Genomic DNA, 230,686 nt, shown 5'->3' with positions numbered 1-230,686 from the left:
CCGTTTACGCTAATAGGAGCCACTACGCGATCTGGTTTGCTTACAGCACCTATGCGCGCGCGTTTTGGAATTCAAAGCCGTTTACAATATTACAATACAGAGTTATTAACCACCATTGTACAGCGTAGTGCAGGTATTTTGCAAGTTCCTATTTCTATGGAAGCGGCTGTTGAAATTGCTGGTAGAAGTAGAGGCACGCCACGTATTGCCAACGCTTTACTGCGTCGTGTACGCGATTTTGCACAAATTAAAGGCAACGGAAATATAGATATTGCCATAGCTCGTTTTGCGTTGGAGGCGCTTCATGTAGATGCACATGGGTTAGATGAAATGGATAATAAAATTCTAACTACCATTATCGATAAGTTTAAAGGTGGGCCTGTAGGTATTACAACCCTGGCAACAGCAGTTAGCGAAAGCGCCGAAACCATAGAAGAGGTGTACGAACCCTTTTTAATACAACAGGGGTTTATAATGCGCACGCCACGCGGACGAGAGGTTACTGAGCAAGCCTACAAGCATTTAGGCCGCGCAAAAGGTCCTATTCAGGGAGGGTTGTTTTAGACTCCTGTTACCAGTTACTTTTACAAAACGTTTCTAACTTATAAAGGCTTGTTAAAGTCGTTTTACTATGAAAAACTCAAATCAGTCAGCGTTAAATACGAGTATTCCCACTGTACCATTATGGCGTTTTTTTAAACATTCGTTGGAAATCTTAAAAAATCCCTTACCGTTTCATAGTGAAAATTTTAGAACGCATGGCGATGCCTTCCGATTGAAAATTGGATTAAATAATAGTGTCATTTTCATAAGAAACGCGGCATTTGCGCAACATGTGCTTCAAAAAAATCATAAAAATTATATTAAATCTAAAATCCAAACTGAAGATTTGGTTAAATATGTGGGCACAGGCTTGCTAACGGCAGAAGGTGAACACTGGAAAAAACAGCGCAAGCTTATTCAACCTGCATTTCATAAAAAGCAGTTGGAAAATCTGTTAGAGTCTATAAAAACTGCCATACTTCAAGAGTTTGGTAAACTGGTTCCGGACACGCAAACAGATGTTTTTCCAATTTTTAACGATTTGGCTTTCCAAACGGTTGTGAAATCTCTTTTTAGCAGTGCTGCCAATCAAGCGGATATAGACAGGTTGCAATATATAACCGAGGCGGCTCAAAAAATGTTGGTGCGCGAATTGCGCCAACCCTATTTAAGTGGTTGGTTTAAATGGAGCGGAAAAATTGAGAAGCACTTGAGTTTAATGCGTGAGGGTCGCGATATTTTAAAACGAATTGTAAACGAGCGCCGCCAATCGGGCGTAAAAGAAAACGATTTACTGGACATGCTACTGGACGCGCAATACGAGGATGGCTCCTTTATGGAAGAGGAACAACTTATAGACGAAATCCTTATTCTCTTTACTGCCGGACATGAAACCACTGCAAACGCCTTAACCTTTACAACCCAATTATTGGCCCTGCACCCCGAATGGCAGGACAAAATATATAAAGAACGGCAGGGTATTACAGCCCAAACAAATGATTTAATGGCCTTGGTAACGCAGTCTAAAATATGCCAACAAGTAATAGAAGAATCTATGCGACTTTATCCGCCGGTGTATTTTATAGACCGCGTAAATATTGAAGCCGATCATTTTGACGGATTGGATTTTGAGGCGGGCTCTAACCTGCTATTTTCGATGTATGAAATTCACCGTCACCCGCATTTGTGGGAGCAGCCACACGCGTTTATGCCCGAACGTTTTTCGGAAGGTTCTCGGAAATTTTCATCTCAATATTTTCCGTTTGGAGCTGGGCCTCGCAAATGTATTGGCAATAATTTTGCTATGTTCGAAATGATTATCGCCATCTCCGAATTAGTTTCAGTCTATACCATACAACCAAATTTTGAGTCTATTGGCATTACGCCACTAATAGCGTTAAAGCCTAAAAATGCCGTTGTAACTTTTAAACAGCGTTAACCTGGGTTAAGATTACCCTACAACAAAAGCAATTAGTATTTTTGAATACCAATAAATACCTGTTTCATTAGTAAAACCTTTACTTAAAATTGGACAACAAATCCAAATATAGCCAGCTTATTAAAACCGAAGCCAAACGCCTCGGGTTTTTATCCTGTGGTATAAGTCCAGCGGAATTTTTAGAAACAGAAGCTCCCCGTTTGGAAAACTGGTTAAATAAAAACATGCATGGCCAAATGGCTTACATGGCAAATCATTTTGATAAACGTTTAGACCCAACAAAATTGGTAGAAGGCTCTAAAAGTGTTGTTAGTTTGTTGTTAAATTATTATCCAGGTAAAACGCAAACTACAGATAGCTACAAATTGTCTAAATACGCATACGGAACCGATTACCATTTTGTAATTAAAGACAAGTTAAAAACATTGCTACAAACTATTCAAGAGGAAATTGGCGAGGTTGGTGGCCGTGCTTTTGTAGACTCGGCACCAGTTTTGGATAAGGCTTGGGCCGCTAAATCTGGTTTGGGATGGATTGGGAAACATTCCAATTTACTCACCCAGCAAGTGGGGTCTTTTTATTTTATAGCAGAACTTATTATCGATTTAGAATTGGCATATGATGGCGTTACCACAGATCATTGTGGCACCTGCACCAAATGCATCGATGCATGCCCCACACAAGCCATTACAGAACCTTACGTGGTAGATGGGAGTAAATGTATTTCGTATTTTACTATTGAATTAAAAGAAAATATACCATCGGCATTTAAAGGTCAGTTTGAAGATTGGATGTTTGGTTGCGATGTTTGCCAAGACGTTTGTCCATGGAATCGGTTTTCAAAACCACACAGCGAACCTTTGTTTAATCCGCATCCAGAATTATTGGACATGACCAAACAAGATTGGGAAGAAATAACTGAAGACACCTTTCGGAAAGTGTTTCAAAAATCGGCTGTAAAACGAACCAAATTTTCGGGTCTTACCCGTAATATTAACTTTTTGAAGGAATAATATCTGGTATGGTGAAGCAGAAAACAACACCCAAATAATAGTCTGCAAATACCTTATTTAAAACGCCACATTGCTTATATTTGCGTCTTAATTACGTAAGAATTATGAGCAAACAAAGCAGAAGAAGAGAAGCCTTAGTTTACCACGCCAAACCTACACCTGGAAAAATAAAAGTTGTTCCAACAAAAAAATATGCCAGTCAACGCGACTTATCATTAGCCTACTCACCGGGCGTTGCAGAGCCATGTTTGGAAATAGCAAAAGATATAGATAACGTTTACAAATACACCACAAAAGGAAATTTGGTCGCAGTTATTTCCAACGGAACAGCTGTTTTAGGCTTGGGTAATATTGGTCCAGAGGCTTCAAAACCTGTAATGGAAGGAAAAGGTGTTTTGTTTAAAATATTTGCTGATATTGATGTGTTCGATATTGAAGTGGATACCGAAGATGTAGAGGCCTTTATCCAAACTGTAAAAATGATTGCCCCAACCTTTGGGGGTATAAATTTAGAGGATATTAAAGCACCCGAAGCTTTCGAAATTGAACGCCGATTAAAAGAGGAACTGGATATTCCAGTTATGCACGACGACCAGCACGGTACCGCTATTATATCGGCCGCCGCCCTACTAAATGCCTTGGAGCTTGCCGAAAAAGATATAGCCAATGTTCAAATAGTAATAAGTGGTGCTGGAGCCGCCGCTATTTCTTGTTCCAGATTATACCAAGCCTTTGGGGCTAAACGAGACAATATGGTCATGCTGGATAGCAAAGGTGTTATAAGACAGGATCGTGAAACCTTAACACCAGAAAAAGCAGAATTTGCAACCCATAGAAAAATTGACACCATAGAGGAGGCACTTCAAAATGCCGATGTATTTATAGGCCTTTCCACTTCAGATATTGTGTCGCCAGACATGTTGTTATCTATGGCAGACAACCCAATTGTGTTTGCAATGGCAAATCCGGATCCAGAAATTCCTTACGATATAGCTATTGCCACACGTAAAGATATTATAATGGCAACTGGCCGTAGCGATCATCCTAACCAAGTAAATAATGTACTAGGGTTTCCATTTATTTTTAGAGGTGCTTTAGACGTGCGCGCCACAAAAATAAATGAAGAAATGAAAATGGCAGCTGTAAAAGCATTGGCTAACCTAGCCAAAGAAGCCGTGCCAGAACAAGTAAATATAGCATATGGCGAAACACGCCTAACCTTTGGTAGGGATTATATTATTCCAAAACCATTCGATCCGCGTTTAATTTTTAAAATCCCACCTGCTGTGGCCAAAGCTGCTATGGAAAGTGGTGTTGCGAAAAGTCCGATAACGGATTGGGATAAATATGAAAATGAATTATTAGAACGCTCCGGTTCAGACAATAAAATAGTGCGCTTGCTTTTAAATCGCGCAAAACTAAACCCAAAACGTGTGGTGTACGCAGAAGCAGATCATTTAGATGTGTTAAAAGCAGCACAAATTGCCCACGACGAGGGCATTGCTATGCCTATTTTATTAGGCAGACGCTCGGTAATAGAAAAACTAAAAGAAGAAATTGAATTCGATGCGGACGTGCCAATTATCGATCCGAAATCCGATGAAGAAGAAGCGCGTTTAAAATCCTATGCCAAAGTGTATTGGAACCAGCGAAAACGAAAAGGGATTACCTTATATGCTGCCGAAAAAATAATGCGCGAGCGTAATTATTTTGCTGCCATGATGGTTAACGAAGGGCATGCAGACGCTTTAATTTCTGGGTTTTCTAGAAGCTACCCTTCCGTGGTAAAACCCATGTTGGAATTAATTGGTTTGGCGCCCAATTCTACGCGTATAGCTACAACCAATCTGTTAATGACGCAACGTGGACCGCTGTTTTTAAGCGATACGGCTATTAACATAAACCCATCGGCTACCGATTTAACTAAAATTGCCCAAATGACGGCCGGCGTAGTTAAGATGTTTGGAATGGAGCCTGTTATGGCTATGATTTCCTATTCAAACTTTGGGTCTTCTAAAAACCAAACAGCAACCAAAGTGGGCGAGGCAGTAGCTTATCTGCACAAAAGACATCCTAATTTATTGGTTGATGGCGAACTTCAAGCAGATTTTGCCTTAAACAGAGAAATGCTTCAAGATACCTTTCCATTTTCAAAATTGGCCGGTAGAAAAGTAAATACCTTAATATTCCCTAATTTGGAGTCAGGGAATATTACCTACAAATTATTAAAGGAGTTAAACCAAGCCGAATCCATTGGGCCTATTATGATGGGCATGCGCAAACCAGTTCATATTTTACAATTGGAAGCTAGTGTAGACGAAATTGTAAACATGACTGCCATTGCGGTTATAGACGCCCAACAAAAAGAAAAATTAGCAGAACTTTAAAAACGGGTATTCCTATAAGAAACACCTTTGTTTTGTAAATAATTTTATTACATTTGAGAGTTAATATTCTGCTAATTAATGATTACACATATTCAAGGACGACTTGTTGAAAAAAGGCCAACAGACGTTGTAATAGACTGCAACGGTGTTGGCTATCATTTAAATATATCCTTACATACATTTGGGCAGATTCCCAATACAGAACATTTAAAACTTTACACCCACTTACAAGTAAAGGAAGATTCGCATACCTTATATGGTTTTTCGTCCTTAGCAGAGCGCGAAATTTTTAGAATGCTAATTTCTGTTAGCGGTGTTGGTGCTAGCACAGCTAGAGCCATGCTGTCCTCTTTAACACCTGTACAAGTGCGCGAAGGCATAGCGGTTGGTGATGTAGCGCTTATACAATCTATTAAAGGCATTGGGGCAAAAACTGCCCAACGCGTTATTTTGGATTTAAAAGATAAAATTTTAAAAGTATACGACATAGACGAAAATTCTGCTGTACAAAGCAATACTAATAAAGACGAAGCGTTATCTGCTTTAGAGGTTTTAGGCTTTGTAAGAAAACAGTCCGAACGGGTTGTCGATAAAATTTTAAGTCAGAACCCGCAAGCCGATGTTGAAACCATTATTAAGCAAGCGCTAAAAAATTTATAATAGATTTTGAATACAACCAACCCTAATTTTTATAAATCTTTAAAAACACAGGTCTTTATTGCTTGCGCAATTCTTTTTTCTGCGCTGGCCTGGTCTCAAACAAATCCAACCGAACAGGATTCCACACAAACAGGATTTAATTTAGGCAATATGCAAATGCCTAATCCAAGTAGTATTGAGTCCAAATACAAGTACGATCCGTTAACAGATAGGTATATTTATACAGAAACAGTAGGTGAATTTAATATCAACTATCCCATTATTTTAACGCCTAAAGAATATCAGGATTTAATAATCAGACAAAATTTACAGGCTTACTACAAACAGAAAATAGATGCTTTTGACGGTGTAAAAGCAGGAAGCGAAGACGAACAAAAAAATTTACTGCCAGAATTTTACGTAAACTCGGGTTTTTTTGAAAGTATTTTTGGTGGCAATACTATTGAAGTCGTGCCACAAGGTTCTGTGGAAATGGATTTAGGTATTTTGTTTACAAAACAGGACAACCCTTCGTTTTCACCCCAAAACAGAAGTAGTTTCACATTCGACTTCGATCAGCGTATTAGCTTAAGTTTACTGGGGAAAGTAGGAACACGCTTACAGGTAACGGCTAATTATGATACCGAATCTACTTTCGATTTTCAAAATTTGATAAAGTTAGAATATACACCAACCGAAGACGATATTATTCAGAAAATAGAGGTTGGTAACGTTAGTATGCCTTTAAATAGTTCCCTTATTACAGGTGCACAAAGTTTATTTGGGGTTAAAACACAGTTGCAATTTGGAAAAACCACAATTACTGGTGTATTTTCCGAACAAAAATCAGACAGGCGAACCGTGGTAGCTCAAGGTGGTGGGACTTTGGAAGAATTCGATTTTTTTGCACGTGATTATGATGAAAATCGACACTTCTTTTTAGCACACTATTTCCGCGATAATTACGACAAGGCTTTGGCTAATTATCCGTTTATAAACACGAATGTTCAAATTACACGAATAGAGGTATGGGTAACCAACCGTACCAACCGTACCGAAAATGTTAGAAACATTGTAGCACTGCAAGATTTAGGGGAATCCAATCCAAATCCTACGGCAAACGATATTTTGTTAAATCCTATTCCGCCAGGCTTCTTAAACGCTGGGCCAAATGCGTTTCCAGACAACGCCAATAACGACTATAACCCAACAACTATTGGGTCTGGCTCGGTTTTAAATAACAATATTAGAGACATAGCAACCGCCCAACAAGGTTTTGGTAGTTTATCGGCTGTGGTAAATGAAGGAGCCGATTATGCCAAACTAGAAAACGCCCGAAAATTAACCGAAGGCCAAGAGTACACGGTAAACACACAATTGGGTTATATTTCATTAAACCAGCGCTTAAATAACGACGAGGTTGTAGCTGTAGCTTTTCAATATACCGTAGGCGGTAAGGTGTATCAGGTAGGCGAATTTGCCAACGGCGGTGTAGATCCAACAGGTATCGATAATTCGGGCCCTATTACCACAATTACCAACAATACTTTGGTCTTAAAACTTTTAAAGAGTCCTATTACCAATGTGCAACAGCCAATTTGGGACTTAATGATGAAGAATATTTACGACACCGGTGCCTATCAACTTAGTCAGGAGGATTTTAAATTAAATATTTTTTACAACGAAGCTTCGCCATTAAATTTTATTTCGCCTGTGGCAGGAACACCTTTCCCTGAATTTGAAGGAAACCCTATACAGGAAACAACTTTACTGCGTTTGTTTAATTTTGACAGATTAAACTTTAATAACGATCCGCAAACGAATGGCGACGGTTTTTTCGATTTCGTACCGGGCATAACGGTTTTGCCGCAAAATGGAAAAATTGTATTTACCAAAGTAGAGCCATTTGGTAATTATTTATTTAAAACCTTATCCTTAAACGCTTCCGAAGATTATACCAATACGGCTACCTATAACGCCAATCAAGCAAAATACGTGTACGATGTGTTGTATAAGGAAACCAAGGCGGCCGCTTTGGAAGAAGCCGATAAAAATAAATTTAAAATTAAAGGACGTTATAAATCGGCTGGAGGCGATGGTATTCCAATAGGTGCTTTTAATGTACCGCGTGGATCGGTTACCGTAACGGCTGGTGGTAGAACATTGGTAGAGGGTATTGATTATACCGTTAATTATCAAGCCGGAACAGTTCAAATTCTGGATGAAGCCCTAAAAGCTTCCAATACGCCTATTCAGGTTTCTACGGAAAATAACGCCGTATTTGGGCAACAAACAAAACGTTTCACCGCTATTAACGTGGAACATAAATTTAATGAAAACTTTGTGCTTGGTGGCACGTGGCTGCACTTAAACGAACGCCCAATAACGCAAAAAGCTAATTACAGTCAAGAGCCAATTAACAACCATATTTTTGGTTTAAATGGAAATTATTCCACGGAAGTTCCCTTTTTAACACGACTTGTAAACAAACTGCCTAATATTGATACCGATGTTATGTCCAATGTATCACTTCGTGGAGAGTTTGCTTATTTAGCGCCTGGCTCGCCAAAAGGCACCGATTTTCAAGGTGAAGCAACCACCTATGTAGACGATTTTGAAGGGTCTCAAAATAACATCGACTTAAAATCGCCCCAGTCTTGGTTTTTATCAAGCAGACCAAGAGGTATTAATGCAAACAACGACGACCAGAACGGAATTGAGCAAGGCTACGACAGAGCCTTGTTAAATTGGTATTCCATAGACCCTATTTTTTACAGCAACAGAAGTCCTAGTGGTATTTCAGACGATGATATTTCCGATTTATACACCAGTCGTGTGTTTATAAATGAATTGTTTCCAGCTCAAGATATTGCTCAAGGACAGAGCACCGTGTTATACACTTTAGATTTAGCTTACTACCCAACAGAGCGTGGGCCTTATAATTTCCAACCTAACAATGTGGATATTCTTAATAACCAATTAACCAATCCTCAAAATAGTTGGGCGGGTATTACAAGGCAAATTACATCCACCGATTTTGAACAAGCCAATGTGGAATATATTGAGTTCTGGTTGCAGGATCCTTTCCAAGAAAATCCAACCAACCCAGGTGGTAAACTGGTGTTTAATATTGGAAATATTTCTGAAGACATTATTAAAGACGGCAGAAAATTATACGAAAACGGACTCCCTAACGATGGTAATGTAATAGGCGTACTACCACAATCGCCATCTTGGAACACCGTATACCCGCAAAACCAATCCTTAATTTACGCCTTTGATACAACAGGCCAGCAGCGTGCCAATCAAGATGTAGGCTACGATGGTTACAACGATGCAGATGAACGCGCTATTTTTACAAACTATTCCGTTTTAGAGGATCCTGCTAACGATAATTACGCCTATTTCTTAAATGTTGAAGGCGATATTTTTGAACGTTATAAGCGTTATAATGGCGTAGAAGGGAACTCGCCAGATACCTTTTCAGATACCAACAGAGGGTCTACCACCCAACCAGATGTAGAAGATGTTAACCGCGATAACACTATGAACACCATAGATAGTTATTTTGAATATGAGTTGGATTTAAAGCCGGGCGATTTAAACATTAACAATAAATACATTGTAGATGTTAAAGAAAATCAGATTAGAAATCTGCCAAACGGCCAAACCGTAACACCAAAGTGGTATCAGTTTAGAATTCCCGTAGACGATATTAATAGGACAGCGGTTGGCGGTATTTCGGATTTGCGTTCTATCAGATTTGCCAGAATGTATTTAAAAGAATTTACAGAAAAAACGGTACTGCGTTTTGGAACTTTAGATTTGGTGCGAAGCGAATGGCGTAGGTATACAAAATCTTTAGATGCAGATGGCGGCGATCCAGCTTTGGACGATACAGAATTTTCCGTAGGTGTTATTAGCACATTAAAAAACGATGGCAGCTACCAATCGCCTCCAGGCGTAGAACCAGAGGAATTGTATAACAACAATACCGTAATAAGGCAAAATGAACAATCTTTATTGCTGGATGTTTGCGGATTAGAATCTGAAGACGGTCGGGCCGTATTTAAAAACATTAATGTAGATATGCGCCAGTACAAACGACTGCGTATGTTTATGCATGCACAAGAAGGCGATCAGCCTGGTCTGCAGGACGACGATTTGTTTGGCTTTATAAGAATGGGTAACGATTTAACCCAAAACTATTACGAAATCATGATTCCTCTAAAGGTGTCGCAAGGCCTTTCAAGAGAAGCTTTATGGCCAAAAGAAAATGAAATTAATTTACCACTTGAAATATTACAGCAAATAAAATCCAAAGCCATTGCCGATGGTAATATTTCTAGCCCAGATCCAACCTATTACGATGTTATTCGCGAAGGTTTAAGTGGTAACGCGGTACAAGCTTTCGATCCTATTCCAACAGGATTAGGTGCCGACGATGAATACCACCGAGTAGCTATTGTTGGTAATCCAAATTTTGGTGATATCAGGACCTTAATGGTTGGTGTAAAAAACCGAGCCTCCATAGACAAATGTGCCGTATTATGGCTAAACGAATTGCGCCTTTCCGATATGGATAGCGAAGGCGGTTGGGCTGCTGTAATAAGTATGGATTCCAATTTAGCAGATTTTGCTAGTGTAAGCGCAACAGGAAGAAAAAGTACTTCTGGTTTTGGTAGCATAGAGCAAGGACCGGAGGAACGCAGCCGTGAAGATGTGGAACAATACGATGTGGTAACTAATGTAAATATTGGAAAGTTATTACCCGAAAAGTGGGGCATTCAAATACCATTTAACTACGGTGTGGGAGAAGAAAAAATTACCCCACGTTACGACGAATTTTATCGGGATATCGAGTTGCAAACGCAATTAGACAATAATGCAGATAAGGATTCTATTTTAAATGTGAATGAAAACTACACCAAACGAAAAAGTATAAACTTTATTGGTGTGCGTAAAACACGCACCGGCGAGTCCAAACCACGTTTCTACGATGTGGAAAACTTTACGCTAAATTATTCTTTCAATAAAGTAGAACATCGCGATTTTGAAATAGAACGCGCTGTAGACAAAAATGTGCGTACAGGGGTTAACTACGCCCACAACTTTGCGCCATTAAATATTGAACCATTTAAGAAAAACGATTCCTTGTTTACAGGTAAGTACTGGAAAATTTTAAAAGATTTCAATATTAATCCGCTGCCAGCCAGCTTTACGGTAAACACCAATATTAACAGGCAGTTTAACAGGCAAAAATTCCGAGAAATAGATTTAGGCGGTGCCAATATTGGTTTAAACGAATTGTACAGACGTAATTATACCTTCGATTTTGGATACACGGTTAATTATAATTTAACCAAATCCTTGTCCATGAACTTTTCGGCTTCCAATGTGAATATTGTCCGTAACTATTTCAAAGATAATATTCGCAATGGCGAACAAGACCCTAGTTTAGATATTTGGGATGGCTTTTTCGATTTTGGCGACCCAAATACCCAATACCAGCAATTGGGCGTTAATTACGAAATTCCAATAAATAAAATACCAACCTTTGCCTTTATAGATGCCAATTATTCTTACAGCGGTGAGTTTCAGTGGCAAAAGGGATCAGATTTATTCGGCGATTTGGAGGTAAATGGCGTTACTTACGATTTGGGTAACACCATATCGAATGCCAATCAGCATAATTTAAACACCACCTTAAACATGTCCAAATTGTACCGGTATGTGGGCTTAAAAAAGAAACCTATCCGAAACAATGGCGCTAACCGCGCCCGCCAAAAACAAGGACCAACCCCACCAGGTGCCAGAGACGGAAATGCGGTAACAAACAATCCTAGCACCACCAATGTTGCTAAAAATAATACAGGTACCAAGTTTTTAAATGCAGGTATAGACATTGTAACCGCCATAAAACGAATTCAGTTTAACTATGCCGAAACAAGTGGTACCTACTTGCCAGGCTATTTGCAAACACCAGGGTTTGTAGGCACGCTAAAACCAACAACCGGCTTTACCTTTGGAAGCCAGAATGATATTAGAGATTTAGCAGCCAGACGCGGTTGGTTAACCTTATACCCAGATTTTAACGACCAATATCGGGTAAATAGAACGCGGCAATTTGACTATTCTGCGAATGTGGAACCGTTTAACGACCTTAAAATTGATATTGTTGGTAACAGAATGTACGCCGAAAATTATACAGAAAATTACCGCATTAACGATTTGGGCAGCGAGTTGGAGTACGAGTCGCTTACCCCAAATTCCTTTGGTAATTTTAACATATCTACCGTACTTATAAAAACGGCCTTTAGTGCCAGTAACGAAGTGACCTCTGAAACCTTTAATCAATTTCGATCAAACCGTATAAAAGTAGCCAACCGTTTGGCACAACGCTTTTATGGCGGTACAAATTACCCATTGGATGCCGAAGGGTACCCAGTAGGTTTCGGAAAAAATAGCCAAGCTGTTTTATTGCCTTCGTTTTTATCGGCATACACGGGGCAAAAGGCCGAAAAGGTATCTTTAAGTGCGTTTCGCGATGTACCCATTCCAAACTGGGATATTAAATACACAGGTTTAATGAACTTTAAATGGTTTAAAAGTAAATTTAAACGCTTTTCTATTGTACACGGTTACCGTTCCAATTACACCATTAACCAGTTCCGCTCCAACCTAGATTACGATCGGAACAATGTAACAGCAGTGGACCAAAGTGGTAATTTTAAAAACGAAACACTTTACAGTAATATTAATTTAAGTGAAATGTTTTCGCCACTATTCAGAATTGATTTCGAAATGAAAAACTCCATGAAAATTCTCATGGAAATGAAAAAAGACAGATTACTGTCCTTAAGTTTCGATAACAATTTAATGACCGAAATTCAGGGTAACGAATACATTATTGGATTGGGCTACCGTATAAAGGACGTGCGAATAAAATCTAAATTGGCAGGCCCTAGAAAACGTATTGTAAGCGATTTAAACATGAAAGCCGATATTTCAGTTCGCGATAACAAAACCATTATCCGTTATTTGGACTTGGAAAACAACCAAGTTACATCTGGGCAAACCATTTGGTCCTTAAAGTTTTCTACAGATTATTCGTTTAGTAAAAACCTAACAGGCATCTTTTATTTCGATTATGCCTTTTCAGAATATGCTATTTCAACGGCATTTCCGCAAACAACTATACGCTCTGGGTTAACGCTTCGGTACACCTTTGGTAATTAACTAAATTTAGTTTGAAAGTTTGAAACGAATAAATACATTTGTAAAAAAATAAAAACATGAATATTCCAGCAGAATTAAAGTATACAAAAGACCACGAATGGGTTAAATTAGAAGGCGATATTGCAACTGTAGGTATTACAGATTTCGCGCAAAGCGAATTGGGCGATATTGTTTATGTAGAAGTAGAAACAGTGGACGAAACATTGGAAGCCGATGAGGTTTTTGGCTCTGTTGAAGCCGTAAAAACAGTTTCCGATTTATTTTTACCTATTTCTGGTGAAATTATTGAATTTAATGAAGCTTTAGAAGATGCGCCAGAAACAGTTAATTCAGACCCTTACGGTGCTGGTTGGATGATTAAAATTAAATGCAACAATATTTCCGATATGGATGCTTTAATGTCTGCCGAAGCGTATAAAGAACTTATTGGTGCTTAAAAAGTACGCCTTACTAATTTCTGTTGCCTACTCATTGGCTTTAGTGGCCATGAGTTTAATAAAACTAGATTTTAGTAACATGGATGTAGTGGTGCCAAGTTACAGCGATAAGGTATTTCATTTTATTGCTTACGCTTTGCTAGTTTGGTTGTGGTTTTTTGCCGTGTATACCAGAACAAACTACTCAAAATTAAAGACTTTAATACAAGTGGCCATTGCTTGCGCGGTGTTTGGTACAATTATTGAAGTCCTTCAAAAAGAAATAACAAACACACGTTCTTTCGATTTGTACGATATAGCAGCAAATGCATTAGGGGTTTTAACAGCCTGCTTGGTATTGCTGATTTACAATAAAACGGACGTTAAATACTAATAATCGTTTGTGTAATTGCCAATTTATTGGTTAATTTAGCGGGCAGTAATTAAATTATAACTATGGAACCTAAAAAAAATCCTAAAGCAAATGTAGGCAGAAACAGCTCCTTGTATTTTGCCATTGGTTTAGCATTAATGTTATTCATTACAAACTATGCCATAAACTATAAAACCTACGACAAGGAACTTATAGATATTGGTACGCTAGATTTGGAAGATGAATTGGTAGAGGAAATTCCAATTACCCAAACCGTGGTAACACCACCACCGCCACCACCGCCACCAGCAGCACCAGAAGTTATTGAGGTTGTTGAAGACGAAGAAGAGGTGGAAGAAACCGTAATCGAGTCTACAGAAACTAGTCAAGAGGAAGAAATTGTAGAAATTGAAGAGGTAGAGGTAGAAGAAGTAGAAGAAATTGAAGAGGTTCCTTTTGCTGTTATTGAAAATGTACCGGTTTTTCCAGGCTGTGAGGGTGGATCTAACGAAGACAAGAAAGCCTGTATGAACAAAAAAATGAACGACTTTATTGGGAAGAAATTTAACACCGATTTAGCGCAGGAGTTAGGCTTATCGGGTATACAACAAATTCGTGTGTTCTTTAAAATAGACCGCAACGGTGATATTGTCGATATTAAAGCAAGAGCACCACACCCAAGTTTGGAGCAAGAAGCCATGCGTGTTATTGGGTTATTACCTAAAATGAAGCCAGGTAAGCAACGTGGTAAAGCAGTACGTGTACCGTACTACATTCCTATTAAATTCCAGGTGCAGGATTAAACCTATCTGTATACTATGTAAAACCCGTTACAAATTTGTAACGGGTTTTTTGTTTAAAGGCTGTATGGTGTAACAGTTTGTTCGCTATTTATTGGCAGGCTTCATTATGGGTTTGTGTGGTGCTCCGTTATTAGCTACTACCTAGGAATGTTAACTAGGTGTCTTGTGAAAAAAATAGTATCTTTCCCCCATAAAAAACTATCGTAAATGATTAAAAAACACCTCTGTTTTACGCTGTTTTGTTTACTCCAATTTGGTTTATGGGCGCAACCTAATTTCCAATACGAAAAACCACCTGTATTTCCGGCTTGTAAAACATTAGCCGCATCCCAATTGCAAGCCTGTTTTGATTCAGAAGTTTATAAACAAGTTAAACAGGCTTTTAAAGTACCAGAATTTTTAAAGGCAAACCAATTTGAAGGTCAGGTAGTTATTTTGTTCGAGGTAACCGCAACAGGTGTATTTCGGGTTATTTATGTGGATGCTTTATATCAGGAATTACAAGACGAGGTTACCCGTGTTTTTGGGCAAATGGACGCCATTGAGCCTGCCACTTACAATGGTAAGCCTACTTTTAAACAATATGCACTAACGCTTAAAATCCCGTTTTTGGAAGAACTGGAAGCATCCGGTAGTGCAGCCGAGGCTCACGAATTATCGGAACTTGAAGCTGCAGCAAAACAAGAGTATGCTGCAGTAAACCGAAGTTTACAACCTTTTTCGCACAAGGAATACAGCAGTCAGCTTAATGTCCCTTTTACACACAGCTACTATGCCCGTTTTGGGAAACAATTAAATTTAGTAGGAACTAATAGCCATACTAGTTCCAAGCCATTTACATACAACATGGTCTCCGGGTATTATAATTTTCAGGCGGCACAACAGGCATTGGCCAAGGAAACAACTACCTATGCAGGAAGAAAACTATGGAACGAGCGCTTGGCTCGAGTGGAAGGCAAACACTATTGGTTTACTGTCGATCCAATTTTCGACTTACAATTAGGAAAAGATACCAAAGCCGATTTTAACAGTACCTTTAACAATACGCGAGGTATTGGCATACAAGGTGGTTTGGGAAATAACTTTAATTTTTATGCCTCTGTTTTTGAAAGTCAGGGGCGTTTTGCACAATATTACAACCACTATGCCGAATCTATTAAAGCAGCAGACGAGGTGGCTGTAATTCCGGGGCGTGGCATTGCCAAGCGTTTTAAGGAAGATGCTTACGATTATCCAGTGGCAGAGGCTTATATGTCTTTTACACCAATCTCCTTTGTTAATTTGCAGTTTGGACACGGCAAAAACTTTATTGGCGATGGTTACCGCTCCTTATTTACTAGCGATGTAGCCAGTCCAAATCCGTTTTTAAAAATAAACACCACCTTTTGGAAACTAAAATACACCAACACTTGGATGTGGTTACGCGATTCTAGGCGCGAGGTTGAAGATCCAGATGGCGCTTACTTGAGTAAATATATGGCTACTCATTTTTTAAGTTGGAACGCAACCAAACGCTTAAATATTGGCTTTTTTGAATCGGTAATTTGGGCAAAAACAGCTAACAGGGGCTTTGATGTAAATTATCTAAACCCGATAATTTTTTATCGCGCTATTGAGTTTGAAACGGGTCAAGATTCAGGAAATGCTGTATTGGGCCTTTCTGCTAAATATAAGTTTAACGATAATATACATGGGTATGGACAGTTTATTTTAGACGAGTTTTCATTGGCAGATGTAAAAGGTGGAAACAAAAGTTGGAAAAACAAATATGGCTACCAACTGGGCGTTACCTATTACCAGGCTTTTAAAATTGATAATTTAATGCTTCAAATGGAGTATAATAGAGTGCGCCCGTATACCTATTCGCATAATACCGTGGTATTAAATTACGGGCATAACAACCAAAGCATGGCGCATTTATGGGGCGCAAATTTTAGCGAATTAGTGCTTATTGGGAGGTATCATTACAACCGTTGGTTTGGAAATGCCAAATTAGTTGTTGGTACAAGAGGACTGGATTTTAATACCAGCGCCAATACTTTTAGTTACGGTGGAGATATTTATAGAAACTATAACGACAGACCTGCCGATACAGGTATTTTGGTAGGCCAAGGAAATAAAACAACATCTCTCTTTGCTAATTTACAGGCCGGCTACCTTATAAATCCGGCTACTAATTTAAAGCTATTTGCCGATGTTACCTTCCGGAATTTTAACCCAGAGGCCGTTAATGAAACAACCATGAAAAGCGAAACACTTTGGTTTAATTTAGGAATTCGAACCGATTTATTTAATTGGTATTTTGATTTGTAGAATTATTTTTTCAAAGTATCTTTGCAATCGCAATAAACGCGTCTAAAGCAACCTATTACTTTGAGTAAGCAAGCCTCATTATCCGCTAAAAATTCTGTTCTTTCTGATTTTAAAGAAATCACGAAAATGCGGTTGTCTTTAAGCGTGGTATTCTCTTCAATGGCGGGCTATTTGTTAGGTGCGGATACGGTAGATTTTTCCATATTATTTTTGTTAGCTTTAGGTGGCTATTTTATGGTTGGTGCTTCCAATGCATTTAACCAAATTATCGAAAAGGATTTAGACGCTCTTATGAGCCGCACAAAAAACAGACCCGTTGCCTCCGGTAGGATGTCTGTAAATGTTGCCTTCGCTATAGCCTGTTTATTTACGGTTTTAGGAATTGGCATTTTATATGTAATTAATGAAAAAACGGCCATGTTTGGCGCCATTTCAATATTTTTGTACACTAGTGTGTATACGCCACTTAAAACAAAAACACCGCTTGCTGTTTTTGTAGGTGCTATACCAGGTGCCATTCCTTTTATGTTGGGTTGGGTGGCAGCAACCAATCATTTTGGAATAGAACCAGGAACCTTATTTGCTATTCAGTTTTTTTGGCAATTTCCTCATTTTTGGGCTATAGGTTGGTTTTTGTTTGACGACTATAAAAAAGGCGGCTTTTTTATGTTACCTACTGGAAATCAAGATAAAGGAACGGCAAAGCAAATAATTATGTATGTAATTTGGACCATATTAATTTCTATCGTGCCTGTTTTTGGTTTTACAGGCGCTTTACAGCTGTCTGTTGTAGCTGCCGTAATTGTTTTTGCGCTGGGTTTAGGTATGTTGCATTTTGCGGTTCAGTTATACAAAAAAATGAATGTTCTTGCAGCTAAACATTTAATGCTAGCAAGCGTGTTATATATTACCTTATTACAAATAGTCTACGTGGTAGATAAATTTATTAGATAATTATGGATTTAACTCAAGGAACATTAGAGGAGAAAAGAGGCCGAGCAAAGAAAATGATGCTTTGGTTTGGAATTTTATCGTTAATTATGTCGTTTGGCGGCTGGACGAGTGCCTTTGTGGTTAGTAGTACCCGGCCAGATTGGGCGGCAGATTTTGTGCTTCCCAACGCCTTTTTAATTAGTACACTCATTATAATTATTAGCAGTGGAACCATTTGGTTGGCAAAAAGAAGCTTGGTACAAAGTAATAGGCAAATGACTTCCGTTTGGTTGGTTACCACTTTTGCACTTGGTTTGGTATTTATTTACAATCAATTTGTAGGCTTCCAGCAAATAATTGAATTGGGTTACAATTTTACAGGACCAACAAGTAATATTACCATGAGCTACATCTATTTAATAGCGGTAGTGCATATTTTACACATTGCGGTAGGCTTGTTATGTTTATTGGTTGTAATTTATAATCATTTTAAACAAAAGTATCGCGCCGGTAACATGTTAGGTGTGGAATTAATTGCAACCTATTGGCATTTTGTAGATTTGCTTTGGGTCTATCTGTTTTTATTTCTTTATTTTGTAGGCTAGTTAGGTGCGCCCAATTTGCAAATTAAATTGCGGATACCCCGATATCCCGCTAAAGAATTCAAAATTTAAGAGTGGATGTTTCTTTAAAAAGATAAATTGATTATTTTTGTGCAACTTTTATTAACAAAACCGAACATATGAGTACTACAGTTGTAAAAACTGGAACAGAAGGTAAAACCTGGGGTGGCGGAAACGAACCGCTAAAAGCAAGTTACGGCAAAATGATGATGTGGTTTTTTATCGTATCGGATGCCTTAACATTTACAGGATTTTTAGCAGCCTATGGGTTTTCCAGGTTTAAGTATATTGGATCTTGGCCAATTGCCGATGAAGTGTTTACCCACGTTCCATTTTTACATGGACAAGAGCTTCCTATGATTTACGTGGCATTAATGACATTTATTTTAATTATGTCTTCCGTAACCATGGTTCTTGCCGTGGATGCTGGTCATCGTATGGATAAAGCCAAAGTTACGCTTTATATGTTCCTTACAATTATTGGTGGTGTTATTTTCCTTGGTTCGCAAGCTTGGGAATGGGCAACCTTTATTAAAGGCGAATATGGTGCTATCCAAACTAAAGGCGGTCAGATTCTGCAATTTGTAGATACCAACGGAAAACGCGTTGCTTTAGCCGATTTTGCAGTGGCTCAAGAAAGTATGAGGCGCGAGCACGAAGCTAATAAAGGTGTTTGGTATGAAGCAGAAAAGCCATTACCTACTTTTACTTTAAACGAAGTAATAGCGGGATTGGAAGCCAACCCTAACGTTTTAGTAAGAACAGAAACCCTAAATGAAAATGGGCACAAAACCATCTTGTCGCGAGAAGCGTCTTTAGATAGAATTAAAAACGACGGGAAGGCCGTTGTAGAAGGGGCTAACCTTATTGTTAATGAATACGGTGCGCCGTTGTTTGCAGACTTCTTCTTTTTCATTACAGGATTCCACGGTTTTCACGTATTTTCAGGTATTGTTTTAAACATCATTATCTTCTTTAATGTAGTTATTGGAACGTACCAAAGACGCGGCAGCTACGAAATGGTTGAAAAAGTTGGTCTTTACTGGCACTTTGTCGATTTAGTTTGGGTATTTGTATTCACATTCTTCTACCTTGTTTAATTTTTAGATAATTCATTAAAAATGGCAGACACACATAAATTAGAAATATTTAGAGGATTACTTAAGTTTAAATCCAACAAGCAGAAAATCTGGGGTGTTTTAATACTACTTTCTGTAGTAACAGCAATCGAGGTGGTATTAGGTATTTACAAGCCCGCAATACTAATGGGCTATATTGCCGGAATGAAAGGACTTAACTGGATTTTTATTATTTTAACCATTGTAAAGGCTTACTACATTACTTGGGATTTTATGCACATGCGCGATGAATCATCAGGATTAAGACGCATGGTGGTATGGACAGGTGTATTCTTAATATCGTACATCATTTTTATTTTACTACAAGAAGGTGGTTATGTAGAAGGTGTATACAACAATAGCTTTATAAAACGAGATTTTTAACATAGTTAAATATTCCAAAAAAGGCGGTTTTTAAACCGCCTTTTTTTATTTTTGCACTATGAAAAAGAAGCAATTAAAACGGAATTTTATACTAGCGGTTTTATTTTTATTGCCCGTTATGTTTGTACTGGTGTTATCGCTTTCCGAGGATCATTATAACCCGTTGGACATTGTGCATGAAAATGTAGCAGAGTTACCCGAAAATCCTGAAGGTATTATGCTTAAAGACCACATAACGGTTTTGGCTTTTTTGGGTAGCGAGCCCTTGGATATGTTAATAGCAGCGTCCAACTTAAAGGAATTGGTTTACGACAAATTTAAAGGCTTTAAAAAGTTTCAAATTGTAGCCTTGGTACCAAAAGGAGCAGAGGCCGACTCGGAAACCTTATTTCGGGAAATTGCTTTGTACGAAGATCTTCGTTTTTGGCACTTTGTACATGCCGAGCCAGAGACCATAAAAAACACCTTCAACAGTTTAAAAGCATCTTTCCAATTATCGGATAACTTGGCTTCAGATAATGTATTTATAATTGATACAGACTTAAATCAACGCGGACGCATAGACGATCGTACAGACAACGAAATTGAAGCAAACAAACCCGTGTATGGTTTAAATGCTTACAACTGCATTCAAGTAGCGGTTATTAAAAATAAAATGAGTTCTGAAGATTTACGTGTATTATTTACAGAATACCGCCAAAAAAGAAAAGGTAATTTCAATTCGGAATCCCGTCGTGCAAGCGACCTAAAATCTAGTTCTAATGAGTAAAAAAGCTAATTATTCTTACGTAGGCATTTCTTTTGTAATTCTGGTTTTCGGAATCTGGTTTGTGCCCCGTATTGTAAATAGAATAACCCAAGACGATACAGTACGCAACGCCAGCCGAAGCGAACAAGTATCTACGCTCGATTTTTCCAAAGGCGAAGCTTCAGATTTGGTCTATTTAAATATTAATGGAGAACCAAAAAAAGTACCTGAATTTAGCTTTACAAATCAGGATGGACAAACCATAACAGACAAAGATTATTTAGGTAAAGTATATTTGGTTGAGTTCTTTTTTACAACCTGCCCTACTATATGTCCAAGAATGAATAGAAATCTAGTATCTATTCAAAATGAATTTAAAAATAATAAGGATTTTGGAATTGCATCTTTTACCATTATGCCTAAAGTGGACACTCCGGAGGTTTTAAAGGCTTATGCTAAAGAATACGGTGTTACCAATCCGAATTGGCATTTTTTAACCGGCGATCAAGATGCTATTTTCGATTTGGCCAATCTAGGGTTTAATATTTTTGTGGGCTTGGATGAAACAGTTCCAGAAGGTTTTGAGCATTCCGGAAACTTTGCCTTAATAGATAAAAAGGGTTTTATTAGATCGAGACAAGACGATTTTGGCAATCCAAAAATATTTTATTCAGGCATAATTAGCGAAGCCGAGCAAGTGGATGAAGATGGGCAGCGCGAAGAAATTAGTATGTTAAAGGAAGATATAGCAAAATTACTTAAAGAATGATAGAGTCTAACTTAGAAGCCGAAAAAAAATACAATAAGTGGATTGTTGTTTTATCGGTAATCATACCGGTGGTTGTTGCCATTTTGTTTGGCGTAAAAATTCCTAACGTGGAGCCCTTAATGTTTTTACCTCCTATATATGCTACAACTAATGCGCTTACAGCGGTACTTTTAGTAGTTTCGTTTTGGGCTATTAAAAACAAGAAAATTAAATTACACGAAAATTTAATGAAGGTAGCCATTGCACTATCGGTGGCTTTTTTAGTAATGTATGTGGCCTACCACATGACAAGCGAGTCCACTAAATACGGTGGTGAAGGCGCCATAAGGTATGTTTATTTTATTATTCTAATAACCCATATATTGTTATCTATTGTGGTTATTCCATTTGTTTTAATAACCTATGTTCGTGCCATTACCAACAACATAGAGCGTCATAAAAAAATAGCGCGTATTACCTTTCCGTTATGGTTGTATGTAGCTGTAACAGGTGTTATAGTGTATATCATGATTTCGCCGTATTACGTGTATTAACTGGAATACTTTGCTTTTAAGATGTTTTAACTTTTAGAATTTACCACTATGAAAAAAACACTTTTCCTTACTATTTTATTACTTGTGTTCATGGTAACTTCTGCCGAAGCACAATGCGCCATGTGTCGCGCGGTTCTAGAAAGTGCTGAAGGTCAGGCACAGGCCGAGGGCATTAATAAAGGTATCGTGTACCTTATGGCTATTCCTTATTTATTGGTAGGTGGTATTGGTATTGCAATTTATCGCAACTTCCGAACCAAAAAAAACTAAATAACCGCCCACTTTGCTGTTTTAGCAATTCTTTTAATTCCCTTGCTGGCACGGATTAAAGTATTTTGTTACCATATCGGCTAGTATATGGGTAGTTGCAAACAATTCCGTTGCTGGCTATTCTTATGTTTTAAGTTTACCTATGCGGCCAGAAACCATTGCCGGTTCCTTTTAACTCGGTCTATAATTCCTTTACGGAGCTTGGCGTTTTTGTACGTGTAGCCACCTTTAGTGTTACTTCTTAACTGCTATAAAATACGCTGTATGTAGTAATTCATAATGTGGCGTTTATACACGGATATAAAGGACATGTATGTTGCAATTGCCTTGGTTTAATAGGTCGTGTATTTATGTGAAAATTAACTTACCGAAGTTTAGACAAAACAACCTGTTACAATGTTATCCGTTATAAAATAGGGCAGTACGGTTTTAAAAATAACCTATTAGGAGTCATTTATTTATATTAAGTTTAACAGGGCATGAATACCATTAAAACAAAATATATTTACATTTGCTGTAACAATTTAAGGTTTTAAGAGTCTTATTTGTACCTTTAATCATAAAACCATTCATAAAAACTATGTTAAAAATTAGCAATCTGCACAAGTCTTATCCAATTGGCGACTCAAGTTTACATGTTTTAAAAGGAATTAATTTGGAAGTTGCCGAAGGTGAAATGGTTGCTATTATGGGGTCTTCGGGTTCTGGAAAATCTACCTTGTTAAACATTATTGGCATGTTGGATGAGGCCGATGACGGTGAATACATTCTAGACGGCGTTCCCATAAAAAACTTAACAGAAAAAAAAGCAGCAATTTACAGAAACAAATTTTTAGGTTTTATTTTTCAATCCTTCAACTTAATAAACTACAAGAACGCTCTGGAAAATGTGGCCTTGCCTTTATACTACCAAGGAATGAAACGTGCAGAACGGCATGAGTTGGGGTTGTTTCATTTGGAAAAAGTAGGTTTGGCCAATTGGGCGCACCATTTACCAAACGAATTGTCGGGTGGTCAAAAGCAACGTGTAGCCATTGCCCGTGCTTTAGCGGCCAACCCAAAGTTGTTGCTAGCCGATGAGCCTACCGGTGCTTTAGATACCGCAACATCTTATGAAATTATGGCATTTATTCAACAGTTAAACGATGAAGGCAAAACCATTTTAATGGTAACCCATGAAGAGGATATAGCTAATATGTGCAAACGCATAGTGCGCCTAAAAGATGGTGTTATTATGGAAGATGTTTTTGTTAATCAAGTTAGGGCGGAGCAGTATGTTTGATATCGATCTTTGGCGCGAAATATTTCAAAGTATAAATAAAAACAGAACCCGAAGTCTGCTTTCTGGGTTTACGGTAGCCTTTGCCATTTTATTATTTGCCGTTTTATTTGGTTTGGCCAATGGCCTTCAAAACACATTTTCGGAAGCCTTTAATGACGATGCCAATAATGCCATCATGATTTTTTCTGGAACAACTACCAAAGCTAATAAAGGGCTGCAGGCAGGGAGGCGCATACAGTTTAAAAACGAAGATTACGACTACGTTAAAAATGAGTTTAGTGAGAAGGTTCAATTTATAACATCACGCGTGTATCGGAATGTGGTAGCTGCATTCGGAAACGAAAAAGGAAACTATTCTGTAAGGGCTGTGCATCCAGATCATCAATTTCTGGAAAAAACAATTATCAACCAAGGCCGTTATATTAACCAGATGGATGTTATCCAACATACCAAAGTGGCTGTTATAGGCCGACTCGTGGAGGAGGATTTATTTCTTAAAACGTCTGCTTTAGGAAAATATATTAATTTAGATGGTATTCCTTACAAAATAGTAGGTGTATTCTCCGACGATGGCGGCGATAATGAAGAACGTTTAATTTACATTCCTATTTCCACAGCACAAAGATTATACGGTAATACGGATTATATAGATCAAATTAATCTTACGTACAACCCCGATTTAAGTTACGACGACGCTATTGCTTTTGGACGCAGCTTAACCACTAAAATGAAAAATAGATTTGATGTAGCAGAATCCGACCAGCGCGCTATCCGAATTAGAAACATGGCCGAAGGAACTAAAGCAGTTGGCCAAATGACAACAGCTTTAGGGCTTATAATTTTTGTAATTGGCTTTGGAACTTTAATTGCTGGAGTAGTGGGTATTAGTAATATTATGATTTTTATTGTTAAAGAACGTACCAAAGAAATTGGCATCCGTAAGGCTTTAGGGGCTACACCACGTTCCATTGTATCTATAATTTTAATAGAATCTATTTTAATAACAGCCATTGCGGGTTACGTTGGTTTGTTACTGGGTGTTGGTATTCTGGAATTAGCCGCTCCCACTCTGGAAAGCTATTTTATTAAAGATCCAAGTGTAAAACCCTCATTAATTACAGCAGCAACCGTAACACTTATTGTGGCTGGTGCTATTGCTGGTTATTTGCCAGCTAAAAAGGCCTCAAAAATAAAACCAATTGTAGCTCTAAGAGACGACTAATATGTTTAAATTTTTAACAGATAAAGACACCTGGCAAGAGGTTTTTGATAGCCTAAGCAAAAATAAATTGCGTTCCATTTTAACCATGGTGGGCGTTTGGTGGGGTATTTTACTGCTTATTGGGTTATTAGGTTCGGCCAAAGGCATTGAAAATGCATTTAATAGGTTGTTTGGCGATTTTGCCACGAACAGTGTATTTGTTTGGGCGCAAAGTACCAGTAAACCATTTCAAGGTTTTCAAGAAGGAAAACAAGTAAAATTAACCCTTTCCGATGCTAAAAAAGTAGAAGAAAATGTTGCCGGTATCGAATTTGTAGTGCCCCGAAACCAAAGTCAGGCATTAGTAGTGCGCAATTTTTTATCGGGTAATTTTGGTGTCAATGGCGATTATCCGCTGTTGGATAAAGTGCAAAAGAAAAAATTAATTCACGGGCGTTTTATTAACCAAAATGATATAAACGAAAATAAAAAAGTTGTGGTTATATCGGAAAGTGTTTACAAACAACTTTTTGAAAAGGATGAATACGCCATTGGCGAACTCGTGCAACTAAATAGCATGAACTTTAAGGTAATTGGTGTTTTTGAAGACGGCAATCAAAACATGGGCCCTTCAACAGATATGCACATTCCTTTTACAACCTTTCAGCAAATATATAACCGAGGCGAAAATATAAGCTGGATGATGATAACCGGTAAACCAGAATTTGATATCCGCCAAATTGAAGAAGACGCAAAACTAATCTTAAAAAACTTAAATAAAGTGCACCCAGAGGACGACCGAGCCTTTGGTAGTTTTAACCTCGGAAAAGAATTTAAAAAACTAACAGGCTTCCTGGTGGGTATGCAGTTTTTAACATGGTTTGTGGGCATAGCTACATTAATTGCAGGAGTTTTTGCTATTGGTAATATTTTATTAATTACCGTAAAAGAACGTACTAAAGAAATAGGTGTTCGGCGGGCACTGGGAGCCACACCTTACGAAATTAAACGACAAATTTTATTGGAAGCTGTATTTTTAACCCTTTTGGCTGGCTTTTTTGGAATTATAAGTGGCGGCTGGATTTTAATAGCCCTAGATGCCGCTTTTGGCCAAGGTCCAGATGCCACTTTGGTTAATGCTTCGGTACCTATTTCGGTAGTATTTATCGCTTTAATAATTTTGGTAGTTTTAGGTACGCTTATCGGCTTAATTCCTGCCTTTAAAGCCACAAGCGTAAAACCAATAGATGCCTTAAGAGAGGAATAATAAACATATAAAAACAACCATCACACCAACTATAAAAATCAAAGTAAAAATCAAATGAATAAAGCAGTAAAAATCATTATTGGTATCGTAGTTTTAGTCCTATTTGTTTGGGTCATTAAATATTTTAAAGACGCCAATTCTAAAACAGTGGAGGCTTTTAAAACCGAAACCCCATTCTTTACCTCTATTAAAACGAAAGTAGTTGCTACGGGAAAATTAAATCCAGAAGAGGAAATTGAACTAAAGCCGCAAATAGCGGGAATTATTGATAAAATTCTTGTTGAAGAAGGCGATATTGTTAAAAAAGGCGATTTAATTGCTAGAATTCGAGTGGTTCCTAATGAGCAAAGTTTGGTAAGCGCAAGAAGTAGAATTAACACCGCTCAACTATCTTACGACAATGCCAAAACCTTATTCGACAGAAATAAAGCGCTTTTTGAAAAAGGCGTTATTTCCAAACAAGATTTCGAAAATAGCGAACTGAATGTTAATCAAGCCAGAGAGTCGTTACGTCAAGCACAAAACGATTTTCAAATCATTAAACAGGGTTCTTTATCTGGTGGCGGATCAGCCAATACCAATATTGTGGCGCAAATATCTGGGACTGTGCTAGAAATTCCTGTGCGTGAAGGCGATCAGGTTATCGAATCAAATAGTTTTAATGCCGGAACAACCATTGCTACGGTTGCCGATATGAGCAAAATGATTTTTGAAGGAAAAGTCGATGAATCTGAAGTTGGTAAGCTAGAAGAAGGCAAGGATATTATTGTTGTTTTAGGAGCCATTAATCAGAAGGAATTTCCGGCAACATTAACCTTTGTTGCTCCAAAAGGGATTGAAGAAAACGGAGCCGTACAATTTACTATTAAAGCCGATGTACAGGTAGAACAATCTACCAAAATTAGAGCTGGTTACAGTGCCAACGCCGAAATAGAAATGGAAAGTAAAGACAGCGTTATGGTGGTAAAAGAAGCCTTGTTACAATTTAACCGCTTTACAGAAAAGCCTTATGTGGAGGTTCAACAAGAAGATGGCAGTTTTGAAGAAGTATATGTAGAGCTTGGTATTTCGGATGGTATTAATGTTGAAATAACCGAGGGCGTAAGCGAAACAGATAACATAAAAGTTTGGAACAAAGCAAAAGAGGAAAATAACGATGAAAATGAATAAAGTATTTGCAGCAACACTTGTTACACTGGCCCTATCCGTAAGTAGCTTTGCTCAAGATAAAGTTTGGTCATTGCAGCAATGCGTAGATTATGCATTAGAAAATAATATTCGGGTTAAGCAAACGGAACTAGATAAGGACATAGCCAATGAGAATTTGGTTTCGGCTAGAGGTAATTTTTTACCAAGTTTAAATGCTAGTGCCTCTCAAAACTGGAATTTTGGTTCCTTTATTGGGCAAGATGGTAATCGTGTTTCTAGAGATTCACGTGGAAATAGTTTTGGTTTAAACACGGGTGTAACCTTGTTTAACGGTTTCCGAAACACAAGTGTTTACAAACAAGCGCAACTTGGTATTGAATCTAGTCAGTTACAACTGGATATTTTAAAAGATAATATTGCCTTAAACGTGGTTAACCAATATTTAAACATTCTTTTAAACAAAGAAAATTTAAAGGTAGCAAACGAGCAAATTGTTATTTCCGAGAAGCAGGTAACACAAATTAATTCGTTAGTAGAGTCCGGTGTGAGGCCACAAGCCGATTTACTGGAAGTACAGGCACAATTAGCCAGCGACCAAGAGCGCTTAATTAATACGCAAAATAGCGTAGACTTGGCTTTGCTTGCTTTGGCTCAATTATTACAAATTACACCAGAGGGTTTTGATGTAGAGCCTATGGCGCTAAAGTTACCAGCGGTGTTATTGCAGAAAAAAACAGTAACTGAAATTTATGATTTTGCGGTTCAAAACAGACCAGAAATTAAACAGGCGGAATTGAATATAGAAAACGCCCAATTGGATGTGGATATTGCTAAAAGTGCCTTCTACCCAACCTTGTCGTTTGGTGCTGGTTTAGGAACCTCCTATCAGCACAGTCAGGGACAAAGAGATGTGAGGCCTGTATTGGAAGATCCTAACGACCCTACCAATTTAAATATTATTTTTGTTCCCAACGGTTTTGGTCAGCAATTGGAGGATAATTTGGGATACAATTTAGGCTTTAGTTTAAATATTCCTATTTTTAATGGCCTGCAAACAAAAGCCAGCGTTAATAGAGCGGTTTTAAACAGTAAGCGTGTTGCCTTTTCGTTAGAGCAAGAAAAACAAGATTTGCGCACCAATATAGAACAGGCTTATGCCGATGCCAGAGCAGCTTATAAACAATTTGAAGCCTCTGAAACATCGTTACGTGCCCAGCAGGAATCTTTCAAAAACGCCCAAGATAGTTACAATTTGGGGGTTATGAATGCCTTTGAATTTGAACAAGTCCGAAATAGATTGGTAAACGCCGAGGCGAATTTGATTAATGCAAAATATAATTTTGTGTTTAAAACCAAGGTACTAGATTTCTATTTAGGAATTCCATTAACCGATTAACACATTTTACACGGCGTGGCACTAATTTTAAGTATTGAAACGGCAACCACAAACTGCTCGGTTTCTCTTTCAAAAGCAGGAGAGACTTTGGCTGTAATAGAGGATTACAATAAAGGCTTTTCGCATGCAGAGCGCCTGCACAGTTTTATAGAAACAATACTGAATGAAAATGCGGTTGCTGCCTCGCAAATAGCCGCGGTAGCTATTAGCAAAGGACCGGGCTCTTATACTGGTTTGCGCATTGGCGTTTCGGCAGCCAAGGGTTTGTGTTTTGCTTTAAACATTCCTTTAATTAGTGTGTCTACTTTGGAAGCTTTGGCGCATCAAGTAAAAACACAAGAAGGGTTTATTATTTCTATGCTGGACGCCCGACGGATGGAAGTATATGCCGAAGTTTATAACGCCAATTATCAGTCTGTTCGCGGCATTAAAGCAGAGGTTTTAGATGCCAATTCGTATAAGGAATTTCTGGACAAAAGCCCTGTTCACTTTATAGGGAATGGCGTAGAAAAAACAAAAGCATGTATAAGGCATAAAAATGCTGTTTTTATAGAAAACAAGTTGCCATCTGCTAACGAAATGGGCGCTATAGCTTTTAACAAGTACAAAAAAAGCGACTTTGAGGATGTCGCTTATTTTGAACCGTATTATTTAAAAGATTTTGTGGCAATTAAGCCAAAATCCATTTTGTAAATTATCCTTGTTTGTGTATTTCTACTTGGTGTGGGTAAGGTATATCAATACCAGCAGCATCTAGGGCTTCTTTTGTTTGTTCAATAAGATCAAATTTTACAGCCCAATAATCGGCTTTATTAACCCATACGCGCGTAAAAAAGTTAATAGAGCTATCCGCTAATTCCGAAACGTTTACTGCCGGTGCTGGATCTGCTAAAATGCTATCGTGTTTATTAATAACACTTAAAATAACTTCTTTGGTTTGCTTAATATCAGAATCGTAGCCTACACCAAAAGTTATATCTACACGCCGTGTATCCTCGGTACTGTAGTTTATTATATTCCCATTAGAAAGCGTTCCGTTGGGAATAATAACCTCTTTGTTATCTGGTGTGGTTAGTTTAGTTGTAAAAATTTCGATGGCTTTTACAGTCCCACTTTCGCCTTGTGCCTGAATATAATCGCCTACTTTTATGGGTTTAAATACCATAATTAAAACCCCTCCGGCAAAATTGCCTAAAGAGCCTTGTAATGCGGCACCTATTGCTAAAGTTGCAGCGGCAATTACAGCAGCAAAAGACATGGTTGGCACACCTAAAGTACCCAATAAGGTTATAAATAGTATAATTTTTAAAATCCAAGTAACCAAACTAATTAAAAACTTTTGCAAGCTAACATCGTAGTTACCTTTGTCTAAAATTAACTTTAAAGCAACCTTAATTTTTTTAATGGCCCAAGAGCCTAAAAACCATATTACAAAGGCTGCAATAACTTTTAAGCCATAAGTGGTTACAAACGACACGAGTTGCTGTGTCCAATAGTCTATATCTATTTCCATGGTATTTATTTTTGTTTAAAGCCAAAACTACAAATAATATCAGAATTTATAAAACCTAAAAAACACAGATTCTGGTAGGTGCGCAGGTACGCGGGGTTGCATCCAGTCTGGGTTAAAGTAGACATAAAAAAAAACGCCTTACTTGGCGTTTTTTTTGTTCTGTAAACACTGGCTAAATTATTTTAATAGCCCCTTCTGGTATTTTTAAAAATAAACTTGGACTACTACTTTTGTTAACCGTTTAAAGCTTCTACCGTTTCTACACGACCTTTAAGCATTTCTTTAAGCATATTTTCTATGCCGTTTTTTAAGGTAAAAGTAGACGAAGGACAACCACTACAAGCGCCTTGTAAAATAACCTTTACAGTTTTGGTATCTGGGTTATAGGAGTCGAATTGAATATTACCGCCATCGCTGGCAACAGCTGGTTTTACATATTCTTCCAAAATATTTATAATTTCTTTCGAGGTATCGTCCTGTGCTTCGTAAACCTGATCCAATTGTGCCGAAGTTTTTTGAAGCAGTTCTTGGGCATTAGCTGCTACTAGCTCTTTACCATCTTCAATAAACGATCTAATAAATTCCCGAACTTCCATGGTTACAGCATCCCATTCAGCCACGTCGTATTTGGTTACGGAAATATAATTTTCCTCCATGAACACACTTTTTACAAATGGCAAATGAAAAAGTTCTGTTGCCAAAGGCGATAATTTGGCCTCGTCTATAGAGGTGAATTCGTAGGTAGCTGTAAACAATTTTTTATTAGCTACAAATTTAATAACTGCTGGATTGGGTGTGCTTTCGGCATAAACGGTTATGGGTACTTTTTTAACGGTGCTCGTATCGGTTACAACAATGCCCCCTGAATTTAAATGTTCAGAAATTTGTGTCGCTACCGCTTCTTGTACTTCTGGCCATTCAACAATATTATAGCGTTCTACTGCTACAAAATTACTGGATATATATACCTTTTTTACAAAGGGTAAGTAAAAAAGTTTTTGTGCTAAAGGTGAATTTTTAGCCTCGTCTATGTTGCTAAATTCAAAGCTTTGGTGTTTGGTAATGAACTGGTTAAGTTCAAACTTTACAATGCTTTTATTTGATGTTTCTTGTATGGAAACTTTATATGGAGTCATGATAAATATATTTTTAGCAAAAATACTAAAAGAAAAGTACAGATATCCATATATTTGGTTTTTAATGCATATTATCCAAAGTTTAAGAAGGTGTTTAATTTTTTTAAAATTTGAATGTTTAACTTTTGGTACGTACTGATAAAAAGTAATTTTTATATATTTGGTGGCGGATTTATAATATTTCAATAAATACCGAGTTAAATAAGGATAAAGATTGCTAGAAGTTTACCAATCTACCTGAAAATAATACTATGATAATGAAAAGGTTTTTTTTAATAGCAGTTGTTGCCTTTTTTACACAATTTGTAAAAGCCCAAGAGGGTTTGCCGGTTTATACCGACTACTTAACAGATAATTATTATTTAATACACCCTTCTATGGCTGGGGTTGCTAATTGCGCCAAAATTAGAATGACAGGTAGACAGCAGTGGTTTGGTCAAGATAATGCACCGGCCTTGCTAACCGTAAGTGCTAATGGCCGTATAGGGGAATCCAATTCGGGAATTGGCGCTATTTTTTACACCGATAAAAATGGGTATCACTCCCAGAATGGTGCTTATTTAACGTACGCTTATCAGCTTATGTTTTCAAGAAACGAAGTAGATTTAAACATGCTTTCTTTCGGTTTAAGTGTAGGAGCTATTCAATACAAGTTGGATGAAACGGCTTTTAGAAATGAATTACCAGACCGACTAATATCGGGTATTGAACAAAGTTCAACAAATTTTAATATCGATTTTGGCTTTTCGTACTTTCTTTATAACTTCTATGCGCATGCTACCGTTAAAAACATTTTGAATAATGAAGGTATTAACAACGATATAGAAATTACCAGCAATTTAAGACGCTATTTATTTTCTACAGGTATTGTGCTAGGTAAATGGGGTAGTGAATGGAGCTACGAGCCGTCTATTATGTTTCAGTACAAGGATGCTACAAAAGAATCGTCTATTGATATAAACGCTAAAGTTTACAAAGAAATGGACTTTGGTAAATTATGGGGTGGGTTGTCCTACAGACGTAGTTTGGACGGTGCTGAATTTGTTGAAAACGGCAGTGTAAGCAACCAAAAACTACAATATATTTCACCATTAGTGGGTGTTAACTTCAAAGACTTTATGGTGGCCTATACGTATTCATACCAATCTAATTCGGTGGTTTTTAACAACGGTGGTTTTCATCAAATAACGTTAGGATTTAACTTTGGTTGTAGAAAAGAGCGTTACCACTGTAACTGTCCAGCCGTTAACTAAAATAAAAACACAAACAAACTCGAAGATATTTCGGGTTTTTTTGTGCCTTATTGTTTGCGATGGCACACAACATAATCTTTAAAATGGCCTTCATGGTCTATTTAGTCTTGACTTTTTTGTAATAAACACGTATAAAAACGAAAAATTATGCCAGTTATAAAAACTGTAAACGGACATGCGCCTAGCATTCCGGAGGATTGTTATTTAGCAGATAATGCCACGGTGGTTGGAAACGTTACACTAGGCTTAGGCTGCAGTATTTGGTTTAATGCGGTGGTAAGAGGCGATGTAAACTATATAAAAATTGGAAACAACGTAAATATTCAAGACGGTGCTGTCATTCACGCCACCTACAAAAAGGCCGCCACCACAATTGGTAATAATGTTAGTATTGGCCATAATGCCATTGTACATGGCTGTACCATACAGGACAATGTATTAGTAGGTATGGGTAGCATTATTATGGATAATTGTGTGGTGGCTAGCAATAGTATTATTGCTGCAGGAGCGGTATTAGCCGAAAATACACATGTGGAGTCGGGGAGCGTTTATGCCGGAATTCCTGCCAAGAAAATTAAAAATGTAACCCCCGAATTGCTAAAAGGCGAAATTCATAGAATTGCCGAAAATTACAAAACCTACGCCAGTTGGTTTAAATAGGACAACCTAAAAATCTAAATAGTGCACCTGTGCTGGTTGTTCTATAAGGGAAGCCAGCACTTTGGTTTGGGTATTGGTGTAAAAGAGGCATTTGGCTTTATTACTTTGTGTGTTTAATAACTGGTGCTGGTTTAAAATATATTCCGTTTGTCGGGCCACGGCCTCGCCAGAATCGATAATCTTAACCTCGGGAGGCAGTAATTTTTTAAGTTGCGGTATTAAGTAAGGATAATGCGTACAACCTAATACTAGGTGATCTACGTTTGCAGCAATCATGGGTTGTAAATACTGCTTTAATAATTGGGTCATAGCTTCAGACTCCAATTGGCCCGATTCAATTAGCTGTACAATGCCGGCGCCTTCTTGTTCCAACACTTTTACATTATGACTGTACAAGTCGGTTATTCTATGAAACAGTTCGCTAGAAAGGGTGCCACGGGTTGCTAAAATGCCAATGGCTTTGGTTTTTGTGTGTAATGCAGCAGGCTTAATGGCTGGTTCAATACCTATAAAAGGAATTGTGAATTTTTCGCGCAGTATTTTTATGGCGTTCGTGGTGGCTGTATTGCAAGCTACCACTATTAGTTTACAGTCGTTAGCAATTAAGTGTTTGGTGTTTTTAATACTTAATTGTATTATTTCTTGCTGTGTTTTGGTGCCGTAGGGCGAGTTTTTACTATCGGCCAAGTAAATGGTGTCTTCATGGGGTAAACGTTGGTTTAAAGCACTCCAAATGGATGTACCACCAACACCAGAATCGAATATGCCAATAGGTTTTGTATGCATATACCAAAAATAAAAAAGCCACTTGATATAAGTGGCTTTTTCTGTAAAATATTAATTGGAATTAAATACCCATTTCTTTTTTTACGTCGTCCAATAGGTTTTTACCATCGGCCATAATAACGCCTCCACCTTGAGTAGAGTCCAATACGTACTGAAAACCTTGTGCTCTAGCTACTTTTAAAATAGCTGCTTTTGCTTTTTCTGTAATAGGCTTTAATAAGTCTACTTCTTTCTTCTGCATATCTTGTTGTGCGGTACTACGATATTGCTGGATATTTTGTTCCATAGTTTGCACTTCAATTAAACGCTTCTGGTTTTCTTCGTCTGTTTTTGTTGGGGCTTCAGCTTCATACTGCTTCATTTTGTTTTGGTATTCTGTTACCATGGCTTTAATGTCTGCCTCGTAAGTTTTACCTAATTTTTCCATTTCAGACTGGGCTGTGGCCATTTCTGGCATGGCTTTAATTAAGTCTTGGGTATTAATATGAGCTACTTTGCTTTGCGCTTGCGTAAAACTTGTAGCTCCAATAAATAAAGCTGCTGCAAATAATAAGGTTTTGATGTGTTTCATTTTAAAAATAGTATTAATGTGTGTTATAAATTTACTTGTTAATTATTGTCGTCTTCGTTTGCTGGTGTTTCCGGAGTGGTGTTATTTCTGGCCGCTTCGCGTTCTTTTCGGGCTTGTTCTCTTTCGGCTAGAATACGTTGTTTACGTGCTTCTAATTCTGCTTTTCGGCGTTCGCGATCTGCTATTTTTTGTTGTCTGCGTTCTTCGGCAAGCTGTGCCGGTGTTTTTTCTTCAGATGCCGACGCTTCGGTAGCATTGGTATCTTCGTTTTTACCGCTTGTATTAGTGTTAGATGCATCCGAATTGGTAGGAGCATCTGTATCGTTCGTTACTTCAGATTGTTCCGTATCCTGTGTGTTCTGGTTTCTATTTCGGAGGGCTTCCTCACGCGCTAAACGGCGCACTTCAATAATACTGTCTCGGCGTTTTTGAGCAGCTAATTTTCTGGCCTCTCTTTCGTTTATAATTTCTTGGCGGCGTTCGTCTGCTTCGGCATTTCTGGCTTCTTGTTCTTCATCTACATCAATTACCAAATCTTCTTCCTCGGCTGCTCGTTTTTCAGCTTTAGATGCGGCCTGTGTACGTTTGGCGCTTCGGGTTAAACTTCTAATTACTTGTTCGCTAAAATCGTAACGTTTGGCAGAGTAAAGCATGACAATGTCGGCCGATTTATCGAATACAAAATCGTATTTCTTTTGTTCGGCAATGTCTTGAACAGCGGCAAATATTTGATCTTGTATGGGCTGAATTAGTTGCTTTTTTTGCAACATTAAGTCGCCATTAGGGCCAAAACGCTTTTGCTGATAATCCAGAATTTCTTTTTCTTCATAAAAAATATCTTCCTCGCGTTCTTCAATTAGTTCTTTGGTTAAAAGGGCTTTTTCGTTGCTTAAATCTTTACGTTTTTGAGCAATTACGCCAAGCTGCTCTTCAATTTCATTTTTCCACTTCTGAACTTTTGTTTCTAATTGTGCGGTAGCCTGTTGGTATTCCGGAACATTTTCTAGAATGTATTCAGTGTCTATGTAACCAATTCGGACGCCGCGTTGCGAAAAACTGGACAGGCTTAACATGAATACTGCAGCCACTAAAAAAAGAACTTTTAATTTCATCTGTTTCATATTTTATAATTTACGACTTCATAATTCTAAAACGACAGACCGTAATTATTATTCTATCCATTTTTGAATTCATGTTTTCAAAATTAGGAATTTTAATTTGAAAACAATTTAATTCCGAATTTAATTGCTTAAAAGGTACACTGAAAATATCATGCCAAATTTAAAATTGTTGGCCAATTATAAAGTGTGTTTCCCATCCGTTGGCTTTAGTTTGTCCAGGAATAGCATCAAAACCGTAACCAAAATCAATTCCTAATAAACCGAAAGCAGGCATAAAAATGCGCACACCGGCACCACTGGATCGGTATAAGTTAAATGGACTGTAGTCTTGGAAATCGTTGTATGATACACCGCCTTCAACAAAACCTAACAAGTAAATTTTAGCGGCTTGGCTCATACTAATTGGGTAGCGTAGTTCCATGGAGAATTTGTTGTATATGGTACCACCATCGTTAGTAATAAAGTTCTCGCCATCTACGGGTTGTAAGGATTGGTTTGGATACCCTCTTAATGCAATGGCTTCTCTACCGTCTAAACTATAGCTACCTAACCCATCGCCACCTAAAAAGAAACGTTCAAAAGGAATAACACCTCGGGCTTGGTCGTAGGCACCTAAGAAGCCAAATTCTACTCCAGATTTTACAATAAACTTGCCGAATAACCTGGTATACCAATCGCCTTTCATTTTAATTTTATAAAATTCCAACCATTTAAAACGCTCTTGATCGATGGCACCAACTTGTGTTGCTGCCTGATTACGAATAATTGTAGAATTATTTGGATCGTTTTGAATGGCTAACCATTCTGCACGCTCGTCCAGCAATTGATTGTAGTCTACACCATTAAATAAGGAGTATGGCAACGACAGTTTTGCGGTAATACTAAAGTTGGAACCACCTGTAGGAAATACCGGATCTGTATACGTGTTGTTTCTACTTAAACCAATGGTATACGCCAAGTTATTGGAGTAACCATTACCAAAGGTAAATAGGCCGGTGTTGTAGTTTTTTAAATTGTAATGCTGAAAACTCACCGCTTGCGATAAGGTAAAATAATCGTCTGGTACGCTTAATCTTTTTGCTAAACCTACTGTAACACCTGTAATATTAAAACGTTTGTCTCTGTCTGCATTTCCGGTTGTAGGATCGTAAAGGAATTGTGCTGAATAGGACAGGGATGTGGAGAATTGGACTGGTTTTTTGCCACCCATCCAAGGTTCTGTAAACGAGAAACTATAGGTTTGGTAAAAGCGGCTTGCTTGTAAACGCAGGGCAAGTTTTTGTCCGTCTCCACGTGGTACTGGTTTGTAAGCGGCGCCGTTAAAAATATTTTTTAATGAAAAATTATTGAAAGATAATCCTAAAGTACCAATAAAACCACCGCCACCGTAGCCACCTTGCAGCTCTACTTGGCTGGATCCGGTTTCTACAAGACTGTATTCCAGATCTATTGTTCCTTCGTTTGGATTGGGGTTGTTAAAGTTGGTTCCAATTTGTTCGGCATCGAAATAGCCTAACTGGCTTAATTCTCGAATGGTTCGTACTACATTGGCTTTGCTGTAAAGTTGGCCGGGTCTGGTGCGCAATTCGCGGTAAATAACTCGGTCGTTTGTTACATCATTTCCAACCACAGAAATACTATTAAAATAAACAGGTTTACCTTCGGTAATGCGAATTTCCATGTCTATAACATTTCCTTCGGTGCTAACCTCTACCGGATTAATAGTAGAAAATAGGTAACCGTTATTTTGGTACTGATTGGTAATATCTAAAGCGTCTGGCTTGGTTTCGTCTGCTATGCGTTCCTGTAATAAAACGCCATTGTAAATATCGCCTTTGTTTATACGTAAAATGCCGCGCAGTTGTTGGTCTGTGTAAACGGTATTTCCTATAAATGCAATATCGCCAAAGCGGTATTGTTCGCCTTCTTCAACGCTAATATGGAGGGCTACATTTTTTTTATTCACAACCGTTAAAGAATCGGCAATAATACGCGCATCGCGGTAGCCATTTTCTTTGTATTTATTAATTATGCTTTCTAGGTCTGCTTGGTAATCTGCTTCAATGTATTTTGAGCGCTTAAAAACACGCAAAATATTTTTTTGCTTGGTGTTTTTCATGGCTTTTTTTAGCTTGACGTCGGAAAGGGTGTTGTTGCCGCTAAAGGTAATATTGCTAACTTTTACTTTTTTACCTTTATTAATGTCCAGTATCATGTTTACAGAAGGCCTACCAGTAGTATCGGGTGTTTCAATGGTGTTAACATACACTTTGGTATTGTAAAAACCATCTTTTTGGTACTTGCTAGTTAAGTAATTTTTAGTGGTGGTTACCAAGTTTTCGGTAACTTTTACGCCATCTTGCAGGTTGTTTTCTTTAATAATTTCTTCTTTTTTCGATTTTTTTACACCGTTTATTTCTAGGTTTTTTAGTTCGGGTAAATCGAATAGGCGAATTTCCAAATAGGCGGTATCTGCTTCAGTTTTCAGTAAATACAAGTCGATATCTCTAAACAGGTTAGATTTCCATAGTTTTCTAATGGCCTCGCTGGTTTTATCGCCTGGGATTACAATTTCTTCGCCTTTGCGCAGGCCAGAATAAGTTATAATGGTTTGAGGGCTAAAGTGCGAATCTCCGGAAACCGTTATATCGCCAAGAATATATTTTTTACCGGTTGGTGCTGGTTGCAGTTCTTGTGCATGAAGTTGGGCACCAATAATTAAGAATAAAACTGTAACTACTAGTTTTGTATATGTTTTCAATGATGTGATATTAATGGAGTTGTTCACTTGTTTTCCCAAATCGTCTTTCTCTTTTTTGATATTCAATAATGGCCTGATACAGATGCTCTTTGGTGAAATCTGGCCAAAGCACTTCGGTAAAATAAAATTCAGCATAGGCTATTTGCCAGAGTAGGAAATTACTAATTCGTTGCTCCCCACTGGTTCTAATTAGCAAATCGACATCTGGTAAATTTTGCGTGTAAAGATGCTCATTTATAACCGATTCATCAATATTTTCGGGAGAAATTATATTATTTTTAACTTTAAGACTTATTTCTTTAACCACGTGCATTAATTCCTCGCGAGAGCCGTAGCTTAAAGCTAGGGTTAAACACATGCGGTTGTTGGATTTTGTTTTTTCAATAACCTCCAAAAGTTCTTTGTGAGCCTGTTTGGGTAAGGCATTTAAGCAGCCTATGGCGCGCAGCCGGATATTGTTTTTTTGAAGTGTTTTAATTTCTTTTTTTAGGGACGAAACTAATAGCTTCATTAGGGTTTGGACTTCTAATTTTGGACGGTTCCAATTTTCGGTTGAAAACGCGTATAAGGTTAGGTTTTCTATGCCTAATTCTGCGGCCGCTTCAACACTTTCCCGAACCGATTTTGTGCCATTTTCATGGCCTATGCTGCGCAACAGACCTTTTTGTTTTGCCCATCTGCCGTTACCATCCATTATTATGGCTATGTGTTTTGGTAAATAATCGGTATGTATGGTGTCTTTTAAATTCACGTTAAAAAATGCAAAAACAGGGTTTTTTACCAAAGGTATAGGTTACGGTAATACCCGTAAACATATACCAATCGGTGTTATTAGTATTTCCAAAAGCTACATTTGCTTCGTTATCGTAATCGGGTACACTGCCATCTATTTCATCGGAAAATGTGTAGCGGGCACCAATTTCTGCTGCTATAATAAAATTGCCTAGCACGTTGGTTTTAAAGCCTAAAACGAGCGGAATGCCATAGGCAAAGCTAGAGGTATTTTCTGAAATACGCTGGCCTTGTTGGTTAAAGTAAAAATTATCGTGATACCCCACAGCTAGTCCCGAGTACAGGTAGGGCGTAGCTTTTAATCGGCCATCGTGTAAATCCCAATCGAAAAACGTAAATTCCAAACCTATGGATGCCTCGGTTAAACTATTTGTAAAACTATAACCGCGTTCTTGGCGTCTGGGATCGTCTGAGTCTGCATCGTTAGCCTCCAATTCGGTATGAATTACAGACAACCTAAAGGCGTGTCTGGGGCTTCTGTTCCACTTATAAACACCACCAAAAGCTAGTTTGTTGGGTGCTATGTACCGGCTGCTGCCTACATCGCCAATAAAGTTACTGCCACCAAGATACAACCCAATCTCGTGGGTTTGCCCAAGGCAGAAGTGACTACTTAATACGATGATAAATACGGTGGTTAAATACCTCATAAATGTTTAAAAGTTTGCAAATATAAGAAACTATAATTTGCCATTAACAATTTGATTCGAAATGTCTTTCCATTAAACTGTTTTTGAATAAAATTATTGTTTAATTGCGTTTGTCTTCGCCCCAAAGTAATTTTTTGCGTAAGGTATCTAGAAAGCTTTCTTCTAGTAACTCTATCATTTTTATGGTAAAGTCGGCTTTTTTTATGGTTATAATGGTGTCGTTGGACAGCGTGGCAATTCTAGAATCTAAAGAGACTAAAAAATAATCTTCGCGGCCATCTACTTTTAGTTGTATGGTGGTGGTATCTTTTATTACCAAAGGCCTGGCGCTTAAGTTGTGTGGCGCTATGGGTGTAATAATAAGGCTGTTGGTATCTGGTGTAATTACGGGACCGCCACAACTTAATGAGTAGCCCGTGGAGCCTGTGGGGGTAGATATTATTAAACCATCGCTCCAGTAGGTTGTTAAATATTCGTTGTTTAATTGGGTTTCCACGGTAATCATGGATGTGGTGTTTTTACGGCTTATAGCTATTTCGTTCAGTGCAAAATTAAGCGTGTTAAAAGCATCGTTTTGGGGCGTGGTTTGAATGGTTAATAAGTGCCGCTCCGAAATTTTATACGAATTAGCAAAAATAGCATCCAATGCCGGAATTATTGCCTGACTTTGAATGGTAGCTAAAAATCCTAGTCGGCCGGTATTAACCCCAATGACAGGAATATTTTTGTCGTGTACATAGGTTATGGCTCTTAAAATAGTGCCATCGCCACCAATACTAATAAGCAAATTAAAACTACTATCTAGCGTATTGGTTACTTGCGAATCCGGGAAGTTATGAGGTTTGTTTTCCTGAATAATGTTGTTGAATTCCGAAATGATACATACCGTAACGTCCTTTTTATTGTTAAGGTAGTGCCAAATAACAACAAAAGCTTCTTGGGTTTGGGCGTTAAAGGCTTGACCAAAAATGGCTATTTTCATGTTGTTATATGTTTAAATACTTATCTAAATAATCCGATCGGCTTTTTAGGCTTTCAATATAACTGTCTTCCTCATGTCCAGAAATAATATTGTAATTGTAACGCCTAAAGGTTTGCATAATGGCGTTAAGGCCGGTATTTCCTATTTTTAAGGTTATTTGAATAACATCGTTTTCAGATTTGGAAATAAAGGCACCCAGTAATTTTCCGTTATTCGATTCTACTATCTGACTTATTTCGCTGAATGAATAATCTATCAGGCCTTTTTCAACCACCAACACACCACCAGCTTCTGCAAAAAATGGGGTTTCATTAAACAGGCCAATAATATCGTTTAGCTCATAGTAACCCAAATACCTATTTTGAGCATTTAAAACAGGCATGATGTTGCTATTGTTTTGCGCAAATGCTTCAAGCACATCCAGCCAATTGGTGTTTTCGCGTACAAAAAAACCCTCCAAAGCATGTGCCTTATCTAAAATAGCATCGTGTTGTTCAAAACAATGCACATCGGTTTCAGACATACAACCAACATATGCACCCATGTTGTTTTGAACGGGGATATGCGAGTAAGTTAACTGGTTAAACAGTAACTGCATGTCGCCAATTTTATCGGTGTTTTGTAGCGGCTTAATATCGTTTATCACAAATTCGTTTAAATGCATAGGCTATTTTTAGATGTTTGCAAATTAATTAAAAAATACTATTATTCCGGTAGTTGAGTTTGTATTTTTGTCCTTTAAATCAATATAATAATGACAAAGTTAAGCGTAAATATAAATAAGATTGCCACCTTGCGAAATTCCCGCGGGGGTAATATGCCCAATGTAGTTCAGTTTGCAAAAGATGTTCAGCGTTTTGGAGCCGAAGGTGTTACCATTCATCCGCGTCCAGACGAGCGCCACATAAGGTATCAGGACGCATACGACTTAAAACCAGAAGTGTATACGGAATATAATATTGAAGGGAACCCCATAAAGAAATTTATGGATATGGTTTTAGAAATTAAGCCAACTCAAGTTACCCTGGTGCCAGACGCAGTTAGTGCCTTAACAAGTAATGCTGGTTGGGATACCCTAGCGCACAAGCAATTTTTAACAGATGTTATAAAAGAGTTTAAACAAAACGGCATTAGAACCTCTATTTTTGTAGATCCCGATTTAAAACAAATAGAAGGGGCGAAAGCCACTGGAACAGACCGAATAGAGTTGTACACCGAAGCCTTTGCGCAGCAATTTGCTTTGGGTAATAAAGAGGCAATTTTACCGTATACAGCTTGTGCCGAGTTGGCTTATAGTTTGGATTTGGGTGTTAATGCTGGTCACGATTTATCGTTAGATAATATTCAATATTTTAAAGAAAACATACCGCACTTGCTGGAGGTTTCCATAGGGCATGCCCTTATTTCCGAAAGTTTGTATTTGGGGGCAGAAAATGTGGTTCAGATGTATTTAAAAAAGCTGCAATAATACGAAGTCCTTGCAAAAACTAATTGTTCAATAAAAACAATATTATGAGTGGTAATAATAGTTTGTACGCTAATGTAATAGGTGCTGGAAATCCTTTTGTTATTTTACACGGTTTTTTAGGCATGGGCGATAATTGGAAAACTTTAGGTAGCCAGTTTGCCGAGGAAGGCTATGAAGTGCATTTGGTGGATCAGCGTAATCATGGTAGAAGTTTTCATGACGCGGCATTTAATTATGATGTCATGACCGCCGACTTAAAAGCCTACTGCGATAGGCATAAGTTACGCAATATTGTTCTACTGGGGCACTCAATGGGCGGTAAAACAGCCATGCTGTTTGCGGCGCAGTTTCCAGAATTGGTTTCAAAACTTATTATTGCCGATATTTCACCCAGGTTTTACCCCATTCATCACGATGCCATTTTAAACGGCTTACAACAATTGGATTTTACTGCCATAAAAAGCAGAGGTGCGGCCGACAAAAGTTTGGCCAAGTACGTTTTGGATGCAGGAACGCGCCAGTTTTTACTCAAAAATTTATATTGGATTGAAAAAGGCCGCTTGGCTTTACGTTTAAATTTGGATGCTTTGGCCAATCAGGTACACGAGGTAGGCGAGGCCTTGCCCGCATGGGCAAAATACAAAGGGCCTAGCTTGTTTTTGCGTGGTGATAAATCGGAATACATTAGCAATCAGGATAGCGCGCTAATAAACATGCATTTTGAAAACGCAAAAATTGTAACCATTGCCAATGCCGGCCACTGGTTGCATGCGGAAAATCCGACGGATTTTTATAATGCTGTACTCAACTTTTTATCGTAAATTTTGCTGCATAAATTCCAATAAACAGAATATTATGAAATTAATTGTAAAGTTGTTGCTAACAGCATTAGCCGTTGTAATTCTATCTAAATTACTCCCTGGTGTAACAGTTGCTAGCTATTTAACCGCCATAATGGTAGCCATTGTTTTGGCGCTTTTAAATGTATTAGTGCGGCCTCTTTTAGTGTTTTTTACCCTGCCAGCTACTATTTTAACACTAGGGCTGTTTTTGTTTGTTATTAATGCCTGTATTATTTTGCTAGCCGATAATATTATTAGCGGTTTTTCAGTAGCCAGTTTCTGGACAGCGTTGTGGTTTAGTATTTTACTAACCATTTTAGAATCCATTTTTTACGGCCTAGTAGGCAAGGACTAAATCGTGAAAGTCTTTACGGCGCAATAAGTAAGCCTTTTAGGTGTTTTGCAAGAAGAAGTTTAGCGGTGCAAACACGGGTCCTTTTACACCGGTTTAGTTTAAGGTTTTGCCTGGCGTAAAAAACCGTTTGTACCACTGAAAATCAGTGTAAATAACCACATGAAACACAATACGTTAAAATACTTTGTGGGCTTATAAAAAAATAGTATTTTTGCACTCCAATTTTTATGTCAAAAATACAATGAACATTACAAGAGAAAATATTGATGCATTAAATGCTGTAGTAAAGGTAGATATCGCTAAAGAAGATTATAGCGGAAAGGTAGACAAGATTTTAAGTGACTACCGCAAAACAGCTAACATTCCTGGTTTTAGAAAAGGCCATGTACCTATGGGAATGGTAAAAAAACAATACGGAAAAGCCGTATTGGTAGACGAGGTAAACAAGCTACTACAAGATGCGTTAAATAAGTATTTAACAGAAGAAAAACTAGATGTTTTAGGAAATCCACTGCCAAAACCACAGGACAATTTGGATTGGGATGCCGATATGTTATCATTTGAATTTGAATTAGGATTAGCGCCACAATTTGAAATAGATTTAGCACCTAAAGACGCCATAATACATTACAATATTACGGCGGACGATAAAATGATTGCAGACCAAATAGAAAACATCCAGAAACAATACGGTAAGCTAATTGCCACCGATACAGTTGCTAAAGATTCCGAAATTACCGGAACCTTCAAAAACGAGGCACACGATATTGAAAATACGGTAACCCTAACACTAGATAAGTTTAAAGGAAAAGCCACCGAAAAACAATTTATTGGTGCCAAAGTGGGCGATGTTTTAGAACTACAAACAAAAGGCCTATACGCAGACGACCATGAGCTTATGCACGCCTTAAAAATAGCGCATGATGCGGTTCACGATTTAGACATTACCGTAACCTTTACCATTACCGAAATTAACACACGCGAATTAGCAGCGTTAAATCAGGAATTGTTTGATAAACTTTTTGGAGAAGGAGAAGTAACCTCTGTAGAAGGTGTTAAAGAAAAAATTAAAGCCGATGCCGAAAAACAATTTCAGCAGCAATCCGAACAAAAACTTCTTAACGATGTTACCGAGTATTTAGTAGAAAATACAGCGTTCGATTTACCTGCGGCATTTCTACAAAAATGGATGCAAACTGCTGGCGAAAAAGAACTAACCGAAGCCGAAGCACAAGAAGAGTATGCCAAATCTGAAAAGAGCTTGCGTTACCAACTTATAGAAGGAAAACTAATTTCCGAGAATAACATTCAGGTTAGCATGGACGATATTAAAGAGCATGCTAAAAACATGATTAAAATGCAAATGGCGCAATTTGGCCAATTAAACCCTTCCGACAAGGAATTGGAGGACATTGCAGCACGCGTTTTGTCCAATCAAGAAGAGGCACGCCGCATTTCGGAACAAATTGTTAGCCAAAAATTATTAGCACTTTACAAAGAAAAAGCGAACATAAAAACAAAAGACATTACTTACGATGATTTTGTTAAAGAAGTGTACGGCGATAAGTAAAAAACAAAAGCGAGATGTAAAATGGATACAGAACACGTAAGTGTAGCGTCACTATTTACAGAATAAATGCTTATATTTAGGCGTTGGAATAACCAGTTTCAGCGCCTATTTTTTTCAAGGATATCAATCTGAAATAAGCCTGACCAAGACTTCCAAAACGCATTAAAATTTTAACTAATAAATTTACAATTAGAATGGATTACGGAAAAGAATTTAAAAAATTCGCGATAAACGATCAAGGTATTAGTAGTACGTATTACGACAAAATTATTAGTCATATGTACCCAACAAATTTAACTCCTAATATTATAGAAGAGCGCCAAATGAACATCGCTATTTTCGATGTATTTTCAAGGTTAATGATGGATCGCATTATCTTTTTAGGAACTGGTATAAACGATCAGGTTGCCAATATTATTCAAGCACAATTATTGTTTTTGGAGAGTACAGATTCGTCTAAAGACATTCAAATTTACATCAACTCGCCAGGAGGTGGTGTTTATGCCGGTTTGGGTATTTATGATACCATGCAATTTATAAAGCCAGATGTGGCTACCATTTGTACCGGTATGGCAGCCTCCATGGGAGCTGTGTTGTTATGTGCCGGAGAAAAAGGAAAACGTAGTGGCTTAACACATTCGCGCGTTATGATCCACCAACCATTAGGAGGCGCTCAAGGTCAAGCTAGTGATATAGAAATTACAGCTCGCGAAATTTTAACCTTAAAAGAAGAACTGTACAAAATTATTAGCAAGCACTCCGGGCAAGAGTACGAAAAAGTATATCAAGACAGCGATCGGGACTACTGGATGAAAGCCGATAAAGCTAAAGAATACGGAATGATAGACGAGGTTTTAACACGTAGTTAAGAAATCGGCTAATACGGTTGCAGGCCTTTAGTTTGCCTCAACCTGCCATTATTAAAAATTGAAATTAACTTATTTATGTCAAAAGAAGAATTAGAATGCTCGTTTTGTGGTCGAAAAAAATCGGAAACCAGCTTATTAATTGCAGGATTGGACGCCCATATTTGCGACCGCTGTATAGAACAGGCGCATGGTATTGTAATTGAAGAATCGAAACATAGCGATACAAGCGATTTGTCTGAAGCTTTACAGTTGCGCAAACCACAAAAAATTAAGGCATTTTTAGACGAATACATTATTGGCCAAGACACCACCAAAAAAGTCATGTCTGTAGCGGTGTATAATCATTACAAGCGTTTGCTACAGGCACCCACTGAAGATGATATTGAAATACAAAAAAGTAATATTGTTATGGTTGGGCAAACGGGAACGGGTAAAACCCTTATGGCCAAAACCATTGCTAAAATGTTAAACGTACCATTGGCTATTGTGGATGCTACAGTTTTAACAGAGGCAGGTTATGTGGGTGAAGATGTTGAAAGTATCTTAACGCGTTTGCTACAGGCGGCCGATTACAATTTAGAGAAAGCAGAAAAAGGCATTGTTTTTATTGATGAAATAGATAAAATTGCACGTAAGAGCGACAATCCATCCATTACGCGCGATGTGTCTGGTGAAGGGGTTCAACAAGCACTTTTAAAATTATTAGAAGGCACCGTTGTTAACGTACCACCAAAAGGAGGCCGTAAGCATCCAGACCAAAAATTTATTGAAGTAAACACCGAAAATATTTTATTTATAGCAGGTGGCGCTTTTGATGGTATAGAAAAAGTTATTTCCAAGCGTTTAAATATGCAAGCGGTTGGCTACAGCGCCTCTATGTCTGATGAACGTGTGGATCATAATCACTTACTACAATATATTATTCCAAAGGATTTAAAAGACTTCGGTTTAATTCCTGAAATTATTGGTCGTTTGCCGGTACTAACATACATGGATCCGCTGGATGCTAAAACACTTCGTGCCATTTTAACAGAACCAAAAAACGCCATTATTAAGCAATATAAAAAGTTGTTTAGTATGGACGATATTGAGTTTCATATTACGGATGGTGCGTTAGATTTTGTTGTTGAAAAAGCTATAGAATACAAGTTAGGCGCACGAGGATTACGATCCCTATGTGAAGAAATCCTAACCGATGCTATGTTTGAAATGCCAGGTTCTGATGAAAAAGAATTAAAAGTCACCAAAGCCTATGCAGAAGATAAAATAAGCAAAACAACTTTAAAGAAATTGAAGGCTGTTTCTTAATCTGTATGTTTAATTAAAATTTTAGAAACCTTTCAATTATTTGAGAGGTTTTTTTGTGTTTTGCTTTAAAAATTAAAAGTTTCAAAATCATAAAAGTGCTGAAAACAGACCTTTTTACGGGAAAACCGTAATGGTTTTTTGGGTTTTCGATGAACGGCACAAACTTTTTAAGTTTTATGTTTTTTGATTGGTTAATTTATTTAGCTTCGTTAATTACAAACCCAAAATTGAATTAAAATGTATGAAAAATTAGTTTTTCAAAACAAAACAAAACTTATAGGTTTGTTTTAAAGACGGTTTTACTAAGCACGTTATTGTGCTTGTTTAATTGCCAAGATGACGATTTTAAAACTCATGAACCGGAAGTTCCTGTAAGTCAAAACAGATTTAAAATTTCTAAAATTATAAAATAGCAGTTAAAAGTTACCTTGCAAGGACTTGCTTTTAACTGCTATTTTTATTAATTAAAATATACAGGGTAACTATAAATCTCAAATTTTTAAAAAAAAAGCAAGGTTTAAGTGTTTATTTGTTTAGTACACCGCATAATAGTTTGTACTTTGATGCGAATACACCGCCAAATGAACGAAATGCCCAATGGCAACAACTGGTTTTAAATAACTCAGGAACAAACCACATAACTAAAGATTGTAACTAAAAAAAATAATAAAATGAAACATATACTAATTATATTACTAGCAACAATAAGTGTTTTATCTTGCAAAGCACAACATATAGTAAATTTAAACACATTTAACCAAACAGATGAACCTAATGAAGGTAAATATTACAAGGATTTAGATAATAATTTTACTCCTTTTTTAGGAACTTGGGAATATCAATATGGGAACCAGATATTTAGAGTAACCTTATGGAAAGAAGAAATGGTTGAACACGAAAACGGAATAAAGCCTTCCTATTTTAAAGACAGAATTAAAGGGCATTATGAAATTGTTGAGGTTGGCGCCTTTGAACAAGAAACCATTATAAAAACATCCAATAAAAATATTAAAAACACCAATACAACATATTTTCCAGTTATTGCTGGTGGTACAATAGATGGAATTAATTTAGGTGGTAGTATATTAGATAATACCGTACCAGATTCATCTAGATTTTCAGCATTTGGTGTGGAAGGTGGTTTTACCATGCAAATAATTTCTGGATCTTCACCAGTTCAAGCTTTTTGGAGTGGTGAGATTAATAATTCATTACAACTTCCAGATTATCCAACCGAGTTTAGTTTCCCAAATAATATTACGCTTACTAAAGTGAATTAATAAAACATGCCATCAATTAATTAAAGGCTGTTTCTTAATCTGTATGTTTAATTAAAATTTTAGAAACCTTTCAATTATTTGAGAGGTTTTTTTGTGTTTTGCTTTAAAAATTAAAAGTTTCAAAATCATAAAAGTGCTGAAAACAGACCTTTTTACGGGAAAACCGTAATGGTTTTTTGGGTTTTCGATGAACGGCACAAACTTTTTAAGTTTTATGTTTTTTGATTGGTTAATTTATTTAGCTTCGTTAATTACAAACCCAAAATTGAATTAAAATGTATGAAAAATTAGTTTTTCAAAACAAAACAAAACTTATAGGTTTGTTTTAAAGACGGTTTTACTAAGCACGTTATTGTGCTTGTTTAATTGCCAAGATGACGATTTTAAAACTCATGAACCGGAAGTTCCTGTAAGTCAAAACAGATTTAAAATTTCTAAAATTATAAAATAGCAGTTAAAAGTTACCTTGCAAGGACTTGCTTTTAACTGCTATTTTTATTAATTAAAATATACAGGGTAACTATAAATCTCAAATTTTTAAAAAAAAGCAAGGTTTAAGTGTTTATTTGTTTAGTACACCGCATAATAGTTTGTACTTTGATCCCAATACACCGCCAAATGAACGTGATGCCCAATGGCAACAATTGGTTTTAAATAACTCAGGAACAAACTACATAACTAAAGATTGTAACTAAAAAAAATAATAAAATGAAACATATACTAATTATATTACTCGCAACAATAAGTGTTTTATCATGCAAAGCGCAAGTACCGCTAATTGAAAAGTATGGTAATATTACTAACGGAATTTACTATCAAGACACCAATAATGATTTAGGCAAATTACAAGGTATTTGGCTATTTGAAGATAATAACGAAATTTTTAAAATAGAATTAATAAGAAAAGAGCAGTATTTAGTGACATATTCAAATATTTCATATTATCATGATGTGCTTTACGGCGAATACCAATATGTTAATGCCAACAATAACCAAGTGGTTAATACTTTAAATAACATAAATGCCTATACCGATGTTTCGGAGCATTTAATATATGGCAATTATATTATGGAAGCCACACACTTACCAGTTTGTGATGACTGCTTGCCAGACGAGCGTCGGGTAAAAGTGTCTATTAAAGACCCAGAACGTGCTTATTTTGATTATAATATGATAATCAGGCATGTTCCCGCACAACAATTTGGAGCACCAGAACATATAATAGTGCGTATTAAAATGGCTGATATGGGTTTGTATCCAGAAGGAGAACCAACAGATGATAGACTGCCATTAAGAAGAGAATTAATCTTATATAAGCAATAACTACAAATTACGCCAAGGCTAGTTATTAGCCTTGGTGTTATAAGTAAAAAAAAACATATTTTGATGGTTTTTTCTGATAGTTACTTTTTTAAACTACAATTAACAATTTGGGTAATTATATTTTTTAATGAGTAACAGGATTTTTAGGGACTACTTGTTTAACTTTAACAGTGCTTCCAAATAATCCCTGGTGTTCGATAGCCTAGGAATTTTATGTTGTCCGCCTAATTTATCATTTGCCTTAAGCCAATCATAAAACAAACGTTGGCGCGCTACGTGAATTGTAGGTTTGTTTAATGTCATGTTATTATAGCGCTTGGCTTCGTAGTCGGAATTTAAAGCTTTTAAAGCATTGTCAAGTAATTCGTTAAAATAATGAATGTTTTCAGGAGGTGTTTTAAATTCAATAATCCATTCGTGCGCACCTTTTTCTTTGCCTTCCATAAAAATAGGGGCTGCTGTATATTCTACAATTTCAGATTTTGTTTTTTTACACACTTTTTTTAAAGCGTCTTCGGCATTTTCAATAATTAATTCTTCTCCAAATACGTTTATATGGTGTTTGGTGCGTCCAGAAATTTTAATACGGTACGGGTTTGTAGATGTAAACCGAATGGTATCACCAATTTTATAACGCCATAAACCTGCATTGGTAGTAATAATTACCGCATAATTTTTGTTAATTTCTACCTGGCTTAACGGAATTATTATTTCATCTTTGGTCCCGTAGGAAGTCATGGGAATAAATTCATAAAAAATTCCGTAATCCAACATCAAAAGTAATTCGCTAGAGTTGTTTTGATCTTGAATGGCAAAAAAGCCTTCCGATGCGTTATAAATTTCATAATACCGAAAATCTTTCTTTGGTAAAATTTTCTTGTATTGTGCTACGTAGGGCAAAAAACTAACGCCTCCATGAAAATATACTTCTAAATTTGGCCAAATGTCCAACAAACTATTTTTTCCAGTAGTTTCTAGTACATTGTTAAGCAGCACCAGCATCCAGGACGGTACGCCCGCCAAACTTGTTACGTTTTCCTGAATGGTTTCGTCTACAATGGCTTGCATTTTTTCTTCCCAGTTACTCATTAAGGAAACTTTGTTGCTAGGTGTGCTGCTAAATTCTGCCCAAAAGGGCATATTGTCTATTAGTATGGCAGATAAGTCGCCAAAAACAGTACCATTTTCCTTGTAAAGTTCTTTGCTGCCACCTAAACGCAAACTTTTACCGGTAAACAACTGCGAGTTTTCGTTGTTATTTAAGTACATACAAAGCAGGTCCTTGCTGGCAGCATAATGGCAATTTTCTAAAGAATCCTGACTTACAGGAATAAATTTACTTTTAGCATTGGTAGTACCGCTGGATTTAGCAAACCATTTTATGGGTTGTGGCCAAAAAATATTGTTTTCGCCCAAGCGCGAGCGCTCAATCATACTTTGGTAGTCTTCGTAGCTAGAAATAGGCACTGTATTTGCAAAGTCTTGGTAACTGTTAATTGTTTTAAATCCATGGTTTTTGCCAAACTCCGTGTCTTTTGCCGTGTACACCAACTGCGTAAGCAGTTCTTCCTGAACTTCGTTAGGATATTTTAAAAATAATTCAATCTGGTGAAAACGTTTTTTTAAAAACCATGATGCTATCGAATTTACAATCGGAATTGCCATATTTGCAGTATATTTAAAGACTAAAAATAATACTTTTTTTTATGACCTACCAAGGTGTTTTAACAAAAATGAGAACCGAGTTTAAGGACCCTATTCAATATTACTTGGTGTTTGAAAACGATTTTATACACATGAACCAGTTGTTGACTAAAACCATTCAAATGGAATTTGTGGGGTACCAGTGTTTAAATTGTAGTTTAAACAAACCTATTTACAGGCAAGGTTTTTGTAAAAGTTGCTTTTTCGATGTGCCACAGGCAGCCGATTGGATTATTAAACCCGAATTAAGTAAGGCGCATTTAGATGAAGAGGAGCGCGATTTGGAGTATGAAAAGCGGGTGCAATTACAACCACATATTGTGTATTTAGCTAATTCTAGTAATGTAAAGGTTGGTGTAACGCGTAAAAGCCAGGTTCCAACCAGATGGATTGATCAAGGCGCCCACGAGGCTATTGAAATTGTTGAGGTGCCTAACCGATATTTGGCAGGGATTACCGAAATAGCGTTAAAAGATTATGTAGCCGATAAAACGAATTGGCGCAATATGCTAAAAAACGATGTAAAAGATGAAGATTTAGTGGTGTGGCGCAACCGATTAAAAGCGCATATACCAGCAGAAGCACAAGATTATTATATTGAAACCAATACAGAAACCCAATTGGTTTTTCCGGTACAACATTATCCTAAAAAGCCTAAAAGTTTAAATATAGTAAAAGCGGCTTCTTATACAGGAACATTAGTTGGTTTAAAGGGGCAATACCTTATTTTTGAGGACGAGACTGTTTTTAATGTGCGTTCCAACGAAGGACTGGTGGTAAAACTTTCCTTGCTTTAAACTAAAATTTGGCCACTATATAAAAAAAGCACGCATGGTATTTATGCGTGCTTTTTATATCATTAAAAAGATAGTTTATATATCTTCTTGGTCTCTTAAACTTTGAATGTATTCCGCCTTTTGAATTTGGCGTCTTCTTTTAACAGAAGGCTTTGTAAAGTACTGCTTTTCTCTTAGGTTTTGCATTACTTTTACATTTCTATGCTTACGCTTGTAACGTTTTAAAGCACGTTCTATATTTTCTCCTTCTTTAATTTCAATTCGTAACATATTATTTTTCTTAATTTTAATGGCTGCTAAGGTAAGTCTTTTATTATAAAAAAACGGCCTGTTTTTAAATTTAATTCGTGTTTTATGTTTTAAGTACAGCCAGGTTAATTAACACTGTCTGTTTGTGTTTTCTTTTTCTTTAAAAAACTGCCTAAAATATTTTTTATAGCTTCCTCTGCTTTTGGAGGCGCTGTATTAGTGCTGTCGGGTGTAGCACTGTTATTGCTATTGTTGTCTATAATATCATCTAAAATGCCGCCCAAAGTGCTCGTACCTTGGTTAATGAGTTTTTGTTTTTCAATTTCAATAAGTTGTTTGGTTAGGTTGCTTATACTTTCGGAGAGGTCTGTTTCTATTTTTGGATTTGCAAAGGAGCCTGTTACATTTGCTGTTACCGGAATACTAATACTGTTTACCTCGGGGTCGTTAATTTTTCCTATTAAACGGTTTATATCGCTACCTAAATAGCTGGCGGGTACATTAAACGCAATGTTATAATTGATAGTTTTATCAAAACCATGACTACCACCAACGGCAATATCAATGTCTTTGTATTGTATATAAAAAGGTTTAATAGTTACTTGCCCGTTTTGAAAACTTAAATTAGTTTTTAAGTCGTTTAGGGTTAAGGCGTCCAAATCTATAAACTGCAATTGGCTGTCTAGCGTATTTAAAAGCGGACTGTTATTAATTTTTGTCTTGCTGGTGCGTATTTCGGCATCGGCCTTACCTGAAACGGAGCTTAATATGGGCGAGAAGCTACTGTCTAAGTCGCCATTTAATTGAATATTGGTGTTTAGTGTACCTTCAAAAATATTGGCAATGGGGGCTAATGCCTTTAAAAGTTCCAGTGTGTTAATAGATTCGGTTATATTAAAAGCATCTGCATTTAAATCCAGATTAAAATGCGGTATGGCATCTTGGGTGTTTACGCTACCAGATACTGCCAGTGTGCCGTTAAATATGTTAGTTCGCAGGTTGCTTAAGGTGGCTGTTTGGTTATTTATTTGCAAATTACCTTGCGTGTTTTTTAGGCTTAAGTTGTCGTATATAACGGTTTCTGCAAAGGCGTTAATAGTACAGTCTAAAAACGCGGGAATTTTTAAGTGCGCTTGGCTGTCTGTTTCCGTATTTTTAGCATTACTCGTGGCGCTTGTGTTTTCGGCAACCATAAAATCGTTTATGTTAAAGCGTTTGGCATTTAGGTTAAAATCGCCTTGTAGGTTTTTATCGCTTAACAAAAAGCCTAATAAGTTGGTTAGTGTGCCATTGGCGCTTATATCGCTTTCGCCTAGGGTTGCTTCAAACGTATTTAGAGCAACCAAACCGGTTTTAAAGCTAATAGCGGTTTGGTTTATTTTTAGCGGACTTGTAAGGGTTTCAGAATGAAATAAAAAATTGGTTAACTCCAGATTCCCATTGCTTTTTATACGTTGGTAAGCATTGGTTTCAATAGCATTCATATCAAAATTAGTTTGAATGTTTGCTTTTAGAATACCTTGTAGCGGTGTTTTTAAAGCCATGGGGTAGGCTTGACTTACATGGGCTAAATTTAAAATACCATTTAAATTAGCAGTGACTAACATATTGGAAGTAAGGTTTTTTAATGTAGCCGAGGCGTTAAAACGATCGTCGTCTATTTGAAAATCAAGCGTGTTTATATCTATAAAGGTATCGTCCATAAACCCTGTGGTATTATTAACACTGGCGTTTATGGTAATATTTTCTACTCGTTTTGGCAAATCAGGATACTTAAATGAAGCCTGTTTAGAGCTCATGTTAATTGCCATTTTTGGAATGGTTTCTTCAGAAATAATGCCATGTAAACGCCCTGTTAATTTAAAATCGCCTGTTGTTTGTACCCCAGATAAATCCTTGGAATACGTTTCTGGAATAACGGCCAAAAATTCTTTAAAATCCGATCCAGGGTTTTCGAAAGAAATATCTAATTCCTGACCAGTTTCCAACAGTGTCACGTAGCCATTAAAGGTTAATGGTAATCCATTTATAAGCGCCTTATTTTCTTTAAAACTGTAGGTGTTATTTGGTAGGTCTAAGCCAATAATAGCATCCAATTTTAAACTGTGGTTGCTTAAGTATTCGGTGCCGTCCATGCTTAAACTCATTTTGGCCGTCGTTTTTGTGTCCAATTCAGAAACAACATCGGAGAACGTACCAGTGCCACTATGGTTTAACTCGGTAATATAAAAAATAATATTGCCGCTTTCATCAATATAGGTTAAGGCGCTGTTATTAATTTGGTAGTTTTTTACATCTAGTGTAAAACCGCTGTCAGATGTTTGGTTGCTAGTGCTTGTAGGTTCTGTTGTTTTGGCTATGTCATAATTAGTTTGCCCTATTTGGTTTGTTTTTAATACAATTAAGGCTTCGTTTATACTAAAGGCATCAACAATCATGGGGCCATCGTTAGGGTCTTTAAATAACTCTTTAATAGACATGGCTAATGACATGGACTTTACAGATGCCAACTTTTCACCAGCAAAAGGCGCCAGATTGGTAATTTCTAAATTGCTAACATCCACCTGTGCGTTTGGAAAGCTTTTTAGAAAACTTAACGAAATATCGGTAAATGTTACTTGGGCATTTACCTGATTGTTAATGGTGTTTTGTACCAGATCTTTTATTTTTCCTTGAAATACAAAGGGGATAGCTACCAATAAAACAAGTACTACCAACAAGGTACTACCAATAATTTTCAATGCTTTTTTCATACGTGTTTTTTAAACGCTTTTATTAGAATTTACGCTTAAACTAGCGTAATGGATGTGGCTAACCAAATGTTTAATAAAAGTTTAATATTAAAATGGGTTTAGTTCCTGGTTGGGTTTTAAATTAAAACGTTTTCTAAACAAATACACGCCAAGGTATAAAAAAGGTGTATCCAATAAGGCTATTAAAACTTTAAACAAAAATCCGGCTAGTAATAGTCCTGCAAATTTATGCCAAGCAATAATATTAAAAGAACACAAAAGCAATAAAATGGTGCTCGTATCCACAAATTGAGAGAAAAATGTTGAAAAATTGTTCCGAAACCAAAGATGTTTTCCTTTTGTAAGGCGTTTCCAAAAATGATAAATGTGAATATCTACAAATTGTGCAAATAAATAGGCTAGCATACTGGCTAAAACAGCAATGGCAGTGTTGCCAAAAACGGTTTTAAATAAAGTGTCGTCCACCGGAGACCATGGTGTTGCTGGCACCACATTGGCCGTGTACACAATAAGCATAGAAAACAACGAGGCAAAAATACCAAGGGTAACCACTTGGTTGGCTGCCTTTTTACCATAAATTTCACTTATTAAATCGGTTATTAAAAAGGTAACGGGATAAGGTAAAATGCCCACCGAAATTTCAAAAAGCTGGGTATCTAGTATGCGTAAATTTAAAGGATACCAATAAAAAAACTTCTGAAAAATTAAATTCGATACCACCAACGAGGTAATAAACAAAGTGGCTAATAATAAATAAATTCGGAGGGAGAGTTGCTTGTCTTTTGGGGTCATGGATTTTTGTGGATAAAAAGGCTCCGTAAATATAAACTATTAAATTTTCTTTTAGTTATTTTGGCCTCCGTTATGATTCAGACAAATACCACATACATTGCATTAGGAAGTAATAAAGGCGACCGATTTAAGCATTTGCAAGAAGCTATTAACCTTATTTACAAGCGTATTGGCAAGGTACATGTAATTGCCAAAGTGTACAATACACCAGCTTTAGGGTTTAGTGGAGCCGATTTTCTGAATACCTGTATTTGTGTGAAAACCGATTTTTCTGTAGAAACAGTTTTAGAGCTTTTACAACAAATAGAAATCCAGATGGGCCGTGTTAAAAGCAAACAAACGGGTTACGAATCGCGTGTTATTGACTTAGATATTTTGTTTTTTAACAACTTGCGCGTACAAACAGAAACCTTAACAGTACCGCATCCAGAGTTGGCTAATAGGCGCTTTGTTTTGCAGCCACTAGTAGATATTGCAGCTAAAGAAACGCATCCTGTATTACAGCAAACCATGGCAGAGCTATTAGCAACATGCCAGGATGAAAGTGCCGTGACAGCTATTAATATTTGGTTGAAAAATCCGAATAAAAAATACCCGATTTCAAAATTTAATTACTTGGCTATAGAGGGTAATATTGGCGCTGGAAAAACCAGTTTGGCTACCATGATTGCAGCCGAATTTAATGCTAAATTAATTTTGGAGCGTTTTGCAGATAATCCGTTTTTACCAAAGTTTTACGAAGATGCTAAGCGGTATGCATTTACCTTAGAAATGAGTTTTTTAGCCGACAGATACCAGCAAATTAGCGACGACCTGTCTCAGTTGGATTTATTTAAAGATTTTATAGTAAGTGATTACGATATTTATAAATCGTTAATATTCTCTAAAATTACGCTCCCCGAGGACGAGTTTAAATTGTACAGACGCTTGTTCTACTTAATGTATAAAGATATTGCCAAACCAGAACTGTATATTTATTTGTATCAAAACACACAGCGGCTACAAGAAAACATAAAAAAACGCGGGCGCGATTACGAGCAGAATATTAAGGATGATTATTTGGAAAAAATTAACGCTGGATATTTAAGCTTTTTAAAAAGTCAGGACACACTAAATGTAAAAATAATAGATATCTCCAACCGTGATTTTGTTAACAATCGGGAAGATTATTTTTGGGTTTTAGATGAAATTTGTAAAGCCTAATTACAAAATTTTGTTCGTTTTTACCCTAGCTAATCGGGGGTTAGTGTTTTAAACGGCTCCTTGTTAATTTTTATTTCAGAGGCATAAAACTCCTTAAAAAGCCCAGAATCTAAAACGCCTTTTACAATTACCTGTTGCCCAACTGTAACAAGGTTGGTGTTTTTCCAGCCCGTATAAACCGCAATACTGCCAGAATTATCTTTAATTCTGAAAGTGTCGTTGTCCAGAATTTTTTCAACTTGCCCTTTAATATAAGCGCTGGTATTATTTTTTAAATTGGTTATTGGGGTTATTTCCAAATTTTCGGCTGTTTTGTTGGAGTCATTGGTTTGGGCGCTGGCCAGACTACCAACAAGTAATAGGGCAAAACATAAAATAGAGTTGTAAAGTGTTTTCATAATACAGGCTATTGCTTACAGATATAACAGCGCGTTTTTTTTGTGTTATTTAAATAGGGCTTTTAAGTGAATTAGTTCATTCAAAATAAAAATTTAACAGCGCTTATTAAAATGTAATTATTTGTAAAACTGAAAGTTACACTTTTTTATGATGTTAGTATGTTAACAATTTCAAATTATTTATTTGAATTGTGTTAAAGTTTTTGTTGAAGTAATCAACACGACTCTGGCAGGTGCTTAATAAGGTTTTTGATGTTGTTTGAAAATGCGATTTTATATATTTACTAAATTTCGTAGTATCTTTACGAAGTGGTTTTTTTAATACTAAAAACCAATTAGTGTAAATTAACATACAACTGATATGAATACATTTAAAAGCATACTTGTGGTCCTTTTACTGTTCGTGTTTTTTACGGGGCAAGGGCAAGAAACCGAAAAGGCGTCTAAATTTAATATAATAGGTTACGGCGGTATTGGATTTGCAATGGTTGAAAATAACAATGAACCAAATTATAATTTAAATAGTAACAGTGGCGACATTTTATTAAATTACAAACTAAATGAAAAAATAGGTTTCGCTACAGGTATTGGTATAAATGAGTTAAGCGGAAACGGATTTAACACGCTAGGGAATTTTTATCACGAACGATCATATTTAAAAATACCTGCACTGGTAACTATGAGTTCGGAGGTGTTAAATAATTTTAATGTGGTTGTTAGTATAGGTTTGTATGGGCAAACTATTATAAAAGACAGCTACCGCTATTTAAATGAAACCGAAAAAAATTTGTACAGTGGCTGGAATTTAGGTGCTCAATTTGGTGTGGGGTTCCTATTTAATATGTTACCAAATTTTCAAGTGGGAATGCATTACAACGGCCTATCCGATTTTAGTAAAATAAGTACCGAAAGCAACCAAGCCATTACCGATAAGCAAAAGCTTAAAAACGTAAATACAGTTGGTATTATATTTTCAATAAGCTTGTAGCCTATTGCCATATTTTTAGGATTCATTACAGGGTATGGGTGCACCTAAACAGGAAACATTGCAATGACATGTAATTATGGAAGCTGTTTCAGTTTCGAAAACACATCCCAAACAACCACACCGCAGCTTACAGCAATATTTAGGGAATGCTTGGTGCCAAACTGCGGAATTTCCAATACAACCTCACTGGCATTTACAACGTTTTGGGCAACGCCTTTTACCTCATTACCAAAAACCAAAGCATATTTGGTGTTGGCTTTTGGTTTAAATTGGTGGAGCATGGTAGCCTGTTCCGCTTGTTCAATAGCGCAAATTTGTACGCCTTCCTGCTGTAGTTTGGTTACCACATCCAGGGTGTCTTTTGCGTATTCCCAAGCAACCGCGTCGGTACTGCCTAAAGCGGTTTTATGTATGTCTTTATGCGGTGGTTGGGCCGTAATACCACACAAGTAAATTTTTTCAATTAAAAAAGCATCGGCTGTCCTAAAAACCGAGCCAATATTATTTAAGCTTCTTATATTGTCTAAAATAATTATAATTGGTGTTTTTGCTGTATCTTTAAATTCGGCTATACTTAACCGATCCAGTTCGCTGTTTTTTAACTTTCGCATGGTTATGTGGTGTAAAACGTGTATAAACTTATAGTATCTTGGCTTTAAAAACCTTAATTAAATAAGTATTTTAGCAATCTTTTAAAGCAGACAAAAGTAATATATAAATAGTTATACAGTGGCAAAGAAAGCAAAAAAGGAAACCCCGTTAATGAAACAGTACAATGCTATTAAGGCTAAATACCCAGATGCGTTGTTGTTATTTCGTGTGGGCGATTTTTATGAAACCTTTGGCGCAGATGCTGTTAAAACGGCGGGTATTTTAGGAATTATTTTAACCAAACGCGGTGCGGGAAGCGACAGCGAAACCGAATTAGCAGGGTTTCCGCATCATTCTTTAAACACGTACTTACCCAAACTAGTAAAAGCTGGCGAGCGGGTAGCTATTTGCGACCAGTTAGAAGACCCTAAACAAACCAAAACCATTGTAAAGCGCGGTGTAACCGAATTGGTAACGCCTGGTGTTGCACTAAACGATGAGGTTTTAATATCGAAATCTAATAACTTTTTGTGTTCGGTATATGTGGGTAAATCGGTTATTGGAATTTCATTTTTAGATATTTCAACAGGCGAATTTTTAACCGCGGAAGGCGACGCCGAGTATATTGATAAATTACTTCAAAATTTTAGCCCGAGCGAGGTGTTAGTATCCAAGCAAAAACGCCGTTTTTTTACCGATACATTTGGATCCGATTACCATACCTTTTATTTAGAAGATTGGATTTATCAAACCGATTATGCCCAAGAAACCTTATTAAAACATTTTGACACCATTACGTTAAAAGGCTTTGGCGTTCACGATTTGCAAGCTGGTATTGTGGCATCGGGAGCTATTTTGCATTATTTAGGCGAAACCCAGCATAACAAATTGCAGCACATTACAGCTATTAGCAGAATTGCCGAAAACGCCTATGTTTGGATGGATAAATTTACCATTCGCAATTTGGAGTTGTACCAATCTACAAATGCAAACGCTGTAACGCTTTTACAGATAATAGATAAAACCATTTCACCCATGGGCGGCCGGATGCTTAAACGCTGGTTGGCACTACCTTTAAAAGATGAAGCAAAAATAAAGCAACGCCACGAGGTGGTGGCTTATTTAACTGAAAACAAAACGGTGCTTCAGAAAATTCAAAATCATATTAAGCAAATAGGCGATTTAGAGCGTTTAATTTCAAAAATTGCAACAGCTAAAGTAAATCCGCGGGAAGTAATTCAACTAAAAAACTCTTTAGAAGCTATTGTGCCAATAAAAGAACTGGCTAGCAATTGTACAAACGATGCCTTAAAAATTATAGGCGATACCTTGCAAAGTTGCGACATGCTTCGAAAAAAAATAGCTGAAACCATTCAAGAAGATGCGCCTGTAAACATTTTAAAAGGTTTTACTATTGCCAAAGGGTTTTCGGAAGAATTAGATACGCTCCGAAATTTATCTAGCTCCGGAAAGCAGTATTTAGATAATATGCTAAAACGAGAAACGGAACGCACCGGAATTAGTTCGTTAAAAATAGCGTCCAATAATGTTTTTGGGTACTATATTGAAGTAAGAAACACCCACAAAGATAAGGTGCCAGAAACATGGATTAGAAAACAGACTTTGGTAAACGCAGAGCGCTATATTACGGAAGAGTTAAAGGAATACGAAGCCAAAATTTTAGGAGCCGAGGAGCGAATTTTAGCTATGGAGCAGCAGTTGTTTTCCGATTTAATTTTGTGGATGGCCAACTATATAAAACCGGTGCAACAAAACGCTTTTTTAATTGGGCAATTGGACTGTTTATGCGGTTTTGCGCAACTAGCAATGGACAACAACTATGTGTACCCCGAAATAGATAACTCCTTCGATTTAGACATACAAGAAGGACGCCATCCTGTTATTGAAAAACAATTACCACCAAGCGAATCGTACATAACAAATAGTGTTTTTCTGGACAGAGAAAAGCAGCAAATAATTATGATTACGGGGCCAAATATGTCTGGTAAATCGGCCATATTGCGGCAAACAGCCCTAATTGTACTTTTGGCACAAACCGGCAGTTTTGTACCGGCAAAAGCTGCACGCATTGGTTTGGTAGATAAAATTTTTACGCGGGTTGGTGCAAGCGATAATATTTCAATGGGGGAGTCCACATTTATGGTAGAAATGAATGAAACGGCCTCTATATTAAACAACCTGTCTGAACGCAGTTTGGTGTTGCTCGATGAAATAGGTAGAGGTACCAGTACATACGACGGAATTTCTATTGCATGGGCTATAAGCGAGTATTTACATGAGCATCCAACCAAGGCTAAAACGCTGTTTGCTACCCATTATCATGAATTAAATGAAATGACCGATACTTTTGAACGCATAAAAAATTACAATGTATCGGTAAAAGAATTGGATAACAATGTGTTATTCCTTCGGAAATTAGTGCCAGGCGGTAGTCAGCATAGCTTTGGTATTCATGTGGCTAAAATGGCAGGTATGCCGCAGCAGGTTTTAAATAGAGCAAACAGCTTATTAAAAAAACTAGAAAAATCGCATTCCAGTGAAGAATTAACCGACAAGGTAAAAAGTTTTAAGCAGGACGATATGCAATTAAGTTTTTTTAATCTAGACGATCCGCTTTTAGAAACCATAAAGCAAGAAATTTTACATACTGATATAGATGTACTTACGCCTGTAGAGGCTTTAATGAAGTTAAATGAGATAAAACGAATGCTTATTAAGAAGCCGAAGACACAAAAATAAATTGCATAATTTTTTAAAAAAGGTTTTGCTATTCGCAATAATATACTAAATTTGCAACCGCAATACGGCAGATAGCCACATCGAGATACAACTCGAAACGTTCATTGCAAAATGCGAAAGTAGCTCAGGGGTAGAGCATCACCTTGCCAAGGTGGAGGTCGCGGGTTCAAATCCCGTCTTTCGCTCCAGTTTTTTAAAAATAAATTCCAATGCTGAAGTGGTGGAATTGGTAGACACGTTGGACTTAAAATCCAATGTCCGTTTAGGACGTACGGGTTCAAGTCCCGTCTTCAGTACACATTAAATCCGTAATACAATTGTTTGTCAGTTGATTACGGATTTTTTTATGTCTTTTTTTTAAAATTGTGTAGGGGTTTTTGTTTGTAACTGGTGTTTTATGTCTTTGAATATGCCTTTTTGTTAAGATCACCATCAATGTACAAGTCTTTCATTTTTTCGAGAATGGTTTCAGGATTCTTGATTTTTTTGTAATGTTTTGGTCCTATGGTGCTATCCCTATCAGTCTTGTCAAAGTTCTCTTTGGTTAATTTAATAAGTAGAGTATAAACATTTTTTCAAGTGAAATGGATTTAAGAAAACTTATGAACCAAGCATCCATGGCTACTTTTTTGATCCGAACATCAAAAGAATAAAAACAGTGGTAGTAAGAATAATAACCATTACATTCTTTAGAGGTGCTCGCTGAAAGTGGTTTATTACATTTGGGGTACATCACAAACCCACGCAATGGAAAATTGGGATTAACTTTCTTGTGTGCTTTTCCTTCTGTTTTATTTTTCCATCGGGAATGTCCTGTACTTTGTTAAAAGTGCTTTAGTCACTAACGGCTAATTAATACCATCCACAAACTGTTCTCTTTATTGGTAATAATAAAGACTGGCGGAATTTCATTTACTACGTTTTTCCAATGAACTAAAGCTGATAACGTAAAATACAAAACCATAACTAATAAAAGTAAATGCTGCGTAATAATTATTCGTATTTTTCCATTATCACTAAATAACAAATAAAGTGCAAATCCTAGTATTGTAATACCAATGCCAGTTAAAGTTTTGGTTAAATCGATTTTCTCAAAAAAACCATAAATAAATAGCGGTAAAAACAATTCCAAATAAATTATAATTACCTAGCCATTGTAAACATTTTCTTTTAATAACAGTTAGCATATAAAATAAACCCTAAACTCCTAATATATAATCTAAAGTACTTTTAAAATTACATCTGTATTTAATGATGTAGTATTAAAAAAAAGGAATAATTAATAATACAAAACTACTTGAAAAAAAAGCCCGATACAAAACCAAGAAAATTTTATTCGAACCATTCAGGGTTTTTTCCCATAACACATTATTGAAAGAAAAAGGAGTATCGCAAATACTATAAATAAAATTAGCTTTTTTAATTAATGATGTATGGTGCTGAAATTATTAAGAACTTTTCAAAACCATTAATTTTAATTAAACTTCTGATTTCACTTAAGACCATTTCATTTTTTATATGTTCCTTAAAGATAATTTTAAGAAGGGCTAAATAACGGAATAAAGCAACATAATTTTCATAACTTAACTCAATTTTATTTTGTGGAACGAGTTCTAAATTCTTTCTATCACTCCTTGTGCAGTCATTTTCTCAATTATAGTAGCCAGTGCAATTAAATTTAAAGAAATAACCGTATTTGAAGACCAAACATCAGGATTAAATATATCTTCATAATACAAATCATATATTTGATTAGGACAATTAGTATCATTTTTAATAATTAAAGCAAGTATAATTGCTACTAAAAATCAGGTTATTGGTAATACCTTATTAGCTTTTAAAATTTTCTTAATTATGGAGTTATTTACTTTATCATGTATTAAAATACAATAACCATAATAGTGACAATGTAGCACAAGATATAATGTATTAATCTCTTTAGGTTTTTATATTGCTATGTGATTTACAGGTTGGTTTAAATAAACAAACGATAAAAATCCATAAAGCTCACAAATAGTAGATATGCCGTATTTGATGATTGCGTTTTTACATTGTTTAAAATGCTCATAAATGCGTGGTCAAATTTTTAATTCAATAAAAAGTAAAGGAACATTGTTTCTAAAAATATCATATAGTAATAGCGCATCATAAAATTGCAAGGCTTTTTTCGGATTGGTTAGAAAGACATACAGTTAATAAAGTGCCAAATTTTTGAAAATCTGTATCTAAACCGTCTTAAAATCGATATTCTCAAATAAAGTTACAGCCTTTTTAAGTTATTACGTTTAATAAAATAACTTTTAAAATAGGCAAGGAATATTACATTACGACTACGCAATAAACCTATTTTAATCTGAAAAAATTCGGCCTCGCCATGCGTTTGTCGTCATAACATACGCTGTAGGTTTTGCTGAAAATACCATCTAACAAAATTCTTATATTGATTGCAATAAGCTGCATAGAATCTAAAGCCTAGATATTTTGCTAGCATATTTAATGTTGTTAATGAGGGATTTGGAGAATTAAAAAAACAAACAATCGCCTTAAGGAATTGTATTTAATTACTGATTATGTATCTGCTTCTATATCAAACTTTTAATAAGCATTATCTCCTACATTAGAAACAGTAATTTTAGATTGTTTTTGAATGTCAATTAAAAGCTGCGTATTGTCTGTAGTCCTAAATGGGCAGATTATGGACTAAACTGTAAATCAAATGTGAGTAAATTTGATTAAATCCAAAACAAAAATAATGAGTTCAATTACAGACAAACCGATTTTATTAAAATCTGAAGATTTATTAAAAGTAGAAAAGTATAGTTTAGCACTTTCAAATTTCATTGTTAAAAGCGACACACCAATAACTATTGGACTTCAAGGGGAATGGGGGACGGGAAAAACTTCACTAATGTCCCTTTTGTTAGAAGATTTTAACAGTAAAAACATAGCCTGCTCTTGGGTAAACACTTGGGAGTACAGTATGTTTAGAGGTGCACACGAAACTACTCCTGGTGTTTTAAGAGGTATGCTCGAAAAATTAAAAATATCTTGTGAAGAGCGTGGTGTATGGACATTAAAAGATGAAAGCAAGGCTAAATTTAAAACCGCAGCACGATTTTTAGGAGGGTTAGCAAATCAAATTGTGGCAAACCAAACAGGAATAAACGTTAAAGATGCACTAGATGATAAAGAAACTCAAGCAAATACTGCTGAAATAGCAGAGATTAAAGCGCTTGTAACTAGCCTAATAAGCGAGTTAATTAATGACACAAGTAACCCAATACAAAAGGTTATTTTCTTTGTAGATGATTTAGATAGAATATTACCGTCTGATGCAGTTGAAGTATTAGAGGCGTTAAAAAACATTTTTGATATCCCTAATTGTGTATTTATTCTTGCTATTGATTACGATGTAGTTGTAAAAGGTTTAGAAAGTAAATTTGGCCCCAAAACCGAAGAAAACGAACGCGAATTTAGGTCGTTTTTCGATAAAATTATCCAGGTACCTTTTTCAATGCCTACGGGAACCTATGATATTGAATATTTTTTAGTTGAAAAGCTTAAGGATTTAGGCATTAGCGTACAAGATGAAGAAAAAGAATTATTTGCTAAAGTAGTTAAATACAGTATAGGGTATAATCCAAGAAGTTTAAAACGCTATTTAAACTCTTTTAGTTTAATAAATCACTTACGGGAAATAGAAGCAGATGATGAAAAAAATGATGCGTCAGATTTTATGTTATTTGCAATTTTAGGGATACAAATTTCCTACCCAAAAATATTTAGACTCTTAACTCAAAAGTCAAATTTTTTAGACTGGGATAAAGGATTTGGGAATAAGTATGGTATAGAGTGGGAGCAAATACAAGAAAAGATTCAAAAATTTGGCGAGTCTGAATTAGTTGATGAAGAATGGGAACAAGTTGTTTGGGGAGCTTGTCAAAGCGATAGCTATTTAAAAGCACGTGCTTTTTCTGTATTAGAGCTATTAAATCTAATACGTGACAAATTTAAAGATAACCTAGAAGACGAGTTAGATGCTGCATTAACATTTGCTTCTATAACCAGTGTTGATGACGATATAGAAACAAAACAAGCGGTACAAAAAGTAGGTAACAAAACTATTTATGATGGTATAAGTTCTAAATTAAATCAATTAAAGGAATATGGCTTTTCTGATGAAGCCATAGAAAACTATAAAATACTATGGGAACCGCTGTTTAATGCAAAAGCTGAAAACTCAAAATATGGTATTTCTTTAGCAAAAACTGGCGCTTCATTTAATGATATTACAAAAGGAAGAGGCTCCCAGCAGTTAATTTACGCAACAAACCCCTCTAAAAAACTATTCGGAATAAGGATTTGGGTAAAATCAAATACAGGCAAAGTACAAACTCTATTTTCTACTTTTTCTGAAAAATACAATTTATCGGAAAGTAAAAATTTATATATCGCTAAAAATGGAGATATGCTTTGTGAGTCTGCATTATGTGGTGAATTAGGTTTACAACAATATCAAGAATTTTTAAGAGAATTAACGCAAATGATTATTGATTAAATTAATTATAACAAAAACCCACAGCATTAAATTAAAATAGCTTTCAGTTTACATTATAATAAAACGTAGAAATAATACCGAAAAACTACGATAAAAAGGAGTAGGTTATAAAAATTATTAAAACTTAAAATTATGGCAACAATTAAAGTAACAAGAGCAAGTTCAGTACAAAGTATTAAAAGACAATTTTCAAAAGAGTTTAGTTGTAATATTCGAATATATAATGGAGCTCGATTTGCAAACGAAAAAGAAAAAATTAGCGATTTGTCTAAAACAGAGGACCCTGGGGGGACTTTAGAACTTGGTCCTAGAAGTCGTGTAGGCAACGTAGAAGATTACTTTATGCAAAAATTTGGGATTAAAGTTCAAGTTTCAAATGCAGACGATAGTAAGTTAGCTAATGATAAAATGACATTAAATCAAGCAGGTAAATTGTAAAACGACCACAAGGAGGGTAAGTTCTAGTTTACCCTCTTTCTGTAAATTTTAAAATTATGACAAGAGAAGTAACTTCCACAGGAACAAAAAAAAATTAAAACATTATATAAGCAGTTTAATGTGTATTTTCCATACTTGAGATTAAAATTGTTTCATTTTTAGCTAGAAAGAAAATTGGGATAATTTAAAAAGAATTTGGAGATATCTTCGGGCTCTATGCACAAATATGCTACACAGAAGCAGATGGTAATAGGTATTACACTTTAAGCGAAGGCTCAAAAAAACTAGCTGCATTATATAAATAAAAAGAAGCTTCAGGATGCAAAAAAGGAGTAATTATAGTTAAAGAACCTACAGCAAAAAAACAAATATTAAATCTATAATTAACACAGATTGAAAATCTATACCGTTAATTGAAATACATTTCAGGTATGATAGAAATAAAAACCTGGCATAAAGAAGTTAACACACATTTTTCTGAATTAAAGTTTAAGCTATTAGTCTAACCAGATTTTTGCAAAATTTAAAAAGTGTAGAACAGTGAATGATTTAAATATAAAAAAAACACCAGCGGTTGAACCAGAAAGAAAATATTTAATAAATAAACATAGTTAAAAACATGGGACTATTTAATAACATAAAAGATCATTTTAAAAACGCTGAATTTAGTGTAGCGCCTAACAAAAAATTAAAAACAATATCTAGAGAATTTAAAACGGCTTTTAATCTTTCGTTAGTATTTTATAAAGGGAGTATGATTGCCGAAGAAACACTCACACTGGCTGCTTTAAATAAAAAGACTACTAAAAATATTAGTACAACCTCTAAACAAGATTTAAAAATAAAAGCGAGTATGAAGGCAGGTGCCGTTGAAGATTTATTTGAAAAAACTTTTGGGGTAAAAGTTCAAATAAAAGATAAAACGGGAAAACATTTAATTAACAACGACCTGACATTAGGTAATGCGGCAAGGCAATAACAAAATGTTTTGTAACAATTGTGGACATACAATTAAGGATAACCCTAGTTTTTGCTCACAATGTGGTTATAAAATAGAGCGAACTTCAATGCCTATTAAAATAAATGGTTAAAGTTATGTTTTCTCTTCTAGTTTGTTAGTAAGAGGATTTTTTTTCATCCGACCGTATAATTCTAGACGGTAATGGTATAACCCATGAAAGGCGAAACAAATATTTAATAGGTATTGATCGCTCTTTTTAATATCAGATGCTAAAAAATTTAAGAAATTATAAAGTAAAAAATTCGGTAAAATGTTTGATTTAAAGACTGTTAAGGAATTAAAATACTACGTGTATTTATTATTAGACCCAGATACAAACCTTCCTTTTTATGTAGGAAAAGGCAAAGGAAATAGAGTTTTTAATCATATAGAAAGTGCTGAAAAAGGGCATTCTGGAACTGAAAAGCTAGAAATTATACAATCGTTTCTTTTAAAAGGGAAAAAAATAAAACATGTAATTGTAAGGCATGGATTAAATGAAAAAACAGCTTTTCATATAGAAGCGGCATTATTAGATACGTTTTATTTTATCCCTACATTTAAAGAGTTTAGAAAAGGTAATATACAAGGCGGTATCAATTCCATTGAAAATGGTTTAATGAGTGCAAAAGAAATAATTGGAAAATATAATGCAACGCCTTTAAATGAAATTCCAGACAACTTTGTCATTATTAACATCAATGGATCCTACGCTAATGCATCAGGAGAAGATAAAATATATTCAGCCACAAAAGAAATCTGGCGTATGTCAGACCCTAGAAACGGAAAATTTAAATATGTATTAAGCGAGTACCGTGGTCTGATTGTTGAAGTTTTTGAGGTAGACCATTGGTATGCCATCAAACGATTTTACAATCCAGGAACTAAAAAAGCAGGTAAAAGCTATATGGGGTATGGGTTTAATGGTAAGGTGGCTCCTAAAGAAATACGAGACAAATACATTCATAAATCTATTGCACACAAGAAAAAGCGCGGAGCTTCAAACCCTATAATGTACAACTTATAAACTTAAAGAAACGATGAGTATAGAAAGTGTAAAGAGACAAATAGAAAGACTAAAAAGAGATATAGATTCTGAAAAAAGAAATATCGCTAAATGTAGGGAAGAAATATCAGATATTAGAATACGCAAAAGTCGTGATTCAGAAAGATACTCTATAAAATTAAAATCTGCTTCATCTACCGCTTCAAGACATTCAATTAGATCACAAAAAAAAAGAGATTGGGATTCCTATGCAAGAAAAATTGAAAGAGAAAGAGATAGTATAGAACGTTGTAGAAATAAAATTAAAGGATATAGAGAGGACATTAAACGATGTAGAGAGCGTATAAAAAGACTGAGATAACCAAATACCGCAAAGAAATGAAACAAAAACTTAAATTTTAATTAGTATCATGATTCTGCTTGACTTTTATTAATTGCGAAAGCAAACTTAATAAATGACTGCTAGTAAAAAGATTGCAGAAAAAATATAAACTAACACGAATTTGGATATTAAATGGTGTTAATAGGAGCTATAAATACACAGATTAGTAAATATTTTTTAAGTTAAAATAACGAAAATTAGTAGTTAAAGCTATTATTAAAATTCTTTTATGAAATATCTTACAAAATCTCTTTACAAACTAGGTTTGGAGTGTCCTAACAAGTTGTATTATACGAGTAACAAAGCGTATGCTAATCAAAAAAAAGAAGATCCTTTTTTAGAGGCTTTAGCGTCTGGTGGTTTTCAAGTAGAAGAGTTAGCCAAATTACATTATCCTAACGGTGTCTTAATTGAAGATAAAAAATCTGATGGAATCTATGACTATAATGATAAGATAGAACAAACTAAAGCCCTTTTAAAACAAACTAATGTTGTCATATTTGAAGCTGCTTTTAAGTTTGAAAACCTTTTTATACGAGTTGATATTTTAGAAAAAAAAGGTAACGTCATAAAACTTATAGAAGTTAAAGCAAAGTCTTTTAATAGTTCGGATGCCCAATATGAGTTTATAGGTAAACGCGGTAATTTAACATCAGGTTGGAAATTTTATTTGTTCGATGTTGCTTTTCAAAAGTATGTTATAGAAAAGGCATACCCTCAATTTAAAATAACACCTTTTTTAATGTTAGCAGATAAAGATAAAACTACATCTGTAGACGGGCTCAATCAATTGTTTAGAGTCACAAAAAAAACAGATAATAGAACTGGTGTTCTCTGTAAAATACATCACTTAAATAATGTTGCCACCGCGTCTGTATTATCTAAAGTAGATGTCACTGAACCAATAAAAAACATTGAAAACGGCAAATTTAGAATTTTAGAAGTTTACAACTTCGAGGAATCTATTAATCTATTGGCAGATTCTTATATTAATAACATCTATTTTGGATACCCATTACAGTTTAATATTTGTAAGAAATGTGAGTTTAAAACAAATAAGGACACTCAACATCTTAAATCTGGGTTTGAAGAATGTTTTTATAAACAATTGGGATGGACCGAGAAAGAATTTAATGAACCAAATGTTTTTGAAATATGGGATTTTAGGTCGTGGGCACGTTTAGAAGAGAATCAGCGACTACTGCTTAAGGATTTGGAAGAAACGGATTTTGGCGATGAAAGACCCAAAGTAGGCAAGATGTCTCGGGTTGAGCGTCAATTAATACAGCGTGAAAAAGCAATTTCAACGGATAATAAACCATATCTTTTAAAAGATGAACTCAAGGAAGAAATGAGTACATGGCAATATCCTTTAAATTTCATAGATTTTGAAACCTCTACTTCACCGTTACCTTTTTTTAGTGGTCAAAAACCCTATGAGCAGGTAGCGTTTCAATTTTCACATCATATTTACTATAATGATGGAACTGTTGAGCATGCAGGCCAGTATATAAATACCAATGCTGGCGAGTATCCTAACATCGCGTTTTTAAGAGCCTTAAAAGAATCTCTTGATAAAAATAAAGGCTCTATTTTTATGTATTCAAATCATGAAAACACGATTATTAATCATTTAGTTGAAGAAGTCTATAATTCTAATTTACCTGATAGAGCAGATTTGTTTGTTTTTGGACAACAAATATCTAGGAGTAAAAAGGATTCGGCTATTGTTAAATGGAAAGGAGGCAGATCAATGATAGATTTATGTAAAGTTATTAAAGATTATTACTATAATCCTTATACCAAAGGTTCTAATTCTATAAAACAAGTCCTGCCAGCTGTTTTTAAGAGCAGTACTTTTATACGGGACAAGTACAGCCAGCCAATAGGTCAGATAGGTCTAAACTCTTTAAACTTTGACAGTAACAAAGTTTGGCTTAACATAATTAATGATGATGTTGAGGATCCATACAAAAGTTTACCAAAAGTGTTTAATGAGTGGGATGATAGCTTTGAAACTATTTCAGAAATAGAAGACATCAACAATGGAGGTGCAGTACTTACAGCTTACGGTAAATTACAATATACCGACATGAGCGATGATGAACGTTTAAAAATAAAAGATGCCTTGCTTCGCTATTGCGAATTGGATACCTTGGCAATGGTTATGGTATATGAACACCTTAAAGAGGTTACAGAATAATAGAAATATGATAACCTTTATGATTGTATATCTTTTAATCGGCTTTTTATAGGTCTAATAGTTAATATCATTTTTTTATGTGTCTTACATGCCGTTTTCCAAACCTCTCGTGTCTTTAACTTTTCTCTTGTTGTATCCATATTATAAATTTAAATAGTGGTTATTTTTCAGTTAAAGTGTCTATACCAGAAAGATAGAATGCTGTTTTATTAGGAATCCAATCAGTTGTTTTTGAATAGTTTATGTTTTGATTTACTCTAATATTAGTCGTATCAAATTTGTACCTTTTAATTATTAAGTCTTACAGGTATTAGTAAATTAATTCTTGTATCTGGAATATTTCCTCATTGACTACCAGATATTGAGTCTGTTTTATAATTAGAATCAGCTACACCATAAATGTCTTTAAAGAAATTTGAACTTTTTAGGTTAAAATCTCAAAGAGTAATTGTTGTTAATTTTCTAGAAAATCGATGGTTTGGATCGAAAATAGGTCAATAATGCTTACACATTAAATCCGTAATACAATTGTTTGTCAATTGATTACGGATTTTTTTATGTCTTTTTTTAAAATTGTGTAGGGGTTTTTGTTTGTAACTGGTGTTTTATGTCTTTGAATGTTCCTTTTAATATATCTGTTCTAATCGAAAATAGCTGATTGAAAAAACCTGAATAGTCTCTTTTTTTCATAGGCTTTCAAGCAGCACTCTCCCCAGACGTGTAAAACCATAAAGATTAAATATTGTTTTAAAATAATATTTAATTATCGTAAAACAATATATTTTTATATATTTGCATCATTAAATTCTATTTTATTCAATGCAAAAGTCAGTTATTATTTCCAAAATCTTGTACTACTTCTCAAAGCTAACAAGTGGTTTATATGTCATAACCGGATTATATGGGTTATTAAGTTGGGTAACAAATACCCATTTACTGGTAAGTAATGATCAAACAATTATTACCTACCCTTTTACAGAGCAGGCGTTTTTAATTTTAGAGAGTCACACAACCTATGTAATTTTCGCGTTTTTAATTCCTGTTTTTGCCTATGGTTTATTTTTTTGGTTACTATCCAATGTTTTTAAAGTTTTTTATCAAAAAAAATTATTCACCTTACAAAACATAGCACATTTGCGGCAGTTTTATCTAGTTAATATCTTTTTGCCCACTTTGCTTACCATATTTATATCGTTTTTTATGCCAATAGAGCGCGAATTATCGTTACTTATTATTCTGCATTTTGTTCTAGGTGTTTTTGTGTTTTTTATGTCAGAAATATTTAGCCAAGGATTGAATTTACAAAACGAACAAGACTTATATATCTAAACTATGCCGATTGTAATAAATATAGACGTGATGTTAGCCAAACGAAAAATGAAGAGTAAAGAGTTGGTTGAAGAAATTGGCATTACCGCCGCAAATTTATCCATACTAAAAAACGGAAAAGCCAAAGGCATACGCTTTGAAACTTTAGAAAAAATATGTAAAACTTTAGATTGCAAGCCTGGTGACATTTTAGACTATGTAGACTAGCGCTTCCTTAAAAAATATCCTATGAATACATTGAATATTAGCAATGTATCCCTTGTGTACAACAACGGATACCAGGCGCTTACTGCCATAAATTTAGAGGTTACAAATGGCGTTTTTGGTCTTCTTGGACCTAATGGCGCAGGAAAATCGTCACTAATGAAAACCATAGTGGGCTTACAAAAACCAACAGAAGGAACCATTTGTTTTAACCACGTAGATGTAGTAAAAAATGCTTTAGAAATACAAAAACAGTTGGGTTTTTTACCGCAATACTTTGGTGTGTATCCTAAAATTTCCGCCTATAATTTATTACAACATTTAGCCAAATTAAAAGGCGTCTCTAACAGGCAAGAACGTCACAATCAAATTTTGAATCTTCTGGACAAAGTAAACTTACTAGATGCAAAAAATAAAGAAGTACATACCTTCTCTGGCGGTATGAAACAACGTTTTGGAGTGGCCCAAGCTTTGTTGGGAAATCCAAGCATTGTTATTGTAGATGAACCTACCGCAGGTTTAGATCCTGAAGAGCGTAATAGATTTAATTCCTTACTTAGTCAAATAGGTGAAGACATTATCGTTTTATTATCAACCCATTTGGTAGCGGATGTGCGCAATCTGTGTTCCGAAATGGCAATTATAAAACAAGGAACTGTGGTAGCTAAAGGTAAGCCAAATCAGTTTATTGAGGCACTACAAGGAAAAATTTGGCAAAAAGCCATCTGCAAGGCCGAACTTAATAGTATGGCGTCCAATTACAACGTAATTAGTAAACAATTTATTGAAAAGGTTATGCATATCACCGTTTATTCCGATACCTGTCCAGCTGGGTTTAAAGCTGTAGTTCCAAATTTAGAGCATGCTTATTTCACCTTTTTAAATAACGTAAAATGAAAACGGTTTTTCTAAACGATATTTTAGGTGGGCTAAAACAGATAGCTATTCAATGTGCTTTTTTAACCTATTTGCTACTTGGTTTTTTTGCAGGTTTTAAGTTTCATATTGCTGTGGGTGAGGGTATTGCCATCAATGCGCCTTACTCGGTTGGTTTTATGACGGGTTTGTTAAGCTTAATGGTAATTTTAATGGCTACTTTGCTCGCATTTTCAATGCTTTTTAAAGAACAAGACGCCAATTTTAGTTTAATAGTTTTTACAATGCCCTTAAAAAAACGGGACTTCGCTTTGGCACGTTTTTTATCATTCTTCCTGTTAACGGTAATGAGCTTTTTTATTTTAATGTTAGGTTATGTTATTGGGTTGTCCTTTAAAACAGATGCGGATAAACTAGTAGGGTTTCATGTATGGCATTACGGGTACCCTTTTCTCGTATTTGGCGTTGTAAATAGTTTCTTTATATGCAGTATCCTGTTTTTTATTGCCAAAAAATTTCAGAATAAATTATTGGTGGCTGTGGCAGGTTTAATGCTTTATATTACTTATATGGTAGTGCTAATGTTTTCTAATGCGCCTTTTATGGCACAGTCATTACCGCAGTCTTTGTGGGCGCAAAAAATAGCTGCTATTACAGATGTTTTTGGCTTGTCGGCTTACTTTTATGATGCCAAAGACTTCAGCGTTTTTGAACGAAACCATCAGGTGGTACCGTTTCGTGAAATTCTTTTGGTAAATCGGTTAGGTGTTGTTTTTCTGTCTGTAATTTTCGTACAATTGGGTATTAGGGCTTTTTCATTGCTGCCTGTTTTTAAGCTGAAGTTTAAAAAGAAAGCTTTAAACATCAGTACCTTTAAATCCAAATTTGAAGATGTGCCTTTTGCTACTGCGAATACGGTCTTTAATTCACAAACAAGACAAAGCGCTCTATTTTCTTTTGTAAAAACAGACCTTACGTACCTCTTTAAAAGCATTCCGCTTATAATAATATCTGTTTTGCTTTTATTTTATGTGGGTGTGGAAATGTATGGCGATATTGATATGGGTATTAGGCTGCCACAACAATATGCCAGCTCTGGTTTGTTAGCCGAAACCATAAATAGCACCTTTTATTTTTTGGGAGCTTTGGTTGTAGTTTATATTACAAACGATGTATTTTGGCGTGCTGATGCCAGTGGCTTTTCAATACTACAAAATACTAGCTATTATGCAAAAGAGCGCATACTAGGACACGGTGTAAGCATGGTAGTTGTAATTATGTTTCTAACCAGTTTATTGATATTGGAAGCTATTGTTTTTCAACTTTTGTTTCAATATTTTTTTTTAGATTGGCAGGCTTATTTAGGAGTTTTTATTTTCAATACCTTACCGTTAATACTCCTTGCGTTAATCCTTCTATTTATTAATACTTTAAGCAAAAGTAAAGCCATTGCATTAGGGGCGTCCTTATTGTTTTTTATTTTGTGTGTTACGCCTATTTCCAAACATATTATACCGAATCCATTGTTAAGGTTTTTATCCGGTTATTCGGGTACTTACAGCAATTTTATAGGTTACGGACCATACTTAATGTCGTTTGTTTTTAGACTCATTTTTGGATTTTCCTTGGTAGCTTTTCTGTTTTTTATTTTACGCAGCTTTAAAGCTAAAACCATAAAATTTAGCAAGCTTATTGCTGCCACAATTTGCCTCGTTTTAGCAATTGCCACGGGGTATGCTTTTTTAGATGGTTATGTTCCAAAAGATAAAGCAACTGCTTTACTTAAGCGCGTTGCTTACGAAAAAAAATACCGCAAATACCAAAACCTACCCCAGCCAACAATTAAAAAGGTAAATACAGAAATAGATGTATTTCCTGAAGATAGGGCATATGCTATAAAAGGTACTTATTGGTTGGTTAACCAGCATAAGCAAGCTATAGATTCTTTACTTATTAGCCTTCCTGAAGCTTTCGAAATAAAATCGCTTGTTTTTAGCTATCAGGATCAATCGATATCGCTAGACACCACAGTTTCTGAATTGCAATTAAAGGAGCCGTTAAAAGCACAGGACTCGGCAAAACTTGTGTTCAATTTAGCTTACAAATGGTTTCCGGTAAATGGTCATGATTCTTTTAATGCTGTCATTAATAATGGGTCCTTTATGCGCATTAGTCGTTATTTTCCGCAATTTGGTTATGATGCTAGCAAAGAACTGTTGGATAAGTCCGTTAGAGAACAACATGCACTAGGAACGGCAACAGCCCTAAAACCATTTAATGCGGTTAAAACCTATACCGACGATTTTATTGCTTTGGATATGCTTATTTCAACAAATGAAAATCAAATAGCTATTGGTACTGGCGAATTAAAAGCGCATTGGCAAGATGCTAACAGGAATTACTATGCATACAAAGCAGACGCGATACCTTTTAGGTTTGCATTAGCATCGGCTAGGTATGCCTATAAAAAGTCATATTACAATGATATTGCTATTGAGGTTTTTTACCATCCGTTGCATGAAATTAATGTGGATCATCTTATAAAAAACACCAAACTAACTTTAGACTATTGTATTCAAAACTTCGGTCCTTATCCTTTTGACGCTGTTCAGTTTGCCGAAGTATCGTCTTTTACCCAAGGTTTTGCGGGAACGGCTTATCCTGGTGTAATTTTTATGACAGAACACATGACCTTCCATGCTAATATATCCAGGAAGCCCAATCAGGATGTTATAAATGAATTGGCAGGGCACGAAGTAGCACACTTTTGGTGGGGCACCAATCAAATTGATCCCGATTATCGTGAGGGTTATGCTATGCTAACCGAAAGCTTGGCTATGTATACAGAAATGATGCTGTATAAAAAAATGTATGGTAAGGATAAGATGCTAGAACGATTGGCTATACACAAGCAAATTTATAATGCCGAAAAGGGTTTTAATGATAACTTGTCTTTGTTGAAAGCTACCAAAAACAATATATTTATTTCATACTCGAAAGGCGCGGTTGTTTTTGTAGAATTAAGTGAATTACTAGGAGAAGAAAAACTAAATGAAGCCTTGCGAAATTTTTTAAATAAAAATGCATATCCAAATGCCAAGCCAACCTCAACCGATTTATTAAAAGAAATTTTAAAGGTGAGTGATGCCCATTTTAAGGATAAAATTTTGACTATGTTCAAGTAAAAACGGTTTCTACAAAACAGGCTGGAACATTACCAAGTCCCGAAGAAAACGAGACAGTTTTACGCCAAGTTATGCGTTCTTAAATTTCCACTATTTAGACGCCGTTTTGTAGCTTCTTTTTATGCGGATAATAAATTTAACACCTAACAAGAAATAGCCCTATTTAAAAACCCAATTTTACAAGAACCTCTTTGGAGTAAACACATCATAAATAGCTATAATTTAGATGGATTCCCCTATTTTTTCCTAACAGATAAAAAGGATATAGAAAATAAAGATTTAAGAATCAGCTAACCAACTAACGACCGTAAAAAGTACGCTGCTGTAAGTAATTAATTAAGAACCTTATTTGTTCTCGTAAAAAGCAAGTTTATTTTGAAGGCTTTGAACTTCGCTCTGAAGGCGTTCCATTTTGTCTAGTAAATTGGAAATAGCATGAATGCCTTCAATGTTTATATCCATTTCAAAATGAAATCGAATTAATTTTTCTACAGTTTGTATGTCGGTTATAGGAATACAAGGTTGTTCAAAATCTCTTCTAACGGTTACCAATTCCTGTGCTTCTAAATCTAAAATAAACGATTCTGGAATTTTGTGGTATGTGCAAAACTCGGCAATGGTTATAACGTTTGGTGTTTTCATATATTAGCGTAGTTTAGATAATTCTGTAAATAGTTCTGTTTCTTTTTCGGTCAGGTTTGTAGGCAGTTTTACCTGATATGTAATGTATAAATCGCCAAATGTATTGGCTTGCTTGTAAACAGGAAAGCCTTTGCCTTTAAGTTTCACGCGAGTGCCTGGTTGTGTTTCAGGTTTAACGGTTAGTTTTACTTTACCCTTAAAGGTGTCTGTTGTAATGTCTCCTCCTAAAAGTGCGGTGTACAAGTTTAAAGTAACCGTGGTGTGTAAATCGGCTTTATCGCGTTTAAACTTTGTATTGTTTTGTATGGTAAACTTAATGTATAAATCGCCGTTAGGGCCCTTGTTTACACCTGGTCCACCGTGTCCTGTAATTTTAATTACCTGCCCGTTTTCAATTCCTGCAGGAATGGTAATTCTAATATTTTTACCATTTACAGTTAAGGTTCGTTTATGACTTGTATAAACATCGTTTAAGTCCAGTTGCAATTCCGCGTTAAAATCGGCACCCCTAAATCCTGCTTGACGCTGCGAACCTTGGGCTGCGCCTCCAAACATCGATTCAAAAAAATCTGAAAAATCGCCTTCGTAAAACGATTCAGAGCGGGCATGCTGTTGCTGGTATGCCTTACCTGCTTGCTGTTCCCTTTTTGCCTGTTCGTATGCCTCTGCGTGTTGCCAGTCTTTACCGTAGTTATCGTATTTTTTTCTGTTCTCCGGATTGCTTAAAACCTCATTGGCTTCGTTTATTTCTTTAAATTTTTTTTCAGCCTCTTTATCGCCCGGGTTTAAATCTGGATGGTATTTACGAGCTAATTTTCGGTATGCTTTTTTGATGTCCTGTTCGGTGGCATCTTTAGAAAGATTCAAAATTTTATAATAATCTATGAAAGCCATAAGCGCTAGGGAATAAGTTTAAAAAAGACGTGTCGTAAACGGTATGTTTTTAAAAATTACCGTTTCGCATTTATCAGAGTCGCGTGTTTTTGTAGTAAGCTAGTTCCTTACAGTCCCTGCTAAAACAAAAACAATCTGCTTGCTTAAAAATAGAGATTTTTATGGAGAAAAGCTATCGCAGAAGGGTAAATATTTGTTAATGTGATAAATATCATGCTGTAATAACAACTTGTTTCTTAACTTTAAGGAACTTAATAACATAATCCTATGAGGCCCATATTAATACCAACCGATTTTTCTGAAAACGCGCTAAACGCCATAAAGTTTGCTTTGGAACTTTTCAAATACGAACGCAGTGCTTTTTATTTTTTACATACCTATGAAGATCGGGTGTATAATAATCCCGATTTAACGCGCGGCAACGTTCAGGAAATTTCCGATGCCGTGCACGCCCAAGTAATGGAAAAACTAAATGACACCCTGGAGTTTGTAAACAAGATTTCGCCAAATCCGCGCCACGAATATCATATTGTAGCTGCTAATAATGCATTGGTAGACGAAGCGGATAAATTGGTAAAAGCCCATAATATGGATATTATTGTAATGGGAACACGCGGGGAAACCAACGATCCGAAAGTGGTGTTTGGAAGCCATACCTTGCAGGTTTTAAAATATGTTCCTTGTCCTGTTTTGGCTATTCCAGAACATTATAAATACACGCAACCCAAACAGGTGCTGTTTCCAACCAATTTACTAATTCCGTACAAACGGCGCGAGCTAAAATTACTTTGCCAAATGGTAGCACCGTATCGGGCCAAAATAGATGTGCTATACGTATCTAAAAGCAAGCAATTGTCCTTGCGCCAAGAAGATAATTTAAATTTTATAAAAGACGTAGTTTGCAAAAATGATATTAAATTAATTACCGATAATAACCCAGACGTAACAACAGCTATCGAGGCGTATTTAAAAGCCAACAAAACCGATATGCTTGTTATGGTAAACACCCGGCAGTCCTTTTTTGAAACCATGCTTATGCAGTCCGCTGTTGCCAAAATGACCTTACATGTTGGCATTCCGTTATTAGTAATGCAAAATTTAAGACGCTAATACCTTTTAAATAGTATTTATTATGAAACATATTTTATTACCAACAGATTTTTCGCCAAACGCCTATCAGGCTATAAGTTATGCTTTACAGCTTTTTAAAGATGAGGTTTGTACCTTTTTCTTATTACATACCTATACGCCCGTTGTTTATAACGCCGATTATATGCAATCTGCCGCCGCACAGTTTGAAATTATGGATGCTGTAAAAACAGCGTCTTTGGATGGTTTAAAACGTGTGGTTAATAAAATTGAAGCCGATTTTTCAAATCCCAAACACCACATAAAAACCCTGTCAGCTTTTAATACCCTAACACAGGAAATTAAAAATGTGGTTTCAAAACATCATATTAATTACGTCGTTATGGGTACCCAAGGCGCTACAGGAGCGAAAGAAATTTTATTTGGTTCCAATACGGTTCACGCTTTTAAAGATGCTACTTGCCCTGTTTTAGCCGTTCCTGCAACCTACAATTTCCAGAAGCCAAAGGATATTCTATTTTCTACGGATTATGAAATTACCTACCAGGACAAAAACATACAACCGTTTGCAGAAATTGCTAAACTTCATGGCGCCAAGCTTCACAGCTTACATGTGTCGTTTGGGCACGAGTTAACCGCCCTTCAAAAAGAGAATAAGGCAGCTTTACAAACAATGTTATCCGGATTAGCACATCAATTTCACAATGTGCGGGATGAGGCGGTTTCTAGCGCTATTATGGCTTTTCAGAAGGAAACACCGGTACAAATGTTAGCCATGATAAATAACAAACATTCCTTTTTTGAAAACTTGTTTTTTAAATCAAGAATTAATCAAATAGGGTTTCATATAAAAATCCCGTTTTTGGTTATTCCTTCTTACCGGTAACTAGATGCCTTTGTGTTTTTAAAGGGTTACCATAAAACCAGGTTTCTAATAAGGTAAACAAAACCAATAAAAACCTTCAAAAAGATGAAACGAATAATTTTACCCACAGATTTCTCCGCTAATAGCAAACATGCTATGAGCTATGCGTTGCAATTTTTTTCGAATGAAACCTGTCATTTTTATCTGCTTCATAGTTACGAACCGGTTGCAGAAAACATGAATCATATGCAAATTAGTGCTGCCACTTTTAATGTTGAAAAATCGGCTAAAGCTTTGTCTGAAGAAAAACTACATGCATTACAGGTACATTTGGAGCAGCTTAATAACAATCCCAAACACAGTTTTGAAACGGTGGCATCCTTTAATATTTTAACCGATGAGGTTAATTATTTAGCTGATACCAAAAAATGCGATTACGTAGTTATGGGTACCAAAGGAGCAACAGGGGCTAAAGAAATTTTGTTTGGCTCTAATACGGTTCAGGTTTTTAAAAAAGCACCTTGCCCCGTAATGGCTATTCCAGAGGTAGCTGTGTATACAAAACCAGAACAGGTGTTGTTTCCAACAGACTTCGAAATTCCATACACTACTCAAATGTTACAGCCCGTATTAGAGATAACTACTAATTGTAATGCCCAACTTCATGTGTTGCATGTTGCTAGTAAAACAGCGCTAACCACAGAACAAAATAGGCAAAAGCTAACATTACAAAAACTATTAAAACCACTGGTTAACACATTTCACGAGGTTGAAGAAACAAATGTTTCTGCAGCTATTTTGAGTTTTCAAGAAACACATAGTACGGATATGCTGATAATGATTCAAACAAAGAAATCCTTTTTCGAAAGTTTATTTTTCACTTCTACCATTCATCATATTGGGCATCACATAACAAAACCATTTTTGGTAATTCCTGTTACACTTTAAAATGGGGTTGCAGTTAAGCGGTTATAGATAGTACTCTAAACAAAAAAAGCACACCAAATAGGTGTGCTTTTGTAAAACGGTTTACGGTTAATTAGTTTCCTCCCGTTAATTCGTTAGCTTTGTCTTTTACTGAATTTGCAGCGTCTTTTGTAGCTTCTTTAGCATCATCCATAGCCTCGTTTACAGCATCGCCAGTTTTTTGTGCAGCATCGTCAATGGCGTCTCCAGCATCTTCCATAGCATCTTCAACATCGTTTGCAGCGTCTTCCATAGCGTCTTGGGCATCGTCAGCAGCTTCATTAACAGCTTCGCTAGCCTCGTTCATTGTTTCCTCTACGCTGTCAGCTTTATTTTCATCTCTACAAGATGTAAACGTTACGCCTAAAGCAAATAATAATGCAGCGCTTAATACTAATTTTTTCATTGGTTTTAAAGTTTTAGTGTTTATTTAACTAAGCGAATTTAACAACAATTTATGGAATTAAACAAAAAATATTAACATTTTTTAACATCCATCCGTGTTTTCGCAATCGGTTTATATACGTATGTAGTTTACAATCTGGACTACTGCACCGGTATTTTTTTTTATGTAGTTAAAATTTTGATTACCAGATTCTTTTGCTAGGCTTGGATTGTTTATGAATTTATCGAGTACGGTTTTAAGCATCTTTTTATTGCTAATACTTACCATACCGCCTGAAGCAATCATGTGCGAAGCTTCTGGGAATTTGCTGTAATGTGTACCAATAATTATGGGGATACCAAAAACAGCCGGCTCTAATGTGTTATGCAAACCTGTGTTCCCCATGGCGCCACCAACGTAAGCAACATCGGCATACTGGTATATTTTGCTTAATAGGCCAATGGTATCTATTATAAAAACAGCTTGTTCGGCTAAAGGGGCGTTTTCTTTTTCTGAATAAAGCACCGTTTTTTTCGTTAGCGCACTTTGTAGTTTTTTTATTTGTTGTGGTTTTATATTGTGCGGCGCAATAACAAACTTCAGGTTGGCTGACGCCTTATTAATGTAATTAACTAAAAGAGCTTCGTCCTCGGGCCACGTACTACCGGCCACTATGCATAAATTATCTTGCTTAAAGGCTTCAATAAAGGGCAATTGGTTGTTTTGGGAAAGCTGACTGTAAACACGGTCAAAACGCGTATCGCCTGTTAGGGTTGTTTGGGTGTATTGAATGCGGTTTAGCAGCGTTTTAGTTTCGGCGTTTTGTACAAAAATATGCTCAAATGCAAAAAGTGCTTGGCGCATAAAACCCCCATACCATTTAAAATAAGATTGGTTTTCTCGAAACAAAGCCGAGATAAGCAAGGTTCTGTGTTGCCGTTTTTTTAATTCTAACAGGTAATTTGGCCAAATATCATACTTTACAAAGAGCGTTAAATCGGGTGCCACTAAATTTAAAAACCGTCGGGCATTTTTGGCTGTGTCTAAAGGTAAATACACCACAATATCCGCAATGGGTGAATTTTTTCGAATAGTGTATCCCGAAGGCGAAAAGAAAGTTAATACTATTTGATGGGTAGGATATAATTGGCGCAATTCCTTAAATACAGGAAGCCCTTGCTCATACTCTCCCAAGGAAGCGCAATGATACCAAATGGTGCGTTTTCCTTTATCTAATTGGTTTTCTAAAATAGCAAAACTTTGCGATCGGCCAGTTACGCCTTGTTTAATTTTAGCACTAAATAAGGCTATTACTGGCAATACAAGCTGCGCTATAAAAATGGCTATGTTGTAAAAAAGTTTCAATACATGGTATTTGGGGCTAAAATACATTTCTTTGAAATAATTTCATTGGTTCGCGTTAATGAATTTCGTAATTTCGTACCATATGAGAAAAATACAAATGGTGGACCTTAAAGGTCAATATAGTGGTATAAAAGACATTGTTAATCCGGATATTCAGGAAATAATAGACAATGCTTCTTTTATTAATGGACCAAAAGTTCATGAGTTTCAAAAAAATCTTGAAACCTATTTAAATGTAAAACATGTAATACCTTGTGCCAACGGCACAGATGCCCTGCAAATTGCCATGATGGGCTTGGGTTTAAAACCCGGCGATGAGGTAATTACAGCAGATTTTACCTTTGCAGCAACTGTAGAAGTTATAGCACTTTTGCAATTAACACCGGTTTTGGTAGATGTAAATCCAGATGATTTTAATATCAGTATTGAAGCTATTAAAAACGCCATAACGCCCAAAACAAAGGCAATTGTGCCTGTTCATTTATTTGGGCAGCCGGCAAATATGGAGGCTATTATGGCGCTAGCTGAAGCGCACAATTTATATGTTATTGAAGATAACGCGCAGGCCATAGGAGCTAATTTTACGTTTAGCAATGGCCAAAAAGCCAAAGCAGGTACTATTGGCCATGTTGCGTCTACCTCGTTTTTTCCTTCTAAAAATTTAGGTTGCTACGGCGATGGCGGCGCTATTTTTACCAACAACGACGAATTGGCTCATACCATTAGAGGTATTGTAAATCACGGCATGTACGAACGGTATCATCATGATGTAGTGGGTGTAAATTCGCGACTAGACTCCATACAAGCAGCGGTGCTAAATGCTAAATTACCGCATTTAGATTCCTATAATAAAGCCCGACAAACGGCGGCCGCAAAATATGATACCGCTTTTAAAAATCACCCGAATATTGAAACGCCTTACAGAAAAAGTGCTAGTTGTGCTGGAAACTGTGATACTTGCGATTGCCACGTATTTCACCAATACACCTTAAAATTAAACGGTGTAAACAGAGATGGTTTAGTTGCATTTTTAAACGAGAATAATATTCCGTGTGGTGTGTACTATCCAATACCGTTGCACAAACAAAAAGCATATCAAGATGCCCGTTATAATGAAGCCGATTTTCCAGTAACAAACGATTTGGTGCAGCGTGTGATATCCTTACCAATGCACACAGAATTGGACGACGAACAAATTAACTTTATTACTTCCAAAGTTCTAGAATATATTAATGGCTAAAATAGTTGTAACAGGAGGTTTAGGTTTTATTGGTTCGCACACGGTAGTGGAGTTGCAGCAAGACGGCTTTGAGGTTATTATAGTTGATAACCTATCCAATTCCTCTATTAATGTGTTAGAAGGTATACAGAGCATTACAGGCAAGACGGCTATTTTTGAAAAATTAGACCTTAAAAACAAATCAGCGGTTCAGGAGTTTTTTATAAAGTATCCAGACATTTCAGGCCTTATTCATTTTGCAGCAAGCAAGGCAGTTGGTGAAAGTGTTCAAGAACCCTTGTTGTATTACGAAAACAACCTTAATACGCTTGTTTACGTACTTCAAGAGCTGGTTAAAAAACCAGAAGCACATTTTATATTTAGTTCTTCGTGCACCGTTTATGGCCAAGCAGACGACATGCCCATAACCGAACAGGCCCCAATAAAACCAGCCGAATCTCCTTACGGAAATACCAAGCAAATAGGAGAAGAAATAATTAAGGATACCTGTAAAGTTAAGCCTAATTTACAGGCTATAGCCCTGCGTTATTTTAATCCAATTGGTGCGCATCCTTCGGCTAAAATAGGCGAGTTGCCAATTGGTGTGCCTCAAAATTTAGTGCCTTTTATCACGCAAACAGCGGCCGGTTTACGACCTAGTTTATCGGTGTTTGGTAACGATTATCCAACACCTGATGGTACGTGCATTCGCGATTATATACACGTGGTCGATTTGGCCAAAGCGCATGTTGTAGCCTTAAAAAGGTTGTTGCAAAAAAAACATGTCACCAACTTTGAGACTTTTAATATAGGTACCGGCGTTGGTAGTTCTGTTCTTGAGGTTATTCATGCCTTTGAACGGGTTTCTAATCTTAAATTGCCATTTAAAATAACCAATAGGCGCGAGGGCGACGTCATTACGGCGTTTGCAGACACTACAAAAGCAAACAATATTTTAGGCTGGAAGGCAGCATCCTCTTTGGACGACGCTATGAAATCGGCTTGGAAGTGGGAGCAGCGCTTACGTAATGCATAAAATACTAGCGTTTTTACAAAAAATTGGATTTGTAAATATGGTTTGCTTACCTGTTTTTTAGGTAAGAAGGCGCTATTTTGGTTATTTCATATATGTTAACGCAGCCCTGTTATTTTTACACATATAGCAATTATAAGCCGCTATGTTTACGGTATTGGTAGTACGCTATTGATTTTCAGTATTTTATTAGAAGCTTTTTGTTTAAAAGCCAAATCATTTGTACCTTTGAGTTAAATGATACGAGATAATATGAAATTGATTACAGTAAAACGCGAGACGAAAGTCGAAAAAAGGTTCACACCAAAAATGGGTGAATTACTAACAAAAGTAACGTACATAAGGAAGCACATTTTAAGTATTCCAGTACAAACATTACACAAATACCGTGAAACCTATTACGGTAAAATTAAAGATTGCGATTCCTGCGAATTAGCACGTTAAGCATAAAAAAAGGACTTAAATTATTTTAAGTCCTTTTTTTATTTCTTCTGTTTATATGCAAAAACCTTTTTTAAGGTGTTTATTTAGCGGCAGATTTGAGCTTTTTATTTTGCTTAAAACTAGCATATAATAAAAGTCCCATACCAAGCATAACAGACATATCGGCAATATTGAAAATACCAGTTCTAAAAACGCCCCCTAAATCTATGTGAAAATAATCGGTAACAGAACCGTAAACAAAACGATCAAAAACATTAGAAACACCGCCACCAACTATACAACAAAAACCTACAAGCGACAGCTTATCTAAGGTTTTGTTTTTAAACAGATAATACACAACATAGCCCAAAACAAGGGTTGGTAATCCTAAAAGAAAAATGACACGCATAACCGGGTTGAAATCGCTTCCCATCCCTAAAAAAGCACCGGAATTTTCCACGTTATGCAACGTAAATAGGTCGCCTATAATAGGAGTTTGACTTCCAGGAACAACTTCGGCTCTGACAATGATTTTCGAAACTTGATCGATAATAATATTAAAGACTATAATGGTTATAATCCAAGCAGTACGCGTTAATTTCATGAGGCATCCGTTTCAAAAACGGCCGAAGCCGTTTCCGCGTTTCTATTAATTTTTTTCACCAAACCTTGTAAAACTTTACCTGGCCCTACTTCGGTAAATAATGTGGCGCCATCTGTTATCATTTGCTCTACAGACTGTGTCCATTTAACAGGCGCTGTAAGTTGGGAAATCAGGTTGGTTTTAATAGCGGCCTCGTCTGTTACGGCACTTGCTGTAACATTTTGGTAAATAGGACAAATAGGTTTGGAAAAGGTGGTTGCCTCTATAGCGGCAGCCAATTCCTCGCGAGCAGGTTCCATTAGTGGCGAATGAAAGGCGCCACCAACGGGTAATACTAAAGCACGGCGAGCACCTGCTTCTTTTAAAGCATTGCAAGCCTTGTCTACAGCCTCAATTTCTCCTGAAATAACTAACTGTCCCGGACAGTTGTAGTTTGCTGCTACAACAATACCTGCTGTATCGGCACATATTTGCTCTACTATAGCATCGTCTAGTCCTAAAACGGCAGCCATGGTACTTGGTTGCATTTCGCAGGCTTGTTGCATGGCTAAAGCACGTTTAGAAACTAACTTTAGGCCATCTTCAAAATTCATACAGCCGTTGGCAACCAAGGCTGAAAATTCGCCTAAAGAATGCCCAGCTACCATGTTTGGTTTAAAATGAGATCCTAAAACTTTGGCTAAAATAACCGAATGTAAAAATATTGCGGGTTGGGTAACTTTAGTCTGTTTTAAGTCCTCGGCAGAGCCTTCAAACATGATATCTGTAATATTAAATCCTAAAATGTTGTTAGCCAATTCAAATAATTCTTGGGCTACAGCCGATTTTTCGTAAAGGTCCAAGCCCATTCCGCTAAATTGCGCACCTTGGCCTGGAAATATATATGCGTTCATAGTTTTCAAAATTTTGTGTCGCAAAAATAGGAAATTTTAAATTAGTTTAAGCGGGGCTTTTTACTATTATATCATGCCAGTTTTCTAGAGTGCGTGCACATGAGCACTTTTATGAGGCACAAGCAGCCTCTGCACAACGCTCACCATCCATGGCTGCAGAAACGATACCACCTGCATAACCAGCACCCTCTCCACAAGGGTATAAGCCAGCTATTTGGATATGCTCCAATTGTTTGTTACGTGGTATGCTTACTGGCGAGGATGTTCTAGATTCTACACCAATAATGTTGGCTTGTTCGGTAAAGTACCCATGCATTTTTGAGCCAAATGCTTTAAACCCTTGGCGTAACCTATGGCCTATTATTCGCGGTAAAAGGGCGTGTAAAGGTGCTGAATTTAAACCGGGTTGGTAGGAGCTTGGGTTGAGACTAGCAGACATGTTGCCTGATACAAAATCTGTTAAGCGCTGGGCAGGTGCGGTTTGATTTCTGCCACCGGCTGTAAAAGCCAAGCGCTCCAGGCTTTTTTGGTATTCCAAGCCTTTTAAAGCGCCAAAGTGTTCAAATTTTGGTAAATCGGTGTGTACATTTATTTCTACAACAATACCCGAGTTAGCAAATTGGTTGTTGCGTTTTGAAGGCGACATCCCGTTAACTACCACTTCGCCAGGTGCTGTAGCAGCAGGTACAATGAAGCCACCAGGGCACATGCAAAATGAGTAAACTCCCCTGTTATTAACTTGGTGCACCAAACTATAGGAAGCTGCTGGTAACAAATCGTGGCGCGGACCACTGCAATGATACTGAATGTTGTCTATAAGTTCCTGCGGATGTTCTGCACGAACACCCATAGCAAACGATTTTGCCTCTATGCTAATACCTTTTCTATGCAGTAAATAAAATATATCACGAGCAGAATGCCCTGTAGCTAAAATAACCCGATTGGCGGACATTACTTCACCGCTTTGCAGCACAAGGCCTTGTATGGCATTTTGTTTGATAATAAAGTCTGTTACCCTAGTTTCAAAATAAATTTCGCCACCAAATTTTAAAATAGTTTCTCGGATATTCTGAACTATTTTTGGCAATTTATTGGTGCCAATATGTGGATGCGCATCTACTAGAATTTGACTGGTAGCACCGTGGTATACCAAGTTTTCAAAAATACGCCGCACGTCGCCACGCTTTAAGCTTCGGGTGTATAGTTTGCCGTCGCTGTAGGTGCCAGCGCCTCCTTCGCCAAAGCAATAATTGGAGTCTTCATTAACAATATGGTCCCTATTTATGGCTTTTAAATCCCGGCGCCTGTCTTTTACATTTTTGCCGCGCTCCAATATAATGGGCTTAAATCCTAGCTCAATGCAACGTAAAGCTGCGTACATACCAGCTGGGCCAAAGCCAACTATATGAATGGGTTTTGCTGCAGATACATCCTGATAGTTGAAATTATAAGTTGAGGTGTTTGGAACAGGTTCGTTTATATAAACGGCCACCTTATAATTAAAAACAATAAGAGGTTTTCGGGCATCGATAGACTTTCGAAGTACCTGAATACCAGAAATTTGTGTTTGGTTTACTTGAAGAAATTCGGCCGCTTTTTTAAGTAATATGTCGGTTTGTTCTTCCTCTTGTAAAGTGACACGTAATTGAATGGTTTTAAGCATGTAACGAATGTAATTAAAAACGGCTAAAACTTATAAAAACGGCTGGCATCTTTCTTATATTTTTCACCGTCTTATATAGGTAATAAAAGAGAAACTGTACGCATGATGTGCATCTTTTTCATGAGTGGTTTTAGTTACTTCTTTCCAAACAGACGTGTCTATCTCGGGAAAAAATGTATCCGCTTCAAAATTATCATGTACTCGGGTTAGCTCAATTTTATGAGCTATGGCCATGGCTTGTTTGTAAATATCGCCACCGCCAATTATAAAGGGTTGGCTATCTGCGCGAGCAGCATCTAGCGCATCGTCTAGATTATGAACAACAATTACGCCCTGTGGAGCCTGGTAATTTTTTTGACGCGAAATAACAATATGTGTGCGATTAGGTAGTGGTTTGGGAAAACTTTCAAATGTTTTTCGGCCCATAATTATGTGGTGGCCACTTGTAAGCGTTTTAAATCGTTTTAAATCGTCTGTTAAATGCCAAATTAACGCATTGTTTTTACCAATGGCATTGTTTTCTGCTGCAGCAACTATAATGGTTGCGTTAGTTTTGCTAGAGCTTGGTTTTACTGTTTTTTTTTCTGGAATTGGTAAATCTTTAGCTACTTGCTGTTTTAATTCTTCAATACGTTTTTGTTGTTTAGAAACTAAAATATTGAGTTGTTTTTCTTCCCATTTCTTGCTTAAAAGTTTGGACGTAACATAAACAGTAAACAAGTGATAGATAAATAGGAATAACCACAAGCCAATAGCGTATACAAACCAATCTATATTAAACAACTTTATGTTTTGCCCAATGCCTAAAACTGTATTGGCAAGAATTAAAAATACAGACCCAATAAGAAACACAACAAAGTGGGCATACAAGCGTTTTTTTTGCTTAATGCGTTTTTGTGCTGTTTCAATAAGTTCTAGTTGCTCTTTATCTATTGTGGGCGTTTCTTTTTTAGTGCCAAACATGACTTCCTTCTTTTATGTAAATGTAGCTATTTTCTAATAAATAACCTGTAAAAAGCTACTTTTCATTTTATTGAAACGGAATCCATATTAAACAGGTATCTCACCTGTGCAGCAAAGGTATAGGTAAAATATTTATACAGTTTTTTGGCTTTTTGCAAGCGTTAAAAAACAATTAAATTGCTACTTGACCTTTTATAGGAGGATGCGGATTATAGCCTTCTAGCGTAAAATCTTCAAATTTGAAATCGAATATATTAGTGACTTCCGGATTTAGCCGCACTTTTGGTAGAGGCCTTAAATCGCGCGATAATTGTAATTTTAATTGTTCGTGGTGGTTGCTGTATATGTGCGCATCGCCAAAGGTGTGAATAAATTCTCCTGGTTGGTAACCACATACTTGTGCCATCATCATGGTAAATAAAGCGTAGGAAGCAATGTTAAAAGGAACCCCCAAAAATATATCGGCACTGCGTTGGTACAATTGGCAAGATAACTTCCCATTGGCCACGTAAAACTGAAAAAAAGCATGGCAGGGAGGCAGGGCTGCTTTGCCATTGGCTACATTGGCGCTAAACGATTTGGACGTGTCTGGCATAACAGACGGATTCCATGCAGAAACAAGCATACGCCGACTATCGGGATTTGTTTTTAGCGTGTTTACTATATCTGAAATTTGATCGATATCATCATTATTCCAGTTCCGCCATTGGTGACCGTAAACGGGGCCTAAATTACCAGCTTCATCGGCCCATTCGTTCCAAATACGTACCCCATTATTTTGAAGATAAGTTATATTAGTGTCGCCTTTTAAAAACCACAACAGTTCGTAAACTATAGATTTAAAGTGAAGCTTTTTGGTGGTTACCATGGGGAACCCATCATCTAAGTTAAAACGCATTTGATAGCCAAACACGCTTTTTGTACCCGTTCCTGTGCGGTCGTCTTTTTGATTACCATTCTCTAATACATGCTTAACTAAATCGTGATATTGTTTCATAGTATCCCTTACTAAAATTAGCCCCTTAAATTATAAAATTAAGGTTACAATAAATTGTTTTTGAAAACAATTAGATTGCGAAAATACAAAAACAAATTGATGACTAGAGGCACTAATTTTTAAAAACTGATAAGCTTGTTTTAATAAAAACATACAGGGTAAAGTGTTTTAAGCAATAAATAGGTTTCTAATTAGCCTATAATTATGCCGGCAATAGTTGCCGAAATTAAAGAAGCAAAGGTGCCTCCAAAAAGGACTTTCATACCAAATTCGGATAGTGTTTTACGTTGCCCAGGCGCTAAAGATTTAGTGCCCCAATTTGAATATAATAGGGGCGGAAAGTGTTTTAAGCAGTAAATAGGTTCCTAATTAGCCTATAATCATGCCAGCAATAGTTGCTGAAATTAAAGAAGCAAAGGTGCCTCCAAAAAGGGCTTTCATACCAAATTCGGATAGTGTTTTACGTTGCCCAAGCGCTAAAGATTTAGTGCCCCAATTTGAAGATAATAGGGGCGAAAAGTGTTTTAAGCAGTAAATAGGTTCCTAATTAGCCTATAATCATGCCAGCAATAGTTGCCGAAATTAAAGAGGCAATGGTGCCACCAATAAGGGCTTTCATACCAAATTCCGATAATGTTTTACGTTGCCCAGGCGCTAAAGAGCCAATGCCTCCAATTTGAATACCAATAGAGGCAAAGTTGGCAAATCCGCATAACATATAGGTAGCCATGATAATGGATTTGTTGTAGTTTAAGTGCACCTCGTTGGCAACATTTTTTAAGTCGGCTAACTGTATGTAACCAACAAATTCACTTGCTGCTAGTTTGATGCCTAAAAGTTGGCCCATCATCATAATATCTTCTGTAGCAACCCCAATGAGCCACATAAGCGGAGCAAAAATAGTTCCTAAAATAGCTTCCAACGAAAGGGCTGGATAAGGTGTATTACTGGCCATCCAAGTATTTAAAGTGGAAACATTTCCAACCCATCCCAATATGCCGTTTAGCATAGCAATAAAAGCCACAAAAACGAGCAACATAGCGCCTACATTTACCGCCAAACGCAGGCCTTCCGTGGTGCCATTAGCAATAGCGTCCAGGATATTAGCACCTATTTTTTCGGAAGATACCGTAACATCGGTGTTAATTTTTTCTGTTTGTGGGTATAGTATTTTTGAGATAACAATGGCGCCGGGTGCAGCCATAACCGAAGCAGCTAACAAATGTTTGGCGTATATAAGGCGCATGGCAGGGTCGTCTCCGCCCAAGAAACCAATATAAGCAGCTAGCACAGCGCCGGCTACTGTGGCCATTCCGCCTATCATAACCAAGAGGATTTCGGATTTGGTCATTTTTTCTAGATAGGCCTTAATAAGAAGTGGTGCCTCGGTTTGCCCTAAAAAGATATTTCCTGCAACGCTTAAACTCTCGGCTCCTGAAATTTTAAGTAATTTGGATAGCAGTAAAGCCATTAATTTTACAGCCCGTTGAATAATACCCAAATAAAATAAAACAGATGTTAAGGCCGAAAAGAAAATAATAGTAGGCAATACTTGAAAGGCAAAAATAAAACCGAAGGTATCCATATCTACCACCAAACCTTCAAACAAAAACTTGCTTCCTGCTCTGGTAAAATCCAAAATACTTATAAATAAGCCTCCTACACCTTCAAAAGCACTTTGAATAAAAGGTACCTTTAAAACACCAATAGCAATTATTAATTGAAATGCCAATCCAATACCAACCGTTTTCCAGTTAACGGCACGCCTGTTGTTGCTAAACAGGAAGGCGATAAAAATTAAGGAAACCATTCCTAATGCGCCCCGCCAAAGACTGTTTAAAGAAAATCCTTGACTAGGAATAATAGCTTCGGTTGTGCTGGCAGTTTCGGTAATTGGTAAAGGGTCTAAACTAGTGGGCGCTTGAAAACTGTAGGTTAAATTATTGGCAGTAAATATAAGAGTTGAGTCTGTTAACGTGGCAATTTTATAGCGCTTAATGGTTTCTGTGGGTTGGTTGTAAAAGAATACCAATAAATTATTTTGAAGCATATAATCTCCCGAGGCCGTTACTGTGTCGTTATCTTTAAGTGCAAATTCAAATTCGCCATTTTCTAGGTTAAGGACATCGGTATAAGGGTGAATGGAATTGTTGGAACTCCCTATTTGATTGGTTACAGATTCAAAAGCCCATTTTTTAGAAATATCTTGTGCTTGAAGGTTTACAAGGCAAAAAAGAAGGGTTGTTAAGGCTAGAAATAGCTGTTTCATTTGGTGTAAGTTATTTTTTACAATCTTTAAATCACCGGTATGTTTTAGGTAGTAGTCAGATTGTTGGTCCAATTTGTAACGGCAAATTAGTATTTATGGGGTTAACGTTTTGATATTTCATCGCGTATTTTTGCCGCTTTTTCATAATTTTCATTGGCAACAGCCTCGTCTAACAAGCTGTTTAGTTCCTCTAGGGTTTTAGCTTTGTAGTTCTCTGGTTCGTTACTGGTTTCTAATTCATCGGATATTAAATCGTCTACCAAAACGGAGTCGGTTTCGGTTTCTTCCTCGTTCTCTGGATTTATTTTTAGATAAATTCCAGCTTTGTCCAGAATGTTTTTATAGGTAAATATAGGAGCTTGAAAACGTAGAGCTAATGCAATAGCATCGCTGGTTCTGGCGTCAATAATTTCTTCGTTTTCGTCTCGTTCGCAAATAATACTGGAATAAAACACCCCATCTACGAGTTTGTGAATAATTACTTGCTTAACAATAATATTAAACCGATCTGCAAAATCTTTAAACAAATCGTGTGTAAGTGGTCTGGGTGGTCTAATTTCTTTTTCTAAAGCAATAGCAATGGATTGGGCTTCAAAAGCGCCAATAACTATAGGTAGTTTTCTGTCGCCATCTACTTCATTTAGTATGAGTGCATAGGCACCATTTTGGGTTTGGCTATAGGATATTCCTTTAATATTTAGTCGAACTAAACTCATAATAAAATTAAAAAACAAAGAACTGTTTAAATTAGGACTTTACCAAACCATATGAAACAGTTTTAGTAATTTATACTAACCTAAACAGTCCTTTTTATAAATACAATTTAAAAAAATATATTTATTGTTGGGCTTGAAATGCTTTTAATTTTGTAATTAGTTCTGGCACTACTTCAAAGGCATCGCCTACAATTCCATAATCGGCAGCCTTAAAAAATGGCGCTTCAGGATCGGTGTTAATAACCACTTTTACTTTTGATGCATTAATACCTGCCAAATGCTGAATAGCACCAGAGATACCAATGGCAATGTACAAGTTAGAAGCTACTGGTTTTCCCGTTTGTCCAACGTGTTCGCCATGTGGTCGCCATCCTAAATCGCTAACAGGTTTGGAACATGCAGTTGCCGCACCCAGTACATCGGCTAATTCCTCAATCATTCCCCAATTTTCAGGTCCTTTTAGGCCACGACCTGCAGAGACTACTACTTCGGCATCTGCAATGGTTACTTGTCCTGTAACTTTATCTACGGCATCCACATGCACGCCCATTTCTGGAATGTTTGGTGCAAAATCGGTTGCTGTTGCTGGAGCTGTATTTTCGGTTACCCCAAAAGCATTTTTAGAAACGCCCACTAATTTAACAGGTGTTTCAATGGTTGTCATGTTAAAAGCTTTGTTGGTAAAAGCGGTGCGCTTCACGGTAAATGGAGCAACACTTTCAGGTGCAGCAACCACGTTAGGGGCGTAGCCAGCTTCAAGATTAATAGCTAAAATAGGCGCTAAATATTTACTATCGGCACTGGAGCTTATAATAACCACTTGGGCACCTTCATTTTTTGCAGCTTCTGCAATGGCGCTGGCATAAGCATTTGCATTAAATTTTTCTAGACTAGCGTTGGTTACTTTTAAAACTTTATCGACACCATGCTGACCCAGTACACTGGTATCGCCGGCATTAAAAGTGATAGCTGTAACACTTGTGTTCATTTGTTCCGCAACAGCTTTTGCATAAGAAGCAACCTCTAAAGCGGTTTTTTTAAATTGTCCTTGTTCGGATTCTGTATATACTAAAACTGACATATTTTTTTGTTTTTAAAACTCAAACAATAGGCTGCGTAAGGCCCAGTTTGAATAAAATTTTTAAATCACTTTAGCTTCGTTGTGAAGTAAGTTTATTAATTCATCTATATTATCTGCATCAATAAGTTTTACCGCGCCTTTTGGTGCTGGTTTTTCAAATTTTACTGCTGCGGTTTCTGTTTTTGCGTCAATAGGTTCTTTTACTTCAAGCGGCTTTTTTCTGGCCATCATAATACCACGCATGTTTGGGATGCGTAAGTCGCTTTCTTCAACCAAACCTTTTTGACCACCAATAACTAATGGTAAACTAGTAGTAACTGTTTCTTTACCACCATCAATTTCGCGCATGGCTTTCACGGTTGTTCCGTCTACTTCTAAACTAATACAGTTGGTTACAAAGTTGGCGTTGGTTAATGCTGCTAACATGCCTGGCACCATGCCACCATTGTAGTCAATAGATTCGCGTCCGGCAATAACTAAATCGTAACCACCTTCTTTTACCACTGCCGCTAATTGTTTGGCAACTTGAAAACCATCTAAAGCTTCGGTGTTTACACGAATGGCATTGTCTGCACCAATAGCCAAGGCTTTACGTAAGGTTGGCTCTGTTTCTGGTCCACCTACGTTTACAACTGTAACGCTAGCGCCTTGTTTTTCTTTAAACCACATGGCACGCGTTAGTCCAAATTCATCATTGGGATTGATTACAAATTGAACCCCATTGGTGTCAAATTTTGAATCGCCATCTGTGAAATTAATCTTGGAAGTCGTATCAGGTACATGGCTAATACATACTAATATTTTCATATCTATTTTTTTTATTAAAATGTATACTCTATTTCAGGTTACGAAGTTAATTATTTTATTTTGAAATATTACTATGCACGCATAGTAAAAACAGCGGTTTAAACCTTTTTAGGTCGTTTGGCGCCATAATTTAGTATTTTATTAACGTAACAAGAAAAATAGGGCCTATAAAGCCCTGTTGCTTGGCTGCTAGATTTGCTAAATTGAAAGCAATGGCAGCATCTAATTTTTTATAGCAAATTGGTACGGTGTCACTTTTATTTATAGCGCATAGCTTCAGCCTGTTAGGTTGTAACTAATTAGGTTTTTTTATGGCCTTAATTAAAATTGAAAATAAAAATAAAACACGCCTCGTGTAGCATTCTTAAACCTGATATGGCGCAGCAGGAAGCAAGCGCAATTACACTGAACCTTCCCATTTAAAATTGAAATGTATTTCGGATTTAAAAATATGTTTTTTTGTTATCAATAATTCTTACTTTTGTTGTTTCGTAATTAAGATAAGTAAATGAAGACAATACAATTTAGAGAAGCGATTGCCGAAGCCATGAGCGAAGAAATGCGCCGTGACGAAAGTGTTTATTTAATGGGTGAAGAGGTAGCCGAGTATAATGGTGCTTATAAAGCATCTAAAGGTATGTTGGACGAGTTTGGTCCAAAACGCGTTATAGATACTCCTATTGCCGAGTTAGGTTTTGCCGGAATAGCTATTGGTTCTACCATGACAGGGAATAGACCTATTGTGGAGTACATGACCTTTAACTTCTCCTTGGTTGGTATTGATCAAATTATAAACAATGCGGCAAAAATCAGACAAATGTCTGGAGGGCAGTTTGCATGCCCAATTGTTTTTCGTGGGCCTACAGCATCAGCTGGTCAATTAGCGGCTACGCATTCTCAAGCTTTTGAAAGTTGGTTTGCAAATACACCTGGTTTAAAAGTTGTGGTACCATCCAACCCATACGATGCCAAAGGTTTGTTAAAGTCCGCTATACGCGATAACGATCCGGTTATTTTTATGGAAAGTGAGCAAATGTATGGCGATAAGGGCGAAATTCCTGAAGGCGAATACACCATTCCATTAGGCGTTGCCGATATTAAACGCGAAGGCACCGACGTCACAATTGTATCGTTTGGAAAAATTATAAAAGAAGCCTACACAGCGGCAGATGAGCTTGCTAAAGAAGGTATTTCTTGCGAAATATTAGATTTACGTACCGTGCGCCCAATGGACCGTAGTGCCATATTAAAATCGGTTAAAAAAACCAACCGTTTGGTGGTGCTAGAGGAAGCTTGGCCGTTTGGTAATGTAGCTACCGAAATTACGTATTTAGTGCAATCGGAAGCATTCGATTACCTAGACGCTCCTATTGTGCGCATAAATACCGCCGATACACCAGCACCTTACTCGCCGGTACTTTTAGAGGAATGGTTACCAAACCATACCGACGTTATAAAAGCGGTAAAAAAGGTAATGTATAAATAAAAACGCATTTTTTGCGTTTATAAAACTTCATTAGCTACCTTGCTGATGAAGTTTTTTTGTAATTATGAAATGTAATCTGTTTAGTTTTCTTTGTTTAGTGGCAACCACTTTTGTTTGGTCTCAAACAAAGGTAAGTGGCTATGTGTTCGATGAAAATAAAGAACCTGTTGCTTATGCAAATATTATTTTTAAGGGATCGTTTGAAGGAACTATAACCGATGAAAATGGCCGTTTTTATTTAGAATCCAACAACACTTGGAACACGCTTTTAGTATCCTTTGTAGGCTATAAAACCATAGAATTTCCACTACCAAAAAAAGTAAACTACGATTTAAATTTTACCATTGAAGAGGAAGCAGCTGCCTTAAATGAAGTTTTTATAATTACCGGAAAACAATCTAAAAAAGCAGACGAAAATCCAGCAATTGCCATCCTACAAAAAATATGGGAGCGAAAGCGCCAAAATGGCCTTAATCAATTTAAACAGTATGCTTACGACCGCTACGAGAAAGTAGAATTCGATTTAAACACCATTGATAGTGCCTTAATTGGCAGTAAATTATTTAAAGGAATGGAGTTTGTTTTTGAGCAGGTAGATACCTCGCGGGTAACAGGAAAAACCTATTTACCCATTTTTTTAAACGAGGAGGTTACAAAAGTTTACGGAGACAATAGTCTTAACAAGGAAAAAGTAGTTCTAAAAGGCAATAAAAATTCCGGTTTTAGTAACAATCAAAGCATTATTGCTTTCATAAAAGATTTGTACTCCGAATACGATGTTTACGATAATTACTTAAAATTTTTTGATAAAAGTTTTGTTAGTCCGCTATCCAAAACGGGTATAAATACCTACAATTACGTACTAAACGACAGCGCGTTTATAGATAACAAGTGGTGCTACAATATTGTATACTATCCAAGACGCAAAAACGAATTAACATTTAAAGGCGATTTTTGGGTAAACGACTCCACCTTTGCTATTAAAGAAATAAACATGCAAGCCTCTAAAAGTGCGAATATAAATTGGGTGAAAGAAATTTATATTGAACAAGAGTTTGAGGTGTTAAACGATTCCGTTTTTTTAATAAAGCGCGATTATTTTATGTCCGATTTCACCTTCAACAAAAAGGAAGATTCGCGCGGTGTTTATGGTAAACGCACTACGTTGTACGACAATTATAAGTTTAACGACCCAAAAGAGCCTGGATTTTACAAAGAGGAGGTTTTCGATTACAATATGGATGCCTATAACCGAGCCGATAGCTTTTGGGCAGAAAACCGCATGGAGGAACTAAATAAAGACGAGCGCGGTATTTATAAAATGCTGGATACCTTAAAAACGGTTAAAAAGTTTAACCGACTCTATAATTTGGGTAGTGTGTTGGCATCGGGTTATATTGAATTTGATGATTTAAATTTAGATTACGGTCCAATTTTTTCCACAGTAGGTTTTAACGATGTAGAAGGTCTTAGACTTCGCGCTGGCGCAAGAACATATTTTGGACCAAACGATTTGTGGCGCTTGCAAGGTTTTTTAGCCTACGGTTTTAAAGACGATAAGGTGAAATACGGGTTTTCGGCAAAATATTTATTAAACAAACGAAACCGATTAATTGTATCCGCAGGGCACAGGCGCGATGTGGAACAAATTGGCGCCAGTTTAACGAGTTCTACAGATGTTTTAGGACGCAGTTTGGCATCCAATGCGGTCTTTACAACGGCACCTAACGATAAGCTTTCCAATATTAATTTAACGGCTGTCGCGCTGGAAATAGAACCAATAAAAAATGTGCTGTTTCGTATTGGCGCCGACTACAGAACCCTGTCTTCAGCATCGTCTACCTTTAGTTTAGATTATGTGGACCCAGAGGAAGCCTCTGGTGTATCTTCAAATATTAAACAGTTGGAGAGCACTTTTGCAGTATCGTATTTTCCCGGCAGAAAAATGGTCGGATACGGCGTAGAGCGTCGTAACGCCAACGACACCTATGCCTCACTTTTTGCGCAATATACTTTAGGCGATAAAAATTTGTTTAACAGCGATTTTAATTACACCAAACTACAGTTTTCATATATTCAACCATGGCAAATAGGTGGGTACGGCCGCTTGTATTCCACTGTGGAACTGGGTAAAACTTTTGGAACAGTGCCACTAGGACTTTTAAGTGTTGTGCCAGGTAATCAATCTTATTTTTCAATATATAAATCCTTTTCACAATTAAACTACTATGAGTTTGTAACAGATACCTATGCTTCTTTACATTTGGAACACAACTTTAATGGTCGGTTGTTTTCACGCATTCCTTTTTTACGGAAACTAAACTGGCGTGAAATTGTTGGAATTAGAGGTGTTTGGGGCGATTTATCGGCAGAAAATGTAGCTATTAGTGCGCCGTCCAACATTCCATTAATTGCGCCAACAGACCAAATTTATTACGAATATAGTTTGGGTATTGGTAATATTTTTAAGGTATTTAGGTTGGATTTTAACTTCCGCGGCAACTACCGAAACTTACCCAACGCACGAAATTTTGGTGTTACAGGTAGCTTTGGTTTTAATTTTTAACGTGAAAACAGCGTTAAGCGTTATCTTTTTTTAAGGCAGTAACAAGTTACCAAATTTTAGTTGGCGACTTGTTAGTGGGTAATTCCTAACTGTTTTTTGTTGTCCAACCGTGCCTATTTCTGTATATTTGCAGCCTTTTAAACTAAATGAAAAGGAATTATTAATGACAGACCCAGCATTAGGGGCAAAAAGTAAGATTTATGACAACAAACGGAAAATTAACTTTCGATGTATTAATTGAAATACCAAAAGGAAGTAGAAATAAGTACGAGTATGATTTCGAATTAAAAAAAATACGTTTCGATAGGATGCTTTTTTCATCCATGATGTACCCAGCAGATTACGGTTTTATTCCAGAAACACTAGCCCTAGACGGCGATCCACTGGACGTTTTGGTGCTAGGGGGCGAACCAACTTTTCCCATGTGTGTAATGGAAGTAAAACCTATTGGTGTGTTCCATATGGCCGATGAAAAAGGTCCAGACGAAAAAATTATATGCGTACCAGTTTCAGATCCAATTTGGAACATCTTACACGATTTATCAGATATGAATCCGCACCAAATTAAGGAAATTGAACATTTCTTTCAGGTGTATAAAGATTTAGAAAAGAAAAAAGTTGACGTTGGTGGCTGGGGTAACGCAGAAGAAGCTTACGATATTTTAAATAAGTGTATTAAACGCTACGAAGAAAGCGAGCACAAAACTAACGGCGATTTTACCATTTAAATACCATTTTAAAACCATAAAAAAACCCTTCTGTAATTACGCAGAAGGGTTTTTTAGTTTTCAGGTATTTCATTACATTAGCCCTACTAATTAACTATTTAAAAATTAATAATATATGGAAGCAATAATGATTTACATGCCAATTGCTTTGGCACTTTTAGGATTACTTTACATGATAGTAAAGCAATCTTGGGTTATGAAACAAGACGCCGGAGACGGTAAAATGAAAGAAATTTCAGATCATATTTACGAGGGCGCTTTGGCTTTCTTAAATGCTGAATACAAATTACTCGCCTTTTTCGTGCTTATTGTTTCGGTGCTTTTGGCTATAGTAGCACATTTTGTTGAAACTACTAGTTATTTAATTGTTATTGCGTTTATTTTTGGGGCTATCTTTTCGGCGTTTGCAGGTAATATTGGTATGAAAATAGCAACCAAAACCAATGTAAGAACCACGCAAGCAGCCCGTACTAGCTTGCCAAATGCTCTTAAAATATCCTTTGGAGGTGGTACTGTTATGGGTCTGGGCGTTGCTGGTTTGGCCGTTCTAGGTTTAACAGGATTTTTCATTATTTTCTTTCAGTTATTTATGGATGGTGCTTGGACCAACACCATGGATATGACTATAGTTTTGGAAACTTTAGCTGGGTTTTCGCTAGGCGCCGAATCCATTGCTTTGTTTGCCAGAGTAGGTGGTGGTATTTATACAAAAGCTGCCGATGTTGGCGCCGATTTAGTAGGTAAAGTGGAAGCAGGTATACCAGAGGACGACCCAAGAAACCCAGCAACCATTGCCGACAATGTAGGCGATAACGTGGGCGATGTGGCAGGAATGGGAGCCGATTTATTTGGTTCGTATGTGGCTACAGTTCTTGCAGCTATGGTATTGGGTAATTATGTTATAAAAGATATGGGAGGTAATATTGTTTCCGAAGGCTTTGGCGGCATCGGACCTGTATTATTACCCATGGCTATTGCAGGTGCAGGAATAATTATTTCGGTTATTGGCACTATGTTGGTTAAAATAAAAAGTAATAATGCGAAAGAAGCACAAGTTATGGGTGCTTTAAATATCGGGAATTGGACCTCTATTGCATTAGTTGCTTTGTCCTGTTTTGGGTTGGTAACTTGGATGTTACCCGAAACCATGCAAATGAACTTTTTTGGTGAGGGCATGCAAAATATTTCATCTATGCGCGTATTTTATGCCACTTTAGTTGGCTTGTTTGTGGGGGCTGTAATTTCCTCTGTAACGGAATATTATACAGGCTTGGGTAAAAAACCTATTTTAAATATTGTACAGCAATCGTCAACTGGTGCCGGAACCAATATTATAGCTGGTTTAGCTACAGGTATGATTTCTACATTTCCATCCGTATTATTATTTGCAGGTGCTATTTGGGCTTCCTATGCTTTTGCTGGTTTTTACGGTGTGGCTTTAGCAGCCTCTGCTATGATGGCTACAACCGCAATGCAGTTGGCTATTGATGCTTTTGGTCCAATTTCAGATAACGCAGGAGGTATTGCCGAAATGAGCGAACAAGACCCTATTGTAAGGGAACGCACCGATATTTTAGACTCTGTAGGAAACACAACGGCAGCAACTGGTAAAGGTTTTGCCATTGCTTCGGCGGCGTTAACATCATTGGCATTGTTTGCTGCTTATGTAACGTTTACGGGTATTGATGGTATTAATATTTTTAAGGCGCCCGTATTAGCTATGTTGTTTGTGGGCGGTATGGTGCCTGTTGTTTTTTCGGCCCTAGCTATGAATGCCGTTGGAAAAGCTGCTATGGAAATGGTGGAAGAAGTACGCCGTCAGTTTAGAGAAATCCCAGGAATTATGGAAGGTACAGGTAAACCAGAATATGATAAGTGTGTGGCTATTTCTACGCAAGCGTCTTTAAAAGAAATGATGTTACCAGGGTTGCTAACCATAGGGTTTCCTATATTAATAGCATTTGTTCCTTTATTATTTGGTATGGAACCACGTGCCATTGCCGAAATGTTAGGTGGTTATATGGCGGGTGTAACAGTTTCTGGTGTGTTGTGGGCCATATTTCAAAATAATGCAGGTGGTGCATGGGACAATGCTAAAAAATCTTTTGAAGCTGGCGTTATGATTAACGGCGAAATGACTTACAAAGGCTCCGATGCACATAAAGCAGCCGTAACAGGCGATACCGTAGGCGATCCTTTTAAAGATACTTCCGGACCTTCTATGAATATTTTAATTAAACTTACATGTTTAATTGGTTTGGTAATTGCACCAATTTTAGGTGGTCATACAGCAGAAACAGGTGCAGTTGCAACAGAGAATGTGGAGATTACCGCAGATTTTGCGGCTAAAAAAGTGTATGTCGATTTTATTATCGAATCCAACGAGTACGCCAAAGCTATTATTAGTGTCTCCTCTATAATAGACGATAGGGTTTCTACAGAAGAGTTGGTTATTTCAGGAACGAAAGCCGAAGTGGATGCTAAAATTGCGGAACTTAAAAGTAAATCGTCTCAATTTAAAATGGATGTTACAGACAACAGAACTGAAAAATAAATTCGAGTTTAGCAACATAAACAACCAAAAAACCACGCTAAAAAGCGTGGTTTTTTAATTCCTTATTAAAACTTTTTTCTTAAATGAAATAGTATTTAAAACAGCCCATGAATTTCGGCTTCTATTTTGTTTATAATGGTGCCCAAGTCCTCCGGATTGGCTACAAAGTCCATGTGGTCCACATCTATTATTAGCAAATTTCCTTTGTCGTACCCATGAATCCAGGCTTCGTAACGTTCGTTTAGCCTACTTAAATAGTCAATACTAATGGTGTTCTCGTAATCGCGCCCCCGTTTATGTATCTGATTTACCAAATTAGGAATAGAGCTGCGCAAATAAATTAATAAATCGGGGCCTTGAACAAAGGATTCCATTAAGTCGAACAGCGAACGGTAATTTTCATAGTCGCGGTTAGTCATTAGGCCCATAGCGTGCAAATTCGGCGCAAAAATATGGGCATCCTCGTAAATAGTACGATCTTGAATAATGTCTTTACCACTTTCTCTAATTTGGCCTACTTGGCGAAACCGACTATTTAAAAAGTAAACTTGTAAATTAAAACTCCAGCGTTCCATTTGGTTGTAAAAATCATCTAAATACGGATTGTCTACAACATCTTCTAGTTGCGGCTCCCAGTTATAATGTTTGGCTAATAATTTGGTAAGTGTGGTTTTTCCTGCGCCTATATTTCCGGCTACTGCAACGTGCATATACTCTATTTTTTTAGTTGGAACTCATGAAGCATTTTCGAATCGTAAATATACAGTGTTTCGCCCGTTACTAAAAACTGATTTATTAACAAATTTGGTAAGTTAATAGGAGTTATTGTATGCGTCGCATCATTCAAAAAAAAGAGCTCATTGGTTTTTTGTAAAATCAGGTTATCTTGGTACAGGGCCATGGCCGAAAAACCTGTGTTCGGAATTTTGTAAAGCATGCTTCCAAAATACGTGTACTTATAAATGTAATTTTCGGTAAGCAGCCAGGCGTTATTATAATTACTTGTTAGGTCTAAAACACTGCTTGCTACAGGAAGTGTGGTAGCCCGCGTTGTTTTTATGCGGTAATCGTATAAGGTTAATTGCTGGTTGTCTAAGTTAAAAACCCACAAGGTATTATCGTTGCCTAACGATACAAACTGACTATTTATATAGGGTTGAACGGTATTAAAATCGATACGTAAAATTTCAGATAAACGGTTATCTAAAAGCACTACCGCGTTAAAATTCTTAAAAAAAAGAAGCAATTTTAAAGGATTAAAAACGGATGCCGAAGCAATGCTTCCTAATTGAAAATTACTGTAATTAACTGTATTCTGGTTGGTTTTTTTATAAAATGTATTGTTTGTTACATAATAAATTCCATCAAACTTATTTACCCCAATAAGCACGTCTGCTTCAAGCGGTGTGCTGTGCTTATTGCTTAGGGTTACGCTTGTTTGGGCACCTACAGGTAACCAGACTATAACAAATAAAAAGAAGAGTTGTTTCATAAAAGTAGAAAATTACAAAATTCATTCCAAACAAAAGCAACCAAATGGATGAAACGATTTATTTTATTTTATGAAAATTTTAACACTTACGTTTTTAACGTTTTTAACTTCTTTCAGTCTAAAGTGTAAAGAATAGCCATAAATTTAACAAAACTAAATATTTATTTCATGAATCACATCATTAAAACGCTGGGCATGGTTTGTTTGGCACTAGTATCTGTTAGTTATTCGCACGCCCAGCAAGATTTTCAGGGGATAGCGTATTACCAAACCAAAACCACAATGGATATAGATGGTTGGGGTGGACGCGATATGAGCGAACAACGAAAAAAACAAATTATGGAACGTATGAAAAGCTTTTTAGAAAAGACCTACGTTTTAACTTTTTCACAAACAGAATCGCTTTATAAAGAAGAAGAGAAACTGGAAACCCCAGGGAGCGGCAGAGGTTTTGGTATGATGGGCAGTTTTACCGGTGGCGCCCAATATAAAAATGTAAAAGAAAAGCAAATGCTTCAGGAGCAAGAGTTTTTTGGAAAACAGTTTTTAATTGTAGATGAGTTAAAAGATTTAAACTGGGAGTTGAGCGGCGAAACCAGACAAATTGGACAATATACTTGTTTTAAAGCAACGGCTGTTAAACCTGTAGATGAGTTTGATTGGACCAGCATGCGACGCCGATCGCGCGATAACGATAAAAAAGAAGCTACCGAAAAGAGCAAAGATTCAGCCAATGTAGCAGTAGATTCTACCACTACAGCCTCTACAAGCAAAGATTTTATGTCTGAAATAGAAGTGCCAAAGGAAATTACCGTTACAGCATGGTACACACCACAAATACCAGTAAATAACGGTCCCGCCGAATACTGGGGACTACCAGGTCTTATTTTAGAAGTTAGTGCCGACAGAACTACAATACTTTGTTCTAAAATTGTACTTAACCCAGCTGAAAAAGAAGCTATAAAAAAACCATCTAAAGGGAAGGAAGTAACGCGCCAAGAGTACAACAAAATTATGAAAGATAAGATTGAAGAAATGCGCGAAATGTATGGTGGTCGTGGTGGCCGAGGTGGTCGTGGCCGCTAATTACTCAGTGTATTAACAGCAGCAACGTTTTTATATACCAACAAACAAAAAAAAGCATGAAACTACTAGGAATTAAATTAAAAATATTGGCTGCGGCATGCCTGTTTTCGGGGGTTATTAAAGCACAAGATTTTCAGGGGAAAGCCTACTATGCCACCAAATCTAAACTAGATTTAGGCACTTGGGGTGCTACCATGAGCGAGGCGCAAAAAAAGCAGGTACAAGAACGCCTAAAAAACCGATTGGAAAAAATATACATACTAACCTTTAATAAAGAAGCCTCTATTTATGAAGAGGACGAAAAGTTGGATGCTATTTCGGGGGCAACAGATTCTTGGGGAAAAAACTTTGCACCAGGAAAACAATATAAAAACATAAAAACCAATACCTTAAAGCAAAATCAAGAGTTTTATGGTAAACAGTTTCTCGTAACCGATAATCTTCAAGACATAAACTGGACACTAACTACAGATACTAAAAAAGTGGGTCAGTATACGTGTATGAAAGCGGTTGCCTTAGTGCCAACATCCGATTTGTATTGGTATGATTTTTCCTGGGACCGATTACGAGACAATCAAGCGCAAAACAACTCCGAAACAGCAGATAGCTTGCAAACAAAATCTATAAAAATGTCGCAAATTGAAGCTTGGTACACGCCACAAATTCCTGTTAGTCATGGGCCAGGTGCGTTTACAGGTTTGCCCGGTTTAATCTTGGAAGTTAGCGCAGACAATACCACTATTTTGTGTAGTAAAATTGTGATGAATCCGGAGGATAAAACGAACATTGAAGCACCTAGAAAAGGGACAGAGGTTTCTAAAAAAGACTATCAAGAAATTGTTATTAAAAAAATGGCAGAAATGCGCAATATGTATAGCGGCAGAAGAGGTCGTTAATTCTGAATACATGCTTATTAAACTAACAACCAATTATATAAATTAATGAAACATTTAGTTACAGCCGTTTTACTTTTAGTAGGATGCGCTACTTTTTCGCAAGTAAAAATACAAGGCGTTGTAAAGGATAGTATAGGTAATCCTTTGGAGCTGGCCAATGTAATAGCCATAAACCAGCAAACCAATAAATTAGAGTCCTACGGTATTACCAATGACCAAGGGCGCTATAAATTAGCACTTACAAAAAATACCGATTATAAAGTACAAGTTAGTTATATAGGCATGAAAACTGCCGATGTAGCCATTACAACCAAAGAAACAGATGTAACCAGAGATTTTACCTTGGAAAGCGATAACGCCCTGGATGAGGTAGAATTAACATACGAAATGCCAGTAACCGTAAAGGGTGATACCTTAGTGTATAATGCCGATTCCTTTAATAAGGGCACGGAGCGGAAACTGGAAGACGTACTTAAAAATTTACCTGGCGTAGAAATTAATGCCGATGGGCAAATTGAAGTGGAAGGTAAAGTGGTTTCTAAGGTCATGGTAGAAGGCAAGGATTTTTTCGACGGCGACTCCAAACTGGCTACTAAAAACATTCCTGCAAATGCAGTGGACAAGGTACAGGTTCTTAAAAATTATGCTAATGTAGGCCAATTAAGTAGTGTGCAAAATAACCAAGACAATATAGCTGTTAATATAAAACTGAAAGAGGGCAAAGAAGCCTTTTGGTTTGGTACCGTTACCGCGGGAGCTGGTATTGCAGACGATAAAGGCTTGTATTTAGCACAACCTAAACTATTTTACTACAGTCCAAAGTACAGTGTAAACGTAATAGGCGATATTAATAATATTGGCGAATTAGCCTTTACACGTCGGGATTTTTTCAACTTTTCTGGCGGTTTCAATAGGCCTAGCCAAACTAGTGGAACTAACTTAAATTTATCCGATAATGGTTTGGGCTTTTTGTCCCTTCAAAACAATCGGGCCAAAGAAATAAATGCCCGCTTTGGTGCTGCAAACTTTAGTTACTCGCCAACCAAACAGTTGGATTTAAGTGGCTTTGCTATTTATACCGGTAATAAAATTTTACTCCAAGAAAATAGTAATGTTATTTACAACGATCCGGAATTAGGAATACCCGATGAGCGTACCCAAAGCACCACCACCCAGCGCAGCGATTTAGGAATGTTAAAATTAAGTGCCAAATACAAACCAAATGTAAATAATCAGTTGGATTATGAAGTGTTGGGGCGCGTTTCGCAAGAAACACAGGAGCAAAACTTGTTTTCAACTGTAATTGGTGGCATAGCGCAAAATGAAGAAACCAATCCGTTTAGTATTAATCAGAATTTAAACTATTACTATACCTTAAACGAAAGAAATATTTTTGCTTTTGAAGCCACACACTTGTTAAAAGATGAAGATCCATTTTACAACGCCCTTTTAGCCAACGACCCTTCTAGCCCAAACGATCCTTACGATGCTACGGCAAGCGATTTGGGATTGGATTTAAACCAATTTAGTTACAATTTGTCGCAAAATAAACGCGTAAAATCTAACCAGCTGGATGCTAAATTAGATTACTGGAACGTGTTAAATAATAAAAGCAATATAAATGTAACACTGGGTACCATTTTAAGTAATCAGAAGTTCAATTCTAATATCTTTCAAACCTTAGATAATGGGGCCGTGTTTAATAACCAACCTACAAATTATAGCCCGGAAAACGATACCGATTATACCTTTACCGATGTATATGTTGGCTTACATTATCAGTTAAAGGCAGGTATTTTTACTATTACACCAGGTGTGTCTGCACATGCATATAGTGCTAAAAACACCCAATTTGGAAAAACGTATACAGATAATTTTTTCCGAATTTTACCAGATTTCAACACGCGAATTCAATTTAAAAAGAGTGAAACATTAACTATTAATTACCGCATGCAAACCCAATTTACCGATGTAAACGATTTGGCTGAAGGTTTGGTTTTAAACAGGTATAATTCTTTTTTTAGTGGTAATCAAGAATTGGAAAGTTCCTTGGCTCATAACCTTAGTTTAATGTATTACAGTTTTAATTTGTTTAACTATACCAACGTTTTTGCACGAGCGAGTTACACTAAAAATATAGACCGAATTAGAACGGCTTCAGAGTTTCAACCAGGTAGTGTTATTAATGTAGGAATACCGTTTAATTCTAATTTTGCAGACGAAAATGTATCCTTAAACGGTAGTTTTCAGCGTGCTTTTGGAAAGTTGCGTGCCACAGCGCGTGCAAACTTTTCGTATAATAAATTTAACCAGTTTATTAATAACCAACGTTCGGTAAACGAAAATTACAACCAATCCTATACAGCATCGTTACGTTCCAATTACCGCACCGCTCCTAATTTTGAAGTAAGTTATACCTATGGTATTCAGGATAACGATCAAGGAACCAGACGTACCAAGTTTTATACCAATGCGCCAAAAATTGATTTTGATGCCTTAATTTGGGAAGCGTTTACCTTTAAAACAGGGTACGAGTATAATTTGTTAAGTAATGAAGACGGAAAGATAAATAGTTTCGATTTTTGGGATGCCTCTTTGGCTTACAGAAAAGATGCTGATGCCAAATGGGAATTTGAGGTAAAAGCAACCAATTTGCTGAATACAAAAGCACAGAGCCAAACAAATGCCGGGAATTTGTCTGTAAGCACAAACGATTACTTTATTCAGCCTCGCTTTATAACATTCCGCGTTATTTACAGTCTATAAAAAATACAAGTAAGAAATATAAAAGGCGCTGCTAAGGCGCCTTTTTTTGTACCGATTATTGGGAGGTAATAACAAAGTTTCGCTTTGTTTTTTTTGCTCGTTTGTCTTGCGCATGGCGCAGTGTAAATAAAATGTGTGTTTTGGTCAGATTAAACAGTAGGGGTAATTTTTGCGTATGGGTCTACTATTTTAAATTTTTAACTTACCTAAAATCAACAAAATTAAATGCTTGCAAATTTTTCCTTTTATGAGCTAAAAAAAACAACCAAATTATGTTTAATTAATTAAAAACTATAATATATTTGTCCTGCTTTTGGGGAGATACTCAAGCGGCCAACGAGGGCAGACTGTAAATCTGCTGACTATGTCTTCGCAGGTTCGAATCCTGCTCTCCCCACGTTAACTCGAAAAATCCACACCGTTGTGTGGATTTTTTGTTTTCTAAAACCTCGCGTGCGTTTCACTCACAAGCGAGGTTTTAGAAAAAAATAAGCCCCAAATTTTTATTTGGGGCTTAAAAAAGTGTTATTTAAAGCTTACAAGCCAAAAGCTGCTTTTACTTTATCTACATAATCTAATTTTTCCCAAGTAAACAATTCAACATCCATGGTTACAGAGGGGCCGTTTAGTTGTTCGAAGGTTTTAGAAATTGTTTCGTTTTTACGTCCCATATGTCCGTAAGCAGCGGTTTCACTATACATAGGCTGGCGTAATTTTAAACGCTCTTCAATAGCAAAAGGCCTCATGTCAAATATTTCGAATACTTTTTTAGCAATGGCACCATCGGTTAAATTTACTTTATTGCTGCCATAGGTATTTACATAAATAGAGGTTGGCTCTACAACGCCAATAGCATAACTTACTTGAACCAAAACTTCGCTACAAATGCCTGCAGCAACTAAATTTTTTGCAATATGCCGTGTGGCATAAGCCGCGCTTCTATCTACTTTGCTTGGGTCTTTACCTGAAAACGCGCCACCACCATGTGCGCCTTTTCCACCATAGGTGTCTACAATAATTTTACGACCAGTTAAACCCGTATCGCCATGGGGTCCACCAATAACAAACTTACCTGTAGGATTAATGTGGTAGGTAATATCATCATTAAATAATGCTTGAATATGTTTTGGTAATTTGGCAATAACACGCGGCATTAATACGGTGGTCATGTCCTTACTAATTTTAGCCATCATAGCCTCTTCAGCGGCTTTTTTGTCGGCAGCAGATTTGGATTTGGGCAGCACAAATTCGTCATGTTGTGTAGAAATTACAATGGCAACAATTCGTTGTGGTACGTTGTCGTCAGAGTATTCAATGGTTACCTGACTCTTGGAATCTGGACGCAAATAGGTAATATCTGTACCTTCTCGTCTTAAGGCAGCTAATTCAATGAGTATGCGATGCGATAAATCCAATGCCAAAGGCATATAGTTTTCGGTTTCGCTAGTAGCATAGCCAAACATCATTCCTTGGTCGCCTGCGCCTTGCTCTTCCTTATTTACTCTGTCTACTCCCCGATTAATGTCTTCAGATTGTTCATGAATGGCGGAAAACACACCGCAAGAGCTACCATCAAACATGTAAGCGCTTTTGGTGTAACCAATTTTGTTAATGGTATCGCGGGCAATTTTTTGAACGTCTAAATAGGTGTTGGATTTTACCTCGCCTGCTAACACAACTTGACCGGTGGTTACTAACGTTTCACAAGCTACCTTGGAGTCGGGATCGAAGGCTAAAAAATTATCAATTAAGGCATCGCTAATCTGATCAGCAACTTTATCTGGATGTCCTTCAGAAACACTTTCCGAAGTAAATAAATAGGGCATAATTCTAGGTTTTTATGCGTTAAACACTCTGGAGAAATTTTTGGATTGCAAGTGGTAGCTAGAGTAGTTGTTTGGTACTGCTTTAGCATTTAATTCCAAACCTTTGTTAAAATTAGTTTTCAATTTTAAACGGTTTGAAGAGGTTGCAATCAGACAAATTTTTCCTCTTAATTTTACTTTGCAAAAGTAGGAAATTAAAATGGAATTACCCTTACTATTGCCAATTTCCAACTTTGTAATGGGTTTGCACTTGGTCTTATATAATATTAAAAACTTACGTTTTAAGGCAAAAAAAATAAATTTAAAGTACACATTTTGTTTTTTGCCTTCGACATTGGTTGCTATAATTTGCCAAAACCCTTGCAAACGTTTTTATTACTGCATTCCAGTGGGCCTGTACTTTTTTAAAATTCCATACATTTGCGCACACAATTTTTTATGAGGTATTTTTTTTACGTTTTTTTTTGGTCCGGTTTTTTGATGCTTTATGCTCAAAACAAGCCTACAGATTCCTATATTGATTTTAATTACTTTAAAGGAGCCATAGCGCTTCACAATAATGATATTCTACATTTAATTAAAGGGCATCCTGAAGGGTTTATAGTAAGTTGGAACAAAAAAACTTTTGGCAATAAAGATTGGGAGCAACGTTATGGGTATCCGGATTACGGTGTGTCCTTTTCGTATCAGAATTTAAAAAATAAGGTGCTAGGCACTAATTATGCCTTGTATGCGCATTATAATTTTTATTTCTTAAAACGCCATCTTATGTTGCGGGTTGGCCAGGGTTTAGGGTATACAACCAATGCTTATGATAAAATTGAAAACCCAAAAAACAATGCCTTTGGCTCCACACTTTTAAGCAGCACCTACGTGATGCTTAATTATAAACGCGAGCGTATTTTTAAAAAAATTGGGCTGCAAGCAGGAGTTAGTCTCATTCATTATTCCAATGCTAATATTAAAGCACCCAATACCAGTGTTAACACGGTAGCATTTAATATGGGACTAACCTACAACTTGGACCAAGAAGATACAGCGTATAGGTATACCTTAACAAACGAGACATTTACCCAACCCATAAAATATAACCTAACTTTTAGAAGTGGTATTAATGAAAGTGATGTGGTTGGCAGTGGGCAGTTTCCGTTTTATGTGTTTTCTGCATATGCCGATAAGCGCTTATCTCATAAAAGTGCAGTTCAGTTAGGTGCCGATTTGTTTTTATCCGAATTTTTGAAGGAATTAATTTATTATAAATCGGTTTCATTCCCAGAGGAACTTGTTTCTGGTAACGAGGATTGGAAGCGTGTGGGGCTTTTTGTAGGGCATGAGTTGTTTATAAACCGTATGTCTATTGAAACCCAACTGGGTTATTATGTTTACTATCCTTACGATTTTGAAGGTAGAACCTATATTCGTATTGGATTAAAGCGGTATTTTGGTAAAAAAATATTTGGAGCAATAACCTTAAAATCGCATGGAGCAAAAGCAGAAGCTGTTGAGTTTGGTATTGGAATTAGATTGTAAGTTATGATGAAAAAAATAATTATTTGGGCTTTGGTCTTTTGTGTTTTCTCTTGTAGTACGGAAGATGCTAACAACTGTTTTCAAAATGCAGGAACCACCATTGTAAAACAGGTTGAAGTACCCGAATTTAATCGGGTTTTGGTAAATAGAAATGTGGCCTTAATTATTACATCCGCGCCTAATTTTTCAGTTAGTATTGAAACAGGCGAAAATTTAATGAACGATGTAAGCGTAACAGTTGTAAACAACCAATTACAACTAACCGACAATAATATCTGTAATTTTGTAAGGGATTACAATCCTGTAAAGGTGTATGTTTCTGCGCCAAATATTAATGAAATTAGAAGTTCTACGCAATTTAACATTCGGTCTGAAGGGGTTTTGGATTTTGAAAATTTAAAGCTTATTTCCGAAAATTTTAACGAGCCCGATGCCTTTACTGTGGGGGACTTTACCCTGCAGGTAGCTACGCAGCGTATTCAAGTGGTTTCAAATAACCTATCGTCTTTTTACTTATCGGGGACAACAGAAAATGCCTCGGTAGGTTTGTATTCAGGAATAGGACGCTTTGAGGGGCGTAATTTAGTAGCACAACGCATTCAGGTATACCATAGGGGTAGCAACGATATGGTTGTAAATCCGGTACAAGAACTTACAGGTAATTTATATGGCACCGGCAACCTTATTGCTGTGCAAAGGCCAAACTTGGTGCAGGTAACTCGGCATTACAAAGGCCGTTTAATTTTCGAGTAATTTAAGCGGTTAATTCTCTAAAAAGTGTTTCTAAACTGGTGTTTTTTTGGTTTAGTTGTAAAATTTTCAGGGCGTTATCGTGGGCAAAATCAAAAACAGACGAACGCATATCGGCTGTGGTGTTAAAAGTTATTTCGTACATAAAATCATGTACATTTACCACCTTTTTTACATGGGGTAATTTTTCAAGAAAAACAGTTTCAACGCGGTAGTCAAATTCAACTACAACAATTTGCTCTTGGCCTTCTCGTAAGGCTTTAAGGGTTTTGTTTGCTACTATTTCACCTTTGTTTATAATTATGACACGGTCGCACATGGCTTCCACTTCCTGCATAATATGTGTGGACAAAAAAACTGTTTTTTCTTCACCTAATTTTCTAATTAAGTTCCTAATATCTACCAATTGGTTAGGGTCTAAACCAGTGGTAGGTTCATCTAAAATTAAAACTTCGGGATCGTGCAACAACGCATTTGCCAAGCCCACACGCTGCTGGTAACCTTTGGAAAGTTGTCCTATTTTTTTATGGGCCTCGGGGGTTAAACCTGTTAATTGAATAACGTCTGCTATACGTTTTTTAGATACCCCGTAAACTGCGGCATTAAAAGCCAAATATTCTTTTACATACTGTTCCAAATATAGGGGGTTGTGCTCGGGTAAATATCCCACACTTTTTTGTACATTTAATTTGTTTGTTTGTACATCAAAACCATTTACAACAGCTTGGCCTTCGGAAGCGTCTATATAGGTAGTTAAAATTTTCATCATAGTAGATTTTCCTGCGCCGTTTGGGCCTAAAAATCCAACTATTTCTGGTTTATTTACTTTAAATGATACCTTGTTTAAGGCTTTTTGTGAGCCGTATAATTTCGAAATATTGTTAACTTCTATAGCCATATTTACATTTGGTTTGCTCAAAAATAACACATAATTCTGACATGCTCTACACCAGAAAATTCTAATGGGTCAAATTCAATAAAAAACATTTTATTTTGTTTATTTATTGCCTAATTTAGCCTCATTGGGGTTTTTGTGCTTAACATATTACTTTTAAAATGGCTGGTATATTAAACCCTAATAAATAAGACAAAACCGTTACAACCGTATAAGCCACGATGTCTTTCGCGGCTTTTTTTGGCCGTAAAGGGGTGGTCTGTAATACATGTAAAATCCGGTAGCAACAAACGTTAAATATTGGTACAATGACTTATAGAAATACAAACACATTAACACAGGGTAGGCAGCGAAATGATTGAAGTAGCCAACAGACTGGAAACAGTATCGGAATATTATTTCTCAAAAAAGTTGCAAGAGGTGGCTTTGCTAAAAGCTAACGGCAAACCAGTAATTAATTTAGGTGTTGGCAGTCCCGATTTAAATCCACCACAAAAAGTTATTAATGCCCTAACAGCTAGCTTTAACCACCCCCAAGCTAGTCAATACCAGAGCTATAAAGGTCTGCCAGAGCTACGCGAGGCTATGGTTTCTTTTTACAGAAACCAATACAATGTATATGTAAGCCCGACCACCGAAGTATTGCCGCTTATGGGCAGCAAGGAGGGAATTATGCATATTTCAATGGCATTTTTAAATCCGGGCGATGCTGTGTTAATTCCTAATCCGGGTTATCCTACCTATGCTTCTGTGGCAAAACTGTGCGGCGCTAACCCCATTTATTACGATTTACATGAAACATCCAATTGGTTAGTTAATTTTGAGGCTTTAGAACGCCAGGACTTAAGCAAGGTTAAAATTATGTGGGTAAATTATCCGCATATGCCAACGGGAGCAAACGCAACAGAAGCCTTTTTTTTAGAATTAATTGCGTTTGCAAAACGACATAATATTTTAATTGTAAATGACAACCCGTATAGCTTTATTTTAAATGATACACCAAAAAGTATTCTGCAAACTCCGGGAGCTAAAGCAGTTTGTTTGGAATTAAATTCGTTAAGCAAAACGTTTAATATGGCAGGCTGGCGTGTAGGTATGGTGTTAGGTCAAGCACATTATATAAATGCCATTTTAAGAGTAAAAACCAATATGGACTCGGGTATGTTGTTTGGTATTCAGCAAGCGGCCATTCAGGCCATGAGCTGTTCGCGGTTGTGGTATGCTAGTTTAAATCAGGTTTACAAGCAGCGCCAAGCCCTAATTTGGAATTTGGCCAATGCCCTAAATTGTACGTATAATAAACAGGCCACGGGGTTGTTTGTATGGGCTAAATTACCGCCCTATATTAAAGCGGAAGAATTTACAGAGCTTTTATTAAAAGATTCACATATATTTATTGCACCTGGTACTGTTTTTGGAACGAATGGCGAAGGTTATGCAAGGTTTTCGTTATGTGCACCGACAGAGGTTATAGAGGAAGCTATAGCACGCGTTTGAAAGAGGATTTATAACTGGTAAGTTAGTGCAAAATAACTTATTTATGTAAGGGTGATTTAGGAATAGCCCTGCCTTGCAGGCAAGTGAAAACGGATTTATTTGTAGCATAAAATAAATCCCAAATAAAAAACTATGGAAAATAAAAAAGAATTAAAAAATTGGTTAGATAATTTTCAACTAAAGCATCCTTTGGTTATTGCAGGTCCCTGCAGTGCAGAAACGGAAGCCCAAGTATTAAATATAGCACACCAATTAAAACATACAGATGCTACTATTTTAAGAGCTGGTATTTGGAAACCGCGCACGCGCCCGGGTAATTTTGAAGGCGTTGGCGCTTTGGGTTTAAAGTGGTTACAAAAGGCTAAAGCCGAAACGGGTATGCTAACCGCTACAGAGGTGGCAAATGCCAACCACGTTAGCTTGGCTCTGGAACATGATGTAGATGTTCTTTGGATAGGTGCCCGCACAACGGTTAGCCCGTTTGTGGTACAAGAAATAGCTAATGCCCTAAAAGGAACCAATAAAATTGTATTGGTAAAAAATCCTGTAAATCCAGATTTGAGTTTGTGGCTAGGGGCTGTAGAGCGTCTGCATACTGCCAATATAAAAAATATTGGTGTTATACACAGGGGGTTTTCAACGTATGAAAAAACATATTACCGAAATAACCCGGAGTGGCAGCTTCCCATTGAATTACAAAATAGATTTCCAGACTTGCCGCTAATTCTAGATCCCTCGCATATTGCGGGTCGACGAGATATTATTTCCGAGTTGTGCCAAACAGGGCTGGATTTAAATTACGATGGCTTAATGATTGAAACCCACATGGATCCGGAAAATGCTTGGAGCGATGCCGAACAGCAAATAACACCAGATACCTTGATTAAAATTATGGCCAGTTTGCAGGTAAGAAATGAAACGGGTCATGCGGCAGATTATAAAAATAAATTAAATACTATGCGTACGCAAATAGATTTAATAGATCATCAATTAATTGATATTCTGGGTAAACGCATGCAAATAGCCGAACAAATAGGATTGCTTAAAAAAGAGCATAATGTAGCTGTTTTACAGGCCAAACGCTGGAACGCCATACTGGGACGTATGATTTTGCAAGGCAAAGAAAAAGATTTGAGCGAGGAATTTATTTTACGTGTTTTTAAGGCTGTACACCAGGAGTCCATTAACCACCAGAAAAATGTTATTAATAATTAAAAACGGGTTTCTTAATGCAGCAAACCTTCAAAATAAAATAATATTGCATCTTTGTAACCATGACGGGAATCGTTTATAAATCTACAGGAAGTTGGTACACCGTAAAAACGGATTTAGGTGCTATGTATCCGTGCCGTATAAAAGGTAAATTCAGGATGAAAGGTATAAAAAGTACCAATCCTGTTGCGGTGGGCGATCGCGTAGATTTCGATTTGGATCACGATAATAATGAGGCGCCTGTAGGCATTATAACCGCCATTCACGATCGGAAAAATTATATTGTCCGAAAATCGGTAAACCTGTCCAAACAAACACATATTATTGCAGCCAATATAGATCAGGTGTTTTTATTAGTTACCATAGATAATCCGCCAACTTTTACCAGTTTTATAGATCGTTTTTTGGTAACAGCCCAAGCGTATTCTGTTAAAACAATTTTGCTTTTTAATAAAGTAGACACCTATCAAGAAGAGACTTTAAATGAGGTACGTTATTTAGCACATGTTTACCGCAAAATTGGGTATGAATGTATTGGTATTTCGGCAGCAACAGGTAAAAATATAGATAAAGTTAAAACGCTAATGGCAGGCAAAGTGAGCATGTTTGCTGGGCACTCTGGTGTTGGTAAATCTACTTTAGTAAATGCCATAGAGCCCCAATTGGACTTGAAAACAAAAGCCATATCTTCCCAACATATGCAAGGCCAACACACCACAACATTTGCAGAAATGTTCGATTTAAGTTTTGGCGCTAAAATTATCGATACCCCAGGTATTAAGGGGTTTGGGGTGGTAGACATGGATAAGGAAGAAGTAAGCGATTATTTTCCAGAGTTTTTTGCCTTAAAACAAGATTGCAAGTTTAATAACTGTATTCATGTTGAAGAGCCGCATTGTGCGGTTAAAAAAGCCTTGGAAGCAAACGAAATCGCAGCATCACGCTACCGCAGTTACCTACAAATATTAGAAGGAGACGACGAGCACTTCCGAACAGAAGAATGGATGAAATAAGGTTTTAAGATGGTAATCATATAAAATAAGTGTGGTAAGGTAATGAAAGTGGTTATTCAAAGGGTTTCTGAAGCTAATGTTAGTATTAATGACGTGCAAGTAGCGTCTATACAGAAAGGTTTGTTGGTGTTGTTAGGTATTGAAAATGCCGACACAGCCGAGGATATAACATGGCTGTGCAATAAAATTGTGAACATGCGCATTTTTCCCGATGTGGCAGGAGTTATGAACCAATCAATTTTAGATTCTGATGGCGATATTATTGTGGTAAGTCAATTTACACTCCATGCTAGTACAAAAAAAGGTAACAGACCCAGTTATATAAAAGCGGCAAAGTCCGATGTGGCCATTCCGTTGTATCAGGATTTTATTAAACAGTTAGCCAAGGATTTAGGAAAAAAAGTGCAATCAGGCACCTTTGGAGCCGATATGCAAGTTGGGTTAATAAATGATGGGCCGGTTACTATTATCTTGGACACCAAACATAAAATTTAAAAAGTTTTATGAATGGGTAAAAGCCAGCGAATTAAAAAATAGTTACAAAGAAAGCTTAATATGGAAATTAAAAACGCACAAAAAGCCGTAGATGAATGGATAAAAGCGCATGGCGTCCGGTATTTTAATGAGCTAACCAACATGGCGCAACTAACAGAGGAAGTTGGTGAAGTGGCCCGAATTATTGCAAGACGCTATGGAGAGCAAAGCGAAAAGGAAAGTGATAAGCATAAAGATTTAGGCGAAGAATTAGCCGATGTTGTTTTTGTGGTTTTATGCCTTGCAAATCAAACGGGTGTCGACTTGCAAGCGGCATTCGATAAAAAATTAGATATTAAAACAAAGCGAGATCACAACAGGCACCATAACAACCCTAAATTACAAAAGCCTGAATAGTACAAACAGTCTCTTTTATAAAAAGAAACCAATTTTTAGCTACCGTGTTTTGTAAAAGAAGCGCTAGTTGCTTTTGGCAAATGGATGTTGTCATATTTTTAACCGTGTATATTATTAGTCGCTTATGCCTCATAATTTGAAACTGCATAAATCTACTTTTAGGAGTCCTACAGAGCCCATTCATATAGCAGGTTCCAAAAGTGAGTCTAACAGATTGCTGCTTTTGCAAGCCTTGTTTCCCGAATTGGAACTCGCTAACGTTTCAAATTCGGACGATACGGTACTTATGGCACAAGCCCTTGCCAGCCAGGACAGCCTAATAAACATTCAACATGCGGGTACGGCTATGCGTTTTTTAACCGCTTTTTTTGCCATGCAAGAAAACAAAACGCTTACTTTAACGGGTTCCCAGCGTATGAGGCAACGCCCTATTAAAATTTTAGTAGATGCGTTAAACCAATTAGGTGCGCGCATAACCTATTTAAACGCTAATGGTTTTCCACCGCTCCAAATTGAAGGCAAAAAATTAAGTGGGCAAACGGTAACTATTCACGCCGGTGTAAGTAGTCAGTATATTTCTGCATTACTACTTATTGGTCCTAAATTAAAAAACGGATTACAACTAAAGTTGACGGGCCAAATTACGTCTACACCCTACATACAAATGACGCTGGAATTGTTGCATCAAATAGGGGTAGAAACCCATATAAGCGCAAACACCATTCGGGTAAACCCTTTAAAAAAAGCGTTAAAAACCACTATACAGGTGGAAAGCGATTGGAGTTCTGCTTCATATTTTTATAGTTTAATTGCGTTAAGCCCTGTTGGTGCGCAAATAGCTTTAACCAACTTTAAAAAAATAAGTTACCAAGGCGATGCCGCTTTGGCTCATATCTATAAACAGTTTGGAGTTTTTACAAGCTTTCATAATAACAAGATAACGCTAAAAAAAACCAATTTGGTGCCAAGTAACACCACCATTTCTTTGCATTTAGCCAACACACCAGATATAGCTCAAACTATTATTGTAACCTGTTTAGGACTAGGGTTGTCTTGCAAACTAACGGGTTTACATACCTTAAAAATTAAAGAAACAGATAGGTTGGTGGCTCTAAAAACAGAGTTAGAAAAGTTAGGAGCTTCGGTAGTTATAACCACTAACAGTATACGCATGGCTGCAACCAAAACTATTCTACCGGATGTATGTATAGCTACCTACAACGATCATAGAATGGCTATGGCTTTTGCACCTCTGGCCTTGAGAACAGATTTAACCATTTTAGATGCGCCTGTTGTTTCTAAATCATTTCCGTCGTTTTGGACGGACTTGAAAGCCACTGGAATTAGGCTTTCTTAATAATAAATGGCTAAATACTTGACATCGCCTACTTTCAGGTTGTATATTTGCAATCTTTGCATTTAAAATAAGTATTAATTAAATATACACGTCTATCAAAAAAATGAAATTATCGCACTTTAACTTCGAATTGCCGGAGGAGTTATTAGCTGAATATCCTTCTGAAAACAGGGATGAGTCACGTTTAATGGTATTAAACAGAAAAGAGCAAACAATTGAACATAAAATGTTTAAAGATCTCATTAATTATTTTGATGAAGATGATGTAATGATATTAAACAACACCAAAGTCTTTCCGGCACGCCTGTATGGCAATAAGGAAAAAACGGGTGCGCGTATAGAAGTATTTTTACTACGCGAATTAAATGAAGAACAGCGCCTTTGGGATGTTTTGGTAGATCCTGCTAGGAAAATTCGTATTGGTAACAAACTCTATTTTGGTGAAGGTGATTCGTTGGTAGCCGAGGTTATCGATAATACCACGTCTCGTGGTAGAACCTTACGTTTCCTTTACGATGGTTCTTACAGAGACTTTAGAGCAAAACTAAAGGAATTAGGAGAAACGCCGTTACCAAAGTATATTAAACGCGAGGTAGAGCCGGAAGATGAGGAACGCTACCAAACCATTTTTGCTAAAAATGAAGGAGCCGTTGCCGCACCAACTGCTGGTTTGCATTTTTCTAAACATTTGCTAAAGCGTTTGGAAATTAAAGGCGTTAATTTTGCCGAAATTACCTTACATGTTGGTTTGGGAACCTTTAACCCTGTTGAGGTAGAGGATTTATCTAAACACAAAATGGATAGTGAAGAAATAATTATTCAGAAACCTGCCGTGGATATTATTAACACCGCCATTAAAAACAAAAAGCGTGTGTGTGCCGTGGGTACCACTGCCATGCGTTCTGTGGAAAGTTCGGTGTCTTCAAATGGTTTGTTAAATGAATTTGATGGCTGGTCCAATAAATTTATTTTCCCACCATACGATTTTAGTATTGCTAATTGTATGATTACCAATTTCCATACGCCAAAATCAACGCTTTTAATGATGGTATCTGCTTTTGCTGGTCACGATTTCGTTAAAAAAGCCTACGAGGAGGCTGTTAAGGAAAAATACAAGTTTTATAGCTATGGTGACGCCATGCTAATTTTATAAGAAACATGATATAAAAGCCTTGTTTTTCAAGGCTTTTTTTAGTTTTTATGCAACCCTAATATGATTCAGAAAAAAGACATACGTGCTTTAAGCAAAGACCAATTGCGCGATTTCTTCGAGAAAGAAGGCGACAAGGCATTTCGTGGTAATCAGGTGTATGAGTGGCTTTGGAGCAAATCTGTACACAGCTTTTCCGATATGACCAACTTGTCCAAAGAAACGCGCCAGATGCTCGAGGATAATTTTGTTATTAATCATATTAAGGTGGATAATATGCAAAAAAGTGCCGATGGTACTATTAAAAACGCGGTAAAACTACATGATGGTCTTATTGTAGAATCGGTTTTAATTCCTACTAAAACCAGAACTACGGCCTGTGTATCGAGTCAAGTAGGGTGTAGTTTAGATTGTAAGTTTTGCGCTACGGCGCGCCTAAAGCGCATGCGTAACCTTAATCCGGACGAAATTTACGACCAAGTAGTAGCTATAGATAAAGAAAGTAGGTTATATCATAATAGGCCGTTAAGCAATATTGTGTTTATGGGAATGGGCGAACCACTTATGAATTATAATAATGTCCTAAAGGCTATTGATAAAATTACATCGCCAGAAGGCTTGGGTATGTCGCCAAAACGCATTGTAGTGTCTACCTCGGGTGTGCCTAAAATGATAAAAAAAATGGCGGATGATGCGGTTAAATTTAAACTGGCAGTTTCATTGCATTCCGCTATTGACGAAGTGAGAACAGCTATTATGCCCTTTAATGCAACCTTCCCACTAGCCGATTTACGTGAGGCTTTAGAATATTGGTATGCCAAAACTAAAAACAGGATTACCTATGAATATGTAGTTTGGAAAGGCATCAATGATCAACAAAAAGATGTAGAGGCTTTAATTGCATTTTGTAAGTTTGCTCCTAGTAAAGTGAATTTAATAGAATACAACCCCATAGACGAAGGTATGTTTCAGCAAGCTAATAATGAGGCTTTGGATATGTACGTTAATATGTTAGAAAAACACCATATAACGGTTACTGTTAGGCGCTCCCGCGGAAAAGATATTGATGCGGCATGCGGGCAATTAGCTAATAAAAGTTAATTTAACAATATAAAAACAGTACATATAAAAAAGGCTATTAAATTAATTTTAATAGCCTTTTTTTTGTTTGGAATTAGAAACCGGAGTTCTAAACCAATTGCGTTACTGTTACTCAATAACTACTTTCTTTCTTTTTTGTGCGTTGGAGTTTACATCGGTAATTTCAACAATATAAATTCCAGCAGCCAAGTTGCTAGCGTCAATGTTTTGAGACTCTAAACGTGTATTTCCTTTAAGCACTTCTTGTCCAGCCATATTCACAATGCTGTAGTTAGCCTCACCCGGCATATTAGAGATGGTAATAACATTATCCTTACAACCAATAAAAATGTTGTTTAAAGCATATTCATCGGTGCTTAACAAGGCAGTGTCAACCGAAAAATCGTCAATCATAAATCCAAATTGATCTTGAGATACGCAGTTTATAGCAATGTAAACAGGCGTACTATTGTACGTGTCTGGAATATCAATAACCAGTTGTCTCCATGTAATATCGTTTGCAGGAACACTTTCCGGGTTTGCAGATATAACAGTAAAACTACTTGGATTTGTATCGGTAGTAGAAATACCAACCGTAAATAATTCACTAGAATAAGCGGCATCACATCCCTTATACCAAAAAGAAACCGTATTACTATTTTCAGCCAAGGTAATTTGTGGTGAAATTAACCAATCGTTGTTAAACACACCGTTAGATGGTACCGCAGCAAATGCCACCATACCTTTTGTACTATTATAGCCTTCCCAATTGCTTGTTTCAGATGCTTCTAGAACAGGTGTGGTTGCTGTAGAATTAAAAACCTGGAAAGATTTTGCACTTCCACTGTCTGCAAATTCCACGCCTTGAAACCCGTAAGTAGGCAGACCATCTACATCAATTAAAGTCCAAGAACCCACATTGTTAATGGCAAAATCTGTATACGATTCAAAATCGTCTTGAAACAGATTTGTCTGCGCACTCATGGAGTAGCAAAGTAATACACTAAAAAATAACGTAATTTTTTTCATAATAAATAGGTTTTAATAAAATTAAACAAAGCATAAAGTTACAAAATTTTTAAACACAAACGCATGCCTTTAACATGACACTTCTAAAGTTCATTATATTAAAAAAGCAGTTTTTTTTAAAGAGTATGTGTTGAAAGCTTAGGGGCTACGTTGCTCATGTTTTAAAAACACGTTACATATTGTTAATTCCCATATTCAGTATCATTTTTTATTCGGTTATTTCGTGTATTCGAATAGGTTAGTACTGTTTAATGCGTGGTAGGTATACAGGTATGCACAGGTTATTTTTACAAGGCAGTTTAAATCTTGTAGGCATAAAAAAAGCGATTTACCATGTAAATCGCTTTTTTTAAGAATTCTTATCAAAAATTATAACACTACTTTTTTTCTGAAACTCTTTCCTGTTTCAGAATCGATTATTGCAAGAACATACATCCCCGTTGCCAGGTTGTTGGTATTAATAGTGTGCAATTTACCTTGGCTGTTGCCTTGTAATACATTTTGGCCTGCTACATTAAAAAGCTCGTAATTAGTGCTTTCTGGTAAATTAAATAGCTTAATGGTATTATTAGTAGCCACCACTTTTATATTATTTATGGCTTCTGTTGGCACATTTAGTGTTGCCCCTGCAGTTATGGGAGCATTGGCAGTAGCCTCGTAAGCATAATCCTTAATGGTCCAAACGACACCTGCTTCGTTTACATCCATACGTACCCAACCATAATGGGTATTACCAGAAATATTAAAACGCAAGCCTAAAAATTTATCGGTAACATTAATCCAGTTGCCGTCAAATCCGCCCCAATTAAGTGAAGGAAGAACGCTGCCTGAATAGCCGTTGTAATTATCTAGCCACGTGCCATTCATGTTGTTGGACACCACAGTGTTTGCGTTGAGCGCAAAAGGATAGCCATAAGGATAAGATGCGTAAGGAACGCTACCAATAACCTCATTTCCTGAGTCTAAAGCACTAACGAACAGGTTTCCGTTGTTTAAAATGCTAAAATCATTAGTACCATCGTTATTCAAATCTAATAGGTATTCATCCGGAGATCCTCCTGTAAAGTCTGTAATGTCTGTGTACACAATTTGCCCCGAAGCATCGGCAATACCTGCCATGGCAGCTGTTAAGGCTCCATATTTGGCTAAACGTTTTGTTAAATTTTTAGTGGTAGTTTTTTTCATGTTAAGTAGCTTATTAATTGAGTTAGGATTGCAAATTACTATTTTCGGTCCAATAAAAATTAAATTTTTAGTATTTTTCACAAAAATTTGAAACCATTATACATGAAAACCAACCAAGCCATTAAAGACAAACCTGTAAAAATTACGCCAGCGGGCTCCTTAGGGCTTTTGGCGCTTGGAGATATTGGATTACGCGCGTGGCGAGAGGTAAAAAAGGAATCTACCAATACAGCGCTCAATGAAGAAAAATAAAGTACTGTTAATTGGTTGGGATGCTGCGGATTGGAAAGTAATAGGCCCCCTGTTAGCTAAAGGGCAAATGCCTGCTCTAAAAAAACTGATAGATCGTGGCGTTTACGGGAACATGAGTACCATGAATCCGCCATATTCGCCCATGCTATGGAGTTCTGTGGCAACTGGTAAAACTCCGGACAAACACGGTGTTTTAGGCTTTATAGAGCTTATGCCCGACAAAAAAGGTATCCGGCCTGTAACTGCTAATTCGCGCAAAGCAAAAGCAATATGGAATATTCTGCACCATAAAGGCTTTAAAAGTAATTTGGTTGGCTGGTGGCCTAGCTTCCCAGCCGAACCTATTAATGGTGTGGTGGTATCCGATAAATTTCAAAAAGTAAATAAAGATCCAAATAAAAAAAATCCAATTGCCAAAGGAACTATCCATCCAGAATCGTTTACAGAGCAATTAAAAGATTTACGGATGTTTCCGTATGAAATTACCGAGGCACACATTTTACCATGTATTCCTAAAGCGGCAAAAATAAATCAAGAAACCGATAAAGGACTAGAGTCCTTTGCTAAAATACTAGCAGAAAACACATCGGTACATGCTGCAGCAACCAACCTTATCCGCACAACGGAATGGGATTTTACAGCGGTTTATTACGATTTAATAGATCATTTTTGTCATGCTTTTATGAGGTTTCATCCGCCAAAACAAAAGCATATTCCGGAAGAAGCATTCGATATTTACAAAGATGCCGTTGTTAGTTCATACCGAATTCAAGATATGATGTTGGCACGAAAAATGGAATTAGTAGATGAGGATACAACCATTATTGTTATGTCCGACCACGGTTTTGAATCTGGAGTCAACAGATTAGCAAAAATGCCTAAATACCCGGCTGCCCCCGCTTTAGAGCATCGGCAGTTTGGGATGTTTGTAGCAGCGGGTCCAAATATTAAGAAAAACGAGAAAATTTTTGGGCTGGGCTTAATTGATGTGGCACCTACTATTTTACACATGTTTGGTTTGCCCATAGGCAAAGATATGGATGGTAAAGTAGCTTTAGACATTTTTAAAGAGCCAACACAACCGCAATACATAGACAGTTGGGAAACCGTGGAAGGCGATTTCGGACAATTACATACAACCGAAGAAACCAGTCCTTTGGACGACCAAGAAACCATGCAGCAGCTAGTAGATTTGGGGTATATTGAAAAACCAGATGAAAAAATTGAAACCGCTATTTTAAAAACTACCTGCGACTTAAAACACAATCTGGCCCGTGTGTTTCTCGGTAAAAAAGACTTCGAAAAAGCCAAAAATATTCTTCTAGAATTAGTAACAGATACCTATCCAGTTTATACAAAAGCCGAACTAGAAAAATTACCAGAAAATCAAGTAAAAAGACAAAATTTAAAAGAAAACGATTCGGTAATAGATGTTATTCCGTTTTATATGGATTTGCTTTCTATAGCCTTACTGGAAAAAAACTTCGATAAGGCAGCACAATACCTAAAGCAGTTGCGCGATTTGGATAGGAATTTTGAAGTAAACACCTTGCTGTCCGAAGCTAAAATATTACTAGGCACCGGTAAAACCCAGCAAGCGCTAACATTACTAAAAGCCGTAGAAAGTAAAAATCCAAGCGCCGAAATTTGGCATCAAATGGGTAAAATTCAGGTGCAATTACAACACTATAACGACGCTAAAATGTCTTTTGAAAAGGCGCTGGAAATTGAAATAGATAGAGCTAAATTTCATCAATCTTTGGCAGATGTGCTTATACGTTTAAACGATTACGAAACAGCTGCAGAGCATGCGCTTACAGCAATAGAACTGGTAAAATACTTTCCAGAAGCGCACTATACGTTAGGTGAAGCTCTCGAGAAGTTAGGCGATTTAGAAAATGCAAAAATGGCCTATGAAACAGCCGCAAAACTTAAGCCTGCAACTCATTACCGTGCAGAACAAGCTATTGAAAATGTTGCCGATAAATTAAAAAACCCTTCAGAATTTAAGGATAAAACCGATTTCAAATACCGAGACAACCAAATTGTTATTGTGTCAGGATTACCAAGGTCTGGCACCTCTTTAATGATGCAAATGCTGGATGCCGGTGGAGTGTCTGTTTTAACAGACGCAAACAGAACGCCAGATATATCTAATCCGAAAGGGTATTTTGAATACGATCCGGTAATGAGCTTGCATAAAGATAATTCCTGGCTTGGCTTGGCACAAAACAAATCGGTTAAAGTGGTGGCACCTTTGCTAAAATATTTAGATCCAAAATACCGGTATAAAGTTATATTTATGAATAGAGACTTAACAGAAGTGATTAAGTCGCAACAAAAAATGATTGGAAAAAACCCAGATGTGTTGCCCGTAAAACTATTAGAAAATTTTAAAAAGCACTTAAATCAAATAGAAAACTGGAAAGATAAAGAACCTGGTGTAGAACTCATTTATATTAATTACACCGACGCCCTAAACAACCCTATAGAAACGGTTTCTAAAGTGACTAAATTTATTGGTCAGGATTTAAATGTAACTAAAATGGCGGCCTGTGTAGATAAATCGCTCTACCGAAATAAGAATTAGGTATTAAATAGGCATTTGCTAGCTTTTTTAGTAATTTTGCCAACACCAAATTAGGGAGCCCACTTTTGAAAATAGTAGAACAAATAAAACAACCAGTTGGTTACGAGATGGAACTTTTTGAACAAAAGTTTCATTTGGCTATGTATTCAAAAGTGGCGCTTCTTAACAGAATAACCCATTACATAGTAAACCGAAAAGGTAAACAAATGCGCCCCATGTTTGTGTTTTTGGTGGCAAAAATGGTTGCCAATGGCGAAGTTTGCGAGCGCACTTACCGTGGTGCAGCGGTTATTGAACTCATACACACGGCTACTTTAGTTCACGACGATGTGGTGGATGATAGTAATAAACGTCGCGGATTTTTCTCCATTAATGCCTTATGGAAAAATAAAATTGCAGTTTTAATAGGCGATTACTTACTATCCAAAGGCTTGTTGTTATCCATTGATAATAATGACTTCGATTTATTGAAAATTATTTCCATAGCAGTGCGGGAAATGAGCGAAGGCGAATTACTTCAAATTGAAAAAGCCCGAAAACTAGACATAACCGAAACTGTTTACTACGAAATTATTCGGCAAAAAACCGCCACACTTATTGCGGCATGCTGCAGTTTGGGTGCTGCTTCAGTAAAACCCGATTCGGACCACGTAGAACGCATGCGCAAGTTTGGCGAGTTAATTGGTATGGCTTTTCAAATAAAAGACGACTTATTCGATTACGGTACCGAGCGTATTGGAAAACCCACGGGAATAGACATTAAAGAACAAAAAATGACCTTACCGTTAATTTATGTACTTAATAATGTCTCTAAAAAAGAACGTGATTGGCTTATAAACTCGATAAAAAATCACAATAAAAATAAAAAACGGGTAAACCAAGTTATTGCTTTTGTAAAAGAACGCGGTGGTTTGGAATATGCCATTTCAAAAATGAAAGCGTTTCAAATGGAGGCATTAGAAATACTAAATACTTACCCGAAGTCCGATTTTCGCGATTCACTAGAGCTTATGGTGAATTACGTTATCCAACGAAAAAAATAATTCTTTTTACCTTCAGGCAACCTTTTGCACTCATGTAGCGTCTTTATTAGTAGATGTCCTAATAGGAGCAATTTTGAAGGTTATTCAATTACATAAAACCACTACCAGCCTTATTAAAAAGGCAATTAAACAAAATCGGGAGGCGCAGCAAATGCTTTTCGATGCACATGCACCTAAAATGTTAAGTGTGTGCCGGTACTATGTAAACGATTATCAAAAAGCCGAAGAGATTATGCTTAACGGCTTTCTTAAAGCATTTACACATTTAAATCAATTTCAAAATTCAGGAAGTTTTGAAGGTTGGCTCCGAAAAATTATGGTACGCGAAGCTATTTCTTATCTCCGGAAGCTAAAAAAAATTGAGTTTCCAGTAGCTGATATCGAATCAAATCAAAACCAAGCGCATTACAACAATGTGCATAGCAATATGGATGTAGCACACATTCAAGAGCTTATTGATAGGCTTCCGGACGGTTATAAAATAGTGTTTGTTATGTATGCTATTGAAGGTTATAAGCATCATGAAATTGCCGCTTTACTGAAAATATCTGAAGGGACTTCAAAATCGCAATTATACAAAGCACGAAAACAGCTTCAAAAGCAAATAAACGCCCTAAATACCCGGCATTATGAAAGCAAATGAATTTGAAAATAATATCAGGAAAACACTGGAAGCGCGTAAAACGCCACCTTCTGCAACTGCTTGGAACCAGTTAGCTACCGCTCTAGATAAGCAAAACAAAAAGCCAAGCAAATCGCCTTACTGGTTTGCAGGTATTGCAGCAAGTGTTATTGGTTTATTAATGGTTCTGGCCACATTTTGGCCAAGTAAAAACACAGAAACTACTACAAAACCAACGGTGGTGGAAACTTCGGCAGACAGTATTTTGAAAATTGAATCCAAAACAGAAACTACTAAAAATGTTGCTAATTCTGAAGATGAGAATAAAGGTGTGGTTGAAGCTATACCAACGAATAGTTCGGTTAACAAGCACATTTCAGAAAAACAAAAGGTATCGGCTAAACCTTATGCATCTCTGGATGAAAATGAAGCACGTGAATTAGCAGGAACTAACGCGAATGTAGTCGAAAAAATACTGGAAGAAGTCAAACAAATAAGTAACAATAATACACGTAAAAATACGATAGCCCAAAACAAAGATTCAAACGTACTTGTTGATTCCGATTTAGACGCCGAAGTAGCGGCCTTATTAAAACAAGCTACAAACCGGATTTCAAAAAATTCGGATTCAGAAGAAACCAATTATGGCAATAATGCAAACAGTTTATTGGCAGAAATAGAAATGGATTTGGAAAAATCCTTTCGGGATAAAGTATTCGAAACTATTAAAACAAACTTCAGTATTTTAAAAAATGCTGTTGTAGACCGCAATAATTAAAAAGACATCCATTTAAAAACAACAAATTATGAACATCCTTGTAAAATATGTAATAGCCCTAATGCTTACATGCACCGTAACCGGTAATTACGCGCAAGTAACACCAAATAGCGAAAAAATGGCACAGCTAGAGAGTCAAAAAATAGTGGTTGAGAATGAAGAAAAGGCGCAATTAAAACAAGCCGTAGAGGCTATAAATAAGCGTTTAGATGCTGGTGAGATTTCCGAGGATGCGGCGGCCAAATTAAAATTGTTGGTGGCTGAAAAACATGCTTTAAATATTAAAAACAGGCTGGCTATAATTGATAACCAATTGGCTTTGTTGGCACGAAATACCGACAGCTCTGGAGTGTTGGAAACCAATAACGACGGCTTTACCATTGTAATAGGTAAAACCGAAGAATCAGATGAATTTGATTTGGGTACTATTTATATAGGTTCAAAAATTAAAAAGAAGCCTGTTGTTTATGATAAGCGTACCACCAGCGATTTAGTATTTGCTATTGGTTTTAATAATGCTATTATTGAAGGACAATCGCTTAACGATTCGCCGTATAAAATTGGTGGTTCTGGTTTTGTAGAATTGGGTTGGGCATGGAAAACACGGGTGCTGGAAAACTCCAATGCCATTCGGTTTAAATACGGGGTTTCTGTGCAATGGAACAAATTAGATATTAAAAATAACCTGTATTTTACCCAAGAAGAGGCACGTGTTAGTTTAGAGGAATTTCCGTTGAATTTGCGTAAATCTAAATTCCGATCAACCAATTTAGTTGTACCTGTTCATTTTGAATTTGGGCCATCCAAGAAAATTGAGCGCGAAAATTATTTCAGATATTCCACCTACAGAAAATTTAAAATAGGTGTTGGTGCATACGGCGGACTGGTATTACAGTCGCTACAAAAATTAAAATACGATGAAAATGGTAGTAGTCAGAAGGACAAGTTTAAGGATTATAATACCAATAATTTTGTTTACGGTTTAAGTACGTATGTGGCTTGGGGAAATGTGGGGTTGTATGCTAAATACGATTTGTCTACTATATTTAAAAATCAAGCTGTTAGCCAAAATAATATCTCGCTAGGCTTACGCTTTGACATGGATTAGCATTATTTGTATTAGTAAAAAAGGCTTCAATGGTAATTGAAGCCTTTTTGTTAAAAATATGCCCTGTTTAGTAATTGATTAATTTTTTTTAGAACGCTTACTACTCTTTAATTAATTTCTTTGTTACCGAACCTTCTTGGCTTTCAATAGTTATAAAATAATTAGCTGCGCTTAAATTGGAAATATCCAATGTTTTACTGGATTCTGTTGATTCTTGTAAATTAAAACGCTTTACAATTCTGCCAGTAACATCTGTTATTATAGCCTTGTATAAAACTGTGTTTTTTGGATTTGAAATTGTAACATTATGTTTCGCTGGATTTGGATAAAGGTTTATAGGATTTAAACGTGAATTCGTTTCTAATGTACTAAGGGTGTTACTTATAAAATTAGGACGAATAATCAGTGCAAATTCAAATGAGTAAAGTTCAATGTTTATCCAAGATTCTTGAGGGTTGCTAGGCCAATCAATCCAAACAGTACCAGGTGTAAACACGTCAGATGTAACAAGTAACTCCATATTAGGACCAGGACTTGGTTCTTCTATAGCAAAAAGATATAGCCCTGGAGTTAGTGTTACCGCGCCACCGGCCATATTGGCGGTATAAATTACGCTTTGTTCTGCAGAAATAGTTACAGGGTCTGTTTCGGCAATAATAGCACCAGGCACTTCGTTTGGCATGCTCCAAATACTGCCTTTCATGTTTGAGCCAGTTAGTGTTCCTTCCAAATTTCCTATGGCAAATGAAATAGACTCAACTTCCTGTGTATTATAAATATAAAACTCCTGTCCTAAAAAGCCTCCGTTACCAGCACCAATACCAAATGCAGTTAGTACATTGCTGTCGTCTCTGGCATAGGTGGTTTCGCTAATTATAATATTTTTAGTTATCAAATTGTTCTCTGGTGTAATATCGGTTTCATTTTGCGTGAGCTCATAAGTAACCGTGTAATTGTCTGCAGTTGTTGGTACGAAACCTGGAAAAAAAACATCTTGTTCGCCATTTAAAGGAAGGTCGTAGGCTTCGCTAGTGGCGGTGTAAACGGTGTTAGCGTTACTGTCGGTTATAGTAACAGTTACCATAGCATTGGTGACAGGATTAGATCCAACGTTTTCTAAAGTGGCGCGCGAACCCAAGCTGTGATAAACTTGGCCTACGGGTATTTGGGTAAACTGATAAGTTACTTCGTCAGGAATGGAAACTTGGGTGTCAAAAGAAGCAGATTCTTCAACCTTTATATTGTCAATCATAAGAATGAATTTGTCAACCGAGTTGTTTCTCCACGCCATATGAATGGTATTGCCAATAAATGCAGATAAATCGACGCTTCTAGTTGCCCATTCACCTGTTGTTGCTGCAGCATTGGTATATACGCGATTATTGAAGTCGCCAGGATTATTGCCTTCCGTTGAAATCCAAACTTCGTAACTGTCAGGAAACTCTGGGTCGCGAGATTGTTCTTGCCAACTTAAAATGGCATTGGTTGTTAGGGTAATTGCTGGGCTAACCATCCAGTCGTTTGAGGTACCTGCGGGTTGATACCAAGAGTTGCTCGCGGCTGTCATGTTATCGGTTTCTAATTCTAACTGTTCAATCCATGCTTCGGAAAATATAGAAAGTTCAGGGGTTGGTGTTAAACCATCCAGATTAAATAAGGTCCATCCTGCTAAACCAGGTCCAGAACCATCAAAATCCTCCTCAAATAAAACTTGAGAGAAGGACAAACTAAAACTTAATAATGAAATTGCAAATAATGTAGTTTTTTTCATGATAATTGATTTAAGGGCATGGCAAGATAGTTTTTTTTGCTTTTTCCTTAAAACTTTTTTAAAATTTTGTGTTTTATTAAATTAAATAGCTTGGGTTATTACCGTGAGGATGTTGTGCTACTAGTAACTAAGGCGTTTATTTTAGTCCAGCAATAGGCACATTAGCTCGCAACCCAAAAAAAGGTTGTACATACTAGTGTTACAAGCGGTTTTAAAATATTGTGTTAAAAGTTACTTTGTGGTTGCATTTTTAAAAGCATCTACACCGCCAACAACTGGCAGCTGTATGGTTGTTTTACTTAAATCAATGGTGAGTTTGGTTCCTGGTTTAGGAAGTATGGTATAGTCACTATCACTAGAAAAAATCATTAATCCTATTTGCTGGCCTTTAGAGATAATTTGGTCGTCTGGTTGTAAATCGAAATGTACCGTGTAAAATTCCCCCGGAATTAAAGGCTCACTTTCAGAAATCGATTTATGGTTTTGCGGATCTGCCCATCCACGGGTTATGATATTATCGGTTATTTTTGCGCCTTTTTCTCTATTCCAAGGAAGCGATACCAGCCAAATGGATAAATTGGCAGCGGGCTTACTACTTGCTAACGTGACCGTTATTTTAGGAAGTCCAGAAATATGTAAATCTTCCTTTAAAATTGGCGTTACATACAACAGCCTGTTGGCCGATGTGGTGGCTTGCGCCAAATCTTTACCGGATATGGTGGCATTATCTGTTAAAGTTTCGGTGCCCTGTTTTTTGGTCTTTTTAGTTTGTAATGTTCCGGCGGTATTACCTCCTTTACCTAGGTAAAGCGTTACCTGTTTGGCCTCTGGATTAGGATAATCTTTATAGGCAGTAGGTTGCAAGCGGTCGTCATTTTCACGTACAATCCAAGCTTTTGCATCGTTTTGTACGCCGTTATCAATACCATGTAAATAGTGCGTAAACCAACGGTTCATCATGGATATTGGTGGTGGTCCGCCGTGACCAAACTGGTGATAATAAATTTGGGTTGGTAGCCCCATGTTTTTAGCTGCTTTATAAATGCGGTAGCTGTGTTCTGGCATAACGTTCCAATCGTTAAAACCATGGGCCATTAATAGGGCAGCTTTCATGGGTGCCATCTGATTTAAATAATCGCGACCTGCCCAAAATTCGTTATAATCGCCTGTTTCCCTATCCATGCCATTTTTCATTTCGGTATCACGCACGGTTTGATTGTTGTAGGCGCGTTTCGATTCGTCGCCACTGTGAATAAAATCGTACAATACATCAATATCCTCGCCTAAATAACCACCTGGCGAACGCACCAATCCATTGGAGCGGTAGTAATGATAGTACGAGGTGTTTGGTGCTACAGGAATAATGGCTTCCAAGCCTTCTACACCAGTGGTGGCAGCTGCTAACGGAATGGTACCGTTATAGCTTGTTCCTGTCATGCCCACTTTGCCGGTGCTCCAATAGGCTGTAATGGTTTCGTTTCCGTAAGGTTCGGTGTAACCGGTGGCTCTGTTGTTTAACCAATCTATTACGGCTTTTGGAGCCAACGATTCGTTAATTCCGCCAACTGTTGGCGCGCCTTGCGATAATCCCGTACCCGGCGAGGAGGAATGCACCACGATATAGCCACGTGGTACCCAAGTGTGAATTTGTGAATTTGAAATGATAGGTCGCTGGCCAACTCGTTTTACAGAAACGTGTGTGCGTGGTTTGGCTGGTTCGCCCAATTCGTGTTTAACATCCCAAAAAAGGCCATCGGCTTCTTGGGCAACACCTGCAAAATAAGGACTAGATTCATAAACAACGGGAAGTTTTAAACCTTCGGTATCTGTTTGTTTTGGCCTGGTAACAGCTACATGCATGCGATCTAGCTTACCATCGCCATCTGTATCAAAGGTTGTTTCTACCCATAAGTCGTGTCTAATCCAATCCTCTGGATTACTAAATTCAGGTACAATTTGTGCTTCGCCGTTTTCAAAAATAGGGACTACTTTGTTTTGAGAAATGGCAAAATTTAGTCCCAAAAATACGCTAACTAGGAGCGATGTTATGCGGTTTGTTTTCATAAGTATATACATATTCAAAAGGGCAAACAAGGTACTTGATTTTATTAACAAACTCAAATTAGGTCTGCTTATATATTTTAAATACTGTAAGTTTATAGTACTTTTACGTTTCATAAAAAAACAGACAAATTGATTTCAAAATCTACTATAGATCGTGTGTTTGAAGCTTCTCGTGTAGAGGAGGTGATAGGCGATTTTGTTCAATTAAAAAAATCCGGTAGTAATTATAAAGGTTTAAGTCCGTTTAGCGACGAGCGTTCGCCTAGTTTTATGGTGTCGCCAGTAAAGCAAATATGGAAAGATTTTTCTAGTGGTAAAGGAGGAAATGCGGTGGCTTTTTTAATGGAACATGAACACTTTACCTATCCGGAAGCCATTAAATATTTGGCAAAAAAGTATAATATTGAAATAGAAGAAACCCAACAAACTAACGAGGAAAAACAAAAGGCAGATGTGCGCGAAAGTTTGTATTTGGTAAGTGAATTTGCTAGTACGTATTTTCAAAAAATATTGCATAAAACCGATATTGGGAAAGCGGTAGGATTAAGTTATTTTAAAGAACGAGGCTTTACCGAGGATACTATTAAGAAATTTAATTTAGGCTATGCACCCGACGAATGGCAGGCATTTACAAACGAAGCGCTTAAAAAAGGCTACCGCCTAGAATTTCTGGAACAAACGGGCTTAACCATAGTAAAGGGCGAAAAGCAATTTGATAGGTTTAAAGGGCGTGTTATGTTTCCTATTCAAAGTATGAGTGGCCGTGTTTTAGGTTTTGGCGGACGTATATTGGGTAACGACAAAAAAGCGGCGAAGTATTTAAATTCGCCTGAAAGCGATTTATATCACAAAAGTAAAGTATTGTATGGTATTTTTCATGCCAAACAAAGCATAGCAAAAGAAGATAATTGTTATCTGGTAGAAGGTTATACAGATGTTATTCAATTTCACCAACGTGGCATTAAAAACGTGGTGTCTTCATCTGGAACTGCTTTAACACCCGAGCAAATAAGACTAATAAATAGGTTAACCAAAAATATTACGGTGTTATTTGATGGCGATGCTGCCGGTTTGCGGGCTTCACTACGTGGAATTGATTTAATTTTGGAACAAGGCATGAATGTTAAGGTTTGTACCTTTCCGGAGGGCGATGATCCAGATAGCTTTGCAAAAAATAATACTTTATCGGAAATAACGACTTATTTGGATGATAAATCGCAGGATTTTATTCAATTTAAAGCGTCGTTACTCGCGCAAGAATCTAAAAACGACCCGATAAAAAAGGCAGAGACCATTCGGGATATTGTAAATAGTATTGCTAAAATTCCCGACCGCATAAAAACAGAAATTTATATTCAGGAATGTGCCCGCATTATGGATATTAGTGAGGCTGTTTTGTTTAGCACCTTGGCGCAAATTAATAAAAAGGAAAACGCAGAGGTACAAAAACAACAAAGTAAGGAAACAAAGACTTTTCAGGTAATTAAAAATGACCCGAGTGTAACTCAAAAAGTAGATGTTCAGTATGAATTAGAGCGAAAAATTATTCAAATTTTACTGCTTTATGGCAATAAAACGGAAGATTTTGAAGATTTAATTTTGAAAGAAAATGATGCCAACGAATTGGTTTTAGAGCCGGTTAAGCATGAGGCTAGGGTGTTTGAAAAAATATATTTGGATTTACAGGAGGATGAAATGCAGTTTTCTAATGAAACCTTTAAAGCTCTGTATTATACCATAATTAATACGTTTAATCAGAATCCGGATGCGGTTATTGAAACCATTATAAACACGGTGCCACCCGATTTAGCCGCAGAAATTTCTACTATTTTAATGGAAGATGAGCGGTACGCCTTGTCCGATTGGGAACGCAAAAATATTTTCCCAAAAGCTAAACAAAATACCATTGCGCAATTAGTGAACGAAACCATTTTAAGTCTGCGATGCTATTTAATAGATTTAAAAGTACGCGAGTTTCAGCATAAAACGCTACAAAATTTAGCAGACTCCAATAAAGAGGTTTTAGAGGAGGTAAAGGATTATTCCGGATTAAAAATGTTGTTATCCCGAAAGCTGAACCGCGTATTATAATTCCAATAAACGAGCGCGACTAATTAAGTCCACAATATTCGTAACATTTAGTTTCTTCATAAGGCGCGCCTTATAGGTACTTACTGTTTTTTCGTTTATGTTTAACTCTTTAGCGACCTCTTTATTTTTTCGGCCAGAAACCAGTAGTTTTAATACCTCAATCTCTCTGGTAGACAATTTTTTAAAAGGGAAACTGGCTGTTGTTACCTGCTTTTTGGATGTCATTTGTAAGGCTATATCGTTACTTAAATAAAGTCGGCCAGAATATACTTTAAGCACGGCTTGCTTAATAGTAAAAATATCGGCGGTTTTCATTAGGTAGCCATCGGCTCCAGATTTTATGCTATTTATGGCATAAATTTGTTCAGGTTGTGCGCTAAACATGATGGTTTTTACATGGGGGAAATCTCTGCGTAGTCGGCGCAAAGCTGTAATACCATTTAGTTTTGGCAAATCTATTTCAGATAAAATAACATCTACCGAATGCTTTTTTAGGAAGTCGAAAATGGCCTCACCGTTATCTACAGTACCAATTACATTAATTTGTGGCGATTTAGAAAATAACAATTCCATGCCTTTTCCAACAATAGGGTGGTTATCCACTACCAACAGTTTTATCATTGTTTTTGGTTTTTTAAATTAACACTGTTTTGGGGGTTTTGTTGAAAAATATGTATAAAGGTAGTTAAAAAATTAAAATAAGGATATTTTTATCTTAATTTATTTGGTATTTCACAAACTGGTATTGCGGTCATTTTATGCTGGTTCATTTTATTTAAGCGCGTATAAATATCGAAAACAACTTTTTCCCGTCCAGAAAATTCCGATGTCTCTTTACCTAAATGCGTCATGCGCATAGCCCATTCCAATTCTGGGTAGCTTGCACCAATTTGATCTTCGTCGCTTCGGGCATCGCCAAAAAGGCCATCGCTTGGTGCGGCGGTCATAATGGACTTGGGTACATTTAAAAAGGCGCCTAGTGTGTATACTTCTGTTTTCATTAAATCGGCTATGGGACTTAAATCTACACCACCATCGCCATATTTAGTGTAAAATCCAATACCAAAATCTTCAATTTTATTACCTGTGCCTGCAACCAGTAAACCCTGCAAACCTGCGAAATAATATAAGGTTGTCATGCGCAATCTAGCTCGGGTATTAGCCAAAGCCATGTTTACCGTATCTGTTTTGCCATTTAAGGGAACTTTAGTTTTAAAGGCCTCAAAAACAGGTGTTAAGTTAGTTTCTATGTCATGCACATTTGAATAGTGCTCCTTAAGAAACGCTATATGCTCTTTGGCACGCGATACATGGCTTTCAGATTGGTGAATAGGCATTTCCACACACAGTACTTTTAGGCCTGTTTTGGCGCAGAGAATAGACGTTACAGCCGAGTCAATACCACCTGATATGCCTATAACAAAACCATTTACACGGGCATTTTTAGCATAGGTAGCTAACCAGTTTACAATATGTTGGGTAATTTTTTCTGTTTGCATTTTCATGGATTTTTAAAACAAAGTGATGTACCTTTGCAAAGCAAAAATACCAAAAGGTTAAACTAATAAAAATTAACAACATACCCTTTTTTATGAAATATGTCGTGCTGTTACTTATTTTGGTTGGTTTGGTTTCCTGTGGAAAACAAAACAAACTAGAAAAAGAAATTGAAAAAATAGCTGTAAATTTTGAAGTGGAACGTTTTGATAAAGCTTTTGATACGGTAACACCAGAAGGTTTACCCCAGTTAAAAAACACATATCCGTTTATGTTTCCAAAACACTATTCCGATGCCTTTTGGATAAACAGAATGGCCGATACCCTACAACAGGAGTTAGTTTCGGAAAGCGTGCGTATTTTTAACGACTTTACCCCAGAGAAACAACAAATTACCAGTTTGTTTAAACACCTAAAATATTATTTTCCAGAGTTTCGTGTGCCGCGTGTTATAACCTCCACTTCATCGGTAGATTATCGAAATAAAGTGATTGTTACAGATACCATTGTATTAATTTCAATAGATACGTATTTAGGAAAAGACCATGTTTTTTATCAAGGTATTCAAAATTATTTAAAGGCTAATTTTGAGCGCGATCAAATTGTGGTGGATATGGCGGCAGCCTATGCCGAAAAGTATATATTTCAAACGGACAGAAAAACCTTGTTGGATGAAATGATTTACTTTGGTAAACAGCTGTATTTTAAGGATGTTATGTTGCCAAAAGTTTCAGATGCTACAAAAATTGGGTATACGGAGGATCATTTACAATGGGCAAAAGAGAATGAATGGTTTATTTGGAATTATTTTATAGGGAAAGAACTTCTTTTTAACACGGATTCTAAATTACCATCGCGCTTTATAAATCCGGCGCCATTTTCTAAATTTTATTTAGAATTAATTGATAATGAATCGCCTGGTCGCATTGGCCAATATATAGGTTGGCAAATTGTAAAATCGTATATGGCTAATAACAATGTAAGCCTAAAAACCATGCTACAGGCAGACCCTTCAGAAATTTTTAATACCAGCAAATACAAACCAGAAGAAAATGACTAAAAAGAAATCGACTATAGAATTGTTTGTCGAGTTAGACGAAAATAGAATTCCAGAAACCTTATCGTGGACCGCACAGGACGGCGGTATTGAAAATGAAGCGGCTAAAGCCATGTTATTATCGGTTTGGGACAGTAAAAAGCAAGAAACGCTGCGAATTGATTTATGGACAAAAGATATGCCTGTGGACGAAATGAAATTATTTTTTCATCAAACACTTATGGCCATGAGCGATACATTTTACCGAGCTACCCAGGATGAGAAAATGAGCGCTACCATGAAGGATTTTTGCGATTATTTTGCAGAAAAACTAGAGTTAAAAAAGAATAAATAAATTGGCTTAAACCGGTTTTTTTGGTAAACTTTTTAAAATTTGTTGGGTTAATGAGTACATCATAGCGGTAGTCCAACCAATTAGCATAATGCCGTTTATGGCTTCAATACCCGATAGAATACGCCAATCGCCTACAAGCGTAATATCGCCGTAACCTAAAGTAGTAAAGGTAACTAATGAGTAGTACCAAGCTTCGGTGAAATTTTGAAAAATGCCACTGGTGTGTGGTAACTGTACATATGCTAAAGCCCAAATAAGTGTTTGTAAAGTGTGTAATGCCGTAAAAAACAAAAAAGAAACTATTAGCAAACGCCAAGCTTTTTTTGTGTGGTAGCTTTTACCGTTGTCTTGAAACGTTGGCGTGACTCTTTTTAGCCAAATTAAATTGCCATAAGCTTGAATAACCACATTTAAAACAATAATAAACCCACCTAATAAAAGTGCAACAAGCATAATTTATAGTTTTTAACAAAGAAACTAAAAATCGTTAAAACTTTGTGGCACTCTTTTTAAATTCTGAAGTAACTAACAAAAATCTCTTATTTATTTTTTCAAAATAAAGGCTGCTTTTACCTGAACAAGCCAATCGGCATCGGTTGGGTGTTCTACATATTTATAAACACCAGCCTGCACATTAATAGGTAGGTAGCGGCTGTGTTCAATTAACTTGCCCGCCCCAATACCTAAAGGAATACGCCATTGGTTGGACGCTTTGGCATTCCAATTTGCCGTAATTTCAGGGTTGGTGTATACATACCAATTGTTGTTTAAGGTTTTAGCAAAATGCAACTTGGTTTGTAAATAATTTACGTCGGGATTTGTACTTGGGCCTGCCACCGAAAAGAAGTTTTGAACCGTTAAGCCATAGGTAAAACCTTTAACCTGTTTCAGATAGGTAACTGACGGACCTACAGAAAGGTTGTTAAAGCCAAGTTCGTTATTAACAGACGGAAACATAATAGCAGGACCCACGCCCCAACTTGTTCCTGTTTCCTTGGTAGGTGTTAAGGTGGCCGTTAACACAATATTTCCAAAACCGTTTTCATAACCCCTATTTGTATACATGTTAGCAATGGGCACATCGGCATGCGTAATTAATTGCCATTTATTAGTTAGCTGTACAGGAATGGTTGGTAACAACCGAACCATATTACTGTTTTTAGATTGCGTTATTAATTCATACTGAATAGGCAATGTAGCTAGATTGGCAATGGGATTTTGAATTTTATCACTCAAAAATTTGCCGTCATCGGCAGGTGAATAATCATCCTGATTTTGCCCGATCACGGAATGTGTAACAATGAGGCATGAGAAAATGAGTAAAAATATTTTCATCGTGTTTGGTTTTGGTACGTTAAACAAATAAATATGGTTTAAAAACTTATTATGTAACAAGGTGTAAACCTTTTAAGATATTATTAGAAAGATACAAAATAAATTTATAAACTTCTAACAGCTAGTAATTAAGCCTTTTTTGAAGTGTTTGAACGGACAGTAGTTGTTACCATTCATTAATCCGATTGGAGTCTAATTTTATAAAAATAAATAGTAAAATGGTAAAACCCCAAAGGCCAGAACCACCGTAACTAAAAAAAGGAAGCGGAATACCAATAGTAGGAATGAGGCCCATAACCATACCGATATTAATCATAAAATGAAAAAATAAAATAGAAGCTACACCATACCCGTACACCCGACTAAATTGCGACTTTTGTAGTTCGGCCAAATGCAGAATTCTTAATAATAGGAGTACAAATATAACTACCACTAAAGCGGTTCCCATAAAACCCCATTCTTCGCCAACAGTGCTAAAAATATAATCTGTGTGCTGTTCTGGAACAAATTTGCCGGTTGTGCGCGTGCCTTGCATGTAGCCTTTTCCTGCTAAACCACCAGAGCTAATGGCTTTTTCAGATTCGTATAAATTGTACAAGATATCGCGTTGCATTTCTTGTACTTTTACAGGATCGGTTTCTAAACGGAGCCACAGGCTAATGCGGTCTTTTTGGTGCGGTTGTAAAATTTGATTGTAAAAAAAGTGCACGGCAATAGCTACTATAGCCGAGGCCATTGCTAGTGCTATTGGCTGTAAAATAGAGCGTTTTTTGCGTCGTAAAAAATGAAAAATAAAAATTACAATAGTAGATACGGCCACCGTAAATACCACATTGAACTTTAAGGCCGCAATAGAAATAAAGGCGAGTACCACAAAAATAGATAAGTATAGTTTAGGCAAGCCTTCGCGATACAAAACAAAAAAGAAGGATGCATAAACTAAAGTACTGCCAGCATCATTTTGTAAAAGGACCAAAAGAGCGGGTATAAAAATAATAAGCGCCAAGCGTACTTGGTCTTTAAAAGTTTTTATATCGGTGTTTAAATCGCTAATATATTTGGCTACCGCCAAGGCTGTGGCAGCTTTGGCAAACTCGCTTGGTTGAAGTGTCATGCCTCCAATTCCGTACCAAGAAGTGGCGCCATTTACCTCCTTTCCAAAAAAGAAGAGCCCAATTAAGGATAGCATGCTCACCAGATAAATAATACTGGAAAAACGTTCGTAAAATTTAGCTTCGAATGCTAAAATAAATACAATAAGCACCACGGTTAAAACAATAAATAACAGTTGTTTTCCGTAGGGCTGGGAGAAATCCAGATAGTTAATGGTGTCGCCAATATGGGATGCCGACAAAATATTCATATAACCAAAAGCTACCAATAGCATAAAGAGGAGGATGGTAATCCAATCAAATTTAAAGTGCCTATTTGTTTCGCGCATCATATGCTATTACTTGTAAGCGTTTAATTTACTTTTTAAAGCTGAAAAAACTTCCTCTGAAACAGGTTGTGGTTGTGTTTCTCTATTTATTTTAAATGGTTTTCCGGAAAATGGCTTTAAGTATTCGTGTTCCAAACTGTGTTTTAAAATCCAATCTTCTAAATCGGTTCTTGTTATGGTTTTTCTTATGTATTTTTCTATCATTAAACTGGCTATTTTTCCAGCATAGGTAGACCCATAATGGCCATTTTCTACAAACACAGCAATGGCAATTTGTGGGTCATCTTTGGGAGCGAAAGCAATAAACAAGGAATGGTCTGTAAGTTGTGTGCGTTTTCCATCAATAATAGCAAAGTTTTCAGCGGTACCTGTTTTACCGCAAATATCGATACCTGGTACGCGCAAGTTTCTGGCTGTGCCGTTGTTTTCATAAACATCAAATAAGCCTTCTATAACGGGGTCAAAATATTTTTTGTCTATGCTGGTATAGTTTGGTTTGGTGTACTTATCATCTAGTATTTGGTCTTCAATTTGTTTTATAATATGCGGGGTGTAGTAGTAGCCTCTGTTAGCTATGGCAGCCGTCATGTTTGCTAAATGTATAGGGGTTACTAAAATTTCTCCCTGACCAATTGCGTTGGAAATGGTGGTTGTGGCGCCCCAATTAAAATCGGGGTACCATTTGTTGTAATAAGCACCATCTGGAATGCTGCCTTTTTTACCAATGGGTAAGTCGGTGCCCAGATATTGGCCCAAACCAAAACTTTTTACGTGTTCACTCCATAAATCCATGGCCTTGCTAGCACTAGGTACAATATCTAAACTTTTTCGGTAGGCATTTGCAAAATAAGAGTTACAAGATTTTGCAATGCCTTTTCTTAAATCCCGATTACCACCACCGCAGTGGCAGCCCATTTTGCCACGACGGCCGTACAAGTAAACACCAGAGCAGAACAAACTTGTTTGCGGTGTAATAACGCCCTCTTGCAGTGCTGTAAGGGCTACAATAGCTTTAAAAGGCGAGCCGGGTTCATGTACGCGTAGCAGGCCTTTATCTATTAAAGGTGCATGAATGCTATCTCGGTATAGTTTGGTGTAGTTTCTAGACCGTTTACGGCCAACCAACATATTAGGATCGTAGGATGGGGCAGAAACCAAGGCTAAAATTTCGCCTGTTTTAGGTTCAAGAGCAACAATACCACCGCGTTTATTGGCCATTAGCAATTCGCCATAGCCTTGTAATGTTTGGTCGATGGTAATGGTAATGTCTTTTCCTTGTTTTGGGAGTGTATCAAAAACCCCTTCTTGGTACGGGCCAATATCGCGGTTAAAGCGATCTTTCTGAATAAACTTAATTCCTTTTACGCCACGCAGCGCTTCTTCGTACGATAGCTCAACACCTTGCTTGCCAATTAAATCGCCCATTTTGTAATAGGGGTTTTTTTCAATTTGACTTTGATTGGCTTCGGCTATAAAACCTAAAACATTGGCTCCTGCCGTGGTTTGGTAATCTCGCAATAAACGTTTTTGTATGTAAAAGCCTTCGTATTTGCGCATTTTTTCCTGCAATACGGCATAGTCTTCTTTAGATAGATGCGAAATAAAAACATAAGGCAACCTGGGCGAATAGTTATAGGCCCGGTTGTAAGTTTTTATAAACTGTTCTTTGGTAATTTTTAGTAAGGCACAAAATTCTAGTGTGTCCAATGGTTTTACTTCACGCGGAATAACCATAACATCGTAAGATGGCTGGTTGCCTACCAATAATTTGTTGTTACGGTCGTAAATAAAGCCACGCTTGGGGTAGTCGTAAACTTTCCGGATGGCATTATCGCTAAAAATATCGTGGGGTTTGGCCGCATACACTTGCAAGTAAAACAAGCGCCCTATAAAAACGATTCCTACAAGTATAATAACAAAAAATAATAAAAATTGCCGCATTAGGATTTCCTACTGAATAAAATATGTATAATTAAACACAGTATAATAGTAAATATACCTGAAAATAACGCTTTTTGGAGTATTAAAATTATGTTATTTAGATTAAAAATTTCTAAAGCAAATAATAAGATGTGGTGCAGTAGGATAAGCATGGTGAAATAGCTTAATCGCGCACCAAAATCGGTGTTATTAAATTTTATAGTATGGTGGTCGTTTACAGAGCCGAAACAAAATTTTAGTAAAGCGGGTCTTATAAAGGCTATGGTAACCGAGGCTGCAGCGTGTACACCACCAGAGTCCGAAAACACATCTATAGAAAGGCCAATTGCAAAGCTAAGCAGCAAAAAAATAAGTCGGTTGCTAGTGGTTGGAAATAGTAAAATAAACAAAACATAGGCATACGGATTAATATAACCTAAAAAATTTATATGGTTTAAAATAAGCACCTGTACCAAAACCAAAGCGCTAAACTGAAAGCTATGTAACAAAACGTTATTGCTCATTGGTTTGGTTTAGTAAGGTGTTTATTTCACGTTTATCCATATTTTCTATAACGTACACGTATTCTATATCGGTCATGTCGTTAAACAGCTTTACATCTACGGTGTAAAAGTTTTCGGCAGCATCCAGTTTAAAGTCCTGTACCGTGCCAATTGGGATGCCTTTTGGAAATATAAGCGATCTCCCCGATGTTATTATACTATCACCTTTTTTAATGGGTGCTATTTTTGAAATTTCAGTAAGTTGTACAATGGCAGGCGACTTGGTATTCCACATTAGGGAACCAAAATGATTGCTATTTTTTAATTGAGCACTTATTTTAACGGTACTGTTTAAAATAGATAATACGGTTGCAAATTTGTTACTAGTTTGGTCTACTATGCCTAAAATGCCTTTAGGGGTAATAACACCATAGTCTTGCTTAATACTGTCTCTTTTGCCTTTATTAATTAACAAGACATTGTTTGTAGCCGAATAGCTATTTTTAAGAACTTGTGCCGGCAGAAATTTATACCGTATTCCTCTCTGCAAACTGTCGGTAGTAAAGGTGTTTTTAGCACCTATTTGGTGCATATATGCGCTATTGTAAAGCTGCGCATTTTCCTCCTGAAGCAGTTTGTTTTGCGATTTTAGGTTGAAATAAACCGCCAACTCATTGGATGCACTATAAACCGAACCTGTAAGACCATTAGCAGAATTAATAAATTTACTTTTATGGTAGGCATGGGATTGAATGGTGAAAGAAATAGCTAGAAAAAGCAAGAACAGGTACAACAAAAACGTTTTGTTCCTTAAAAAGAATTTTATTATTTGTTGCATGGTTTACAATGCTATTTTATCAAGATGCTTCTAAATTTGGATAAATTTTTTAAGGTAATGCCCGTACCACGAACCACTGCTCTAAGGGGGTCTTCAGCAATATAAACGGGTAAGTCTGTTTTTTGCGATAAGCGTTTGTCCAGTCCGCGTAGCATGGAGCCACCACCTGCTAAATAAATTCCTGTATTGTAAATATCGGCGGCTAATTCTGGTGGTGTTTGCGACAAGGTTTCCATAACGGCATCTTCAATACGTAAAATAGATTTGTCCAAAGCTTTGGCAATTTCACGATACGATATTTGAACTTGTTTTGGTTTTCCTGTTAGCAAATCGCGCCCTTGAACGCTCATGTCCTCTGGAGGTAGCTCCAAATCTTCGGTAGCAGCCCCAATTTGAATTTTTATTTTTTCGGCAGTGCGTTCACCAACATACAAATTATGCTGTGTGCGCATGTAATAGATAATATCGTTTGTAAACACATCGCCTGCAATTTTAACCGATTTATCGCAAACAATACCGCCCAAAGCAATTACAGCAATTTCGGTAGTACCGCCACCAATGTCTACAATCATATTTCCTTTAGGTTGCATAATATCTACACCAATACCAATGGCTGCTGCCATAGGTTCGTGAATTAAATACACTTCTTTACCGTTTACACGCTCGCAAGATTCCTTTACAGCGCGCATTTCTACCTCTGTAATACCCGATGGAATACAAACCACCATACGCAAGGATGGCGGTAGTAATTTCTTTTTAAGGGCTGGAATATTTTTTATAAACAAACTAATCATTTGCTCGCTGGCGTCAAAATCTGCAATCACACCATCTTTTAGCGGTCTTATGGTTTTAATGTTTTCATGGGTTTTTCCTTGCATCATGCTGGCTTCTTTTCCAACGGCAATTATTTTTCCAGAAATCCTATCGCGAGCAACTATAGAGGGGCTGTCCACAACAACCTTGTCGTTATGGATAATAAGCGTGTTAGCCGTGCCTAAATCTATTGCAATTTCTTCGGTTAAGAAGTCGAAAAATCCCATGTGTTAAAGTTGTTTATTTGCAGTTTATAAATCAAATCTCGTAAATGTAATAAAAGTTAGGCAATAATTAACTTTGCTTTATTTTTTGGTTGCTTATTTTTGGGTTATGGTAAATTTGGGGCTTTGTGTAATGGCTGTTTTAATGTTTAAAATGGCGCGTGCCTGTAAACACCATGGCCACATTATTGTCGTTACAATAGTCTATACTCAATTCGTCTTTTATAGAACCGCCTGGTTGTATTACGGCATGAATGCCTGCTTTATGAGCAATTTCCACACAATCTGGAAATGGGAAAAAAGCATCGCTGGCCATTACGGCGCCTTCTAAATTGAATTGAAATGACTGGGCTTTGTGAATGGCTTGGTTTAGGGCGTCTACACGACTTGTTTGCCCTGTTCCGCTAGCACATAATTGCTTGTCTTTTACCAAAACGATGGTATTGGATTTGGTGTGTTTGCATATTTTAGATGCAAATATTAAATCCGCCAATTCTGTATCAGATGGTTTAGTGTTGGTTACATATGTCAGGTCTGTAAGCGCATCTGTAACCATATCTCTGTCCTGAACCAATAGGCCGTTTAAACAAGTTCGAACGGTACTCTGTGGTAAACTTACCGGGTTTTGAGCCAATAAAATACGATTTTTTTTGCCCTTTAAAATAGTGGCTGCAGCGCTTGAAAATGAGGGTGCGATTACAACTTCACAAAATAAACTATGAATAGCAGTGGCTGTTTCTTCGTCTATTTCGGTGTTACTTATTAAAACGCCACCGAAGGCAGAAACAGTATCGCCTGCCAAAGCATCGGTATAGGCCGCCATTAGGGTGTTTCGCTGTGCAAAACCACAGGCATTGTTGTGTTTTAATATAGCAAATGTAGGGGCTTCTCCTTGAAATTCGTTCATCAGGTTTACAGCCGCATCAACGTCCAATAAATTATTGTAGCTTAACTCTTTACCATGCAATTTGTTAAACATGGCATTAAAATTTCCATAAAACACACCTTTTTGATGTGGGTTTTCGCCGTAACGTAATACGGTTCCGGCAGTTTCGCTTAATTTAAAACTGGTAATTTCTTGGTTTTCGTTAAAATAGTTAAAAATAGCCGCATCGTAGTGCGATGACACATTAAAGGCATTAGCAGCAAAAAGCTTTCTGTCGGCCTCGGTGGTGCTACCATTTTGGGTTTCTAACAGATTTAAAAGTTTACTATAATCTGCAACAGTGGCTACACAAACCACATCTGCATAATTTTTAGCTGCTGCACGAATAAGTGAAATACCGCCAATATCAATCTTCTCGATAATATCCTGATGTTCCGCTCCCGAGCTTACGGTTTTTTCAAAAGGATATAAATCAACTATAACTAAATCTATTTGAGGAATGCCAAATTCGGCAAGCTCTGCCACATCGTTCTCGTTGTTCTGACGATTTAAAATACCACCAAATACTTTTGGATGCAAGGTTTTTACACGACCACCTAAAATGGATGGGTAAGAGGTTACATCTTCTACAGGTACTACGGGTATTCCAAGATCGGTAATGAATTTTTCCGTGCCGCCAGTGGAGTAAATTGTAACGTGGTTTTCGTGTAATTTTTTTACAATGGGAGCCAAACCGTCTTTGTTAAAAACAGAAATTAAGGCCGATGTAATCGTTTTAGTTGTTGTCATGAGTGTTGTGTTGTTTAATGCTGGCAAAAGTAGGGAATTACAATAAAAAATACCTTGCCATTTCTAGTAAAAATGAACAGTTTTTGAATGAAAAATTAAGTGCCTTTGGTTTTGTATAAAATTGTCATAAAAACCATTTAAAATACCCCGTGTTATTTATCTTTGAAAACCTGACTTGAAACTAATTTTAAGGCTTGAAAATAAACGTATTATGAAGCTATTTGTAAATGGTAAATTTTGGTTATTTGGATTATTAATATTGGCCTATTCCTGCGCCGACTTAACCGCAGAGGCCGAAGAAAAACTACTGCAATTGAACAAGAAAACCGATAGTTTAAACGCTCTTATTACTGAAGAGTTGGACAAGGTGAAAGCGCTGGATACACTAATAAATTTTGAAAGTAATAAGGTTCAGAAACTGGATTCTCTGGTTACGGAAGCGGCTACTAAAATTGATTCTTTGGCCCAAAAGAGTTTAGATGGTTTAAATGGCGTTCTAAAATAATTTTAGTAAGCCAATTTTCTACTTGTACGTGTTTTGGCTAAACATAAAATGGCCTAAAAAAATAATGTGCTTAAGATTAAAAAATTAAACACATTATTAAAACGAGTAATCTGTAAAATGGTTACGCTAACATGGTTGCCACATTTTGGCACACAAATTCTAAAAAGGTTTCGTCCGCCTGTGTAAATGGGTCTGCGGTATTGGAATCGATGTCTATCTGACCAATATTTTGGTTATTTACAAAAATGGGAATAACAATTTCAGCTTTTACATGAATGCTACAAGCAATGTAATTGTCTTGTGCCGATACATCTGGAACCACAAAGTTTTTGTTGCTAACAGCTACTTGTCCGCAAATACCTTTTCCAAATGGAATAATAGTATGGTCTGTTGGCGCGCCAACATAAGGACCTAACTTTAGTTCGTCTTTGTCGCCGTTTTTAAAATAAAATCCTACCCAATTATAATAGGCAATTTCTTTTTCAAGCAAGCTGCAGATGGCCAGTAAACGGGCGTCTACGGTTTTTTCGGAAGCATTAACAATGTCCAAAATAAGCGGTTTAAGTTCTTGGAGAGTCATTAAGTTTAAAAATTTTGACAAAAGTATTTAAATTACCCTTATATCTATTAGTCAATTTATATAACTTTAACACGCCAACTGTAACCAATTAATTTGAAAGCATTAATTATTAAATACAAGCCCGTAATTAGGTTTATTTCTCTATTTGTCTTGGTGTATGTCCTGTTGTCGTTCTTATATAAAATATATTTGCAATGGCAGCCAGTAGGCCCTTATTTTCCAGATTATTTAAGTTATGTAGTTGGAAAACAGAGTGTCAGTTTGTTGCAGGATTTGGGATATAATGCGGCTGTAATACCGCACCCCAATGAGGCCTCGTTAAAGTTAATGCTTAATAACGTGTACATTGCACGTATTTTTGAGGGTTGTAATGGTGTTAGTGTTATTAGTTTGTTTGTGGCCTTTATTGTGGCTTTTTCGGGCAAGGCAACCGTTACATTTTTTTACATCCTGTCCGGTAGTGTGCTTATTTACAGTGTAAATTTACTGCGCATTGTAATTTTAACATTAGGATTGTATCATTATCCTCAACATAAAGCGCTTTTGCACGAGGTGGTTTTTCCTGGCATTATTTACGGGTTGGTTTGTTTATTATGGATTCTGTGGGTAAATAGGTTTTCAAAAATAGCTTCAAAAGAATGAAAAAATTGGTAACCTATAGCGTTGTTATCATTTTGGTAACTTTATTGGTGTTAATTCGTCTGTTTGAAGACCAATTGTTTTACGATCCGTATCTTACTTTTTTCAAAAACGACTATCTGTATTTAGATTCGCCACGGCGCGAAGTATTAAAACTCACGCTTTTTACCAGTTTGCGCTATGGCCTAAATGCGCTTATTTCGTTAGGAATATTATTTATGCTGTTTAAAGACATAGGCATCTTAAAATTTTCTGTGCTTTTATACAGTTTGGCTTATGTGGTATTAATTAGCTTGTTTTTATACTTTGTTATCAATCCAAGGCAAACGGACTACTATTTATTTTTCAATCTGCGCCGATTCCTTATTCAGCCACTGCTATTATTGTTGCTTATACCAGCATTTTACTATCATAAAAAAGTTTCGTAATTGTGCTGTTTACAAAATGGGTGCATGCTGTTTTGGTAGCCTTTTAAAATCTGCTTGTAAACGATTAGAAAGTACTTTTTTTAGGCCGTTTATGGGCAACTTACGTTGCCTAATAAAAAGGAGCCAATACCTTATTTATTATGTTTTTTTTAAGAGGCATTTCAAGGACATTATGTATCTTGAAATTCTAATTTTTGCAAACCCTAAAAGTCTTTTAACACCTAGCTTAATATGATTCCATTTGAAGAAATTCCTTTATTCTACAAGGTTATGGCAGGTATTTTGTTAAGTGGGTTAACGGGCATGGTTTTTTACGCTGTGGCCAATTTAATAGACACGGGTTACATACTTATAAAGCGCAGACCTTTGTACCGCTACATTATTCCACCATACAAATCGGTTACAGCGGCACAGGAACAGATCCTAAACGCACAATTTGGATTTTACCAGCGCCTATCGGATTCAGACAAACGCGTTTTCAGACACCGGTTAGCAGTTTTTTTACAAACCAAAACATTTGTTCCGCGTAATGGTTTGGAAATTACTAATGAGATTTTGGTTTTAGTTGGCGCCACGGCTGTTATGCTAACTTTTGGGTTTCGTAATTATTCTTTAAACATGATTACCCATATAATTATGTACCCCACGACTTTTTTTTCCGAAACAAATAGTGCCTTGCATAAAGGCGAGTACAATCCAAAATTACGGGCTTTGGTTTTGTCTTGGGAGGATTTTAAAGAGGGCTATTCCATAGCTAACGATAATTTAAATTTAGGTATTCATGAGTTTGCCCACGCCATACACTTTAATAGTTTAAAAAACCGGGATGCTAGTGCTACTATTTTTGCAGATTCTTTTAAGGAGCTAGCCCAGATTTTAGCGCGTGAAGAAGACTTGCGCAAACGTTTATTGCAATCGGGTTATTTGCGGGATTACGCGTACACAAATCCATACGAGTTTGTGGCCGTAATTATAGAATCGTTTATTGAAACGCCTGCACAATTTCGTGCGCAATTTCCTGAAGTGTATGCTAAAACCAAGCAAATGCTCAATTTTAATTTTAATGGCTATTAGTACAACTTATTAAATTACTTTCCCTTGTGGTTGTTTTGTTTTTGGACCGTATTTTTTAAATAAATTTAAGCACTAGCAGCCTATTTAAGTTTTGTTGGCTTCCGCGTTTACGCTTTAAATTGTAGTCGGGAAATTTGAAACGCCTTCAAAAAAAAAGGCGCATTTAATATGGCTCTTATTTGTTTACAAATGTTTTTGTTAGCTTATATTAATTTTTAAAAGAACAGTTTTCAAAAATTTTTAGAACTAGCTGTAACAGTAAACGCCTCTTCAGAAGAAAAAACTAGAAGCTGATTTTTATCATAATTTATAGGCCATAAAGACGGTATATTTAGGTATCAATTTAAAATTAAACACCATGAAAAAAAGAGCACCTGTATCCGATATTATGACTAAAACGGTTATAACATTAAACTACAAAGATGAGCTAGAGACAGCCGAAAAACTTTTTAAAACAAAAAAAATACGTCATATACCTGTTGTTAGTGGCGATACTATAAAGGGCATGTTAAGTTATACCGATTTATTGCGAATTAGCTTTGCCGATGCCATAGATGAGGACGACGATACCGTAGATACAGTGGTTTACAACATGTTTACCATAGAGCAGGTAATGGCTAAAAATTTGGTAAGTGTTCCTTCAACAACTACAATTAAAGAAGTGGCAGAAATTTTGGCAACCAAAGAATTCCACGCACTACCAATTGTAGATAACGATAAGTTGGTGGGTATTGTTACTACCACCGATTTAATAAAGTATTTATTAGATCAGTATAAATAAGTGACTAGTTTACTGTCTGAAAAAGCGGCGCCAAGTGTAACGCATTTTTAAAAAGCTATGGCCTACATACCCTTTTTCAGACAGTATTTTTGTTAGGAATTAGCTAGTAATTTTAATGTTTTAATGGCGTTGCTTGGGTTAGCACTTTTAAAAACATGGCTACCTGCTACAAAAGCATCGGCTCCTGCCGCTACTAATTGCTTAATATTTTTGTCGGTAACACCGCCATCAACTTCAATGCGTGTTTGCAAGCCTTGCGCATCTATCATGCTGCGCAGTTTTTTTATCCTATTATACGTAATGTCTTCAAACTTCTGACCGCCAAAACCAGGGTTTATGGACATGAGTAAAACCATATAACATTTAGGTAAAATATCTTCCAAAACAGAAACGGGTGTGGTTAAATTTAACACAACGCCTGTTTTGCAGCCTGCATTTTCAATTTGCGAGAGGGTGCGATGTAAATGAATGGTAGACTCATAATGAACAGTAATAATATCCGCACCAACGCGGGCAAACTCTTCAATATAGCGCTCGGGCTTTTCAATCATTAAATGCACATCCAAAGGTTTGGTAGCGTGCTTTTTTATGGCTTCAATAACAGGCATACCGTAGGATATGTTGGGTACAAAATGACCATCCATAACATCAATATGAAACCAATCGGCCTCACTTTGGTTTACCATTTCGGTGTCGCGCTGAAGGTTGCCAAAATCGGCAGCCAGCATGGAAGGTGCTATTATTTTAGAATTCATGAATTTGTGTTGTTTTGTTGTTGGCCAAAGATAAATAAATTAAAATGACTGCTGTAACACTAATTATAAATTGCGCAAAATAGACGACTGCAAGAATAAATTTCTAAAAAAAACCTCTCTAAACCCGTTGTACACGGCTGTTTTTTAAACAACTATACATGTTTATTTGGTAAGCTATAACTAAAAAGCTGCTTGGTTATTACGTACCAAGCAGCCTGGATATGGTGGTGCAAACAGTGTGTTTTGTTAAATCTGGTTTCGGATTATGTTTATAACCACTGTTTTCGTTATTGAATTAAATTTCACTTACTATAAACTCTACACGCCGTTGTTGTTGGTGCTCTGCCTCCGTACAATTTGTATGATCGGCATTGCAGGTGTTTGCAGGATCGACACCTTTCGAGAAACTTTCTAAACGTTCAGGGGCAACACCGTTGGTAGTCATGTAAGTTTTTACACGTTGCAACCTGCGTTCGGATAGCCAGTTGTTGTATTTTTCGGTACCTGTAGGATCGGTGTAACTGTTAATAGTAATTTGAATATTCGGATGGGCAAGTAAAAATTGAATAATGGTATCTAACTTTAGTTTTTCAGATTTGTAGTAATACGAAGAGTTTCTGTCAAAATAAACAACGCCCAAAGCATTTAACTCCTCCTGAAATGCCGCAAGTTGGTTGGCTTCTGTTTTTTCAACCGTTACATTATTGGCATCCAACAACCTATCTGTTGTGGAATCTGGTGCATTATTGGCGTTTGGATTGTTACCATTGGTTGTTGCGGGTGTTTCTGTATCATCTACAATAACTTCAACAATGGCTTCTTCTTTTTCCTCTTCTGTTTCCGGTGACACTTTTTCCGCTAAACGCGCCTGTTTTTTAGCTTTTGAAGCGTTTAAGAAACGGTAACTTACCCCTATATTATATTGGTAGTAATTGTTTACACCCGGGACTTCTTCACCAATGCCTTTTTTTGCCATGGCCTGAACGGCGATTCCAAAATTGTTTTGAAACCAATAATTAAAACCCAAACTTAAATTTGCGGTAAAGGCATTATCGTTGGCTACATCATGAAAGCCTAAACCAAGTCCTGCATAAAGATCTATGTTAGGGTTGTCAAAAAGCAAGGGGTCTATGTAATATTTACCACTAATATCAACACCAAAAAAATCATATTCTTTACGTTCTAAACCAGTTCCGGATGGATTGGAGCGTGCTATGTTAAATACATTGGCAGTTCCTAACAAAGCAACAGATATGTGGTTGCCGAATCGGTAATCTAATTCCAAGTAAAAAGGGTTGCTAAATTCTACACGTTTGGCATCCCAAGGTACAATTTTACCATTGCTATTATCAATAATATTGGTACCAGCAGATAATGAAAAGTAATTAGTGTCCTGTGCATGGATACTATTTATCGCTATAAATAAGAAAAGAAAGAGGAGGCGGGGTAGTTGTGAAATCATGCTTTACGGATTTGGTTGTTTGCAGTGTTAAAGATAAAATAAATTGGTTATGTTTTTATTTTGTTTACTAAAATATTTAGAAAACAAGTAGTTATGTGAGTAAAACACAGAAGGTTGTATCCTTAACTGCTTGTAACTATTTAACTTGTTTGCGCTGTGGGTTTTAAAAAATAAACAACTGCTCTTGTTTAGTTATTAAAGCTCTGGGCAGCGCCGTATGTTGTTATAGTAATTGAAGGGAATTACGATGCGAAACTAATTATATTTTGAAAAATAGTACCGCATTATGTTTTAAAGCTACTGAAAAAATTGAAAAAACAAAAATGTTAAAGCTTTTTTTAAACGTAAAAAGCCCAAAGTACGGGACTCTGGGCTCTTAAAGTATTTTTATTAGCACCATATATTTTGCGGTAACAAAGCTATTAAAGAAGTTTGAACAATGCAGGCGCCTTTGTGGTAAGTCGGTTTTTTACAGCACCGTAAATGTGGTACTAAAAATTTGTTTACCCTAAATAGGTTTTTAATATTTTGCTTCTAGAAGTATGCTTTAATCTTCTTATGGCTTTTTCTTTAATCTGACGCACACGTTCGCGCGTTAAATCGAAGGTTTCGCCTATTTCTTCCAATGTCATTGGGTGTTGATTTCCTAAACCAAAATACAAACGAATAACATCTGCTTCACGTGGTGTTAGGGTTTCAAGAGCACGTTCAATTTCAGTACGTAAGGATTCGTGTAGCAAATCGCGATCAGGATTTGGCGACTCGCCAGAGTTTAAAACATCGTACAAGTTGCTATCTTCGCCTTCAACTAGAGGGGCATCCATACTTACGTGTCGGCCCGAATTTTTCATGGACTCTTTAACATCGTTAATAGTCATGTCCAGTTCCTTTGCAATTTCTTCGGCACTTGGCGGACGCTCATGAGCTTGCTCAAGAAAAGCAAAGGTTTTATTTATTTTATTAATGGAGCCAATTTTGTTAAGCGGTAAACGCACAATTCTGGATTGTTCTGCCAATGCTTGTAAAATAGATTGGCGAATCCACCAAACGGCATATGAAATAAATTTAAAACCACGCGTTTCATCAAAACGTTGCGCTGCTTTAATAAGACCTAAATTTCCTTCATTAATTAAATCGGGAAGTGTTAATCCTTGATTTTGATATTGCTTTGCTACCGATACCACGAAACGTAAATTAGCTTTTGTTAATTTTTCCAAGGCCACTTGGTCGCCAGCCTTTATGCGCTGTGCTAATTCTACTTCTTCATCTGCGGTAATTAAATCTACTTTTCCAATTTCTTGAAGGTATTTATCTAACGACGCCGTTTCTCTGTTAGTAACCTGCTTGGTAATTTTAAGCTGTCTCATGTACGTTTTGTAAGTATTTTTTGATTTCGAACAATATGTTCCAAATGGTTATACGTAAAGAGTTCTGTTTTTGTTACAAAATGATGCTTTTTTTTTTAAAATAAACAAGTTAAGGTTTTTAAAAACCCTAATAGAAGAGAGAATACCTGGCCCATTACGCTTCGTATTTAAATACGTATGCTTTTAGCGTTTTAAGAAAATAACTTACAAAAGTTTTTAATTTGCTGCAATTTAAGTTTCGAGTTGTGTGGGTTTAATTAGTATTCGATTTTTTGATGTTTCTACCGGTTTTATTTAAAAATAACTTCATGGTGTAACCAAAAGCTAGCCCGCCTAAAGTCCAAATAAACCCACTTAAAAACAATGTTTGTGGTGTTAGTTCCTGATTATTAAAAAATGGCAGTGCTACAGCCATAACCAGAAACATAAACAAACCCCAAAGTAGTCCCGAAACAATCCAGCGCTTGTTACTAAAGGTGTGTGGTTTTAGGTCTGGTTTGGTTTTTTTGTAGCGTTTTGATTGTTTTTGCAGCCAAGCGGCTTTTAGTTTTTTTCGGTACCAACCCCAAACAGGAAATGTTATGGCTAGTACAATTAAACTGGTAACATTGCGAACGCATGGAATAATGCCTTGGCAATACGGGCAATACAGTCCGTACCAATTTTTAAAAGCTAAACCGTTATTAGTAGTCCAAGTTCTACCATCGTGAAGTGTGTGGCAATGTGGGCACGGTACAAAAGTTCTTTCCAACCTAGGTTTGGAACTTGTTTTATCTTCCAAGCTAATTTTTGGCACTCGTTGGCCTAAAATGAGCTCGTTTATAGCCAGGCCTGGATTTAATATCCAATGTAAAATCATCCAATGTTTCCAAGTGTAAACTTTATATTTTTCCGTATTATAAATCATTTGCTTTTAAGCGTGTAAGTGCCAGAAATACAACGGCTATGTTTAATATTTCGACCTGCATTCTATTATTAGAAATTGGTTTATTTAAAATGGAAGCAGACAACTAAAATTACAAAATTTTTGCATATCATCTAGGCTTAACATGCAGAGTTCAGTGTTTTTTTGTGTTTTTCGTGGCACATTTTATAAGATGTAAGTTAAATAAGCAAAAGAGTCTGCAAACTGCCTTATAGTAAGGTGCAAGGCGAGTGCTTTGTTGGAGACTGCCACATACCTAAAATTTTGTGGTACTTGTGTTTTATTTACGAACCATTGCCCCTATAAGTTAAGCTGTTATTTTGGTTGTTTTTAAAAAAAGCAACAAACAGTTTTCCTGTAACGACGGAAAATATGGAGCTATCAGGTTTTAAGGTGTTTTAAACATTAAGGATGCCATTATCTTAAATAAAGCGCCTAATTTTGGCATGCGTCTGTGTGCACGTTTTACAGGGTATGGGTTTGAAAACAAATAGCGATTTTTAAATGGTTAAAAATCGCTATTTAGAAGCTAAATTATGTCGTGCTTAAAGTGTTACTTTTTGTTGCCACGAAGCACCACTTATATCCGTTATTTTAATGTAATAGGTGCCTTCAGATACTTTAGAAAGTTTTTGGTCTGTAAAACGCAATCGCGCTTTGGCGCCCAACGGTATTACTAAACTATGTTTACCCGGTTTTATTTTAGCCACGTAATAATTGGTAATGTCTGTTTTTGGCATGGCAGCTAGGTCTGCTTGCGAATAACTTAACATAGGCGTATTGGTTGCGTTTAATAATTCGATACCAATAACCCAGGAGCCATAAACATCAACGCCTTCGGTGCGGTACACATCAAAAGAAAGGGTGTTTTTTGCTATCCGTGCGTCAGATATTTCAAGTTTTGGTTTAACCGATTTATTGTGAAGTGTTCCCCAAACACCACCGTGAAACACTTGGTTGGTAACTAGTGTTACACCAAGAATAGCCACAGAACCCACCAAAACGAATTTAGGAAATAGGCGTTCTGAAATTGGTAACGATCCCGAACCAAGCCATACAAACCATTTTGTTTTGGTTAGCGAAAGGTTTCGTTTAATTAAGTAGTTGTCTACGGAATACTTTCCGCTTCCTGTTAAAAATAGTACAAACCCTGTGGCAATGCCAAGAACGCCAATTTGCCATTCATCTAAACAGGTGGTGCCTATCCAGCCAGAACCGAGTAAAATGCCCATTGCCAAACCAAAAACACCCATACTCATAAGACGTGTGGCAAGACCAAAAATTATAAACAAACCAACAATACCTTCAATTATGGTAAATAGAATCATGCTTATCCAAAGCGCATCTGGGTTTTCAACTAAATACTGAATTATGGGTTTTATACCCAAAGCATTTGGTAAAAAAGCATTAAACTTTTCGCCAATATAGCCAGATACCTCTGGGTCTAGTTTATCTGCTAAAATAGTGCGGCGCCAAAATGCCGAAAAATAGGTCCAACCCACTACTAGCCTCAAGGCAAGCGTTACTAAGCCTGATTCGTTTTTTATAGTTACTTGTGTCATTGTTTTATTATTTTCTAAATGGTTTTTTAAATTAATTTTTTGGTATTAAATAAGGCCATTTACGTATGTTTAAAATACGGCAAGCCTAGTTAGAGCCATCAGTTAGTTTTGGCAATTTTACATGTTTTAAAATAGGTGTAAAAAACAGCAACGTACCAAGACTACTGTAGTTAAATGTGAACAAAGTGATTACGAAAACTGACTTTACATGACAGACACGTTTTTGTAGCGCTTTGTTATTTAGAAAATAATTAGCTGAAAATTTTAATATTCCGATATAAAATATACAACGGAATAGGTTGCGGAGCAGGTGTTTTGAGTAGGTTATCTTCGGAAAGGTGTTGCGGTAAGTAACTGTGTCCGAAAACAGCGCTAGGCTTTAATACTACTAGCAGATTAGGGGTTTTTGGTGTTGGTTTAGACGGCGTTTCTGTGCTTTCTAAAAGCTTGAAAGTCGCACAGCTACTTTGCGAAATGGTGGTCTGACTTTTGTTTAAAACCTCTTGTTTAGGCAGGTTTAACTCCGCTTGAATGAAGTCTCTTACCTTGCATGGTGCTAATAATAATAGTAACACCAATCCAGAAACAGATAGGATGGTCCGTATATTATTTTTAAAACCAATGTTTTTCATGTTTCAAATATACTAACAAAATACATTAGAACCCCATTTTCACAGGTTGTTAACACAGGCTGTTAGAAGCAATTTTTAACAATAACGAACGGGTGTTAATTTAAAGAAATAACACCCGTCGTGGCCTTGTCAGCTGGCTTAAGTGGCTTATTTAAATCTGCTTAAAAGTATGATAGTTGTTTGTTTAAATTTTAACGTGGCTCCAATTTTCGCCGGTTTTAATGCGGTGAATTTGCATATCCGATACTCCAAAACGTTTGGCAATCATTTTTATACGGGTACGGTTATTTTTTAATTGGCGCTTAATAATTCGGACTTTACCTTCGGTTAATTTACCAATATTTTTGCCTCTCCGCTCTACAATAGCGTCCCAGTCTGGATGATTAAACTGGTGCAGTTCTTTTTCGCGTTTGGTGGCCCATTTTAAGTTTTCTAAACGGTTGTCTTTTTTGTCGTAATTTAAGTGAATAACACAAACACCATCATTTTTTTCCAGGAAATGCTCGGCTACAAGTCGGTGTACATATCTACTGGTTTGTTTGCCGTTTTTCTTTTGCTTTAACGGAATGGTTTGGTAGCCGTTTATAAAATATTCTTTTACCAGAAACTCTTCGTCTGTTTTACAATTTATAATTCTACCGTAATTGGAAATTTTATACTTTTCTTTTTCGCAAATTTTATCATCAAATATGACGTCTTTCCAAATTTCATTTCTGTAATAACGAATCATGTTTTTATTTTTTGAGGGGCTTTGAACATCAACACGTTACGTGCGCGCCTTTTTATCAGAATGGGCGTCTTTTTTGTTCAATAATTTTACACATTTACTATACAAATATACAAAAAAGCTTTGCAAACAGCAATAGCGGGCTAAACCAGCTATTTTAAATGATTTTTTATTAAAAACAATAGTGTTCTTTACTTAATGCGGTAGCTTACCGCTGTGAATTTGTGAATAGTCTAGCTGTTTTTACCTAGCTCGATAGCCCTGTTGAAGGCAGCATAAGCAGCATCTTGAATAAGTTGTTTTACATTGTTGTCCTCCATAGAATCTATTGCAGCTTGTGTGGTACCCCCTTTACTAGCCACGCGACTTATCCAAGTTTCGGGTGAAATATTAGATTGATTAAACAGTTCTATGGCGCCCTCAAAGGTGTTGCTTACCAGTACTTTAGAATCGTATGCCGAAAAGCCCATTTTTAAAGCCGCCTCTAACATGGATTGCATAAAGTAAAACACATAGGCAGGCCCACTTCCTGAAATACCTGTGGAGGCATCAATAAATTTTTCGGTACTAACATGTATTGAGGTTCCGGTGGTGTCTAGTAAATTTCTTACCATAATGAGTTCTACTCGCGACACCCTATCCGATTCTGTATACGAGGTTACGCCTTTTCCAACTTTAGCTGGTAAATTGGGCATGGCACGCACAATTTTTGCAGCGCCTAGTTGGCTGCTTATAGTTTGTATAGTAACGCCAGCCATGAGTGAAACAAATATTTGTTGTTGGTTAATATGGGGCGTCATGTGCTGAAATAAATCGTCGATGTGGTAAGGCTTTACAGCTAAAAAGACAATATCGGCCTTAGGTAGGCAATCTTCAAGATTATGATACACGTTAAAATGGGGATCTTGGCTTAAGCGTGCTATTTTTTTCGGATCTGTGTCGTAAATTTTTAACTTTTGCGAACCTAATAAAGCCGATTTGGCCATGCCTTCTGCATAGGTTAATCCCATATTTCCTGCTCCAATTACGAGTACTTTCATGTGTTGGTAATGTTTGGTTTTTATTAAATACCTTATGTGCAAGGATTGTACGGAAGCCTGAATATAAACGCTTAAATTTTAAAAATTAGGATATAGAAGAACCCTAGGTTATAAAGTGACATATTCGTAAGATACGGGTTGTTTATTTAAGAATATTACAATGCGGTTGGTTGTTGAAACTGACAAAAATCTGACAGCTTGTCTGTTTCTATTATAAAAAATTATGGATGTGTTCAAGCGGGTTTAAAAAAAACAAGCCCTTCATTTAGTCTGAAGGGCTTGTTTTAGTATACAATTTTATGCGGCTAATTTTTAAGGTGCTAACCATTTAAAAGGTTTGGTCGTTTCAAATTTATCGGCAATATTTCCAGCAAAAATAGGGTGTCCTTGTAGGTCTATTTTTTTTGGTTTTTTAATACCAGAAAGATCCATGCTGTTTAAATCTATCCAAAATACGTTTGGTGATATAGCCGATTCGTAGTAATAAACCAAATTCTTTTGATCTGCTACTGTTCTCCAAATGGTTGTTGCAATATTTGGAGCCTCTGGGTCTGCTATGCCTAATGGTACAGAAACATTGCGAATGACACTAAAGGCAGCCGATACTGCCATGCGGTTATCTTTAAATTTAGGAAGTGCTTTGCTGTAAAATGAGGCGCGCGCATACCTGTCGCTAGCTCTATTTGTTCCCGGTAGCATGGTCATGCCCCCAATGTTTTCCCAGTATTTATTTAAGGCAATTTGCTCTTCGTAAATAGGGGAATTGGTCATAACGGCATGTTCTTTTCCGTGATGTATTACCAACTTACCATCAATATATTCCAAAATAGCGGAGTTACCTGTTTTATCGGATAAAGATAAATGTAAGCCTGGGTAAGAACCATTGGGTAGTGTGCTAGCAACTATACGAAAGGGCTCTTTTTGAAGGTGTTCCACCGCTTCATTTACTGTAGCAAAGTTGTCCAGAACATACTGTGTCCATGCGCCAATAGATAAGGTTGGCTTATTGTTTGTTTCTCCAAATTTAGTTTCCGCTAAATATAGAAGGTTGGCAACCAGGCCTTTTTCGTTAAGGCCATCTACGGTTGCAATGTCGTAACCGGACAGAACAACACTAGCATACTTGGATGTCCATGTTATGGAACCATCGCCTAAACCGCCGTCTTTTTTCATGGCTCTTGGAAAAAGCCATACGTCGCTATGAACATCTTCAAACCAGTCCATGGATCTGGCGGTTATTACCTGATGGTCCTCACCACAATAGATAAAACGGGTGCATGCGTTGGATTCCAGAATAGGGGCCATAAATAGCATTAATGAAAAGAGGAGGAGTAATTGATTTTTTTTCATGAGTTTGGGGTTTAAGCTTAATAATTAAATAATTTACAGTCACTAATATAAAACAAATTTATTTTAGAGTTACGTGGCAACCAAAAACAAAACATCGGGTCTTTTAAAAAAAAGCCCGATGTTATTGTAGTATAAAAAACCTGTGTGTTTTTTATTCGTTTTTTGGTTTTCTGTCCTCCCGACGTTTGTCGTTAGTTCTGTTATTGTCTCTACCATTGCGGTTATCGCGTCCGTTGGAGCGCTTATCGTCTCGTGGGGCACGTTCTTTATAGCCTTCTGGTTTTGGTAAAATAGCTTTACGCGATACTTTTTCTTTTCGTGTTCTAGAATCAATTCCAAAATACTTAACTTCAAAAACATCGCCCATGTTAACAACATCCGATACGTTTTCGGTGCGTTCCCATGCCAATTCACTTACATGTAAAAGTACTTCGTTTCCTGGGGCGGCAGTGTATTCTACCACGGCACCAAAATCTAACATTTTAATAACTTTTACTTCGTAAACCTTACCAACTTCTGGTTTAAATAAAAGGGCATCGATTTTAGCTAAAACGGTATCAATACCTTTTCTGCCCACGCCTAAAATTTCTACAATACCTTCTTCGGTTACAGGATCTTCATTAATTACAATTGTGGTATCGGTTTCTTTTTGCATTTCCTGGATAACTTTGCCACCAGGACCAATTAAGGCACCAATAAATTCGTTAGGAATGCGTCTGGTTACCATATTAGGTGCGTGCTCCTTAACCGTTGGGTTTGGTTTGGCTATGGTTTCGTTTAGTTTATCCAGAATATGTAAACGGCCATTTCTGGCTTGTTTTAAGGCGTTTACTAAAATTTCGTAGGATAGGCCTTTCACTTTAATATCCATTTGGCAGGCGGTAATACCATCGGCTGTTCCGGTAACTTTAAAATCCATGTCGCCCAAGTGGTCCTCATCGCCTAGGATATCAGACAATACGGCGTATTTTCCAGATTCGGCATCGGAAATTAGTCCCATAGCAATTCCCGAAACAGGCTTGGTCATTTGTACACCCGCATCCATTAAAGCCATTGTTCCAGCACAAACGGTAGCCATAGAGGAAGATCCGTTAGATTCTAATACTTCTGAAACCACACGAACCGTGTACGGACAAGCATCTGGAATCATACCTTTTAACGCACGCTGCGCTAAATTTCCGTGGCCTACTTCGCGGCGAGATGTCCCTCTAATAGGACGGGCTTCACCAGTAGAAAAAGGTGGGAAGTTGTAATGTAAATAAAAACGTTCTTCGCCTTCATACGATGGCATATCTATTTGATTGGAATCGCGAGAAGTTCCTAATGTTACGGTTGCCAACGCTTGTGTTTCGCCTCTTGTAAAAATGGCCGAGCCGTGTGTAGACGGTAAGTAATCTACCTCGCACCAAATTGGTCGTATTTCGTCTGTTTTTCTGCCATCTAAACGCAAGCCTTCATTTAAAGTTAAGTCGCGTATGGCTGCTTTTTCAGCTTTGTTGTAGTATTTTGAAATTAAATCGCCGTAATCTTCTTGTTCTTCCTCGGTAAAGGAGGCAACAATACTTTCTTTAATTTCTTGAAAAGCGTTGCTGCGTTCGTGTTTAGCCGATCCGGCTTTAGCAATAGCATACACTTTATCGTAGGCCATATCGTGAATTTTTTGCTCTAAAGCGGCGTCTGTGCGCTCTGGAGCATAGTCGCGTGTGGCTTTTTTGCCAACAGCTTCCGCTAGTTTAACTTGCGCGGCACATTGCACTTTTATAGCCTCGTGCGCAAACTTAATAGCTTCGGCCATTTCTTCTTCAGAAATCTCATTCATTTCTCCTTCCACCATCATTACAGAGTCGGCAGAGGCACCAATCATCATATCAATATCCGAATCGGCTAATTGTGTACGAGTTGGATTTATAATGAATTCGCCATTTACACGTGCTACACGTGCTTCAGATATGGGGCATTCAAATGGGAAATCGGATAGTTGTATGGCAGCAGAGGCGGCTAAACCGGCCATGGCATCTGGCATAACATCATCGTCATGCGACATTAATTGGATCATTACCTGTGTTTCGGCGTGGTAATCTTTTGGGAATAATGGTCGTAACACACGGTCCACTAAACGCATAGTAAGTACTTCGCCATCGCTTGGTCTGGCTTCTCTTTTAAAGAATCCACCTGGGTAGCGACCCGCGGCAGCAAATTTTTCGCGGTAATCTACAGTTAATGGCAAGAAATCTACATCACTTTGTTTGTAATTGGAAACAACTGTACACAGCATCATGCATTTTCTGGACTGAACAACAACAGAACCGTGTGCCTGTTTTGCTAATTTTCCTGTTTCAATGGTAATTTCTCTACCATCACCAAGGTCAATGACCTCTTTAAATACTTTTGGAATCATAAATTTTTAATTCTAATTAAACAATGGTCGTTGTGTTGTTGTTGTAGTTGTTGTGTGTGACCAATGAAAAACTTATAGTTCATGTTACAGCCAATTAGGCCTTATCTGTTTTGAACTAGCTTCTTATTTTACGTTTTTTAGACTCTTACGTATGAGGTGTTTATAAAACAAAAAAGAGGCGCGAAGCCTCTTAAAATTGTTATTTTCTTAATCCTAATTCCTTAATTATAGCACGATACCTTAAGATATCTTTCTTAATTAAGTAGTCTAGTAAAGAACGACGCTTACCTACTAGTTTTACTAGTGAACGCTCGGTGTTATAATCCTTACGATTTGTTTTTAAGTGCTGCGTTAAGTGTTCAATACGTTTTGTAAACAAAGCAATTTGACCTTCTGCGCTTCCAGTATCGGTTGCTCCGTTACCGTGTTTTGCGAAAAGCGCTTGCTTTTCTTCTTTAGTTAAATACATTCTAATATTATTGTAAATGATTGTTATGTATATGAAAGATTTTCTTTCAAGCTGCAAATATAGTAAATTTTAATTATTCAGCCATTTTTTGTTTGAAAAAGACATCTACTATTTTTTAAGCAAACAATCATTAAAAAACGAGTTTCTATGTTCTTAAAGGCTGATTGGTAATTAAATCAATATACAAATTGACCTTATCTTTCAAATGTTTTCGGTGTGTAATGAAATCCAGGAAACCGTGTTCTAATAAAACTCCGATGTTTGAAAATTTTCAGGTAAATCTTGTCCGGTGGTATCGCGCACTACACGTGGTCCAGCAAATCCAATTAGTAATTTTTAAAATCGATACTTTGCTTCTAGAAATAAATATCGAGGTAATAATCTAATTTCAGATGTGTAAGTGCTAACTTCATTAATGTTTTCCATGATTAATTCGTTTTCATTATTTAAATTATTGAAAATTAAACGATATGAAAATTTTGATTTTTCAGGACTGAAATTGAGTTCAAAATTTATAAAGCTATAATTACCATATTGCAAAAGATAAAATTTATTTTTCAATAAAGCGGTTAATTCATTGTTCAAATTATAATTAACATCTATAGCTATCGTTTTCCAATTAGTAATTGAAGTTACAGAATTCAATGTTGATTTAGTTTCATTTAAATTCAATTTAAAATTAAAGTTTATGTCCGAATTAAAATAGGTTCTACCAGTTAAAAAGTAAGAACTGTTAACTAAATTTAAATTACTAAAGTTTACAGAATTGAGTTTTATAGGTGTATTTGTTGTGTTCCATAAGACTCCTAGATTTGTAGATAGTTTTAATTTTTTAAAATAAGATGTTATGTCAATTTTAGAGATTAAAATATCACCTCCTTTTTCAAATTTTAAGGTGCTGAAACTAAAATCCTGATTGAGAAAATTACTGCTCGTATATCTTCCGTCTGCTTCTATAAACTGTGTTGTAATTGATAAAGTTTGCGTTTGTAATTCATTGGAGATATAATAGCTGAATTTATATTTATTACGCTTGGTAAATGAAAATGATGTATCACCTCTAATAAAGGATTGATAATTTCTTAATTGGAAATTCTCAAGAAATACCTTAGTTGCAGGTGCTATATAATCACGATGAAATTGGAAATTTAGATTTCCAATTTTTAAGTTTTTAAGTCTCAATCCAATTTTTGGATTAAGAAATATATGATTGTTTTCGTCAAGATAATTATCAATTTTCACATATTCAAATGATAAGGATCCATATAATTCAATTTTTTTTGATGGTTTATACCTTAAATTGGATGTAAAAAATAGTTTGTCTTGTTTATGTTTCAGGTTATTTTGAAGCGTGTCAATTTCAGTTTGATCTGTTAATTTAAATATATTTTTTCGTTTTTCATGTAAGTTTTCAATTCCTAGTTCTAAGGTATTTTCAATCTTACCCATATTAATTAGCAAGGAGCTTTTACTGCCTATAATCTGAGATTCATCATTAGTTGTATTTTTTATCGGTTTAAATTCAGGCTGAATAAAAACCATATTTAAAGTAGGTGATATTAAATTTAATTGTTGGTCTGAATTAATTCTGCCAAAATAAAAATAATTATGGATTAATTTTTTATTGATAAGTACCGTATAATTTAAATGATTAAAAAACGATGCTTGACTGGTTTTTAGATTTTCATTTATTGGAGTATCGTTAAATAATAGATTTTGATTGGTAAGATTATCTGTGTTTTTGAAATTCAGTGTATTTTTTATAAAAGATTGTTCGTCAATAAAATATTTTAATTCAATATTTCCGCCAACAAGCGGATTTTTACTTTCAATTCTACGAGATTCATTATAAGTAATAGAAGGATTAGTCGTGTTGAATATAGTTTCAGATGTTGATAAAAAATCTTCATTATCTTTTAGGTAATAGCCTGTTCCTCTTACTTTTAGTTTTGAATTTACACTTTTTACAAAACTCAATGAGTTTATGAATGCGCTATTAAATATGGCTTCATTATTGTTGAAAAATTGAATTTGATAATCAGGAGTTTCATAAATAGGGTCAATTTTTAATTCGTTAAAATTGGAATAAGTAGTATTTTCTTCTTGTGCTATATTTATTTGATTTCTAGCTAAACTACCTAAATTGTTAAAGTTATTGAAATTGAAAAACTTTATCTTTTTTCTAATCAGTCCAACATTTGATGCTAGATTAAAGCGCTCTTTACTCCCAAGTCCTGTGCTGATATTTCCAAACCAAATATTGTTATATTCTTCTTTAAGCACTAAATTTACAGCCACTTTATTTGAAGCTAAAACTTTAGCTAAAACAGGGTTATCCTCAAAACCTTCTAAAATTTCTACTTCCTTTAATACTTTGGCATCTAAATTCTTTGAAAGTATCGAATAATTTTTATCGAACATGTCCTCTCCCTCAATTAAAAGTTTATCAATAAAGCGTCCGTGAGCCTTAATGAGACCATTATCCAATACTTCGATTCCAGGGAGCTTTTTTAAAATATCTTCAACTGTTTGCTCTGTGTTATCTTTAAAAGCATTCACGCTGTAAACGAACTTATTATCCTCTCTTTTGATTTTGGCATCTGACGCTATTACTACTTCATCAAGTTGTTCTAAATTTTCAGAGAGTGTAAATGATAGTTTATGAATTTGGGAATTTGAGCTAACTTGAATAGTGTCGGAAATATTTTTATAACCTAAAGAATATACAGATAAGATTAAAAAAGGCTCTTTTGTGCTTTTTAATTTAAAATTGAAAGCACCAATTGAGTCCGTATATGAATAGGCAAGTATAGATTTGTTATTAGAAATTACAACATTTGCATTGTCAATGGGAGTATTACTATCGCTTTTGACAGAGCCATAAATTTGAATTTCTTGCGCAATTAGTTTTGAGGAATTTATAAATAGTATACCTATAATAATTAAGCTGTATATAGGTTTTAGAGCCATACAATTAGAAATTGTTATTAAAATGACTCCAATAATGCTTCGCTTTTAACTTTTTGTTCTGGTACATCTGTATTCAATTTTTGGGCAATAGTAATGGAGCTGTTGCGCATTCTTTCATACATTTTATCAAGTCTTTCTTTAAAATCATCTAAACTTTTCCATGAAATAAGTTGATTTTCGTAACTTCTAATTTGAGCAATAGCAGTTTGGTTATCAGTTGGATATTCCAAACTTTTAAAGTAAAGATACATTTCTTTATCTTTATCATAAGCTTCTAATATTAAACCAGGCAAACCTTGTAGTTTCCAGGGACCAAATGGAAGTGGTACTTCTAAAGTGTACCAAGCGGTATAAATTCTGCCTCTAAATTCGCCAGTGGCTTTGTTTACAGTAAATTTGCCAATCTTTTTGGTTTCGGTTTCAAGTTTCCAATTAATTCTGGGTGTCTTTTCTGCTACATAAAAATTATTCCATTGAGACCAATATATGCTGTCTTTTTTTCTATTATAATACACTTGTTTGCCTAAAGGTGTTGTGTAAACAGCGTAAGCAAGGCCTTCACTGCCATCGGCATTGTCATATACTTTTTTGAATTCTGTTTTACTGTCTAAAGAGTCTTTGGCGCTTACATAATAGGATTCATTTGAATTATATAACAAAAATGAATTAAAATCTGGTCCGTGTGGTCCTTTTAGCCCAATACTTTCAATTTGACCATAATAAACAATGCCTTTTTTTTGAGACCATAAATTCAAACAAGATATGATTATTGCGTATAAAAGTATTTGAGTTTTCATTTAATAATATTTTAAATGCGATACGCTCAGAACATACCGCATTAGTTTTTAATAAATTAAAATATCTGTAATTATTAACTTATGTGTCTTAATAATTGTTTGGGTCGTTGCAAGCTGCATTCTGCATGTCTTTATAATCGGCTTGCGAATATCCATCTACTTCATAATATTGAAAACTATATCCGCTTTCGCAAACAAAAGTTACCAATTTTGGTTTTTTAAATTCTTTAATTGTTTCTGCTTTTTCTATGAAATTGCTTGAAGCAAAAGCAGTTACTACTATTCCTAATGATAGTATTCCTGAAAACAATACTTTTTTCATAATTGTTTTAAGTTTTTATCTTAATAATTATTAAGATGGTTATTAAAAATTTAGAAACAAGGTGATAAAGGAATACAAGGTTTTAACAAGGTGCTTCTTGAACTTTGAAAAAAATTAACCAACGTTGGTTTTAGATTAATCTGAATTGTTAAAAACAAGTAACATGGGTACCTTGTAAAAACCGCAGTTAAAAATTTTTGACTATCAAACCTAAAAAAAAAAGAATTTATGCAATTTTTATTGTGATTTTTTTTTGAAAATTATATAGAATTTTTTGAAAATCCCTAAATGGCTTGCTATCGCAGGCAAACTATAATCTAAAATTAAAGTGGTCGTTTTCGTTTTAGTGAAAATATTTTAATTAAAAAGCCTTTAGAAATTTATCTAAAGGCTTTTTAAATTTTAGGCTCTTAAAGGCTGATTGGTAATTAAATCAATATACAAATTGACCTTATCTTTCAAATGTTTTCGGTGTGTAATGAAATCCAGGAAACCGTGTTCTAATAAAAACTCCGATGTTTGAAAATCTTCAGGTAAATCTTGTCCGGTGGTATCGCGCACTACACGTGGTCCAGCAAATCCAATTAAAGCACCAGGTTCTGCAATATTAATATCCCCTAACATGGCAAAAGATGCTGTTGTACCTCCCGTTGTTGGATCGGTACATAAGGAAATATACGGTATGCCAGCATCTGCTAATTGTGCCAATATAACCGATGTTTTTGCTAATTGCATTAAGGACAAAGCTGCCTCCATCATCCGTGCGCCTCCAGATTTGGAGATAATCATGAATGGTATTTTTTTCTTTAATGCATATTGGCCTGCTCGTGCTATTTTTTCGCCAACCACAGAGCCCATAGAGCCTCCTATAAATGAGAAATCCATACAGGCAACTACCAAGTCCTTGCCTTTGGATTTGCCAACGGCTGTGCGAACAGCGTCCTGAAGTTTGGTTTTTTCTTGAGCTGCTTTTAAACGTTCTGGGTATTTTTTTGTGTCTTCAAATTTTAAAGGGTCTTTGGATTCTAGTTTCGCATCCAATTCTTTAAATTCATTATTATCGAACAAGATCTCGAAGTATTCTTTACTACCTATGCGCACATGGTAGCCGTCTTCTGGACTTACGTAAAAGTTTTGCTCTAATTCTTTAGCGTCTACAATTTTACCGGTAGGCGATTTATACCACAACCCTTTGGGTGTGTCTTTTTTTTGCTCCGTAGAGGTTTGAATTCCTTTTTCTTTTCGTTTAAACCAAGACATAGTGCTTAACGATTTTTGTTAGTTAGGCGGCTAGCTAGAATAATGAATTCAGGCTGTAGTTTCCGCATTTGTTAGTCTAGCAAAAGTACACGATTAATTTTAAATCTGCGTTTTTCGCTTTGTTATTTTGTTAAAGTGTGTTTACGTTGTTTAAATCTTCAAAGGCTTTTTTTAAGCGCGCTACAAACGATTCTTCGCCTTTTCGAAGCCAAACTCGTGGGTCGTAGTATTTTTTATTTGGGATGTCGTCGCCGTCTGGATTGCCAATTTGGCTTTGTAAGTAGGCTTCTTTATCCTTCATATAATCGCGTACGCCGGAGGTAAATGCATATTGCATATCTGTGTCGATATTCATTTTAATAACACCATAACCAATGGCTTCGCGAATTTCTTCCACGGAGCTACCAGAACCACCATGGAATACAAAATCTATGTGGTTGTGAGGGAGGTTAAATTTTTCGGAAACGTATGCTTGCGAATTTTTTAAAATTTTTGGTGTTAGCTTTACGTTGCCAGGTTTGTAAACGCCATGCACATTCCCAAAGGCTGCAGCAATGGTAAACTGGTTACTTATTTTACTCAACTCTTGGTACGCATAGGCTACCTCTTCCGGTTGGGTGTATAATTTAGAATCGTCTACATCTGTATTGTCTACACCGTCTTCTTCGCCTCCTGTTATACCTAATTCTATTTCCAGAGTCATGCCCATCTTACTCATTCGTTGTAGGTAGCGTTTGCAAATGTCAATATTTTCTTCAATGGGTTCCTCGCTCAAATCTATCATATGCGAACTGTATAGCGGTTTACCTGTTTCCTTAAAATGTTGCTCGCTAGCATCCAGTAGGCCGTCTATCCAAGGTAGCAGTTTTTTTGCACAATGGTCTGTGTGTAAAATAACAGGAACGCCATATGCTTCTGCCATTAAATGCACGTGTTTGGCACCGGCAATACAGCCAGCAATGGCTGCTTTTTGGTTTTCGTTACTTAAGCCTTTTCCAGCGTTAAAAACGCCACCACCATTAGAAAATTGAATAATTACGGGCGCGTTTAAATCTCTTGCCGTTTCCAGAACACCATTAATGGAGTTGGAACCTACAACATTTACAGCAGGAAGGGCAAAGCCTTTTTCTTTTGCAAGTTTAAAAATAGCTTGAACTTCGTGTCCAGTTGCAACGCCTGGTTTTATAGAATGTGACATAGTATGTGTTTTATGGTAACAAAAATAATAAAATTAATAGCTTAAAAAGGGTAATTAATACCAATGTTATAAACAGCGTTGGTAAAATTGTAGTCGTTAAACCAGCGGTTTCCCATTTGGTAGGAAGGGTCGTAGGTTTTAAAACCGGTATCGAAACGAAAAATAACAAAACCAAAATCGTAACGCAAGCCAAAGCCGCTACCTAGGGCAATATCTTGCAAGGAATTTAGGTTGGTAAAGGTAGCTTGGGGGTCCTCAATATTATCTAAAGCATTCCAAATATTGCCAGCATCGGCAAAAACAGCACCGTAAAAATCGCCAAAAATATTAAAACGATATTCCAAATTAAAAGCCAGTTTCATGTTAGCTTCATTAAACTCGTCGTTACTATCGGAGCTTCCTGGGCCTAAACTGTATGCGGTCCATGCGCGATTATCATTGGTACCGCCGGCAAAAAAACTTTTTGAAAACGGGATGCTATTTGAATTGCCGTACGGTATGGCAATGCCAAAAAAGCCACGAAACGCTAAAACCTGCTTTTTGCCTAAATCCCAGCGTTTTACATAATCTAATTCTGTTTTTAGGTATTGTGAATAGGCCACATCGAAAATTTCAAAATTATCGTTTGCATTTTTTGGGGTTCCAAACATGTTGGAGGCTAGCGAAAGGAGGTTGCCAGCCGATTCTATTTTTCCTCTAAAAATAGAAAAATTTTCGTCGAATAAATTGGTTCTGTTATCGCGTACATAGCTGTAACTGGAAGCAATTATAAGGTTGTTTTCGGTTAAACGCTCCTTACGTTCATTTATATTGCGAATGTTCTGGATGTTATTAACGCTTAAACCAAAGGGCGGGTTATTGCTTAACGCTTCTTGTATAAAAGAATTGGCTTCTTCCGGAATGCCTAAACTGGTATTGGGGTTAATATAATTTATGCTTTGGGCAATGTTGTTTAGTGTGTTGTAAGCGGTGCTGTATACGTTAAAATAGTTGCTTGGGTTTAAACTTTTTACATATTGAACGCTAAACAAATCCACGCGATTGGTAACTTTAAAATTTGGTTTCCAACGGTAATTTAAAGTGCCTGTTAAGTTTTGTTTATCCAGCCCAATATTTCGTTGGCTGGAGGTGGCAATGCTCATGCGGGTGGTAGGCGACATGCTTTTTGGAATAAGCTTGTCTGTATTAAAGGGTAACAACAGCCTTGGTATGGTTAGTTTTAAATCGGCTCCCCATTCCGTAATATCAAAAAACCGATCTTGGTCGTTGGCAGCGTCCTTGGAAGCGCCAATAGATCCAAATCCTGTAAGTTGTAAAGTTTCGGCACCGCCAAAAACGTTTCGCATTAAAACCGATGGATTTAAAGAAAATCCTATGGTTTGGATATTACTTTGCGATACTTCTGCACTAAATTCTAAACCAAATTTCTTTTTTGGATTTAGGTATACATTTGCCGTAAGGGTGTTATCGGTGTTTTCAATGTATTCTATGTTCGGGTATTTAAAGGTGCGTAGTTCGGAAATGTAGCGGTAGGACAAGGTTCTGTCCATATCTCGAAACGTAGAATCTGGTGTTATAAAAACGGCGTCTGTTAATGTTTTTGGCCTAAAGCGTAATTTTCCGGGACTAAAAATGGTGTAGCCTTTGTACTGTAAGGTGTCCTGTTGTTTGGTTTGTTTGTCTAAAAAATCGTATTCGGTAAAAATATTAACGTCCTTAATGGTGTAAACTTCAAAAGGTTTGCGTGTGGTGGAATCGTCATTTTTTATTAATCGATCTTGAATTTGTAAATCTACTTTTACCTTGTGGCCAGTTCTAATGGTGTCCATTTCAAAATAAACATAATCTTCTTTAAAGTGGTAAACACCATTATTTCTAAAATAATTGGTTAATCTGGTTTTTTCTTGTTCAAAGGTAGCTGTTTTATACTGGGTGTTTTTCTCAATTAATGTTTTGTTTTCTGGTGCCTGATATAAACTGTCTATGGCTGGCGATGCTATACTTACGCTTAAGGTGTCTACTATATAAGGTTTGCCTGTTTGTACATGGTAATCTACTTTAACACGGCTGGAGTCCACGGCTACGGTTTTGGCGGTTGCTTTTGCATTAAACCAACCGTTATGAAAATAGTAGGCTTCCAGTCTGTTTATTGTACGCTCTGTTTTGTCTTTATTAATAATGGTGGGCGCTTCGCCGGTGTTTTGCAACCAGGAGTTAAACCCTTTTCTCGAGTTTATATATTGGGTAAGTTGTTTTTTTGATAGCAGTCTCTCTAGTCTGTTTCGGCGTTTGGCTGTTTTGTTAATTTTGGCCTCTAAAATGGAGTCTATATTTGGTCGGGCTAAATTGTAAATGTGCAACCGGATGGGTATGCCCAGAAGTTTACGGTTTGGCTTTTGGTAAACTAAATTCGTTATAGCTTCGGTATTATTGGCCTTTTGGTTTATATATACCGTATTTTTGGTAAGTAGTTTTTCAGTATTTCCAACGCGCTTTACGGTGTTGCATGAAGCTGTAAGCAATGCAAGAACTAGAACAAACGCTATTTTTGACATGTGATTATGCAAAAGTTTTCATTTTAAACACCCTTTGGTATCTGCCGTTTAGTAAGCTAAAATTCTGAAATTTTGCTCAAAAATACATTATTTCCACAACAATAAAGCATGTATATAAAAGGACATTTTAAGTCTGTTGTATTTTATTTTTCTAATTTTGTTGGCAGCATTAAAAATAGGTTTCATGTTATCCAAAAACCAAGTTAAAGAAGTAACGCGCTTACAGCAAAAAAAGTACCGCCAGCAGTCTGGTTTATTTATTGCCGAAGGTGTAAAAACTATTAAGGAACTCCTAAAATCGCAGTGGCAGTTGGAGCAATTGTACACCCTGGAGTCTTTTGGTTTGGCTAGCAATTTAGAAACGCTAATTACTGCGCCCGAGTTAAAAAAAATTAGTGCTTTAAAAACACCCAACCAGGCCGTAGCTGTTTTTAGAATGCCAACACCACAACCTATAACAGACACGGGTATTACCGTTGTTTTGGATTCGGTACGCGATCCGGGTAATTTAGGTACAATAATCCGGTTATGCGATTGGTTTGGAATAAGTTATTTGGTTTGTAGCCCAGAAACGGTAGATTGTTATAACCCAAAAGTAATTCAGGCAACCATGGGTTCTATTACCCGAGTATCTGTTTCCTACACAGCTTTAGATACTTTTTTAGAAAATACCACACGCCCTATTTATGGTGCTTTTATGGATGGAAATTCTGTATATGCTGAAACGCTTATGGAAGACGCGGTATTGGTAATGGGAAACGAAGCCAATGGTATTTCCCAAGCTGTTGGCAGCTATATAAACAACCGCATTAGTATTCCGCGTTTTGGACCTATTCAAGCAACCGAAAGCTTAAATGTAGCTACTGCAACAGCTATTTTGTTAAGCGAGTTTAAACGCTTGACTTAACGCGTGCTGTTTAGCTTATTGAAAGGTAAAGTTTAAAAACACACCCCGTGTTTTCATGCTATGAACATTGCCAGTCCATGGGCTGTTAGGATCAGCATCTGGAACGATTTCGTTATTTAACGCAAAAACGCCTCTTATAGATGGTGTAAATTTGAAGAAATACAAATAAAAATCGATACCAAAGCCAACCTCATAAAAGAACATGTTTTTTTTAGTTCTAAATTGCCCGCTACTATTGTCGTCTGGATTGTTTTCGTTACTAGATAAGTTAAGTGCCGTAGATAAACCAGCTACAACAAATGGTTTAAAATTGTTAATACGTTTGGTAGAAAATTTCATTAACAGCGGAAAGTGGATGTAAGTCGATTTTACTTCGCGTTTTAAATCGGTACTCGTAAAATCGATACCGTTAAAATAGGTTTCGCTATACACTAAATTTCTGGTGGTAATGTATAAACCAGGTTCAAAGCGTAAATCCATGTATTCCATGACACGTAAGTTACCCAATAAGCCCACATTAAATCCACCTGTTTTTTCAACCAATATATCGGCTAAATCGTTGTTATAGTCAAAATTAAAATCGTAACTATTATAGCCTAAAAAAAAGCCATAACTTAATAGCTTTTTATCTTCAGTTTCTAAATTTCGAATTTTTTCTTTAGTAAATAGCTGTGCTGAAGCAATTTGCGAAAGCAAGATTAAACTTAAGCTTATCAGGTGTTTTTTCATAAAACTATTTTGATAATGTATATATAGTTGCCACACCAAAAGTTTGTGGCAAGTCTGTTACATTAGTAAACCCAATTTTACGCAAAATATTGTTTAATTCTTCACCGAAAGGAAAAACAGAAGCCGATTCGCATAAATAGGTGTAAGCTGTTTTATCTTTAGAAAACACTTTGCCAATTAGTGGTAAAATATTTTTAGTATAAAACTTATAACCTTGTTTGTAAGGTGTTTTTGTAGGCATAGAAGTTTCCAGAATTACAAAAGTGCCATTGGGTTTTAGTACCCGATAAATTTCGGCAAGCCCCTTTTCTAACGTTTCAAAATTACGAATTCCAAAGGCTACTGTAATAGCATCGAAAGAGTTGTCTTCAAAAGGCATGTTTTCCGAATCGCCTAAAACCATATCCACCGTGTTGCTTAAGTTTTTATGGGCTACTTTTTGCTTACCTATTTCAAGCATGCCGCTACTGATGTCGAAACCTACAATTTTCTTAGCATTCGTTTCAGCTAGCATAATGGCTAAATCGCCTGTACCTGTGGCAATATCCAAAACAGTTTCTGGATTTTGTGCCTTAACAATAGCCACCACTTTTTTGCGCCACGATACATCTATACCAAAGGAAATTACCCGATTTAAGCCATCGTAATTGCCAGATATGGTGTCGAACATTTGCGTAACCTGTTCTTTTTTACTTAAACTGCTATTTTTGTAGGGGTTTACTTTTGCCACGGTCTTTCTTTTTTTGCAAATATAAACTATTGTACAGGCATTAAGCAACTAGTTAGTAATTTATTATATGAATAAATATACTCGTAAAGTCCTTTAAATTGCTTTATATTTGCATGTCTTTTAAATAAGAAGCACACGACTTGCATAGTGGCTTGTTTAGTAACAGCGCTAGGGTTTTAGCCGGTGTTTAAACTTACATTACAAATGAAAATTATTATTGCGGGAGCTGGTGAAGTTGGATTTCATTTAGCGAAACTATTATCTTTCGAATCGCAAGAAATTACGCTCATAGATACTAATAAAGCTAGCTTGTTAAATGCCGATACGCATTTGGATATTAAGGCCATGAAAGGCGATGCCACTTCTATAGCCATGCTAAAGGATGCGCGCGTGGCAGAAAGCGATTTAGTTATTGCCGTTACCTCTTCCGAAACTACCAACATTACGGTGTGTGTTTTAGCCAAGCAGCTAGGCGCCAAACGGACTATTGCCAGAATTTCTAATACAGAGTTTATTCACTACAAAGATGAGGTAGGTTTTATAAAATTTGGTATTGACGAATTAATTTCGCCCGAAGCATTAGCAGCTGCCGAAATTAGATTACTACTAAACCAATCGGCTTTTAGCGATACGTTTTCATTTGAAGATGGGGCCTTAACCATGGTTGGTTTAGATTTGTCCAGAACAATGGCCTTTGTTGGCAAAACGGTAAAAGAGGCTGCAAAAATTTTCCCAGAAATTCATTTTGTACCAATAGCTATACAACGTTTTGGGACTCAATTTACCATTATACCGCGTGGCGATACACAATTTAAGGAAGGCGATCATGTTGTTTTTATTACCTCTGAAGGTGGTGCCGAAGAACTTTGTAAAATAACTGGTAAAACCAATACAGGTATTAAGCATGTTATGATTCTTGGAGGCAGCCAAATAGGATACAAAACAGCACGCGATCTCTCCGAAAGTGGCTTTCATGTTAAGCTTATAGAAAAGGACAAAAACAGAGCCTTCGATATTGCCGATGAGCTGCCAAATGTTTTGGTTATTAATGGCGATGGCCGAAATGTGGCGCTTTTAGAGGAGGAGAATATTAGTGATATGGACGCCTTTATTGCGGTAACAGGCAATAGCGAAATAAATATTATGTCCAGTTTGGTGGCCAAGTCCAAACAGGTTAAAAAAACCATTTCTTTGGTAGAAAACATGGATTATTTTGAGCTTTCACAATCCATTGGTATCGATACGTTAATTAATAAAAAACTACTTGCAGCCAATACCATTTTTAGGTTTGTGCGTCGTGGCGAGGTACTAGCCATGACCAAATTAAACAATATGGACGCCGAATTATTGGAGTTTAGGGTAAAGGCACAATCTAAAATTTGTAACACCCTAATTAAGGATGCGGCTTTCCCATTATCGGCTATTATTGCAGGTGTAATTAGAGATGGACTTGGTTATATTGCCTTGGGCGATTTTAAAATTCAAGAGGGCGACCGGGTGGTAATTTGTGGTTTGCCACGCTCCATAAAAGATGTGGAAAAACTGTTTTTATAAGCATGAAACTTAACTATAAAATAATCTTTCATTTTTTAGGTCTCTTACTATTATTTAATGGTGGTTTCATGTTAGTGTCCGCTTTAATTAGTAAGCTGTACGAAGATGGTGTTACAAACTACTTGTTGCTGGCAGCATTGTGCACGTTGGTGGTAGGTTTAGCACTTATGATACCCACTAGAAAACATCAAAAAATTATTAATAAGCGGGAAGGATATATAGTGGTTACCTTTGGCTGGCTTACAATGGCTTTTTCGGGTTGTTTACCTTATATTTTTACTGGGGCTATCCCGGATTTTACAAGTGCTTTCCTTGAAACCATGTCGGGTTATACCACCACCGGAGCCACGGTTTTAAACGATATTGAAATTATGCCTGAAGGCATCTTGTTTTGGCGCAGTTTAACCCACTGGATTGGTGGTATGGGAATAATTGTGTTAGCCATTGCTATTTTACCTCTTTTAGGTATTGGCGGTATGCAATTGTTTGCTGCCGAAGCGCCTGGCCCAAACACCGATAAGCTACACCCCCGAATTACCGATACGGCCAAGCGCTTGTGGCTTATTTATTTTGGCTATACCATTGCCGAAACTATTTTGTTAAAACTAGCAGGAATGAGTCTGTTTGATGCTATGAATCATGCTTTAAGTACCTTATCTACTGGTGGGTTTTCTACAAAAAACGCTAGTGTGGCCTATTGGAATGATCAGCCCCTTATTCAGTATATTATTATAGGGTTCATGTTTTTGGCGGGCACCAACTTTGTTTTAAGTTACTTTGCTTTTAAAGGTAAGGTTCAAAAAATACTAAAGGACGACGAGTTTAAGCTGTATCTTTCGTTTATTGTTATTTTTACGGCTATTGCTGCATTTATAATATACTTTAAGGCCGATGCGAGTGTATCAAGCATTCATCACCCAATGGTTTGGGGTGCGGCAGAAAGTGCCTTTCGTCATGGCTTGTTTCAAGTATTAAGTGTGGTTACAACTACCGGTTTTATTACGGCCGATTACACTCTATGGTCGCCATTTTTAGTGGTATTCTTCTTTGGACTCATGTTTTTAGGCGGTTCTGCTGGCAGTACTTCCGGAGGTGTAAAAGTGGTAAGACATTTAATTTTAATAAAAAATGGTTTTTTAGAATTTAAACGTGCCTTGCATCCTAATGCTATTTTACCCGTGCGCTATAATTCAAGAGCCGTTTCAGGCGATATTGTTTTTAATATTTTGGCCTTCTTCATTTTATATATGTTATCCTTTATTGTAGGTTCTTTGGTGTTCTCTATGTTTGGTTTAGATTTTATGTCTGCCATAGGTATTGCTGCCTCTAGTTTGGGTAACGTTGGTCCGGCTTTAGGTCAATTTGGTCCGGTAAACAATTATGCGGCATTAGAGCCTTTAGCCAAGTGGTGGGCCGCCTTTTTAATGCTTATTGGCCGATTAGAATTATTTACCGTACTTATTTTACTCACACCATTTTTTTGGCGAAATCGCTAAACCTGCGCCTTAATTTCTTGTGAATGCTTTTTTACAGATAAAAAAAATCCACTTCGTGGGAAGTGGATTGTTATGAGTATAAAGCAAACGGATTGTATTACGATACAGCAGCTTTAATGCGCTTAATGGCTTCAGTTATTTGCGCCTGACTGGCAGCGTAGGACAACCGTATGCAATTAGGGTCTCCAAAAGCATCGCCAGTAACGGTAGCTACTAATGCGTGTTCTAGTAAAAATAATGAGAAATCGGTTGCATTGTTAATGGTGGTTCCTTTTAGGGTTTTTCCAAAGAAAGCCGAAATATTAGGAAACACATAAAAAGCGCCTTCTGGTGTGTTGTTTACAAACCCCGGAACATCATCTAATAAAGTTAATACCAAATCACGTCGGATATGGAATTCGTCTATCATAAATTTAACCCGTGAAGGTGGTTCGTTTAAAGCGGTAATTACGGCACGCTGGGCAATGCTATTGGCACCGCTAGTTACTTGTCCTTGTAGTTTGTTGCAGGCACGGGCAATGGATTCAGGAGCACCTATGTAGCCAATGCGCCAGCCGGTCATGGCAAATGCTTTGGAAACACCGTTTACGGTTATGGTCCGGTTAAACATATCTGGAAATTGCGCCATACTGGCATGGCCATTTTCGGTAAAATTAATATGTTCATAAATTTCATCGGAAACTACATAAATATCTGGATGGTGCTTTAAAACGTCGGCCAAGGCACGAAGTTCTTCTTTGCTGTAAAGCGAGCCACTAGGATTACAAGGAGAGCTGTACCAAATCATTTTTGTGTTTGGTGTAATGGCAGCTTCCAACTGCTGTGGTGTCATTTTAAAGTCGGTTGCAATACTTGTTTGTACTTCCACTGGAATACCGCCAGCTAATTTTACAATATCGGCGTAACTTACCCAGTACGGGCAGGGTAATATAACTTCATCGCCTGGATTAATAAGTACTTGCGCTACATTGTAAAGTGCTTGTTTAGCACCCGTAGATACCACAATTTGCGGCAAGGTGTAATGCAAGTTATTATCGCGTTTAAATTTGGTAATAATAGCTTCTTTTAATTCCACATATCCATCAACCGGTGTGTAGGAATTGTAGTTATCATGAATGGCTTGAATGGCTGCCTCTTTTATGTAATCTGGTGTATTAAAATCGGGTTCTCCTAAACTTAACCCAATAATGTCTTTACCTTCGGCGCGTAATTCGCGGGTCTTTGCCGCCATCGCTAATGTGGCAGAAGTAGCCATGTTTAAAACTCTATCTGAAAGGCGTGTCATGTTTTTGAAAATAAATTAAATTAGGCCATACTTGGCTTTCTACCTAGTTCTTTTAATTGATTGTAATGTTCTGCAATAGCCGTCCAAATTGAGTTGTACTCATTGTATGGCAAGCTAAATTCTTGAGCTGTTTCCTTTACTATTTTTGCAATGTTTTTGTAGTGCACATGACTAATATGCGAGAATAAGTGGTGCTCTACTTGGCGGTTTAGGCCACCTGTGTAAAATTCGACAATCCAACTTTTAGGCGAAAAGTTGGAAGTGGTAAACAACTGGTGTATAGCCCACGTGTTTTTCATTGTGCCGTTTTCATCGGGTAAAGGCATGTCTGTATTAGGCATAACGTGTGCTAATTGAAAAATAACACTTAAAATAATGCCTGCGGTATAGTGCATAATAAAAAAGCCAATGAATACTTGCCACCAAGCAAATCCTAACGCTAGCGGTAATACCACCCAAATAGAATAGTAAACTATTTTGCCAATTATTAATTTGGTCCATTGTGTGGCTGGATTTGGAAAGTCGCCGTAAGATAATTTCCGTTTTAAATAAACATAGGTTTGTTTAAAATCGGTTGTAATAGCCCAATTTACGGTAAGTAATCCATAAAGTAAAAAGGCATAGTATTTTTGGTATTGGTGAATTTTGGACCATTTAGCGTGCTTGGAAAATCGAATAATTCGGCCTGCATCAATATCTTCGTCATGACCTTGAATGTTGGTGTACGTGTGGTGCAAAACATTATGTTGCACTTTCCAATTATAATCGTTTCCAGCTAAAATATGAATACTACTTCCCATAAGGGTATTAACCCATTTTTTACTGGAAAATGAGCCGTGGTTGGCGTCATGCATTACGTTCATACCAACACCAGCAATGCCAATGCCTATTACAATCATGCAAAGTATTTGCAGCCATCCGGGCATGCTTACAGTTAATAAAAGTACCAATGGCCCTAAAAGCAAGGTAAACATTACAACAGCCTTTACATATAGTTTCCAGTTACCTGTTTTTTTTAAGTTGTTTTCTTTGAAATAATCATTTACACGTTTGTTAAGTGTTCTAAAAAATTTAGCAGAGTCGTTTCTAGAAAATGAAATGGTTTTATTTGTCATTCTAATGGTATTATTGAAAGAGGCTAGGTGCTAGCTTCTTGTTGTATTTATGCAAATATAATTAATATACATTTGCTCCGGGATAAAGTTATCACAAAAAACGGCGTTAAATCCGGAAAGCATCCAAACCACCAAAATAGTGTAAAGCTGGTCTGGGTTGTTTTGAAAGTAAACGTTGGGTGTTAATAACTGGCGTGTTACTAGAAAAAATTTCGGAAGCCAAAATTTAAATTACCTACTTTTGTCCAAAATTTTTTAAAAACATGGAGCTAATATTAAAATACTTTCCAAATTTAAGCGCAGCGCAAATAAAACAATTTGAGCAATTGGAGGTTTTGTACCAAGACTGGAACCTGAAAATAAATGTGGTGTCTAGAAAAGATATAGACGAGCTGTATTTACGCCACGTACTCCATGCTTTAGCCATAGCAAAAGTAATTACATTTAAACCTGGCACAAAATTAATGGATGTTGGAACGGGTGGAGGTTTCCCAGGTATTCCACTGGCTATTTTGTTTCCGGAATGTTCGTTTCATTTAGTGGATAGTATTGCTAAAAAATTGAAAGTGGTGGATGAGGTTGTTGCAGGGTTAGAATTAACCAATGTAAAAACGACGCATTCCCGTGTTGAAGAAATTAAAGATACCTACGATTTTATTATCAGTAGAGCAGTGGCTGCCATGCCAACGTTTGTACATTGGATAAAAGGTAAAGTTGCCAAAAAACAAAATCATGACCTTAAAAATGGAATTTTGTATTTAAAAGGAGGCGATTTATCTGAAGAACTTCAAGACTATAAAACAGCAACCATTTATAATATTTCCGATTTCTATACAGAAGAATTTTTCGAAACAAAAAAAGTCGTGCATTTACCCATTAAGTTTAAAGGTTAAATAGTGGTGCAAAAACAGCTCGTAAGGGTACGGATATAATTAAAAAGAAAAACCCTTAACTTTTTGAAAGTTAAGGGTTTTTATAATTTTAGGAGCTAAAAGTTTAAGAGCCTAAAAACGGATATCTGTAATCAACTGGTGTTACAAATGTTTCTTTAATTAATCGTGGCGAAACCCAGCGTAACAAGTTTTGAGCAGATCCTGCCTTATCATTTGTTCCGGATGCTCTGGCGCCACCAAACGGCTGTTGTCCTACAACGGCACCGGTTGGCTTGTCGTTAATATAGAAGTTACCAGCACTATTTTGTAAAGCATTGGTTGCTTCCTCAATAGCGTAGCGGCAGGTAGCTAAAATAGCACCTGTTAAAGCGTATTCACTTGTAGAGTCAACTAATTTTAACGTGTTTGAGTAATCATCGGCATCGTATACATAAATTGTCATTACAGGGCCAAACAATTCCTCTACCATGGTTGTGTATTTCGGATTGGTTGTAACAATAACAGTTGGCTCAATAAAGTAACCTTCAGATTTGTTGTAGTTTCCACCTATAATTATTTCAGCATCGGTATCGGCTTTTGCTTGATCTATGTATTTAGCTAGTTTATCGAAAGACGCTTCGTTTATTACAGCTGTAATGAAGTTGTCCATGTTTTCTGGTGATCCCATTTTAAAGGATTCAATATCTTCAATAACGTATTTTTTAACCTCTTCCCATAAATTACTTGGAATGTAGCCGCGGGATGCTGCACTACACTTTTGTCCTTGAAACTCAAAAGCACCTCTGGAAATAGCAGTAGCTACTTGTTTCGGATTTGCCGATTTATGTGCTACAATAAAATCCTTACCGCCAGTTTCTCCTACAATTCTTGGGTATGTTTTGTATTTTTCAATATTGTTGCCAATTTGCTTCCATAAACTTTGGAATACAGGTGTTGAACCTGTGTAATGTAGGCCAGAAAAATCTGGACTCGCTAATACGGTGTCTGTAATCATACCCGGATTTCCAAAAACAACATTAATAACGCCGTCTGGTACACCAGCTTCTTTAAAAACATCCATGATTACTTTGGCCGAAAATATTTGGTTGTTACTAGGTTTCCAAACAACCACATTACCCATGAGCGCCATACAAGACGGTAAATTACCTGCAATAGCTGTAAAATTGAATGGTGTTACAGCATAGGTAAACCCTTCTAAAGGACGGTATTCAACACGGTTCCATGCGCCGCTGGTGCTTTCAGGTTGGTCCATGTAAATATCCGACATAAATTGCACGTTAAAACGCAAAAAGTCTATTAGTTCGCAAGCGGAATCTATTTCAGCTTGATAAATATTTTTAGACTGCGCAATCATGGTGGCCGCATTAATTTTTGCACGGTATGGGCCAGCAATTAATTCGGCAGCTTTTAAAAATATGCCGGCGCGCTGCTCCCAAGGTAATTGCGACCACGTTTTTCTGGCCTCTAAAGCAGTAGCAATGGCCTCTTCTACGTGTGTCTTTTCTGCCAAATGGTAAGTACCAACCACATGTTTATGATCGTGTGGCGGAGACATGGTTCTGGTGTTACCCGTTTTTACCTCTTTTCCGTTTATATACATACCTACATCAACGGTGCTGTTGTACATATCTTTGTATGCCTTTAAAACTTCTTCGCGTTCAGGCGATCCTGGTGCATAAGATTTTACAGGCTCGTTCACTGCAATTGGTACATTAAAAAATCCTTTTCCCATGAGTGTTTATTTTTTTGTAGTTTAACTAATTTGAAAGGAGCGAAGGTACAAAATTTTGCCTATTTTTTTGATAGAAAGGCGCTTAAATACGTTTTAATTCGCGCGCCAATTTAGTTATTTTCGTAGTTGTAAAAATACAGTCATTATATGTGTACGGTTACATTTTTTCCAAAGGCTAACGGGCAATTTATTATTACTTCCAATAGAGATGAACTGCCAAGCAGACAAACAGTTCCACCAAAACTATATAACGAAAATGGTGTAGTTATGCTGTATCCAAAAGATACTGTAGCAGGAGGTTCTTGGATTGGCCTGGCTAGTACAAACAGATTGGCATGCCTGCTAAATGGCGGTTTTAAACCGTACAAGCCCGCTAGTACCTATCGGTTAAGTCGGGGTTTGGTAGTTAAAAAAGTGTTACAGGCTAGTAATTTATCGGTTTTTTTAGATACCTGTAATTTGCAAGGAATTGCACCTTTTACTTTAATACTAGTAGACTGGAATAAAATACTTCAGGTTTTAGAGTTGGTATGGGATGGGAGCCAAAAGCATGTCAGGCAAGTGCCGCTTAAACCAACAATTTGGTCTTCGGCTACGCTTTATACTGATGAAATGAAAACTGACAGACAACGTTGGTTTCAAATATTCAATAAGAAATTAGATACCTCGGCAGAGGCAATTATGGCATTTCATAAAACAGCTGGTAATACAAGTAAAACGCACAGTGTTTTGTTAAAACGTAAGCACATAGAAACAACCAGTATCACGCAGATTACTTATTTACAAACTGATTTGAAAATGCACTACACCGATTTACTTACCGATATACATCATGTGGTTCCTTTTAAAATTTCCGGTTAATTTAGCGCAAATGATGCGTGCAAGCGAAATGAGGGAATAGCAACTTTGAAGGTTTGGTTGGTTTCTAAATTGCGCATGCTATAAAAACCGCGCATGAGGCCAAAAGGAGCCACAAGAGCACAACCAGAGGTGTAACTGTAAATTTCGCCAGGTTTTAAAATGGGTTTTTCGCCAATAACCCCAGGGCCTACTACCATTTCAACAGGTTTTAAGGCGTCGAAAATAGTCCATTCGCGGGCATATAATTGAACCAAATCCTTACTCTGATTTTCAATTACAACTTGATAGGCAAAGGCATAATTAAGTTGGTACTGCTTATAAAAAGAACCTTCAAAATTTGTGTTTACCGAAATTTTTATGCCTTTGGTAACTTGCTGAACCATGCTTTGGCGGGTTTTAAATTTTACGTTATGTAAAAATAAGCAATAAAATCTTGGAATTAAAATGAAAGACTCTTACAAGGTGTCTAATACCAGATAATTAGCTTTTTTTTAACAGAATTATGGCGCTTGACGGTGTTAAACTGGCATGAAGCTAAATGGGGTTTTTACTGCTTGGACGCATGAAAAAAGCTTACTTTAAAACGCTTTGTAAAATAATGCCACCATATTACTTATAACAGCCAGATTTGAAAACGATTTACTTATAATTTAGTTGGATATGTTGGTAGAATTGCCTTCACCAACACCAACAATACGATCGTATCTGCCACCTAAATCGCGGAAGTAAACCACCACTTTATAATCGTTTTCTGTCTGCCAAAAGCTGCCACTAATGGCACTTTCATTTAATGCGCCAGTTTGGTTGTTTTTTACAACATATTTGTAATTGTAGAAACCTTGTTTTAGGAGTATGGGTACTTCATATAACCCGTTGGCTGGATTAAAAACCATTTTATTGGCGTCCTCTAAAGCGTAATTGTTAAAATTGCCATACACGTAAACCGACTCATTTTTGGGTAGTTCAGGAAGAATAAGCGAAAAATGAATCCACGCATAATCGGCTTCAATAGCTGGTTTTTCGGTGTTAATGGCGTTAATTAAAAAGTTTCCATTAATATCCGGATTGTAGGTGTAAGGTTTGTTAAAGCGGGGCGCGTTGGTAAATAAATAATTGCTGTATAATTCGTTAAGTTCAATATAACGTATGGCTGCGTTGGCGCCACGAATGTCTTTGTTTTCGAAATAAAAATATTCGTTACCGCCTTCAAATAAAATTTTATCGGTGTATTTGTAAACAAGTTCGCTGCCTAATGTATATTGAGGCGGAACATTACTAATGGCCGTATGTAGGTTGTTATTTTGAATAATGCATGTTTTTACTGTTTGTTGTGGGTTGTTAAAACGCATGTTGTTAGAGTTTATAATAATGTCCAAACCTTGCATGGTTTCAACCTGGCGCACATCGCGAGCGCGTTTTACAGAAACGCCTACGGTTGCCATGTTTTCCTGCACCATAAACTTTCTAGAAAACACCAATTCATCGTAATCGTTGTAAACAAATAACATGTAATTTCCAGATACTTTTAGTCCTCTGGTTTGCGCATTTGGAATACGCAACGTGTAATGCGAGTATATTTGATAGGTGTTAAAGGAGTTTTCGTAGTCGCGAATTCGTTGATTGTCTATGCCGCTTAAATATTCGCTTTGCATAAGTTGCGAAGGTTCCCAATTGTAGTCGAAGTGTTTTATTTGGTAGTAAAAGTCGGCTTCATCGCCGTTTAAGGCATCAAATTCCAAAATTAACTGCTGCCCGAGTTGAATTATGGGTAACTGACTTTGGGCGGTTTGCCCTTGAAACGTAATAGATTTAATATAAGCCGGAGGTGCTTTTTCTTGGACAACCTGGGCAGAAACCAACGGGCATACCATAATAAGGACGCAAATAAAAACTATTCTCAACATACATTTTTTGTTTAGATGCTAAAGGTAAGCAAAATTTGTGCCTTCCCTAGTCTCATTATTTAGAATGAATATAAATAACAAACTTAAAGGAAGTCTGGCATAAAATGATGTATAATTTCGTAAATTTGCAGCGATTTTTACCTTTGGTAAATCTCGGAATCATATTTTTTACTATTAACAAAATAGATTTATAACATGTCAAACGACATTACCATTAAAAAAGGTCTAGATATCAAGCTTAAAGGAGCTGCTGAATATGTGACTGAAAATGCTGTTGTTAGCAATTTTTGCACGGTTAGACCAGAGGACTTCCACGGTGTTACACCAAAATTAATCGTTAAAGTTGGCGCGAAAGTAAAGGCAGGAGAACCTATTTTTTACAATAAGGCTCAAGAGTCTGTTATGTTTGTATCGCCTGTTTCGGGAGAAATAGTAGATATTCCCAGAGGTGAGAAACGTCGTATTTTAGCGTTGAAAATTTTAGCCGACAAGGAGCAGGCTTATCACGACCACGGTGTGTTTAATTTAGAATCTGCTACATCAGAATCTGTTAAAGCACATTTATTAGCTTCTGGTTGCTGGCCATTTATTAAGCAAAGACCTTACGATGTTATTGCTAATCCAAACAAAGCACCAAAAGCTATTTTTATTTCGGGTTACGCCACGGCACCTTTAGCTGCGGATTACGACTATGTATTGCAAGGTAAGGAAGCCGAGTTGCAGGCAGCTGTTACCGCATTAGGTAAACTTACAGAGGGCCAAGTGCATGTATCGGTTGGAAAAAATGCCAATTCGCCTTTAGCAGGCTTAACAGGCGTTTCTTTGCACAAGGTATCTGGACCGCATCCAGCTGGAAATGTGGGTGCTCAAATAAATAAAATAGATCCTATAAATAAAGGTGAAACTGTTTGGACTGTTGCACCACAGGATTTAGTTATTATGGGTGAATTGCTTTTAACAGGTAAATTTAACGCCGAGCGTTTGGTTGCGCTTGTAGGCTCGTCTGTTAAAAAACCACGTTATTTTAAAACTAAAATAGGCAGCGAAGTAGCGACTATGGTTTACGATAACGGCGTAGAAAAGGGTGGTAATGATCGTGTCATTTCTGGAAACGTATTAACCGGTAAGCAAGTAAAACCAGACGGAAGTTTGGATTATTACAGCAATACTATTTCGGTAATACCTGAAGGAGACGATTATGAATTTTTTGGATGGAATAAGCCTGTTTTCGATAAAATTTCGACTTCCCGCGCGTTAACATTTTCATGGTTAACGCCAAATAAAAAGTACGAACTTACTACAAATACCAATGGCGAGCATCGGGCATTTGTACTTACAGGGAAATATGAAGAGGTGTTTCCTTTAGATATTTACCCATTACAATTACTTAAAGCGTGTATGTATTCCGATTTGGATGAAATGGAGGCCTTGGGTATGTATGAAGTAGCTCCAGAAGATTTTGCCTTAACAGAATTTGTATGCGTGTCCAAACAGCCGCATCAGGAAATTATTAGAAAAGGACTGGACCTAATGATAAAAGAAATTGGATAATGATTCATTTTCAACCAAAAATGAAAAATATTTAAAAATATGAGTTTAAAAAGTAATTTACATAATTTAAAGGAGAAGTACAGAGGGACAAAAATGGCCCCAGCGTTTAACGCACTTCACACTTTCTTGTATCTGCCTAATATGACCACCGAAAACGGGACGCATATTAAAGCAGCCGATGATTTAAAAAGAACCATGAATGTGGTTATTTTAGCTTTAGTGCCATGTTTAATATTTGGTATATTCAACGCTGGTTACCAGCACTATTTAGCCTTGGGCGAAATTGAAGCTGCTAAAGGTTTTTTAGGTGCTTCTTTTTGGACGCTAGATAACTTAATAATTGGAGCATGGACTGTATTGCCATTAGTAGCCGTTTCCTACGGTGTTGGTTTGGCAGTTGAGTTTCTTTTTGCAGTTATTAAGGGTCATGAAGTTGAAGAAGGTTACCTAGTAACAGGTATGTTAGTACCTTTAATTGTTCCTGTGGATATTCCGTTATGGATGCTAGCTGTTGCAGTAGTGTTTGGCGTAGTTATCGGTAAAGAAGTATTTGGTGGCACGGGTATGAATATTTTAAATCCAGCCCTTACCATCCGTGCATTCTTGTTTTTTGCCTATCCAACATGGATGTCGGGCGATAAGGTTTGGGTACACGGCGCTGTGGAGCGTGCAGGTACAGCCGATGCCATTTCGGGTGAAACCATTTTAGGTTCCTACGCTCAAAATAATTCCGTTATGTACGACTATTGGGATATGTTTTGGGGAGTTATACCAGGTTCGGTTGGCGAAACTTCTAAACTACTAATTATTATAGGTGCTTTATTTTTAATATTCACCAAAGTAGGTAGCTGGAGAATTATTGTAAGTACGCTTATTGGTGCATTAGTAATGGGCTTAATCTTTAACTTGGTTGTAGATGCTGGTTGGATTGCCGATTCAAGTAAATTCTACGGATTAATGAGCGTTCCGTTCTGGCAGCACCTAATTATTGGTAGTATTCTATTTGGTGCTGTTTACATGGCTACCGATCCGGTTACAGCCTCGCAAACAAACAAAGGAAAATGGATTTACGGGTTTTTAATTGGATTTATATCCATTATGATTCGTGTATTCAACCCAGCCTATCCAGAAGGGGTATTTTTAGCAATTTTATTAATGAACGTATTTGCACCAACCATTGATCATTATGTTGTTCAAGGTAATGTAAAACGTAGAATGAAGCGTATTAAAGTAAAAACAGCATAATTATGGCAATAGATACAGAAAAAAATAGCTACACGGTCATTTTTTCAATCGTTATGGTTGTTATAGTGGGCTCCATATTAGCAGGTTTGGCCTCGGGCTTAAAACCGCTAGTAAAAGCAAACGAGCGTTATGAAAAGCAACAAAACATTTTGTATGCTTTAGGGGTAAACGATAATAAAGGACCGAATGACGTTGCCTTTGTTCCTACAGATAGGGTAGAGGCCGAGTTTGAGAAATACATTACCAAACAATATGTGTTACAAGGCGATGAATTAATTGAGGATGATGAAGCCTACTTAATTGATATTAAAAAGGAAGAAACAAAAGCTAAAAACCCAGACTATCAAAGACGTTTGCCTTTATTTGTTGGGCAAAAAGATGGTCAGGATGTGTACATTGTGCCTGTAAGAGGAAAGGGGTTATGGGATGCTATTTGGGGCTTTGTGGCACTGGATAAATCCATGACTGTACAGGGTGTTTATTTCGATCATAAAGCGGAAACACCTGGTCTTGGTTCGGAAATTAAGCAGCGCTATTTTATGGACGATTTTACAGGCGAAAAATTTCTAGATGGCGATGCCTTTGTAGGAATTACCGTGGCTAAAGGAAACAACGACCCTAAAAATGAAATAAAAGACGATCACGAAATTGATGCGCTAGCAGGTGCTACCATTACAGGCGATGGTGTTTCGGCAATGCTGAAAAAAGACGTGAAAATGTACATGCCTTATTTTAAGACTTTAAACTAAATGCTCTATGGGACTTTTATCAAAAAAAGATAGTAAATTAATTAGTGATCCGTTATTGGATAATAACCCAATTACGATACAGGTTTTAGGAATCTGTTCGGCTTTGGCTATTACAGCGCAGCTTAAACCTTCAATAGTAATGGCTATTTCGGTTATTTTTGTAATGGGTGTGGGTAACGTTGTTATCTCGTTAATGCGAAACATTATTCCTTCAAAAATTAGAATTATCGTACAACTTATTGTTGTGGCTACATTGGTAATTATTGTAGACCAAGTACTAAAGGCCTTTGCCTACAGTTTAAGTAAAGAGCTTTCGGTTTTTATTGGATTAATTATTACCAACTGTATTATTATGGGACGTTTTGAAGCCTTTGCTTTAGCCAACAAACCATGGCGTTCTTTTTTAGATGGTATTGGAAACGCTTTAGGTTATGGTGTTATTTTAATAATTGTTGGTTTCTTTAGAGAGCTATTAGGTTCTGGTACTTTATTTGGTTACAAAGTACTTGGCGACGCTGTAGAAAAAACTGGCTTGTACGCTATAGGTTACGAAAATAATGGCTTTATGGTACTACCTCCAATGGCCTTGATTGTTGTAGGTATTATTATTTGGGTACAACGTAGTAAAAACAAAGCATTAATAGAAGACTAAACGAACGGGTAAGTCGTGTCACCAAAAGTTATTAGGGAGCATGATACTTACCGAATACGAATAAAATTATGGAACATATAGAGTTATTTTTTAAATCGATATTTGTAGATAACATGGTATTTGCATACTTTTTAGGTATGTGTTCTTACCTGGCAGTATCAAAAAAGGTATCTACAGCTGTCGGACTAGGTGCAGCGGTTATTTTTGTTTTAGCTATAACGGTGCCTTTAAACTGGTTGTTGGATCAGTATTTATTGCAAGAAGGTGCGCTGGTTTGGTTAGGACCAGAGTTTGCCGATTATGATTTAGGTTTCTTATCCTTTATCATGTTTATTGCTACCATTGCTACAATGGTACAATTGGTAGAAATTATAGTAGAAAAATTTTCACCTGCCTTATATAATTCATTGGGTATTTTCTTACCGTTAATTGCGGTAAACTGTGCTATTTTAGGAGGCTCATTATTCATGCAGTCTCGTGAAATTGAAACACTTGGTTTGGCATTAAATTACGGTATATCATCTGGTATTGGTTGGTTTTTAGCTATTGTTGCTATTGCGGCCATTCGCGAAAAAATTCGTTACAGCTCTGTGCCCGCGCCTTTACGTGGTTTAGGTATTACCTTTATCATTACCGGTTTAATGGCTATTGGGTTTATGAGTTTTGGTGGAATGCTTACAGGTGGCGATGATGCTGTTGAAACAGAAGAAACAACAACCCAAGCGGAAGCGCCTGTTCAGGAAGCCGATGCAGATGAAAATACTATTGTTAAAACAAGTTTAACGGTAGCCGATAACACAATTAAATAGAACGTACTATGATTATATTAGCCGCAAATACTTTAGGAGTTGTTTTAGCTACGGTAGCAGCCTTTTTACTGGTTACGCTATTATTGGTAGCTTTATTATTAGTTGTTAAGCAAAAATTGTCGCCTTCAGGTCCCGTTAAAATTTTAATTAATGGCGAGCGCGAAATAGAAGTGTCGTCTGGCGATACTTTATTGTCCACACTTGGTGCAAATAAAATTTTCTTACCGTCAGCCTGTGGTGGTGGTGGTACTTGTATTCAGTGCGAGTGTCACGTAACTTCCGGAGGTGGCGAGGCTTTACCTACAGAAACACCGCATTTTAGTAGAAAAGAATTGCAAGCCGGAGCGCGTTTATCCTGTCAGGTAAAGGTAAAGCAGGATATGGAAATTACCATTCCAGAGGAAGTTTTTGGTATTAAAAAATGGGAAGCTACGGTTGTTAGAAATTATAACGTAGCCTCTTTTATCAAGGAATTTGTAGTTGAAATTCCTGAAGATATGGGTTACAAAGCGGGTGGTTATATCCAAATTGAAATCCCACCATGCGAAATTAAATTTTCGGATATCGATATTACGGCGCATCCAGAGGAACACGCCTCTCCAGATATGTTTCAAGCAGAATGGGATAAGTTCGAGTTGTGGCCGCTTGTTATGAAGAATACAGAAACAGTAGAACGTGCGTATTCCATGGCTTCTTACCCTGCAGAAGGGCGCGAAATTATGTTAAATGTGCGTATTGCTACGCCACCTTTCGATAGAGCTAAAAATACTTGGATGGATGTTAATCCGGGTATTGCATCGTCTTACATTTTTGCACAAAAACCTGGCGATAAGGTAACCATTTCTGGTCCTTATGGTGAGTTCTTTATTAATGAATCCGAAGCTGAAATGTTGTACGTAGGTGGTGGTGCAGGTATGGCGCCAATGCGTTCGCATTTATACCACTTATTCAAAACTTTAAAAACTGGTAGAAAAGTAACTTATTGGTATGGTGGTCGTTCTAAACGTGAATTGTTCTATCTAGATCATTTCCGTGAATTGGAGCGCGATTTTCCGAACTTTAAATTTTATTTAGCATTATCAGAACCTTTAGAGGAGGATAATTGGAAAGTTAAAGAATCGTTAGATGCTCCTGGAGATGGTTTTGTTGGGTTTATTCACAACTGTGTTATTGAACATTACTTAAATCACCACGAAACACCAGAGGATATAGAATTGTATTTCTGTGGTCCACCATTAATGAACCAAGCTGTTCAAAAAATGGGTGAGGATTTTGGAATTCCAGATGAAAACATACGTTTTGATGATTTTGGAGGTTAATTTTCCTTTCAGAACATCTAAATAATTACCTTAATTTTTAAGATGCCTAATACCTTTTTCGGAATTAGGCATCTTTTTTTTACCTTCATAGAAGATTTTAGCTTAATGGTAGCACGTAGCAGCATGTGCTACTAAATGGCCCTATTTATTCTATATTGTTTTGAGAAATTTACGATTACTTACTGTGGTATATGCCGTGCTATTCCTTTTATCCAGTAAAGGTTTTGCGCAGTTAGATGCTTTATCTTTTCAATTAGAAACCGCTCAAAAAAGTTATAAATCTGGTGATTTTGCCACAAGTATTTTAGCGAATGAAAAGGCTTTGCAGTTAGCATTGGCTTTAAATGACGATGTAACAGTTAAGGATTCTCTATTTTACGTATCGCTAAAGCAGCTAATTACAGTATCAGGAATTGGAAAGGCTATGGATGTGTCAGAGCGCTATTTTAACAGGTACAAAAAAGAAATTTATGATCACATTTGCACGTCTCAGCACCAAGCCACTCAAATAGGTATTATTAACAATTTTGTGGGTGTTGCTGTATATAATAAGAAAGCGCAATTGGCCGTAGATGCCTTTGTTATGTTTAAAGAATTAGCTGATAACTGTTCGGCTTTCCGGGATGTAGATTTGGTGCAATCGGCTGCCAATGCGGCTATGGCTTATGCAGATTTAAACCAACCAGATAAAGCTATCGAACTTTTACCTATAATTACGTACTATAAAGATAGTTTGCCTAATTGGAAAACAGCAGATTATAATAAGGTATTGGGTTATGTAAATGATAAAACGAATGCGGCACCAGAAATGGTGATTGGTTATTATATGAACGCTGCAAAAGGTTACACCCTAGATAAACGCTATGCCTATGCGCTAAACTTGTACGAAAGTGTTTTAAGAGATTACGGACACCTGTTAAGTCATGATGCGTTACTGGAGTTAATTGAAAAATCGGAACAAGCACGGGACAGCACGGAATACTATCATAATGCGTTGTACACGACTATGACTGGGCAGTTAGGGCGTGTAATGATCGATAGAACGGTTATTGAAGAAAAAAATAATCAATTAAAATCTAATGTCACGTTGTTACTTATCGGGCTTTTAAGCACACTAATTTTTGTGCTACTCTATTTGTTTAAACAAAAAAATGATAGAAAAAATTATTACAAGAAACTCTATACTTTAGAGAAACGTTTTGAGCGCCAAACGGAGAAATTGCAAGTATTAAAAAATAACTTTATTAAAACCAACTATAAGCTGGACAAAGCAAATAATAAAAGTAATATTTTATCCTTATTTGAAACGTTACACACCGATTTTCCGGAGTTAGCTTATAACGTTCATAAAGAGTATGAAAATTTAAGCGAAAAGGAAACGCACATTATTTATTGTTCCCTTTTAAGTTTGTCTACAAAAGAATGTTCCGATCTTTTGAACATGACACATGGTTCATTTAGAGTCGCAAAAAACCGTTTAATTAAAAAAATAGGCTGTGAAAATGCGGACGACTTTTATACCAATATTAAACAATTGCTCTAATGCACTGTATTATTTTCAGCTTGTAAGTTTTCTTTTTCCTATATAATATACTGAAAATGTGTTAATTAATAATTATGCTAACAGATTGCTAACACGATTTTTTTAGGTTAATTGTGTTTTAATTTAAGTTTGTGTTCGGTTTATTTAAAACAAAGAGCCCTAATGAAACAAATCTACCTACCCTTTCCAATTGCTTTTCTGCATGTAGTAACCTCACGTTTGAACGCTAATAACAAGAATCCTTCGTTTGCACAAACAAAACATCCGGAGGGTATTTTGTATTAAATACCAACCATTACAAAAATTCTGTAAGGAAAGCAGGCTATCAAAATTTAGCACATGCTGTGCTGCCGCAGAAAAATAAAATTAGATTTTTTTAGTACCAAACGTTTATCCAAACAAGGCAAGTTTCGTTTGGGAAGATTCATAGGACGTCAGCATTTAACATGAACCCCGTAAATCTTAAAAACAACGGCTAACATAAAATAAATTACAAAAAATAATTAAGAAAAAAACCATGGAATTTATGACTAAAAAACTAACACTTGTAGCTTTTTCGGTATTTGCTACTCATTTCATCTATTCGCAACAAGCCATTCCAACATCGGGAGGCGATGCCACTGGTAGTGGTGGAACTTCTAGTTATACGGTTGGCCAAATGGTGTACACTACCAACACAGGAAGTGGCACAGTTTCGCAGGGTGTTCAGCAAAGTTTTGAAATTCAAACGTTAAGTAACCCAGAATTGACTACTGTAAATTTATCAGCAGGGGTTTATCCAAATCCAACGTCGGATTATGTGGTGCTGAACATTTCAGATACTACGCTCAATGCTGTAAGCTATCAACTTGTAGACATTAACGGGAAAGTTATAGCTAATGGCAGTATTACCAATAGGGCTACTCAAATTAACATGCAGCAATTAGACATGGGTATGTACATTTTGAGAGTCAACCAAAACAACCAGGAGTTAAAAACTTTTAAAATCATTAAAAATTAATAGTTATGAAACACGAATTGCATACAATAAGAAAAACCATGAATAAATCACTTTACACATTTTTAGTAGCATTATTGCTAACGGCCAGCGCGTTCCTACCACAGCAGGCAAGTGCCCAAGCTCCTGATAAAATGAGTTACCAAGCTGTGGTTAGAGATGACTCAAGCGCTTTAATTACTAATTCACCAATAGGTTTACAATTAAGCATTTTACAAGGAAGTGCTACTGGTACAGCTGTTTATACAGAAACACAAACACCTGTAACTAACGAAAATGGTTTGCTTACGATAGAGATTGGAACGGGAACTGTTGTAAGTGGCGATTTCACGACCATAGATTGGAGTGCAGGCACCTTTTTTATAAAAACAGAAACCGACCCTACCGGTGGTAGCAATTACACCATTACAGGAACAAGCCAACTGTTAAGTGTTCCTTATGCTTTGTATGCTAAATCTTCGGGGAATACAGCAATACCAGAGGGTTCAAACCCAAATGATATATTAATTTGGTCTGGTACAGAATGGTCTTTACTTCCAGCTGGAGAAGAGGGTTCAATTTTAAAAATCGTAGATGGTGCGCCAAATTGGGTTGAAGAACCTGCCGGTACTGTTCAATTTGGTTTTGACGACGTATTTAATAATTTAGAAATTGATTTCAACCAATTATTAAGTGATAGGGCGCGTTTTCGAATACGTATAGGTTATGACTATACTCTCGACCCAAATGTTACCTCTATCCGTTTACTAATATCTACTGTCTCTAACCCAATTCCGTCTAACTCTGAAGCACTTGAGATTAATTTACAAGATTTAAATAACTATTCTTACGGAGTGGAAGCATTATCTACTAATTTAGTAGTAGATACAACCTATTATTACCGTCTTATTATAAATGGTGAATTTGTAGACGGTAATGTCTACCCATTCAGGACCCCTCCCGTAGCTTTAGGAGAAAGCTTTCAAGGTGGTATATTAGCTTATACTTATCAACCTAACGAAGACGGTTATGTAGAAGGTGCAGTGCACGGGTTTGTAGTGGCTGAAGCCGCTTTAACGGATGCTGCTCCATGGGGTTGTGAAGGGACTAATTTACCAGGAATGGTTACTGGAGGTTTTGCAAATACAACAGCCGCTCAAAATTCAGCTATTATTAATGGTTGTGAAGAAGCTAATATAGCGGCAAGAGTAGTAGATAATCTTTCTATAAACGGTTATAATGATTGGCTTTTGCCTTCAAAAGATCTCATCAATAATGGGATAAGAAACAGTGCCGTTTTATCTCAACTATCCGGCATTGTAGATGGTTATTATTGGTCTTGCACACCACACGTCGATAATACGGCTCAATCAGCATGGGCTACACATATAAATAATGGGTCTAATATACAGGCGGACAAATCTAATTTGTATTATATTATACCTGTAAGGGAATTTTAAGGTATACTTATTTTATACCTAAAAAGAAAAAAATAAAAACCTATTTCGCTATTAAAAATTAATAGTTATGAAACACGTATTGCATACAATTAGAAAAACCATGAATAAATCACTTTGCACATTTTTAGTAGCATTATTGCTAACGGCCAGCGCGTTCCTACCACAGCAGGCAAGTGCCCAAGCTCCAGATAAAATGAGCTACCAAGCTGTGGTTAGAGATGGTGCTGGTGCTTTAATTACTAATTCACCAATAGGTTTACAAATAAGCGTTTTACAAGGAAGTGACACAGGCGCATCTGTTTATACCGAAACGCATACACCTGTAACAAACGAAAATGGATTGATTACATTAGAAATCGGAACTGGACTTGTTATTTCGGGAGATTTTTCAACAATAGACTGGTCATTAAATTCTTATTTTGTAAAAACAGAAACCGACCCTACAGGTGGTAGCAATTACACCATTACAGGAACAAGCCAACTGTTAAGTGTTCCTTATGCTTTATATTCCAATGCCGCTGGTTTTGTTACAGAAACGGATCCAACACTACAGTCTAATTTTGATTTAGCCGGTGCCGTAGACGGCGATATATTACGCTATAATGCCACTACCGAAAGGTGGACAAAAGTGACCTCAAATTTCATTACAGAAGAAACACAAACTTTAAGTTCTATTTTAATGGATAACAATTCAGCGGCTAACGAACGTATAACCAATCTTGCTGATCCTGTTAATGAACAAGATGCTGTAAACAAAGGTTACGTGGACAATAGAAATGTTACTAGAGATGAACTGAACCTTTTAATTGCAAATTTGCAAAACCAAATTGACAATTCAGGTGGTGCTAGCCTAGGCGATATTAAATCCGGTATTCAAGCTGGAGATCATAATGGCTGGGTGCTACTAAATGGTAGACCATTGAGCCAGCTTAACGAAGCGCAAGAAAGCGCGGCAATTGCCTTGAATTTATCTGGAAATCTTCCCGATGCAACCGATGCCTACTTGGTGCAAAACGGAGGTGTACTGGCAAGTATTACTGGTTCTAATACCATTACTTTAACACAAGCTAACTTACCTAACACAGAGTTTACAGGAAATACAAATACGAGCGGAAATCACGCACATTCTGGCATTGCTGATAACGCAGGGAACCACACACATTCAGGTGTTACAAATACGGCAGGAAACCATACTCATAGCCCTAATGGTGGGGGTGCTTTTTTAGGTGGTCCAGGTCAAGCTATAGGATCTTTAGTTTCGGGACCTTCTGTTTCATATACAGCAAGTACAAGTGCAGATGGTGCTCATGCGCATGTTTTAACAATTGATTCCAGTGGCGACCACAACCATGTTTTAAATATTAATTCTGCTGGTTCTCACAACCACACGGTATCTGTTAATTCCGGTGGATCCAATGCTCCGATAACTATTAAACCTAAAAGTTTAAGTGTTAATATGTTCATTTACTTGGGAGAATAAAGGTAATTCTTTAAAAAGATAACTTTCGTCTTTTTGCTTTAGTAACCTTTAAGGTAAAATGGTTTAAAAACGAGAAACATACCGGTGTGGTGGTTCTCCTAAACGTGAATGGGTCTATTACAGTTGTTTGCCTGAACGGGAGCGTTTTTACTAATTTCAAATTTTAATTAACACGATTAGAATTACTAGAAGTGAAAAATTGGAAAGTTAAAGAACCCGTTAGGTGCGTGTGAAGACAATTTTGGAGCCTAATTACTACCTAGAAAGCTAAACTCATTTTATAAAAATGCCCAGTACTTTCATATACTGGGCATTTATATTGTTTAAGGGGGCTTTGTTATTCTCCGCTTTCTTCATTTTCTGTAAAATCGGCCATTATGGTTTTTAAGGATTCAAAGGTTACAGGTTTTATTATATAATTAGAAACAGCTTCATAAGCTTTAGCGCGGTCTATATCGGCGGGGTCTATGGATGAACTTACAATGTAAATGGTAACTGTTTTAGAGGTAGGTATTTTTACAAACTCCTCCAAAAACTCCCAGCCATCCATAATGGGCATGTTTATGTCTAATAAAATTATTTCTGGTACACGGGTGCCTGAAATAAGTATGGGACGCAAATTGTCTAATGCTTCTTGGCCGTTTTTAAAAATCATACAGGAACGGGTAAAGTTGCTTAATGTAAGGATACGCTTTACGCCAAATACGTGAATGGGGTCGTCATCAATGATGCAGGTAATGTCTATAACAGGCATGTTGAAATAATTTATTTAGGGGTAACTTAATAATTCTATAATAAAGGTTGAGCCAACGTTTTCTTCACTTTTTACCGAAACGTCTCCGCCCATAGCTAATATCTGGTTTTTGGTAATAAATAAGCCTAGGCCGCGAGAGTCTTTATGTTTATGAAATGTTTTATACATACCAAATAATTTATTGGCATGACGCTTCAAATTAATGCCTAACCCGTAATCTTTAAATTTAATTTTTACTTTTTTACGGTGCTTACTTGCCGAAATTTCTATTTGCGGTGGTTTATTGGACTGCTTATATTTTATGGCGTTTGTTAGGAAATTTAATAAAATACTGTCCATATAAGCGGCAATCCCTTTAACATGAATATCGGGGTCTATATCTACCTTTACCACAGCATTCGAGTTAAGTATTAAACCGGACACTCCTTTTATAACGTCGTTCATTATTTCCAATAAATTTATTGGTTCCAGGTTTAGAACTTTATTATTATTAATAGAGGCTACTTGGTTTAGGTTATCAATGGTTTCTCGTAAATTAGTAACAGCAGCCTCTACCATTGGGAAAATTTCGTTTTGTGTGGTTTCTGGTAAGTCTGTTTTCAGTATGTCTACCAACATCACTAAATTACTGCAATGTGAACGCAGGTTATGCGATACAATGTGCGAAAAATTTAACAAACGTTCGTTTTGGGCTTCAGTCGTTTCTAATAGCTTTTGTATGCGTTGTGTGTATTTTTTTGACTCTGTAATGTCGTTTATTTGGGCAATGAAGTGCATGGGGCGGTTGGACTTATCCTTAACCACCGAAGAGGACAATTGAATCCATACCGGATTTCCGTTTTTGTGAATATATCGTTTTTCTGTTTTGTAGTGCGTTATTTCGCCAGAAACTAACTGTCCAAATGCTACGCGGTCGTCACTTAAATCTTCTGGATGAGTAATATCCATAAAAGATAATTTTAAAAACTCCGCCTGGGTGTAGCCCAACATGTTGCATAAACTATTGTTAACTTTTATCCAATTGCCCTGCATATCTAAAATTGCCATACCAATTATGGCTTGCTCAAAGTTATAACGGAGCTCTTTTTCGCGTAAGGCTAGTAATTTGGTGTTTTTCGTTTTTTCATCAATATCCTGAAAAAGTCCAGTTACTTTCGTGCAAATACCGTTTTCTACTTGAGGGGTGCCAATAACCCGCACCCATTTTTCAGTGCCTTTGGAGGTAACTATTTGTAGTTCTTCATCAAAACTTTCAAACTTTTCTAAACATAACGAGAAAAGCGTTTGTACCAGTTGCCTGCTATAACCTTCCTTGTAAAAATTAATTCCATTAGTAACATCGGGTGTGTAGGTATCGGGCACCTCATGAATCCTTTTGGTGTTTTTACTCCAAGTTAATAAGTCTTTATCAGGATAATATTCCCACCTACCTATTATGGCGTGGGTTTCAATAAAGTCGAGACTCTTTAGAATAGGGTCGTCTAAATAAGAATTTAGGTCGTTTGAGGGCATAAGTAAGTTTTTGGTTGCCTTAAATGTAAAAAGTTATTTCCAATAAACAAACCTTTTTTTAAATAGTATTCTATTATTAGTTTAATTTTAAGGAAATATCTTATTTTTTTAACACATTAAAACAGTTTAACACAATAAAAGTGTTATTTATTTGTGAATAATCAAAAAAATTACAATTTAAAAAGTGTTTTCAGCTAATTTGCAAACTGGCTATAAGGTTTTGGTTTGTACATAAATAGCGCTTGGCAATTCATAACATCTGGAAGGTTGTCCAATTTGCATAGCAAACTTACTACAGCAGTTAGGCCGCTAAACAAGGTATCCTTATTTAAGGGCTGTTCTGGTTTTTTATGAGAATAGTGCAAAGGCACCTGGTAGCCACAGGCCTTTAAAAACGTGACTTCTATTTGTAATAATTCTGAAGGTTTATAACCACCAAAGCGGCGCCCAAAGTTTTCGTTTACCAACCCTACATAATTTAGCACAGTGCTACCGTGGTTATCACTAAAATGTTTCCAAGATTCGGAATTATTTAAAATAGTTCCTACTGCGCATTGCTGGTTACACTCTGGTACAAGCGTGCCAGAATGAAAGGCGTGATATAGCTTTAAAATAGCTTGATCAAATCGATTTGTTGTTTTCATAGCTGTCACTTTATGAGTTTAAACTAAAAAGATACAAAAAAATGATAACATTTTAAAAGTATTCACAAGCATTTAAGATTTGGTTTTCCAATAATTAGTAATTTTGTAGTATGAGAAGAGCACTTACCGAACAGGAGCGCCACAATTTGGCAATGAACCATGTAGGCAAAGATTTAGAAAGGCGTGGTTTTGAATTTGTAGCAATTAATTCAAAACTTAAAAAGCACCCGCAATTTGTCTGTATTGATAAAAATAGTCAGTACTTTTTTGTTATTGTGCGAGCAGTTTTATTACCCGATAATCCAAATAATTACGATATTGTTTGGATGGAAACCTTTAAAAAACATGCTACCGATAAGGACGCCAAGGTGCTATATGCTGGCGTAGGTTTAGGGAACCCGAATGGCGAAGATTTGCCAATTTATTTAAACGAGGAATACCTTATAGAGTATAATGGCATTCAAGTTATTGAAACAAACTTAAATTAAGTATTTTACACCTTACAAGCAGCATTACTACCTTTAAAATGCTTGTTGCAATAAATTTACATCATGACGAAATTCCCCCATTTTTTTTACCTTTTTACATTGGTTTTTTTAGCAGTATCATGCCAAAAGGAGCCTAAAAACACTAAAATACAAGGATCTGTTTTTGGAACCACCTATTCTGTAATTTATCATGACGATACAAATTATCAAAAAGAGTTTGACAGTCTGTTTATGGCTATAAATAACTCCATGTCTACATATATTCCAAATTCCGATATTTCTAAATTAAATAGAAATGAAACCAACAAAGTAGACCATCATTTTATGGCGGTATACGAAACGGCTAAAGCCATACACCAAGAAACCAATGGTGCGTTTGATCCTACCATTGGAGCCGTTGTAAATGCCTGGGATTTTGGTCCGGAAGGTGGCATAGTGGCTTTGGATAGCTTGAAAATAGATAGTTTAATGCAAGGTGTTGGTTTGCATAAGGTACATATTGTAAATAACCGAGTAAACAAATTGCCCGAAACCTACATCGATTTTAACGCTATTGCAAAAGGATATGGTGTAGATGTTATAGGCGAGTTTCTAGAGCGCCACAATGTAAGCGATTACTTGGTAGAAATTGGAGGCGAAATTCGCGCACGCGGCCTGAACAAAGAAAAAGATAGTCCGTGGCGCGTGGGTGTAGAAACACCTAATTTTAACGATGAGCACAGCGTTTTTAAGGCTATTAGTATTACCAATGGTGCTATGGCTACTTCCGGAACCTACCGGAAGTTTAAAATTGATAATAACGGTAACCGGTATTCGCATATAATAGATACAAAAACGGGCTATCCCAGTAAAACAAACGTTTTAAGCGTATCTGTAATAGCCAACAATTGCATGACGGCAGACGCCTATGCTACGGCATTTGAAGCCATGGGCGTAGAAAAAACAGAAGCTTTTTTAAAAAACCGACCAAATTTGAAGGCTTTTTTAATTTTCGAAAATGACAATAATGAACTAGAAACGTTAAGTCTTAATAATTTTCCAGACAATTAATACACTATAAATTATAGCAAACAGAAAAGTTTAAAAAGCCATAATAATTAGTTGGAGCCAGCCAAGGCACAAAAGCAGACCGCCCAAAGGTGTTATGGGCCCCAAAAAACGCAATTTCTTTCCTTTTATGGCGCTTAACACCAACCCGTAAATACTGAATGAAAATAAAACAATGCCTAGTGTAAAGCTCCAATAAATTAAAGATGCCACGTTTTCCAAACCAAAGCCTAAAGCTAGCAATAATAAAGCGTGATACATTTGGTACTTAACCCCAACTTCAAAGCTTTGAAGTTGTTCTGTTGTTCCTATTTTTTTTAGAGCATGTGCGCCAAAAGCACCAAAAATAACGGCTAGTAAACCAAAAGTGGCTGCTGTAATAAGTAGAGTGTTAGGTGTCATAATACGCTGTATGGTGGGTTTATTTTAGTTGTTTACTACAAATTTTATTTTAACCAAGCTTAAAATAATAAATTAAGTTTGGTGTTATTTGCCTATTTAAATACCACAGGAATAAGTTCCCCTTTGGCCAAACAAAATTTAGTTATTTCGGCATTGGTAAATTGTGCTGTGTAATCTACCGCGTTAACTGTAAATCCTATGCTGCGGAGTTTATCAAAGTAATCACGTCCGTAAACACGCACATGGTCGTATTGGCCAAATATAGCGGCGCGTGCTTTTTTATCGGTAATGCTGTTATCTTCAAATGTTGTGTGTCTGCTTAAATCTTGTGGAATTTGAAAAATACCATAACCTCCAGGTTTCATAACCCGGTAAAGCTCTTGCATGGCTTTAGTGTCGTTTGGAATATGTTCCAAAACATGATTGCATAAAACCACGTCGAAACTATGGTCTGCAAAAGGTAAATTGCAAATATCTGCTTTAACATCGGCAATGGGCGAATGCAAATCGGTTGTCGTGTAATCCAAATTTTTAAGTTTTCTAAATCGTTTTAAAAAACATTGTTCTGGCGCTACGTGTAACACTTTTTTTGATGCTGAAAAAAAATCGGTTTCATGCTGTAAATACAGCCAAAGTAAGCGGTGGCGTTCCAATGATAGGGTTGCTGGCGATAAAACATTTTCGCGCTGATTACCGTAGCCATAGGGTAAAAACGACCTGTAACTTTTGCCATTTATGGGGTCGGTAAACGCCGATCCTTTTAGTAAAACGTCTAAAACAGGACGAACAGCATAACTAGCCCTAATTAACAGGGGTCTGGGTACGTTGTTTAAAATAGTTTTAAAAATATTTTTAAGCATGTTTTAACGCTGTAAAAAAAGTCCAAAAATTTGGTAAACTTTTTACTGACTAACTAATTGTTTGTTTTGCGTAATGGCGTTTACAATGCCATCCCAAAGACTTATTCGTTTTATGATGGCTGTTTTAGAAATTTCTAAAACCTCTTTCCATTTTTGGGTGTCGTTACCGCATAATTCTTCAATCATTTTTAAGGACAATGGGCCGTGTTCGTCGCCATCTAATTCAATATGACGCTGTAAATAATAAGTAAGTTTACTAAACGATAGGGCCTGTTCTTTTTCCGATTGTTTAATAATTTGAAAAAACATATCGGGTATAATATCCTCACGTCCAAAGGTAAAGGCTGCGGCTATTTTATGTGCTTCGTTGGTGTTTATAACATCGAAAGTGAAGGCTACAAACTGGGCGGTTTCTGGTTGAATAGGCAGTGTGGGCAACAACGAGTGTAATGATTTTCCTGCCGCTAATTGGCTAACAAACTGCTGCATGGTTTCTGTATTAGCACCAACTTGTGTCATGGCATCTAAATACATTTCATAATGACTTTTTGGTTGGCCTAATTCGTTTAAATCGCTTTCTTCACCTAGTACAATTTCGTTAATAAACCGCGCTGTGGCTGGGTTTTTTGCCGGCATCCAAAGTAAGGCCGTACAGGTTAGCTTATTTTGAAGCGCTTTTAGCAGCGACATAAAGTCCCAAACCGCAAAAACATGCTGCTCCATAAAACAGGTAACATCTTTTATGTTGGTCATGGCGCTATAAAGTTTGTGCGAATTTAATTGTGCTAATAACGGGGTTAAGGCTTCTTCTATTTTTTTAATTTGGGTACTCATAAAAACATTATAGCGTAATTGGTTGTTGTCTAAAAGGGGCTTCTTCGTTGCTTTCAATACCTAATGCATCGTAAATATATGCAAAGGTGGATAGCAGTTCGGGTTTGCCATCTACAATGGCTACGTCGTGTTCAAAGTGAGCCGATGGTTTATTGTCTAGCGTTGTTATGGTCCAGCCATCTTTATGTTGTTTAATGCGGTGGGTACCCATGTTTATCATAGGTTCAATGGCTACCACTTGGCCTTCTACAAATTTTTTCCCCCGACCGCGTTTTCCATAATTAGGCATTTCTGGATCTTCGTGCATTTTACGGCCAATACCATGGCCTACCAATTCTCTTACAACTCCGTAACCTCTGTCTTCGCAGTATTTTTGAATAGCGTAACCTACATCGCCAACGCGATTTCCTATTTTAAATTCGCGAATACCTTCGTATAAGGATTGTTTGGTTACATCCAAGAGTTGTTGGGTTTCTGGGGCTATTTCGCCTACAGCAAAGGTATAGGCGTGGTCGCCATAAAAGTTGTTTTTAATAGCGCCACAATCTATTGAAATAATATCGCCTTCAATAAGTGGTTCCTTGGTTGGAATGCCATGCACCACTTGTGCATTGGGACTCATACAAAGGGTGTTTGGGAAATTATATAAGCCTAAAAAGCCCGGAATAGCACCTTGTTCGCGAATAAAATCTTCAGCCAATTTGTCCAGTTGCAGTGTAGTTACACCTGGCTTAACTTCTTTAGCTAACATGCCTAGTGTTTTGGATACCACTAAAGCACTTTCGCGCATTAACTCGATTTCTTCTCTTGTTTTTACAATAATCATAATTCAAAAAATATGGGCAAAGATACTTAATTTAAACCATGTGGGAATTGGAAATTAATATGACTTTTGACAGGTTTTAACTGCGGCTTTTTTCAGACCTTTGCAGGAACAAAATCTATGTACTATGTATAACGCAGTATCGGCAGAAGAAGCCGTAAAAATCGTAAAATCTAACAGTAAAATTTATATACAAGCAGCGGCAGCCGCGCCACAAGTTTTATTGCGCGCTTTAACTGCTAGGCATGAAGAACTTCGCAATGTAGAAATTTGCCAACTACATACCGAGGGTGTGGCGCCATATGCCAACCCAGAGTATCGAGATAGTTTTCATGTTAATTCCTTCTTTATTGGAAAAAATGTTCGGCATACCTTGAAGGCCGGAAACGGGTCCTATACCCCCGTTTTTTTAAGCGAATTACCAATTCTTTTTAAACGAAACATTATAAACCTACAATATGCTTTTATTCATGTTTCTGTGCCAGACAGACACGGGTATTGTTCGTTGGGAGTTTCCGTAGAAGCTACTTTGGCAGCTATAGATAATGCCGACTATGTAATAGCACAAGTAAACAAACAAATGCCCCGAACACACGGAGCTGGTATTATCCATTCCTCTGAAATTGATGTGTTTGTGGAGTGCGATGAAGCCTTGCCTACACATGAAATGGTGGAGCCATCGGAAATTGAGTATAAAATAGGACGGCACGTAGCTGGTTTAATTGAAGATCGTAGTACCTTACAAATGGGTATTGGGAATATACCTAACGCGGTGTTAACACAATTAACCAACCACAAGGATTTGGGTTTGCATACCGAAATGTTTTCCGATGGGGTTATCGATTTAATTTTAAACGATGTTATTAACGGAAATTATAAAGGTATAAACCGAGGTCGTGCCCTTACAACGTTTTTAATGGGCTCTAAACGCTTATACGACTATGTGGACGATAATCCTTTTGTTGAAATGCGGGCTTCAAACTATACCAACGATGTATCTATTATTAAGCGTAATCCGCGCATGGTGGCTATAAACTCTGCCATAGAAGTAGATGTTACTGGTCAGGTTTGTGCCGATTCTATTGGAGCGCATATGTACTCGGGTGTGGGTGGCCAAATGGACTTTATTAGAGGCGCCTCATTAAGCGAAGGAGGTAAGGCAATTATTGCATTACCATCTACTACAAAGTCTGGTATTAGTAGAATAGTGCCAAGCTTAAAACCTGGAGCAGGTGTTGTCACGACACGTTCGCACGTGCATTATGTGGTTACCGAGTACGGTATTGCTAATATTTACGGAAAAACGATAAAAGAACGTGTAAAAGCATTAGTAAATATTGCGCATCCAGACCACCAAGAGGGTATTGATAAGCATTATTTCGATTTAATTAGAGGCTAGTTATTTCTTAAAAAACGAGAAAAATCGGTTTTTTTTAGGCGCTTTTAATGGGTGGTCTTTGGAGTTGGCAAGGAGTTGGTATACTTCTCCCCAGCCCAAAAGACCACCTATATTTCGATCGTCTATAAAAATATCGGCATGTATTTTTCTACTTTTATTTGCGTCCAAAATTTCCTCCGGATAGCTTTTGTTTACGGCATAAAATTCCAAGCCATTTTCTTTACAAAAAGCCACTGCTTCATCTAAATGACTGCCGCTTCTGTACGTCCATAAAATAAGGCGGTTGCCTTCCTCCTGAAGACGTTTTAGGGTTTCAAAAGCAAATAGTTTTGCTTTCCCTATTTTAGGATACGCATCTTCTACTATGGTACCATCAAAATCGACGGCAATTATAAGTTTGTTGGTAAAATTCATAACAGGGTAGTCTTACAAAAAAAATAAAAATTACACCTTATATAAGGGCTTCTTGGGTCATGGCAGCTGGCTTTACTATACCCATAAGTTTTAAAATAGTGGGCGCCACATTACTTAATATACCATTTTTAATATGGGTTAATTCTGAATCTATTAATATTATAGGAACAGGGTTGGTAGTGTGGGCTGTATGTGGGGTACCATCTGGATTTATCATGGTTTCGCAATTACCATGGTCGGCAATTAATAGCGTGGTATAACCGTTTTCTAAAGCAGCAGTAACTACATCCTTAACGCAAGTATCCACCGCTTCGCAGGCTTTTATAGCGGCCTCCATAACACCGGTGTGTCCAACCATATCGCCATTGGCGAAGTTAAGACACACAAAATCGGCTGCACCTTTGCGGAGCTCCGGAATTAATGCATCTCGTAATTCGTAGGCACTCATTTCAGGTTTTAAATCGTAGGTAGGCACTTTTGGTGAATTTCTTAAAATCCGGGTTTCACCATTAAAAGGCTGCTCCCGGCCGCCGGAAAAGAAAAATGTAACATGTGGGTATTTTTCGGTTTCTGCAATCCGTATTTGTTGTTTGTGGTGTTTTTCCAGTACGGCGCCCAATGTGTCTGTTAAATTATCTTTGTTGTAAATAACTTGCACGTTTTTAAAGGTGTCATCAAAATTTGTCATGGTTACATAATGCAAATTTAACTTATGCATATTTTGTTCGTGAAAATCTTGCTGACTTAAAGCTTGTGTTAATTCGCGCCCTCTGTCTGTTCTAAAGTTAAAAAAGATAACAACATCGCCATTTTGTATGGTAGCTTTGGGCTGGTTATTTTCGTTAAGCAGAATTATGGGTTTTATAAATTCGTCTGTAATTCCTTGTTTGTAACTGTTAGCTATAGCTTGTGTGGCACTTTGGGATGGAATGCCAGTACCATGCACCAACGCATCGTAGGCTAATTTAATACGTTCCCAACGCTGATCTCTGTCCATGGCGTAATACCGCCCAGTGATACTGGCTAATTCGGCAGGTTTGTTTTCCAGATAATCCTCAAGTGAGGTTATAAAGCCAAAGCCAGATTTTGGGTCTACATCCCTACCGTCTGTAAAAGCGTGGATATACGATTTTGAAACACCTGCTAGCGTAGCCGCATCAATTAGACCAAATAAATGATTTATATGCGAATGTACACCGCCATCGCTAACCAATCCCAAAAAATGAACCGGTTTGTTGTTAGTTTTGGCATAGTCGAAGGCTTTTTTTAGAACCGCTTCGTTTTGAAGGGTTTTATGTGCAACTGCTAAATTTATTTTTACAAGATCTTGATATACAATACGCCCTGCTCCTAGATTAATGTGGCCAACTTCACTGTTTCCCATTTGCCCTTCTGGCAGTCCTACGTGTAAGCCATCGGTGCGTAAATTGGCGTGCGGATAAGTTTTGTAAAGCGCATCTATAAATGGTGTGTTTGCGTTATCAATGGCAGATACGCTTGGGTTGGGCGACTTACCCCAACCATCTAATATCATTAAAATTACTTTTTTATTCATTATAACCGGGCTAAATAATTTTACTTACAAAGATAGGGGGTTTATTAAACAGCTAAAAGGTATTCGGATTATTTATAACAAAAGAAGATGCATTACCTATTCAGAATTGTTGGTTTAAGTATAAATTTTTTGATTTTTTTTCAACAAATCTAATTAGTCAAGAGTCATTAAAAAATGAAAACCAATGTCTGTAATATAAAACGGATCGCCAATAGTTTTAAATCCGTTTTTACGATAAAAATGCACTGCAGCCTCGCGAGCATGACACCAAATTCTGTTAGCATGTACTTTTTTAAGTTCTAGCATGCCTTGATTTAATAGAAGGCCCCCAAGACCTTTGTTTTGGTGCGCCTGTAAAATGGCCATGCCACGAAGCTGGTACTGACTATTTTCAGAAAAATTGGGATGGTTGTTTTTTAAAAAAGTAGCTACCCCAATTAGGGTTTTCTTAAAAAATAGACCCAAATGAAAGCTGGTGTTTACATGGTCTTCCAAGAAATAGCAGGATGCAATAGGCTTGTTAATTCTTAAAACAGCGTGCCTAATGGGAATTGTTTCTTCCGCATTTATTAAACGAACGGTGTATGGGTTTAAATGACGCATTAGTTAAGGTGCTGAAGTGTTTCTTCCGGATTAAGCTCGTATGGTTGTTTATTATACTCAAAAATGCGGGCAGAAAAGGCGCCTTTTAGCTGTAGTATATGATTGTTTAACTCCAACCAGCTCCCTTCACGTAATCCCACTACAGGAAAGGTATGGTAGGTATGAAATTCTTTTATTCGTGTCTCGCGAGTTTCGCCCATATGGGTACTGTTGGGTTCCGGGTCTAGATAATGTGGATTCACGTTAAAAGGCAGACAGCCAAGCGCTTTAAATGATGGGGGATACACAATGGGCATGTCGTTGGTGGTGTTTATAGTTAATCCGCAAATATTGCTACCAGCACTGGTTCCCAAATAAGGTGTACCACCGTTTATGGCTGTTTTAAGGGCGTTTATACAATTGTTTTTATACAAGTTATTCAGCAAGACAAAGGTGTTTCCGCCACCAGTAAATATGGCTTCGGCCGATGCTATTGCTTCGGCAGGCGATTCGTATTCGTGTATGCCTGCAACCGTAATATTAAGAGCTTTAAAGGTTTCTTTAACTTTTTCGGTGTATGCTTGGTGCGACATGCCTCCGGGTCGTGCATAAGGAATAAACAGCAGCGTATTGCAGCCGCTAAAAAACGATTTTAGGCGTGGCATTAAATAAGCCAAATAGGGACTGCCGTGCACGGTAGAGGTGCTTGCTAACAATAATTTTTTCATGCCTTAAATTTTTGTAAATTTAGGTAAACATTGTTTTTAACAAAAGTTTATTAGCTATTTCAGTGTGTTTTGCCCGCTTAAATGCTTATTTTAGAGAATAAAATGTGCTGTTATGAAACACTTGCTATTTATATTTAGTTTCGTTTTGCTTTCGGGCTCTATTATGGGGCAAAATATGAAACGTGTTTTAGTAGCAGGTATAGTGGTAGCAAGTAACGATGTGGAGGGTGTAACCATTTTTAATGTTTCCTCCAATAAGGGAGCTGTGGCAGATATTAACGGGAATTTTACTCTTGAAGTAGCGGTTAACGATATATTGGAAGTATCTGCTTTGCAATATGAAACGAGGCGTGTAACTATTACAGAACATGTTATAACAGAAAAAAAATTACGTTTATTTTTAGTGGAAGCCTTAAACACATTAAGCGAGGTGTTATTGCTTCCGGAGAAACTAACAGGCGTGTTACTGGCCGATATTAATGATGCAAAAGTGCAGAGAGCTATTGCAATGAATTTTGGAAATTTGGGCTATTTGGAATTTGGTGAGGATCCTTATACCAAACCCGAAAACATAGCTACAGATCCTGGCGTGTTTTACAATGGTATTAATTTTGCTTCTATTCTGGGTATTAATAAATGGCTTAATGGTCCGTTAAAAAAAACAAGTTTACAGCAGTTACGCAACCAACGGCCTTTGGATTTAGCAGATATTTATACAACTGCCTACATACATGAAACCTATTCTATTCCAGAAAACCAAGTTGAAGCATTTATCGCGTTTTGTTTAGCTCAAGGGTTTGATGCCAGTTTGCTGGAGGTTACACAGGATATGCAACGTATGGAGTTTTTGCAAAAGCACAGTGAGCTATTTTTAAATCAGCCTCATGAGCCATAAAGTATTTATTATACTCGTTTTTTTTGTACTTACCCCGTTAACTTTTGCGCAAACAATAACGCTGCAGGGTCGGGTACAAAGTAGCGCCGAGGTTGCTAATATTCACGTAATAAACCAAACGGCACAAAAATTTACCATTACCAACGCCGAAGGTGCCTTTAATATTGATGTTGCTCTAAACGATACACTTGTGTTTAGCTCCATTCAACACAAAAAACAAGTAATTGTGGTAAATGCCACCATTGTAAATAACCAAACCTTATTGGTAGTTTTAGAGGAACACGTAAACGAGTTAAATCAGGTGGTTGTTGGCAAATTGTTAACGGGCAATATTCGTTCCGATGTGTCCAACGTAGAAGGCGAACCCATGACGGCTTTAAAGGCCGGTATTCCAAGTTACCAAGGTCCGTTAAAAACACAAAGTGAACGCCGCTTAATAGAAGCTACTTCCGGTGGCGGCTTAATTCCTTTTGCGCCTATTATTAATGCCTTAAGCGGGCGAACCAAAGAATTAAAAAAACGTGTAGAGCTGGAAGAAAAATCGGAATTAATAAAATCTTATAAACACAAGTTTTCAGAGGCATTGTTTGCCAAACAACCGCTTCCGCCCGGCTTTATTTGGGAGTTTTTTTATTTTGTGTCCGAACAACCCGATTTTCTAGAAAGATGTAAAGATAAAACCGATGTGGTTGTTTTAGAATATTTGTTGGAAAAACGCGCTGTATTCAATAAAAATAGAGGTCAAGTTTCAGAAAAATGACAAAAATAACCACATATTTACTGGTAATTAGTAGCTTGTTTTTTGGATTTGTATCAGCGCAAACTAAAATGCTTCATGGTACGGTTGTTACCAATCAGAATGTCGAAAACATTCATGTTACAAATATAAGCTTGCACAAAAGTACCATAACCAACCACCAAGGTAACTTTAGCATCCCTGTTAGGTTAAAAGATACTTTAGAGTTTTCGTCTGTACAACACCAAACACAAACCGTACTAATAAGTCAAAAAATATACAGCAATGCGTATGTGGTGGTGCCACTTGAAACGGTTATCCAAGAGTTGAATGAAGTGGTAGTAGGTAACATATTAACAGGAAATATAAAATGGGATGTTTTAAGCGAGAAGAACGAACCAATGACTGCCTTAAAGGCGGGTATTCCTAGTTTTCAGGGTAAACCACTTACGATGCCACAGCGGTATTTAAAGGATGCAGGCGACCTAAATCCAAGGTTAGGCGGCTCTTTAGGCGGGTTAGGGGCTTCTGTAAGGTTAATTCCCGTTATAAATGCCATAACCGGTAGAACAAAAAAAATGAAACACTACGTTAATTTGGAACAACGCGAATTGTTGCTGGACTACCTAACAACAGCGGTTTCTAAAACTTTTTTTCAAAAACAGGCAATACCAAAGAATAAGGAAAGAGAATTTCTTATTTATCTCTCGGAACAAACAGATTTTTTAGACCGCTGTAGCGCTAAAAATGATGTAGAAATTTATGAATACATGCGCGAAAAGTTTCAAATTTACAGTCGCAATGCAAACCTACCAACAAATTAATTTTGGGTTAACGCAGGGCATAAAAGCCTTAAAATAGTATTTTCGCAGTAAAAAGAAACAAGATGACATGGTTAAAATATAGTTTAGTAGTATTGGTTTTTCCTTTATTGGCTTTTACTGGTGTTCATAAATATTACGTAAGTATAACGCAGGTAGAGTACGTACCAGCCGAAAAATCGGTGCAAATTATTTCGCGATACTTTATAGACGATTTTGAACGGGCATTGCGCGAACGCTATGATGCTACTGTAACACTCATGGAAAACGAAGACACAGAAACGGTTAATAAGCTCATGCAACGTTACCTAACAGCTAAAATATTGGTGGTAATAAATGGCACTGAAGTCCCTATAAATTTTTTAGGGAAAGAATACGAAAATGATATTGTGTATTGCTATTTAGAAATCGATAACGTAGCTGCTATTAATACTTTTGAAATGCGTAACACCGTTTTATTTGATGTTTTTAGCGACCAGAAAAACATTATTCGTACCAACATTAACAATGAATATAACAGTTTCATTTTGAATATTAAAAATGATAAAGGTATGTTAAATTTTAAATAATTTATTTTAAAACCTTAAAAATGTGTTAATTTTCCACTCTATTGATAGTAATTAATTGTAAATAATGAAAAAACTAAAGTATCTTTTCCTATCGGTGTTGTTTGTTTCAGCCAGTGCCTTTTCACAAGAAAATGAGCAACCAGCTGAACGCCAACAAGGCCATACCAACAACAACAAGTTTAAACAGTTGTATGAGGAGTTTTCTACACCAAACATGTTTCGTACCGCTTCTGGTGCGCCTGGGCCTGCATATTACCAGCAGCAAGCCGATTATAAAATGGACATTGTCCTAGACGATGAAAGAGCTATTATTTCGGGATTTGAAACCATTACTTATACCAATAATTCGCCCGATCAGTTGCGTTACTTGTGGGTGCAATTAGATCAAAACGTTCGAGCACGCGACTCACAGTCACCGCTAATTGAAGATAGTGGTATACGCGCCGCACAACAGGCTTCTAGTTTTGCTTCAGATTATTTAACAGATGGTTTTGACGGTGGTTTTAAAATTGAAGCGGTAACCGATACAAATGGCAATGCTTTACCACACATGATAAACCGTACCATGATGCGTGTGGAGCTGCCAAAACCTTTAATGTCTGGTAACTCGTTTTCGTTTTCCATTAAATGGTGGTACAACATTAACGATTATGTAAATATGGGCGGCCGTTCAGGTTATGAGTTTTTTCCAAAAGATGGTAACCGCAATTATATAATTGCTCAATTTTATCCACGCATGGCAGTTTACAACGACGTAGAAGGCTGGCAAAACTCCCAATTTTGGGGTCGCGATGAATTTGCCCTTCCTTTTGGTAACTTTGAAGTGAATATTACAGTACCATCCGATCATATTTTGGACGCTACAGGGGAACTTCAAAACCGTAAAGAGGTGTTTACCAAAGAAATGTTGAAGCGTTTTGAAAAAGCGAAAAAATCATACGACAAACCAGTATTTATAGTTACCCAAGAGGAGGCGGAAAAAGCCGAGAAAAATCGAGCTAAAGGCACCAAAACATGGAAGTTTTACGCAGAAAATGTACGCGATTTTGCCTTTGCATCATCCCGAAAATACATTTGGGACATGATGGCGGTTAAAATTGGCGACAAGGATGTTATGGCAGTATCTATGTACCCTAAAGAAGGTAATCCGTTGTGGGAAGAATGGTCTACTTACGCGGTAGCTAGTACGTTAAAAACATTCTCCAGAATGACTTTCGATTATCCGTATCACAAAGCTATTTCGGTACACGCCAAGCAACAAGGTATGGAGTACCCAATGATTTGTTTCAACTTTGGACGCCCCAACGAGGACGGCACCTATAGCGACAGAACAAAATACGGCATGATTAGCGTTATTATTCATGAAATTGGTCATAACTATTTTCCTATGATTGTAAATAGCGATGAGCGCCAATGGACGTGGATGGATGAAGGCTTAACTACGTTTGGCCAGTATATTGCAGAACAGGATTTTGGTAAGTGGTATCCAGAAGCTTTGTCTGAAGGACACACTACCTATCCGTCCAGACGTGGTCCAGCTGCTAATATTGTTCCTTATATGGGCGGCGATCAGGATTATATTGCGCCTATCATGACCAAGGGTTTAAATACCTACCAGTTTGGTAACAATGCGTATGGCAAACCTGCTACCGCTTTAAATATTTTGCGCGATGCTGTTATGGGTCCAGAGTTATTTGATTATGCCTTTAAAGAATATGCTAACAGATGGATGTTTAAGCACCCAACCCCAGAAGATTTTTTCAGAACTATGGAAGATGCTTCGGCATTCGATCTAGATTGGTTTTGGAGAGGCTGGTTTTACACAACAGATTATGTAGATATTGGTGTTAAAGAGGTGAAAAAATACTATGTGTCTTCAGAGCCTAACGAACAAATTAAAGAAATGGTGAAGCGCCGTGGCATGCAAATGAGCGATTTACCACCGCTAGTTTACATGGTAGAAGAAGGTAGCGAGGAGTTTAAAGAGGATATGAAAAATGGAACCCTTTTGGATAATTCGCCTACTTTAAAGGAGTACGTTATGGATAATTTTACGCCAGAAGAACGTAAAAATATAAAACAACCAAAGTATTTTTATAATGTTACATTCGAGAAACCAGGTGGGTTAGTGATGCCTATTATTGTGGAATATACCTATGCAGATGGGACTACAAAAATGGAAAAATATCCGGCTCAAATATGGCGTCTTAACGATAAAGAAGTTAGCAAGGCCATTGCTTCCGATAAAGAGATTGTAAAAATTACAGTAGATCCAAACTTACAAACAGCAGATGTTGATACTGCCAACAACTCTTGGCCACGAGAGGTTACCCAAAGTAAATTTGATCAGTTTAAAAATAAAACTGACGATTAAAAAACGGGTATTAATTTAGCCTGTGGGCAAATTAGAAAGTAAGAAAATCATAAATTATTAAAAAAGTCGACTTTTAGGAGTCGGCTTTTTTTATTCGTATCATTCTACACACTATATTTGTACTGTGATACAGACTATTCATTTTTTATTCATCGGCACCACAGAAATCATGTTTATACTATTTGTAGTAATCATGGTTTTTGGAGCAGACAAAATCCCGGAAATAGCCCGAGGATTAGGCAAGGGCATGCGCATGATGAAGGATGCTTCTAACGATATTAAATCGGAAATTACTAAGAGCGCCGAAAAAAACGGTATTGATACCAGCGTAACTAAAGATGTGCAAGACGAGCTTAATAAAGTAAAAGACGATTTAGAGGATTTTACAGGCTCTATCCGAAGAAAGCTTTAAGCAAATTTTTAAATTCCTGGATTTTACAGGCCGGTTTAGTCACTAAATACGGCGGTAATTACACAGCTAATAGTTTTTAAGTACTTAAGCGTTCTAGTTAAAGCAAGTAAGCTTGTGGGTTAATTGCTTTGTAAAATGCAATCAATTATGGCATATAACAGCTATGAACGTAACAAACCTATAATTTCCTACTAATGGTCAACCCATCACGAATGGGTAACAAAACGGTTTCTAAACGCGGATCGTCCTTTAAAAGCTTATTGTATGCCATGAGTGCTGGTGTAGCTTTGTCTTCTTTTTTATGTGAGGTGTCTAGTATTTTGCCGCTCCAAAGCACATTATCGGATAAAATAATACCACCGCTGGACATACGGTTAATTATCAAGTTAAAATAGGCTGCGTAATTTTCTTTATCAGCATCAATAAAAATCAGATCGAAAGCGCCTGGTAAGGTTGGAATAATATCCAATGCGTTTCCTAAATACTGCTGAATTTGAGGCCCATAAGCCGATTTGTCGAAATAGCTGCGTTGAAAATCTACTAACTCCTCGTTTATATCTATAGTATGCAAGTGGCCGTTAGGTTGTAAGCCTTCGGCAAGGCACAAAGCAGAATAACCTGTGTATGTGCCAATTTCAAGTATGTTTTTTGGTCGCACCAATTTGGAAATCATGCTTAAAACACGGCCCTGGTAATGACCACTTAACATGCGTGGTTGCAATACTTTTTGATAGGTTTCGCGAGTAAGTTGTTGCAGTAATTCTGGTTCGTTTTCTGAATGGTTTACAACGTAGGTATTAAGAGCGTCAGATAGAAAATGCATGCAATTAGATGTCTAGTAATGGTTATGAATTAAATAATGCCCAGAAAAATAAAATTAATGGCGTCCTGGAAGCTAAAAAGTAACCGGGTATAGCCACAACTGTCTTGAGTTTTTTCTTTGGCGTTTAAACTATGGTAATTAGGTGTTACCTAATATTCTATTTTCTAAATTTTTCTTGGCGGTTTCGTCGTCGCCACAGAGCCACTGGATAACGTTATTGTGCCAAATCTCATCCCGCTCGGTTTCTGTAATAATATTTTGGTCTATGGCTAAATCTAGAATTTTCCCGGGGTAAGACGATTGTTTTTCGCTTTCCATTTCACCCAAAGGGTACGGATCGTCTAACCCCATGAGCACCTGCTTGGAGCCTTGATTTTTTATAAGTAACTGTAGGCCTCCAGTGTCATGCACCAGGGTGTCGAAAAATATGTTTTTGTGGCCAACAGCTTTTCGTGGGTGACTTTTTCCTTCAAATAAATCGGGGCGCCCATCAAAGCCTTGAATACGGCGTCCTAAATTTATTTGTGCTAGCTGGCCGCCATGGGCAAAACAAGTACGCATGTTTGGATATTTATCTTGATAGCCGTTAAGGGTTAAAAAGTGATAAGCATCGGCGCATTGTGCCAGCATCCAAATGAGGTGAAATCGCCACGATGTGTTTTCTAATTTTATAAATTTCTCTCCATCGTATGGGTGAATTTCTACCGCTAAATTGTATTTATTTGCCAATTCAAAAATAGGTTCATTTTCTTCATCAAAAATGCAACGCCACGTTCCTATGGTATCCATATAATGTGTTGGTAAGCATAGTAGTTGCATGCCTAATTCGTTTACGCAGCGTTCAATTTCCCAACAGGCACCACGTACAAAACCAGGATGTACCACAAAGCCACAAGTAAATTTGCTAGGATTATCGTGTTGAACTTTGGCATTAAAGTCGTTTTGAAAACGAAGTGCTTGCTTCATTTCCTCCACCCGTAAGCCATTTCCGTATAATTGCGATAGGTTTAAAACTACAGCATGGTCTATATTGTAACGCGCCATCCATGCTAACTTTTCGTTTAAAAAGAAACTGGAATCGGTTATGGGTCTATTCCAGTCTTTTTGAAGCATAAATTTTCTGTCCTTATCCACCCAAAAGATACCTTTATCCTGCATAAATTGCGGAATTTCTTCCGGATAGGGTAGTAGGTGCGAATGCCCATTAATGCGTAGTTTACGTTTCATATATTAATTGTCTATCATTACTTTTTTTGGTGGTTCCATGGTGGCTTGGCAATTAGGACAGGTGCGTTTCTTTTCATCCCCGTAATATCTATCAAAAATTACCGGCATATCGGTTTCAATATTATCAACGGTAAAGTCTTCCTCATATAGCTTTGTGGTGCAGTTTTCACAAAACCACAATAACGCATCGGTTACGCCTTTGTCTCGCGGATATTCAATTACCAATCCTACAGTATTAGCGCCCCGCTGCGGGGAGTGCGGTACTTTTGGAGGCAGTAAAAATATATCGCCTTCTTTTATATGAATATCCTTTGGTTGGCCATTATCAATAATTTTAAGAACCATATCGCCTTCTATTTGATAAAAAAATTCTGGCGTTTCGTTATAATGATAATCTTTTCGGCTGTTTGGGCCACCAACAACCATTACAATAAAATCGCCGTCTTTCCATACCACTTTATTCCCAACAGGTGGTTTTAAAAGATGTCGGTTTTCGTTAATCCATGCTTTAAAATTAATAGGTGGAAATATAGTACTCATAATGTGTTGTTTTTTGAAAAGATTGCTATAAAGTTACGAACTTTGTCCTCAATTTGCAGTATAGTTTTCGGTGTTTATTTTTTTACGTTTTCCAAACGTTAAATCGATTATTTTATAATAGCCTTTATGGAATTCTACCGTAAAATAAATTTGGTACCGGGGTTTTAATTTAGATTTTGTTTGCTTGTAAAAATTACGCTCGTACCAAACAATTTGGCGTGTATCTGTTACCGAGGTATGGGTGTTTTTTAGGATTCTTTTTTTGGTATACTCTAATGCAAGAAAGGTTGTTTCAGATTTTAAATAAGCTGTGTCAACGGTATTGGGATTTGCCATGAGAGGTACCATATTATCAATTTGATTGGTTTGAAGCCAATAGGCAATTTCTTCTACTATAGGTAACTGATTTATAGCGGCATTTGAAAAATTTTCAATAACATATTGCGCTCTTCCAATGGAACAGGTTAGGAGAAACACCATTAATATCCCATACGTTTTCATGTGTTACAAACTTTTAGTACGGCCGCCATCTACGGGTAAATTTATACCGTTAATATAGCCAGCACGTGCGCTAGCTAAAAAGGTTATGGCGTGCGCCAGTTCTTCTGGTTGCGCAAAGCGTTTGGCTGGTATGGCTTGTTTCATAGCTAGGGCTGCGGCCTCTTGGGTTGTTCCTGTTTTAGCAGATTTATTTTTAATAATTTCTGTTAAACGCTCGGTTCCTGTCGCGCCTGGTAACACATTGTTTACGGTAATACCAAAGCTACCTAATTCGTTGGCTAACGTTTTACTCCAGTTGGCCACTGCACCTCGAATGGTGTTGCTCACGCCCAATCCATCTAGCGGTTGTTTGACAGATGTAGAAATGACGTTTATGATGCGACCATAGTTTTCGGTTTTCATAAACGGCACTAGGGTTTGTACCAGTACATGGTTGCATTTTAAATGTTGTGTAAAAGCGCTATCGAAAGCTTTCAATTCCGCCGAGAAAACCGGTCCACCTGCAGGACCGCCTGTATTGTTAACTAAAATGTGGAAACCATGGTGTTTGCTTATATAATTGGCAACTTTGGTTTTTAATTCCTCGGGATTGCTAAAATCGGCTACTATATAATCGTGTTTTCTGTTTTGTGGCAAAGCCGCTAAAGTGGCTTTTAGCTTTTCCTCGTTTCTGGCTATTAGGGTTACTTGTGCGCCTTCTTCAGCTAGAGCAAAGGCAGTGGCTTTTCCTATGCCGGCTGTACTGCCACAAACTAATGCGTATTTATTATTTAAATTTAAATCCATGTTAAGTATATTTTTTAGGTGTAACTGCTTATTTGTAAGCGTTTACATTTTTTGTTATGTTGAATGGGTGTGTTTAAACTATTCTAGTTGTATGCAATACACACGTTTTTAGCTTCTGTAAAAAAGCGAAGTGCTTCAAAACCACCTTCCCTGCCTACTCCTGAAGCTTTTACACCACCAAAAGGCGTGCGTAAATCGCGCATCATCCAGGTGTTTACCCAAACTATACCTGCTTGTAAGGCATGCGTCATGCGCATGGTCCGGTTTAAGTTATTAGTCCAAAGTGTGGCCGATAAACCATATTTTACTTTGTTGGCCATTTCTAATACGTCGCGCTCTGTAGTAAAGGGCATAAGTGTTACAACGGGGCCAAAAATTTCTTCTTGGTTTACGCGGCAGTCATCCGTGGGTACTTCAATAACCGTTGGTTCTAAATAATAACCGTTTTCATATCCTGAAATGGTAACTTGCTTGCCACCGCATAAAACGGTGCCGTTTTCATTTTTAGCAATTTGTATATATTCCATTACCTTTTCTAGGTGTGGTTTGGAAACCAAGGCGCCAATATTTGTGGAATCCAGAGACGGGTGTCCAACCTTTAAGGCTTTTACTTTTGCTACGAAATCGGTTTTAAATTTGTCATAAATAGACGCTTCTACAAAAATACGGCTGCCACACAGGCAAATTTGTCCTTGGTTAGCAAAAGAGGATCTGACTGTAGTATCCAGCATTTTGTTATAGTCGCAGTCGGCAAAAATAATATTTGGGTTTTTCCCGCCTAATTCCAATGATAATTTTTTAAACATGGGTGCCGCAACTCGGGCTATATGCGCTCCCGTTGCTGTGCCGCCAGTAAATGAAATGGCTTTAATATCTGGATGCTCAACAATGGCTTGTCCAGTAGAACCACCCAAACCGTGAACAATATTTAAAACACCTTTTGGTAACCCAGCCTCGTTACAAATTTCACCTAGTAAATAAGCGGTCATGGGTGTAACTTCACTTGGTTTGGCAACCACACAATTACCTGCCGCAATGGCGGGTGCTATTTTCCATGTGAATAAATAAAGCGGTAAGTTCCATGGCGAAATACAACCCACAACACCAATAGGCTGACGCAACGTATAATTTATGGCATCTTGACCAACGCTTTCATGACTTTCACTTGAAAATTGTGTAATGGCATTTCCAAAAAAACGAAAATTACTAGCTGCTCGTGGAATATCCACGGCTTTGGCTAAAGAAATAGGTTTACCATTGTCTTTACTTTCAGCGTCTGCAAATCGTTGTAAATTAGATTCTAATAATTCTGAAATTCTAATCAAGATTCTACTACGTTCTTCCAAGGTGGTTTGCGACCAACTCGGGAAAGCAGCTTTTGCTGCTTGATAGGCATTTTCTACATCTTCTTTTGATGAGTTTGGAATCTGTCCATAAACCGCACCGTTTGACGGGTTGTAGTTATCCAACCACGTATTTTGAATTGGATTATGAAAGCTGCCGTTAATGTAGTTTTGAATGTTCATGGTTGGTACCGAGCGTTAAAATGAAAGTGGTTGCGCTAATTAGGAGGTGTTAATTTTAGTTTTTAATTCTGTTTTTTATACGCTGTTACCTTAATTTCAATTACCAAATCGGGGTGGGGCAGTTGGTGTACAGCTACCGTGGTGCGCGTTGGTCCGTTTTCTTTATCAAAAAATTCTGCATAGGCTTTATTATAGCCTGCAAAATCGTTCATGTTTACCAAAAATGTAGAAACATCTACCACGTCTTTTAATGAGGCGCCAACGGTTTGCAAATTTTTATCAATATTTTTTAGGACCTCGCGTGTTTGTACTTCAATATTTAAATGTTTAGTACCCATTTCGTCAATAATATCAACGCCAGCAATGCTGTTATCTGCTCGGCGGGAACTGGTACCAGAAACAAAAATAAAATCGCCTACACATTTTACATGCGGATAAGCGCCACGTGGTGTTACCTTGCTTCCTTGTGAAGTTGTTTCGTTATTATTTTTAGTGCTCATAAAATTAAATTTGTGTGTTCTTAAAATAAGAAGTTAGTATTAATTAGGGTTGTTTGTAGGTTTAGGGCTTATTTTAGGCCGGCTATTCTATCGTCTTCTAAAATGGCCTCGGTTTCAGCGTTTACTTTTTGAAGCGTTTCTTTTAATTCGGTATCAGACAAGTTATTTACTTTCGTAATAGTTTGATCTGCTAGCATATTTAAGATAGCCTTATCCTGTGCTCTACCGCGCATCATGGCTTCCCGATAGCCTATAGTTTCATTAAAAGTGACTAATGAATATTTAGATGCGTAGGCCTCTGGGAATGTTTTTTCCAAAGCCATTTCCAGTGTGCGTTTCTCTCTAAAATTAGGGTGATTAACATGGCCTTTCATTTCGTAAAAATTGTCGATAGCCAAATCGGCAATAGCATCGGTATCCTTTTTACGCGTTTTTTCGTAGGCTGTAAAAATAGCTTCCCAACTGTCGTGTTCCGCATCTAGAACCTTATCAAATTCCACCACATCTTCAAATGAGGCATTCATACCTTGCCCATAAAATGGTACAATAGCATGTGCGGCATCTCCCATTAAAAGAGTGTTGCCTTTGTAGTGCCATGGTGCACATTTTACGGTGCCTAATGGCGCTGTGGGATTTGTAAAAAAATCGTCTACCAAATTAGGCATTAAATCTAGTGCATCTTTAAAATAGGCAGTAAAAAACGCCAAAACACGCTCTTTAGTCGTTAGGTTATTAAAATTGTATTCCCCTTCGTTGTAACTTAAAAATAGGGTTACTGTAAAACTGCCATCTAAATTAGGCAAGGCTATTAGCATGAAAGCCTCGCGCCCCCATATATGTAAGACATTTTTATCGGTTTTATAACTGCCATTTTTGCCGGGTAAAATTGTTAATTCCTTGTAGCCGTGTGTTAAATATTCTTGCGAGAAGCTGAATAAGAATTTACGACTTAAAAAATAACTTTGTCGCATGGCAGAGCCAGCACCGTCTGTGGCAATAATAATGTTGGCCGTTTGGTTAAGCTGTTCTTGGTTGTCCAGATTGGTAAAGTGTGCTGTGGTGTTTTCAAAATCTACAGAATCACATTTTCTATTAAAGTAAATTGATACGTTTTCGTGTTTTTCGGCTTCATCCAATAGTAAGGCATTTAGCATACCACGCGAAATAGAGTTAATGTACTCATGATCGCGCCCACTGTAAGGCGCAAAAGTGGTATTCCCTGCCGTATCGTGCAACATTCTACCATTCATTGGGATACACAGCGGTTTTACTTTGTCCCAAAGTCCTACCAAATTAATAGCTTTAATGCCGCGGTTGGAAAGGGCTAAATTGATAGAACGACCGGCGCTAATATCTACTTTTCGCAAATCCGGACGCATTTCCATAACAGTTACTTTATAGCCACGTTGTCCCAAACGAAGTGCTAAAAGCGATCCGCAAAGACCTGCGCCAATAAGTAAAATATGTTGTTTAGACGCTTGGTTACTTTGGGAGGTATTATTGGTATGTGTTATGGTTGGTTGTGTCATTATGATATAGGTTTCTGTGGTTAGTTAAGGTTTTAAAAAATGGACGCCATTTAATTGGCTGGCTTATTCACTATTTCTTTTAGGCGTTCCACCATATAAAATACATCTTGATACGAATTGTATAACGGTGTTGGTGCACAACGAATAACGTCTGGCTCACGCCAATCGCTTATAACACCAGCTTGAGTGAGGCGCTTATGAAGTGTTTTATCTGCATTTTTAACCTGAATAGATAACTGGCACCCTCTTTCGTCTGGGTTTTCTGGGGTAATTATGCGAATAACATCTTCACCCAATTGTTTTAATAAAAAGGCGAAATAACCAGTTAAATGGATAGACTTTTGCCTTAATTGTTCCATGCTAACGGATTGAAAGATATCTAACGATGCTTTTATGGCAGCCATTGATAAAATAGGCGGATTACTTAATTGCCAGCCTTCTGCGCCTGGAAGCGCATCAAAATCGTCGCGCATTTTAAAGCGGGTTTCTTTGTTATGACTCCACCAGCCAGTAAAGCGGTTTAACTTGTTGTTATGTGCATGGCGCTCATGTACAAAACACCCACCCAAGCTACCCGGACCAGAATTTAAATATTTATAGGTGCACCAAACGGCAAAGTCGGCACCAGAATCGTGTAAATTTAAAGGAACATTTCCAGCACCGTGTGCACAATCAAAACCAACCATACACCCATGGGCATGCCCCATTTTTGTTATGCGTTTAAAATCGAAAAACTGTCCGGTATAATAATTAACCCCGCCAATCATTATCAAGGCTATTTCATGGCCATGCGTTTCTAAAATAGCCTCAAGATCTTCGTAACGCAGTAGCTCTTCACCCTCTCGGGGTTTCCATAAAATTAAACCATCTTTTTCGTTATAACCATGATGCCGTAATTGCGATTCTACGGCATATTTATCCGATGGAAAAGCATCCGATTCGATTACAATTTTATAACGCGAATCTGTTGGTTGGTAAAAGGAAACCATCATGAAATGTAAATTGGCTGTTAGGGTGTTCATAACCACCACTTCTATAGGTTTGGCTCCAACAACCGCTGCCATGTTATTGGTTAAAAATTCATGATAACCCAACCAAGGGTTTGCAGCCTGTGTATGGCCCTCTACGCCCAAGTGTGCCCAATCCGCTAATTCTTGATTAATGTAATTTTTGGTGGCTTTAGGCTGTAAACCCAAGGAGTTTCCGCATAAGTAAATGGTGTCGTTCCCGTGTTGGTCTTTAGGGATGTGAAATAGGTTTCTGTAGCCTGATAGCGTATCGTTAGCGTCTTGTTCTTTAGCAAAATCAAGACCTGTTTGGTAGTTGGACAAAGTATTATGTTTTTGATGATGTGTTACAAAAATAAGAATTATAATTTTAGGAATAAAGCATTCATAAAAAAAGCCCAGGCCTACTATGCAAGCGCTTTTAAGATGGTTTTAGCTTTTATAAGTTTCTGTCTTTTAAAGATATAAGAAACATTAAACTATGATTTTTTTTTTATTTAACCGCCACATTTGTAAAAAACAACTCCCAATTTTGGTTTGGTTTTTTATGGTTTAAAGCCAATAAAACACCTTTAAATTCGGTATTATTTTCCCAAGTAGTGGTCATGGTTGGTGCAGGGGCATTTGCTTTGCGGTAAACCCATTCTTCAATTAAAAAATTATTATTGTAGTAAATATCATAAGCGTCGCCAGGCGTATAGCCGCCTTCATTGCTGTAGGTAATAGTAATTTTGTGACGCATTTGTTGACTTATAGGAGCTAATTCTTTTTGTGGTTCCGAAATTGTGGTACCAGTATCCCAAACCAAATTAAATGGCGCTAGCAGCCAGAATTTATCATTAATAAAGGCTTTGTCTGCGTTTAAAGCGAGGCTATCTATGTTGTTTCTGTTGTAATGTATGGTGTCGTTTTGGCTTATTAATCTCACCTTATCTTTTTTAGGCAGCCATTGCCAAAAACGGGTAAAGATGGTGCTATCTTGTTTTACGTTAAAGGCAAATTCTAGCGTATCTACCTCATGCCAATTGTGAACGCCATAGGCTGCTGCTATTTTTTGAGCTGGCGTTTTTTCGGGTATTGCAGAAGGTTCCATATTCTGGTGTTCGGTTTTGTCTGTTTTACACGATTGTAATATTACCAATGCGCATGCTATAAGGATGTAGTTTTTCATGATATGCATATTTTTCTTGTAAAGTTATACTAATTTAGCAACAAATAGGCACATAACATGAGTTTAGAAAAACAGTATTTTAATACCAACAGGGCAACCTGGAATAAAAAAGTGAGCGTACATGCCCAAAGTGTTATGTATAATATGTCGGGTTTTAAGCAAGGCGTTAGTTCATTAAACACCTACGAATTAGAAGCTTTAGGAAACGTATCTGGGAAATCGCTTTTACATTTACAATGTCATTTTGGGCAGGACACCTTAAGTTGGAGCAGAATGGGGGCGCGTTGTGTGGGGGTAGACATAAGCGAAGAGGGCATAAAATTAGCAAAACAGCTAAATGCCGAACTACAACTAGATGCCCGTTTTATATGTTGTAATGTTTTGGATACGGCGGATTATATAAGCGAGCCATTTGATATTGTATTTACAAGCTACGGCGTTATTGGTTGGTTGCCTAATTTAAAACCTTGGGGCGCTATGGTAGCTGCATGTCTTAAAAAAGGTGGTACGTTTTTTATGGCGGAATTTCATCCTATAGTATGGATGTTCGATTATACCAAACAGACACCCGAAATAACCTACGGCTATAATCAAGATGAGGTTATTTTTGAAACGTACAGCGGGACTTATGCCAATACAGAAGCCAATATTATAAGCAAAGAATATACTTGGAACCACGGTTTAGGCGAAGTAGTTAGCGCCTTAACACAGGCTGGATTGCATGTAGAATATTTAAAGGAGCACCATGATAGCCCTTATAATGTGTTGCCCAATTTAGTTGAAACAGAAAGCGGTATGTTTGGTTTAAAAACTAGGCTATATCCTTTAATATTTTCAATTAAAGCCACGAAACTTTAACTGTTTAGAAAAGTATGGTTAAAAGTATTTATTTTAGAACCTCTGGCATTTTTTGTTTGAATTTGTTTAAACGCGGTATGGAAACATTTTTAATGTAGGGGTGGTTAGGATGTAACTTCTCGTAATCTTGATGATAGGCTTCTGCTATCCAAAATTTTTGAAAGGGATATACTTCTGCCGCTACCTTTTGGCCTAATTGCTTTTCTAGAGCTGCTATTTTTTGAGTAATAATCGCTTTTTGTTCCGCATTTTGATAAAATATAATGGAGCGGTATTGCGATCCATTATCTGGGCCTTGGCCATTTACCTGTGTTGGATTTTGAGAGGCAAAATAAACATCAACAAGTGTTTTAAAACTTACTACTTCTGGATTATAAATAACCTCTACAGCTTCAGCATGGCCAGTTCTTCCGGTATTGCTAGATTCGTAAGTCGGGTTCTTAGTGTGGCCGCCTGCATATCCAGAAATAGCTTCGTTTACACCCTTTACACTTTCGTAAATTGCTTCTACACACCAAAAGCAACCACTGGCAAAGTAGGCTTTAGCTAATCCGTTTTCCATAGGTACTTCAATAGGTGTTGCCTGAATTACAGCGTTTTGCTTGGGGTTGTTTTGTGCGTTGTTATTGCAACTAAATAACATAAGTGCAGTAACTAAAAGAGCTAATTTATTCATAGGTGTATTTTTTAATTCGGTCGTATTTTTTAGTAGAACCTTAAGCTAAAATTATTAAAGTTTTACTAAAAGAAAAAGCCTTCAGTGTTCTTGAAGGCTTTTTCTTTTATTTGTTGTTGCTTTTACAGTTTAGAGAATAGTTTCTGCATTTTTTCGCGCTCTTCTTGAGCCAAAGCAGCATCTACTAAAATACGGCCACTGTGTTCGTCTGTAATAATTTTTTTCCTTGCGGCAATTTCCATTTGCACCTGTGGTGGAATAGTAAAAAAGGAACCACCTGAAGCGCCTCTTTCAATAGCTACTACGGCCAATCCATTTTTTACATTGGTTCTAATACGGGTGTATGCCGCAACCAAACGCTCTTCAATAGATTTTTTAAATTCATCCGATTTTTTCATTAACGCTTCTTCTTCCTTTTCGGTTTCAGCTAAAATAGCATCCAATTCGCCTTTTTTGTGTTTTAGGTGCGTTTGGCGCTCTTTTAAGCGCTCTTTGGTTTGAGCAATAACTTCTTTTTTCTGCTCTATTTGCGCCTTAAATTCGTTAATGTTTTTTTCAGCCAACTGAATTTCTAACTCTTGGAATTCAATTTCTTTAGAAATGGAGTTAAATTCTCTGTTATTCCGAACATTTTTTTGTTGCTCGGTGTACTTTTTAATTAGCGCTTTCGCTTCTTCAATAAGATTCTTTTTAGCGCTAATGTCATTCTTAATACCTTCTAAACTATCTTCTAGCTTTTCGAATCTGGTGGTCATTCCAGCAACTTCATCTTCTAAATCACGCACCTCTAGAGGCAGTTCGCCACGAACATTTCTAATTTCATCGATACGAGAATCTACTAATTGCAAGTCGTATAGTGCTCTTAAACGCTCTTCTACAGTTGCTTCTTTCTTTTTGGCCATACTTTAATAATACTTAACAGGATTTGTATTGGTCTCTGATAATAATACCTTACTTAAGGGTAAGGCAGGTGCAAAATTAGTAATTTTTTTTGTAAGATGCGCTACTAAAAGATTTTTTGTGAACTGCTCACTTTCATAATGACCTATATCCGCTAAAAGGATGGTATTTTCTGCTTGAAAAAAGTCGTGATATTTTAAATCGGCCGTTATAAAGGCATCTGCGCCAGCTTGTTTGGCTGCTCCAATAGCAAAACTTCCCGAGCCACCCAAAACAGCTACTTTTTGAATAGGTTTACCTAAAAACTGGGAGTGGCGAATGGCAGGGGTGTGCATGTGTTGTTTAACATATGCCAAGAACTCTAATTCTTCCATGGGCGTATGCAAGTTTCCAACCATACCCATACCAATATGTTGGTTGGTGTTTTCCAGAGCGGTAATTTCGTAAGCTACCTCTTCGTATATATGTGCTGCAAAAAGCGCTTTTAAAATGGAAGACTTTAAGTGTTTTGGAAACGTAACGGTTATTTTTGTTTCGGGTTCCTCGTGGTTTTCTAGTTTGTTGCCTATTACTGGATTAGCATTGGCGCTTGCTGTAAAGGTGCCTGTACCCTGGGTGTTAAAACTGCAGCCAGAATAGTTACCTATGCTACCGGCACCTGCTTTAAACAAAGCTTCCCTTACCGTATTGGCATG

At 36.8% G+C, this 230,686-nt stretch carries 209 protein-coding genes, 3 tRNA genes and 1 pseudogene (2 of these 213 only partly in view); 116 read left to right on the top strand and 97 right to left on the bottom strand.

The features are described from left to right. The 24 genes from ruvB to tsaB all read left to right on the top strand — a co-directional run. Window positions 1-564 carry the 3' portion of a Holliday junction branch migration DNA helicase RuvB gene (gene ruvB, locus ACFSQP_RS09620; RefSeq protein ID WP_376893853.1) on the top strand. 459 nt of this gene lie to the left of the window's left edge, so the window shows 564 of its 1,023 coding nt (coding positions 460-1,023); its start codon lies off the left edge, out of view; the stop codon is at window positions 562-564. Between the two features lie 67 nt (window positions 565-631). Further along, on the top strand, window positions 632-1,981 hold the full coding sequence (locus ACFSQP_RS09615; protein ID WP_376893851.1) for a cytochrome P450: 1,350 nt from the start codon (window positions 632-634) through the stop codon (window positions 1,979-1,981). 89 nt (window positions 1,982-2,070) lie between these two features. Then, window positions 2,071-2,994, top strand: coding sequence for a tRNA epoxyqueuosine(34) reductase QueG (gene queG, locus ACFSQP_RS09610; RefSeq protein WP_376893849.1), 924 nt, complete (start codon window positions 2,071-2,073; stop codon window positions 2,992-2,994). A 104-nt stretch (window positions 2,995-3,098) separates the two neighbouring features. Next, on the top strand, window positions 3,099-5,381 hold the full coding sequence (locus ACFSQP_RS09605) for an NADP-dependent malic enzyme (protein ID WP_376893847.1): 2,283 nt from the start codon (window positions 3,099-3,101) through the stop codon (window positions 5,379-5,381). Between the two features lie 78 nt (window positions 5,382-5,459). Further along, a complete protein-coding gene (gene ruvA / locus ACFSQP_RS09600; RefSeq protein WP_376893845.1) occupies window positions 5,460-6,041 on the top strand; it encodes a Holliday junction branch migration protein RuvA in 582 nt (193 codons plus the stop codon). Window positions 6,042-6,047: 6 nt separating this feature from the next. After that, window positions 6,048-13,259 carry a T9SS outer membrane translocon Sov/SprA gene (gene sov, locus ACFSQP_RS09595; RefSeq protein ID WP_376893844.1) on the top strand — a complete coding sequence of 2,404 codons (7,212 nt, stop codon included), beginning with the start codon at window positions 6,048-6,050 and terminating at the stop codon, window positions 13,257-13,259. A 56-nt stretch (window positions 13,260-13,315) separates the two neighbouring features. Next, window positions 13,316-13,696, top strand: coding sequence for a glycine cleavage system protein GcvH (gene gcvH, locus ACFSQP_RS09590; RefSeq protein WP_376893842.1), 381 nt, complete (start codon window positions 13,316-13,318; stop codon window positions 13,694-13,696). Further along, window positions 13,689-14,069 (top strand): VanZ family protein, encoded by a 381-nt coding sequence (locus tag ACFSQP_RS09585; protein WP_376893840.1) that lies wholly within the window; start codon window positions 13,689-13,691, stop codon window positions 14,067-14,069. The genes gcvH and ACFSQP_RS09585 overlap by 8 nt, the downstream gene beginning before the upstream one ends. Before the next feature lie 62 nt (window positions 14,070-14,131). Further along, the gene (locus ACFSQP_RS09580; RefSeq protein WP_376893838.1) at window positions 14,132-14,851 is read left to right on the top strand and encodes an energy transducer TonB; all 720 of its coding nucleotides are present in this window, start codon (window positions 14,132-14,134) and stop codon (window positions 14,849-14,851) included. Window positions 14,852-15,058: 207 nt separating this feature from the next. Then, complete coding sequence (locus ACFSQP_RS09575) at window positions 15,059-17,164, top strand: gliding motility protein RemB (RefSeq protein ID WP_376893836.1); 2,106 nt, start codon at window positions 15,059-15,061, stop codon at window positions 17,162-17,164. A gap of 60 nt (window positions 17,165-17,224) precedes the next feature. Next, window positions 17,225-18,118 carry a heme o synthase gene (gene cyoE / locus ACFSQP_RS09570; RefSeq protein ID WP_376893834.1) on the top strand — a complete coding sequence of 298 codons (894 nt, stop codon included), beginning with the start codon at window positions 17,225-17,227 and terminating at the stop codon, window positions 18,116-18,118. 2 nt (window positions 18,119-18,120) lie between these two features. After that, window positions 18,121-18,702, top strand: coding sequence for a cytochrome c oxidase subunit 3 (locus tag ACFSQP_RS09565; RefSeq protein WP_376893832.1), 582 nt, complete (start codon window positions 18,121-18,123; stop codon window positions 18,700-18,702). Window positions 18,703-18,839: 137 nt separating this feature from the next. Next, entirely contained in the window at window positions 18,840-19,820 is a 981-nt protein-coding gene (locus ACFSQP_RS09560; protein WP_376893830.1) for a cytochrome c oxidase subunit 3, read from the top strand. Window positions 19,821-19,841: 21 nt separating this feature from the next. After that, window positions 19,842-20,222, top strand: a complete 381-nt coding sequence (locus tag ACFSQP_RS09555) for a cytochrome C oxidase subunit IV family protein (protein ID WP_376893828.1) — start codon at window positions 19,842-19,844, stop codon at window positions 20,220-20,222. Between the two features lie 58 nt (window positions 20,223-20,280). After that, window positions 20,281-20,991 carry a hypothetical protein gene (locus tag ACFSQP_RS09550; RefSeq protein ID WP_376893826.1) on the top strand — a complete coding sequence of 237 codons (711 nt, stop codon included), beginning with the start codon at window positions 20,281-20,283 and terminating at the stop codon, window positions 20,989-20,991. Continuing rightward, window positions 20,984-21,739, top strand: a complete 756-nt coding sequence (locus tag ACFSQP_RS09545; protein ID WP_376893824.1) for an SCO family protein — start codon at window positions 20,984-20,986, stop codon at window positions 21,737-21,739. Before ACFSQP_RS09550 ends, ACFSQP_RS09545 begins: the two co-directional genes overlap by 8 nt. Beyond that, entirely contained in the window at window positions 21,736-22,272 is a 537-nt protein-coding gene (locus tag ACFSQP_RS09540) for a DUF420 domain-containing protein (protein WP_376893822.1), read from the top strand. Before ACFSQP_RS09545 ends, ACFSQP_RS09540 begins: the two co-directional genes overlap by 4 nt. Before the next feature lie 48 nt (window positions 22,273-22,320). Then, window positions 22,321-22,542: a hypothetical protein gene (locus tag ACFSQP_RS09535; protein WP_376893820.1), complete on the top strand. Its 222-nt coding sequence runs from the start codon at window positions 22,321-22,323 to the stop codon at window positions 22,540-22,542. 580 nt (window positions 22,543-23,122) lie between these two features. After that, window positions 23,123-23,824 (top strand): ABC transporter ATP-binding protein, encoded by a 702-nt coding sequence (locus ACFSQP_RS09530; RefSeq protein WP_376893818.1) that lies wholly within the window; start codon window positions 23,123-23,125, stop codon window positions 23,822-23,824. Beyond that, window positions 23,817-25,046: an ABC transporter permease gene (locus ACFSQP_RS09525; RefSeq protein WP_376893816.1), complete on the top strand. Its 1,230-nt coding sequence runs from the start codon at window positions 23,817-23,819 to the stop codon at window positions 25,044-25,046. Before ACFSQP_RS09530 ends, ACFSQP_RS09525 begins: the two co-directional genes overlap by 8 nt. Window position 25,047: 1 nt before the next feature. Further along, the gene (locus ACFSQP_RS09520) at window positions 25,048-26,292 is read left to right on the top strand and encodes an ABC transporter permease (protein WP_376893814.1); all 1,245 of its coding nucleotides are present in this window, start codon (window positions 25,048-25,050) and stop codon (window positions 26,290-26,292) included. 54 nt (window positions 26,293-26,346) lie between these two features. Continuing rightward, complete coding sequence (locus ACFSQP_RS09515; protein WP_376893812.1) at window positions 26,347-27,462, top strand: efflux RND transporter periplasmic adaptor subunit; 1,116 nt, start codon at window positions 26,347-26,349, stop codon at window positions 27,460-27,462. Next, on the top strand, window positions 27,455-28,837 hold the full coding sequence (locus ACFSQP_RS09510; protein WP_376893810.1) for a TolC family protein: 1,383 nt from the start codon (window positions 27,455-27,457) through the stop codon (window positions 28,835-28,837). Before ACFSQP_RS09515 ends, ACFSQP_RS09510 begins: the two co-directional genes overlap by 8 nt. A 15-nt stretch (window positions 28,838-28,852) precedes the next feature. Beyond that, a complete protein-coding gene (tsaB, locus tag ACFSQP_RS09505; RefSeq protein WP_376893808.1) occupies window positions 28,853-29,530 on the top strand; it encodes a tRNA (adenosine(37)-N6)-threonylcarbamoyltransferase complex dimerization subunit type 1 TsaB in 678 nt (225 codons plus the stop codon). A gap of 1 nt (window position 29,531) precedes the next feature. Here tsaB and ACFSQP_RS09500 read toward each other — a convergent pair whose 3' ends face one another. Both ACFSQP_RS09500 and ACFSQP_RS09495 read right to left on the bottom strand, forming a co-directional pair. After that, window positions 29,532-30,350, bottom strand: coding sequence for a mechanosensitive ion channel family protein (locus ACFSQP_RS09500; RefSeq protein WP_376893806.1), 819 nt, complete (start codon window positions 30,348-30,350; stop codon window positions 29,532-29,534). A 233-nt stretch (window positions 30,351-30,583) separates the two neighbouring features. Then, the gene (locus tag ACFSQP_RS09495) at window positions 30,584-31,486 is read right to left on the bottom strand and encodes a NifU family protein (protein ID WP_376893804.1); all 903 of its coding nucleotides are present in this window, start codon (window positions 31,484-31,486) and stop codon (window positions 30,584-30,586) included. Window positions 31,487-31,737: 251 nt separating this feature from the next. Between ACFSQP_RS09495 and ACFSQP_RS09490 the strand changes: the two genes are divergently transcribed. Then, window positions 31,738-32,739, top strand: coding sequence for a PorP/SprF family type IX secretion system membrane protein (locus ACFSQP_RS09490; RefSeq protein ID WP_376893802.1), 1,002 nt, complete (start codon window positions 31,738-31,740; stop codon window positions 32,737-32,739). A 147-nt stretch (window positions 32,740-32,886) separates the two neighbouring features. Further along, window positions 32,887-33,399 (top strand): gamma carbonic anhydrase family protein, encoded by a 513-nt coding sequence (locus ACFSQP_RS09485; protein WP_376893800.1) that lies wholly within the window; start codon window positions 32,887-32,889, stop codon window positions 33,397-33,399. Between the two features lie 6 nt (window positions 33,400-33,405). On the opposite strand, the gene murI is transcribed toward ACFSQP_RS09485, so the two are convergent. The 8 genes from murI to ACFSQP_RS09445 all read right to left on the bottom strand — a co-directional run bounded on the left by murI (window position 33,406) and on the right by ACFSQP_RS09445 (window position 41,726). Next, the gene (murI, locus tag ACFSQP_RS09480; RefSeq protein ID WP_376893798.1) at window positions 33,406-34,185 is read right to left on the bottom strand and encodes a glutamate racemase; all 780 of its coding nucleotides are present in this window, start codon (window positions 34,183-34,185) and stop codon (window positions 33,406-33,408) included. Between the two features lie 61 nt (window positions 34,186-34,246). Further along, the gene (locus ACFSQP_RS09475; RefSeq protein ID WP_376893796.1) at window positions 34,247-34,756 is read right to left on the bottom strand and encodes an OmpH family outer membrane protein; all 510 of its coding nucleotides are present in this window, start codon (window positions 34,754-34,756) and stop codon (window positions 34,247-34,249) included. 38 nt (window positions 34,757-34,794) lie between these two features. Then, window positions 34,795-35,868, bottom strand: coding sequence for an OmpH family outer membrane protein (locus ACFSQP_RS09470; protein ID WP_376893794.1), 1,074 nt, complete (start codon window positions 35,866-35,868; stop codon window positions 34,795-34,797). Window positions 35,869-36,037: 169 nt separating this feature from the next. Then, on the bottom strand, window positions 36,038-38,677 hold the full coding sequence (gene bamA, locus ACFSQP_RS09465) for an outer membrane protein assembly factor BamA (protein WP_376893793.1): 2,640 nt from the start codon (window positions 38,675-38,677) through the stop codon (window positions 36,038-36,040). Then, on the bottom strand, window positions 38,649-39,389 hold the full coding sequence (locus ACFSQP_RS09460) for an isoprenyl transferase (RefSeq protein WP_376893791.1): 741 nt from the start codon (window positions 39,387-39,389) through the stop codon (window positions 38,649-38,651). The genes bamA and ACFSQP_RS09460 overlap by 29 nt, the downstream gene beginning before the upstream one ends. Before the next feature lies 1 nt (window position 39,390). Continuing rightward, window positions 39,391-40,080, bottom strand: a complete 690-nt coding sequence (gene porG / locus ACFSQP_RS09455) for a type IX secretion system protein PorG (protein ID WP_376893789.1) — start codon at window positions 40,078-40,080, stop codon at window positions 39,391-39,393. A gap of 100 nt (window positions 40,081-40,180) precedes the next feature. Continuing rightward, the gene (locus ACFSQP_RS09450; protein ID WP_376893787.1) at window positions 40,181-41,062 is read right to left on the bottom strand and encodes an NAD kinase; all 882 of its coding nucleotides are present in this window, start codon (window positions 41,060-41,062) and stop codon (window positions 40,181-40,183) included. Window positions 41,063-41,066: 4 nt separating this feature from the next. Continuing rightward, the gene (locus ACFSQP_RS09445) at window positions 41,067-41,726 is read right to left on the bottom strand and encodes a CBS domain-containing protein (RefSeq protein ID WP_376893785.1); all 660 of its coding nucleotides are present in this window, start codon (window positions 41,724-41,726) and stop codon (window positions 41,067-41,069) included. 90 nt (window positions 41,727-41,816) lie between these two features. Between ACFSQP_RS09445 and ACFSQP_RS09440 the strand changes: the two genes are divergently transcribed. The 8 genes from ACFSQP_RS09440 to ACFSQP_RS09405 all read left to right on the top strand — a co-directional run bounded on the left by ACFSQP_RS09440 (window position 41,817) and on the right by ACFSQP_RS09405 (window position 50,077). Continuing rightward, complete coding sequence (locus ACFSQP_RS09440) at window positions 41,817-42,530, top strand: pyridoxine 5'-phosphate synthase (RefSeq protein ID WP_376893783.1); 714 nt, start codon at window positions 41,817-41,819, stop codon at window positions 42,528-42,530. 44 nt (window positions 42,531-42,574) lie between these two features. Continuing rightward, window positions 42,575-43,351, top strand: coding sequence for an alpha/beta fold hydrolase (locus ACFSQP_RS09435; protein ID WP_376893782.1), 777 nt, complete (start codon window positions 42,575-42,577; stop codon window positions 43,349-43,351). 34 nt (window positions 43,352-43,385) lie between these two features. Next, entirely contained in the window at window positions 43,386-43,727 is a 342-nt protein-coding gene (locus tag ACFSQP_RS09430) for a phage holin family protein (protein ID WP_376893780.1), read from the top strand. 241 nt (window positions 43,728-43,968) lie between these two features. Next, complete coding sequence (gene tig / locus ACFSQP_RS09425; protein ID WP_376893778.1) at window positions 43,969-45,297, top strand: trigger factor; 1,329 nt, start codon at window positions 43,969-43,971, stop codon at window positions 45,295-45,297. Window positions 45,298-45,491: 194 nt separating this feature from the next. After that, window positions 45,492-46,166 carry an ATP-dependent Clp endopeptidase proteolytic subunit ClpP gene (gene clpP, locus ACFSQP_RS09420; RefSeq protein WP_376893776.1) on the top strand — a complete coding sequence of 225 codons (675 nt, stop codon included), beginning with the start codon at window positions 45,492-45,494 and terminating at the stop codon, window positions 46,164-46,166. A 75-nt stretch (window positions 46,167-46,241) separates the two neighbouring features. Further along, window positions 46,242-47,474 carry an ATP-dependent Clp protease ATP-binding subunit ClpX gene (clpX, locus tag ACFSQP_RS09415; protein WP_376893774.1) on the top strand — a complete coding sequence of 411 codons (1,233 nt, stop codon included), beginning with the start codon at window positions 46,242-46,244 and terminating at the stop codon, window positions 47,472-47,474. A 671-nt stretch (window positions 47,475-48,145) separates the two neighbouring features. Beyond that, window positions 48,146-48,754: a DUF6705 family protein gene (locus tag ACFSQP_RS09410; RefSeq protein WP_376893772.1), complete on the top strand. Its 609-nt coding sequence runs from the start codon at window positions 48,146-48,148 to the stop codon at window positions 48,752-48,754. 708 nt (window positions 48,755-49,462) lie between these two features. Beyond that, window positions 49,463-50,077, top strand: coding sequence for a DUF6705 family protein (locus tag ACFSQP_RS09405; RefSeq protein ID WP_376893770.1), 615 nt, complete (start codon window positions 49,463-49,465; stop codon window positions 50,075-50,077). 150 nt (window positions 50,078-50,227) lie between these two features. On the opposite strand, the gene ACFSQP_RS09400 is transcribed toward ACFSQP_RS09405, so the two are convergent. Continuing rightward, window positions 50,228-51,742 (bottom strand): GH3 auxin-responsive promoter family protein, encoded by a 1,515-nt coding sequence (locus ACFSQP_RS09400; RefSeq protein WP_376893768.1) that lies wholly within the window; start codon window positions 51,740-51,742, stop codon window positions 50,228-50,230. A 41-nt stretch (window positions 51,743-51,783) separates the two neighbouring features. Here ACFSQP_RS09400 and ACFSQP_RS09395 point away from each other — a divergent pair, with 41 nt between their 5' ends. Beyond that, a complete protein-coding gene (locus ACFSQP_RS09395; protein WP_376893767.1) occupies window positions 51,784-52,578 on the top strand; it encodes a DUF2797 domain-containing protein in 795 nt (264 codons plus the stop codon). Between the two features lie 75 nt (window positions 52,579-52,653). On the opposite strand, the gene rpsU is transcribed toward ACFSQP_RS09395, so the two are convergent. The 3 genes from rpsU to ACFSQP_RS09380 form a co-directional block, all read right to left on the bottom strand. After that, window positions 52,654-52,848 carry a 30S ribosomal protein S21 gene (rpsU, locus tag ACFSQP_RS09390; RefSeq protein WP_376893764.1) on the bottom strand — a complete coding sequence of 65 codons (195 nt, stop codon included), beginning with the start codon at window positions 52,846-52,848 and terminating at the stop codon, window positions 52,654-52,656. Window positions 52,849-52,952: 104 nt separating this feature from the next. Continuing rightward, window positions 52,953-55,580 (bottom strand): AsmA-like C-terminal region-containing protein, encoded by a 2,628-nt coding sequence (locus ACFSQP_RS09385; protein ID WP_376893761.1) that lies wholly within the window; start codon window positions 55,578-55,580, stop codon window positions 52,953-52,955. 87 nt (window positions 55,581-55,667) lie between these two features. Next, window positions 55,668-56,372, bottom strand: coding sequence for a queuosine precursor transporter (locus ACFSQP_RS09380; RefSeq protein WP_376893759.1), 705 nt, complete (start codon window positions 56,370-56,372; stop codon window positions 55,668-55,670). Window positions 56,373-56,444: 72 nt separating this feature from the next. On the opposite strand from ACFSQP_RS09380, the gene folK reads away from it, so the two are divergent. Next, window positions 56,445-57,575, top strand: coding sequence for a 2-amino-4-hydroxy-6-hydroxymethyldihydropteridine diphosphokinase (gene folK / locus ACFSQP_RS09375; RefSeq protein WP_376893757.1), 1,131 nt, complete (start codon window positions 56,445-56,447; stop codon window positions 57,573-57,575). 29 nt (window positions 57,576-57,604) lie between these two features. On the opposite strand, the gene ACFSQP_RS09370 is transcribed toward folK, so the two are convergent. After that, the gene (locus ACFSQP_RS09370; RefSeq protein ID WP_376893755.1) at window positions 57,605-57,973 is read right to left on the bottom strand and encodes a hypothetical protein; all 369 of its coding nucleotides are present in this window, start codon (window positions 57,971-57,973) and stop codon (window positions 57,605-57,607) included. Window positions 57,974-58,334: 361 nt separating this feature from the next. Between ACFSQP_RS09370 and ACFSQP_RS09365 the strand changes: the two genes are divergently transcribed. Further along, window positions 58,335-58,961 (top strand): hypothetical protein, encoded by a 627-nt coding sequence (locus tag ACFSQP_RS09365; protein WP_376893754.1) that lies wholly within the window; start codon window positions 58,335-58,337, stop codon window positions 58,959-58,961. A 74-nt stretch (window positions 58,962-59,035) separates the two neighbouring features. On the opposite strand, the gene ACFSQP_RS09360 is transcribed toward ACFSQP_RS09365, so the two are convergent. Next, a complete protein-coding gene (locus tag ACFSQP_RS09360) occupies window positions 59,036-59,572 on the bottom strand; it encodes an RNA methyltransferase (protein WP_376893753.1) in 537 nt (178 codons plus the stop codon). Window positions 59,573-59,690: 118 nt separating this feature from the next. On the opposite strand from ACFSQP_RS09360, the gene mutS reads away from it, so the two are divergent. The 14 genes from mutS to ACFSQP_RS09290 all read left to right on the top strand — a co-directional run bounded on the left by mutS (window position 59,691) and on the right by ACFSQP_RS09290 (window position 77,493). Then, window positions 59,691-62,312, top strand: a complete 2,622-nt coding sequence (mutS, locus tag ACFSQP_RS09355) for a DNA mismatch repair protein MutS (RefSeq protein ID WP_376893750.1) — start codon at window positions 59,691-59,693, stop codon at window positions 62,310-62,312. 113 nt (window positions 62,313-62,425) lie between these two features. Then, window positions 62,426-62,500: transfer RNA gene (locus ACFSQP_RS09350), tRNA-Gly, on the top strand. A gap of 23 nt (window positions 62,501-62,523) precedes the next feature. Continuing rightward, window positions 62,524-62,608: transfer RNA gene (locus ACFSQP_RS09345), tRNA-Leu, on the top strand. Window positions 62,609-65,064: 2,456 nt separating this feature from the next. Continuing rightward, window positions 65,065-66,870 (top strand): KAP family P-loop NTPase fold protein, encoded by a 1,806-nt coding sequence (locus tag ACFSQP_RS09340; protein ID WP_376893748.1) that lies wholly within the window; start codon window positions 65,065-65,067, stop codon window positions 66,868-66,870. Between the two features lie 132 nt (window positions 66,871-67,002). Continuing rightward, window positions 67,003-67,308, top strand: coding sequence for a hypothetical protein (locus ACFSQP_RS09335; RefSeq protein WP_376893746.1), 306 nt, complete (start codon window positions 67,003-67,005; stop codon window positions 67,306-67,308). Window positions 67,309-67,927: 619 nt separating this feature from the next. Then, window positions 67,928-68,287: a hypothetical protein gene (locus ACFSQP_RS09330; protein ID WP_376893743.1), complete on the top strand. Its 360-nt coding sequence runs from the start codon at window positions 67,928-67,930 to the stop codon at window positions 68,285-68,287. Beyond that, a complete protein-coding gene (locus ACFSQP_RS09325; protein WP_376893741.1) occupies window positions 68,271-68,399 on the top strand; it encodes a zinc-ribbon domain-containing protein in 129 nt (42 codons plus the stop codon). Before ACFSQP_RS09330 ends, ACFSQP_RS09325 begins: the two co-directional genes overlap by 17 nt. A gap of 180 nt (window positions 68,400-68,579) precedes the next feature. Next, window positions 68,580-69,335, top strand: coding sequence for an LEM-3-like GIY-YIG domain-containing protein (locus ACFSQP_RS09320; protein WP_376893739.1), 756 nt, complete (start codon window positions 68,580-68,582; stop codon window positions 69,333-69,335). Window positions 69,336-69,348: 13 nt separating this feature from the next. Next, window positions 69,349-69,675, top strand: a complete 327-nt coding sequence (locus ACFSQP_RS09315) for a hypothetical protein (protein WP_376893738.1) — start codon at window positions 69,349-69,351, stop codon at window positions 69,673-69,675. Window positions 69,676-69,925: 250 nt separating this feature from the next. Then, a complete protein-coding gene (locus ACFSQP_RS09310; RefSeq protein ID WP_376893736.1) occupies window positions 69,926-71,899 on the top strand; it encodes a DUF2779 domain-containing protein in 1,974 nt (657 codons plus the stop codon). 819 nt (window positions 71,900-72,718) lie between these two features. Next, window positions 72,719-73,228 (top strand): DUF2975 domain-containing protein, encoded by a 510-nt coding sequence (locus ACFSQP_RS09305; RefSeq protein WP_376893734.1) that lies wholly within the window; start codon window positions 72,719-72,721, stop codon window positions 73,226-73,228. Between the two features lie 3 nt (window positions 73,229-73,231). Beyond that, the gene (locus tag ACFSQP_RS09300) at window positions 73,232-73,435 is read left to right on the top strand and encodes a helix-turn-helix domain-containing protein (RefSeq protein ID WP_376893732.1); all 204 of its coding nucleotides are present in this window, start codon (window positions 73,232-73,234) and stop codon (window positions 73,433-73,435) included. Between the two features lie 21 nt (window positions 73,436-73,456). Beyond that, the gene (locus tag ACFSQP_RS09295; RefSeq protein ID WP_376893730.1) at window positions 73,457-74,329 is read left to right on the top strand and encodes an ABC transporter ATP-binding protein; all 873 of its coding nucleotides are present in this window, start codon (window positions 73,457-73,459) and stop codon (window positions 74,327-74,329) included. Beyond that, the gene (locus tag ACFSQP_RS09290; RefSeq protein ID WP_376893728.1) at window positions 74,326-77,493 is read left to right on the top strand and encodes a M1 family aminopeptidase; all 3,168 of its coding nucleotides are present in this window, start codon (window positions 74,326-74,328) and stop codon (window positions 77,491-77,493) included. Before ACFSQP_RS09295 ends, ACFSQP_RS09290 begins: the two co-directional genes overlap by 4 nt. A 345-nt stretch (window positions 77,494-77,838) precedes the next feature. Here the strand turns inward: ACFSQP_RS09290 and ACFSQP_RS09285 are convergent, their stop codons facing one another. Then, a complete protein-coding gene (locus ACFSQP_RS09285; protein WP_376893726.1) occupies window positions 77,839-78,135 on the bottom strand; it encodes a chaperone modulator CbpM in 297 nt (98 codons plus the stop codon). 3 nt (window positions 78,136-78,138) lie between these two features. Next, window positions 78,139-79,029 (bottom strand): DnaJ C-terminal domain-containing protein, encoded by an 891-nt coding sequence (locus tag ACFSQP_RS09280; RefSeq protein ID WP_376893724.1) that lies wholly within the window; start codon window positions 79,027-79,029, stop codon window positions 78,139-78,141. Window positions 79,030-79,296: 267 nt separating this feature from the next. On the opposite strand from ACFSQP_RS09280, the gene ACFSQP_RS09275 reads away from it, so the two are divergent. The 3 genes from ACFSQP_RS09275 to ACFSQP_RS09265 all read left to right on the top strand — a co-directional run bounded on the left by ACFSQP_RS09275 (window position 79,297) and on the right by ACFSQP_RS09265 (window position 81,931). Further along, the gene (locus ACFSQP_RS09275) at window positions 79,297-80,139 is read left to right on the top strand and encodes a universal stress protein (RefSeq protein ID WP_376893722.1); all 843 of its coding nucleotides are present in this window, start codon (window positions 79,297-79,299) and stop codon (window positions 80,137-80,139) included. A gap of 22 nt (window positions 80,140-80,161) precedes the next feature. Further along, on the top strand, window positions 80,162-81,004 hold the full coding sequence (locus ACFSQP_RS09270) for a universal stress protein (RefSeq protein ID WP_376893720.1): 843 nt from the start codon (window positions 80,162-80,164) through the stop codon (window positions 81,002-81,004). An 84-nt stretch (window positions 81,005-81,088) separates the two neighbouring features. After that, on the top strand, window positions 81,089-81,931 hold the full coding sequence (locus tag ACFSQP_RS09265; RefSeq protein ID WP_376893718.1) for a universal stress protein: 843 nt from the start codon (window positions 81,089-81,091) through the stop codon (window positions 81,929-81,931). A gap of 91 nt (window positions 81,932-82,022) precedes the next feature. On the opposite strand, the gene ACFSQP_RS09260 is transcribed toward ACFSQP_RS09265, so the two are convergent. After that, window positions 82,023-82,355, bottom strand: coding sequence for a hypothetical protein (locus tag ACFSQP_RS09260; protein ID WP_376893716.1), 333 nt, complete (start codon window positions 82,353-82,355; stop codon window positions 82,023-82,025). A gap of 111 nt (window positions 82,356-82,466) precedes the next feature. Then, the gene (locus ACFSQP_RS09255) at window positions 82,467-83,699 is read right to left on the bottom strand and encodes a 3-deoxy-D-manno-octulosonic acid transferase (RefSeq protein WP_376893714.1); all 1,233 of its coding nucleotides are present in this window, start codon (window positions 83,697-83,699) and stop codon (window positions 82,467-82,469) included. Window positions 83,700-83,781: 82 nt separating this feature from the next. Here ACFSQP_RS09255 and ACFSQP_RS09250 point away from each other — a divergent pair, with 82 nt between their 5' ends. The 3 genes from ACFSQP_RS09250 to ACFSQP_RS09240 all read left to right on the top strand — a co-directional run bounded on the left by ACFSQP_RS09250 (window position 83,782) and on the right by ACFSQP_RS09240 (window position 86,395). Further along, window positions 83,782-84,939 carry a DegT/DnrJ/EryC1/StrS family aminotransferase gene (locus ACFSQP_RS09250; RefSeq protein ID WP_376893712.1) on the top strand — a complete coding sequence of 386 codons (1,158 nt, stop codon included), beginning with the start codon at window positions 83,782-83,784 and terminating at the stop codon, window positions 84,937-84,939. Then, the gene (galE, locus tag ACFSQP_RS09245) at window positions 84,932-85,954 is read left to right on the top strand and encodes a UDP-glucose 4-epimerase GalE (RefSeq protein ID WP_376893710.1); all 1,023 of its coding nucleotides are present in this window, start codon (window positions 84,932-84,934) and stop codon (window positions 85,952-85,954) included. Before ACFSQP_RS09250 ends, galE begins: the two co-directional genes overlap by 8 nt. A gap of 249 nt (window positions 85,955-86,203) precedes the next feature. Then, window positions 86,204-86,395: a hypothetical protein gene (locus tag ACFSQP_RS09240; RefSeq protein WP_376893708.1), complete on the top strand. Its 192-nt coding sequence runs from the start codon at window positions 86,204-86,206 to the stop codon at window positions 86,393-86,395. A gap of 79 nt (window positions 86,396-86,474) precedes the next feature. Here the strand turns inward: ACFSQP_RS09240 and lspA are convergent, their stop codons facing one another. The 5 genes from lspA to ACFSQP_RS09215 form a co-directional block, all read right to left on the bottom strand. Then, the gene (lspA, locus tag ACFSQP_RS09235) at window positions 86,475-86,978 is read right to left on the bottom strand and encodes a signal peptidase II (protein ID WP_376893705.1); all 504 of its coding nucleotides are present in this window, start codon (window positions 86,976-86,978) and stop codon (window positions 86,475-86,477) included. Continuing rightward, the gene (gene fabD / locus ACFSQP_RS09230) at window positions 86,975-87,871 is read right to left on the bottom strand and encodes an ACP S-malonyltransferase (RefSeq protein ID WP_376893703.1); all 897 of its coding nucleotides are present in this window, start codon (window positions 87,869-87,871) and stop codon (window positions 86,975-86,977) included. Before fabD ends, lspA begins: the two co-directional genes overlap by 4 nt. A 109-nt stretch (window positions 87,872-87,980) precedes the next feature. After that, entirely contained in the window at window positions 87,981-89,534 is a 1,554-nt protein-coding gene (locus ACFSQP_RS09225; protein WP_376893700.1) for an NAD(P)/FAD-dependent oxidoreductase, read from the bottom strand. A 63-nt stretch (window positions 89,535-89,597) separates the two neighbouring features. After that, window positions 89,598-90,497, bottom strand: a complete 900-nt coding sequence (locus ACFSQP_RS09220) for a dihydrofolate reductase (protein WP_376893699.1) — start codon at window positions 90,495-90,497, stop codon at window positions 89,598-89,600. A 172-nt stretch (window positions 90,498-90,669) separates the two neighbouring features. Continuing rightward, on the bottom strand, window positions 90,670-91,494 hold the full coding sequence (locus ACFSQP_RS09215; RefSeq protein WP_376893697.1) for a thymidylate synthase: 825 nt from the start codon (window positions 91,492-91,494) through the stop codon (window positions 90,670-90,672). A 204-nt stretch (window positions 91,495-91,698) separates the two neighbouring features. On the opposite strand from ACFSQP_RS09215, the gene ACFSQP_RS09210 reads away from it, so the two are divergent. Together ACFSQP_RS09210 and ACFSQP_RS09205 are read left to right on the top strand one after the other, a co-directional pair. Beyond that, complete coding sequence (locus tag ACFSQP_RS09210; protein ID WP_376893695.1) at window positions 91,699-91,851, top strand: hypothetical protein; 153 nt, start codon at window positions 91,699-91,701, stop codon at window positions 91,849-91,851. 25 nt (window positions 91,852-91,876) lie between these two features. Then, window positions 91,877-92,029 carry a hypothetical protein gene (locus ACFSQP_RS09205; RefSeq protein ID WP_376893693.1) on the top strand — a complete coding sequence of 51 codons (153 nt, stop codon included), beginning with the start codon at window positions 91,877-91,879 and terminating at the stop codon, window positions 92,027-92,029. Between the two features lie 12 nt (window positions 92,030-92,041). Here ACFSQP_RS09205 and ACFSQP_RS09200 read toward each other — a convergent pair whose 3' ends face one another. The 4 genes from ACFSQP_RS09200 to ACFSQP_RS09185 all read right to left on the bottom strand — a co-directional run bounded on the left by ACFSQP_RS09200 (window position 92,042) and on the right by ACFSQP_RS09185 (window position 96,367). Further along, a complete protein-coding gene (locus ACFSQP_RS09200) occupies window positions 92,042-93,763 on the bottom strand; it encodes a NupC/NupG family nucleoside CNT transporter (RefSeq protein WP_376893691.1) in 1,722 nt (573 codons plus the stop codon). A gap of 101 nt (window positions 93,764-93,864) precedes the next feature. After that, window positions 93,865-94,479 (bottom strand): bifunctional nuclease family protein, encoded by a 615-nt coding sequence (locus ACFSQP_RS09195; protein WP_376893689.1) that lies wholly within the window; start codon window positions 94,477-94,479, stop codon window positions 93,865-93,867. A 121-nt stretch (window positions 94,480-94,600) separates the two neighbouring features. Continuing rightward, the gene (locus tag ACFSQP_RS09190) at window positions 94,601-95,560 is read right to left on the bottom strand and encodes an electron transfer flavoprotein subunit alpha/FixB family protein (protein WP_376893687.1); all 960 of its coding nucleotides are present in this window, start codon (window positions 95,558-95,560) and stop codon (window positions 94,601-94,603) included. A 60-nt stretch (window positions 95,561-95,620) separates the two neighbouring features. Beyond that, on the bottom strand, window positions 95,621-96,367 hold the full coding sequence (locus tag ACFSQP_RS09185; RefSeq protein ID WP_376893686.1) for an electron transfer flavoprotein subunit beta/FixA family protein: 747 nt from the start codon (window positions 96,365-96,367) through the stop codon (window positions 95,621-95,623). 508 nt (window positions 96,368-96,875) lie between these two features. Here ACFSQP_RS09185 and ACFSQP_RS09180 point away from each other — a divergent pair. The 4 genes from ACFSQP_RS09180 (at window position 96,876) to ACFSQP_RS09165 (ending at window position 103,701) form a co-directional block, all read left to right on the top strand. After that, window positions 96,876-97,853: a pyruvate dehydrogenase complex E1 component subunit beta gene (locus ACFSQP_RS09180; protein WP_376893684.1), complete on the top strand. Its 978-nt coding sequence runs from the start codon at window positions 96,876-96,878 to the stop codon at window positions 97,851-97,853. A gap of 64 nt (window positions 97,854-97,917) precedes the next feature. Further along, entirely contained in the window at window positions 97,918-100,419 is a 2,502-nt protein-coding gene (locus ACFSQP_RS09175) for a DUF5686 and carboxypeptidase-like regulatory domain-containing protein (RefSeq protein ID WP_376893681.1), read from the top strand. Between the two features lie 200 nt (window positions 100,420-100,619). Further along, complete coding sequence (locus ACFSQP_RS09170; protein ID WP_376893679.1) at window positions 100,620-101,147, top strand: inorganic diphosphatase; 528 nt, start codon at window positions 100,620-100,622, stop codon at window positions 101,145-101,147. Window positions 101,148-101,262: 115 nt separating this feature from the next. Beyond that, entirely contained in the window at window positions 101,263-103,701 is a 2,439-nt protein-coding gene (locus tag ACFSQP_RS09165; protein WP_376893676.1) for a sodium-translocating pyrophosphatase, read from the top strand. 95 nt (window positions 103,702-103,796) lie between these two features. Here ACFSQP_RS09165 and ACFSQP_RS09160 read toward each other — a convergent pair whose 3' ends face one another. Together ACFSQP_RS09160 and ACFSQP_RS09155 are read right to left on the bottom strand one after the other, a co-directional pair. After that, the gene (locus ACFSQP_RS09160; RefSeq protein WP_376893673.1) at window positions 103,797-104,411 is read right to left on the bottom strand and encodes a deoxynucleoside kinase; all 615 of its coding nucleotides are present in this window, start codon (window positions 104,409-104,411) and stop codon (window positions 103,797-103,799) included. Between the two features lie 5 nt (window positions 104,412-104,416). Further along, entirely contained in the window at window positions 104,417-105,193 is a 777-nt protein-coding gene (locus ACFSQP_RS09155; RefSeq protein WP_376893671.1) for a hypothetical protein, read from the bottom strand. Window positions 105,194-105,361: 168 nt separating this feature from the next. Between ACFSQP_RS09155 and ACFSQP_RS09150 the strand changes: the two genes are divergently transcribed. From ACFSQP_RS09150 to ACFSQP_RS09135, 4 genes are all read left to right on the top strand, one after another. Then, window positions 105,362-106,279, top strand: a complete 918-nt coding sequence (locus ACFSQP_RS09150; protein ID WP_376893668.1) for a GLPGLI family protein — start codon at window positions 105,362-105,364, stop codon at window positions 106,277-106,279. Between the two features lie 56 nt (window positions 106,280-106,335). Beyond that, on the top strand, window positions 106,336-107,175 hold the full coding sequence (locus ACFSQP_RS09145) for a GLPGLI family protein (RefSeq protein WP_376893667.1): 840 nt from the start codon (window positions 106,336-106,338) through the stop codon (window positions 107,173-107,175). A 45-nt stretch (window positions 107,176-107,220) separates the two neighbouring features. Continuing rightward, window positions 107,221-109,941 carry a carboxypeptidase regulatory-like domain-containing protein gene (locus ACFSQP_RS09140; protein WP_376893665.1) on the top strand — a complete coding sequence of 907 codons (2,721 nt, stop codon included), beginning with the start codon at window positions 107,221-107,223 and terminating at the stop codon, window positions 109,939-109,941. A gap of 315 nt (window positions 109,942-110,256) precedes the next feature. Continuing rightward, window positions 110,257-110,338: transfer RNA gene (locus ACFSQP_RS09135), tRNA-Tyr, on the top strand. Between the two features lie 139 nt (window positions 110,339-110,477). Here ACFSQP_RS09135 and metK read toward each other — a convergent pair. Then, window positions 110,478-111,767: a methionine adenosyltransferase gene (gene metK, locus ACFSQP_RS09130; RefSeq protein ID WP_376893663.1), complete on the bottom strand. Its 1,290-nt coding sequence runs from the start codon at window positions 111,765-111,767 to the stop codon at window positions 110,478-110,480. Between the two features lie 438 nt (window positions 111,768-112,205). Here metK and ACFSQP_RS09125 point away from each other — a divergent pair, with 438 nt between their 5' ends. Both ACFSQP_RS09125 and ACFSQP_RS09120 read left to right on the top strand, forming a co-directional pair. Next, window positions 112,206-113,297, top strand: a complete 1,092-nt coding sequence (locus tag ACFSQP_RS09125) for an acyloxyacyl hydrolase (RefSeq protein WP_376893661.1) — start codon at window positions 112,206-112,208, stop codon at window positions 113,295-113,297. A 3-nt stretch (window positions 113,298-113,300) separates the two neighbouring features. After that, window positions 113,301-114,050 carry a head GIN domain-containing protein gene (locus tag ACFSQP_RS09120; RefSeq protein ID WP_376893659.1) on the top strand — a complete coding sequence of 250 codons (750 nt, stop codon included), beginning with the start codon at window positions 113,301-113,303 and terminating at the stop codon, window positions 114,048-114,050. 1 nt (window position 114,051) lies between these two features. Here the strand turns inward: ACFSQP_RS09120 and gldA are convergent, their stop codons facing one another. Next, window positions 114,052-114,945, bottom strand: coding sequence for a gliding motility-associated ABC transporter ATP-binding subunit GldA (gene gldA, locus ACFSQP_RS09115; RefSeq protein ID WP_376893658.1), 894 nt, complete (start codon window positions 114,943-114,945; stop codon window positions 114,052-114,054). Between the two features lie 351 nt (window positions 114,946-115,296). Between gldA and ACFSQP_RS09110 the strand changes: the two genes are divergently transcribed. From ACFSQP_RS09110 to rlmN, 8 genes are all read left to right on the top strand, one after another. Then, window positions 115,297-116,439 (top strand): pyridoxal phosphate-dependent aminotransferase, encoded by a 1,143-nt coding sequence (locus tag ACFSQP_RS09110; RefSeq protein ID WP_376893655.1) that lies wholly within the window; start codon window positions 115,297-115,299, stop codon window positions 116,437-116,439. Between the two features lie 132 nt (window positions 116,440-116,571). Then, complete coding sequence (locus ACFSQP_RS09105; protein ID WP_376893653.1) at window positions 116,572-117,654, top strand: chorismate mutase; 1,083 nt, start codon at window positions 116,572-116,574, stop codon at window positions 117,652-117,654. Between the two features lie 59 nt (window positions 117,655-117,713). After that, entirely contained in the window at window positions 117,714-118,664 is a 951-nt protein-coding gene (rsgA, locus tag ACFSQP_RS09100) for a ribosome small subunit-dependent GTPase A (protein ID WP_376893651.1), read from the top strand. A gap of 42 nt (window positions 118,665-118,706) precedes the next feature. Continuing rightward, entirely contained in the window at window positions 118,707-119,159 is a 453-nt protein-coding gene (gene dtd / locus ACFSQP_RS09095) for a D-aminoacyl-tRNA deacylase (protein WP_376893649.1), read from the top strand. A 60-nt stretch (window positions 119,160-119,219) separates the two neighbouring features. Beyond that, window positions 119,220-119,555: a nucleotide pyrophosphohydrolase gene (locus ACFSQP_RS09090; protein WP_376893647.1), complete on the top strand. Its 336-nt coding sequence runs from the start codon at window positions 119,220-119,222 to the stop codon at window positions 119,553-119,555. Between the two features lie 124 nt (window positions 119,556-119,679). Next, window positions 119,680-120,912, top strand: a complete 1,233-nt coding sequence (locus ACFSQP_RS09085) for a 3-phosphoshikimate 1-carboxyvinyltransferase (protein WP_376893645.1) — start codon at window positions 119,680-119,682, stop codon at window positions 120,910-120,912. Between the two features lie 103 nt (window positions 120,913-121,015). Then, entirely contained in the window at window positions 121,016-122,065 is a 1,050-nt protein-coding gene (queA, locus tag ACFSQP_RS09080) for a tRNA preQ1(34) S-adenosylmethionine ribosyltransferase-isomerase QueA (protein WP_376893642.1), read from the top strand. 60 nt (window positions 122,066-122,125) lie between these two features. Further along, on the top strand, window positions 122,126-123,163 hold the full coding sequence (gene rlmN, locus ACFSQP_RS09075) for a 23S rRNA (adenine(2503)-C(2))-methyltransferase RlmN (protein ID WP_376893640.1): 1,038 nt from the start codon (window positions 122,126-122,128) through the stop codon (window positions 123,161-123,163). Between the two features lie 108 nt (window positions 123,164-123,271). Here rlmN and ACFSQP_RS09070 read toward each other — a convergent pair whose 3' ends face one another. Together ACFSQP_RS09070 and ACFSQP_RS09065 are read right to left on the bottom strand one after the other, a co-directional pair. Beyond that, the gene (locus ACFSQP_RS09070; protein WP_376893638.1) at window positions 123,272-124,171 is read right to left on the bottom strand and encodes a choice-of-anchor J domain-containing protein; all 900 of its coding nucleotides are present in this window, start codon (window positions 124,169-124,171) and stop codon (window positions 123,272-123,274) included. A 369-nt stretch (window positions 124,172-124,540) separates the two neighbouring features. After that, a complete protein-coding gene (locus ACFSQP_RS09065; RefSeq protein WP_376893636.1) occupies window positions 124,541-125,356 on the bottom strand; it encodes a T9SS type A sorting domain-containing protein in 816 nt (271 codons plus the stop codon). Window positions 125,357-125,458: 102 nt separating this feature from the next. On the opposite strand from ACFSQP_RS09065, the gene ACFSQP_RS09060 reads away from it, so the two are divergent. The 6 genes from ACFSQP_RS09060 to ACFSQP_RS09035 all read left to right on the top strand — a co-directional run bounded on the left by ACFSQP_RS09060 (window position 125,459) and on the right by ACFSQP_RS09035 (window position 131,749). Continuing rightward, window positions 125,459-125,608, top strand: coding sequence for a hypothetical protein (locus tag ACFSQP_RS09060; RefSeq protein ID WP_376893634.1), 150 nt, complete (start codon window positions 125,459-125,461; stop codon window positions 125,606-125,608). Beyond that, window positions 125,595-128,198: an alkaline phosphatase family protein gene (locus ACFSQP_RS09055; RefSeq protein WP_376893631.1), complete on the top strand. Its 2,604-nt coding sequence runs from the start codon at window positions 125,595-125,597 to the stop codon at window positions 128,196-128,198. Before ACFSQP_RS09060 ends, ACFSQP_RS09055 begins: the two co-directional genes overlap by 14 nt. Before the next feature lie 65 nt (window positions 128,199-128,263). Then, complete coding sequence (locus tag ACFSQP_RS09050; RefSeq protein WP_376893629.1) at window positions 128,264-129,241, top strand: polyprenyl synthetase family protein; 978 nt, start codon at window positions 128,264-128,266, stop codon at window positions 129,239-129,241. A 73-nt stretch (window positions 129,242-129,314) separates the two neighbouring features. Beyond that, window positions 129,315-129,884 carry an RNA polymerase sigma factor gene (locus ACFSQP_RS09045; RefSeq protein ID WP_376893627.1) on the top strand — a complete coding sequence of 190 codons (570 nt, stop codon included), beginning with the start codon at window positions 129,315-129,317 and terminating at the stop codon, window positions 129,882-129,884. Next, window positions 129,871-130,641 (top strand): hypothetical protein, encoded by a 771-nt coding sequence (locus tag ACFSQP_RS09040; RefSeq protein WP_376893625.1) that lies wholly within the window; start codon window positions 129,871-129,873, stop codon window positions 130,639-130,641. Before ACFSQP_RS09045 ends, ACFSQP_RS09040 begins: the two co-directional genes overlap by 14 nt. A 28-nt stretch (window positions 130,642-130,669) precedes the next feature. Then, on the top strand, window positions 130,670-131,749 hold the full coding sequence (locus tag ACFSQP_RS09035) for a hypothetical protein (protein WP_376893623.1): 1,080 nt from the start codon (window positions 130,670-130,672) through the stop codon (window positions 131,747-131,749). A 100-nt stretch (window positions 131,750-131,849) separates the two neighbouring features. Here the strand turns inward: ACFSQP_RS09035 and ACFSQP_RS09030 are convergent, their stop codons facing one another. Then, window positions 131,850-133,520 carry a T9SS type A sorting domain-containing protein gene (locus tag ACFSQP_RS09030; protein ID WP_376893621.1) on the bottom strand — a complete coding sequence of 557 codons (1,671 nt, stop codon included), beginning with the start codon at window positions 133,518-133,520 and terminating at the stop codon, window positions 131,850-131,852. Window positions 133,521-133,751: 231 nt separating this feature from the next. After that, window positions 133,752-135,584 (bottom strand): Xaa-Pro dipeptidyl-peptidase, encoded by a 1,833-nt coding sequence (locus tag ACFSQP_RS09025; protein ID WP_376893892.1) that lies wholly within the window; start codon window positions 135,582-135,584, stop codon window positions 133,752-133,754. Window positions 135,585-135,713: 129 nt separating this feature from the next. Between ACFSQP_RS09025 and dnaG the strand changes: the two genes are divergently transcribed. Continuing rightward, a complete protein-coding gene (gene dnaG / locus ACFSQP_RS09020) occupies window positions 135,714-137,675 on the top strand; it encodes a DNA primase (protein ID WP_376893618.1) in 1,962 nt (653 codons plus the stop codon). Here the strand turns inward: dnaG and ACFSQP_RS09015 are convergent. Beyond that, window positions 137,670-138,296 carry a response regulator gene (locus ACFSQP_RS09015; RefSeq protein WP_376893616.1) on the bottom strand — a complete coding sequence of 209 codons (627 nt, stop codon included), beginning with the start codon at window positions 138,294-138,296 and terminating at the stop codon, window positions 137,670-137,672. The two genes, dnaG and ACFSQP_RS09015, sit on opposite strands and share 6 nt — an antisense overlap. 89 nt (window positions 138,297-138,385) lie before the next feature. Then, complete coding sequence (nadE, locus tag ACFSQP_RS09010; RefSeq protein WP_376893614.1) at window positions 138,386-139,174, bottom strand: NAD(+) synthase; 789 nt, start codon at window positions 139,172-139,174, stop codon at window positions 138,386-138,388. 92 nt (window positions 139,175-139,266) lie between these two features. Between nadE and gldB the strand changes: the two genes are divergently transcribed. Both gldB and gldC read left to right on the top strand, forming a co-directional pair. Next, entirely contained in the window at window positions 139,267-140,232 is a 966-nt protein-coding gene (gene gldB, locus ACFSQP_RS09005) for a gliding motility lipoprotein GldB (RefSeq protein WP_376893611.1), read from the top strand. Further along, complete coding sequence (gene gldC, locus ACFSQP_RS09000; RefSeq protein WP_376893609.1) at window positions 140,225-140,563, top strand: gliding motility protein GldC; 339 nt, start codon at window positions 140,225-140,227, stop codon at window positions 140,561-140,563. Before gldB ends, gldC begins: the two co-directional genes overlap by 8 nt. A gap of 6 nt (window positions 140,564-140,569) precedes the next feature. Here the strand turns inward: gldC and ACFSQP_RS08995 are convergent, their stop codons facing one another. The 8 genes from ACFSQP_RS08995 to purH all read right to left on the bottom strand — a co-directional run bounded on the left by ACFSQP_RS08995 (window position 140,570) and on the right by purH (window position 149,312). Further along, a complete protein-coding gene (locus ACFSQP_RS08995) occupies window positions 140,570-141,016 on the bottom strand; it encodes a potassium channel family protein (protein ID WP_376893607.1) in 447 nt (148 codons plus the stop codon). 90 nt (window positions 141,017-141,106) lie between these two features. Then, on the bottom strand, window positions 141,107-141,898 hold the full coding sequence (locus tag ACFSQP_RS08990; RefSeq protein WP_376893605.1) for a neuromedin U: 792 nt from the start codon (window positions 141,896-141,898) through the stop codon (window positions 141,107-141,109). A 166-nt stretch (window positions 141,899-142,064) separates the two neighbouring features. After that, on the bottom strand, window positions 142,065-143,342 hold the full coding sequence (gene rodA, locus ACFSQP_RS08985) for a rod shape-determining protein RodA (protein ID WP_376893603.1): 1,278 nt from the start codon (window positions 143,340-143,342) through the stop codon (window positions 142,065-142,067). Window positions 143,343-143,348: 6 nt separating this feature from the next. Further along, window positions 143,349-145,280: a penicillin-binding protein 2 gene (gene mrdA / locus ACFSQP_RS08980; protein WP_376893601.1), complete on the bottom strand. Its 1,932-nt coding sequence runs from the start codon at window positions 145,278-145,280 to the stop codon at window positions 143,349-143,351. Beyond that, on the bottom strand, window positions 145,280-145,783 hold the full coding sequence (locus tag ACFSQP_RS08975; protein ID WP_376893600.1) for a rod shape-determining protein MreD: 504 nt from the start codon (window positions 145,781-145,783) through the stop codon (window positions 145,280-145,282). Before ACFSQP_RS08975 ends, mrdA begins: the two co-directional genes overlap by 1 nt. Further along, a complete protein-coding gene (gene mreC / locus ACFSQP_RS08970) occupies window positions 145,773-146,600 on the bottom strand; it encodes a rod shape-determining protein MreC (RefSeq protein ID WP_376893597.1) in 828 nt (275 codons plus the stop codon). The genes ACFSQP_RS08975 and mreC overlap by 11 nt, the downstream gene beginning before the upstream one ends. 11 nt (window positions 146,601-146,611) lie before the next feature. Beyond that, window positions 146,612-147,640 (bottom strand): rod shape-determining protein, encoded by a 1,029-nt coding sequence (locus ACFSQP_RS08965; protein WP_376893595.1) that lies wholly within the window; start codon window positions 147,638-147,640, stop codon window positions 146,612-146,614. Between the two features lie 139 nt (window positions 147,641-147,779). Further along, the gene (gene purH, locus ACFSQP_RS08960) at window positions 147,780-149,312 is read right to left on the bottom strand and encodes a bifunctional phosphoribosylaminoimidazolecarboxamide formyltransferase/IMP cyclohydrolase (RefSeq protein ID WP_376893593.1); all 1,533 of its coding nucleotides are present in this window, start codon (window positions 149,310-149,312) and stop codon (window positions 147,780-147,782) included. Between the two features lie 211 nt (window positions 149,313-149,523). On the opposite strand from purH, the gene ACFSQP_RS08955 reads away from it, so the two are divergent. Beyond that, window positions 149,524-149,817: a hypothetical protein gene (locus ACFSQP_RS08955; RefSeq protein ID WP_376893591.1), complete on the top strand. Its 294-nt coding sequence runs from the start codon at window positions 149,524-149,526 to the stop codon at window positions 149,815-149,817. Between the two features lie 121 nt (window positions 149,818-149,938). Here ACFSQP_RS08955 and ACFSQP_RS08950 read toward each other — a convergent pair whose 3' ends face one another. Further along, on the bottom strand, window positions 149,939-150,397 hold the full coding sequence (locus ACFSQP_RS08950; RefSeq protein WP_376893589.1) for a GAF domain-containing protein: 459 nt from the start codon (window positions 150,395-150,397) through the stop codon (window positions 149,939-149,941). A 93-nt stretch (window positions 150,398-150,490) separates the two neighbouring features. Between ACFSQP_RS08950 and xrtF the strand changes: the two genes are divergently transcribed. From xrtF to ACFSQP_RS08930, 4 genes are all read left to right on the top strand, one after another. After that, the gene (xrtF, locus tag ACFSQP_RS08945; RefSeq protein WP_376893587.1) at window positions 150,491-151,039 is read left to right on the top strand and encodes an exosortase family protein XrtF; all 549 of its coding nucleotides are present in this window, start codon (window positions 150,491-150,493) and stop codon (window positions 151,037-151,039) included. Next, window positions 151,036-151,464, top strand: coding sequence for an exosortase F system-associated membrane protein (locus ACFSQP_RS08940; protein ID WP_376893584.1), 429 nt, complete (start codon window positions 151,036-151,038; stop codon window positions 151,462-151,464). The genes xrtF and ACFSQP_RS08940 overlap by 4 nt, the downstream gene beginning before the upstream one ends. Before the next feature lie 231 nt (window positions 151,465-151,695). After that, a complete protein-coding gene (locus ACFSQP_RS08935) occupies window positions 151,696-152,538 on the top strand; it encodes a zinc-dependent peptidase (protein WP_376893582.1) in 843 nt (280 codons plus the stop codon). A gap of 358 nt (window positions 152,539-152,896) precedes the next feature. Beyond that, window positions 152,897-153,319 carry a CBS domain-containing protein gene (locus ACFSQP_RS08930; RefSeq protein ID WP_376893580.1) on the top strand — a complete coding sequence of 141 codons (423 nt, stop codon included), beginning with the start codon at window positions 152,897-152,899 and terminating at the stop codon, window positions 153,317-153,319. Window positions 153,320-153,411: 92 nt separating this feature from the next. Here the strand turns inward: ACFSQP_RS08930 and rpe are convergent, their stop codons facing one another. The 18 genes and pseudogenes from rpe to tamL form a co-directional block, all read right to left on the bottom strand. Beyond that, window positions 153,412-154,074 carry a ribulose-phosphate 3-epimerase gene (gene rpe / locus ACFSQP_RS08925; protein WP_376893578.1) on the bottom strand — a complete coding sequence of 221 codons (663 nt, stop codon included), beginning with the start codon at window positions 154,072-154,074 and terminating at the stop codon, window positions 153,412-153,414. 295 nt (window positions 154,075-154,369) lie between these two features. After that, window positions 154,370-155,536: an OmpA family protein gene (locus tag ACFSQP_RS08920; RefSeq protein WP_376893576.1), complete on the bottom strand. Its 1,167-nt coding sequence runs from the start codon at window positions 155,534-155,536 to the stop codon at window positions 154,370-154,372. A 503-nt stretch (window positions 155,537-156,039) separates the two neighbouring features. Next, complete coding sequence (locus ACFSQP_RS08915; protein WP_092205627.1) at window positions 156,040-156,903, bottom strand: sigma-70 family RNA polymerase sigma factor; 864 nt, start codon at window positions 156,901-156,903, stop codon at window positions 156,040-156,042. A 253-nt stretch (window positions 156,904-157,156) separates the two neighbouring features. Further along, complete coding sequence (locus tag ACFSQP_RS08910; RefSeq protein WP_376893573.1) at window positions 157,157-157,810, bottom strand: hypothetical protein; 654 nt, start codon at window positions 157,808-157,810, stop codon at window positions 157,157-157,159. Between the two features lie 563 nt (window positions 157,811-158,373). Next, window positions 158,374-159,390 carry a TQO small subunit DoxD gene (locus tag ACFSQP_RS08905; protein WP_376893571.1) on the bottom strand — a complete coding sequence of 339 codons (1,017 nt, stop codon included), beginning with the start codon at window positions 159,388-159,390 and terminating at the stop codon, window positions 158,374-158,376. 251 nt (window positions 159,391-159,641) lie between these two features. Beyond that, complete coding sequence (locus ACFSQP_RS08900) at window positions 159,642-160,022, bottom strand: hypothetical protein (RefSeq protein ID WP_376893568.1); 381 nt, start codon at window positions 160,020-160,022, stop codon at window positions 159,642-159,644. Window positions 160,023-160,206: 184 nt separating this feature from the next. Beyond that, window positions 160,207-160,752, bottom strand: coding sequence for an HNH endonuclease (locus ACFSQP_RS08895; protein ID WP_376893566.1), 546 nt, complete (start codon window positions 160,750-160,752; stop codon window positions 160,207-160,209). 230 nt (window positions 160,753-160,982) lie between these two features. Further along, a complete protein-coding gene (gene proC / locus ACFSQP_RS08890; RefSeq protein ID WP_376893564.1) occupies window positions 160,983-161,789 on the bottom strand; it encodes a pyrroline-5-carboxylate reductase in 807 nt (268 codons plus the stop codon). Window positions 161,790-162,101: 312 nt separating this feature from the next. Beyond that, on the bottom strand, window positions 162,102-163,139 hold the full coding sequence (locus tag ACFSQP_RS08885) for a linear amide C-N hydrolase (RefSeq protein WP_376893561.1): 1,038 nt from the start codon (window positions 163,137-163,139) through the stop codon (window positions 162,102-162,104). 151 nt (window positions 163,140-163,290) lie between these two features. Further along, on the bottom strand, window positions 163,291-165,537 hold the full coding sequence (locus ACFSQP_RS08880) for a polyribonucleotide nucleotidyltransferase (protein ID WP_376893559.1): 2,247 nt from the start codon (window positions 165,535-165,537) through the stop codon (window positions 163,291-163,293). A gap of 199 nt (window positions 165,538-165,736) precedes the next feature. Continuing rightward, window positions 165,737-166,006 carry a 30S ribosomal protein S15 gene (rpsO, locus tag ACFSQP_RS08875; protein WP_376893556.1) on the bottom strand — a complete coding sequence of 90 codons (270 nt, stop codon included), beginning with the start codon at window positions 166,004-166,006 and terminating at the stop codon, window positions 165,737-165,739. A gap of 145 nt (window positions 166,007-166,151) precedes the next feature. Beyond that, window positions 166,152-166,336: pseudogene (locus tag ACFSQP_RS08870) on the bottom strand (acetyl-CoA carboxylase, carboxyltransferase subunit beta); the annotation flags it as partial. A gap of 6 nt (window positions 166,337-166,342) precedes the next feature. After that, entirely contained in the window at window positions 166,343-168,976 is a 2,634-nt protein-coding gene (locus tag ACFSQP_RS08865) for a carboxypeptidase-like regulatory domain-containing protein (RefSeq protein WP_376893554.1), read from the bottom strand. Between the two features lie 17 nt (window positions 168,977-168,993). Continuing rightward, on the bottom strand, window positions 168,994-169,773 hold the full coding sequence (locus ACFSQP_RS08860; RefSeq protein WP_376893552.1) for a GLPGLI family protein: 780 nt from the start codon (window positions 169,771-169,773) through the stop codon (window positions 168,994-168,996). An 88-nt stretch (window positions 169,774-169,861) separates the two neighbouring features. Next, window positions 169,862-170,095, bottom strand: coding sequence for a hypothetical protein (locus ACFSQP_RS08855; RefSeq protein WP_376893550.1), 234 nt, complete (start codon window positions 170,093-170,095; stop codon window positions 169,862-169,864). A gap of 402 nt (window positions 170,096-170,497) precedes the next feature. After that, entirely contained in the window at window positions 170,498-171,355 is an 858-nt protein-coding gene (accD, locus tag ACFSQP_RS08850; RefSeq protein ID WP_376893548.1) for an acetyl-CoA carboxylase, carboxyltransferase subunit beta, read from the bottom strand. Window positions 171,356-171,485: 130 nt separating this feature from the next. Further along, window positions 171,486-172,553, bottom strand: coding sequence for a class II fructose-bisphosphate aldolase (gene fbaA / locus ACFSQP_RS08845; protein ID WP_376893547.1), 1,068 nt, complete (start codon window positions 172,551-172,553; stop codon window positions 171,486-171,488). A 41-nt stretch (window positions 172,554-172,594) separates the two neighbouring features. Next, window positions 172,595-175,108, bottom strand: coding sequence for a translocation and assembly module lipoprotein TamL (gene tamL / locus ACFSQP_RS08840; protein ID WP_376893545.1), 2,514 nt, complete (start codon window positions 175,106-175,108; stop codon window positions 172,595-172,597). 184 nt (window positions 175,109-175,292) lie between these two features. On the opposite strand from tamL, the gene ACFSQP_RS08835 reads away from it, so the two are divergent. Continuing rightward, window positions 175,293-176,015, top strand: coding sequence for a TrmH family RNA methyltransferase (locus ACFSQP_RS08835; RefSeq protein ID WP_376893543.1), 723 nt, complete (start codon window positions 175,293-175,295; stop codon window positions 176,013-176,015). 15 nt (window positions 176,016-176,030) lie between these two features. Here ACFSQP_RS08835 and porT read toward each other — a convergent pair whose 3' ends face one another. Next, window positions 176,031-176,744 carry a type IX secretion/gliding motility protein PorT/SprT gene (porT, locus tag ACFSQP_RS08830; RefSeq protein ID WP_376893541.1) on the bottom strand — a complete coding sequence of 238 codons (714 nt, stop codon included), beginning with the start codon at window positions 176,742-176,744 and terminating at the stop codon, window positions 176,031-176,033. A 4-nt stretch (window positions 176,745-176,748) separates the two neighbouring features. After that, the gene (ubiE, locus tag ACFSQP_RS08825; protein WP_376893539.1) at window positions 176,749-177,474 is read right to left on the bottom strand and encodes a bifunctional demethylmenaquinone methyltransferase/2-methoxy-6-polyprenyl-1,4-benzoquinol methylase UbiE; all 726 of its coding nucleotides are present in this window, start codon (window positions 177,472-177,474) and stop codon (window positions 176,749-176,751) included. Between the two features lie 204 nt (window positions 177,475-177,678). Here ubiE and trkA point away from each other — a divergent pair, with 204 nt between their 5' ends. Beyond that, on the top strand, window positions 177,679-179,028 hold the full coding sequence (trkA, locus tag ACFSQP_RS08820) for a Trk system potassium transporter TrkA (protein ID WP_376893537.1): 1,350 nt from the start codon (window positions 177,679-177,681) through the stop codon (window positions 179,026-179,028). Between the two features lie 2 nt (window positions 179,029-179,030). Then, the gene (locus ACFSQP_RS08815; protein WP_376893534.1) at window positions 179,031-180,524 is read left to right on the top strand and encodes a TrkH family potassium uptake protein; all 1,494 of its coding nucleotides are present in this window, start codon (window positions 179,031-179,033) and stop codon (window positions 180,522-180,524) included. 97 nt (window positions 180,525-180,621) lie between these two features. On the opposite strand, the gene ACFSQP_RS08810 is transcribed toward ACFSQP_RS08815, so the two are convergent. Further along, on the bottom strand, window positions 180,622-181,809 hold the full coding sequence (locus tag ACFSQP_RS08810) for a pyridoxal phosphate-dependent aminotransferase (RefSeq protein ID WP_376893531.1): 1,188 nt from the start codon (window positions 181,807-181,809) through the stop codon (window positions 180,622-180,624). Between the two features lie 20 nt (window positions 181,810-181,829). Beyond that, window positions 181,830-182,924, bottom strand: coding sequence for a fatty acid desaturase family protein (locus ACFSQP_RS08805; protein ID WP_376893529.1), 1,095 nt, complete (start codon window positions 182,922-182,924; stop codon window positions 181,830-181,832). 263 nt (window positions 182,925-183,187) lie between these two features. Here ACFSQP_RS08805 and rsmG point away from each other — a divergent pair, with 263 nt between their 5' ends. Then, window positions 183,188-183,817, top strand: a complete 630-nt coding sequence (gene rsmG, locus ACFSQP_RS08800; RefSeq protein ID WP_376893527.1) for a 16S rRNA (guanine(527)-N(7))-methyltransferase RsmG — start codon at window positions 183,188-183,190, stop codon at window positions 183,815-183,817. A gap of 103 nt (window positions 183,818-183,920) precedes the next feature. Here the strand turns inward: rsmG and pruA are convergent, their stop codons facing one another. Next, the gene (pruA, locus tag ACFSQP_RS08795) at window positions 183,921-185,549 is read right to left on the bottom strand and encodes an L-glutamate gamma-semialdehyde dehydrogenase (protein ID WP_376893525.1); all 1,629 of its coding nucleotides are present in this window, start codon (window positions 185,547-185,549) and stop codon (window positions 183,921-183,923) included. Between the two features lie 147 nt (window positions 185,550-185,696). Between pruA and ACFSQP_RS08790 the strand changes: the two genes are divergently transcribed. Then, window positions 185,697-186,410 (top strand): NRDE family protein, encoded by a 714-nt coding sequence (locus ACFSQP_RS08790; RefSeq protein ID WP_376893523.1) that lies wholly within the window; start codon window positions 185,697-185,699, stop codon window positions 186,408-186,410. On the opposite strand, the gene apaG is transcribed toward ACFSQP_RS08790, so the two are convergent. Together apaG and ACFSQP_RS08780 are read right to left on the bottom strand one after the other, a co-directional pair. Continuing rightward, window positions 186,407-186,793: a Co2+/Mg2+ efflux protein ApaG gene (gene apaG, locus ACFSQP_RS08785; protein WP_376893520.1), complete on the bottom strand. Its 387-nt coding sequence runs from the start codon at window positions 186,791-186,793 to the stop codon at window positions 186,407-186,409. The genes ACFSQP_RS08790 and apaG overlap by 4 nt on opposite strands. A gap of 267 nt (window positions 186,794-187,060) precedes the next feature. After that, complete coding sequence (locus tag ACFSQP_RS08780) at window positions 187,061-188,314, bottom strand: type IX secretion system plug protein (protein ID WP_376893518.1); 1,254 nt, start codon at window positions 188,312-188,314, stop codon at window positions 187,061-187,063. A gap of 195 nt (window positions 188,315-188,509) precedes the next feature. Here ACFSQP_RS08780 and ACFSQP_RS08775 point away from each other — a divergent pair, with 195 nt between their 5' ends. From ACFSQP_RS08775 to ACFSQP_RS08730, 10 genes are all read left to right on the top strand, one after another. Further along, window positions 188,510-189,865 carry a Na(+)-translocating NADH-quinone reductase subunit A gene (locus ACFSQP_RS08775; protein WP_376893516.1) on the top strand — a complete coding sequence of 452 codons (1,356 nt, stop codon included), beginning with the start codon at window positions 188,510-188,512 and terminating at the stop codon, window positions 189,863-189,865. Window positions 189,866-189,904: 39 nt separating this feature from the next. Then, window positions 189,905-191,110 (top strand): NADH:ubiquinone reductase (Na(+)-transporting) subunit B, encoded by a 1,206-nt coding sequence (locus ACFSQP_RS08770; RefSeq protein WP_376893514.1) that lies wholly within the window; start codon window positions 189,905-189,907, stop codon window positions 191,108-191,110. 2 nt (window positions 191,111-191,112) lie between these two features. Beyond that, on the top strand, window positions 191,113-191,859 hold the full coding sequence (locus ACFSQP_RS08765) for a Na(+)-translocating NADH-quinone reductase subunit C (protein WP_376893512.1): 747 nt from the start codon (window positions 191,113-191,115) through the stop codon (window positions 191,857-191,859). A 7-nt stretch (window positions 191,860-191,866) separates the two neighbouring features. Next, window positions 191,867-192,511, top strand: a complete 645-nt coding sequence (locus ACFSQP_RS08760; protein WP_376893510.1) for an NADH:ubiquinone reductase (Na(+)-transporting) subunit D — start codon at window positions 191,867-191,869, stop codon at window positions 192,509-192,511. A 68-nt stretch (window positions 192,512-192,579) separates the two neighbouring features. Further along, a complete protein-coding gene (nqrE, locus tag ACFSQP_RS08755; RefSeq protein WP_376893508.1) occupies window positions 192,580-193,320 on the top strand; it encodes an NADH:ubiquinone reductase (Na(+)-transporting) subunit E in 741 nt (246 codons plus the stop codon). An 11-nt stretch (window positions 193,321-193,331) separates the two neighbouring features. After that, complete coding sequence (gene nqrF / locus ACFSQP_RS08750) at window positions 193,332-194,639, top strand: NADH:ubiquinone reductase (Na(+)-transporting) subunit F (RefSeq protein ID WP_376893890.1); 1,308 nt, start codon at window positions 193,332-193,334, stop codon at window positions 194,637-194,639. 160 nt (window positions 194,640-194,799) lie between these two features. After that, window positions 194,800-196,182 carry a hypothetical protein gene (locus tag ACFSQP_RS08745; protein WP_376893506.1) on the top strand — a complete coding sequence of 461 codons (1,383 nt, stop codon included), beginning with the start codon at window positions 194,800-194,802 and terminating at the stop codon, window positions 196,180-196,182. Window positions 196,183-196,708: 526 nt separating this feature from the next. Next, on the top strand, window positions 196,709-197,182 hold the full coding sequence (locus ACFSQP_RS08740) for a T9SS type A sorting domain-containing protein (protein ID WP_376893504.1): 474 nt from the start codon (window positions 196,709-196,711) through the stop codon (window positions 197,180-197,182). A gap of 5 nt (window positions 197,183-197,187) precedes the next feature. Further along, window positions 197,188-198,618 carry a hypothetical protein gene (locus ACFSQP_RS08735; protein ID WP_376893502.1) on the top strand — a complete coding sequence of 477 codons (1,431 nt, stop codon included), beginning with the start codon at window positions 197,188-197,190 and terminating at the stop codon, window positions 198,616-198,618. 67 nt (window positions 198,619-198,685) lie between these two features. Then, window positions 198,686-200,098: a hypothetical protein gene (locus tag ACFSQP_RS08730; protein ID WP_376893500.1), complete on the top strand. Its 1,413-nt coding sequence runs from the start codon at window positions 198,686-198,688 to the stop codon at window positions 200,096-200,098. A 337-nt stretch (window positions 200,099-200,435) separates the two neighbouring features. On the opposite strand, the gene ACFSQP_RS08725 is transcribed toward ACFSQP_RS08730, so the two are convergent. From ACFSQP_RS08725 to ACFSQP_RS08715, 3 genes are all read right to left on the bottom strand, one after another. After that, window positions 200,436-200,852: a response regulator gene (locus tag ACFSQP_RS08725; RefSeq protein WP_376893498.1), complete on the bottom strand. Its 417-nt coding sequence runs from the start codon at window positions 200,850-200,852 to the stop codon at window positions 200,436-200,438. Window positions 200,853-200,867: 15 nt separating this feature from the next. Next, complete coding sequence (locus ACFSQP_RS08720; protein ID WP_376893497.1) at window positions 200,868-202,364, bottom strand: sensor histidine kinase; 1,497 nt, start codon at window positions 202,362-202,364, stop codon at window positions 200,868-200,870. Window positions 202,365-202,558: 194 nt separating this feature from the next. After that, on the bottom strand, window positions 202,559-203,008 hold the full coding sequence (locus ACFSQP_RS08715; RefSeq protein WP_376893495.1) for a Na(+)-translocating NADH-quinone reductase subunit F: 450 nt from the start codon (window positions 203,006-203,008) through the stop codon (window positions 202,559-202,561). Window positions 203,009-203,118: 110 nt separating this feature from the next. Here ACFSQP_RS08715 and ACFSQP_RS08710 point away from each other — a divergent pair, with 110 nt between their 5' ends. Together ACFSQP_RS08710 and ACFSQP_RS08705 are read left to right on the top strand one after the other, a co-directional pair. Further along, window positions 203,119-203,496, top strand: coding sequence for a Na(+)-translocating NADH-quinone reductase subunit F (locus ACFSQP_RS08710; protein ID WP_376893493.1), 378 nt, complete (start codon window positions 203,119-203,121; stop codon window positions 203,494-203,496). A gap of 63 nt (window positions 203,497-203,559) precedes the next feature. Then, window positions 203,560-204,546 carry an FAD:protein FMN transferase gene (locus ACFSQP_RS08705; RefSeq protein ID WP_376893491.1) on the top strand — a complete coding sequence of 329 codons (987 nt, stop codon included), beginning with the start codon at window positions 203,560-203,562 and terminating at the stop codon, window positions 204,544-204,546. A gap of 30 nt (window positions 204,547-204,576) precedes the next feature. Here the strand turns inward: ACFSQP_RS08705 and ACFSQP_RS08700 are convergent, their stop codons facing one another. From ACFSQP_RS08700 to map, 4 genes are all read right to left on the bottom strand, one after another. Then, window positions 204,577-204,945: a DUF423 domain-containing protein gene (locus tag ACFSQP_RS08700; RefSeq protein ID WP_376893490.1), complete on the bottom strand. Its 369-nt coding sequence runs from the start codon at window positions 204,943-204,945 to the stop codon at window positions 204,577-204,579. A gap of 92 nt (window positions 204,946-205,037) precedes the next feature. After that, a complete protein-coding gene (locus tag ACFSQP_RS08695; protein ID WP_376893488.1) occupies window positions 205,038-205,805 on the bottom strand; it encodes a class I SAM-dependent methyltransferase in 768 nt (255 codons plus the stop codon). 42 nt (window positions 205,806-205,847) lie between these two features. Beyond that, entirely contained in the window at window positions 205,848-206,639 is a 792-nt protein-coding gene (locus ACFSQP_RS08690) for a DUF3050 domain-containing protein (RefSeq protein ID WP_376893486.1), read from the bottom strand. A gap of 7 nt (window positions 206,640-206,646) precedes the next feature. Next, window positions 206,647-207,465, bottom strand: a complete 819-nt coding sequence (gene map / locus ACFSQP_RS08685; protein WP_376893484.1) for a type I methionyl aminopeptidase — start codon at window positions 207,463-207,465, stop codon at window positions 206,647-206,649. A 124-nt stretch (window positions 207,466-207,589) separates the two neighbouring features. Between map and ACFSQP_RS08680 the strand changes: the two genes are divergently transcribed. After that, window positions 207,590-208,861: an acetyl-CoA hydrolase/transferase family protein gene (locus ACFSQP_RS08680; protein WP_376893482.1), complete on the top strand. Its 1,272-nt coding sequence runs from the start codon at window positions 207,590-207,592 to the stop codon at window positions 208,859-208,861. Here the strand turns inward: ACFSQP_RS08680 and ACFSQP_RS08675 are convergent, their stop codons facing one another. From ACFSQP_RS08675 to pepE, 4 genes are all read right to left on the bottom strand, one after another. Then, entirely contained in the window at window positions 208,862-209,275 is a 414-nt protein-coding gene (locus ACFSQP_RS08675; RefSeq protein WP_376893480.1) for a BT0820 family HAD-type phosphatase, read from the bottom strand. It lies immediately after the preceding gene. A gap of 37 nt (window positions 209,276-209,312) precedes the next feature. Then, window positions 209,313-210,830 (bottom strand): 2,3-bisphosphoglycerate-independent phosphoglycerate mutase, encoded by a 1,518-nt coding sequence (gene gpmI, locus ACFSQP_RS08670; protein ID WP_376893478.1) that lies wholly within the window; start codon window positions 210,828-210,830, stop codon window positions 209,313-209,315. Window positions 210,831-210,983: 153 nt separating this feature from the next. Then, a complete protein-coding gene (locus tag ACFSQP_RS08665) occupies window positions 210,984-211,433 on the bottom strand; it encodes a GNAT family N-acetyltransferase (RefSeq protein WP_376893476.1) in 450 nt (149 codons plus the stop codon). Continuing rightward, a complete protein-coding gene (pepE, locus tag ACFSQP_RS08660; RefSeq protein WP_376893474.1) occupies window positions 211,433-212,140 on the bottom strand; it encodes a dipeptidase PepE in 708 nt (235 codons plus the stop codon). Before pepE ends, ACFSQP_RS08665 begins: the two co-directional genes overlap by 1 nt. Before the next feature lie 112 nt (window positions 212,141-212,252). On the opposite strand from pepE, the gene ACFSQP_RS08655 reads away from it, so the two are divergent. The 6 genes from ACFSQP_RS08655 (at window position 212,253) to ACFSQP_RS08630 (ending at window position 217,947) form a co-directional block, all read left to right on the top strand. Then, entirely contained in the window at window positions 212,253-213,035 is a 783-nt protein-coding gene (locus ACFSQP_RS08655) for a carboxypeptidase-like regulatory domain-containing protein (protein WP_376893473.1), read from the top strand. After that, complete coding sequence (locus tag ACFSQP_RS08650) at window positions 213,025-213,795, top strand: hypothetical protein (protein WP_376893471.1); 771 nt, start codon at window positions 213,025-213,027, stop codon at window positions 213,793-213,795. Before ACFSQP_RS08655 ends, ACFSQP_RS08650 begins: the two co-directional genes overlap by 11 nt. Further along, on the top strand, window positions 213,792-214,595 hold the full coding sequence (locus ACFSQP_RS08645; RefSeq protein WP_376893469.1) for a hypothetical protein: 804 nt from the start codon (window positions 213,792-213,794) through the stop codon (window positions 214,593-214,595). Before ACFSQP_RS08650 ends, ACFSQP_RS08645 begins: the two co-directional genes overlap by 4 nt. 62 nt (window positions 214,596-214,657) lie before the next feature. Further along, window positions 214,658-215,161, top strand: coding sequence for a DUF6702 family protein (locus ACFSQP_RS08640; protein WP_376893467.1), 504 nt, complete (start codon window positions 214,658-214,660; stop codon window positions 215,159-215,161). 64 nt (window positions 215,162-215,225) lie between these two features. Beyond that, complete coding sequence (locus tag ACFSQP_RS08635) at window positions 215,226-217,535, top strand: M1 family metallopeptidase (RefSeq protein ID WP_376893464.1); 2,310 nt, start codon at window positions 215,226-215,228, stop codon at window positions 217,533-217,535. A gap of 124 nt (window positions 217,536-217,659) precedes the next feature. Further along, window positions 217,660-217,947 (top strand): Sec-independent protein translocase subunit TatA/TatB, encoded by a 288-nt coding sequence (locus tag ACFSQP_RS08630; RefSeq protein ID WP_376893462.1) that lies wholly within the window; start codon window positions 217,660-217,662, stop codon window positions 217,945-217,947. 178 nt (window positions 217,948-218,125) lie between these two features. Here ACFSQP_RS08630 and ACFSQP_RS08625 read toward each other — a convergent pair whose 3' ends face one another. From ACFSQP_RS08625 to ACFSQP_RS08580, 10 genes are all read right to left on the bottom strand, one after another. Next, on the bottom strand, window positions 218,126-218,770 hold the full coding sequence (locus ACFSQP_RS08625) for an O-methyltransferase (RefSeq protein WP_376893460.1): 645 nt from the start codon (window positions 218,768-218,770) through the stop codon (window positions 218,126-218,128). A gap of 138 nt (window positions 218,771-218,908) precedes the next feature. Then, the gene (locus ACFSQP_RS08620) at window positions 218,909-219,997 is read right to left on the bottom strand and encodes an amidohydrolase family protein (RefSeq protein WP_376893458.1); all 1,089 of its coding nucleotides are present in this window, start codon (window positions 219,995-219,997) and stop codon (window positions 218,909-218,911) included. A gap of 3 nt (window positions 219,998-220,000) precedes the next feature. Next, a complete protein-coding gene (locus ACFSQP_RS08615) occupies window positions 220,001-220,537 on the bottom strand; it encodes a 3-hydroxyanthranilate 3,4-dioxygenase (RefSeq protein WP_376893456.1) in 537 nt (178 codons plus the stop codon). Window positions 220,538-220,585: 48 nt separating this feature from the next. Then, complete coding sequence (locus ACFSQP_RS08610; protein ID WP_376893454.1) at window positions 220,586-221,038, bottom strand: hypothetical protein; 453 nt, start codon at window positions 221,036-221,038, stop codon at window positions 220,586-220,588. A gap of 3 nt (window positions 221,039-221,041) precedes the next feature. Further along, the gene (locus ACFSQP_RS08605) at window positions 221,042-221,824 is read right to left on the bottom strand and encodes an SDR family oxidoreductase (protein ID WP_376893452.1); all 783 of its coding nucleotides are present in this window, start codon (window positions 221,822-221,824) and stop codon (window positions 221,042-221,044) included. A gap of 83 nt (window positions 221,825-221,907) precedes the next feature. Continuing rightward, window positions 221,908-223,350: an aldehyde dehydrogenase gene (locus ACFSQP_RS08600; RefSeq protein ID WP_376893451.1), complete on the bottom strand. Its 1,443-nt coding sequence runs from the start codon at window positions 223,348-223,350 to the stop codon at window positions 221,908-221,910. Window positions 223,351-223,412: 62 nt separating this feature from the next. After that, on the bottom strand, window positions 223,413-223,850 hold the full coding sequence (locus ACFSQP_RS08595) for a RidA family protein (RefSeq protein ID WP_376893449.1): 438 nt from the start codon (window positions 223,848-223,850) through the stop codon (window positions 223,413-223,415). A gap of 68 nt (window positions 223,851-223,918) precedes the next feature. Beyond that, window positions 223,919-225,379 carry an FAD-dependent oxidoreductase gene (locus ACFSQP_RS08590; RefSeq protein WP_376893447.1) on the bottom strand — a complete coding sequence of 487 codons (1,461 nt, stop codon included), beginning with the start codon at window positions 225,377-225,379 and terminating at the stop codon, window positions 223,919-223,921. Window positions 225,380-225,429: 50 nt separating this feature from the next. After that, window positions 225,430-226,710: a kynureninase gene (kynU, locus tag ACFSQP_RS08585; RefSeq protein WP_376893445.1), complete on the bottom strand. Its 1,281-nt coding sequence runs from the start codon at window positions 226,708-226,710 to the stop codon at window positions 225,430-225,432. Window positions 226,711-226,879: 169 nt separating this feature from the next. Then, window positions 226,880-227,557, bottom strand: coding sequence for a hypothetical protein (locus ACFSQP_RS08580; protein ID WP_376893443.1), 678 nt, complete (start codon window positions 227,555-227,557; stop codon window positions 226,880-226,882). 57 nt (window positions 227,558-227,614) lie between these two features. Between ACFSQP_RS08580 and ACFSQP_RS08575 the strand changes: the two genes are divergently transcribed. Beyond that, window positions 227,615-228,415 (top strand): class I SAM-dependent methyltransferase, encoded by an 801-nt coding sequence (locus ACFSQP_RS08575; RefSeq protein ID WP_376893441.1) that lies wholly within the window; start codon window positions 227,615-227,617, stop codon window positions 228,413-228,415. Between the two features lie 28 nt (window positions 228,416-228,443). On the opposite strand, the gene msrA is transcribed toward ACFSQP_RS08575, so the two are convergent. The 3 genes from msrA to ACFSQP_RS08560 form a co-directional block, all read right to left on the bottom strand. Beyond that, complete coding sequence (gene msrA, locus ACFSQP_RS08570; protein WP_376893439.1) at window positions 228,444-229,091, bottom strand: peptide-methionine (S)-S-oxide reductase MsrA; 648 nt, start codon at window positions 229,089-229,091, stop codon at window positions 228,444-228,446. 122 nt (window positions 229,092-229,213) lie between these two features. After that, complete coding sequence (locus ACFSQP_RS08565; protein ID WP_376893437.1) at window positions 229,214-229,993, bottom strand: zinc ribbon domain-containing protein; 780 nt, start codon at window positions 229,991-229,993, stop codon at window positions 229,214-229,216. A gap of 3 nt (window positions 229,994-229,996) precedes the next feature. Continuing rightward, a protein-coding gene (locus ACFSQP_RS08560) for a Nif3-like dinuclear metal center hexameric protein (RefSeq protein WP_376893435.1) crosses the window boundary here: on the bottom strand, window positions 229,997-230,686 show its 3' portion. The gene runs 426 nt beyond the window's last position; only the last 690 of its 1,116 coding nucleotides appear in the window; the start codon falls outside the window, past its right edge — the gene reads right to left on this strand; the stop codon is at window positions 229,997-229,999.

It is taken from the genome of Bizionia sediminis (assembly GCF_042684585.1).
GTDB lineage: Bacteria > Bacteroidota > Bacteroidia > Flavobacteriales > Flavobacteriaceae > Algorimicrobium > Algorimicrobium sediminis.
Note: the sequence above shows the minus strand (reverse complement) of the source record. Positions and strands in the feature narration are given on the sequence as shown.

What these genes read in the sequence shown, in the direction of transcription:
- ACFSQP_RS09145 (WP_376893667.1), top strand. Translation starts at nt 106,336, where the DNA reads ATGAAACTACTAGGAATTAAATTAAAAATATTGGCTGCGGCATGCCTG.
- ACFSQP_RS09200 (WP_376893691.1), bottom strand. Translation starts at nt 93,763, where the DNA reads ATGAAACAGCTATTTCTAGCCTTAACAACCCTTCTTTTTTGCCTTGTA.
- ACFSQP_RS09225 (WP_376893700.1), bottom strand. Translation starts at nt 89,534, where the DNA reads ATGCTTAAAACCATTCAATTACGTGTCACTTTACAAGAGGAAGAACAA.
- rsgA (WP_376893651.1), top strand. Translation starts at nt 117,714, where the DNA reads ATGACGGGAATCGTTTATAAATCTACAGGAAGTTGGTACACCGTAAAA.
- ACFSQP_RS09265 (WP_376893718.1), top strand. Translation starts at nt 81,089, where the DNA reads ATGAAACGAATAATTTTACCCACAGATTTCTCCGCTAATAGCAAACAT.
- ACFSQP_RS09275 (WP_376893722.1), top strand. Translation starts at nt 79,297, where the DNA reads ATGAGGCCCATATTAATACCAACCGATTTTTCTGAAAACGCGCTAAAC.
- ACFSQP_RS09025 (WP_376893892.1), bottom strand. Translation starts at nt 135,584, where the DNA reads ATGAAAACAAACCGCATAACATCGCTCCTAGTTAGCGTATTTTTGGGA.
- ACFSQP_RS08920 (WP_376893576.1), bottom strand. Translation starts at nt 155,536, where the DNA reads ATGATTTCACAACTACCCCGCCTCCTCTTTCTTTTCTTATTTATAGCG.
- ACFSQP_RS08605 (WP_376893452.1), bottom strand. Translation starts at nt 221,824, where the DNA reads ATGGATTTAAATTTAAATAATAAATACGCATTAGTTTGTGGCAGTACA.
- ACFSQP_RS08910 (WP_376893573.1), bottom strand. Translation starts at nt 157,810, where the DNA reads ATGATTTATAATACGGAAAAATATAAAGTTTACACTTGGAAACATTGG.
- ACFSQP_RS08805 (WP_376893529.1), bottom strand. Translation starts at nt 182,924, where the DNA reads ATGACAAATAAAACCATTTCATTTTCTAGAAACGACTCTGCTAAATTT.
- ACFSQP_RS08895 (WP_376893566.1), bottom strand. Translation starts at nt 160,752, where the DNA reads ATGATTCGTTATTACAGAAATGAAATTTGGAAAGACGTCATATTTGAT.
- ruvA (WP_376893845.1), top strand. Translation starts at nt 5,460, where the DNA reads ATGATTACACATATTCAAGGACGACTTGTTGAAAAAAGGCCAACAGAC.
- ACFSQP_RS09530 (WP_376893818.1), top strand. Translation starts at nt 23,123, where the DNA reads ATGTTAAAAATTAGCAATCTGCACAAGTCTTATCCAATTGGCGACTCA.
- ACFSQP_RS09210 (WP_376893695.1), top strand. Translation starts at nt 91,699, where the DNA reads ATGCCGGCAATAGTTGCCGAAATTAAAGAAGCAAAGGTGCCTCCAAAA.
- rsmG (WP_376893527.1), top strand. Translation starts at nt 183,188, where the DNA reads ATGGAGCTAATATTAAAATACTTTCCAAATTTAAGCGCAGCGCAAATA.
- ACFSQP_RS08655 (WP_376893473.1), top strand. Translation starts at nt 212,253, where the DNA reads ATGAAACACTTGCTATTTATATTTAGTTTCGTTTTGCTTTCGGGCTCT.
- ACFSQP_RS08915 (WP_092205627.1), bottom strand. Translation starts at nt 156,903, where the DNA reads ATGAGACAGCTTAAAATTACCAAGCAGGTTACTAACAGAGAAACGGCG.
- ACFSQP_RS09445 (WP_376893785.1), bottom strand. Translation starts at nt 41,726, where the DNA reads ATGCATTTAAACGAATTTGTGATAAACGATATTAAGCCGCTACAAAAC.
- ACFSQP_RS08650 (WP_376893471.1), top strand. Translation starts at nt 213,025, where the DNA reads ATGAGCCATAAAGTATTTATTATACTCGTTTTTTTTGTACTTACCCCG.
- ACFSQP_RS08900 (WP_376893568.1), bottom strand. Translation starts at nt 160,022, where the DNA reads ATGAAAAACATTGGTTTTAAAAATAATATACGGACCATCCTATCTGTT.
- ACFSQP_RS09335 (WP_376893746.1), top strand. Translation starts at nt 67,003, where the DNA reads ATGGCAACAATTAAAGTAACAAGAGCAAGTTCAGTACAAAGTATTAAA.
- ACFSQP_RS09380 (WP_376893759.1), bottom strand. Translation starts at nt 56,372, where the DNA reads ATGACCCCAAAAGACAAGCAACTCTCCCTCCGAATTTATTTATTATTA.
- ACFSQP_RS09090 (WP_376893647.1), top strand. Translation starts at nt 119,220, where the DNA reads ATGGAAATTAAAAACGCACAAAAAGCCGTAGATGAATGGATAAAAGCG.
- fbaA (WP_376893547.1), bottom strand. Translation starts at nt 172,553, where the DNA reads ATGTCACATTCTATAAAACCAGGCGTTGCAACTGGACACGAAGTTCAA.
- accD (WP_376893548.1), bottom strand. Translation starts at nt 171,355, where the DNA reads ATGTCTTGGTTTAAACGAAAAGAAAAAGGAATTCAAACCTCTACGGAG.
- ACFSQP_RS09450 (WP_376893787.1), bottom strand. Translation starts at nt 41,062, where the DNA reads ATGAAAATAGCCATTTTTGGTCAAGCCTTTAACGCCCAAACCCAAGAA.
- ACFSQP_RS08880 (WP_376893559.1), bottom strand. Translation starts at nt 165,537, where the DNA reads ATGATTCCAAAAGTATTTAAAGAGGTCATTGACCTTGGTGATGGTAGA.
- ACFSQP_RS09550 (WP_376893826.1), top strand. Translation starts at nt 20,281, where the DNA reads ATGAAAAAGAAGCAATTAAAACGGAATTTTATACTAGCGGTTTTATTT.
- ACFSQP_RS09170 (WP_376893679.1), top strand. Translation starts at nt 100,620, where the DNA reads ATGACAACAAACGGAAAATTAACTTTCGATGTATTAATTGAAATACCA.
- ACFSQP_RS09165 (WP_376893676.1), top strand. Translation starts at nt 101,263, where the DNA reads ATGGAAGCAATAATGATTTACATGCCAATTGCTTTGGCACTTTTAGGA.
- nadE (WP_376893614.1), bottom strand. Translation starts at nt 139,174, where the DNA reads ATGCAAACAGAAAAAATTACCCAACATATTGTAAACTGGTTAGCTACC.
- ACFSQP_RS08720 (WP_376893497.1), bottom strand. Translation starts at nt 202,364, where the DNA reads ATGCCCTCAAACGACCTAAATTCTTATTTAGACGACCCTATTCTAAAG.
- ACFSQP_RS09085 (WP_376893645.1), top strand. Translation starts at nt 119,680, where the DNA reads ATGCCTCATAATTTGAAACTGCATAAATCTACTTTTAGGAGTCCTACA.
- ACFSQP_RS09185 (WP_376893686.1), bottom strand. Translation starts at nt 96,367, where the DNA reads ATGAAAATATTAGTATGTATTAGCCATGTACCTGATACGACTTCCAAG.
- ACFSQP_RS09565 (WP_376893832.1), top strand. Translation starts at nt 18,121, where the DNA reads ATGGATTTAACTCAAGGAACATTAGAGGAGAAAAGAGGCCGAGCAAAG.
- ACFSQP_RS09555 (WP_376893828.1), top strand. Translation starts at nt 19,842, where the DNA reads ATGGCAGACACACATAAATTAGAAATATTTAGAGGATTACTTAAGTTT.
- ACFSQP_RS09280 (WP_376893724.1), bottom strand. Translation starts at nt 79,029, where the DNA reads ATGGCTTTCATAGATTATTATAAAATTTTGAATCTTTCTAAAGATGCC.
- rpsO (WP_376893556.1), bottom strand. Translation starts at nt 166,006, where the DNA reads ATGTATTTAACTAAAGAAGAAAAGCAAGCGCTTTTCGCAAAACACGGT.
- ACFSQP_RS09490 (WP_376893802.1), top strand. Translation starts at nt 31,738, where the DNA reads ATGATAATGAAAAGGTTTTTTTTAATAGCAGTTGTTGCCTTTTTTACA.
- ACFSQP_RS08635 (WP_376893464.1), top strand. Translation starts at nt 215,226, where the DNA reads ATGAAAAAACTAAAGTATCTTTTCCTATCGGTGTTGTTTGTTTCAGCC.
- ACFSQP_RS09575 (WP_376893836.1), top strand. Translation starts at nt 15,059, where the DNA reads ATGATTAAAAAACACCTCTGTTTTACGCTGTTTTGTTTACTCCAATTT.
- ACFSQP_RS09310 (WP_376893736.1), top strand. Translation starts at nt 69,926, where the DNA reads ATGAAATATCTTACAAAATCTCTTTACAAACTAGGTTTGGAGTGTCCT.
- rodA (WP_376893603.1), bottom strand. Translation starts at nt 143,342, where the DNA reads ATGATGCGCGAAACAAATAGGCACTTTAAATTTGATTGGATTACCATC.
- ACFSQP_RS09545 (WP_376893824.1), top strand. Translation starts at nt 20,984, where the DNA reads ATGAGTAAAAAAGCTAATTATTCTTACGTAGGCATTTCTTTTGTAATT.
- ACFSQP_RS08865 (WP_376893554.1), bottom strand. Translation starts at nt 168,976, where the DNA reads ATGGCTCTAAAACCTATATACAGCTTAATTATTATAGGTATACTATTT.
- lspA (WP_376893705.1), bottom strand. Translation starts at nt 86,978, where the DNA reads ATGAAATTAACGCGTACTGCTTGGATTATAACCATTATAGTCTTTAAT.
- fabD (WP_376893703.1), bottom strand. Translation starts at nt 87,871, where the DNA reads ATGAACGCATATATATTTCCAGGCCAAGGTGCGCAATTTAGCGGAATG.
- ACFSQP_RS08725 (WP_376893498.1), bottom strand. Translation starts at nt 200,852, where the DNA reads ATGCCTGTTATAGACATTACCTGCATCATTGATGACGACCCCATTCAC.
- gldC (WP_376893609.1), top strand. Translation starts at nt 140,225, where the DNA reads ATGACTAAAAAGAAATCGACTATAGAATTGTTTGTCGAGTTAGACGAA.
- ACFSQP_RS09500 (WP_376893806.1), bottom strand. Translation starts at nt 30,350, where the DNA reads ATGGAAATAGATATAGACTATTGGACACAGCAACTCGTGTCGTTTGTA.
- dtd (WP_376893649.1), top strand. Translation starts at nt 118,707, where the DNA reads ATGAAAGTGGTTATTCAAAGGGTTTCTGAAGCTAATGTTAGTATTAAT.
- ACFSQP_RS08760 (WP_376893510.1), top strand. Translation starts at nt 191,867, where the DNA reads ATGGGACTTTTATCAAAAAAAGATAGTAAATTAATTAGTGATCCGTTA.
- ACFSQP_RS09180 (WP_376893684.1), top strand. Translation starts at nt 96,876, where the DNA reads ATGAAGACAATACAATTTAGAGAAGCGATTGCCGAAGCCATGAGCGAA.
- ACFSQP_RS08955 (WP_376893591.1), top strand. Translation starts at nt 149,524, where the DNA reads ATGAAGCTATTTGTAAATGGTAAATTTTGGTTATTTGGATTATTAATA.
- ACFSQP_RS08995 (WP_376893607.1), bottom strand. Translation starts at nt 141,016, where the DNA reads ATGCTTGTTGCACTTTTATTAGGTGGGTTTATTATTGTTTTAAATGTG.
- ACFSQP_RS09385 (WP_376893761.1), bottom strand. Translation starts at nt 55,580, where the DNA reads ATGAAAAAAGCATTGAAAATTATTGGTAGTACCTTGTTGGTAGTACTT.
- ACFSQP_RS09340 (WP_376893748.1), top strand. Translation starts at nt 65,065, where the DNA reads ATGAGTTCAATTACAGACAAACCGATTTTATTAAAATCTGAAGATTTA.
- ACFSQP_RS08975 (WP_376893600.1), bottom strand. Translation starts at nt 145,783, where the DNA reads ATGAGCAATAACGTTTTGTTACATAGCTTTCAGTTTAGCGCTTTGGTT.
- ACFSQP_RS08595 (WP_376893449.1), bottom strand. Translation starts at nt 223,850, where the DNA reads ATGAGCACTAAAAATAATAACGAAACAACTTCACAAGGAAGCAAGGTA.
- ACFSQP_RS08965 (WP_376893595.1), bottom strand. Translation starts at nt 147,640, where the DNA reads ATGGGATTTTTCGACTTCTTAACCGAAGAAATTGCAATAGATTTAGGC.
- ACFSQP_RS09295 (WP_376893730.1), top strand. Translation starts at nt 73,457, where the DNA reads ATGAATACATTGAATATTAGCAATGTATCCCTTGTGTACAACAACGGA.
- queA (WP_376893642.1), top strand. Translation starts at nt 121,016, where the DNA reads ATGAAATTATCGCACTTTAACTTCGAATTGCCGGAGGAGTTATTAGCT.
- ACFSQP_RS08935 (WP_376893582.1), top strand. Translation starts at nt 151,696, where the DNA reads ATGATTCCATTTGAAGAAATTCCTTTATTCTACAAGGTTATGGCAGGT.
- ACFSQP_RS08885 (WP_376893561.1), bottom strand. Translation starts at nt 163,139, where the DNA reads ATGAAAAAAAATCAATTACTCCTCCTCTTTTCATTAATGCTATTTATG.
- ACFSQP_RS08625 (WP_376893460.1), bottom strand. Translation starts at nt 218,770, where the DNA reads ATGCATTTTCTATCTGACGCTCTTAATACCTACGTTGTAAACCATTCA.
- ACFSQP_RS09615 (WP_376893851.1), top strand. Translation starts at nt 632, where the DNA reads ATGAAAAACTCAAATCAGTCAGCGTTAAATACGAGTATTCCCACTGTA.
- ACFSQP_RS09520 (WP_376893814.1), top strand. Translation starts at nt 25,048, where the DNA reads ATGTTTAAATTTTTAACAGATAAAGACACCTGGCAAGAGGTTTTTGAT.
- ACFSQP_RS08950 (WP_376893589.1), bottom strand. Translation starts at nt 150,397, where the DNA reads ATGACTCTCCAAGAACTTAAACCGCTTATTTTGGACATTGTTAATGCT.
- ACFSQP_RS08815 (WP_376893534.1), top strand. Translation starts at nt 179,031, where the DNA reads ATGAAACTTAACTATAAAATAATCTTTCATTTTTTAGGTCTCTTACTA.
- ACFSQP_RS08640 (WP_376893467.1), top strand. Translation starts at nt 214,658, where the DNA reads ATGACATGGTTAAAATATAGTTTAGTAGTATTGGTTTTTCCTTTATTG.
- ACFSQP_RS08730 (WP_376893500.1), top strand. Translation starts at nt 198,686, where the DNA reads ATGAAACACGTATTGCATACAATTAGAAAAACCATGAATAAATCACTT.
- ACFSQP_RS08575 (WP_376893441.1), top strand. Translation starts at nt 227,615, where the DNA reads ATGAGTTTAGAAAAACAGTATTTTAATACCAACAGGGCAACCTGGAAT.
- ACFSQP_RS09300 (WP_376893732.1), top strand. Translation starts at nt 73,232, where the DNA reads ATGCCGATTGTAATAAATATAGACGTGATGTTAGCCAAACGAAAAATG.
- porT (WP_376893541.1), bottom strand. Translation starts at nt 176,744, where the DNA reads ATGAAAAAACACCTGATAAGCTTAAGTTTAATCTTGCTTTCGCAAATT.
- ACFSQP_RS08835 (WP_376893543.1), top strand. Translation starts at nt 175,293, where the DNA reads ATGTTATCCAAAAACCAAGTTAAAGAAGTAACGCGCTTACAGCAAAAA.
- clpP (WP_376893776.1), top strand. Translation starts at nt 45,492, where the DNA reads ATGGATTACGGAAAAGAATTTAAAAAATTCGCGATAAACGATCAAGGT.
- ACFSQP_RS08610 (WP_376893454.1), bottom strand. Translation starts at nt 221,038, where the DNA reads ATGAAAACGTATGGGATATTAATGGTGTTTCTCCTAACCTGTTCCATT.
- ACFSQP_RS08675 (WP_376893480.1), bottom strand. Translation starts at nt 209,275, where the DNA reads ATGAATTTTACCAACAAACTTATAATTGCCGTCGATTTTGATGGTACC.
- ACFSQP_RS09030 (WP_376893621.1), bottom strand. Translation starts at nt 133,520, where the DNA reads ATGAAAAAAACTACATTATTTGCAATTTCATTATTAAGTTTTAGTTTG.
- gldA (WP_376893658.1), bottom strand. Translation starts at nt 114,945, where the DNA reads ATGGCTATAGAAGTTAACAATATTTCGAAATTATACGGCTCACAAAAA.
- ACFSQP_RS09410 (WP_376893772.1), top strand. Translation starts at nt 48,146, where the DNA reads ATGAAACATATACTAATTATATTACTAGCAACAATAAGTGTTTTATCT.
- ACFSQP_RS08645 (WP_376893469.1), top strand. Translation starts at nt 213,792, where the DNA reads ATGACAAAAATAACCACATATTTACTGGTAATTAGTAGCTTGTTTTTT.
- rlmN (WP_376893640.1), top strand. Translation starts at nt 122,126, where the DNA reads ATGATTCAGAAAAAAGACATACGTGCTTTAAGCAAAGACCAATTGCGC.
- ACFSQP_RS09260 (WP_376893716.1), bottom strand. Translation starts at nt 82,355, where the DNA reads ATGAAAAAATTAGTATTAAGCGCTGCATTATTATTTGCTTTAGGCGTA.
- ACFSQP_RS09190 (WP_376893687.1), bottom strand. Translation starts at nt 95,560, where the DNA reads ATGTCAGTTTTAGTATATACAGAATCCGAACAAGGACAATTTAAAAAA.
- ACFSQP_RS09040 (WP_376893625.1), top strand. Translation starts at nt 129,871, where the DNA reads ATGAAAGCAAATGAATTTGAAAATAATATCAGGAAAACACTGGAAGCG.
- ACFSQP_RS09220 (WP_376893699.1), bottom strand. Translation starts at nt 90,497, where the DNA reads ATGTTTGGCACTAAAAAAGAAACGCCCACAATAGATAAAGAGCAACTA.
- mrdA (WP_376893601.1), bottom strand. Translation starts at nt 145,280, where the DNA reads ATGCGGCAATTTTTATTATTTTTTGTTATTATACTTGTAGGAATCGTT.
- ACFSQP_RS08695 (WP_376893488.1), bottom strand. Translation starts at nt 205,805, where the DNA reads ATGCTTAAAAATATTTTTAAAACTATTTTAAACAACGTACCCAGACCC.
- ACFSQP_RS08580 (WP_376893443.1), bottom strand. Translation starts at nt 227,557, where the DNA reads ATGAAAAACTACATCCTTATAGCATGCGCATTGGTAATATTACAATCG.
- ACFSQP_RS08680 (WP_376893482.1), top strand. Translation starts at nt 207,590, where the DNA reads ATGTATAACGCAGTATCGGCAGAAGAAGCCGTAAAAATCGTAAAATCT.
- ACFSQP_RS09055 (WP_376893631.1), top strand. Translation starts at nt 125,595, where the DNA reads ATGAAGAAAAATAAAGTACTGTTAATTGGTTGGGATGCTGCGGATTGG.
- ACFSQP_RS08665 (WP_376893476.1), bottom strand. Translation starts at nt 211,433, where the DNA reads ATGCGTCATTTAAACCCATACACCGTTCGTTTAATAAATGCGGAAGAA.
- ACFSQP_RS08690 (WP_376893486.1), bottom strand. Translation starts at nt 206,639, where the DNA reads ATGAGTACCCAAATTAAAAAAATAGAAGAAGCCTTAACCCCGTTATTA.
- ACFSQP_RS08710 (WP_376893493.1), top strand. Translation starts at nt 203,119, where the DNA reads ATGAGAAGAGCACTTACCGAACAGGAGCGCCACAATTTGGCAATGAAC.
- rpsU (WP_376893764.1), bottom strand. Translation starts at nt 52,848, where the DNA reads ATGTTACGAATTGAAATTAAAGAAGGAGAAAATATAGAACGTGCTTTA.
- ACFSQP_RS09360 (WP_376893753.1), bottom strand. Translation starts at nt 59,572, where the DNA reads ATGCGAAAGTTAAAAAACAGCGAACTGGATCGGTTAAGTATAGCCGAA.
- ACFSQP_RS08740 (WP_376893504.1), top strand. Translation starts at nt 196,709, where the DNA reads ATGACTAAAAAACTAACACTTGTAGCTTTTTCGGTATTTGCTACTCAT.
- tig (WP_376893778.1), top strand. Translation starts at nt 43,969, where the DNA reads ATGAACATTACAAGAGAAAATATTGATGCATTAAATGCTGTAGTAAAG.
- ACFSQP_RS09475 (WP_376893796.1), bottom strand. Translation starts at nt 34,756, where the DNA reads ATGAAACACATCAAAACCTTATTATTTGCAGCAGCTTTATTTATTGGA.
- ACFSQP_RS09365 (WP_376893754.1), top strand. Translation starts at nt 58,335, where the DNA reads ATGAATACATTTAAAAGCATACTTGTGGTCCTTTTACTGTTCGTGTTT.
- ACFSQP_RS08930 (WP_376893580.1), top strand. Translation starts at nt 152,897, where the DNA reads ATGAAAAAAAGAGCACCTGTATCCGATATTATGACTAAAACGGTTATA.
- gcvH (WP_376893842.1), top strand. Translation starts at nt 13,316, where the DNA reads ATGAATATTCCAGCAGAATTAAAGTATACAAAAGACCACGAATGGGTT.
- ACFSQP_RS09535 (WP_376893820.1), top strand. Translation starts at nt 22,321, where the DNA reads ATGAAAAAAACACTTTTCCTTACTATTTTATTACTTGTGTTCATGGTA.
- ACFSQP_RS09125 (WP_376893661.1), top strand. Translation starts at nt 112,206, where the DNA reads ATGAGGTATTTTTTTTACGTTTTTTTTTGGTCCGGTTTTTTGATGCTT.
- ACFSQP_RS09510 (WP_376893810.1), top strand. Translation starts at nt 27,455, where the DNA reads ATGAATAAAGTATTTGCAGCAACACTTGTTACACTGGCCCTATCCGTA.
- ACFSQP_RS09060 (WP_376893634.1), top strand. Translation starts at nt 125,459, where the DNA reads ATGAAAACCAACCAAGCCATTAAAGACAAACCTGTAAAAATTACGCCA.
- clpX (WP_376893774.1), top strand. Translation starts at nt 46,242, where the DNA reads ATGTCAAAAGAAGAATTAGAATGCTCGTTTTGTGGTCGAAAAAAATCG.
- ACFSQP_RS09485 (WP_376893800.1), top strand. Translation starts at nt 32,887, where the DNA reads ATGCCAGTTATAAAAACTGTAAACGGACATGCGCCTAGCATTCCGGAG.
- ACFSQP_RS09560 (WP_376893830.1), top strand. Translation starts at nt 18,840, where the DNA reads ATGAGTACTACAGTTGTAAAAACTGGAACAGAAGGTAAAACCTGGGGT.
- ACFSQP_RS09525 (WP_376893816.1), top strand. Translation starts at nt 23,817, where the DNA reads ATGTTTGATATCGATCTTTGGCGCGAAATATTTCAAAGTATAAATAAA.
- ACFSQP_RS09015 (WP_376893616.1), bottom strand. Translation starts at nt 138,296, where the DNA reads ATGATAAAACTGTTGGTAGTGGATAACCACCCTATTGTTGGAAAAGGC.
- ACFSQP_RS08590 (WP_376893447.1), bottom strand. Translation starts at nt 225,379, where the DNA reads ATGACACAACCAACCATAACACATACCAATAATACCTCCCAAAGTAAC.
- ACFSQP_RS09320 (WP_376893739.1), top strand. Translation starts at nt 68,580, where the DNA reads ATGTTTGATTTAAAGACTGTTAAGGAATTAAAATACTACGTGTATTTA.
- metK (WP_376893663.1), bottom strand. Translation starts at nt 111,767, where the DNA reads ATGCCCTATTTATTTACTTCGGAAAGTGTTTCTGAAGGACATCCAGAT.
- ACFSQP_RS09605 (WP_376893847.1), top strand. Translation starts at nt 3,099, where the DNA reads ATGAGCAAACAAAGCAGAAGAAGAGAAGCCTTAGTTTACCACGCCAAA.
- ACFSQP_RS08790 (WP_376893523.1), top strand. Translation starts at nt 185,697, where the DNA reads ATGTGTACGGTTACATTTTTTCCAAAGGCTAACGGGCAATTTATTATT.
- folK (WP_376893757.1), top strand. Translation starts at nt 56,445, where the DNA reads ATGATTCAGACAAATACCACATACATTGCATTAGGAAGTAATAAAGGC.
- ACFSQP_RS08715 (WP_376893495.1), bottom strand. Translation starts at nt 203,008, where the DNA reads ATGAAAACAACAAATCGATTTGATCAAGCTATTTTAAAGCTATATCAC.
- ACFSQP_RS09065 (WP_376893636.1), bottom strand. Translation starts at nt 125,356, where the DNA reads ATGAAAAAAACTACCACTAAAAATTTAACAAAACGTTTAGCCAAATAT.
- ACFSQP_RS09150 (WP_376893668.1), top strand. Translation starts at nt 105,362, where the DNA reads ATGAATCACATCATTAAAACGCTGGGCATGGTTTGTTTGGCACTAGTA.
- ACFSQP_RS08775 (WP_376893516.1), top strand. Translation starts at nt 188,510, where the DNA reads ATGTCAAACGACATTACCATTAAAAAAGGTCTAGATATCAAGCTTAAA.
- ACFSQP_RS08705 (WP_376893491.1), top strand. Translation starts at nt 203,560, where the DNA reads ATGACGAAATTCCCCCATTTTTTTTACCTTTTTACATTGGTTTTTTTA.
- msrA (WP_376893439.1), bottom strand. Translation starts at nt 229,091, where the DNA reads ATGAATAAATTAGCTCTTTTAGTTACTGCACTTATGTTATTTAGTTGC.
- ACFSQP_RS09440 (WP_376893783.1), top strand. Translation starts at nt 41,817, where the DNA reads ATGACAAAGTTAAGCGTAAATATAAATAAGATTGCCACCTTGCGAAAT.
- mreC (WP_376893597.1), bottom strand. Translation starts at nt 146,600, where the DNA reads ATGCAACAAATAATAAAATTCTTTTTAAGGAACAAAACGTTTTTGTTG.
- map (WP_376893484.1), bottom strand. Translation starts at nt 207,465, where the DNA reads ATGATTATTGTAAAAACAAGAGAAGAAATCGAGTTAATGCGCGAAAGT.
- ACFSQP_RS08810 (WP_376893531.1), bottom strand. Translation starts at nt 181,809, where the DNA reads ATGACACGCCTTTCAGATAGAGTTTTAAACATGGCTACTTCTGCCACA.
- ACFSQP_RS09035 (WP_376893623.1), top strand. Translation starts at nt 130,670, where the DNA reads ATGAACATCCTTGTAAAATATGTAATAGCCCTAATGCTTACATGCACC.
- rpe (WP_376893578.1), bottom strand. Translation starts at nt 154,074, where the DNA reads ATGAATTCTAAAATAATAGCACCTTCCATGCTGGCTGCCGATTTTGGC.
- gpmI (WP_376893478.1), bottom strand. Translation starts at nt 210,830, where the DNA reads ATGAATAAAAAAGTAATTTTAATGATATTAGATGGTTGGGGTAAGTCG.
- ACFSQP_RS08855 (WP_376893550.1), bottom strand. Translation starts at nt 170,095, where the DNA reads ATGAAAAAAGTATTGTTTTCAGGAATACTATCATTAGGAATAGTAGTA.
- ACFSQP_RS09140 (WP_376893665.1), top strand. Translation starts at nt 107,221, where the DNA reads ATGAAACATTTAGTTACAGCCGTTTTACTTTTAGTAGGATGCGCTACT.
- nqrE (WP_376893508.1), top strand. Translation starts at nt 192,580, where the DNA reads ATGGAACATATAGAGTTATTTTTTAAATCGATATTTGTAGATAACATG.
- ACFSQP_RS08905 (WP_376893571.1), bottom strand. Translation starts at nt 159,390, where the DNA reads ATGACACAAGTAACTATAAAAAACGAATCAGGCTTAGTAACGCTTGCC.
- ACFSQP_RS09495 (WP_376893804.1), bottom strand. Translation starts at nt 31,486, where the DNA reads ATGACTCCATATAAAGTTTCCATACAAGAAACATCAAATAAAAGCATT.
- ACFSQP_RS08940 (WP_376893584.1), top strand. Translation starts at nt 151,036, where the DNA reads ATGAAAAAATTGGTAACCTATAGCGTTGTTATCATTTTGGTAACTTTA.
- ACFSQP_RS09470 (WP_376893794.1), bottom strand. Translation starts at nt 35,868, where the DNA reads ATGAAATTAAAAGTTCTTTTTTTAGTGGCTGCAGTATTCATGTTAAGC.
- apaG (WP_376893520.1), bottom strand. Translation starts at nt 186,793, where the DNA reads ATGGTTCAGCAAGTTACCAAAGGCATAAAAATTTCGGTAAACACAAAT.
- pruA (WP_376893525.1), bottom strand. Translation starts at nt 185,549, where the DNA reads ATGGGAAAAGGATTTTTTAATGTACCAATTGCAGTGAACGAGCCTGTA.
- ACFSQP_RS08700 (WP_376893490.1), bottom strand. Translation starts at nt 204,945, where the DNA reads ATGACACCTAACACTCTACTTATTACAGCAGCCACTTTTGGTTTACTA.
- proC (WP_376893564.1), bottom strand. Translation starts at nt 161,789, where the DNA reads ATGAAAGTACTCGTAATTGGAGCAGGAAATATGGGATTAACCTATGCA.
- porG (WP_376893789.1), bottom strand. Translation starts at nt 40,080, where the DNA reads ATGAGGTATTTAACCACCGTATTTATCATCGTATTAAGTAGTCACTTC.
- ACFSQP_RS09515 (WP_376893812.1), top strand. Translation starts at nt 26,347, where the DNA reads ATGAATAAAGCAGTAAAAATCATTATTGGTATCGTAGTTTTAGTCCTA.
- ACFSQP_RS09155 (WP_376893671.1), bottom strand. Translation starts at nt 105,193, where the DNA reads ATGAAACAACTCTTCTTTTTATTTGTTATAGTCTGGTTACCTGTAGGT.
- ACFSQP_RS09215 (WP_376893697.1), bottom strand. Translation starts at nt 91,494, where the DNA reads ATGAAACAATATCACGATTTAGTTAAGCATGTATTAGAGAATGGTAAT.
- ACFSQP_RS08770 (WP_376893514.1), top strand. Translation starts at nt 189,905, where the DNA reads ATGAGTTTAAAAAGTAATTTACATAATTTAAAGGAGAAGTACAGAGGG.
- murI (WP_376893798.1), bottom strand. Translation starts at nt 34,185, where the DNA reads ATGCATACAAAACCTATTGGCATATTCGATTCTGGTGTTGGTGGTACA.
- ACFSQP_RS09405 (WP_376893770.1), top strand. Translation starts at nt 49,463, where the DNA reads ATGAAACATATACTAATTATATTACTCGCAACAATAAGTGTTTTATCA.
- gldB (WP_376893611.1), top strand. Translation starts at nt 139,267, where the DNA reads ATGAAATATGTCGTGCTGTTACTTATTTTGGTTGGTTTGGTTTCCTGT.
- ACFSQP_RS09240 (WP_376893708.1), top strand. Translation starts at nt 86,204, where the DNA reads ATGAAATTGATTACAGTAAAACGCGAGACGAAAGTCGAAAAAAGGTTC.
- ACFSQP_RS09070 (WP_376893638.1), bottom strand. Translation starts at nt 124,171, where the DNA reads ATGAAAAAAATTACGTTATTTTTTAGTGTATTACTTTGCTACTCCATG.
- ACFSQP_RS08600 (WP_376893451.1), bottom strand. Translation starts at nt 223,350, where the DNA reads ATGAACATTCAAAACTACATTAACGGCAGCTTTCATAATCCAATTCAA.
- ACFSQP_RS09330 (WP_376893743.1), top strand. Translation starts at nt 67,928, where the DNA reads ATGGGACTATTTAATAACATAAAAGATCATTTTAAAAACGCTGAATTT.
- ACFSQP_RS09105 (WP_376893653.1), top strand. Translation starts at nt 116,572, where the DNA reads ATGGAAAATAAAAAAGAATTAAAAAATTGGTTAGATAATTTTCAACTA.
- ACFSQP_RS08735 (WP_376893502.1), top strand. Translation starts at nt 197,188, where the DNA reads ATGAAACACGAATTGCATACAATAAGAAAAACCATGAATAAATCACTT.
- ACFSQP_RS09400 (WP_376893768.1), bottom strand. Translation starts at nt 51,742, where the DNA reads ATGGCAATTCCGATTGTAAATTCGATAGCATCATGGTTTTTAAAAAAA.
- trkA (WP_376893537.1), top strand. Translation starts at nt 177,679, where the DNA reads ATGAAAATTATTATTGCGGGAGCTGGTGAAGTTGGATTTCATTTAGCG.
- ACFSQP_RS09120 (WP_376893659.1), top strand. Translation starts at nt 113,301, where the DNA reads ATGATGAAAAAAATAATTATTTGGGCTTTGGTCTTTTGTGTTTTCTCT.
- ACFSQP_RS09160 (WP_376893673.1), bottom strand. Translation starts at nt 104,411, where the DNA reads ATGCACGTTGCAGTAGCCGGAAATATAGGCGCAGGAAAAACCACACTT.
- ACFSQP_RS09110 (WP_376893655.1), top strand. Translation starts at nt 115,297, where the DNA reads ATGATTGAAGTAGCCAACAGACTGGAAACAGTATCGGAATATTATTTC.
- tamL (WP_376893545.1), bottom strand. Translation starts at nt 175,108, where the DNA reads ATGTCAAAAATAGCGTTTGTTCTAGTTCTTGCATTGCTTACAGCTTCA.
- ACFSQP_RS08765 (WP_376893512.1), top strand. Translation starts at nt 191,113, where the DNA reads ATGGCAATAGATACAGAAAAAAATAGCTACACGGTCATTTTTTCAATC.
- ACFSQP_RS09205 (WP_376893693.1), top strand. Translation starts at nt 91,877, where the DNA reads ATGCCAGCAATAGTTGCTGAAATTAAAGAAGCAAAGGTGCCTCCAAAA.
- purH (WP_376893593.1), bottom strand. Translation starts at nt 149,312, where the DNA reads ATGACAACAACTAAAACGATTACATCGGCCTTAATTTCTGTTTTTAAC.
- ACFSQP_RS09395 (WP_376893767.1), top strand. Translation starts at nt 51,784, where the DNA reads ATGACCTACCAAGGTGTTTTAACAAAAATGAGAACCGAGTTTAAGGAC.
- ACFSQP_RS09580 (WP_376893838.1), top strand. Translation starts at nt 14,132, where the DNA reads ATGGAACCTAAAAAAAATCCTAAAGCAAATGTAGGCAGAAACAGCTCC.
- ACFSQP_RS09315 (WP_376893738.1), top strand. Translation starts at nt 69,349, where the DNA reads ATGAGTATAGAAAGTGTAAAGAGACAAATAGAAAGACTAAAAAGAGAT.
- ACFSQP_RS08565 (WP_376893437.1), bottom strand. Translation starts at nt 229,993, where the DNA reads ATGGCCAAAAAGAAAGAAGCAACTGTAGAAGAGCGTTTAAGAGCACTA.
- ACFSQP_RS09540 (WP_376893822.1), top strand. Translation starts at nt 21,736, where the DNA reads ATGATAGAGTCTAACTTAGAAGCCGAAAAAAAATACAATAAGTGGATT.
- ACFSQP_RS08780 (WP_376893518.1), bottom strand. Translation starts at nt 188,314, where the DNA reads ATGTTGAGAATAGTTTTTATTTGCGTCCTTATTATGGTATGCCCGTTG.
- ACFSQP_RS09305 (WP_376893734.1), top strand. Translation starts at nt 72,719, where the DNA reads ATGCAAAAGTCAGTTATTATTTCCAAAATCTTGTACTACTTCTCAAAG.
- ACFSQP_RS09290 (WP_376893728.1), top strand. Translation starts at nt 74,326, where the DNA reads ATGAAAACGGTTTTTCTAAACGATATTTTAGGTGGGCTAAAACAGATA.
- ACFSQP_RS08860 (WP_376893552.1), bottom strand. Translation starts at nt 169,773, where the DNA reads ATGAAAACTCAAATACTTTTATACGCAATAATCATATCTTGTTTGAAT.
- ACFSQP_RS08620 (WP_376893458.1), bottom strand. Translation starts at nt 219,997, where the DNA reads ATGAAACGTAAACTACGCATTAATGGGCATTCGCACCTACTACCCTAT.
- ACFSQP_RS09195 (WP_376893689.1), bottom strand. Translation starts at nt 94,479, where the DNA reads ATGAGTTTAGTTCGACTAAATATTAAAGGAATATCCTATAGCCAAACC.
- ACFSQP_RS09270 (WP_376893720.1), top strand. Translation starts at nt 80,162, where the DNA reads ATGAAACATATTTTATTACCAACAGATTTTTCGCCAAACGCCTATCAG.
- ACFSQP_RS09175 (WP_376893681.1), top strand. Translation starts at nt 97,918, where the DNA reads ATGAAATGTAATCTGTTTAGTTTTCTTTGTTTAGTGGCAACCACTTTT.
- ACFSQP_RS08990 (WP_376893605.1), bottom strand. Translation starts at nt 141,898, where the DNA reads ATGAAAATATTTTTACTCATTTTCTCATGCCTCATTGTTACACATTCC.
- ACFSQP_RS09430 (WP_376893780.1), top strand. Translation starts at nt 43,386, where the DNA reads ATGAAATTAATTGTAAAGTTGTTGCTAACAGCATTAGCCGTTGTAATT.
- ACFSQP_RS09250 (WP_376893712.1), top strand. Translation starts at nt 83,782, where the DNA reads ATGAGAAAAATACAAATGGTGGACCTTAAAGGTCAATATAGTGGTATA.
- ACFSQP_RS08615 (WP_376893456.1), bottom strand. Translation starts at nt 220,537, where the DNA reads ATGAGTACTATATTTCCACCTATTAATTTTAAAGCATGGATTAACGAA.
- ACFSQP_RS09370 (WP_376893755.1), bottom strand. Translation starts at nt 57,973, where the DNA reads ATGAAAACACTTTACAACTCTATTTTATGTTTTGCCCTATTACTTGTT.
- pepE (WP_376893474.1), bottom strand. Translation starts at nt 212,140, where the DNA reads ATGAAAAAATTATTGTTAGCAAGCACCTCTACCGTGCACGGCAGTCCC.
- ACFSQP_RS09435 (WP_376893782.1), top strand. Translation starts at nt 42,575, where the DNA reads ATGAGTGGTAATAATAGTTTGTACGCTAATGTAATAGGTGCTGGAAAT.
- ACFSQP_RS09285 (WP_376893726.1), bottom strand. Translation starts at nt 78,135, where the DNA reads ATGAAAACACCAAACGTTATAACCATTGCCGAGTTTTGCACATACCAC.
- galE (WP_376893710.1), top strand. Translation starts at nt 84,932, where the DNA reads ATGGCTAAAATAGTTGTAACAGGAGGTTTAGGTTTTATTGGTTCGCAC.
- ACFSQP_RS09325 (WP_376893741.1), top strand. Translation starts at nt 68,271, where the DNA reads ATGCGGCAAGGCAATAACAAAATGTTTTGTAACAATTGTGGACATACA.